The 224,127-nt window shown below is 63.4% G+C and carries 250 protein-coding genes, 3 tRNA genes, 4 pseudogenes and 1 riboswitch (2 of these 258 only partly in view); of the genes and pseudogenes, 75 read left to right on the top strand and 182 right to left on the bottom strand.

Annotated elements, in window-relative coordinates:
- Window positions 1-283: the end of a nucleotidyltransferase family protein gene (locus LWF01_RS03160; RefSeq protein WP_349639592.1), read on the top strand. It extends 326 nt beyond the left edge of the window; 283 of the gene's 609 nt are visible here — the last part of the coding sequence; the start codon falls outside the window, past its left edge; it ends in the stop codon at window positions 281-283.
- Here the strand turns inward: LWF01_RS03160 and LWF01_RS03155 are convergent.
- The gene (locus LWF01_RS03155) at window positions 280-402 is read right to left on the bottom strand and encodes a hypothetical protein (protein ID WP_349639591.1); all 123 of its coding nucleotides are present in this window, start codon (window positions 400-402) and stop codon (window positions 280-282) included. The two genes, LWF01_RS03160 and LWF01_RS03155, sit on opposite strands and share 4 nt — an antisense overlap.
- On the opposite strand from LWF01_RS03155, the gene LWF01_RS03150 reads away from it, so the two are divergent.
- Window positions 395-1,006, top strand: a complete 612-nt coding sequence (locus tag LWF01_RS03150) for a LysE family translocator (protein WP_349639590.1) — start codon at window positions 395-397, stop codon at window positions 1,004-1,006. The genes LWF01_RS03155 and LWF01_RS03150 overlap by 8 nt on opposite strands.
- Before the next feature lie 33 nt (window positions 1,007-1,039).
- On the opposite strand, the gene LWF01_RS03145 is transcribed toward LWF01_RS03150, so the two are convergent.
- From LWF01_RS03145 to LWF01_RS03135, 3 genes are all read right to left on the bottom strand, one after another.
- On the bottom strand, window positions 1,040-1,459 hold the full coding sequence (locus LWF01_RS03145) for a VOC family protein (protein ID WP_349639589.1): 420 nt from the start codon (window positions 1,457-1,459) through the stop codon (window positions 1,040-1,042).
- A gap of 77 nt (window positions 1,460-1,536) precedes the next feature.
- On the bottom strand, window positions 1,537-1,884 hold the full coding sequence (locus tag LWF01_RS03140) for a TfoX/Sxy family protein (RefSeq protein WP_349639588.1): 348 nt from the start codon (window positions 1,882-1,884) through the stop codon (window positions 1,537-1,539).
- Between the two features lie 58 nt (window positions 1,885-1,942).
- On the bottom strand, window positions 1,943-2,287 hold the full coding sequence (locus LWF01_RS03135) for a winged helix-turn-helix transcriptional regulator (RefSeq protein ID WP_349639587.1): 345 nt from the start codon (window positions 2,285-2,287) through the stop codon (window positions 1,943-1,945).
- A gap of 166 nt (window positions 2,288-2,453) precedes the next feature.
- On the opposite strand from LWF01_RS03135, the gene LWF01_RS03130 reads away from it, so the two are divergent.
- Window positions 2,454-4,559 carry a HelD family protein gene (locus LWF01_RS03130; protein ID WP_349639586.1) on the top strand — a complete coding sequence of 702 codons (2,106 nt, stop codon included), beginning with the start codon at window positions 2,454-2,456 and terminating at the stop codon, window positions 4,557-4,559.
- Window positions 4,560-4,691: 132 nt separating this feature from the next.
- On the opposite strand, the gene LWF01_RS03125 is transcribed toward LWF01_RS03130, so the two are convergent.
- A complete protein-coding gene (locus LWF01_RS03125; RefSeq protein WP_349639585.1) occupies window positions 4,692-5,519 on the bottom strand; it encodes an HNH endonuclease family protein in 828 nt (275 codons plus the stop codon).
- A 131-nt stretch (window positions 5,520-5,650) separates the two neighbouring features.
- Between LWF01_RS03125 and LWF01_RS03120 the strand changes: the two genes are divergently transcribed.
- Entirely contained in the window at window positions 5,651-6,742 is a 1,092-nt protein-coding gene (locus LWF01_RS03120) for an LOG family protein (RefSeq protein WP_349639584.1), read from the top strand.
- A gap of 31 nt (window positions 6,743-6,773) precedes the next feature.
- On the opposite strand, the gene LWF01_RS03115 is transcribed toward LWF01_RS03120, so the two are convergent.
- Window positions 6,774-7,961, bottom strand: coding sequence for an amidohydrolase (locus LWF01_RS03115; protein ID WP_349639583.1), 1,188 nt, complete (start codon window positions 7,959-7,961; stop codon window positions 6,774-6,776).
- A 124-nt stretch (window positions 7,962-8,085) separates the two neighbouring features.
- Between LWF01_RS03115 and LWF01_RS03110 the strand changes: the two genes are divergently transcribed.
- On the top strand, window positions 8,086-8,598 hold the full coding sequence (locus LWF01_RS03110) for a nucleoside deaminase (RefSeq protein ID WP_349639582.1): 513 nt from the start codon (window positions 8,086-8,088) through the stop codon (window positions 8,596-8,598).
- Window positions 8,599-8,621: 23 nt separating this feature from the next.
- Here the strand turns inward: LWF01_RS03110 and LWF01_RS03105 are convergent, their stop codons facing one another.
- The gene (locus tag LWF01_RS03105) at window positions 8,622-9,269 is read right to left on the bottom strand and encodes a GntR family transcriptional regulator (RefSeq protein ID WP_349639581.1); all 648 of its coding nucleotides are present in this window, start codon (window positions 9,267-9,269) and stop codon (window positions 8,622-8,624) included.
- Between the two features lie 105 nt (window positions 9,270-9,374).
- Here LWF01_RS03105 and LWF01_RS03100 point away from each other — a divergent pair, with 105 nt between their 5' ends.
- Window positions 9,375-10,403 (top strand): PHP domain-containing protein, encoded by a 1,029-nt coding sequence (locus LWF01_RS03100; RefSeq protein WP_349639580.1) that lies wholly within the window; start codon window positions 9,375-9,377, stop codon window positions 10,401-10,403.
- Between the two features lie 93 nt (window positions 10,404-10,496).
- The gene (locus LWF01_RS03095; protein WP_349639579.1) at window positions 10,497-10,691 is read left to right on the top strand and encodes a hypothetical protein; all 195 of its coding nucleotides are present in this window, start codon (window positions 10,497-10,499) and stop codon (window positions 10,689-10,691) included.
- Between the two features lie 36 nt (window positions 10,692-10,727).
- Here LWF01_RS03095 and LWF01_RS03090 read toward each other — a convergent pair whose 3' ends face one another.
- The 3 genes from LWF01_RS03090 to LWF01_RS03080 all read right to left on the bottom strand — a co-directional run bounded on the left by LWF01_RS03090 (window position 10,728) and on the right by LWF01_RS03080 (window position 12,586).
- On the bottom strand, window positions 10,728-11,585 hold the full coding sequence (locus tag LWF01_RS03090; protein ID WP_349639578.1) for an endo alpha-1,4 polygalactosaminidase: 858 nt from the start codon (window positions 11,583-11,585) through the stop codon (window positions 10,728-10,730).
- Between the two features lie 55 nt (window positions 11,586-11,640).
- A complete protein-coding gene (locus LWF01_RS03085) occupies window positions 11,641-12,159 on the bottom strand; it encodes a hypothetical protein (protein ID WP_349639577.1) in 519 nt (172 codons plus the stop codon).
- A gap of 100 nt (window positions 12,160-12,259) precedes the next feature.
- Entirely contained in the window at window positions 12,260-12,586 is a 327-nt protein-coding gene (locus LWF01_RS03080; RefSeq protein WP_349639576.1) for an ArsR/SmtB family transcription factor, read from the bottom strand.
- A gap of 16 nt (window positions 12,587-12,602) precedes the next feature.
- Here LWF01_RS03080 and LWF01_RS03075 point away from each other — a divergent pair, with 16 nt between their 5' ends.
- Window positions 12,603-13,082 carry an SRPBCC domain-containing protein gene (locus tag LWF01_RS03075; protein WP_349639575.1) on the top strand — a complete coding sequence of 160 codons (480 nt, stop codon included), beginning with the start codon at window positions 12,603-12,605 and terminating at the stop codon, window positions 13,080-13,082.
- Window positions 13,083-13,233: 151 nt separating this feature from the next.
- Here the strand turns inward: LWF01_RS03075 and LWF01_RS03070 are convergent, their stop codons facing one another.
- The 4 genes from LWF01_RS03070 to LWF01_RS03055 form a co-directional block, all read right to left on the bottom strand.
- The gene (locus LWF01_RS03070; RefSeq protein ID WP_349639574.1) at window positions 13,234-13,578 is read right to left on the bottom strand and encodes a HepT-like ribonuclease domain-containing protein; all 345 of its coding nucleotides are present in this window, start codon (window positions 13,576-13,578) and stop codon (window positions 13,234-13,236) included.
- Window positions 13,575-13,904 carry a nucleotidyltransferase family protein gene (locus LWF01_RS03065; protein WP_349639573.1) on the bottom strand — a complete coding sequence of 110 codons (330 nt, stop codon included), beginning with the start codon at window positions 13,902-13,904 and terminating at the stop codon, window positions 13,575-13,577. Before LWF01_RS03065 ends, LWF01_RS03070 begins: the two co-directional genes overlap by 4 nt.
- A gap of 740 nt (window positions 13,905-14,644) precedes the next feature.
- Window positions 14,645-14,872 carry a hypothetical protein gene (locus tag LWF01_RS03060; RefSeq protein ID WP_349639572.1) on the bottom strand — a complete coding sequence of 76 codons (228 nt, stop codon included), beginning with the start codon at window positions 14,870-14,872 and terminating at the stop codon, window positions 14,645-14,647.
- Window positions 14,873-14,899: 27 nt separating this feature from the next.
- A complete protein-coding gene (locus tag LWF01_RS03055; protein ID WP_349639571.1) occupies window positions 14,900-15,898 on the bottom strand; it encodes a peptidoglycan recognition protein family protein in 999 nt (332 codons plus the stop codon).
- A 385-nt stretch (window positions 15,899-16,283) separates the two neighbouring features.
- Here LWF01_RS03055 and LWF01_RS03050 point away from each other — a divergent pair, with 385 nt between their 5' ends.
- The gene (locus LWF01_RS03050) at window positions 16,284-16,496 is read left to right on the top strand and encodes a type II toxin-antitoxin system HicA family toxin (RefSeq protein WP_349639570.1); all 213 of its coding nucleotides are present in this window, start codon (window positions 16,284-16,286) and stop codon (window positions 16,494-16,496) included.
- Entirely contained in the window at window positions 16,493-16,867 is a 375-nt protein-coding gene (locus LWF01_RS03045) for a type II toxin-antitoxin system HicB family antitoxin (RefSeq protein ID WP_349639569.1), read from the top strand. Before LWF01_RS03050 ends, LWF01_RS03045 begins: the two co-directional genes overlap by 4 nt.
- A 9-nt stretch (window positions 16,868-16,876) precedes the next feature.
- Here the strand turns inward: LWF01_RS03045 and LWF01_RS03040 are convergent, their stop codons facing one another.
- The 10 genes from LWF01_RS03040 to LWF01_RS02995 form a co-directional block, all read right to left on the bottom strand.
- Window positions 16,877-17,215, bottom strand: coding sequence for a hypothetical protein (locus LWF01_RS03040; protein ID WP_349639568.1), 339 nt, complete (start codon window positions 17,213-17,215; stop codon window positions 16,877-16,879).
- Complete coding sequence (locus tag LWF01_RS03035) at window positions 17,215-17,628, bottom strand: hypothetical protein (RefSeq protein WP_349639567.1); 414 nt, start codon at window positions 17,626-17,628, stop codon at window positions 17,215-17,217. Before LWF01_RS03035 ends, LWF01_RS03040 begins: the two co-directional genes overlap by 1 nt.
- A 10-nt stretch (window positions 17,629-17,638) precedes the next feature.
- Complete coding sequence (locus LWF01_RS03030) at window positions 17,639-19,345, bottom strand: glycosyl hydrolase family 28-related protein (RefSeq protein ID WP_349639566.1); 1,707 nt, start codon at window positions 19,343-19,345, stop codon at window positions 17,639-17,641.
- An 83-nt stretch (window positions 19,346-19,428) separates the two neighbouring features.
- Complete coding sequence (locus tag LWF01_RS03025; protein WP_349639565.1) at window positions 19,429-19,971, bottom strand: hypothetical protein; 543 nt, start codon at window positions 19,969-19,971, stop codon at window positions 19,429-19,431.
- 99 nt (window positions 19,972-20,070) lie between these two features.
- Window positions 20,071-20,952 carry a hypothetical protein gene (locus LWF01_RS03020; RefSeq protein WP_349639564.1) on the bottom strand — a complete coding sequence of 294 codons (882 nt, stop codon included), beginning with the start codon at window positions 20,950-20,952 and terminating at the stop codon, window positions 20,071-20,073.
- The gene (locus LWF01_RS03015) at window positions 20,949-22,112 is read right to left on the bottom strand and encodes a DUF5047 domain-containing protein (RefSeq protein ID WP_349639563.1); all 1,164 of its coding nucleotides are present in this window, start codon (window positions 22,110-22,112) and stop codon (window positions 20,949-20,951) included. Before LWF01_RS03015 ends, LWF01_RS03020 begins: the two co-directional genes overlap by 4 nt.
- A gap of 9 nt (window positions 22,113-22,121) precedes the next feature.
- A complete protein-coding gene (locus tag LWF01_RS03010) occupies window positions 22,122-24,224 on the bottom strand; it encodes a hypothetical protein (RefSeq protein ID WP_349639562.1) in 2,103 nt (700 codons plus the stop codon).
- Window positions 24,225-27,551, bottom strand: coding sequence for an aggregation-promoting factor C-terminal-like domain-containing protein (locus tag LWF01_RS03005; protein ID WP_349639561.1), 3,327 nt, complete (start codon window positions 27,549-27,551; stop codon window positions 24,225-24,227).
- Window positions 27,552-27,570: 19 nt separating this feature from the next.
- Window positions 27,571-27,948 (bottom strand): hypothetical protein, encoded by a 378-nt coding sequence (locus LWF01_RS03000; RefSeq protein ID WP_349639560.1) that lies wholly within the window; start codon window positions 27,946-27,948, stop codon window positions 27,571-27,573.
- A gap of 47 nt (window positions 27,949-27,995) precedes the next feature.
- Window positions 27,996-28,319, bottom strand: a complete 324-nt coding sequence (locus LWF01_RS02995; RefSeq protein ID WP_349639559.1) for a hypothetical protein — start codon at window positions 28,317-28,319, stop codon at window positions 27,996-27,998.
- Between the two features lie 186 nt (window positions 28,320-28,505).
- Between LWF01_RS02995 and LWF01_RS02990 the strand changes: the two genes are divergently transcribed.
- Entirely contained in the window at window positions 28,506-29,174 is a 669-nt protein-coding gene (locus LWF01_RS02990) for a hypothetical protein (protein WP_349639558.1), read from the top strand.
- Here the strand turns inward: LWF01_RS02990 and LWF01_RS02985 are convergent.
- From LWF01_RS02985 to LWF01_RS02675, 64 genes and pseudogenes are all read right to left on the bottom strand, one after another.
- Entirely contained in the window at window positions 29,171-29,305 is a 135-nt protein-coding gene (locus tag LWF01_RS02985) for a hypothetical protein (protein ID WP_349639557.1), read from the bottom strand. The genes LWF01_RS02990 and LWF01_RS02985 overlap by 4 nt on opposite strands.
- An 85-nt stretch (window positions 29,306-29,390) precedes the next feature.
- Complete coding sequence (locus LWF01_RS02980; protein WP_349639556.1) at window positions 29,391-30,047, bottom strand: phage tail tube protein; 657 nt, start codon at window positions 30,045-30,047, stop codon at window positions 29,391-29,393.
- An 83-nt stretch (window positions 30,048-30,130) separates the two neighbouring features.
- A complete protein-coding gene (locus LWF01_RS02975; protein ID WP_349639555.1) occupies window positions 30,131-30,502 on the bottom strand; it encodes a hypothetical protein in 372 nt (123 codons plus the stop codon).
- On the bottom strand, window positions 30,502-30,819 hold the full coding sequence (locus LWF01_RS02970) for a hypothetical protein (protein WP_349639554.1): 318 nt from the start codon (window positions 30,817-30,819) through the stop codon (window positions 30,502-30,504). The genes LWF01_RS02975 and LWF01_RS02970 overlap by 1 nt, the downstream gene beginning before the upstream one ends.
- Window positions 30,820-30,908: 89 nt before the next feature.
- A complete protein-coding gene (locus LWF01_RS02965; protein ID WP_349639553.1) occupies window positions 30,909-31,163 on the bottom strand; it encodes a hypothetical protein in 255 nt (84 codons plus the stop codon).
- Window positions 31,164-31,240: 77 nt separating this feature from the next.
- A complete protein-coding gene (locus tag LWF01_RS02960; RefSeq protein ID WP_349639552.1) occupies window positions 31,241-31,630 on the bottom strand; it encodes a hypothetical protein in 390 nt (129 codons plus the stop codon).
- 2 nt (window positions 31,631-31,632) lie between these two features.
- Entirely contained in the window at window positions 31,633-31,788 is a 156-nt protein-coding gene (locus tag LWF01_RS02955; RefSeq protein WP_349639551.1) for a hypothetical protein, read from the bottom strand.
- A gap of 74 nt (window positions 31,789-31,862) precedes the next feature.
- The gene (locus tag LWF01_RS02950) at window positions 31,863-32,837 is read right to left on the bottom strand and encodes a major capsid protein (protein WP_349639550.1); all 975 of its coding nucleotides are present in this window, start codon (window positions 32,835-32,837) and stop codon (window positions 31,863-31,865) included.
- 15 nt (window positions 32,838-32,852) lie between these two features.
- Window positions 32,853-33,203 carry a hypothetical protein gene (locus LWF01_RS02945; protein WP_349639549.1) on the bottom strand — a complete coding sequence of 117 codons (351 nt, stop codon included), beginning with the start codon at window positions 33,201-33,203 and terminating at the stop codon, window positions 32,853-32,855.
- Window positions 33,204-33,212: 9 nt separating this feature from the next.
- Window positions 33,213-33,743, bottom strand: coding sequence for a capsid assembly scaffolding protein Gp46 family protein (locus LWF01_RS02940; protein WP_349639548.1), 531 nt, complete (start codon window positions 33,741-33,743; stop codon window positions 33,213-33,215).
- A 93-nt stretch (window positions 33,744-33,836) separates the two neighbouring features.
- Window positions 33,837-34,484, bottom strand: a complete 648-nt coding sequence (locus LWF01_RS02935) for a VG15 protein (protein WP_349639547.1) — start codon at window positions 34,482-34,484, stop codon at window positions 33,837-33,839.
- Window positions 34,484-34,660 carry a hypothetical protein gene (locus LWF01_RS02930; protein WP_349639546.1) on the bottom strand — a complete coding sequence of 59 codons (177 nt, stop codon included), beginning with the start codon at window positions 34,658-34,660 and terminating at the stop codon, window positions 34,484-34,486. The genes LWF01_RS02935 and LWF01_RS02930 overlap by 1 nt, the downstream gene beginning before the upstream one ends.
- Entirely contained in the window at window positions 34,657-35,967 is a 1,311-nt protein-coding gene (locus LWF01_RS02925) for a hypothetical protein (protein WP_349639545.1), read from the bottom strand. Before LWF01_RS02925 ends, LWF01_RS02930 begins: the two co-directional genes overlap by 4 nt.
- 86 nt (window positions 35,968-36,053) lie before the next feature.
- Window positions 36,054-37,511, bottom strand: coding sequence for a hypothetical protein (locus LWF01_RS02920; protein ID WP_349639544.1), 1,458 nt, complete (start codon window positions 37,509-37,511; stop codon window positions 36,054-36,056).
- A 4-nt stretch (window positions 37,512-37,515) separates the two neighbouring features.
- Window positions 37,516-37,851 (bottom strand): hypothetical protein, encoded by a 336-nt coding sequence (locus tag LWF01_RS02915; RefSeq protein ID WP_349639543.1) that lies wholly within the window; start codon window positions 37,849-37,851, stop codon window positions 37,516-37,518.
- A gap of 188 nt (window positions 37,852-38,039) precedes the next feature.
- A complete protein-coding gene (locus LWF01_RS02910; RefSeq protein WP_349639542.1) occupies window positions 38,040-38,303 on the bottom strand; it encodes a hypothetical protein in 264 nt (87 codons plus the stop codon).
- Between the two features lie 346 nt (window positions 38,304-38,649).
- Complete coding sequence (locus tag LWF01_RS02905) at window positions 38,650-38,880, bottom strand: hypothetical protein (protein ID WP_349639541.1); 231 nt, start codon at window positions 38,878-38,880, stop codon at window positions 38,650-38,652.
- Window positions 38,881-38,975: 95 nt separating this feature from the next.
- Window positions 38,976-39,266, bottom strand: coding sequence for a helix-turn-helix domain-containing protein (locus LWF01_RS02900; protein ID WP_349639540.1), 291 nt, complete (start codon window positions 39,264-39,266; stop codon window positions 38,976-38,978).
- A complete protein-coding gene (locus tag LWF01_RS02895) occupies window positions 39,263-39,463 on the bottom strand; it encodes a hypothetical protein (RefSeq protein WP_349639539.1) in 201 nt (66 codons plus the stop codon). Before LWF01_RS02895 ends, LWF01_RS02900 begins: the two co-directional genes overlap by 4 nt.
- Window positions 39,460-39,762 (bottom strand): hypothetical protein, encoded by a 303-nt coding sequence (locus LWF01_RS02890; RefSeq protein WP_349639538.1) that lies wholly within the window; start codon window positions 39,760-39,762, stop codon window positions 39,460-39,462. The genes LWF01_RS02895 and LWF01_RS02890 overlap by 4 nt, the downstream gene beginning before the upstream one ends.
- The gene (locus tag LWF01_RS02885; RefSeq protein ID WP_349639537.1) at window positions 39,759-40,433 is read right to left on the bottom strand and encodes a hypothetical protein; all 675 of its coding nucleotides are present in this window, start codon (window positions 40,431-40,433) and stop codon (window positions 39,759-39,761) included. The genes LWF01_RS02890 and LWF01_RS02885 overlap by 4 nt, the downstream gene beginning before the upstream one ends.
- Window positions 40,430-40,813, bottom strand: coding sequence for a hypothetical protein (locus LWF01_RS02880; protein ID WP_349639536.1), 384 nt, complete (start codon window positions 40,811-40,813; stop codon window positions 40,430-40,432). Before LWF01_RS02880 ends, LWF01_RS02885 begins: the two co-directional genes overlap by 4 nt.
- Before the next feature lie 230 nt (window positions 40,814-41,043).
- Window positions 41,044-41,172 carry a hypothetical protein gene (locus LWF01_RS02875; protein ID WP_349639535.1) on the bottom strand — a complete coding sequence of 43 codons (129 nt, stop codon included), beginning with the start codon at window positions 41,170-41,172 and terminating at the stop codon, window positions 41,044-41,046.
- Window positions 41,172-41,567: a hypothetical protein gene (locus LWF01_RS02870; RefSeq protein ID WP_349639534.1), complete on the bottom strand. Its 396-nt coding sequence runs from the start codon at window positions 41,565-41,567 to the stop codon at window positions 41,172-41,174. Before LWF01_RS02870 ends, LWF01_RS02875 begins: the two co-directional genes overlap by 1 nt.
- The gene (locus LWF01_RS02865; RefSeq protein WP_349639533.1) at window positions 41,567-41,737 is read right to left on the bottom strand and encodes a hypothetical protein; all 171 of its coding nucleotides are present in this window, start codon (window positions 41,735-41,737) and stop codon (window positions 41,567-41,569) included. The genes LWF01_RS02870 and LWF01_RS02865 overlap by 1 nt, the downstream gene beginning before the upstream one ends.
- A complete protein-coding gene (locus tag LWF01_RS02860) occupies window positions 41,730-42,068 on the bottom strand; it encodes a hypothetical protein (RefSeq protein WP_349639532.1) in 339 nt (112 codons plus the stop codon). Before LWF01_RS02860 ends, LWF01_RS02865 begins: the two co-directional genes overlap by 8 nt.
- Window positions 42,065-42,214, bottom strand: coding sequence for a hypothetical protein (locus tag LWF01_RS02855; protein WP_349639531.1), 150 nt, complete (start codon window positions 42,212-42,214; stop codon window positions 42,065-42,067). The genes LWF01_RS02860 and LWF01_RS02855 overlap by 4 nt, the downstream gene beginning before the upstream one ends.
- Entirely contained in the window at window positions 42,211-42,462 is a 252-nt protein-coding gene (locus tag LWF01_RS02850; RefSeq protein ID WP_349639530.1) for a hypothetical protein, read from the bottom strand. The genes LWF01_RS02855 and LWF01_RS02850 overlap by 4 nt, the downstream gene beginning before the upstream one ends.
- Window positions 42,459-42,854: a hypothetical protein gene (locus LWF01_RS02845; RefSeq protein WP_349639529.1), complete on the bottom strand. Its 396-nt coding sequence runs from the start codon at window positions 42,852-42,854 to the stop codon at window positions 42,459-42,461. Before LWF01_RS02845 ends, LWF01_RS02850 begins: the two co-directional genes overlap by 4 nt.
- The gene (locus LWF01_RS02840; RefSeq protein ID WP_349639528.1) at window positions 42,851-43,156 is read right to left on the bottom strand and encodes a hypothetical protein; all 306 of its coding nucleotides are present in this window, start codon (window positions 43,154-43,156) and stop codon (window positions 42,851-42,853) included. Before LWF01_RS02840 ends, LWF01_RS02845 begins: the two co-directional genes overlap by 4 nt.
- The gene (locus LWF01_RS02835) at window positions 43,153-43,587 is read right to left on the bottom strand and encodes a hypothetical protein (RefSeq protein WP_349639527.1); all 435 of its coding nucleotides are present in this window, start codon (window positions 43,585-43,587) and stop codon (window positions 43,153-43,155) included. The genes LWF01_RS02840 and LWF01_RS02835 overlap by 4 nt, the downstream gene beginning before the upstream one ends.
- Window positions 43,584-43,973, bottom strand: a complete 390-nt coding sequence (locus tag LWF01_RS02830) for a hypothetical protein (protein WP_349639526.1) — start codon at window positions 43,971-43,973, stop codon at window positions 43,584-43,586. Before LWF01_RS02830 ends, LWF01_RS02835 begins: the two co-directional genes overlap by 4 nt.
- Entirely contained in the window at window positions 43,954-44,457 is a 504-nt protein-coding gene (locus LWF01_RS02825) for a single-stranded DNA-binding protein (RefSeq protein ID WP_349639525.1), read from the bottom strand. The genes LWF01_RS02830 and LWF01_RS02825 overlap by 20 nt, the downstream gene beginning before the upstream one ends.
- A gap of 34 nt (window positions 44,458-44,491) precedes the next feature.
- The gene (locus tag LWF01_RS02820) at window positions 44,492-45,031 is read right to left on the bottom strand and encodes an HNH endonuclease (protein ID WP_349639524.1); all 540 of its coding nucleotides are present in this window, start codon (window positions 45,029-45,031) and stop codon (window positions 44,492-44,494) included.
- The gene (locus tag LWF01_RS02815) at window positions 45,028-46,215 is read right to left on the bottom strand and encodes an AAA family ATPase (protein ID WP_349639523.1); all 1,188 of its coding nucleotides are present in this window, start codon (window positions 46,213-46,215) and stop codon (window positions 45,028-45,030) included. The genes LWF01_RS02820 and LWF01_RS02815 overlap by 4 nt, the downstream gene beginning before the upstream one ends.
- A gap of 38 nt (window positions 46,216-46,253) precedes the next feature.
- On the bottom strand, window positions 46,254-47,003 hold the full coding sequence (locus LWF01_RS02810; protein ID WP_349639522.1) for a hypothetical protein: 750 nt from the start codon (window positions 47,001-47,003) through the stop codon (window positions 46,254-46,256).
- 150 nt (window positions 47,004-47,153) lie between these two features.
- Entirely contained in the window at window positions 47,154-47,678 is a 525-nt protein-coding gene (locus LWF01_RS02805; RefSeq protein WP_349639521.1) for a hypothetical protein, read from the bottom strand.
- A 26-nt stretch (window positions 47,679-47,704) separates the two neighbouring features.
- A pseudogene (locus LWF01_RS19240) lies at window positions 47,705-47,761 on the bottom strand (hypothetical protein); the annotation flags it as partial.
- Between the two features lie 889 nt (window positions 47,762-48,650).
- Window positions 48,651-49,067 (bottom strand): annotated as a pseudogene (locus LWF01_RS19235) (DNA cytosine methyltransferase); the annotation flags it as partial.
- Complete coding sequence (locus LWF01_RS02795) at window positions 49,064-49,411, bottom strand: hypothetical protein (RefSeq protein WP_349639519.1); 348 nt, start codon at window positions 49,409-49,411, stop codon at window positions 49,064-49,066. The gene LWF01_RS02795 and the pseudogene LWF01_RS19235, both read right to left, overlap by 4 nt.
- A complete protein-coding gene (locus LWF01_RS02790) occupies window positions 49,408-49,764 on the bottom strand; it encodes a hypothetical protein (protein ID WP_349639518.1) in 357 nt (118 codons plus the stop codon). Before LWF01_RS02790 ends, LWF01_RS02795 begins: the two co-directional genes overlap by 4 nt.
- Window positions 49,761-50,273 (bottom strand): hypothetical protein, encoded by a 513-nt coding sequence (locus LWF01_RS02785; RefSeq protein WP_349639517.1) that lies wholly within the window; start codon window positions 50,271-50,273, stop codon window positions 49,761-49,763. The genes LWF01_RS02790 and LWF01_RS02785 overlap by 4 nt, the downstream gene beginning before the upstream one ends.
- A complete protein-coding gene (locus tag LWF01_RS02780; protein WP_349639516.1) occupies window positions 50,274-51,122 on the bottom strand; it encodes a YqaJ viral recombinase family protein in 849 nt (282 codons plus the stop codon).
- Entirely contained in the window at window positions 51,119-51,565 is a 447-nt protein-coding gene (locus tag LWF01_RS02775) for a RusA family crossover junction endodeoxyribonuclease (protein WP_349639515.1), read from the bottom strand. The genes LWF01_RS02780 and LWF01_RS02775 overlap by 4 nt, the downstream gene beginning before the upstream one ends.
- Window positions 51,566-51,833: 268 nt before the next feature.
- Entirely contained in the window at window positions 51,834-52,073 is a 240-nt protein-coding gene (locus tag LWF01_RS02770) for a hypothetical protein (RefSeq protein ID WP_349639514.1), read from the bottom strand.
- Entirely contained in the window at window positions 52,070-52,357 is a 288-nt protein-coding gene (locus LWF01_RS02765; RefSeq protein WP_349639513.1) for a hypothetical protein, read from the bottom strand. The genes LWF01_RS02770 and LWF01_RS02765 overlap by 4 nt, the downstream gene beginning before the upstream one ends.
- Window positions 52,350-52,526, bottom strand: coding sequence for a hypothetical protein (locus LWF01_RS02760; RefSeq protein ID WP_349639512.1), 177 nt, complete (start codon window positions 52,524-52,526; stop codon window positions 52,350-52,352). Before LWF01_RS02760 ends, LWF01_RS02765 begins: the two co-directional genes overlap by 8 nt.
- Window positions 52,526-52,729, bottom strand: coding sequence for a hypothetical protein (locus tag LWF01_RS02755; RefSeq protein WP_349639511.1), 204 nt, complete (start codon window positions 52,727-52,729; stop codon window positions 52,526-52,528). Before LWF01_RS02755 ends, LWF01_RS02760 begins: the two co-directional genes overlap by 1 nt.
- Window positions 52,726-52,899 (bottom strand): hypothetical protein, encoded by a 174-nt coding sequence (locus LWF01_RS02750; protein WP_349639510.1) that lies wholly within the window; start codon window positions 52,897-52,899, stop codon window positions 52,726-52,728. The genes LWF01_RS02755 and LWF01_RS02750 overlap by 4 nt, the downstream gene beginning before the upstream one ends.
- A 208-nt stretch (window positions 52,900-53,107) precedes the next feature.
- Entirely contained in the window at window positions 53,108-53,332 is a 225-nt protein-coding gene (locus LWF01_RS02745; protein ID WP_349639509.1) for a hypothetical protein, read from the bottom strand.
- 235 nt (window positions 53,333-53,567) lie between these two features.
- Entirely contained in the window at window positions 53,568-53,795 is a 228-nt protein-coding gene (locus LWF01_RS02740; RefSeq protein WP_349639508.1) for a hypothetical protein, read from the bottom strand.
- Window positions 53,795-54,031, bottom strand: coding sequence for a hypothetical protein (locus LWF01_RS02735; RefSeq protein WP_349639507.1), 237 nt, complete (start codon window positions 54,029-54,031; stop codon window positions 53,795-53,797). The genes LWF01_RS02740 and LWF01_RS02735 overlap by 1 nt, the downstream gene beginning before the upstream one ends.
- Window positions 54,028-54,213 (bottom strand): hypothetical protein, encoded by a 186-nt coding sequence (locus LWF01_RS02730; protein ID WP_349639506.1) that lies wholly within the window; start codon window positions 54,211-54,213, stop codon window positions 54,028-54,030. Before LWF01_RS02730 ends, LWF01_RS02735 begins: the two co-directional genes overlap by 4 nt.
- Window positions 54,213-54,815, bottom strand: coding sequence for a hypothetical protein (locus tag LWF01_RS02725; RefSeq protein WP_349639505.1), 603 nt, complete (start codon window positions 54,813-54,815; stop codon window positions 54,213-54,215). The genes LWF01_RS02730 and LWF01_RS02725 overlap by 1 nt, the downstream gene beginning before the upstream one ends.
- Before the next feature lie 16 nt (window positions 54,816-54,831).
- Entirely contained in the window at window positions 54,832-54,963 is a 132-nt protein-coding gene (locus tag LWF01_RS02720; RefSeq protein ID WP_349639504.1) for a hypothetical protein, read from the bottom strand.
- A gap of 65 nt (window positions 54,964-55,028) precedes the next feature.
- A complete protein-coding gene (locus tag LWF01_RS02715) occupies window positions 55,029-55,439 on the bottom strand; it encodes a DUF8820 family protein (protein ID WP_349639503.1) in 411 nt (136 codons plus the stop codon).
- 26 nt (window positions 55,440-55,465) lie between these two features.
- Entirely contained in the window at window positions 55,466-56,548 is a 1,083-nt protein-coding gene (locus LWF01_RS02710) for a DUF6745 domain-containing protein (protein ID WP_349639502.1), read from the bottom strand.
- Window positions 56,545-56,733, bottom strand: coding sequence for a hypothetical protein (locus tag LWF01_RS02705; RefSeq protein ID WP_349639501.1), 189 nt, complete (start codon window positions 56,731-56,733; stop codon window positions 56,545-56,547). Before LWF01_RS02705 ends, LWF01_RS02710 begins: the two co-directional genes overlap by 4 nt.
- A 2-nt stretch (window positions 56,734-56,735) precedes the next feature.
- Complete coding sequence (locus LWF01_RS02700; protein WP_349639500.1) at window positions 56,736-56,903, bottom strand: hypothetical protein; 168 nt, start codon at window positions 56,901-56,903, stop codon at window positions 56,736-56,738.
- Entirely contained in the window at window positions 56,900-57,103 is a 204-nt protein-coding gene (locus tag LWF01_RS02695) for a hypothetical protein (RefSeq protein ID WP_349639499.1), read from the bottom strand. The genes LWF01_RS02700 and LWF01_RS02695 overlap by 4 nt, the downstream gene beginning before the upstream one ends.
- Entirely contained in the window at window positions 57,100-57,360 is a 261-nt protein-coding gene (locus LWF01_RS02690; protein WP_349639498.1) for a hypothetical protein, read from the bottom strand. The genes LWF01_RS02695 and LWF01_RS02690 overlap by 4 nt, the downstream gene beginning before the upstream one ends.
- Window positions 57,357-57,752 (bottom strand): hypothetical protein, encoded by a 396-nt coding sequence (locus tag LWF01_RS02685; RefSeq protein WP_349639497.1) that lies wholly within the window; start codon window positions 57,750-57,752, stop codon window positions 57,357-57,359. Before LWF01_RS02685 ends, LWF01_RS02690 begins: the two co-directional genes overlap by 4 nt.
- Window positions 57,749-58,765, bottom strand: coding sequence for a ParB N-terminal domain-containing protein (locus tag LWF01_RS02680; RefSeq protein WP_349639496.1), 1,017 nt, complete (start codon window positions 58,763-58,765; stop codon window positions 57,749-57,751). Before LWF01_RS02680 ends, LWF01_RS02685 begins: the two co-directional genes overlap by 4 nt.
- Window positions 58,762-58,971 (bottom strand): hypothetical protein, encoded by a 210-nt coding sequence (locus LWF01_RS02675; RefSeq protein WP_349639495.1) that lies wholly within the window; start codon window positions 58,969-58,971, stop codon window positions 58,762-58,764. Before LWF01_RS02675 ends, LWF01_RS02680 begins: the two co-directional genes overlap by 4 nt.
- A gap of 465 nt (window positions 58,972-59,436) precedes the next feature.
- On the opposite strand from LWF01_RS02675, the gene LWF01_RS02670 reads away from it, so the two are divergent.
- Together LWF01_RS02670 and LWF01_RS02665 are read left to right on the top strand one after the other, a co-directional pair.
- A complete protein-coding gene (locus tag LWF01_RS02670) occupies window positions 59,437-59,931 on the top strand; it encodes a hypothetical protein (protein WP_349639494.1) in 495 nt (164 codons plus the stop codon).
- Between the two features lie 88 nt (window positions 59,932-60,019).
- Window positions 60,020-60,370: an ImmA/IrrE family metallo-endopeptidase gene (locus tag LWF01_RS02665; protein ID WP_349639493.1), complete on the top strand. Its 351-nt coding sequence runs from the start codon at window positions 60,020-60,022 to the stop codon at window positions 60,368-60,370.
- Here LWF01_RS02665 and LWF01_RS02660 read toward each other — a convergent pair.
- From LWF01_RS02660 to galU, 8 genes are all read right to left on the bottom strand, one after another.
- Complete coding sequence (locus LWF01_RS02660) at window positions 60,367-61,476, bottom strand: tyrosine-type recombinase/integrase (RefSeq protein ID WP_349639492.1); 1,110 nt, start codon at window positions 61,474-61,476, stop codon at window positions 60,367-60,369. The genes LWF01_RS02665 and LWF01_RS02660 overlap by 4 nt on opposite strands.
- An 80-nt stretch (window positions 61,477-61,556) precedes the next feature.
- Window positions 61,557-61,629: transfer RNA gene (locus LWF01_RS02655), tRNA-Ala, on the bottom strand.
- A 141-nt stretch (window positions 61,630-61,770) separates the two neighbouring features.
- Window positions 61,771-63,228: a SepX/GlpR family protein gene (locus LWF01_RS02650; RefSeq protein ID WP_349639491.1), complete on the bottom strand. Its 1,458-nt coding sequence runs from the start codon at window positions 63,226-63,228 to the stop codon at window positions 61,771-61,773.
- 88 nt (window positions 63,229-63,316) lie between these two features.
- Window positions 63,317-63,937 (bottom strand): GNAT family N-acetyltransferase, encoded by a 621-nt coding sequence (locus tag LWF01_RS02645; RefSeq protein ID WP_349639490.1) that lies wholly within the window; start codon window positions 63,935-63,937, stop codon window positions 63,317-63,319.
- Window positions 63,934-64,494 (bottom strand): MogA/MoaB family molybdenum cofactor biosynthesis protein, encoded by a 561-nt coding sequence (locus LWF01_RS02640; protein ID WP_349639489.1) that lies wholly within the window; start codon window positions 64,492-64,494, stop codon window positions 63,934-63,936. Before LWF01_RS02640 ends, LWF01_RS02645 begins: the two co-directional genes overlap by 4 nt.
- Window positions 64,484-64,969 carry a cyclic pyranopterin monophosphate synthase MoaC gene (gene moaC / locus LWF01_RS02635; protein WP_349639488.1) on the bottom strand — a complete coding sequence of 162 codons (486 nt, stop codon included), beginning with the start codon at window positions 64,967-64,969 and terminating at the stop codon, window positions 64,484-64,486. Before moaC ends, LWF01_RS02640 begins: the two co-directional genes overlap by 11 nt.
- Complete coding sequence (locus LWF01_RS02630; RefSeq protein ID WP_349639487.1) at window positions 64,970-66,268, bottom strand: molybdopterin molybdotransferase MoeA; 1,299 nt, start codon at window positions 66,266-66,268, stop codon at window positions 64,970-64,972.
- Window positions 66,269-66,273: 5 nt separating this feature from the next.
- On the bottom strand, window positions 66,274-67,194 hold the full coding sequence (gene galU / locus LWF01_RS02625) for a UTP--glucose-1-phosphate uridylyltransferase GalU (RefSeq protein ID WP_349639486.1): 921 nt from the start codon (window positions 67,192-67,194) through the stop codon (window positions 66,274-66,276).
- Window positions 67,195-67,305: 111 nt separating this feature from the next.
- On the opposite strand from galU, the gene LWF01_RS02620 reads away from it, so the two are divergent.
- Window positions 67,306-67,998, top strand: a complete 693-nt coding sequence (locus LWF01_RS02620; RefSeq protein WP_349639485.1) for a 5-formyltetrahydrofolate cyclo-ligase — start codon at window positions 67,306-67,308, stop codon at window positions 67,996-67,998.
- 89 nt (window positions 67,999-68,087) lie between these two features.
- Here the strand turns inward: LWF01_RS02620 and LWF01_RS02615 are convergent, their stop codons facing one another.
- Window positions 68,088-70,748: a penicillin acylase family protein gene (locus LWF01_RS02615; protein WP_349639484.1), complete on the bottom strand. Its 2,661-nt coding sequence runs from the start codon at window positions 70,746-70,748 to the stop codon at window positions 68,088-68,090.
- 157 nt (window positions 70,749-70,905) lie between these two features.
- On the opposite strand from LWF01_RS02615, the pseudogene LWF01_RS02610 reads away from it, so the two are divergent.
- Window positions 70,906-70,998, top strand: a pseudogene (locus tag LWF01_RS02610) (FmdB family zinc ribbon protein); the annotation flags it as partial.
- 62 nt (window positions 70,999-71,060) lie between these two features.
- Here LWF01_RS02610 and LWF01_RS02605 read toward each other — a convergent pair.
- Window positions 71,061-71,327 carry a hypothetical protein gene (locus LWF01_RS02605; RefSeq protein WP_349640975.1) on the bottom strand — a complete coding sequence of 89 codons (267 nt, stop codon included), beginning with the start codon at window positions 71,325-71,327 and terminating at the stop codon, window positions 71,061-71,063.
- Between the two features lie 22 nt (window positions 71,328-71,349).
- On the opposite strand from LWF01_RS02605, the gene LWF01_RS02600 reads away from it, so the two are divergent.
- Both LWF01_RS02600 and mscL read left to right on the top strand, forming a co-directional pair.
- Window positions 71,350-71,997, top strand: a complete 648-nt coding sequence (locus LWF01_RS02600) for an SAF domain-containing protein (RefSeq protein ID WP_349639483.1) — start codon at window positions 71,350-71,352, stop codon at window positions 71,995-71,997.
- Between the two features lie 153 nt (window positions 71,998-72,150).
- Window positions 72,151-72,561: a large conductance mechanosensitive channel protein MscL gene (mscL, locus tag LWF01_RS02595; RefSeq protein ID WP_349639482.1), complete on the top strand. Its 411-nt coding sequence runs from the start codon at window positions 72,151-72,153 to the stop codon at window positions 72,559-72,561.
- 40 nt (window positions 72,562-72,601) lie between these two features.
- On the opposite strand, the gene LWF01_RS02590 is transcribed toward mscL, so the two are convergent.
- On the bottom strand, window positions 72,602-77,302 hold the full coding sequence (locus LWF01_RS02590; RefSeq protein WP_349639481.1) for a DUF4011 domain-containing protein: 4,701 nt from the start codon (window positions 77,300-77,302) through the stop codon (window positions 72,602-72,604).
- Window positions 77,303-77,508: 206 nt separating this feature from the next.
- Between LWF01_RS02590 and LWF01_RS02585 the strand changes: the two genes are divergently transcribed.
- Together LWF01_RS02585 and LWF01_RS02580 are read left to right on the top strand one after the other, a co-directional pair.
- The gene (locus tag LWF01_RS02585; RefSeq protein ID WP_349639480.1) at window positions 77,509-81,192 is read left to right on the top strand and encodes a S8 family peptidase; all 3,684 of its coding nucleotides are present in this window, start codon (window positions 77,509-77,511) and stop codon (window positions 81,190-81,192) included.
- Window positions 81,193-81,349: 157 nt separating this feature from the next.
- Window positions 81,350-81,422: transfer RNA gene (locus tag LWF01_RS02580), tRNA-Arg, on the top strand.
- Window positions 81,423-81,619: 197 nt separating this feature from the next.
- On the opposite strand, the gene LWF01_RS02575 is transcribed toward LWF01_RS02580, so the two are convergent.
- Together LWF01_RS02575 and LWF01_RS02570 are read right to left on the bottom strand one after the other, a co-directional pair.
- Complete coding sequence (locus LWF01_RS02575; protein ID WP_349639479.1) at window positions 81,620-82,777, bottom strand: MFS transporter; 1,158 nt, start codon at window positions 82,775-82,777, stop codon at window positions 81,620-81,622.
- Between the two features lie 138 nt (window positions 82,778-82,915).
- Window positions 82,916-83,257 (bottom strand): hypothetical protein, encoded by a 342-nt coding sequence (locus tag LWF01_RS02570; protein WP_349639478.1) that lies wholly within the window; start codon window positions 83,255-83,257, stop codon window positions 82,916-82,918.
- Here LWF01_RS02570 and LWF01_RS19230 point away from each other — a divergent pair.
- Both LWF01_RS19230 and LWF01_RS02565 read left to right on the top strand, forming a co-directional pair.
- Window positions 83,225-83,335, top strand: a complete 111-nt coding sequence (locus LWF01_RS19230) for a CGNR zinc finger domain-containing protein (protein WP_432762010.1) — start codon at window positions 83,225-83,227, stop codon at window positions 83,333-83,335. The two genes, LWF01_RS02570 and LWF01_RS19230, sit on opposite strands and share 33 nt — an antisense overlap.
- A gap of 172 nt (window positions 83,336-83,507) precedes the next feature.
- A complete protein-coding gene (locus LWF01_RS02565; RefSeq protein ID WP_349639477.1) occupies window positions 83,508-84,056 on the top strand; it encodes a GNAT family N-acetyltransferase in 549 nt (182 codons plus the stop codon).
- Between the two features lie 226 nt (window positions 84,057-84,282).
- Here LWF01_RS02565 and LWF01_RS02560 read toward each other — a convergent pair whose 3' ends face one another.
- The 7 genes from LWF01_RS02560 to pdxH all read right to left on the bottom strand — a co-directional run bounded on the left by LWF01_RS02560 (window position 84,283) and on the right by pdxH (window position 90,910).
- The gene (locus LWF01_RS02560; RefSeq protein WP_349639476.1) at window positions 84,283-84,909 is read right to left on the bottom strand and encodes a GOLPH3/VPS74 family protein; all 627 of its coding nucleotides are present in this window, start codon (window positions 84,907-84,909) and stop codon (window positions 84,283-84,285) included.
- Window positions 84,910-85,306: 397 nt separating this feature from the next.
- The gene (locus LWF01_RS02555; protein WP_349639475.1) at window positions 85,307-86,305 is read right to left on the bottom strand and encodes a universal stress protein; all 999 of its coding nucleotides are present in this window, start codon (window positions 86,303-86,305) and stop codon (window positions 85,307-85,309) included.
- A gap of 70 nt (window positions 86,306-86,375) precedes the next feature.
- Entirely contained in the window at window positions 86,376-86,876 is a 501-nt protein-coding gene (locus tag LWF01_RS02550; RefSeq protein ID WP_349639474.1) for an HNH endonuclease, read from the bottom strand.
- A gap of 407 nt (window positions 86,877-87,283) precedes the next feature.
- On the bottom strand, window positions 87,284-88,018 hold the full coding sequence (locus tag LWF01_RS02545; RefSeq protein ID WP_349639473.1) for a C40 family peptidase: 735 nt from the start codon (window positions 88,016-88,018) through the stop codon (window positions 87,284-87,286).
- An 18-nt stretch (window positions 88,019-88,036) separates the two neighbouring features.
- Window positions 88,037-88,717 carry a C40 family peptidase gene (locus tag LWF01_RS02540; protein ID WP_349639472.1) on the bottom strand — a complete coding sequence of 227 codons (681 nt, stop codon included), beginning with the start codon at window positions 88,715-88,717 and terminating at the stop codon, window positions 88,037-88,039.
- Between the two features lie 98 nt (window positions 88,718-88,815).
- Window positions 88,816-88,979, bottom strand: a riboswitch (cyclic di-AMP (ydaO/yuaA leader).
- Window positions 88,980-89,138: 159 nt separating this feature from the next.
- A complete protein-coding gene (locus LWF01_RS02535; RefSeq protein ID WP_349639471.1) occupies window positions 89,139-89,825 on the bottom strand; it encodes an iron-dependent transcriptional repressor DtxR in 687 nt (228 codons plus the stop codon).
- Between the two features lie 401 nt (window positions 89,826-90,226).
- Window positions 90,227-90,910, bottom strand: a complete 684-nt coding sequence (gene pdxH, locus LWF01_RS02530) for a pyridoxamine 5'-phosphate oxidase (RefSeq protein ID WP_349639470.1) — start codon at window positions 90,908-90,910, stop codon at window positions 90,227-90,229.
- A 24-nt stretch (window positions 90,911-90,934) separates the two neighbouring features.
- On the opposite strand from pdxH, the gene serC reads away from it, so the two are divergent.
- Window positions 90,935-92,062 (top strand): phosphoserine transaminase, encoded by a 1,128-nt coding sequence (gene serC, locus LWF01_RS02525; protein ID WP_349639469.1) that lies wholly within the window; start codon window positions 90,935-90,937, stop codon window positions 92,060-92,062.
- A gap of 79 nt (window positions 92,063-92,141) precedes the next feature.
- On the opposite strand, the gene LWF01_RS02520 is transcribed toward serC, so the two are convergent.
- The 3 genes from LWF01_RS02520 to LWF01_RS02510 all read right to left on the bottom strand — a co-directional run bounded on the left by LWF01_RS02520 (window position 92,142) and on the right by LWF01_RS02510 (window position 95,517).
- On the bottom strand, window positions 92,142-93,488 hold the full coding sequence (locus tag LWF01_RS02520) for an MFS transporter (protein ID WP_349639468.1): 1,347 nt from the start codon (window positions 93,486-93,488) through the stop codon (window positions 92,142-92,144).
- Window positions 93,485-93,955, bottom strand: a complete 471-nt coding sequence (locus LWF01_RS02515) for a MarR family winged helix-turn-helix transcriptional regulator (RefSeq protein WP_349639467.1) — start codon at window positions 93,953-93,955, stop codon at window positions 93,485-93,487. The genes LWF01_RS02520 and LWF01_RS02515 overlap by 4 nt, the downstream gene beginning before the upstream one ends.
- Window positions 93,956-94,038: 83 nt before the next feature.
- Window positions 94,039-95,517 (bottom strand): NCS2 family permease, encoded by a 1,479-nt coding sequence (locus LWF01_RS02510; protein ID WP_349639466.1) that lies wholly within the window; start codon window positions 95,515-95,517, stop codon window positions 94,039-94,041.
- A gap of 165 nt (window positions 95,518-95,682) precedes the next feature.
- On the opposite strand from LWF01_RS02510, the gene LWF01_RS02505 reads away from it, so the two are divergent.
- From LWF01_RS02505 to LWF01_RS02485, 5 genes are all read left to right on the top strand, one after another.
- Entirely contained in the window at window positions 95,683-97,014 is a 1,332-nt protein-coding gene (locus LWF01_RS02505) for an ROK family transcriptional regulator (RefSeq protein WP_349639465.1), read from the top strand.
- Window positions 97,015-97,190: 176 nt separating this feature from the next.
- A complete protein-coding gene (locus LWF01_RS02500; protein ID WP_349639464.1) occupies window positions 97,191-100,289 on the top strand; it encodes an alpha-mannosidase in 3,099 nt (1,032 codons plus the stop codon).
- Between the two features lie 66 nt (window positions 100,290-100,355).
- Window positions 100,356-101,741, top strand: a complete 1,386-nt coding sequence (locus LWF01_RS02495; protein ID WP_349639463.1) for an extracellular solute-binding protein — start codon at window positions 100,356-100,358, stop codon at window positions 101,739-101,741.
- 1 nt (window position 101,742) lies between these two features.
- The gene (locus LWF01_RS02490; protein WP_349639462.1) at window positions 101,743-102,702 is read left to right on the top strand and encodes a carbohydrate ABC transporter permease; all 960 of its coding nucleotides are present in this window, start codon (window positions 101,743-101,745) and stop codon (window positions 102,700-102,702) included.
- Window positions 102,699-103,610, top strand: a complete 912-nt coding sequence (locus LWF01_RS02485; protein ID WP_349639461.1) for a carbohydrate ABC transporter permease — start codon at window positions 102,699-102,701, stop codon at window positions 103,608-103,610. Before LWF01_RS02490 ends, LWF01_RS02485 begins: the two co-directional genes overlap by 4 nt.
- A gap of 52 nt (window positions 103,611-103,662) precedes the next feature.
- On the opposite strand, the gene LWF01_RS02480 is transcribed toward LWF01_RS02485, so the two are convergent.
- The 4 genes from LWF01_RS02480 to LWF01_RS02465 form a co-directional block, all read right to left on the bottom strand.
- Window positions 103,663-106,890 carry a sacsin N-terminal ATP-binding-like domain-containing protein gene (locus LWF01_RS02480; protein WP_349639460.1) on the bottom strand — a complete coding sequence of 1,076 codons (3,228 nt, stop codon included), beginning with the start codon at window positions 106,888-106,890 and terminating at the stop codon, window positions 103,663-103,665.
- Window positions 106,887-107,927, bottom strand: a complete 1,041-nt coding sequence (locus LWF01_RS02475) for a DUF3027 domain-containing protein (protein ID WP_349639459.1) — start codon at window positions 107,925-107,927, stop codon at window positions 106,887-106,889. Before LWF01_RS02475 ends, LWF01_RS02480 begins: the two co-directional genes overlap by 4 nt.
- Window positions 107,928-108,314: a cold-shock protein gene (locus LWF01_RS02470; protein ID WP_349639458.1), complete on the bottom strand. Its 387-nt coding sequence runs from the start codon at window positions 108,312-108,314 to the stop codon at window positions 107,928-107,930. It lies immediately after the preceding gene.
- Window positions 108,315-108,386: 72 nt separating this feature from the next.
- Window positions 108,387-108,680 (bottom strand): hypothetical protein, encoded by a 294-nt coding sequence (locus tag LWF01_RS02465; protein ID WP_349639457.1) that lies wholly within the window; start codon window positions 108,678-108,680, stop codon window positions 108,387-108,389.
- Between the two features lie 134 nt (window positions 108,681-108,814).
- Between LWF01_RS02465 and LWF01_RS02460 the strand changes: the two genes are divergently transcribed.
- Both LWF01_RS02460 and LWF01_RS02455 read left to right on the top strand, forming a co-directional pair.
- Complete coding sequence (locus LWF01_RS02460; protein ID WP_349639456.1) at window positions 108,815-111,364, top strand: helicase-associated domain-containing protein; 2,550 nt, start codon at window positions 108,815-108,817, stop codon at window positions 111,362-111,364.
- 15 nt (window positions 111,365-111,379) lie between these two features.
- Window positions 111,380-113,014: a DNA repair helicase XPB gene (locus tag LWF01_RS02455; protein ID WP_349639455.1), complete on the top strand. Its 1,635-nt coding sequence runs from the start codon at window positions 111,380-111,382 to the stop codon at window positions 113,012-113,014.
- Window positions 113,015-113,076: 62 nt separating this feature from the next.
- Here LWF01_RS02455 and LWF01_RS02450 read toward each other — a convergent pair whose 3' ends face one another.
- Entirely contained in the window at window positions 113,077-114,045 is a 969-nt protein-coding gene (locus LWF01_RS02450) for an EamA family transporter (protein WP_349639454.1), read from the bottom strand.
- Window positions 114,046-114,210: 165 nt separating this feature from the next.
- On the opposite strand from LWF01_RS02450, the gene LWF01_RS02445 reads away from it, so the two are divergent.
- Both LWF01_RS02445 and LWF01_RS02440 read left to right on the top strand, forming a co-directional pair.
- Entirely contained in the window at window positions 114,211-114,759 is a 549-nt protein-coding gene (locus LWF01_RS02445) for a CGNR zinc finger domain-containing protein (protein WP_349639453.1), read from the top strand.
- A gap of 31 nt (window positions 114,760-114,790) precedes the next feature.
- Window positions 114,791-115,561: a carbon-nitrogen hydrolase family protein gene (locus LWF01_RS02440; protein ID WP_349639452.1), complete on the top strand. Its 771-nt coding sequence runs from the start codon at window positions 114,791-114,793 to the stop codon at window positions 115,559-115,561.
- A 31-nt stretch (window positions 115,562-115,592) separates the two neighbouring features.
- Here LWF01_RS02440 and LWF01_RS02435 read toward each other — a convergent pair whose 3' ends face one another.
- The 7 genes from LWF01_RS02435 to LWF01_RS02405 all read right to left on the bottom strand — a co-directional run bounded on the left by LWF01_RS02435 (window position 115,593) and on the right by LWF01_RS02405 (window position 120,282).
- Entirely contained in the window at window positions 115,593-116,357 is a 765-nt protein-coding gene (locus tag LWF01_RS02435) for an ABC transporter permease (protein WP_349639451.1), read from the bottom strand.
- Window positions 116,354-117,121: an ABC transporter ATP-binding protein gene (locus tag LWF01_RS02430; protein WP_349639450.1), complete on the bottom strand. Its 768-nt coding sequence runs from the start codon at window positions 117,119-117,121 to the stop codon at window positions 116,354-116,356. The genes LWF01_RS02435 and LWF01_RS02430 overlap by 4 nt, the downstream gene beginning before the upstream one ends.
- Window positions 117,121-117,489 (bottom strand): DUF1048 domain-containing protein, encoded by a 369-nt coding sequence (locus LWF01_RS02425; protein WP_349639449.1) that lies wholly within the window; start codon window positions 117,487-117,489, stop codon window positions 117,121-117,123. Before LWF01_RS02425 ends, LWF01_RS02430 begins: the two co-directional genes overlap by 1 nt.
- 1 nt (window position 117,490) lies before the next feature.
- Window positions 117,491-117,820 carry a PadR family transcriptional regulator gene (locus LWF01_RS02420; RefSeq protein ID WP_349639448.1) on the bottom strand — a complete coding sequence of 110 codons (330 nt, stop codon included), beginning with the start codon at window positions 117,818-117,820 and terminating at the stop codon, window positions 117,491-117,493.
- Window positions 117,821-118,174: 354 nt separating this feature from the next.
- The gene (locus LWF01_RS02415) at window positions 118,175-118,954 is read right to left on the bottom strand and encodes a carbon-nitrogen hydrolase family protein (protein ID WP_349639447.1); all 780 of its coding nucleotides are present in this window, start codon (window positions 118,952-118,954) and stop codon (window positions 118,175-118,177) included.
- Window positions 118,955-119,007: 53 nt separating this feature from the next.
- A complete protein-coding gene (locus LWF01_RS02410; RefSeq protein WP_349639446.1) occupies window positions 119,008-119,640 on the bottom strand; it encodes a hypothetical protein in 633 nt (210 codons plus the stop codon).
- Window positions 119,641-119,649: 9 nt separating this feature from the next.
- Window positions 119,650-120,282 carry a hypothetical protein gene (locus tag LWF01_RS02405; protein WP_349639445.1) on the bottom strand — a complete coding sequence of 211 codons (633 nt, stop codon included), beginning with the start codon at window positions 120,280-120,282 and terminating at the stop codon, window positions 119,650-119,652.
- Window positions 120,283-120,397: 115 nt separating this feature from the next.
- On the opposite strand from LWF01_RS02405, the gene LWF01_RS02400 reads away from it, so the two are divergent.
- The 4 genes from LWF01_RS02400 to LWF01_RS02385 all read left to right on the top strand — a co-directional run bounded on the left by LWF01_RS02400 (window position 120,398) and on the right by LWF01_RS02385 (window position 123,921).
- Complete coding sequence (locus LWF01_RS02400) at window positions 120,398-120,691, top strand: hypothetical protein (RefSeq protein ID WP_349639444.1); 294 nt, start codon at window positions 120,398-120,400, stop codon at window positions 120,689-120,691.
- Entirely contained in the window at window positions 120,688-122,361 is a 1,674-nt protein-coding gene (locus LWF01_RS02395; protein WP_349639443.1) for a hypothetical protein, read from the top strand. The genes LWF01_RS02400 and LWF01_RS02395 overlap by 4 nt, the downstream gene beginning before the upstream one ends.
- A 47-nt stretch (window positions 122,362-122,408) precedes the next feature.
- Window positions 122,409-123,467, top strand: coding sequence for a hypothetical protein (locus tag LWF01_RS02390; RefSeq protein WP_349639442.1), 1,059 nt, complete (start codon window positions 122,409-122,411; stop codon window positions 123,465-123,467).
- A gap of 178 nt (window positions 123,468-123,645) precedes the next feature.
- A complete protein-coding gene (locus LWF01_RS02385; RefSeq protein WP_349639441.1) occupies window positions 123,646-123,921 on the top strand; it encodes a WXG100 family type VII secretion target in 276 nt (91 codons plus the stop codon).
- A 108-nt stretch (window positions 123,922-124,029) separates the two neighbouring features.
- Here LWF01_RS02385 and LWF01_RS02380 read toward each other — a convergent pair whose 3' ends face one another.
- The 17 genes from LWF01_RS02380 to LWF01_RS02300 form a co-directional block, all read right to left on the bottom strand.
- Window positions 124,030-128,679, bottom strand: a complete 4,650-nt coding sequence (locus LWF01_RS02380) for an FtsK/SpoIIIE domain-containing protein (RefSeq protein ID WP_349639440.1) — start codon at window positions 128,677-128,679, stop codon at window positions 124,030-124,032.
- 46 nt (window positions 128,680-128,725) lie between these two features.
- The gene (locus LWF01_RS02375) at window positions 128,726-129,586 is read right to left on the bottom strand and encodes a hypothetical protein (protein WP_349639439.1); all 861 of its coding nucleotides are present in this window, start codon (window positions 129,584-129,586) and stop codon (window positions 128,726-128,728) included.
- 48 nt (window positions 129,587-129,634) lie between these two features.
- Window positions 129,635-130,150: a hypothetical protein gene (locus tag LWF01_RS02370; RefSeq protein ID WP_349639438.1), complete on the bottom strand. Its 516-nt coding sequence runs from the start codon at window positions 130,148-130,150 to the stop codon at window positions 129,635-129,637.
- Between the two features lie 125 nt (window positions 130,151-130,275).
- Window positions 130,276-131,601 carry a hypothetical protein gene (locus tag LWF01_RS02365; protein ID WP_349639437.1) on the bottom strand — a complete coding sequence of 442 codons (1,326 nt, stop codon included), beginning with the start codon at window positions 131,599-131,601 and terminating at the stop codon, window positions 130,276-130,278.
- A gap of 74 nt (window positions 131,602-131,675) precedes the next feature.
- Entirely contained in the window at window positions 131,676-131,939 is a 264-nt protein-coding gene (locus LWF01_RS02360; protein ID WP_349639436.1) for a hypothetical protein, read from the bottom strand.
- Between the two features lie 55 nt (window positions 131,940-131,994).
- The gene (locus tag LWF01_RS02355) at window positions 131,995-134,838 is read right to left on the bottom strand and encodes a hypothetical protein (protein ID WP_349639435.1); all 2,844 of its coding nucleotides are present in this window, start codon (window positions 134,836-134,838) and stop codon (window positions 131,995-131,997) included.
- A gap of 38 nt (window positions 134,839-134,876) precedes the next feature.
- Window positions 134,877-135,815, bottom strand: coding sequence for a hypothetical protein (locus LWF01_RS02350; protein WP_349639434.1), 939 nt, complete (start codon window positions 135,813-135,815; stop codon window positions 134,877-134,879).
- The gene (locus LWF01_RS02345) at window positions 135,812-136,432 is read right to left on the bottom strand and encodes a hypothetical protein (protein ID WP_349639433.1); all 621 of its coding nucleotides are present in this window, start codon (window positions 136,430-136,432) and stop codon (window positions 135,812-135,814) included. The genes LWF01_RS02350 and LWF01_RS02345 overlap by 4 nt, the downstream gene beginning before the upstream one ends.
- Before the next feature lie 67 nt (window positions 136,433-136,499).
- Window positions 136,500-136,997, bottom strand: a complete 498-nt coding sequence (locus LWF01_RS02340) for a pilus assembly protein TadG-related protein (RefSeq protein ID WP_349639432.1) — start codon at window positions 136,995-136,997, stop codon at window positions 136,500-136,502.
- Window positions 136,994-137,380, bottom strand: coding sequence for a TadE/TadG family type IV pilus assembly protein (locus LWF01_RS02335; RefSeq protein ID WP_349639431.1), 387 nt, complete (start codon window positions 137,378-137,380; stop codon window positions 136,994-136,996). Before LWF01_RS02335 ends, LWF01_RS02340 begins: the two co-directional genes overlap by 4 nt.
- Before the next feature lie 26 nt (window positions 137,381-137,406).
- Entirely contained in the window at window positions 137,407-137,841 is a 435-nt protein-coding gene (locus tag LWF01_RS02330) for a TadE/TadG family type IV pilus assembly protein (RefSeq protein ID WP_349639430.1), read from the bottom strand.
- A gap of 8 nt (window positions 137,842-137,849) precedes the next feature.
- Window positions 137,850-138,107 carry a hypothetical protein gene (locus LWF01_RS02325; RefSeq protein WP_349639429.1) on the bottom strand — a complete coding sequence of 86 codons (258 nt, stop codon included), beginning with the start codon at window positions 138,105-138,107 and terminating at the stop codon, window positions 137,850-137,852.
- Between the two features lie 81 nt (window positions 138,108-138,188).
- On the bottom strand, window positions 138,189-139,121 hold the full coding sequence (locus LWF01_RS02320) for a type II secretion system F family protein (protein WP_349639428.1): 933 nt from the start codon (window positions 139,119-139,121) through the stop codon (window positions 138,189-138,191).
- On the bottom strand, window positions 139,118-140,053 hold the full coding sequence (locus LWF01_RS02315) for a type II secretion system F family protein (RefSeq protein WP_349639427.1): 936 nt from the start codon (window positions 140,051-140,053) through the stop codon (window positions 139,118-139,120). Before LWF01_RS02315 ends, LWF01_RS02320 begins: the two co-directional genes overlap by 4 nt.
- A complete protein-coding gene (locus tag LWF01_RS02310; protein WP_349639426.1) occupies window positions 140,053-141,369 on the bottom strand; it encodes a TadA family conjugal transfer-associated ATPase in 1,317 nt (438 codons plus the stop codon). The genes LWF01_RS02315 and LWF01_RS02310 overlap by 1 nt, the downstream gene beginning before the upstream one ends.
- Entirely contained in the window at window positions 141,366-142,475 is a 1,110-nt protein-coding gene (locus tag LWF01_RS02305; protein ID WP_349639425.1) for a MinD/ParA family ATP-binding protein, read from the bottom strand. The genes LWF01_RS02310 and LWF01_RS02305 overlap by 4 nt, the downstream gene beginning before the upstream one ends.
- A gap of 1 nt (window position 142,476) precedes the next feature.
- Entirely contained in the window at window positions 142,477-143,175 is a 699-nt protein-coding gene (locus LWF01_RS02300) for an SAF domain-containing protein (protein ID WP_349639424.1), read from the bottom strand.
- 105 nt (window positions 143,176-143,280) lie between these two features.
- On the opposite strand from LWF01_RS02300, the gene LWF01_RS02295 reads away from it, so the two are divergent.
- From LWF01_RS02295 to LWF01_RS02245, 11 genes are all read left to right on the top strand, one after another.
- The gene (locus LWF01_RS02295) at window positions 143,281-144,030 is read left to right on the top strand and encodes a response regulator transcription factor (protein WP_349639423.1); all 750 of its coding nucleotides are present in this window, start codon (window positions 143,281-143,283) and stop codon (window positions 144,028-144,030) included.
- 7 nt (window positions 144,031-144,037) lie between these two features.
- Window positions 144,038-145,669 (top strand): sensor histidine kinase, encoded by a 1,632-nt coding sequence (locus tag LWF01_RS02290; protein ID WP_349639422.1) that lies wholly within the window; start codon window positions 144,038-144,040, stop codon window positions 145,667-145,669.
- Between the two features lie 40 nt (window positions 145,670-145,709).
- Entirely contained in the window at window positions 145,710-147,278 is a 1,569-nt protein-coding gene (locus LWF01_RS02285) for a S1C family serine protease (protein WP_349639421.1), read from the top strand.
- A 136-nt stretch (window positions 147,279-147,414) separates the two neighbouring features.
- The gene (locus tag LWF01_RS02280; RefSeq protein ID WP_349639420.1) at window positions 147,415-147,705 is read left to right on the top strand and encodes a WXG100 family type VII secretion target; all 291 of its coding nucleotides are present in this window, start codon (window positions 147,415-147,417) and stop codon (window positions 147,703-147,705) included.
- A gap of 198 nt (window positions 147,706-147,903) precedes the next feature.
- Window positions 147,904-148,704, top strand: a complete 801-nt coding sequence (locus LWF01_RS02275) for a PspA/IM30 family protein (RefSeq protein WP_349639419.1) — start codon at window positions 147,904-147,906, stop codon at window positions 148,702-148,704.
- Window positions 148,701-148,985, top strand: coding sequence for a PspA-associated protein PspAA (gene pspAA, locus LWF01_RS02270; RefSeq protein ID WP_349639418.1), 285 nt, complete (start codon window positions 148,701-148,703; stop codon window positions 148,983-148,985). The genes LWF01_RS02275 and pspAA overlap by 4 nt, the downstream gene beginning before the upstream one ends.
- Window positions 148,986-149,001: 16 nt before the next feature.
- Window positions 149,002-149,910 (top strand): zinc metalloprotease HtpX, encoded by a 909-nt coding sequence (gene htpX, locus LWF01_RS02265; protein WP_349639417.1) that lies wholly within the window; start codon window positions 149,002-149,004, stop codon window positions 149,908-149,910.
- A 1-nt stretch (window position 149,911) separates the two neighbouring features.
- Window positions 149,912-150,493, top strand: coding sequence for a PspA-associated protein PspAB (pspAB, locus tag LWF01_RS02260; RefSeq protein WP_349639416.1), 582 nt, complete (start codon window positions 149,912-149,914; stop codon window positions 150,491-150,493).
- Window positions 150,483-151,325 (top strand): siderophore-interacting protein, encoded by an 843-nt coding sequence (locus tag LWF01_RS02255; RefSeq protein WP_349639415.1) that lies wholly within the window; start codon window positions 150,483-150,485, stop codon window positions 151,323-151,325. The genes pspAB and LWF01_RS02255 overlap by 11 nt, the downstream gene beginning before the upstream one ends.
- Window positions 151,322-152,428, top strand: coding sequence for a GTP 3',8-cyclase MoaA (gene moaA / locus LWF01_RS02250; protein WP_349639414.1), 1,107 nt, complete (start codon window positions 151,322-151,324; stop codon window positions 152,426-152,428). Before LWF01_RS02255 ends, moaA begins: the two co-directional genes overlap by 4 nt.
- 5 nt (window positions 152,429-152,433) lie before the next feature.
- Window positions 152,434-152,706 carry a MoaD/ThiS family protein gene (locus LWF01_RS02245; protein ID WP_349639413.1) on the top strand — a complete coding sequence of 91 codons (273 nt, stop codon included), beginning with the start codon at window positions 152,434-152,436 and terminating at the stop codon, window positions 152,704-152,706.
- A 53-nt stretch (window positions 152,707-152,759) separates the two neighbouring features.
- On the opposite strand, the gene LWF01_RS02240 is transcribed toward LWF01_RS02245, so the two are convergent.
- From LWF01_RS02240 to mgrA, 5 genes are all read right to left on the bottom strand, one after another.
- Window positions 152,760-153,212 carry a molybdenum cofactor biosynthesis protein MoaE gene (locus tag LWF01_RS02240; RefSeq protein ID WP_349639412.1) on the bottom strand — a complete coding sequence of 151 codons (453 nt, stop codon included), beginning with the start codon at window positions 153,210-153,212 and terminating at the stop codon, window positions 152,760-152,762.
- Window positions 153,205-153,420 (bottom strand): RNA-binding S4 domain-containing protein, encoded by a 216-nt coding sequence (locus tag LWF01_RS02235; RefSeq protein WP_349639411.1) that lies wholly within the window; start codon window positions 153,418-153,420, stop codon window positions 153,205-153,207. The genes LWF01_RS02240 and LWF01_RS02235 overlap by 8 nt, the downstream gene beginning before the upstream one ends.
- Before the next feature lie 58 nt (window positions 153,421-153,478).
- A complete protein-coding gene (locus LWF01_RS02230) occupies window positions 153,479-154,108 on the bottom strand; it encodes a DUF4031 domain-containing protein (protein ID WP_349639410.1) in 630 nt (209 codons plus the stop codon).
- Window positions 154,109-154,165: 57 nt separating this feature from the next.
- The gene (locus tag LWF01_RS02225) at window positions 154,166-155,020 is read right to left on the bottom strand and encodes a hypothetical protein (protein WP_349639409.1); all 855 of its coding nucleotides are present in this window, start codon (window positions 155,018-155,020) and stop codon (window positions 154,166-154,168) included.
- 117 nt (window positions 155,021-155,137) lie between these two features.
- On the bottom strand, window positions 155,138-156,223 hold the full coding sequence (mgrA, locus tag LWF01_RS02220; RefSeq protein WP_349639408.1) for an L-glyceraldehyde 3-phosphate reductase: 1,086 nt from the start codon (window positions 156,221-156,223) through the stop codon (window positions 155,138-155,140).
- A gap of 160 nt (window positions 156,224-156,383) precedes the next feature.
- On the opposite strand from mgrA, the gene mmuM reads away from it, so the two are divergent.
- Window positions 156,384-157,310: a homocysteine S-methyltransferase gene (gene mmuM, locus LWF01_RS02215; protein ID WP_349639407.1), complete on the top strand. Its 927-nt coding sequence runs from the start codon at window positions 156,384-156,386 to the stop codon at window positions 157,308-157,310.
- 31 nt (window positions 157,311-157,341) lie between these two features.
- Here mmuM and LWF01_RS02210 read toward each other — a convergent pair whose 3' ends face one another.
- Window positions 157,342-158,088, bottom strand: a complete 747-nt coding sequence (locus LWF01_RS02210) for a sulfite exporter TauE/SafE family protein (protein ID WP_349639406.1) — start codon at window positions 158,086-158,088, stop codon at window positions 157,342-157,344.
- A 94-nt stretch (window positions 158,089-158,182) separates the two neighbouring features.
- Here LWF01_RS02210 and LWF01_RS02205 point away from each other — a divergent pair, with 94 nt between their 5' ends.
- On the top strand, window positions 158,183-158,857 hold the full coding sequence (locus tag LWF01_RS02205) for a DUF1707 SHOCT-like domain-containing protein (protein WP_349639405.1): 675 nt from the start codon (window positions 158,183-158,185) through the stop codon (window positions 158,855-158,857).
- A 64-nt stretch (window positions 158,858-158,921) separates the two neighbouring features.
- Here the strand turns inward: LWF01_RS02205 and groL are convergent, their stop codons facing one another.
- The 4 genes from groL to LWF01_RS02185 all read right to left on the bottom strand — a co-directional run bounded on the left by groL (window position 158,922) and on the right by LWF01_RS02185 (window position 162,251).
- On the bottom strand, window positions 158,922-160,550 hold the full coding sequence (gene groL / locus LWF01_RS02200) for a chaperonin GroEL (protein WP_349639404.1): 1,629 nt from the start codon (window positions 160,548-160,550) through the stop codon (window positions 158,922-158,924).
- 287 nt (window positions 160,551-160,837) lie between these two features.
- Window positions 160,838-161,041 (bottom strand): cold-shock protein, encoded by a 204-nt coding sequence (locus LWF01_RS02195; protein ID WP_349639403.1) that lies wholly within the window; start codon window positions 161,039-161,041, stop codon window positions 160,838-160,840.
- A 316-nt stretch (window positions 161,042-161,357) separates the two neighbouring features.
- Window positions 161,358-161,843 carry a LytR C-terminal domain-containing protein gene (locus tag LWF01_RS02190; protein ID WP_349639402.1) on the bottom strand — a complete coding sequence of 162 codons (486 nt, stop codon included), beginning with the start codon at window positions 161,841-161,843 and terminating at the stop codon, window positions 161,358-161,360.
- Between the two features lie 105 nt (window positions 161,844-161,948).
- Window positions 161,949-162,251, bottom strand: a complete 303-nt coding sequence (locus LWF01_RS02185) for a DUF3263 domain-containing protein (RefSeq protein ID WP_349640971.1) — start codon at window positions 162,249-162,251, stop codon at window positions 161,949-161,951.
- Between the two features lie 99 nt (window positions 162,252-162,350).
- Between LWF01_RS02185 and LWF01_RS02180 the strand changes: the two genes are divergently transcribed.
- Window positions 162,351-163,118, top strand: coding sequence for a 3-hydroxybutyrate dehydrogenase (locus LWF01_RS02180; protein WP_349639401.1), 768 nt, complete (start codon window positions 162,351-162,353; stop codon window positions 163,116-163,118).
- Between the two features lie 12 nt (window positions 163,119-163,130).
- Here the strand turns inward: LWF01_RS02180 and aspA are convergent, their stop codons facing one another.
- The 3 genes from aspA to LWF01_RS02165 form a co-directional block, all read right to left on the bottom strand.
- Entirely contained in the window at window positions 163,131-164,582 is a 1,452-nt protein-coding gene (aspA, locus tag LWF01_RS02175) for an aspartate ammonia-lyase (protein WP_349639400.1), read from the bottom strand.
- A gap of 95 nt (window positions 164,583-164,677) precedes the next feature.
- Entirely contained in the window at window positions 164,678-166,471 is a 1,794-nt protein-coding gene (locus LWF01_RS02170; RefSeq protein ID WP_349639399.1) for an asparaginase domain-containing protein, read from the bottom strand.
- Window positions 166,461-167,897, bottom strand: a complete 1,437-nt coding sequence (locus LWF01_RS02165) for an amino acid permease (protein WP_349639398.1) — start codon at window positions 167,895-167,897, stop codon at window positions 166,461-166,463. The genes LWF01_RS02170 and LWF01_RS02165 overlap by 11 nt, the downstream gene beginning before the upstream one ends.
- Before the next feature lie 242 nt (window positions 167,898-168,139).
- Here LWF01_RS02165 and LWF01_RS02160 point away from each other — a divergent pair, with 242 nt between their 5' ends.
- Window positions 168,140-168,838, top strand: coding sequence for a FadR/GntR family transcriptional regulator (locus LWF01_RS02160; protein ID WP_349639397.1), 699 nt, complete (start codon window positions 168,140-168,142; stop codon window positions 168,836-168,838).
- Window positions 168,839-168,909: 71 nt separating this feature from the next.
- Here the strand turns inward: LWF01_RS02160 and LWF01_RS02155 are convergent, their stop codons facing one another.
- The 3 genes from LWF01_RS02155 to mmsB are packed head-to-tail and all read right to left on the bottom strand — an operon-like array spanning window position 168,910 to window position 172,678.
- Window positions 168,910-170,373 (bottom strand): aldehyde dehydrogenase family protein, encoded by a 1,464-nt coding sequence (locus LWF01_RS02155; protein WP_349639396.1) that lies wholly within the window; start codon window positions 170,371-170,373, stop codon window positions 168,910-168,912.
- 5 nt (window positions 170,374-170,378) lie between these two features.
- Complete coding sequence (locus tag LWF01_RS02150) at window positions 170,379-171,779, bottom strand: MFS transporter (RefSeq protein ID WP_349639395.1); 1,401 nt, start codon at window positions 171,777-171,779, stop codon at window positions 170,379-170,381.
- Window positions 171,776-172,678: a 3-hydroxyisobutyrate dehydrogenase gene (gene mmsB / locus LWF01_RS02145; protein ID WP_349639394.1), complete on the bottom strand. Its 903-nt coding sequence runs from the start codon at window positions 172,676-172,678 to the stop codon at window positions 171,776-171,778. The genes LWF01_RS02150 and mmsB overlap by 4 nt, the downstream gene beginning before the upstream one ends.
- A 169-nt stretch (window positions 172,679-172,847) precedes the next feature.
- On the opposite strand from mmsB, the gene LWF01_RS02140 reads away from it, so the two are divergent.
- Complete coding sequence (locus LWF01_RS02140) at window positions 172,848-173,783, top strand: LysR family transcriptional regulator (RefSeq protein WP_349639393.1); 936 nt, start codon at window positions 172,848-172,850, stop codon at window positions 173,781-173,783.
- A 10-nt stretch (window positions 173,784-173,793) separates the two neighbouring features.
- Here LWF01_RS02140 and LWF01_RS02135 read toward each other — a convergent pair whose 3' ends face one another.
- Entirely contained in the window at window positions 173,794-174,306 is a 513-nt protein-coding gene (locus LWF01_RS02135; protein ID WP_349639392.1) for a hypothetical protein, read from the bottom strand.
- 10 nt (window positions 174,307-174,316) lie between these two features.
- Window positions 174,317-174,676 (bottom strand): VOC family protein, encoded by a 360-nt coding sequence (locus tag LWF01_RS02130; protein WP_349639391.1) that lies wholly within the window; start codon window positions 174,674-174,676, stop codon window positions 174,317-174,319.
- 134 nt (window positions 174,677-174,810) lie between these two features.
- Between LWF01_RS02130 and LWF01_RS02125 the strand changes: the two genes are divergently transcribed.
- A complete protein-coding gene (locus LWF01_RS02125; protein WP_349639390.1) occupies window positions 174,811-175,530 on the top strand; it encodes a uracil-DNA glycosylase in 720 nt (239 codons plus the stop codon).
- On the opposite strand, the gene LWF01_RS02120 is transcribed toward LWF01_RS02125, so the two are convergent.
- From LWF01_RS02120 to LWF01_RS02110, 3 genes are all read right to left on the bottom strand, one after another.
- The gene (locus tag LWF01_RS02120) at window positions 175,477-177,015 is read right to left on the bottom strand and encodes a threonine/serine exporter family protein (RefSeq protein ID WP_349639389.1); all 1,539 of its coding nucleotides are present in this window, start codon (window positions 177,013-177,015) and stop codon (window positions 175,477-175,479) included. The two genes, LWF01_RS02125 and LWF01_RS02120, sit on opposite strands and share 54 nt — an antisense overlap.
- A 6-nt stretch (window positions 177,016-177,021) precedes the next feature.
- Window positions 177,022-178,263: an amidohydrolase gene (locus LWF01_RS02115; RefSeq protein ID WP_432761981.1), complete on the bottom strand. Its 1,242-nt coding sequence runs from the start codon at window positions 178,261-178,263 to the stop codon at window positions 177,022-177,024.
- 172 nt (window positions 178,264-178,435) lie between these two features.
- Window positions 178,436-178,630, bottom strand: coding sequence for a PspC domain-containing protein (locus LWF01_RS02110; RefSeq protein WP_349639387.1), 195 nt, complete (start codon window positions 178,628-178,630; stop codon window positions 178,436-178,438).
- 169 nt (window positions 178,631-178,799) lie between these two features.
- On the opposite strand from LWF01_RS02110, the gene LWF01_RS02105 reads away from it, so the two are divergent.
- Complete coding sequence (locus LWF01_RS02105; protein WP_349639386.1) at window positions 178,800-179,900, top strand: ketopantoate reductase family protein; 1,101 nt, start codon at window positions 178,800-178,802, stop codon at window positions 179,898-179,900.
- Complete coding sequence (locus LWF01_RS02100) at window positions 179,897-180,676, top strand: SGNH/GDSL hydrolase family protein (protein WP_349639385.1); 780 nt, start codon at window positions 179,897-179,899, stop codon at window positions 180,674-180,676. The genes LWF01_RS02105 and LWF01_RS02100 overlap by 4 nt, the downstream gene beginning before the upstream one ends.
- A gap of 27 nt (window positions 180,677-180,703) precedes the next feature.
- Here LWF01_RS02100 and LWF01_RS02095 read toward each other — a convergent pair whose 3' ends face one another.
- The gene (locus LWF01_RS02095; protein WP_349639384.1) at window positions 180,704-181,507 is read right to left on the bottom strand and encodes a MerR family transcriptional regulator; all 804 of its coding nucleotides are present in this window, start codon (window positions 181,505-181,507) and stop codon (window positions 180,704-180,706) included.
- A 5-nt stretch (window positions 181,508-181,512) separates the two neighbouring features.
- Window positions 181,513-182,043, bottom strand: a complete 531-nt coding sequence (locus LWF01_RS02090; RefSeq protein WP_349639383.1) for a VOC family protein — start codon at window positions 182,041-182,043, stop codon at window positions 181,513-181,515.
- On the opposite strand from LWF01_RS02090, the gene LWF01_RS02085 reads away from it, so the two are divergent.
- Window positions 182,044-183,345, top strand: coding sequence for an IS30 family transposase (locus LWF01_RS02085; protein WP_349639382.1), 1,302 nt, complete (start codon window positions 182,044-182,046; stop codon window positions 183,343-183,345).
- Here the strand turns inward: LWF01_RS02085 and LWF01_RS02080 are convergent.
- Both LWF01_RS02080 and LWF01_RS02075 read right to left on the bottom strand, forming a co-directional pair.
- Window positions 183,346-183,762, bottom strand: a pseudogene (locus LWF01_RS02080) (recombinase family protein); the annotation flags it as partial.
- A gap of 291 nt (window positions 183,763-184,053) precedes the next feature.
- Window positions 184,054-184,674, bottom strand: coding sequence for a TetR/AcrR family transcriptional regulator (locus tag LWF01_RS02075; protein WP_349639381.1), 621 nt, complete (start codon window positions 184,672-184,674; stop codon window positions 184,054-184,056).
- Between the two features lie 94 nt (window positions 184,675-184,768).
- Here LWF01_RS02075 and LWF01_RS02070 point away from each other — a divergent pair, with 94 nt between their 5' ends.
- Together LWF01_RS02070 and namA are read left to right on the top strand one after the other, a co-directional pair.
- Window positions 184,769-185,155 carry a nuclear transport factor 2 family protein gene (locus LWF01_RS02070; protein WP_349639380.1) on the top strand — a complete coding sequence of 129 codons (387 nt, stop codon included), beginning with the start codon at window positions 184,769-184,771 and terminating at the stop codon, window positions 185,153-185,155.
- 116 nt (window positions 185,156-185,271) lie between these two features.
- Complete coding sequence (namA, locus tag LWF01_RS02065; RefSeq protein ID WP_349639379.1) at window positions 185,272-186,351, top strand: NADPH dehydrogenase NamA; 1,080 nt, start codon at window positions 185,272-185,274, stop codon at window positions 186,349-186,351.
- Between the two features lie 304 nt (window positions 186,352-186,655).
- Here namA and LWF01_RS02060 read toward each other — a convergent pair whose 3' ends face one another.
- The 5 genes from LWF01_RS02060 to LWF01_RS02040 form a co-directional block, all read right to left on the bottom strand.
- Window positions 186,656-186,781, bottom strand: coding sequence for a hypothetical protein (locus LWF01_RS02060; protein WP_349639378.1), 126 nt, complete (start codon window positions 186,779-186,781; stop codon window positions 186,656-186,658).
- 117 nt (window positions 186,782-186,898) lie between these two features.
- Window positions 186,899-186,971, bottom strand: a tRNA-Thr gene (locus tag LWF01_RS02055).
- Between the two features lie 127 nt (window positions 186,972-187,098).
- Entirely contained in the window at window positions 187,099-188,037 is a 939-nt protein-coding gene (locus LWF01_RS02050) for a DsbA family protein (protein WP_349639377.1), read from the bottom strand.
- A 97-nt stretch (window positions 188,038-188,134) separates the two neighbouring features.
- Window positions 188,135-188,626 (bottom strand): hypothetical protein, encoded by a 492-nt coding sequence (locus tag LWF01_RS02045; protein WP_349639376.1) that lies wholly within the window; start codon window positions 188,624-188,626, stop codon window positions 188,135-188,137.
- A gap of 126 nt (window positions 188,627-188,752) precedes the next feature.
- Complete coding sequence (locus tag LWF01_RS02040; RefSeq protein ID WP_349639375.1) at window positions 188,753-190,558, bottom strand: serine/threonine-protein kinase; 1,806 nt, start codon at window positions 190,556-190,558, stop codon at window positions 188,753-188,755.
- A gap of 60 nt (window positions 190,559-190,618) precedes the next feature.
- On the opposite strand from LWF01_RS02040, the gene LWF01_RS02035 reads away from it, so the two are divergent.
- Together LWF01_RS02035 and otsB are read left to right on the top strand one after the other, a co-directional pair.
- A complete protein-coding gene (locus tag LWF01_RS02035; RefSeq protein WP_349639374.1) occupies window positions 190,619-192,046 on the top strand; it encodes an alpha,alpha-trehalose-phosphate synthase (UDP-forming) in 1,428 nt (475 codons plus the stop codon).
- Complete coding sequence (gene otsB / locus LWF01_RS02030; protein WP_349639373.1) at window positions 192,036-192,863, top strand: trehalose-phosphatase; 828 nt, start codon at window positions 192,036-192,038, stop codon at window positions 192,861-192,863. Before LWF01_RS02035 ends, otsB begins: the two co-directional genes overlap by 11 nt.
- Window positions 192,864-192,883: 20 nt before the next feature.
- Here otsB and LWF01_RS02025 read toward each other — a convergent pair whose 3' ends face one another.
- Together LWF01_RS02025 and LWF01_RS02020 are read right to left on the bottom strand one after the other, a co-directional pair.
- Window positions 192,884-193,897, bottom strand: coding sequence for a LacI family DNA-binding transcriptional regulator (locus LWF01_RS02025; RefSeq protein ID WP_349639372.1), 1,014 nt, complete (start codon window positions 193,895-193,897; stop codon window positions 192,884-192,886).
- A gap of 79 nt (window positions 193,898-193,976) precedes the next feature.
- Complete coding sequence (locus LWF01_RS02020) at window positions 193,977-194,984, bottom strand: LacI family DNA-binding transcriptional regulator (RefSeq protein WP_349639371.1); 1,008 nt, start codon at window positions 194,982-194,984, stop codon at window positions 193,977-193,979.
- 213 nt (window positions 194,985-195,197) lie between these two features.
- Here LWF01_RS02020 and LWF01_RS02015 point away from each other — a divergent pair, with 213 nt between their 5' ends.
- From LWF01_RS02015 to LWF01_RS02000, 4 genes are all read left to right on the top strand, one after another.
- Window positions 195,198-196,280, top strand: coding sequence for an ABC transporter ATP-binding protein (locus LWF01_RS02015; protein ID WP_349639370.1), 1,083 nt, complete (start codon window positions 195,198-195,200; stop codon window positions 196,278-196,280).
- Between the two features lie 220 nt (window positions 196,281-196,500).
- Window positions 196,501-197,775, top strand: a complete 1,275-nt coding sequence (locus tag LWF01_RS02010) for a DUF4032 domain-containing protein (RefSeq protein ID WP_349639369.1) — start codon at window positions 196,501-196,503, stop codon at window positions 197,773-197,775.
- A gap of 104 nt (window positions 197,776-197,879) precedes the next feature.
- On the top strand, window positions 197,880-198,665 hold the full coding sequence (locus tag LWF01_RS02005) for an SDR family NAD(P)-dependent oxidoreductase (RefSeq protein WP_349639368.1): 786 nt from the start codon (window positions 197,880-197,882) through the stop codon (window positions 198,663-198,665).
- A 319-nt stretch (window positions 198,666-198,984) separates the two neighbouring features.
- Window positions 198,985-200,364, top strand: coding sequence for an MFS transporter (locus LWF01_RS02000; RefSeq protein WP_349639367.1), 1,380 nt, complete (start codon window positions 198,985-198,987; stop codon window positions 200,362-200,364).
- A gap of 182 nt (window positions 200,365-200,546) precedes the next feature.
- Here LWF01_RS02000 and rlmB read toward each other — a convergent pair whose 3' ends face one another.
- Together rlmB and cysS are read right to left on the bottom strand one after the other, a co-directional pair.
- Window positions 200,547-201,536 carry a 23S rRNA (guanosine(2251)-2'-O)-methyltransferase RlmB gene (rlmB, locus tag LWF01_RS01995; protein WP_349639366.1) on the bottom strand — a complete coding sequence of 330 codons (990 nt, stop codon included), beginning with the start codon at window positions 201,534-201,536 and terminating at the stop codon, window positions 200,547-200,549.
- Window positions 201,537-201,538: 2 nt separating this feature from the next.
- Complete coding sequence (gene cysS / locus LWF01_RS01990) at window positions 201,539-202,978, bottom strand: cysteine--tRNA ligase (protein WP_349639365.1); 1,440 nt, start codon at window positions 202,976-202,978, stop codon at window positions 201,539-201,541.
- Between the two features lie 246 nt (window positions 202,979-203,224).
- On the opposite strand from cysS, the gene LWF01_RS01985 reads away from it, so the two are divergent.
- From LWF01_RS01985 to LWF01_RS01975, 3 genes are read left to right on the top strand one after another with little or no spacing between them, the layout of a single operon-like run.
- Entirely contained in the window at window positions 203,225-205,495 is a 2,271-nt protein-coding gene (locus LWF01_RS01985; protein WP_349639364.1) for a S8 family peptidase, read from the top strand.
- Window positions 205,496-205,545: 50 nt separating this feature from the next.
- The gene (locus LWF01_RS01980) at window positions 205,546-206,640 is read left to right on the top strand and encodes an S-(hydroxymethyl)mycothiol dehydrogenase (protein WP_349639363.1); all 1,095 of its coding nucleotides are present in this window, start codon (window positions 205,546-205,548) and stop codon (window positions 206,638-206,640) included.
- Window positions 206,641-207,246: an MBL fold metallo-hydrolase gene (locus LWF01_RS01975; protein WP_349639362.1), complete on the top strand. Its 606-nt coding sequence runs from the start codon at window positions 206,641-206,643 to the stop codon at window positions 207,244-207,246.
- A gap of 112 nt (window positions 207,247-207,358) precedes the next feature.
- Here the strand turns inward: LWF01_RS01975 and LWF01_RS01970 are convergent, their stop codons facing one another.
- On the bottom strand, window positions 207,359-208,312 hold the full coding sequence (locus LWF01_RS01970) for a sugar-binding transcriptional regulator (RefSeq protein WP_349639361.1): 954 nt from the start codon (window positions 208,310-208,312) through the stop codon (window positions 207,359-207,361).
- Window positions 208,313-208,457: 145 nt separating this feature from the next.
- Between LWF01_RS01970 and LWF01_RS01965 the strand changes: the two genes are divergently transcribed.
- From LWF01_RS01965 to glpK, 3 genes are all read left to right on the top strand, one after another.
- The gene (locus tag LWF01_RS01965) at window positions 208,458-210,230 is read left to right on the top strand and encodes a glycerol-3-phosphate dehydrogenase/oxidase (RefSeq protein ID WP_349639360.1); all 1,773 of its coding nucleotides are present in this window, start codon (window positions 208,458-208,460) and stop codon (window positions 210,228-210,230) included.
- 140 nt (window positions 210,231-210,370) lie between these two features.
- Entirely contained in the window at window positions 210,371-211,162 is a 792-nt protein-coding gene (locus LWF01_RS01960; RefSeq protein WP_349639359.1) for an MIP/aquaporin family protein, read from the top strand.
- Between the two features lie 48 nt (window positions 211,163-211,210).
- Window positions 211,211-212,725, top strand: a complete 1,515-nt coding sequence (gene glpK, locus LWF01_RS01955) for a glycerol kinase GlpK (RefSeq protein ID WP_349639358.1) — start codon at window positions 211,211-211,213, stop codon at window positions 212,723-212,725.
- Between the two features lie 103 nt (window positions 212,726-212,828).
- On the opposite strand, the gene LWF01_RS01950 is transcribed toward glpK, so the two are convergent.
- Window positions 212,829-213,593 carry an enoyl-CoA hydratase/isomerase family protein gene (locus tag LWF01_RS01950; protein WP_349639357.1) on the bottom strand — a complete coding sequence of 255 codons (765 nt, stop codon included), beginning with the start codon at window positions 213,591-213,593 and terminating at the stop codon, window positions 212,829-212,831.
- Window positions 213,590-214,792, bottom strand: a complete 1,203-nt coding sequence (locus LWF01_RS01945; protein ID WP_349639356.1) for a CaiB/BaiF CoA transferase family protein — start codon at window positions 214,790-214,792, stop codon at window positions 213,590-213,592. Before LWF01_RS01945 ends, LWF01_RS01950 begins: the two co-directional genes overlap by 4 nt.
- A 140-nt stretch (window positions 214,793-214,932) precedes the next feature.
- Between LWF01_RS01945 and LWF01_RS01940 the strand changes: the two genes are divergently transcribed.
- The 5 genes from LWF01_RS01940 to LWF01_RS01920 are packed head-to-tail and all read left to right on the top strand — an operon-like array spanning window position 214,933 to window position 219,898.
- The gene (locus LWF01_RS01940) at window positions 214,933-215,673 is read left to right on the top strand and encodes a GntR family transcriptional regulator (RefSeq protein WP_349639355.1); all 741 of its coding nucleotides are present in this window, start codon (window positions 214,933-214,935) and stop codon (window positions 215,671-215,673) included.
- A 25-nt stretch (window positions 215,674-215,698) separates the two neighbouring features.
- The gene (locus LWF01_RS01935) at window positions 215,699-216,709 is read left to right on the top strand and encodes a 4-hydroxythreonine-4-phosphate dehydrogenase PdxA (RefSeq protein WP_349639354.1); all 1,011 of its coding nucleotides are present in this window, start codon (window positions 215,699-215,701) and stop codon (window positions 216,707-216,709) included.
- A 26-nt stretch (window positions 216,710-216,735) separates the two neighbouring features.
- Complete coding sequence (locus LWF01_RS01930; RefSeq protein ID WP_349639353.1) at window positions 216,736-217,719, top strand: tripartite tricarboxylate transporter substrate binding protein; 984 nt, start codon at window positions 216,736-216,738, stop codon at window positions 217,717-217,719.
- Window positions 217,720-217,721: 2 nt separating this feature from the next.
- Window positions 217,722-218,396 (top strand): tripartite tricarboxylate transporter TctB family protein, encoded by a 675-nt coding sequence (locus LWF01_RS01925; RefSeq protein ID WP_349639352.1) that lies wholly within the window; start codon window positions 217,722-217,724, stop codon window positions 218,394-218,396.
- A gap of 8 nt (window positions 218,397-218,404) precedes the next feature.
- Window positions 218,405-219,898 (top strand): tripartite tricarboxylate transporter permease, encoded by a 1,494-nt coding sequence (locus tag LWF01_RS01920; protein WP_349639351.1) that lies wholly within the window; start codon window positions 218,405-218,407, stop codon window positions 219,896-219,898.
- A 37-nt stretch (window positions 219,899-219,935) separates the two neighbouring features.
- Here the strand turns inward: LWF01_RS01920 and ispF are convergent, their stop codons facing one another.
- From ispF to LWF01_RS01905, 3 genes are read right to left on the bottom strand one after another with little or no spacing between them, the layout of a single operon-like run.
- Entirely contained in the window at window positions 219,936-220,415 is a 480-nt protein-coding gene (ispF, locus tag LWF01_RS01915; RefSeq protein ID WP_349639350.1) for a 2-C-methyl-D-erythritol 2,4-cyclodiphosphate synthase, read from the bottom strand.
- A gap of 9 nt (window positions 220,416-220,424) precedes the next feature.
- Window positions 220,425-221,171 (bottom strand): 2-C-methyl-D-erythritol 4-phosphate cytidylyltransferase, encoded by a 747-nt coding sequence (gene ispD, locus LWF01_RS01910; RefSeq protein ID WP_349639349.1) that lies wholly within the window; start codon window positions 221,169-221,171, stop codon window positions 220,425-220,427.
- Window position 221,172: 1 nt separating this feature from the next.
- Window positions 221,173-221,655 carry a CarD family transcriptional regulator gene (locus LWF01_RS01905; RefSeq protein ID WP_349639348.1) on the bottom strand — a complete coding sequence of 161 codons (483 nt, stop codon included), beginning with the start codon at window positions 221,653-221,655 and terminating at the stop codon, window positions 221,173-221,175.
- 237 nt (window positions 221,656-221,892) lie between these two features.
- On the opposite strand from LWF01_RS01905, the gene LWF01_RS01900 reads away from it, so the two are divergent.
- Window positions 221,893-222,495 carry a hypothetical protein gene (locus LWF01_RS01900; protein WP_349639347.1) on the top strand — a complete coding sequence of 201 codons (603 nt, stop codon included), beginning with the start codon at window positions 221,893-221,895 and terminating at the stop codon, window positions 222,493-222,495.
- 249 nt (window positions 222,496-222,744) lie between these two features.
- Here the strand turns inward: LWF01_RS01900 and LWF01_RS01895 are convergent, their stop codons facing one another.
- Together LWF01_RS01895 and LWF01_RS01890 are read right to left on the bottom strand one after the other, a co-directional pair.
- Window positions 222,745-223,428, bottom strand: coding sequence for a response regulator transcription factor (locus LWF01_RS01895; RefSeq protein ID WP_349639346.1), 684 nt, complete (start codon window positions 223,426-223,428; stop codon window positions 222,745-222,747).
- Between the two features lie 60 nt (window positions 223,429-223,488).
- Window positions 223,489-224,127, bottom strand: the 3' portion of a protein-coding gene (locus LWF01_RS01890; RefSeq protein WP_349639345.1) for a sensor histidine kinase. 588 nt of this gene lie beyond the right edge of the window; only the last 639 of its 1,227 coding nucleotides appear in the window; the start codon falls outside the window, past its right edge; its stop codon occupies window positions 223,489-223,491.

The raw sequence follows: 224,127 nt of genomic DNA, 5'->3' as shown, positions 1-224,127 counted from the left end.
GTGGTACGAGGAAAAATTTGGAGTCCCGCTCGCGCCCTTAGAATCGACAGAGGCCGCGATCGACAACTTCGCCTCCACAACCTGTTGCCTGGGAATCAGAGGCGTTGAAGGCCAACCTTGGCGGATTTATGCGCCACACGGCCTGTCAGACGTTTTCAATCTCGTCATTCGACCCAATCCAGTCCTGGCCCCACATGCCGTTTACCAGGCAAAGACTGCTCGGTGGAAACAGCAGTGGCCCGAACTGGAAGTAATGCCGTGGCCATGCCCCGACGCTCGCTAGTATTGCGGCAGTAGCCGAAGAGCCGATTCGAGGCCGCTCAACCCGGAAACCAGTTGATGGTACTGGGCGGTGAGCAAGTACGTGCCCGCCATGGCCAACGAGGAGACAGACGTGAGCATTGAGTTCTTCCTGACCACGCTCGTGATCGTGGCGACACCAGGCACCGGCGTGCTGTACACCCTAGCCGCAGCGATCTCGCGCGGAACCCGGGCGGGCATCGTCGCCGCCTTCGGCTGCACGCTGGGCACCCTGCCGCACATGATCGCCGCGATCACAGGCCTCGCGGCGCTGATGCACACCAGCGCGGTCGCCTTTCAGACAGTGAAGTATGCGGGAGTTGCCTACCTGCTCTACATGGCGTGGCGGACGCTTCGGGACAAGAGTTCATTCGCCGTCGACGAACAGGTAGCGCCAAAGACCGCGCTGAAAGTCATCGGCTCCGGTGTGCTGATTAATCTGCTCAACCCGAAACTCACGATCTTCTTCTTCGCATTCCTGCCTCAGTTCGTGACGCCCGGAGCGCCGGATGCCGTGTGGCGGATGCTCGAACTCAGTAGCATCTTCATGCTGCTCACCTTCGTGGTATTCGTGGTCTACGGCATCTTCGCCGCGGCAGTAAGGAACCAAGTGATTTCGCGGCCCGGCGTCGTGACGTGGATGCGTCGCGGTTTCGCCGGCTCATACGCACTACTCGCCGGACGACTCGCCATCCAGGACCGCTGAACAGCCGCTCGGCTGGCTATCCCGTTCGGCTGGCTATAGATACGGCCGGGTGATGAGCTCAATCGCATGACCGGCCGGGTCCTTGAAGTAGACACCGCGGCCACCGTGCTCGTTGTTGATCTGATTGGAGTGCTTCATCTGCGGATCGGCCCAATGCTCGATGCCCCACTCCGTGAGCCGCGCGTAGGCCCGATCAAACAGCTCATCGTCGAGGAGGAAGGCGTAGTGCTGCATCTGGATCTCCACGGGTGGTTCCGCGAACTGCAGCAAAACGCCCTGATCGAGCTGGATATTGCTGAAAATGCCCCACGAAGGTGCCGCTGGCACCTCAAGCAGATCCCGGAAGAACTTCGCCGATTTGTCTCTGTCCTTCGCGGCGATGATGGTGTGATTGAACGTGACGGAAATAGTCTTCTCCTTATGTCGGGTTGTGTGCAGCGGCGGGCTAGCCACCTGACCTCAGTCTCTCGGTTGCACCTGGGACTGGCAATGGCTACCGACGGGGCCAGGCACTCTGCGGCCTCCGGCTGCTACTCGCGGCTGACGACGAACCGGTGTGCCGCCTCGAGGGCTTCCCGCCAACCGGCAGGGTCGCCATCCTGCGGTTGAGGAAGACTCACCCACTCCCGCATCGTTCGCTTGCCCATCGTGACCGGGGCTGCGTCACCGGCCTCGATGAGCCTTTGCACGTCTCGCTCTGAAAGTTTCACCACCAGTCGGCCGGTATTGCTCACGAAAGCGAAAAACTTGTCGTCGGCCTTGAGGCCCTGCCCATTGAACATTCGGCCGCTGCTCACTCCGAGCTCGGCCGGAAACGTGGCGGCGAGGGCGTGCAGCAGGGCGTTGCCGGCAACGCGCGCTTCGGGTGATCCCGTCACTTCACGCCTCCTCCGCTGGGAAACTCATCACTGCCAACTCTCTCCAGTTGGCAAATGGCTAGCCATGGCCTGGAGCCTGAAGGTTGGTGGCCGCCCAGGTCGCGAGACGGTCAAGAATAGGTTGGATTGCTTGTCCCTGTTGCGATAGCGCATAAGTGATGTGGCTCGGGCGGACGCCGGTTTCGGTCCGTTCGACGAGACCTGCGGCGATGAGGTCTACGAGGCGATCAGACAAGACGGAGTCCGTGATCGATCCCACGGAGCGACGCAGGTCCGAGAACTTAATCGGCCCCTGGCTAAGGGCAGCAAGGATGATGCCATTCCACTTCTTGCCGAGGACATCGAACGCGGCTATGAGACCAGACTCGCGCGTGGAACTCGCCGAATGCGTCAGATTTCCCATGCGTACAGTAGGGCATTTTTTCGACCAATCTGCAAGTGAAATCCGAGTACTTTGATTCAGCAAGTACTAGTGGTTTACTAGTGAATTGCCCAGATGGTGGCTCTGATTTCAGTCGGTTCCACGATCGGGTGCCTGACCCACGAGTTCAGTCATTGAAGGAGACCCGGTGCTCAACGAGGCCACTGCGACGCAGGACAACCACGCTGCCGCACGCGACGATGCCATTGCTGAAGAGCAGGTATATCTCGACACCGCGCATGAGCGTCGCTCTGAAATTCTCCAGTCTTTGGATACAGAGTTGTCGGCTCCGGCGCAGGATGCGGTCGAGCAGGCTCGCCACAGAGGCTTGGCCCGGCAGCGGACCGAGTTTCAGCGCGCGGAGAGCGGCCTGATCTTCGGACGCCTTGACTCTCTGGACGGGATTACTCGCCGTATCGGGCGGATCGGCATCTCCGGAGCCACCGACGATGACGATCCTCTGGTTGTCGACTGGCGCGCACATGCCGCTCGCCCCTTCTACATGGCCACACCAGTTGAACCTCTGGGACAGGCGCGCCGCAGGCACATTCGCATCGAAGGCCGCACGGTCGCTGGCGTCGACGACGAACCGCTAGACGTGGCAAACGCGAGCGGGTTAGTCGGCGAAGGAGCGCTATTCGCTGCTCTCGGGGAGCGACGCACCGGCCAGATGGGCACTGCCGCCGCGACGCTGCAGCGGGAACAAGACGAGGTGGTCCGTGCCGACGTCAGAGGGCCACTTGTAGTCCAGGGCGGCCCTGGCACGGGCAAGACTGTGGTGGCTCTCCACCGCGCTGCGTACTTGCTCTTCGACAACCCACAACGCGCAACCCAAGGAGTCCTGACCCTTGGGCCATCGCGCCGCTTTTTGGACTACATCGCTCAAGTGCTCCCAGCTCTGGGTGAGACCGCGATCGTTGCAGCGATACCCGATGCTCTCGTTCCAGGGATCACCGTCACCGCCGAAGATCCGCGCGCAACAGCGGAAATCAAGGGCCGAGCGCTCTGGCAACAGGCCCTGACCCGTTACGTCGCGTCACTCACGCCCGAGAGCATGCCAGTTGATTTCGTCTGGCAGGGGGAACGATATGAGATTCCGTCTACCACCGTCGGTCGTCTCATAGCTGCCGCGATCTCTGGGCGCACCTACCACGGTGCGGGCATAGTGTTCGCCGACCAAATGCACGACCGACTCGCCCAGGCCATCGCCGATCGCAACGAAGACCTCTTCGCTCGAATCGATGATGGCCTCGAAGACGTCGTGCATATGCGCGTGGAATTCCCGGAGGTAGGCGGCGGTGAAGGCAGCGAGGCCGATGGAGTGCTCTCCGAAGAGGAACTCGACAGGCTACGCGAAAAGATCGCAGAGGACCCACAAGTTGCCTCAACCATCCGCACTGTGTGGCCCATCCTGGACCCTGAAGAGGAACTGCAGCGCTTCCTGGGTGACGACGCATCCCTACGCCAGTTCGCCCCGGAACTGAGCGACGCCGAGCGAGAAGCAGTCTCGGCCAGGAAGACCGGATGGGCGACTAGCGACATCCCGCTGCTCGACGCAATGTCTGATTTGCTCGGAGACACCGTCATTCACCCGGCAGTAGAAGAGTTCCTCTCCGAGCGGGCTGCGTCACGCCGGGACTGGATCTACGGACACGTCATTGTTGACGAAGCCCAGGAGCTGTCTGAAATGCAATGGCACATGGTGGCCCGCCGCAGCCCGCAACTGTCGATCACAGCAGTCGGGGATATCGACCAAGCCGAAACTCCGCACCAGCACACAACATGGGCCCAAGCCGTCAACGCGGTATTCGGCGAACGCTGGACTCAAGCCAAGCTGACCATCGGCTACCGCACCCCCGCGGAAGTCATGGCACTGACCGGGCCCGTCCTGCAAAGGGCTGGCAGCCTCAACGAACCACCGCATGCTGTCCGGTTGTCAGGAATTGACCCGTGGGAGCGCGACGTAGACGAAGCGGAGCTGGTGGTCGAGGCTACGCGGGCGTTCCAGGAACTGACCGAACGCTGGCCTGGTGGCACCGTAGGCATCATCGCTGCCGCTGGACGGATCCCTGCCCTAAGCGCAGCCATGGATGGCATTCCCGTGATCACCGCGACTCAGTCCAAGGGCCTGGAATGGGACGCCACTCTCGTGATCGATCCGGATGGCATCGCGGCCGAACCCCGCGGCCGGAACCGGCTCTACGTCGCACTCACCCGATCGACTCAAGAACTCGGCCGAATCAACATCCGATAGTAGGCCGCGGCACCATGAGCTTGATCCGATCGCTCGTGGCGCCGTGGCCAAGCTAGTGCCGAGGGTGGACAGGACAACAGGGACTCGCTCCTCATCAACGGGCGATTCTGCTGCGCTCCGACCACCTGGCGCTCAAGGATGCTTGGGTGTCCGCGGCGGGAGGGTGGGCACCGTCGTGACGAACGCCTTCTGCCCGGCGCAACTGTCGAGCACTCGCTCCATCGCCGATTTTTCAGGCTTGGTGACCCACAAACCATAGGCCGCCTTCACGCTGATCTGGCGCGCGACATACACACACCGGTATGCCTTGTTCGGCGGAAGCCAGGAGGCGGCATTCGAGGCCTGCTTCTGGCCATTCGTCGGGCCATCGACCGCCTGTAGATTCAGCGGATCGTTCGCCAGCACCCTCCGCCGCTCCGCGGACAGCTGCAGCGCCCCGGACTGCCAGGCATCCAGCAACGCCACGACATGATCGATCTGCACCGCCGTACTGGTGCGCTGGCCCCGGGTGAAGTCGATCGTCTTCGCCGTGTACGCGTCACTGAGAACGCCGGTCAGGATGACGCAATCGTGGGTGCCCGACTTGAACTTCTCGTTCTCCAAGTCCCGCTTCAGGATGTCGTTGCGGGTATCGCATCCGTTCCGATCGACATCGCTCCAGGCAGCGCCGAATTCTTCTCGGTCGTAACCCGCCTTCGGCGCCCGTCCCTTAACCGGCAGCGAACCGAGTACATCCTGCGCCGACCGCTTGTCGGTGGAGGCCGTTGGCGTCTGGCTCGACGCCCCAGCGGTCTGCGGCACGGGTTGAGCGACCCACCCTGCCGCGACATCACACCCCGCCGTGCCGAGTCCGAGTGCTGCGGTGAGGCTGAAGGCAAGGATCAGGCGACACCTGCGGACACTCCGCCGGAGTTGTTTCACGTTTCTGGCGGTGCTGGCAGACGGAGCGGGGGCGTTCATTAAGGCCTGTTCGAGGTAGGGCGCAGAAAAGGCAGCGCATGCTGTGGGAGATGCCGTCAACGCGGCACCAGGAAAGTCTTTCACGCCTGTAACTTGCCACCCTGTGCCAGCCCAGACCGTAGGCTCGAAGCATGAAGCGCAACCGCGGCCGGATCGTGCAAATCGACACACTTGAAGAGTTTGACCACCGGCTGAGGAGCGGTGCCCGCAGGCTGTCGGGCTGGCGGCTGATGGCGATTGACCTGTCTCAGCGCAGCCGGGAACTACGCGGGTCGGATGTCGGTGGCGCCCTGTTCCTCGGCTGCACCTTCGCCGACCACGACGAGGATTCGGTTCGGGCGCGTGGCGCAGTCGTCTTTCCTGAGGTGCCGAGCGTACCCGTCGACACCTACCGCACCACGCTCTACCGGCCGGACGAACTGTATGACCAGCGCGACTACGAAAAGACACTGGACGCCCGCACCTACGCCTGGTCGCAAAAGGACCACTCGATCGACGCCACCCTTGCCGCGGCACTGCACGATCATGCCGTCGATGGCGCGCTCGCGGCCTGGATCAGCGGTCGTCGCCTTGTCGGGATCATGGGTGGCCATGCCCTGACCCGAGACCAGCGAAAGTATGCGGATGCCGCCCAGCTCGGCTTCCTGCTCGGGGCACACCTCACTGTCGCCACAGGTGGCGGACCGGGTGCGATGGAGGCGGCGAACCTTGGCGGTTATCTCTCCGGGGGCGACGAGGATGACCTGCGGGACGCACTGTCGACGCTCGGCCGAGTGCCGGGGTTTCGCCCCGACATCGGCGCCTGGGCCGAGGCCGCGTTCGAGGTTCGTGAACGGCATCCGCAAGGCGCCGAGTCCCTGGGCATCCCGACCTGGCACTACGGCCATGAACCGCCGAACCTGTTCGCGTCGGCAATCGCCAAGTACTTCCACAACGCGCAGCGTGAGGCAATCCTGCTCGAGGTGTGCCAGGCCGGCATCGTGTTCCTCCCCGGAGCGGGTGGCACCGTGCAGGAGATCTTCCAGGACGCCTGTGAGAACTACTACGCGGACGAGAGCGCGGTCGCCCCGATGGTGCTCATCGGGACCGACTACTGGACCAATGAATACCCGGCGTGGCCACTGCTTAAGGCACTAGCGGCCGGCCGGCCGATGGAGGGTCACGTGCACCTGGTCGAATCCGTGCAGGATGCCGCAGAGCTAATAGCTGCCGGCGCCCAGTGACTGCCGACCATCCGGTGTCCTCGCCAACCCCTCAGATCTGAAGCTCACCGTCTCTGGTGACCACGCGGCCGCCAGCAACCACCAGCTTTCGCCGAGGCGCCCGAACAAGGGCGTCCTGTACGTTCTCCGCATCGATCAGGACGATGTCCGCGCGTGCACCAGCCACCAGATCGTGGACCGGACGATGCACGAAGCCGGCTGCCCGGGTGGTGGCGAGTTCGACAGCGTAACCAAGGTCCTCGTCGGTCCGCAGTCCGTGGAGCCTGGCGAAGTTGAGCGCGATGCGCAGCAGATCGCCGTCGCCGTAGGGTGACCAAAGATCGCGGATCCCGTCTGTGCCGAGGCCCGCCGGGATGCCGCGCTCCCGCATCTCACGCCAGGGCAGCGGAGCCGAACGCACCGGAGCCACGGTTGCCCAACCGATGCCGGCATCCGCAAGGTCATCGAGAAGGTCTGCCTGCCGGGCGGCCGGCAACTCTCCAAGCGCGAAACCGTGCGAGACAGTCACCTTGCCCTGCAGACCTGCCCTACGGGTGCGATCGGCAACGAGCTCGAACTGGAACGCGCCGAGCTCACCCCCGTCATGGATATGGATGTCTATTCCGACGCCCCGTCGCTCCGCGATGTCGAACAGCCCATCGAGCTGCGCTACAGGGTCACGATCAATCGACGCCGGGTCGATTCCACCGATGCTGGTAGCTCCCGCCGCGGCCGCCTGATCGAGAAGTTCAAGTACACCCGGCCGGCGAATCACGCCATCCTGCGGGAACGCGACGATTTCGACCTCGATTGTGCCCTCGAGTGCGTCGACAGCTTCCCGGACGGCGTGGATTCCGCGCAGCCCTACGCCAAGGTCGACATCTACATGACTTCGCATCGCAGTCGTGCCGTGCCGCAGGAATTCACGCAGCACAGCGGTGCTCGATGCGACACTGGGGATGCCGAGCTGGTCCCGTTCGGCGCGCTCGTGAGCGATTCGTCCCTGAGTCGTGGCCTCTCCCCCGTACGAGACCCACCGTTGGCCCCACCAACTTTTGTCCACGTGCGCGTGTGCGTTGATGAAGCCAGGCAAGGCAAGGGCACCGGAGCCATCGATGCGCTCTCCCTGTTCTCTCGCGGTACCGGCGGCCACGACCGTGAGGATTTCGGCGCCGGACGTCACGATATCAACGGCTTCCGCTCCGTACGGACGGACGTTTGTCAGGATCAGCTTCTGCATGTGGCGATGGTATACCAAAGCACTCGCAGACTGCGACCAGATGAACGGTCGATCGGGAGACTCAATAAGATTCGGCGCGCACAACTGGGCACGAAATGGTATACCGCCGTGATAGCCTGCCGGCATGCCTTCAGTAAGCGGGATAAATGCCGTTACAGAGCAGGATCGGGAGTTCCTTCGTCGTTGCGTCGATCTTGCCCGCGAGGCGCTCGATGCAGGCGATGAGCCATTTGGCTCCCTACTCGTCGATGACGTCGGCACCGTCCGGTTCCAGGATCGCAACCGGGTCAAGGACGGCGACGCAACCCGCCACCCGGAGTTCGAGATCGCCAGATGGGCAGCGGAGAACCTCTCGCCTGAGGAGCGTCGGACCAGCGTGGTGTACACCTCGGGAGAGCATTGCCCGATGTGCAGCGCCGCCCACGCCTGGGTTGGCCTGGGACGGATCGTGTACGCCTCAAGCACCGAACAACTGTCGACATGGCGGCAGGAGTGGGGCATTGCGGCTGGGCCCGTCAATGCGCTTCCGATCAATTCTATTGCCCCGCAGGTTCCGGTGGCGGGCCCGGAGTTGTCGCTCGCGGCCGAGATGCGTTCGCTGCATGCCCGCTTGCACGGGGTAGCAGACGCGGATTAGGCCCGGCCGACCACGCTACGCGGTCAGGTCCTTGCCCGCCTTCGCGCCGCTGCCGCATTACGACTGTTCTCCAGGTGCTTCACGACCAGGTCTTCAACTCGGACTACATCGCGATCCGCGATCGCGGCATAGAGATCTTCGTGCTCTTTGGCGATTCCCACCAGGTCGTCGTGCTGAGCCAGCAGCCAGCGCATCCTGCTTCGAAGCGTGCCTTCGAGCTCGATCAGGAGTTCATTGGCAGCCAGCGAGGTCACGGTCTCATGGAAATCGGCCGCCGCGCGCCTGGCCCGGACCGCATCTCCTCCGCGGGCCGCTGCCAGCTCGGCGTCGACGTTTGCCCGGAGTTTCTGCAGACCAGGCCGGGTATGCCGCTGGGCGGCGAGCCGAAACGTGAGTACTTCAAGCGCCGAACGGACCTCGCCGAGATCTGCTACGTCCGTTGGTGTGAATTCGCGGACGACAGCCCAGGTGCGTGGCCTCGGGGTCACCAGGCCTTCGGCAACAAGTGTCTTCAGTGCATCTCGGACCGGCAGCCTGCTGACGCCGAGTTCCGCGGCGAGTTCGCGCTCGACAAGTTTGCTGCCGGGCTGACGAACGCCATCAAGAATGTCGTCTCGCAGCCGCCGGGTAACCCGGTCCGACTCCGGCGCAAACCGGTCTGGTTCTGTCATATCCGCCATTCTCGCATCAGGCTCCAGCTTTCCGACTTCGGTATACCATTTCCCGTCGGCGGAGAATATCCGGCGGTAGCAGGCCCCATGGCCCAAGATAGATGCATGGAACCTATCGCCGCCCTCGACGAAATTGCATTCCGGCTCGAGCGAGAGCTTGCGCCGTCGTTCAAGGTCAAGGCGTTTCGCCGTGCCGCCGACGCACTTGCCGGCATACCGGCGTCCACGCTGCCCGAACAGGTCAGGGACGGGAGCCTTCGCCGCACGAAGGGGATCGGCAACTCCACGTTCGATGTGATCAACGAGGCAATTTCCGGCCAGGTGCCCGGCTATTTGCAGAAAGTACGCGACCGAGCCGAGCCGCTGCTCGGGTCACAGGCCGGAGCGCCCGACGACGTGGGATCGGCGATCCGCGGCGACCTGCACACCCACAGCGAGTGGACGGACGGGACGACGCCGATCGACAAGATGGTGGATGCGGCACGCTGGCTCGGCCGGGAATACATCGCGCTCACCGATCATTCCCCGAACCTCACCATCGCGAACGGGCTCAGTGCCGCACGGCTGACGGACCAGCTCTACGTCGTCGCGCAGCTCAACAAGCAGCACGACGATATCCAGGTTCTTTCAGGTATCGAAGTCGACATCCTGGAGAGCGGCGAGCTCGATCAGACACCGGAGATGTTGGACCGGCTGAATGTGGTCGTGGCGAGCGTGCACTCGAAACTCCGAGCCGACGAAAAGACAATGACCGAACGAATGCTCCGCGGCATCGCGCATCCCCGCACGAACGTACTCGGCCACTGCACCGGGCGCTTGGTAAAGGGATCGCGCGGCACTCGTCCGCCATCGACATTCGATGCCGAGCGGGTCTTCGCGGCCTGCGCGGCGAACGATGTCGCGATTGAGATCAACTCCCGGCCGGAACGACAGGACCCACCCGACGACCTGATTCGTCTGGCACTCGACGTCGGCTGCCTGTTCAGTATCGACAGCGACGCGCACGCGCCCGGCCATCTCGACTTTCTCAGCTACGGCGCCGAGCGCGCCCAGAGAAACGGCGTGCCGATCGACCGGATCGTGACCACATGGCCAGTGGACCGACTGCTCGAATGGTCCAGGGCGGCTAGTTAGCTGTTCGCCGCCTGGGCCGCGGCTCAGCCAGGCACCGCGATTCAGCTGCCGCTGGAGTTGGCGTACAGCCGCCGATTCAGTGGTTTACGCGAGATGAGCAACACCAAGCCCAAGACGATCGCCGACACCGCGACGATCGTGAAGTACGCCGGGCTGGGAATGGCAGTGAAGAGCTGGGATCATCCCGTCGCCCGTCACGCTCGAGACGAGCAGGATGTAGAAGCAGGCAATCCCGATCTGGAACAGGCCGATCGCGAACTTCGCCGCGGCATTCTTTGCTGCCACTGATATTCAAAACCGGCGATTAGCACCAGTATCGGGCCGCTACCCGTCGGCCGGGCACTGCTCGTAGGCGTAGTCACTGTTATCAGCGGTGGCCAGGTCGCGGTCACGCAAAATGGTCAGCGGCGCCCTGTCTCCGCGTTCACATACCGCTGTGAAGGGCGCCGGGAGGTTGTCGGTGTACTCGATTTGCAACACTTGCTTGCCGTAGACACTCGTGTAGGCGGAGCACTCGTCGTAGGCGGCGCATTCCTCGGTGACTGCGAAATCGAAGCCAATGTCGGCGTGGCCGGTCTCGGCAATTTCGGCGGCGTTCTTCTGCCCGATCGCAAGGCCGTGTTGGTGTGCCAGTGCGACATACGCGCGCGCCAACGCCATCGCGCCGCTTTCGCTGATCACTCCGTCGGCAGGGTCGGTGAATCTGATCCAGGTGTCCAGATTGTCGATCTCGACCGCGTCGTAGCCGTCGTCTGCGCACCCGGTGATTACCGGCCCGATCACCTTGAGGATCCCGTCTCGTTGGGATGCGGACGACGGGTCGAGGATGTACTCGTCCGGCCAATCCGGATCGAGCACAAGCTCGCCATCGGCATCGTGCAGCAGAAGGTCTTCGCGGTCCCCCGCCCAGGCGTCTTTTTCGCCTGGCTGAGTCTGGAACCCGTTGACGTAGCAGATGTTGTATGCGCCGCGGGCCGGAGCGTCGCTCGCATCCCGCACCACCACATCCACGCCGGGAGACAGATCGTAGGCGCCGCCGAGCTGATAGTCGAACACCCCGGAGACTGGTGGCAGAACCACGCCGCCCGCCGTCGAGACCGGACCTTCGATGGCCCCCGGGGCCACCTGGCAACCAGCCAGCCCGAGCACAACGACGACTCCCAGCATCCAACTCTTGCGCATGCTGTCCATTGTCTCTTGGCCGTGGGTTCAATCCCGCGAGCAGCGTCCTGCAGCGCTAGCGGTCCAGGACCCACCAGCGTCGAGCGGTGTCCGTAAAGATCACAAACGCAAAAAGCATCGCTCCTCCGGTCAGGAAGAAAATTCCGCTGTGCAGGGCGAAGCTGCTGTCACGACGCGCGACGCCTGCGAAGAGCCAGGCTCCCACGACGCCGATGAGCAGAAGTGCGGCGATCGCGTTCGCCCAGCGCGTGAACGACATGCTTCCGGTACGGGCGGCCACCCTGACGAGAACACAGAGAGCGAGGACACCGACCAGGCTGAGTCCGATGAACGCGATGCCGATGAACAGGGAAGGGCCGTCGATGTCACCGTCCTCGGTCCGGTAGGTTACCCCGAGGAACCCCGTGGCGACAATGTTCGAGGTCACATCTTTTTGGTCGACCGACCAAGTCAGGTACGGCAGGAGCAGCCCCAGTCCAATGCCCAAACCGGCCGCAAAAGCCAGGGACCGGATCAGCACCGCCTCGATCCGTTCAATCCGGTCCGCAAGTAAGCCGTGGTCCAGTTGCTGCATGTCTCCGGACCTCCGTGTCGTTGTCGATTCGATTGACTGTCGTTCAGCATAGGCGACCAAAACCATGTCTGTTCTGCCGTCACTTTCGTGGAAGTCAGACCTATCCACGTTCGAGGTCATCGAGCAACTCGACGGCCGCCCGAGCGTACTCACCGATCCAGCGGTCGTAGATTCGTTTGATCGGGACCGGCGCCAGCGTGAGATAGCGTTCCCGCCCGACCTTCCTTCCCGTCACGAGGCATGCCCGCTCCAGTACACGCAGATGTTGAAGCACCGTCGTGCGATCGAGCTCGGGGAAATGCTGACAGAGCTCACCGGTGCTACATGACCCAGCCTTCAGCGCATCGAGCATGCGGCGCCGCGTCGGAGATGCAAGCGCCTTGAATACCGAGTCGTCATCGGGGCCTATTGTGTGATCAGCTGACACGTTATATAAATATCACATGAACAAGATGGAAGATGAACTAACCGAACTCACATTCACGGTTTCCGTTCGGGTTTCGCGGCCATCGGCGCAGGTATACGAGGCCGTTGCCGACCCCGAGCAGCTTTCCCGGTATTTCACCACCGGCGGGGCCCGCGGTCGTCTCGAACCGGGCAATGATGTCACCTGGGACTTCCACGATTTCCCCGGCGCTTTTCCGGTCAGGGTACTTGAGGCTGATCCGCCACGGCGAATCGTCATCGAGTGGGCCGGTGAGGCCACGACCAATGACCAGGGCACCACGACCACGACGTTCGAGTTCGAGCCTCTTGACGACGACACCCGAACCCTCGTAACGATCACGGAATCCTCATGGCGGCCCACAGTGGACGGAGCAAAGAACGCCTTCGACAACTGCGAGGGCTGGACTAGCATGCTCTCTGCGTTGAAGGCCTGGATCGAGCACGGCGTCAACTTGCGTGAAGGCTTTTACAAGTAGGTCACTGCCAGGCTGAGTCCGGCGCGGTTCTAGGTGGTGCTGTGGGGAAACCCCTGCTGCACGCAGAACTTGCAGCGGCGGCCGATGCGATTCGCCATGCTGACTAAAACGCGTCGAGGTAGCGCGACAGTGTTCGAACCGTGCCTCGTCCCTACAGTTGGCCGTTCCGTCGCTGCTGACGGAGCGCCGCAGCTAACGGCGGAAGATAGCTCTCGACGACGTCGCGGACGACCTCCACGTCAACCCCGAAATACTGGTGAACGAGGATGTTGCGAAAACCTCGGATCTGCGGCCACGCGATCTCCGGATGCGCATCGATGATCTCCGCCGGAAGGTGGTTCGCTGCCTCGCCGATGATCTGCAGGTTCCGTTCTATGGCGTCCTCGGCCATGTCCGCGAGACTTTCGCCTTCACTCGCGAGAGCGGTGGCGTACCGCTGGCACCGTTCGATGGCATCGAGGAGATCGGCGATGCGCTGACCAGCATCGCGACTCACAGCGCGATGGCGTCCTCGAGCGCCGACTCCGAGATCGGCCGCTTGAGCAGCTGCACCGGGAACACGTCGATGTCATCGCGGCCGAAGAGTGCCCGCGTCTCTTCCATGAGTCCGGAGGCCCGCATGAGCAGGTTTCCGTCCGTGGGATCCATTTCGACGAGGATGTCGATGTCGCTACCGGCGTGCGCAGTGCCGCGTGCGACGGAGCCGAACAGCTTCGGTTTGGTCGCTGCGTACTTGGCCAGGAGGGCCAAGAACTCGTCGCGACGCGCATCGATGAGCTCGTGCAGGGCGAGCGTCTCGGGCGTCACGGCGTTCTTCGGCATGTCTTCAGAATACCGGGGATGTACCCTCATGGTCGACGTCTCGGCAACAGAAACGTTCGCTGTTCGACCGCGTGCCCATCGACGACGGGGCCTACGCGGCCCTCGACCGACCCCCGTGATCGCCACCAGCACCAGGCCACACTACGAAAACCTTGCCCCGCGATCACGCGAGGCAAGGTTCGAACGGTCTACTTTACGTGGAACTATGGGGAAGCCCCTACTGCGCGCAGAACTCGCAGCGGGGGCCCATTCGATTCACCATACTGATTAACCGTGCAAGCCCATCCCCGCTGATGCGCAGAAAGGGCTCGACACGTTTGTGGAGCTATGGGGAATCGATTCCTACTGCTCGCTGGCGCTCGCAGCGGGGGCCCACCTGCAGGGTTCGATTCGCTCTACCGCATAATATGGTGAGGGGTCGGACGAAGTACGTGTCCGACCCCTCACCATATTGTGGAGCTATGGGGAATCGAAACCGATTTAAGCGTATTCACGGTGCCGTGATCGTTGATTCTACGCGGGTTGTCGGGGTTTGCGTTGGTGCCAATTGGTGCCAAAAAGGGGGCATATGCCCCCTCGGGGGGCAACAGAAAAAGAGGCCCCCACCCGGTTAAGGGTGAGGGCCTCGACGCTTGTGCTAGTCCCAGCAGCAGGCTTTCGCAGCGGTCGGCGAGGTCCACGGGGTCCCGCAGGCCTCGCAGACATGGCAGCCGTCCGCTACGCAATGGTCGTCCGGCGGGTCACACGTCGGGCACATGCCCCGTCTCCCGGTCAGGGTCACGCGTCACATACCCGGCCAAGGTGCCCGCGAGCGCGATGACGCCCATGTACAGGACCGTCGCCCACGGCCCCGCGAAGCTCAACAGTTCCGGGGTGATCGCTTCGAGCATCGCCACGAGAACAGTGAGGCCGATCGTGGTCCCCGCGGTCGCGATGACCTTCGGTGAAATGCTGGTGTTCGTTGCCATGATGGTTTTCCCTTTCGTTTGTTGCGTTTAGTCGCGCAGGCCCGTGGTTTCGATCCACGTCACCGACACGCCAGCCGTCCGCGTGCTCACACCGGCGCGGAGACGCATCGGAGAGCCCTTGTACTCGTCAGGCAGCGTCCACAAGCCATGAACGGACCCCTTCGACGGGCCCTGAGCCACACCGTGCAAGGTCACGGCGTCGAGGAACCGGGCCGTATCGTTCGGCTTGTCCATCCACTCGAACAAGGCCAGCTCAGCAGTCTCACCCACACCGAGACCCGCCAGCTCGACGCGGACGCCGACGCCGAACGTCGCTTTACCGGAAACGATCGAATGCGCCTCGTCGTCCTTCTTGTCGGGGTCGCCGATCGGTAGCTGCTTGATCTCACCGTTCGACGGGATCGCGATATCCACGCTGCGCTTGAAGTCGATTCTCTTGGACATGCCGAGGATTCCTTTCGGTGCTGCTGGTGCAGGGGTGGGTGCCGGTCCGCCACCGGCAGAAGCCCCGCCGGCTATTTGTTTTGCGCGTGCGATGATCTGCGGTATCTGCGCGATCCTGCGCCGACCAGGGCACACTTTCCCGCGAGCCTTCGACCATGTGACACCGCCGGACACGAGACCATTACCGGGCACACCCTGAGCGTGATAGCCAACGCCGCGGTGTTCAGGCCGGGTGTTCGGAATCAGGACTATAGGGATGCCGTGCGTCTTGTGCGCCCACGCGATGATCTGAGCGTTTGCTTCGATCTGCGCGGCAGTAAAAGGCGGCACGTTGTCACCGCTCGTGTTCCACGGTTTGAAGCCTGGACCGTGATCCGCGTTCTCGATGCTGATGACGGTGCGGGAACCGAGGTAGTTGGCGTCAGCCGAGTAGGCGGTGTCCTGCCACTGATAGATGGTGCCGTCCCCACCAGTCCCGAAGTGAGATTCGGTGCCGGTGAACCCGTTGCGTTTGAACATTCCGTCCGTACCCGCTAACGATCCGACCATCGTGTGAATGCAGACGACGCGGTAGGCGGACATGCGTGGCTGTGTCTGTCGGCCCAGCGGCCGTTGTTTCGCTCCTGGCATTTTGGCCATGAGTGTTTCCCCTCTGGTGTGGGCATAAAAAAGCCCCGGTCAGGGGCTTGGTGGTGGCTGCTGTTGCTTCTGTTTGTCTAGACGGCGGGCGTGGTTCGCGTGCCCCAGCAGGTGGAGATCCATTTCGACGGGGAGCCGGTAAATGTAGGCTCCCTCGTCCGTTTGGACGAGGATCTGCGGTACCCCGATCACGAGCCCGCACACCTCGCACTTGATGTCCCGGTCGGGTATCTCTCTCGGCACGACAATGCGCCCCCTCAAAACAAGCCAGTTCTTAAAGGTGTTTAGCCGCTTGACACTTGCACTGTTTAGCCGTTAAACTTAGACTATGAGAGCGAGAGAAGTTGAGCAGCGGATCAGGAAGCTAGGCGGCGAGCACACGCGCACCGTCGGATCGCACAAGCGGTTCCGAATCACCGCCAACGACGTGACAGCATCGACCGCCGTACCGCAGCACTCGGGCGATATCCCGACCGGGACGCTCCACAAGATCGAGAAAGACCTCGAACCCGCACTAGGGAAAGGATGGCTCAGGAAATGAGCTACACAGTTACAGTCACTCGGGAAGAAGGTCAGTGGCTGGCCGACGTTCCTGACGTTCCCGGTGCCCACACCTTCGCCCGAACCCTACCCGCTCTAGATAAGGCGGTCCGAGAAGTCATTGTGCTGATGGATGACCTAGACGACGATGCGAAGATCGCCTTGACCTATGACTTTCAGGTGGATGATGACGCCGTACTCACTGCCGCGCATGTCGGTTCTGAGCGGGTTGCACTGGCTGAAAAGGAAGCGGCCCTACACGTCGAAACACGTGAAGCGATCACCGCCCTGCAGGCTAACGGGTACTCCGTGCGGGACGCGGCCGCGCTACTCCACGTCACCCCAGGGCGGGTCTCCCAGCTGACAAACTGACAGTCATCCCTAGCTGTGGTTGTCGCGAGACAGCGCCGAAATCTGGGATTCCATCCGTGCCATAGTCGATTCCAGCTCAGTGATGTGCCGGCGAAGGCGCGTGGACTCGGCGCGTTCCACTTTCAACGTGGCCTTGAACTCTTCAATGTCGTGTTTCGCCCGGTCCAGTTCCGTCCGGAGGTTGTCGATCAGGCCGTCCGTGATGTCCTGAGCCCGCGTGTACGCGCCCTCGTCTGCGCTGATCTGCGCGGCCCGAACCGTGGACTTACCGGCAAACCGTGCCGCTGCGTACGACAGGAACGGAATGATGATCAGGGACGCCAGGGTGACCCACCCTTGCAGCCCCATTACTGATCGACCCGCACAACATTGACCGGCTTAACGGGATTCCGCATTCCCGCGACGACCATCACAGCAACCGCGAGGGACCAGTACAGGCAGGTTGTGATCCAGCCTGTACGGGCTTCCCCCGTGAAAGTGGGGATCAGGTACAGGCAGCCCCACGCGGCCGGGATAGCGGCAAGCGCCCCGAAACCATACCGATCCAGCGGTTCCACTTGGAACGCGGACATAGCGGCCACCATCGCTGCGATCAGCCACGGCCACCCCAAGTCGTTGACATCAACGAACGCGGTCAACCAATCCAGCGCGTTCGCTCTGGCCCTCGACGGCTCAACCAGCAGATACGACACCCCCAGAGCCAGATAGGTGAGCGAAAACAGTAGCTGGAATGCGCCTCGTCGTCCGTTGAGTCTTGGCATGGAAGTTCTCCTAGGCCGTGTTGTTGGCGGAAGCGGCCCACAGCTTCACGGTGGCGTAGTTCGTGGAGTTGTGGCGGACCGCGGTCGGGAACCCGGTGCACAGGACACCCTGCACTGTGATGGTGGAGTTGCTCGCGGCGTCCACCGTGTACAGGGCACCCGTGGTAGCGGCTTTCCCCGTGACGTTGGTTACGTTGACGCCTTTCACGTCGGACCCGATCTGCACCATGCGTTTCGTACACGCGTCAGCGGCGATATTCGAGATGTTGATGGAGTCCACTTTTTGGTCCCCGCCAGTGCAGTAAATGACGGTTGACGCCGAGTTGAACCCGCGGGCGGTCACATTCGAGATGTTCACGTTCCGGGCCTTGTACTGCAGCGCCACGAGAGGCCCGTCCGCGTAGTCGTACAAAGGGTCGCCGATGCACAACAAACCGTTAACGTTCACGTTGACGAACGCGCTAATCGACATGCATCGGGCGGACGCATCCTCATAGAAACCAGTCCTGTTCCCCGCATGCAGCGACGTGAGGTTGGTCGCGGTGATCGAGAACGCCGACACCGACAGCGGGTCAGCCGCCACATGGTGGCCGATGTGCCGCCAATTATAGGAACGGACGTCCCGGATGCTCATGTGCCCGTTGATCGTCACACCCTGCCCGGCGGACGCATTATGGTGAGCCTTAATCTCAACGCCGCCGTAGCAATTCTCGGAAGTGTTCGCGGTCAAAGTCACGAACCGGCTGCCGTCGTCCACCTCGAACCCGTTATTATTTCCTCGCTGTCTGGGCCCTTCGGCGTAGCAGTTCGTGATGTGGATGTAATCCGAATGGTGGGTGGTGAAACCGTCGTCGCCCCAATTGTGGGCGATACAGTTACTGATCCACACATGCTGGGACCGGTCCGGCGCGACGTACCCGTCGCCCATGTACGGGTACTCCAAGGTGCCCTGGCACACGTCGAAACCGTGCAAGCCCGCGTTGATCGCCTTCACCCGGTCGATGTACCCGTACTGCACCTGCCCGAACGTCACACACGACCCCCGGCTACCTCCGGTACCGTTCAAACCGCCGGGACGGTCACAGTTCCAATCGGCAGTGAAATCGTGCAGGTAAATGTGCGCGTCCCCACCCGCACGGTTCGCGTTCGTTACCACCCACGTGTCTGGGTCGGCGGTGTCGGTGAGCCGGATGATCGTTCGGTCCATGCCCTCACCGAACAACTCGCAGCCGGAAGGGACGAGAATAGCTGTCCTGATTCGATATATACCCGCGGGGACGAACACACGTTTACCAGCCTGGAATGCGGCCACGAAGGCGTCATAGTCGTCAGTCACCCCGTCACCTTTAGCGCCATAGTCGAGCACGGACACGACCTGGCCGGACACTTTCTGCTCCGCCACAGCTAAGGCTTCATCGGCGGTGTCCACGGCTGCCGTGGATTGGACCATCGCGAGGTCGGCCTTTTGTATGGCTGTGGGTAACAGCGTCCCAATATCCAGTGTCGAGACGGCCCACCGGGAGCCGTACCCGCGGTCCAGGTACAGGGTCGTGAACTGGTCGGGAGCCTGAAACACGATCCTGCCCACATCGGCAGGGTTGCTGGCCTCTTGCGCGGTGAGGGAGGATGCGACACCCGGCAGGGGTGTGCCATCCAGTTTCTTCAAGTCGGTGACCTGAGCGCCACCAGTAAAGCTGTCCCAGACGGGCAGCTGCACGCCACCCACCACGTTCCCGGAACTGTCGGTGGTCACGTCGGAGGGCGTCCCGCCGAAAAGACGATATGGCATCAGTGGCCCCCTTAGTTCGCGAAGAACGGAAAGGTGAACCTGAGGTATTGGCCTTCGCCGATGCCCGAGTTCGTGTGGATGTCCGCGAGCATTACGATCGCGTCGTTGCCGAGTTCGACAGCGCCTGACGTGTACGACGCTCGCATTGACCCCTCCACCCGGTCCGGTGATCCCGGAGCGAAGATGCTGGGGATCGTTACTAGCGGGACATCGGGGGAAAGATTCCCGTCCGCCTGCCCCTGGATCGTCCCGCCAGTCCGGACCAGTTCACCGCGAATGTTGATCGAATCGCAGATGCGCCGTGCCTTCATGTACGAGCCGATCGACCATCCCGGCGCCGGAAGGAAACCGGTCGTCACCCACCCGGTGTCCGAGTAAACGTCCAGCCAGTCGTCGTTGGACGAACCGGTGCCGACTTTCTGCCACACCTGTTTCGTCAGGCCGGAGGACACGATCACACCCGGCGGCGCTTCACCGTACTTCGCGTCCCGGTCCGCCGCGTTGGCTGCGAGGAGGACGGTACGGCTGTCCAACCAGTCCACCATCTCGTGCATTTGCGCTGCACCATCTGGGGCGTCCACTGCGGAGGGGTACGGGATTCTCGAAAATATGGAGGCAGGCATCAGCCAGGCACGTCCTTCCAAGGGTTTAGGTCAGTTAAAGGTGATGCGAATATCGCCGCAGCCGTCCGTGAACACGAGATAGTCGGAACCCACACCCGCGGTGCAGCCGATACCCTTCTTGGTCCCGGACTTCAGTGCGGTCGTCCAGTCCGCCGGCAGGGACACCCACTTGGACTGTCCCAGCCCGAGTTCCGCCGCCCCGTACCCATTGCTGAGCGCAGGACGGGACGAAGTGCGGTTCCGCTCCTCATGCATGTACAGCCGGGCCGTGGCTTTACCTGACACGCCGTGGTTCTTCGACGTGCGAGCCACCCGGACCTCGATCTTCTCCACCGATTTACCCACGCATTCGTCGGCGATCCGGTCGCCGTAAAACCACGCCCCCGACCAGGCTTTCGGGTAGGACGGCCATGCGCCCTGCGCGGGCGTTTCACCGTCACGGTTACCCGACCGGTAACCGGACGTAGATGCTGGCCCGAACGTCACCGGTTTCGGCGCCGGAATGGATGGCCCCGGTTCGCCCGGCAGCTGCGGCCCCTCGCCGCGCTGGGCGTACACCTCACCAGCCCGGACCCACATCACCGAGGCCTGGACCCAGCCGTTACCCGCAGGTGGCGGGTTACCCCACGACACGACCGGCACATCCACCTCAGGGGGCGCGTACTCGCTCCCGACTTTCCCGAGGACACGCCACCCGGCAGGGTGACGCAGCACGAGAACCGTGTCGCCGTCTTTCCGGTCCGTGTACGACGTGTCGGCGGAGATCCCCGGCAAAACCTGGTCACCGATTGCCAGGTTCACGGTGCCGTCCTCGCGCGGGGAATCCACCGACATGAGCGCGTACAGGTCCGAGATGCGTTTATCGACTTCGCGGCGGACAACGGCGGTTAAGGCGTCCGATTCGGTCGTCACTGGATGTCACCGCCCTCTTCAGCCGCGTCCACCGTCACCTGACCGGCCAGCCGGGTTGTCGTAGCCCGCGTGGACAAGTCCATCGCCCCGCCCGTCAGCGGGTAAGAGATGGAGTCCACGATCGTGGGGGCCATCGACCCGTCCGGCTGGCGTGCGTCGATCACGTCATCCGGCTCCAACGCAAAATTCGTCAACGTTTTAATGGAGGCGGTCTGCTTCAATCCGAGCCGGGGAGCCAACAACCCTTTCGCGGCTTTCTCACATTGCGCGATCGTTTTCAGGAGCTGGGATGTGTAGAACATCGGCACCTCACCGAACGGCCCCTTATCGTCACTCGTGGCGTCGGTATTGACGTAGGTAGGGCTCGTGGGGTCAGTGTCGGACACCGTCACCGGCCCGACCGGAGGTGTGCCGTCATCACGAGACCCTCTGGCGACGACCTGGTTGTACACGCCTTTCCGGGACAGCGACGACGACGGTTCGACCAGCATCCCGCCAGGACCCACATCCACCGTCCACGCCGGCTTATCTTCCAGCGACGGCACCGGGGCGACCGTGAACACGCCCCGAGCATCCGCGAACACTCGTGCGCCGAGGCTTTTTGCGATCGACGCCGCGTCGGAGCGTCCGTCGATCAGGCCCCACCGGTCCCGTTCCTCCGTCAGCTGCGGAATGTCCAGATCACCGACCTGCCACTGAATGGATGCTTCCGGCAGCACTTCACGAATCAGCTGTTCGAGGAGGAACCGTGACGGCCCGGCAGGGAAGGAGCGGGCGCGTTGGAACCGGGCATCCATAACCTGCGCTTCGAGAGACGCGCATTTGATGGTGAACCGGCCCGGCCGGACGCCCGTCTGGTCGAGGTCCTCCACCCGGTACGTGCCCAACCGGACTTCCTCCACCGTGTGCCGGTCGTACGCGAGGCCCATGTGGATACGGACACGCGACCCGAACGGCGACAGTCCGTGCCTACCGACGTCCGCCCCGGAGCAGGTGAGGGTGGAGGACCAGCGGACCTGCGATTTCGAGTCCGCGGTAGCCGACCCGTCATGCAGGGTCAGGGGCAGCCACGTGACGCCCCGGTCTGGGGACCATTCTACGCGCGGTATCCACCGTGCCAAAGCCAGCGACGCGAGCCAGCGTTCCGTGACAGGCTGCACGGCTGCCTCCTATCGGTGGACGCCGAGCAGGGCACGCCACGACGGCACCTGCGTGCTGAGTTCCGTCCACGACGCATAGTTCTCGGCCACCGTGTTCCACGACAAGCCCGGAATGCGGAGTGGCGCATCCACCGTCGCGGGCCGTCGGCACTCAGTCACCGGGATCGTGAACTCAAACACTGGTCCCTGCTCCGTGTAGGTGACGATCCGTTTCGAGATCGCGCCCGGCAGGAAATAGAAGTCCTCGATCCCTGCGATCCGGTTCCACTGGATGAGTAGCGGACCCGAATCGAGAAGGGTCGCCAGCCTGCCCGTCTCAGCCTTGGAGCGGGTTTTGAATTTCAGCGTCCCCGTGAGGGAGGCGTGCATATCCCAGGTCATGGCCGGGAACCGGTCGCCCTGGATTGATGTGGACGATGTTCGGTCGGCGTATGACGGTTGGAACCATTCGGTCGGGTCGATTTTCATCGACTCGTTCGGGTCGGTGGTGGATTTGATCCACACCGTCTGCCGGGGCGGTTCCGGGATGAGGGTGGACACGCCCGCTGTGGGTTGGCCTTCCGTCCCGTCCGCGTAGATCGGGACAGCCCGCCATGACGCTCCCACGCCTAACGGGGCTTCGTGGTCGTAGGCGGTGGCGTACCCGCCGGGAGCCCACGCCGGGTTGCCGGAGCGGACGGGTGTGCCGTCGCCCCGCTCAAACCTGACTTTCTGGGGTAGGGTGCTGGCGCGTGCTGGCCGGTACTCTTCGATCCGGTACGGGTTGTCTGGCACCCACCGGTAGGAGAGGTCCGGACCATCCACGAACCAGTCACCGAAAAACGGGGTGGCGACTGTGCCCCATTCGATTTGCGGCTCCGACACGTCCACCAACGACCCCGCGGCAGGGTCGAACAACGCCGCCCACACGCGGACAGTGGACCCGTCGCTCGGTGACGCGGTGGATGTGACGGTGAGACGCTGCTGCGCCCCAGCCGCGATAGTAACCGGCGTGGTCCTCGCGTCGCCCGACTCGTCGGCGTTGAACGCCGACCGGATGAACGCCTTGATCGCCACGGTGCCCGCGTTCTTCACCGTCAGGCCGAACGTGAACCGTTGGCCCTTCCGGATCGGCGTCAAACCTGCTGGGAGGTTCACGAAATAGTAGTTCCCGGTCGCTGTCGCGCCCGTATACGTGAACCGTGCGACCCGAGTGGCCGGCTGGGACGTGGTGAACCACGTCGAGGAGTCGTCCCACGTGCCGATGTCGCCGACACTCGCACCAGAGAAACCCGGATTCCGGGCGTAGTTGGTGCGGAGTATTTCCTCCGTCCTTCCCGGCTCGGCGTGCGGGACAGCCGGAATATACTCTTCAGATGGTGAGGCGTGGGGTGCGGCTGTGAACCGGTACGCCAGGTTCGGTGTGTCCGGTGTGTCGCCGTCGAAATAGGCCGCAACAGCCGCGAGCACATCCGCTTGAGTCGATCCAGTACATGCGATGATTTGATCCGCCCACATGCGTTTACCCGCCGCGAGGTTCACCGTAGTTGACCCGGAAAACAGTTGGGATTGCACTCTAACTACGGTCTTACCTGTCGGGATCCGGGCGGCAAAAGTGAAGAACTTCCCCGTATAGAACCCGGCTGGGGCGAAGCTGCCCGCGTAGTAGGCATAACCTTCACTCGGCGTGCCGAATCGAAGTTGCACTCGAATCTGCTCACCAGTACTCTCGGTTGCCGCCCAGAACCGGACAGCGACCCACCCGCCAGGAGTCACAGGCATGGCATTGTCTGCATGCGTTTCGAGCTTGGCGTAAGGAGATGCGTAACCCGATCCGACAGTTAGAAGCGCTATTGACGAACCCACAGTTCCGTTCATCTGACCGGCAAAAACCGTGGTTGGGGCCAGCGTCACACCACTGTCAGCGGACCACCCTGCAGTGCCCGTCTCAAACGACGGATTCGAGACAAGGTTTCGGCGCAACACCTTCTCGGGCCGGTACGGGTCGAACGCGGCGTGCAGCAGCGCGCCCGCGTTCACGCGGTCAACCTCCACCGACAACACACCGTCAGGCGACACGACAGGAGCCAACGACGGCACCGGAACAAAACCGGGGTCCACTACGATCGGCATCTAGTGCCCCCTCTCCGCGTCAAACGCCGCACCAGCAACCACAGACTTCGCCTCACCCTTCGCGACGACCTTCATGGTTCCGATCAGCTGCCCGTTCACGTCCTGCACCACGAGGGTTTCCGGCATCCGCACATCCGACCCAAACGACTGGAACTGCTTCGCCGTGAACACCGGCTCCGGCCGACCCGTCGCGTTCAGCACCGTCGTCAACCCCGGCGGCAGGAAACCGCCCTGGTCGTACTTCACCGGGGCCACACGACCACCAGACGCGTAATGGTTGTGACGCTCCCAATACCGGCGGGCATTAGCGAACCCGTCGAACCGGTCATTCACATACCGCTTCATCGCGTCGAGCTGCGCCCACACACCCTTCGACCGGATCGGATACACGCCGTAATGCTTCTGATTCGCGGCAATAAACTGCGGCAAACCGGCAGCCGACGACCGCGGATTCTTCGCCCGCGGATTCCAGCCTGACTCCCTGGAAACGATATAATTCAAGTCGTCCCAGTTGACGCCCTTCGCGAGCGCCCACGCGCGGCCCTTACCCTGAGCCGCGGCATTCGAAACCCGGCCAGCAACGTCCTTGATCTTCTCGCCCACATCAGCGACCGGATTGTTCTTCTTAATCCAGTCAATAGGCATACCGATGATCTGTTTCGCCGCGCTCTTAGCGACCTGCGCGAAAGGCGACGAACCGACCTCACTGAGCTTCTTCTTAAGCCCAGTAAACGGTTTCAGCAACGTGTCCAGCAGGTTGAACCCGCCACCACCGCCACCGCCGCCGCCCGCGACATTGCCGATATCGGCGCCGTTCGACGTGTCGATGTGGGCGTGATTGAAGTGGCCTGCAGCACGCCAAATGACACGAATACCGGGAAACGCTTTCTTGAATGCGCCCATCCACTTGTCGAAAAACCGCATCTCCGTGGAATTCTGCCCACCCGGGCCAGCATTTAGGTCCACCGCATTACCCGAGTAGTGCAGCGAATTCTTCGAGTGCCGACCGACGCTGCCGAACCTCGGATGCTCCGAAGCACGAGCGCCTTTACCGATCCACCAGTCGGCGGCATCCATCAGGGTGCCGACCTTCCCGCCCTTCGCGTAGCCCGGCACACTGCCGGTGCGGTTCATGTGGTCGAGCAGGCCCGGTATCTGGGATTCGATCCGGCGGCGCGACTTCTTGTTCACGACGAACTCGTCGGCGTGGACCACACCGGCAGGCTTCAACCGGGAGCCGGGACCCGTCCAGCCGCCCACGTCGAAACCCTTAACCGGCCACGCCTTAAACGAGATCGGGTCAACCTTGAACTTCTCGGCGATCTTGTTGAAGTTGTCGATGATCCCTTTTTGGATGATCGTTTCCAATACGAACTTGATCGGCTTCTTAGCCTTCTCTTTGATCCCGTCCCAAGCCCGCCCGATCGCGTCCTTCGCGACGTTGAATGCGTCCGCGACCGTTTTGATACCAGCCTTGACCGCGTTGAAGATCGGCTTAATCCCGTTGTTCCACACGCCTGAGATAATGGCCTTGATGCCGTTGAATACGGGCGTGACGATGTTGCGCCACAGCCAGGTGAACACCGGGCCGAGGACGTTCTTGAAGAACCACACCGCACCGTTCAGGATCGGTTTCACGGCAACGTTCCACCAGATTTGAATGATGGCGCGGATCGCTTGGAACGCGATTTTCACGACAGTCCACAGGAAGTTGAAAACCGGCGCGAGGACCGTCCGGATAAACCCGGCAACCCAGCCGAACACGATTTTCGCGCCAGCCCACCACGTGCGAATCAACAGCCCGATAAACCCGAACACCGGTTTGATGATCGAGTTCCACAGCCACGTGAACACGGGTGCCAGAATGTTCCGGACCACGAACATGACCGCGTTGAATATCGGCTTCACGTAGTAGTTCCACCAGAGTGAAACGACCGCAGCGATACCAGCGAACACTGGGGTGAAGACGTTTTGCCACAGCCACATCGCGGCGGTGGAGATACCCGTCCACACGGCGGCGAGAGTCGGGGCGACGTACGTCTGGAACCATCCGACGACGGCGCCCACGGCGATCTTAATCCCAGCCCAGACCACGTTCAGTCCGTCGCGGAACCACGACACTTTGTTGTAGGCGAGGACGACACCAGTCACCAGCAGGGTGAGGGCGGTGACGATGAGACCGATCGGGTTGGCTCGCATCGCCACGTTTAGCAAGCGCTGCTGCACGGCCCAGCCGGCGGTCGCGAACTTCGCGAGAGTCTGGATCGCGTTCCAAGTGATCGTGACAGCACTGGCGACACGTGTGGCGATCGTGTACGCGACGATCCCCGCGGCGAGACCCGCGATCACAGTGCCGAGCCCGGTGAGTAGGCCTTGGTTCGCGGCAGCCCACTGCGTGAACGCCACCCCGGCCTCAACGATGCCCTTGAACCCCGCCACTAGGGCAGGCAGCACCGTGTTGATGCCGCTGATTGCGCCCTGCAACCCGGTCTTGAGCATCGGGATGACCGGCTGGATGGCTTTCGCCAGGCCGACCGAGAACGCGTCTTTCAGGGTGGACCACAGTCCGGCGAGGGAAGCGGACTGCTTCTCCATCATCCCGTCAAATCTTTCGAGACCCTTACCGGACTCGAGAGCGGACATGAGCTGGGTGAGTTCGGTGCGACCGAGCTTCCCGGTCTGCGCCATCTTGGCGATCTCTTCGGTGCTCCGACCCGTCGCAGCGGTCAGCAGGTCGAACACCGGAATCCCGGCGTCCCTCAGCTGGTTTAGGTCCTCAGCGGTGATCCTCCCCGCAGCGTTCATCTGCTGGATGGCGACCGTCGCCCGCTGCACACCCTCCGCCCCGGTTCCCATGCCGGAGGTCACATTGCCCAGGGTGGTCATGATCGGAATGACCCGGTCAGCGTCGATCCCGATTGAAATCAGCGACTGCGCCGACTTCTGCAGCCCGGGCAAATCGAACGGTGTTTTCGCAGCGAAATCGGCGAGCTTCGCGAGGAACGCCTGCGCCTTCTCCGCGCTGCCGAGCATGGTAGTGAACGCGATCTGGGCGGTTTCCATCTGCGCCGCCGTTTTCAGGCCCACCATGCCCGCCGCCGCGATAGCGGTACCGGCAGCGACGACACCGATCTTCAACGCCGATGACAGTCGCTGCCCGACACGGGACGTGCGCGCCTGGAACTGGGTGCTGAACTGCTGCCCCGACTGGCTGCCAGCCTGCGCGGCCAGTGGGTTCAGCTTCCCGAACTCCCGCCGCACCGCCGACTGGGTACCGCGGAACGACGGCTTGACCTCGACATACGCTGCGCCGATCGGAGATGCCACGAGACACCCCCGGCCCGAATCAGTTACGTTCGAAGAGATCCACCAAAGCCTGAGACCGTTGCACGTGCCTCACGTCGCGTTCCGCGTCGATCGCCGTCCGAGGGGACGGGACCGGTTCCTGCTTGCCCTTGCCGCCGCCCATAGCCGCGACCGTGGAAAGCAGCGACTTGATGTCGGTGCGCAGGCCGGACAGGATGATCGCTGTCGTGTCCCATTCAGCTAGAGGCGGTGACCAGCGGCCCGAGGACGGTTTCGTCTCCTCGTCGTCCACGACCATCCGAGCGAAGTCAGGGTCGTCGGCTTGCGCCTGCCTCGTCCTGGACGCGCTGGGAAGCCCGTCGATGTACTCAAGCAGCGCCGGCCACTGCCGGCCCCGCCACAACTCACCCAGGTCCACGCCATACCGCTCGGCGAGGTCACACCGGATAGCCCCGCGGTACCGTCCTACGGTTTCGGCGAGGCGATGGATTCCCCCGGCGTCCCCAGGATGCTTGTGTAATGCGCTCCGGCGTCTTCCGCGAGTTTCAGGACTTTCCACGTGGGAAGGTCCAGCGCCCAGAATTCGTCGTACTGGTCACCGAGGAGGCATTTCAGTTGCAGCTCCAGGCCCTCGTCGCCCATGGCTTTCGCAGCCGTGGAAATCCCAAGTTCCATCGGATCGACGGTCACGTAACGTTTGCCTTTGAGGACGAAAGCGAAAGGTGCTGGCGTGTTTTCCCGCTCAAGGGTGTCCAGATTCAGATTGACTTTAGGCTTGTCGTTAGCCATTTGTTACCTCCGGGTGTTTTGTTTTGCAGATAAAATTCGGGCTACATCCCGACTTTGGAGCGCGTAATGAGTAAAAGGTTCAATCCCGCCCCCGGCTGGCCTCCCGTCCCGAAAGGCTGGCTACCGCCTGAAGGGTGGGAACCTGACCCGTCGTGGCCGAAAGCGCCTGACGGCTGGCAGGCCGTCGTGGATGAGCCGTCGAAGAGCTGGTTCGGGCGGCACATCGTCTTAACGGTCGTGTTGGCGGCTGTAGGCGTACTGTTCGTGGGCCTCGTGCTGCTCGGCGTAATCGGTGCTGCGGTCGGCGGTGTCCCAGACGAACCCGTAGCAGCCGCAAAAACAACAGCACCGCCGACAACCGAAGCTCCGAAAGAAACACCGAAACCGGCGAAGACAACCACGCCCGAAAAGAAGGCTGAGCCTCAGAAGACGGAGCCTCAGAAACCGGAAACCAAGGCAGCTCCAAAGGTGTCCGATGAGGACAAACTCCGGAAAGGACTCAGCACGGCAGTTGAGGGCACGAAACTCACCGAGTTCACCAGCGGCGGGATCATCCGCGTCGAATTCCCTCTCGGCGACAACCTCACCAACAACCTGATCCGCGCCGGCGCGCAAGCCGATACGGTCGCGATCCTGAAAACGGTGAAAGAGTCGGGCGTGAAATTCGATGAGGTGATGATCGACGGGACGTTTCCGATGGTCGATCAGTATGGGAACGAGCAAGACGACGCGCTGGTCCTGTCGGTCAGTTATACGCAGGACACGGTGAAGAAAATCAACTTCGACAACGTTCTAGCGTCCAACATTTGGGACCTGTCAGACACGCCAGCGTTCATACATCCCGAATTCCGTTAACTCTTCTTCTCCACAGCCTTACCCTGTTCCTGCCGGGCGTACCCACGTGCTTCGAGATCCACGATCTCCGCAGCATTTTCCGTTTCCACGGTGTGCTTGTCTTTCCCGGTGCCTTTAACAAGTGTTGCCATCGGTCATGCTCCTTCAATGGGTGGGAATGTGGGGATTGAACCTTGGCCGGGGCAGACATTCCCGGAACCACCCCGGCCAAGGGGATCAAGGTGCAGACGTGAAGCCCGACCGGGCAAGCGCCGGTGCCGGGAACTTCAGGAAGTGCTGCACGGGGTAACCCAGGACCGGGTCAGGGTAGGCGGAGAACGTCAGCTCGTACGCCAGAGAGTCCGACGCCGACCAAGTGGTTTCCGACGCCTCAGTGACCTGGACACGTGGGTAAAACTTCCCGTAAATGTGCTGATTCGCACCGATACCATCCACGCCGAGAAGCAGCATCCGACAAATCGGACGATTCTCCAGGTTCGGCTCCTTGAACTTCACCATCCCCGTCGTCGCAGCCGCAGTGACGGCCGACAAGTCCAGGCCGTAATGCAGCTCCAGCGTGGTCTTGTTCGTTTCGATCGCAGTAAACTGGACCGTCTTCTCAGACCCGGTGATATCAGTGCGGACCGGCGAGTTGTAGCCGTGAGCCTCCACGGTTTCCGAGTCCATATCCGACCCAAACGTGATACCCGAGTCCTTGCCGATCATCCCCACGAACTTGTAATCGGCGGGCTTCGCGATCAAAGCGCCGCCGGCGTCAAGAATGTTGTCGATCGGGGCGGCGGTTTCCGGTGCCACGTAGATAACGGATTCGAGGATTTTCCGGACAAGGTTCGAGCTGTCCGCAGCAGTCTTCAGTTCTGCCATAGTGGGCATAACGGTTCGTTCCTTCCACAAAGGGGTTACGCCCACGCAGGGGCTATTAACTGTTCCCGGGAATGTGGGACGTGCAGGAATGTTTAGACAGCGCGAGTGTCAACCCGGTACACGGCGTTGAATTGCGAAATTTGGCCGTCGTAGTAAGGGACTTCGTTGGGCGGGGTGTCCGCCCAAATCCGGTCCAGCAGGCCGTGCGACGTATCGTGCGGGCCGGACAGCAGATGCGCGTCGAGCACCCGCGCCAACGTTTTCGCGTCGTTCCGGGTCTGGTGGTAGATCTCGATTTGCAGGCGGGACGTGGCAAGTACGTCCCCAGCTGAGGGTTGTTCCGCTCGGATCAGTACCGCTGGCAGTGACTCTTGGAAGTTCGCGGTCAACCGGAAGTACAGGTGGTCTTCCGCGACCAGCACGGCAATAGCCTCCCAGACCGCGTCTTCGACCGAAGGGTGCATTACAGCGACACTCCTTCGATGGCGTTGATCGCCCGGTACAGGGTTCGGTTCCTACCGCCGAAGATCCGCTCCACGTCGGAGTCGTTGATCAGGATCGCGCCCGCACGAGTCTCTCCGCCAACGACGACTTTCGCCGGCATGGCTTTGAACCCCGCCCGGTACTCACTAATCCGATCCGAGGGACCACCCTTCAGGGGGGCAGATTTGGCCCACGCCGCTCCGTGTTCTGCGGCACGGACGCACGCGTCACCAACCGGTTTCGACTGTGCCAGATCCCGCATACCGTGGCGGTCAGGGACGTACCGGATCTTCGCCATCACGGATCGATCCTCTCCCACTGCTCCTGCGTCAGGATCAGGGCCGGGCGTCCCGACAGGTTGGTGGCGATGCTTATTCCGATGCTCATTTAGCCGGCCCTCTTCTCAAGGTTGATCTCTACGCCAGGCGTGTCTCCCGTGTGCGGGTTCACCCACACGCCGATGTCACCCTCCACGCCATATACGCCGGCCCACGGGGCTGGAACACGGATACGGTCGGTCGGCTGCACATCGGAACCGTACGGGGCGTACAGGGTGCCGCCGCTGATCGTCGCCTGCCGGTAATCGTTCAGCTCCGACGACGCGCGAGGCGCGAACGCGCACCCCTTAATCGGGGCTTCCACGTCAGGGCGCGGGTTGCCTTTGTTGTCCGTGCCACCCGATCTGATCCGAGTTACCGTGATCGGATGCCGGAAGCGGCTCACGGCCAACCACCCGGCACAGTCGAAACCGTGTAAGCCTTCCCAGCGGTCTTACGCCCGGAAAGGTCACGCCGGTCGGCGTCCGTCAAATACAGTTCCCCCGGGTTGTCCCCGCCGTACGTTTCCGACTGGGAATACGGGCCCGTCGTTTCCTGCACTTGCCGGATACCTTCCGGGTTGCGGATCACCCTAATGACCATCCGAGCGATCACCCGCACCACACGGTTCTTCGGGACCGTGTCAGGGACCAGAGTGTTCATCGTCGGGAACTCACCGAGGATCACGTCCTCCGCGTCCTCGATCAGGGTCGTGAGCTGCTGGTCGGTGACAGGTAGCGGGTCGCCCCCGATCCAGCGGGCTTTGACATCCCCCGGTTCCGCCCACGCCACGGCTATTCCTCTTTACGGGAACGCCGGCGCTTCGCTGGCTCAGCTGACTCGACCAGGTGCGGGCCGACCGTAACTTCGTCAGGTATCTCGTCCCCGGCGTACAGAACATGGTTACCCACATACACTGCGCCGATCAGGTCTTCACGTATTTTCGCCACAACAGAAACTCCCTCGAAGAGGTAGAAGGGCGTGGGGACCAGCCGGTTAAATCAGCCGGTCCCCACGCTGATCCTTAAAGGACCCTCGCTGCCAACGACAGGTTCGGGTCACCGAGGATCGGGAGAGCGATCGCGTTCGCACGAACCCACTTCGTCGCCGGGTCGTCCGCGTTATAGGCACCGACGACCATGCCCGGCAGGTCTCCACCGGTCAGGTTGTAACGGGGATCGTCCGCTTCCACGGTTGTGCCCCACACCGTGCCGCCAACACCGGTACCCGCGAAGATCACACGGTCATCCGCGGTAACCCGCGCACCGCCCACGCGACGGTCGTACACGGTCGGGACCGGCAGGCCGTAGCCCGCGATGATCTCGTTCGCGTTGTTCCGCGTGAACACGGTCGGCGCTCCGGCGCCCAGCTGATCGCGGAGCTTTTTCACGAGAGCGGACATCACCCGGGACGACACGAGTATCGAAGTCGGCGCTGTGCCGTTCTCCTCGATATACGCTGCGTTCCACGCCTCCAGGTCATCCAGCGGGCTAGCGCCCGCCGCGCTCCACAGAGTGACCGCGGTGATGGTGAAATCCGCGCGCCGACCGAAATCGACGTTCTGGATGAACCCGTTCTCGTTGATCGCGAGCTTCCCCGTCACCAGCGCTTCACCGCGAGCCCGCTCAGCACGGTCCACAGTCGCCCTCGCCACCTCAGCGGCGAGACGATCCGCAGCGGCCTGCACCGTTTCCGGTGAATTCGCGGAACGGCGGCGTAGCTGGTCGTACTCGGAGAACCTCTTCTTCAGGCCGAGTGGGGCCAGCCGCGCGGTCTTCTGCTCCACGCCAGGAGCGTTCCCAATCGGGGTTTCCGCGTCGAACGAACGGTATTCGGCCACGTCGGTGACCTTCTCCCCGACGTTCCACGAGAACACCACGTCATCGACGGGGATGTTCGGGAGCAGCGCGGCCAGGGAACCCTGGTCGTATGTTTCAGCTGTTTCCCTCGCGAACCCGGTCAGATCGGCAGGGTTGATTATGTCAGTCCACAATTCCATGAGTCAGCCCTCCAATCAGACGAAGATGAACGCGCCGGGGTTTGCCGGCACGGCGAATGCAACGGGCAGCCGGGATGTGATGATCCGGCCATGGTCGATCAGCGGGGCGACAGCGTCACCGCGGCTGACGTTCGTCGGGTTCAGCACGAAACCAGCCAGTGTCTGGCCGGCTGCCGCCGTGTAGGCGACGTACTTCTCTCCGGACTTCGCGACAGGTGTGCCGCCCTTGACGACGCCGTCCGTTGCACCGGCGAAACCGGTCGCGTCGAGCGTCACAGTTCGCGCGGTGGACACGCCGCGCCGAGAGCCCAGCCACGCGTCATGAGCGCCGCCGAACGTCTCGCTACTAATCGAAAGATTAGTCATCATTGCTCCTTACGAAACTTGTTTTTGGGTGGCGCGAGCACGCTCACGCCCTGAGTCGAGCGACGACACTTGAGGGTTGGGGTTGCCGGTACCGGCTGTTGGGACATAGCCGGGCAGCCGGTCCTGTTTCCCTCGCCAATCCAGGAGTTCGTCAGCAGACGCCAACAGTTCGTCTTCGGTGGTCCCGGTCAACGCGCTCACGGGGACGCCCTTCGAGCTGGCGATCCGGGTCTTCAGAACCTCGCGGTCCTTGAGGGACAACTTTTCTTCGAGGTCCGCCAGCTGCTTGCGCAGCGTCTCGCGTTCCTCGTCGCGCCGCTGTTCGTCGGTTTTCTTCGACTCTTCAAGCTCTTCGAGCTTCCTGGCCTTAGCGGCGAGGTCGTCGTAATCCGAGAACTTGGCCCGTTCCCTCTCGATCCGTTTCTGGATGATCCGGTCCAGCTCTTCCTGCGATTCAGGAGCGTTGAACTCCTGCTTCTCCGGCTGCTGGTTGTCGTCGTGTTCTCCCGCTGTAGCGGTGTCGTCACCTTTTTCAGGCATGACCGTTCCTCCAAGATGGGTTGGCCTCTTGTGGGCCGTTGATGACCGTCCAAGCCGGTGGACGTTGCCGCTTCGCGGGAGAACCGCGGAAGATTACTGGGTTAGGCCTTGCTTCTTGGCCTGTCGGGCTGCGTACGCCTCATACAGGGCGTCGGGGTCGTATCCGTCGGGTAGGTCCGCTTCCGACGCCACGGCAACCGGGGCACAGTTGCATAGGTCGTGGTAGTCGTTTCCTTCACCGCCAGCGTTGCGGCGGGAGGCGTAGACCGCACCCCGGGACGCCATGTCCAGGCAGAAATCGCAGGTGTCCATTCCGGACGGGACACGGGCGTACGTCGCGCCACGTGTCACCCGGGTGGACTCGTGGATCACATCCCGGCCCTGCTGCTTCACGTGCCGGGACAGAGCCCCCGACAAGTGCGCTAGCGCATCCTCCGGCACACCATCGAAGAGAGGACCGAGAGCCCAGCGGGTGGATGCCTGAACCCTCAAGCCGTCCACGCCCGCGCCCAAGGCAGGGGTGACACTCATGATCTCTTCGAAGTACTCTGCCGCGAGCGCGGCTGCGACCGCCCCGTAGCGTGCCGCGAGAAGCGGCGTCACCCCGAGGAGCGAATCCCGTACCGTGATCGGGTTCGCCAGGTCCAGGCCCGCCCACAGCCGCCGTAGGTCCCGTCCCAGTAGTTCCTCGATCCGCCGGTTGCCTGCCACGAACCGCGCGACCTGGGCTTGGGTGGCCATCACCGGTCCTCAAGCTTCACGGCGACGGCCTCAGGGAGCCGCAGGGCTACCGGGGTGGCACCCGTGAACTTCACGCCTGGGAGACTGATCCGGTTAGCGGCGTCAGCTGGGTCAACCCCGGCACGTACGGCAATGCCCAGAGCGTCGAAGCGAACCTTCAGGTCATCGGAGGTCATTGCCCCCCCGATCCAGTAGGAGCGTCTTGAGCTAGGAGGTTCTGCAACTGCGACTGACCGGCCAGTCGGGCGTTTTCGGTCGCGAACCGCTCTGCTTCCTCCGGCGTGATCGGCAGCTGATCCAGCGTCGCCCTGCTCCCTGGCTGGAAATTCCCTGACGAAACCTGCTGCGCCACGAACTGCGACTGCTCGGTGATCGATTGCGAGCGGGGGTCCTCCCATCGGGATTTCAACCCGCGGAGTTCCTGCTCCGGTACCTCACCGTGGCGAAGAGTCAACACGTCACGCGCCAGTTGTTCCCGGCCCATACCCAGCGACGGGAACTGCCCCCTCGCGATCCGCACCAAATCGATCTCGTTGGCGTGGATCGCGTCAGCCGACGTTGGGTTCGAATCCTGCATCACACCCAGATACGACAGTGGGATGCCCGTCTCTCCGGACGCCATCTGAGCGATCATCCGCAGCTGGTCGTTGTGCGGCTGCATCGTCATTTGTGGGAGTGTTTTCAAGTCCGGCCGGTGCCGTTCACCGGTCAGCTCGTCCTCTTCATCAGGGATCGCCCACACCGCTCCGATGATCGCCGCCCACGCAGGCCGGAGGTTCCCGTCCTGGTCAACGAACACCGACTCGTCGGCGCCTAACAGGGACTGCCGGGGCGCGCTGTAAAACTCGGCCGACACTTCCTCCCGGAGCAGGGTCCGCACCGCGGCGTCCGTGTACCCCATCAGGGGACGTGTCACCCGGGACGAGCCGAACGGTTTCTCGATCGACGCGTTATGCACGTACGGGGTGCACAGCACCCTGCTGGACGCGGTAGCGTACTCGTCTTCCACCATCCAGCCCGACGGCCGGCGGACACACACCAGCACCCTGCCCGGCAGATACAGGTTGACCCGGGTGCCGCCCAGCAGCTCCAGCGCCGACGTGATCCGTCGTGACCTGGGGTCCATTTCCGCCGACGCCGACAGTGCCGTGCGCGCTGTCACAAGCTCTTCCGGCTCCCCGACAGTGGTGTCACCGCGGCTGGTGAACACGAAACTCACGCCATGCTTCACCGCGGCGTCGATCGCCGTCCGCTCCACGTACTCCATCTGGTTCGACCCGAAAACGTCGTCAAGGTCGTCGATCAGCGTCGATGTGGACGGGAGGCTGAACCCTCGCGGGAGCAGACGGGCTGAAAGAACCTCGCAAGCTTTCGCAGGCCATCCCACCACCAGCTGGAACGATTCCATCCCCGGGGGGATCGAGAACCCTAATTTCGTGACCAGCTTCTCACCCGCGACGTACTCCGAACGGAGCCTGTTCATGCGGGCTCGTAACGTGACTTGCGAATACAGGCGGGCCAGTACGTCCTTCTCGTCGTCAGTCAAAGCACGCACCCGGCCACCACCCTCTAAGCGAACACCGATCCGCGGCGTTTCTTCTTCTGCTCTGTGGGTCGGCGTTTTTGCGCCCCGTGGACTGCCAGCGTGACCGCGACCAGCGGGGAAATATCGGTAACAGGGTTTTTCCGCGCCAACCGCCACAACGTGTCCGACATCATCGACTTCTTCGCAGCCTCAACAGCGTCGTCCAGTTCCGTTTGCCCGGCATGCGCCACGTGCCCCGCGTCGATGAGGTCGAACAGTTCCGCGCACGCCTGCCCGTACACGCGGTTGTTCACCGACAACACCCGCACACGGTGCTTCCGGAAATCCCGATCCAACGCGGCAGCAGCACTATCGCCAACCAGGAACACAGGCACGCGACCGCGAGCATCAAGGATCTCCCGCAGCCGGGGTGCGACCCACGCCGTACCATCGCCACGGTCCACAAGTTCCATGTACAGCGAGCCGTCAGCCCGGAACCCTGCGACCCCGATCGACGCCGTCGAACGATCTGGTGGGACATCCACCGCGAAAGCGATGTCGGTCAGCCCTTGATCGGCTGTCCCACCAGATTTCAGCAGCTCATGCAAGTCACCGTCACGACAGTCATGCCAACGAGGGAACAACGGCTCCCCGCCGAGCTTCTCCCAAATCCCCAGCCGCTCCCGCTTGAACTCGTCCTCGCCACCGGCCACATCCATCAGCGAATCCAGTTCGTCCTGGACGTACTCCTCAGAGATCCGGTAACCCAACGCCGGGTTCGCCTCATACCATGCGTCAACATCGCCGATCGTCGCGTCCTCATCGGCGGACCACTCGAAATACGCCAACCGCTCCGACAATCCAGCCCGGCCCTGATCCCGCAACGTCGCCAGATAATCCGAACCGATCTTCCCCGCCGACGATGTGAACCACACCTGAGGATTGCCCTGCATCGACGTGGACGACAACGTCGGCAGCAGCGCGCCAATCTCCCCGGACTTCACCGCGTACGCCTCATCCAGAACCACAAGGTTCCCGGTGAAACCACGACCCGCGTCACCCGACCGGGTCGCATACTCGATGCTGTTACCGTTCGTCAGGTAAATCCCCGGGTTGTTGCCCGTCTTGAACCCGTCGATATCGCGGATCGACTGCCCCGGGCCGTCATACCCAACCACATACTCCGCCAGGGCCGGCACCTGCTTGATCCGCTTCATCAACGCCAGCATCGACTTGTGCGCCGTCCGATACTGGTGCGCCGTATGAACGATCAGTTCCTCACCGAACAGCAGCGACCCCGCAAGCTCCCTAGCCTCAAGGATCGCGTTCTTGCCGTTCTGCCGAGGCACCACCAAACACGTCCGGAACGCCGACCACTTGCCATCTTTGCGTTCACCCAACGCACCCCGCAGCACATACTCCTGCCACGGGTCCAAAACCAACCCAGCGACCGCAGCCAAATCCACGGCGTCATCCGCAGCCGTCGTATGCCACAACGGCACCGACTCAATCCGAGGACGCTGCGAGCCTTTCCGCGCGACGCTGAGCAAGCTGGTCAACGACGCTCACCCCCGGCACAGACTGACTCTCAAGCCGTTTCACCAGCGCCACCAAATCCGCGTACTGCTTCGACAAAGCCGCCATCCCCGTAGGAACACCCGCCCGCATCGTCGCCTTCACAATCCGCAAGTTCTCCCGCGCCTCCACCAGCTCATCCACCGGAGCCTCAGACACAAGAGCCTCAGCAATCGCGAGCTGCACAACCTCCGCCGTCTCCGCCGCCTTACGGTCAACCCGGACCGTCTTCTGATCCCGAGCAGCCTGAGCACACGCCGCATCCACAGGCTCACCATTCCGACGATGTCGGCGATACGCCGCGTACGTCCCACAAGGCTTCAACTCCCGGGCCACCGCCATCACCCCCGGAATGTCAGAAACCCTCCCGTGTCAGACCGCCCTGACACCCTGTGGACAAAATCGCACTATGCGGCCCGAGTGCTTTCGGGTATAGGGGGGAGGGGTATAGGGGGTTAGGGTTCGTCGTCTTCGGGGTCGGTCATCAGGTCAGTTTCGAGTTCCCACGTAGTTCGCTGGAGTAGGCCAAGTGTGCTGTGGGGTGTGGCGTTGTCGGAGACGATGTAGCCGTAGGAGTATCCGACAAGGCCGTCTTCGGTGAATGAGGCTTTGCTGTATCCGATGACGTGGTCGGTGAGGACAGCATCATCGTTCTCGTCTTTGGCTTCGATGTGGGCTTGGATGGCTTCTTTGATGGCGTTCAGGGTTGCTACGCTCATACTGTCCCTCCTGTCACCATCGGGTGGTTGTGTGCGGACGCTGTGTGACGCGTGCCGCGTGTACGTCGATGGGTGTTGCTTGGCGGCGGCTGTTGCAGCTTCGGTGTGCTGGGAGGAGCGGGCCGCGGATGTTCCCGCCGGTGGCTATCGGAGTGACGTGGTCGGCGGTGAAGGACAGTGGGTGTTTCCAGTGTGCTTCGAAGTCGATGGGGCGCTTGCAGATGTGGCAGGGTTCGCCGTTCTTCTGTGCCCGGCGCCGGAGGGCTTTGGCTCGGTCTTGGTATTGCTGGTTATTCCGGGTCATGTTGCTCACCCGCCGGTGCAGTAGATGCATCTTACCCAGCGTTTACGCGACCATGCCTTCGATGCGACCCTTGATGGCTTTCCAGATGCGGCGGCGGTATAGCCAGGATCTGGCCCAGCAGTGCTGGCACACTTCGAGGTCACCAGCGTAGAGGACGCCTGTGTCGGTGATCCCGTGGACAGGGAAGGCGATCATCGTTGTGAGGGCGCACCTGGTGCAGGTGGCATCGATGCGGGTGGGGTCTCCCAGTTCGGGTTCGGTGACGATCCGCATCGAGTCACCTCACCGGCTCATGAGAAACGCCCCGACCGATTAATGGTCGAGGCATTGAGTGGGCAGACCTGTCCTGCAATTTCTAAGGGTACGTTTCATTTCGTGTTTCTGTCAACGAACACGCGGCGAGGGCCACGGTTCGATTGTTCCCGGGCGGCAATGCAATCCATCACGTCCTCGCTCCACACATAGCGGCGGCGGTCAATCGTGACGCACGGAAGTTGTTTGCGAGTAATCCACTTCCGGATGGTGTTGTCACGGAGACCGTAGCGACAGCACGCCTCGCTGAGTGTGAGCAGGTCACCGTGCTGGTCGCGGTATTCCTGGACCCGTTCCTGCTTCTCACGGTCGGTGAGTTTACGGTAAGGCTTGTCTTCGACGGTCATCCGTATTGCGCTTCATACCGATCCGCGGTCTCACGGATGATGCCGATAATTTCCGGGAACGTGAAACTAACTCCCCTTGTGTGCACTCGGGCGAACCCGTCTGCTAGTTCCCGCAGGGTATCTGCTTTGGCTTTAGCCACCATGGCGGCAAGTGCCAGCTCTTCCTCTGTAGGTACGTGTTCCGGGTTCATAGTCATCGTTTCACTAAGTCGTTGTTCGCCGCTGTTACCAGCTCAGTGCTGTCGGATTCTTCGTCTGCTGGCCTGTGGACCATCGTGTAGCGGTTCACTTCAAGCTCAAGGGTGATCAGATGAGGGCGGGGCACGAACTCCGAGTATGGGTTGATGCCGACCAAATGTTCCACCTTCTCCGTCCGGCGCTCTACCTCGTACGTTGCTTCGGTGACGCTGTCCGATGCCAGGATCATGCGTTCACCGTTGCTCATCTCGATGACAATCACAGCGCGGGTAACACTCGGATACTCGAACGGGTTCATGCTGTCCTCTTCTCGAAGTCGTGGGCGATGTACCCGCAGGACCGGCAGGACACGAGGGCGGGTTCCTCAAACTGTTCGGGTGGCCGCATCCACAGGTTGAGGCGGGCACAGTTGCGGCATTTACCGCCGGGAAAATGTCGTTCTCGGTCGGTGATGGGCCAGCGGGCTTTCGCTGTCGGGATGACCGCCCGCAACTGTTCGGCGAGGTCGGCAATGTCGGGTAGCTCGCTGATTTCGCGGAGGTGACGGCGGAGCCACGAGACAAGGCTACGGGTTTTCCGTCCGGCGTCCTCAGGTTGGGTATACGCTGGCAAGCCCTGCGTGTAGCCCTGGGCCGCCCAAACCGTCTCGACGGGTGGTGGTTGCTGGATAGGGTGCGCTGTCGCGTCACAGGCGATTCTGAGGGTCGTATAGATTTCGTCTGCCACGTCCACGGCGTCCAAGTTGATGGGGGCGGGTGGGTCGGCTTTCCCGGCGCGGGGCATCCCGTCCGCTTTCGGGCTGGACGACGGCACCGTTTCGTGGCGGATGTTCTCCACCAATTCGGCGCAGTCCGCGAGGTCCCGGTTCAGCCACGTCCAGTGGTAGCCGCACAACACCCCATACTCGGCGAGACGTGTGGTTTCCGTGTTCGGGTCGGCGCAGTCAGTGACGATACAGTGCAGGCTCATCGTGGTCGTCTCCGGTTCTGGATGGGTTTCCCTGGTCCGGTGTTGCGGTTACGGCGGGCATCGAGGGCACGCTGACGAACATCGGGCTTTACGTCCGGCTGGCCAACCAGTGCGAAATCGAGCGCAAAGTCATTTTGGGTAACCCGCATAGACCGCTGCACAAGCCGGGTAGCTTCCCTCCTCGAGGCGATCATGTCGGCCCAAGACTGACGGATGTGGGATGAGTAGGCCTCCGATACAGGAGCCCAGTGGAGGTGGTTCCGCCGTCCACCGGACGACAACTGTTCAGGTGGTTCCGGTGTCCAGCGCATCGCGTCATCCGACGTATCCCAGTCTTCGATCGCGCCGTCGATAGCGGCGATCACGTCACGAGTGGTCATGGTTTCCTCCTGTAGCTGGTGCGGCGCGGGGTGCGGGCTTGTCGTGGGCGTAAGGCGGGCTTGATGCCGCGGCGGGCTGTGAGGGTCGCCATCAGCATCTCCTGTGCCCGCACAGGGTGCAGGTCCGGGCGAGGCGGCGTTTATGGCGGCGGATCATCCACCGCACCAGGCGGTGCATGGGTACGGGCCGGCCGCGCGCGGCTTCGTGGTCCAGCCAGGTGGCGATGTCGTCACGCGCCGTCATCGTCATCCCCTTCCGGGTCGCTGAAGTCCTGCCCGCAGTACACGCATTTGCCGGAAACGTTGACCACCACATGGTCGTTTCCGCCGTCCTTGCAGAAGACGAGCTTGAGTGCCATCACTCACCGTCCAGGGCCCGGCGGACCTTGCACGACAGGCAATAGCCGCCGGTTGAGTATCGATTATCAGGCTCTCGGCCTGAATCCGCTTCGCGGCACGAATGCGGACTAACGAAAACCTCACACTCGGGGTGGAGTGCCCGGGCGGCGTCGAGCTTCGCTTGTTGTTCCCGGACCAGGGCCAGCAGCCACGGCACATCCTCCCGGGCAGCAGCCACGAACTCGATGTTCGCCTTAGCCCTCTGCTCGGCATTCTTCCGCTCCACCGGGAACACGAAACCATCAATTTGGGTGTGGGCAACTAGGCCGAATACCTCGCGCGGTTCGGCAAGTTCTGGACTCGCCGCGTCGGCTCGGGTTTGGATCTCGGCCAGCCGGTCCTCGGTAACACTCATCACACTTCATCCCATTCCTGATTCTGGATCGCGCCATGAGCCATATGCCCGGCGGCCTGGCCGATGGAACTCTCGGCTGCCGTTGACCCGAACCCGATCTCGGTGAAGTCTTCCTCGCCGGGTTCACGACTGAGGATCGAGAAGTCAATCCGGTACTCGGTCTCACTCATCGGTCTCGCCCTCTCCGTTCGCTTCGAGGATCGCTATCGCGAGAGCGAGGAGACGAACCAGCATCACAGGGTCTGGCGAGCCACCGTCGTCAGTGGAAGCATCAATCGCAAGGTCCAGCATGGCGAGGATCGCGGGCGCGGCAGCCCGCAGTGACACGACCAGGGCAGCATCTTGGTCCGACATGAACCCCTGAGTGACATACGCTCCGTCCCCGTCCGAATCGACGCCAGCGAGGCCGTGCCCGAACCTGCTCCACGGCCCTTCAGTTGCGGCTTCGATTTGCTCGGCGAGTAGGTTGCGTGCCGCTACCAGCGTCTCCAACGGATTCATCGCTGCACCTTGGATTCCGGGATAGCGGAATGCGACCAATTCGCAACCATCGAATAGTGCACCCACACTCTGTTCAGCGTGACAATCGGATGATTGGCGCGAACGGTGTGGATCGGCTTCCCGCAGGCAACACACTTTTCGCTCATGGTTTCGTCTCCTCGTCGTCGTCGTACCGCTCACGTGAATCCGCTGGTACCTCGTTCACGTTTCCGGTGGTTTCGTGAATGCCCCTACGGGCCACGCCGACCAGCCTTGGTGGCGGGTCTCGCCTCGCGCAGTCGTACACGTCCGCGCACAGGATGTGCCCTCGGTCGCACCGCCGCCATGTCGGCTCGATCATCTGCGGCGGCAGTGGCTTTGCGGTCGAGTACTCGCGGAGCATTGGGGCCATCACTGGCCGTCCTTCCGGTACGGGTTGTCGGCTTGTTCTAGCTCGCCCTCTTGGTCAAGGACGCCGCGGTGGTAGCCCTCGTCCCACGCTGTCGCTTGGTCCTTTTGCTCCAATCTGAGCCGCAGGTTGGCCATGCGGAGATCCTGGATACGCCGGGTCTTCGCGGCCTCGATCCCGTCAGCGTCCGACGACCGGAACAGAGACCGGGTTTCTGCATATGCCCGGTCGAGTTCCAACCTGAGTCGTGCGTTTTCGTCCCGTAGCCGCTCCACCTCCGCGGCCAGGTCGTCGACATCAGCTGAGGACTTTTCTGCGTTGCTCCGGTTGATCGCTGCACCGTGGTTCTCGGTGGCTCGTTTCCGGCGGCGACGGATCGAATCGAGGTCCAGGCTCATGGCTGGTTGCCACCTGCTTCTCGCGGGTCGTCGGCTTCGACCTCGACGGGGTGGGCTTCGGTGAGGTCGGCGGGGACGACGACGATCGCTTCGGGCTCTAGCGGGTCGAAAGCACCGACCGGGATCCGGAGAGTGACCTTGACGAGGACCGTGTCTGGTTGGGGTTTGGTTGGCCGTCCCTGCGTCGAGCCAACGACCTTCGCGGTTTGGACCGGATACTTACCATCGCTGGCCCTCCACCGCGTTCGCTCGCCCTTGACCTGCAGGTAGACGGGCGCATCCACATAACCGTTGCTGTTCATGTTTTGTCTCCGATCAGTGCGTCAATCACGGCACCAGCGTCGAGCCGGTAAACCTCTGCGCGGTCGCATTCGCCGTCTGGGCGCTCACAGTGGTCAAGGTGCCGGGCTAGCGTCTCCCCGTGGTCTGCATCGTGCAGGACGTTGGCTACTCGTTCCACGGCTTCCGGTGTGCGCAGCTGCTCCCGTATCGCGTCGGCCATCTTGCGAGCCATATCCGGACGAACGATCGCATCCATATCCCGGACATCCCATCCTTCAAGCACTTCCTCGATGCTCACGGTCCCTGAGCGTCGAGCCGGTAAATCTCGCGCCCGCCAACCACCCATGAATGCCAGCCGCTCAGGGTTCACGCTCTCCCTGGAAAGGTCGATACCCTGCGTCTCAGCCCATGAGCGCCACGCCTCGGCGCGTGCTTTCTCGTCCCCGCTCACTGTCCGTCACCTTCAACCCGCACACCAGCGTCATACAGGCACTCGGCCTCTCGCCGTCGCAACAGTTGCCCCGCGGCACCCGCTTTCTCCCACGGCGGCATGTAACCCCGGAAACCCGAACTTGTCGCTTCCCAGAGCGTGCGCGCCAGCTTCTCGACCTGCTCGGCACGCTCACGATCCGCAGTATTCTGCCGCTCAGCGTTCAGGAACTCGGAAGCAGCCACCATTGCCAACGCGAGCTTCCTGCACTCCGGAGCGTCAACGCTCTTATCCACCACCGCGTCACCCCCGGTAGTCATCAGCCAGCCATCGTCACCATCCCGGTAGATGCCGGGTAGCTCGTCGCGGCGGATCACAACATCGTCATTAGAACGGGGCTGCTGCATCGCTGCCACCTCCAAACGCCTGCTGCTGACTGGCGGGGTTGGAAGCCGCCCACGGGTCATCCACTGGGGTTTGAGCCTGTTGAGGCTGGGAGAACCCGCCCTGACCCTGCTGCTGACCACCACGGGCACTCTTCGTGACCTTCGCCGTCGCGTACCGCAACGACGGGCCAACCTCATCCACGTCCAACTCGATCACAGTCCGCTTCTGCCCGTCCTTCTCGAAGCTCCGGGACTTCAACCGACCCTGAACCACCACCCGCACCCCCCGAGCAAGGGACTCCGCAACATTCTCCGCAGCCTCACGCCACACCGAGCAGCGCATGAACAACGTTTCGCCATCCACCCACTCGTTCCGGCCCTTATCGAACGTCCTCGGAGTGGACGCCACCGTGAAATTCGCGACCGCGCTACCCGACGGCGTGAACCTCAACTCCGGATCACCCGTGAGATTCCCCACGATCGTCACTACCGTTTCCCCAGCCATTACTTTCCCCTCTCCCGTTGAACTGACTTGCTCTTCACAGCACCCACGTCACTGAGGGCACCCACGACACCCCGCACCGGCCGCAGAAGACCGGCAACACGTCCTCCGGGACCGCCTCGCAGTACTCCGCGTAAACATCCGAGTCGGTTTCATCCGGATGCGGATTCTGGCAGTACCAACACGCGACAGCCACACCGAGCCGCTTGGACCCGACCGTCTCGTAGTTCGACCGCTTCTGGTTGCAGTCGAAGCACACGCTGCGTAGGTTGTCCGACCGGTCAGCGGCGACGAGGTCTTCCTTCCGGAACGCCGACCGCGGAATGATGTGATCCACGGCGAACCGGACACGATTCCCGCACAGTAGGCACCACTGCCCGTCCCGCGCATGGATCAGAGCGCGCTTCAACGACGGGATAGGCGTCCGCGGCTCCCGATTACGGACCGGCCAACGCCGACGAGGACGCTTGTTCTCGGCCACCCAATCAGCCAGCGCCTCCCGGAACATCCGGCCTTCCGGTCGCTCCGGTTCCGGTAGCCGGTAGTAGTACGTCAAATCGTCGATACTTGACCTCACCGATCGACCTCCGCCCAGAAATCAGTCGTCACTGGACGATCCAGCAACAACGGGTTCATCCATGGCCATGTCCCGCCCCGGCTGAACTGCTCAGGCCACGCCCGCTCGTCACGGTCACCACGCCACCGCGCTAAATCCACCAACCGCTCCGGGTCACCGGAGTTCCGCGCCAGACCAAACCCGAACTCCGGCCATCCCATCAGCGCCGACGACCCACGCGGACGGAGATCCCGGTATCCTGCAGCGTTCTTCTGATGACCCGCATGGGCTTCAACCACGAGAGCGACCCCACGCTCTCGGATCGTGTCCAACGCATCCAAGACTGGGCCGATGCCCTCCTCGGTATTCACATCACCGCCCGAGAGCTTGTAAAGCGGCCCCACGCAAACCATGTCGGCCTGAGACTCATCGAGCAGCCGGTGAATCGCCCCGAGGTCCGAGTCCTTCGTAACATTCATCCGCGGTGAGCACGCCAACCACACGTTCGACCCGGGATCAGCTGAACCAAGATTCCGGCCCTGCACGACTAGCCGCCTGACTTGCCGCCGCCATTGCGTCTCCGTGTTCTCCGCGTCCACCACCAGCACCCGGATAGGGTCCATCTCGAAAAACTCCGTCGGGTGGATACCCGATGCCGGACACACGGCCATTTGGCGGATGAACGTGGTCTTCCCGGCACCCTCGGCCGCAGTGACCACCACACGGTCACGGCGCTCCAGCAGGCCAGGAACGACCCAGTCGTAGTCGTCTGAGCCTTCCAGCACTTCGTTCAGTACCTTCGCCCTCAACGTGCTCCCGGCACCAGCCGCACTGATCTCCCGCAGCTCCCTCACCACATCTGCGATCGCCACGCTGGGCTCATCTGCCGGGTCAGTGAGGCGCTGTACCGCTCGGGTCGCAACTGTCACGCTCTGCCGGCGGATCGAATCATCACGAACGATGTTTGCGTGATGCGTCACCGACCCAGAATTCTCCGGTGACTGTAGCCACAGACCGATGTCGTTACCCGTGACACCCGGAATCTTCCGCTTATTAACCTCCTGGCCCACGGTGACCACATCGACCGGTGACCCCATGCCTCGTAGCGAGGCGATGATGTTGAACACCTGACCGAGCGACGGGTGAGAGAAGTCCCCAGGCGTGATGACCTCCACCGCGAACCGGATCGAATTCTTATCAGCCACGCACGCCCCAATCACCGAGTGCTCCGCCTCCGTCCCGATCATTGGTACAGGTACGAGTTGATGTTGCGCTGATGCAGTTCTTCAGGGGAGAGCCCCGCCACGGCCCGCAGCTTGGGCTGCCGTTCCTCGGCGTACTGCTGGGCGTTGCGCATCCAGGTTTGCCACGCACGCGTCCAGTCCTTGAACTTCGACCCCTTAGCGGCGTGATGATCCTTGAATTTCTCAGTTTCGAATTCGAGGTTTGTCACAGCCGGTGCGTTGGTCTGAGCCCACACCACCATTTCCTCGGTCACTTCGAAGATGCTTGGGAGTGCGCTCGCGCGCGAACTCCCTTCCTTTCCTTTCCCTTCCTTTCCCTTCCCTTCCCGCAGTGTTTCGTCAGTGAGCAATCCGTGATCGTTCACCGACGGCTCATCACTGCAGGTCAGAGGGGGTTTGAGGGGTGTTGGTCCACCCTTGGGAGGGGGTGGGTAGTCCGACTTCTTCGGCCGGTTGATTTTCTGGTGCTCAGCCCATCCATTCACCTGTAGGAATGAGCGTTCACTGACGGTGTAGTGAGTAATCAGTGACGCATCAGTGAGCGCGATAATGTCCGATTCGACATCTCCAACTGACCGATCATCGAGCGGCCATAATGCCGCCCGAATCAACCGAGGGTCGTAAATGCTCCGGCCCTCATCATCGGAATGTGTCCAAAGACCGATAAAAGTAAGCCGCTGATGCAACGTCAAAGTCGAGACGGTCAGACTAGTGAAGAAACTCGGTTTTATTGTTCTGATTCGCGCCATCTTGTGCCTCCTTTCTGTATCGTTCGAGGTCCGCCATCGACGCCCCATCCAGTGCCGCGTGCACCGCCGCCTCCGTGGCCTCACCCGGCGGCCACCAGCCCGCTATCGACTCCGCGAGCTTCACCCGCCTAGTCCACTCCACACACCACGTCATGCCACCACCTGCGCCATGTTCAGGAGGTGCCTCAGTGCCGCGACAGCCTGCTGCGGGACAACACCGTTACCGAGCGCTTTCAACTGGGGATTCCGAGCGGTTGCGGGCATAAACCCTGTCCGGATCTTCTCGATGACTTCACGGTCGTCATTCCAAATAGCGGGGTCTGTCACCCAGCCGTCGGCGAGGCCCATCATCCACTCGCAAAACTTGGGCGATAAACGATGAGCACCGTTGCGTCCTGTTGGCTCGGTAGGGCTAGGGGCAGGTCTCTCAAGAACGGCTTCCCAGCGGGTTATCGCGGCGGCATAGGGTCCCCAGTTTGTTTCCTCGCGTTCCCGGTGTTCTGAATACTGAGTAGTGCCGCCTTGCACGTCGGTGAGCAGGTTTGGATGCGGCTGTGGCGAGGGTGAAACAATTTGCCGCATATCCTGCACGGCTGGTCCGGTCGGCGCGGGCGGCTCCGCATCCGCTTCTCCCGATCCTCCATCCAATGGAGCTTCAAGTGGCAGCTCGCGCACAGAGTCCTGAGGTTGCTCGGGTCGTTGTTCGCCGGATTCCGGTCCACGTGATGAACGTGAAGGATTTCCTGGGTTCCGCACATCTCGCACACCGCTTTCCGGTGTTTGCGGGCACGCCAATGATTCGCGTCCTTTGTAACTTCCGGTCTCGTGTTCCCGCAGCTCTGGGAGCACGTCCGCCGGGCTAGGAACCGAGTCCGATCCTCTAACCGCTTTCCGTATCGCTTCCGTTCCAGTCGGCTGCCGCAGATCAGGCAGTACCTCTCCGGGTCGGCTTTCGGTGGTAACGGCATCTAGTCCTCCGCCTCGTCCTGTGGGTTCGACGGCTGGACGATACGGCCCCCAGTCGACAGCAGGTCGTGTTCCGTCACGTCCGTTAACGTCGCTCCAGCCCGGGCGTTCGCCTCCTCGCTCCTGTTGGGTGTCCGACCCCGCACGCCGGTTGAGTCCAGCGCTCTCGGTGTTGGTAGGAGCTTTATCAACTCGTTCTCCGCGAGTTCGTTCAAATTCGCTACTCCGTGCCCTCTCGCCCGCATTGCTGCGACCTGCTCCGCCGTCTTGCCCTTCTGGGCGTCGTGAGCTTGCGGCGTGGGGAGGAGTTTCGCTTCGTTCCCGAGGTTCCGGGCGTGCCCGTTTCCCGTGTCCGGCTGAGTCGTGGGCGTAGGAAACAGGGTTTTCGCTACCCCGTTCAGCAGTAGCTCGTTCGACCGGCTGCCGCCCCTCCGCTCGTGACCACCGAGAGCGTCCGCCACGCTCGGAGTCGGCAGCAGCGCCACCGTCTCGGTTGCAGATCCGCCCCGCGTCGCCCGCGGCGTCGGTAGCAGCGAGGCCGCCGTCGCCAAGTCGCTCCCCCCCGAACCCGGCCGGTTCACTCTTGCGTAATCCGGTCCGCTTGATCCAAGCTTCGCCTCGGGTGTCCGTAGCAAGGACGAAGACCCGGGCGCGGGCGTGGGGGGCGCCGATGTCGGCAGCTCGAAGGAGTATCCATTGCGCGTCATACCCGAGCCGGGCCAAGTCGCCGAGAACGGTTCCGAACCCCACAGAGAGGTGACCTCGGACATTTTCCAGCACGACGTATCGGGGTCGTAGAACGCGAATCGCTTCGGTGAGGTACGGCCAAAGGTGCCGGTCATCGTCTTGTCCTTTCCGCTTCCCAGCGAGAGAGAACGGCTGGCACGGATAGCCCGCCGTAATAATGTCGATCGGCTCCACCGTCGACCAGTCGAGGATGGTGAGATCACCGTGGTTCGGAACGTCAGACCAGTGATGCGCGAGGATCTTCGACGGCCCAGCCTCATACTCAACGTGCCACGCCGTCTTCGCGGCGAACACTTCCTCAACAGCCAAGTCGAGCCCGCCGTAACCAGAGCATGTGCTGCCGATTCTCATGCTGCACCGTCCACGGCAACCCGGGTACCATCCGACAACAACCACCAACGACGGCGGTCCCGGTCGGTAACGGGGATCATGTCCGGGGTGTCCATACTGTTCCGGGGCACTTTCCAGCCCATGTCGCGGTAATGCGCTGCCCACGCCGGGTTGGACTCGGCTAGGCCGTTGCAGAACGAGCAGAACACGATGATGTTCGGGTAGGTGTGCGCGGTCTTGCAGCCGCCCATCCCTCGGCCCTGACGGTGCTGAGGCACCCACAGCTCCTCGCTGGCGTCACAGCAGTAGGCGGCCCCGTCGCGTTCCTTGACCCGCTTCCACATCGCGGCAGGTACCCGGCTCATCGCTCACCCACCCCAGCCATCCGGTAAGTGATCTCCACCAGCCGTGCCTGAGTCTGCAAATTGCTCTGCTGCGACTCATACGACCGGGACAGACCCTTCACGTAATTCAGGGTGATCAGCGCGACGTCCTTCGCTTCCCGGAAAGTGTCCGTGTCCACGATCGCTTGCTGCTTCCGGTCCTCCACCGGGCCGTCCGCACGCTTGTACGCCAGCGCGTACTCCCGCTGGTACTGCCGCTCAACCTCAAGGAACTCCGCCTCCGCCTCACGGAGGTGCTTCGGTCCCTGCGCCACCCGGTTCTTCAAGTCCGTCAGCTCCATGACAATCGAGTCGGGCGTCTTGATCTCGGTCATGACACGGCTTTCAGTTCACGGCCGATAGCGGCGATCCGGTCCAGATACTCTGCCGGGGCACCCTCACCCCGAGCGGCCTGCCAGATCGCCATCACGTCATCCGGGCTGCCACTCGCCCTCGCAGCCGCCACATGATCCCGAGACGGCTCGTACGACGCTGACGGTGCCTGCCGATTACGCACCTCTTCCGAGGACGCGATACCCTTCCGTGTGTCCACCGCGAGCGCCGCGACCATCGCCCGGCCCCACGCCGCCGTCTCAGCGTTCTGCAGCTCCGAATCGCGGGTGAACTGTGTTGGTCCGGGGACAGGCTCCCACGCCGTTCCGTGTGCCGGTGCCGGGTCGTCCTGTGACCGCCACGCCTCTGCCGTGTACACCACCCACGACTTCCCGGCGAAGTCCACGAACTGGACATCCTTCTGGCGAAGACGGCCGTCGGGATATTGAGTCCTGAACTCCACGATCCGGGTAGCGACATCTATGTAATCGAGTGGTCCTTTGTAAGCCATTTACGCCACTTCCTTCGGTGTGATCGACAACCGCTCCGAAGGCTTCCCTGGCCGCACGTACTCCTGATACGTGTCCGGGTGGTCCTTCTTGAAGGCTGACGTGTTGAACGTGTCCCGGCCCTTGACTTTCGTGAACGTGATCAATCCGAACGCCGTCGCCGCTTTCAGTTCGTCCCGGTCCCCGATCCGCCCACGGATCCGGGCCTTCACCTCGTCGAGGTCCGCTGTCGCGGTGTCCGCGATGTCTTTCTTCGTCGCGTACTCGGCTATCAGGTCATCCCATTCGCTGGTCTCCGACTCTTGCGCGAGGAATCGTTCAGCGACCTCGACAAGCTCGGCCATCCGGGTCCCGTCCCGCCCGATCAAAACCACCCGAGGTTCCATCACCGTGGGGATGAAATTCTCGTGTGGCTCCCAAGCGAAAACGCACTGATCTTTCCCCGTAACCATCAGCTGCCACTGCACCTGATCGATGTACTTCCGCGGGATGTCCTCAGCCGGCCAGTCGGTTTTCGTGGTCTTGATTTCCGCGATCGCGCGGTCACCGATGCCGTCCGGTGTCGCGAGGAATTCCGGCCGCTCGACCATCCGCACCAGCTGATCGTTCGGGGGAACGTTCCATACGGCCTCGACGTGCTTCGCGATGATCGGCTCACGGGCCTGCCCGTGAGCTGTGTAGACGTTTCCCGTAAACGTCTCCTGCCCGGCCTTCTCCGCTCGGACAGCAGCCCATACACCCGCTCCACCGGAAGCGAGCCGTGCCACGTCCGTCGCGGTCAACCCCTTTCGTCGGGCGGCAAGCCACGCGTCCCGGTCAGAGAACGGGCACACGAACTCGAAAAAGCTCATCTGGTGCTCCTAGTCTGTGAGACGGTGACGATGACACCAGGCACGTCCAACGGATCGGCCTCGTGCTCGGTCACGTAATGTTTGGTCGCTTCGAGACGAACGACCTGCGCGTCGTCCCCGTACACGCCCGCCGCAGAGAGAGCGTCGAGGATCGCGCGGGCTAGTTTGTCGATGTCGGGCTTCTTCGCCGGATGCCGTGGCGCTGTAGGTTTCAGGACGCCTTGGTTACGGCCTGTCCCGTAGTGGCCTTTCGGGCGGGGCAGGTAGAAGTCGCAGGCGACGAGCAGGGCACCGTCCATTTGTCCGTCTCTCGCGATCCGCGCTTCAGCGGTCACCGAGTCACGCCAAGGCCGGAGGTTCTTCGAGGACTCGACCATGATTCCGCGGCCCACATGCCTTTTGCTGCCCTGGGATACTGGGAGCCCTATCACTGTGAACTTCATGCGGACACCCCCAGCTGTTCGAGGTCGAACTCAACGTCGATACAGTCCTGGCACATGTCCGCCGGCCGTTTGACGTTGATGGTGCGCATCCGGCCGCACCGCTGGCAGGGTTTACGGTCACCCTCGCCCCGCTCATACGGTCCCCGAGGGTTCTCCCGCTGCTTACACTTCGAGCACACACCGCCCGTCCCGATACGCGTACCCGGGAACTGTCGAACCGTGGTGTGGTTCCGGCGGGTCGGATACCCACACTCGATACAAGTGCTCATCACCATTCACCCCGCCCGAACAGGTTCGAGTTCGTTTGGATGCGCGGTACCTCGTCCACGAGGCCTTGGTGGGGGTCGAGCTGCAGCATCGCCAGCAGGCGTTGGCGGGCTGTGGGGTCGGGTTCGTGGGCTTCCACCAGCTCCCGCGCCGCACGGTTGATCCCGTCGACGGTGCCGAGCTGTTTGAGTACTCGCCGGTAGATGGCGCGCTGACGCGCCGGGACAGGACGGCCACTCATGGCTGCTCACCCGCCCGGAGAGCCCGCACTACCCGCTCATGTCCAGCCTGAGCTTCCTTAAGGGTCGAGTACCGCCAGCACCCCAGGTTGTGGCGGCCCCCGCCGATCATCGTTTCGAAGATGATCGGTTTCGGTCCGCCGAAATGGTTGTGGTCGAGGCCGAGCCACACGGTGGACACATCCGCGAACCCGACTTTGTCCCTTGCGACCCGCTTGTCGTCGGTGGATTCCACCCACTGCTGAAGAGTGATCGGGCGACCCTGCTTGTCGTAGCAGTCACTCATCGTCGCCACCACCCATCGCCCGTCCGGCCGCGTACGCCGCACGCCACGCCGCCCACCCGAACAGCAGCACCCCAGCCGAGCAGAGCACCCACACGCCGTCATACGCGGCAACCAGCACCACCCCGACGACACCCGTCACCACCATCAGGTAAAAGAAGAGGCGCGGCATCAGGCTCGCCCCCCGATGACGTTGACGATCCGCAGCAGAATGTCCGTCGTCGCGTGCTCCGTTGCAGCGTCATGCGCTGCCTTGAGCGTCGGCCACGTCCCGATGACCTGCATGTTGACTCGGCAGATCACCACCCAGCCGAAGCGTGTGTGTTGCACCAGCGTCAGCCGCTCAGGCCGGACCTGGGTTTTCACTTTGATCACAGGTCTTTATCTCCTTGGAAAGAACTCAAATGTTTGCCTTGTGTGATGGCGTTGGCGTGCCTGTCGAGCCGCCGGTAAATCCCTTGCGCCGCGATGACCACGACTGTGCAGACGGTGAGGAACGCCACCGTCGCGACGACCAGGAATGCGAGGATCAGTGAGTCTGGCATGGTTCCTCCACCTCCTGCACGCGGATGTGTGTGTCAGCTGGGACGAGGGTTGAAAGATGCCAGGTGCGCTGCCAGTTGGTGATCGTCACCCGCGTGCCGCCAGCCGTGTGTTCAACAGATTTAAGGACACCGGATCGGGTACGCCGGTTCGCAGTGAACGTGATCTGGGAGCCGATATGTTCGGCGGTAAGGGCTCCAACAGTGAGGCTCATGCGGCACCGCCATCCCGCTGCACGATCTTCACAAAGGACGTGGTGGCGTCGTCGCAGTAGAACGCGAAGATGCGCGTTCCCCCAAGGACGAGCTTCACCAGGCTCCGGTCCCGCTCATGCCACACGGACAGGAGTGTCCCGATCCGTGTGCGCCGGTCTATCGTGACGGAGATTGTGAGACCCAGGTGGCAGTGTGACAACTCAGCGACAGTGAGGTTCATCGCCATGCACCCCGCTGTACGTCCTTGAGCGCGTCACCGAGAAAACCGAACCCGACTGCTAGAGCCGGTATCCCAAAGAAGCCGCACGCGAGAGCCGCCAACCCGTACCGGTCGTCGCTCGTGAAAGCTCCTGTGACAGCACCAGCGAGAGCGGCCAGTTCCAAGAAGAATCCGAAACCTGCGAGGCCGGCCAAGATACGGACTCGGACGACGGGACTAAGCAGTAGCTTCATCATCACTGGCCGCCCATCGACACGAGAGTCGGGAACCCCTGCCGCAGCAGCCACGCCCGCGTCCGCGGTCCGCCGATCGTGGCGTCGTCGTACACCCGCCACCAACAGCCCATATCGCAGCAGGCACGCTTCACGTAGTCCCAATTGCGGACCCGCACCGTCCACCCCGGCCCCATATCATCCAGCTCCGCGACCGTACGGACCGTGTCACCAACCATGTGCACAAACATCAGGCCACCGCCTTCGGGTGATGCACCACGGTCACGCCAGGGAACAAGGCCAACAGCTCGGCGGTGTCGTAGGTGAGGCTGTCCGACGCCCACGCCACCCGCCACGTGTCCGGCCCGACCTTGCGCATCCGGGTCGTGTAGGCGGGACGGTTCGCATCCATGTGGGCGTCCACCTCCGTGCCCTCCGGCTCAGCCCGCAGCTCCACAAGGTCACATATCGAATACGGCGGTTTCATGACGTCACCCGCTCAAGGCCCTCGACCGGGATACCCGCATGAATACGGTGTTCCCGGATCATCGACTCAACGTGACGGATCGGCACCCCGGCAGCGGAAATCCTCGCCGCAGCTTCCTCACACGTCCCGTAATCCAAGTCACGGACAGCCGGTGCCAAGTCCGCCGGTATCTGCTGGATCATCACGCCGCCTCCTTCGGGCCGTCATCAAACTCCGGCTTCACCGCGGGGTAGTCCCGTTCGAATGCCGCGAAATCCGTGTAAATCGGGATGCCGGGATAGTTGACGGCGATGTTCGCTGGCTCCAACTCCCACCGATGATCAGGCCGTAAAACCCCGCCACCACCGTCCGTGGACACCACCGGGAACTGCTTCGGGATGAACAGTGCTCTGATCCACGCCTTCTTCGCACGGAAACCACGCGACGACAACACGATCTCCCCGTAACCATCCACACACCCGCTGATGTCACCGGACTGCGCGTAATCGTTCGACCCCAGGTAGTAGCCGTAAAACCCGCAACGGCACGCACCCCACGGCTTCCCGCACTCTTTAACCTCCGGGTGCGGCGACTGTGTGAGATGCTGGGCGGTATTCTCCCCGGCACGCCACACCGACGGGTAGTAGATCCCCGTCAGCCAACCTTCTGGCGTGACCTTGAAAACCCGGAGACCGCGGGCAGTGCCAAGATGGAAATCGATGCTCTCCGAGGACTCGAAACCGTCAGTGCGGAACCCGTTCGGGCCGGGAGATGACGCTCCCGGGTATATCGGATATATCGGCATGACTGCTGCACCGCATTCAGGCTGGGACCGGCTCGGCCGGTACGGGGGCTGGTTCCGGCACGGGCACGGACTCCGGGATCGGCTCGAACTCGATATGCCGCTCCGGTTCGCCGACATCACCCATGCGGACGAAATCACTGAAATTCATGGCGTTCTCTCCTTGAAAGTGGTGCCGGTGGGCCGACCGTCGAGGGCCAGCCCACCGAGCGGGTTCTAGTCGGCGACGAGCCGCAGTTCCTCCGCGTACTCCACCTGACGGCCAATGTCATAAGACCCCGGCGCCAGAGCAAGATTTCCGTGTTCTTGATGGCTGAGGAGCCCCGTCGAACCTTCAGGGATCGTCACCGTGCCCAAGATCGGCTGGGTCGCCGACACATTGGCGCGGGCCTCCCAGAAACACGGCCCGTCCGGATGCAACGTGTGAGTGTTCGAGGACGCCTCCGACTGCACGAGCATCACCGTCTTCGGCATCGGCTTCGACACCACACCCTCAACCCGGCGAACCGACACGTCACCCTGAAAACCGAGCCTGGTGATCACCGGGATAGACGCCTCCCGGTCCAGATGGTCGAGGATCTCCTTACCCGTGATGCGGATCGCATCAGCCTGCGTGATAGTGCTCATTACTGGTGTTTCCTTCCTATTGGGGGTCAGCGCCGGACTTCGGCTGCTGCGTACTCGTCGCGGGGAATCCCATAGAGGGACGCCGCCGCAGATAAGGCATCCGTCTCGTGACCTCTGCACACGAGACCGAATCTGTGCCGCGTACCATCGGCTTCAGGCGAACCGTTAGTGCACAAGAGGATCCGGACCTTCTCCTCGTACGTGTCCTGCAGACGCTCCGGCAGGTCATACAAAGTGAGAGTGTGTGGACTGTTCCCCGGATCGGGGACCGTCTCACCGACCTGGGTCATGTGGGCCGCGAACCTGTCCCAGCCGTACCGCTCGATCGCGCACCGCCGGACCTCGGTGTTCTCCTCGGCGAAGATCCGATCCACATCCCACTCGTGGGCGAAAAAGTCTTCGGGTAGCCGGGTGCCGTGCCACGCGCTCAAGCTGTAACCGTCCGCGTATTGCAGCGCCGGGCCGTCCTCGTTGTGGAGCCTGCCCTGGTTGTCGCGGGCGAGGCGTGTGGGCCGCTCGGTGAGGAAAGCAACTTCTGGCGTCGCATACCACCAGCCGATGCCCTCCACCGCCGACGTGACCGCTGTCAGGCGGTCGCTCTCAGGGAGCCCCGCCACACGGAGGGCCTGGCCGTAGTAGGCCATCCAAAATGCCTCGTACCAGGTGTCTAGACCGTAGTAGTAGACATTTTGGAGCTGGCCCCCGAGCTGGTCCCCGAGCTGGTCCCCGAGCTGGCCCCTGAGCTGGCCCCCGAGCTGGCCCCCGAGCTGGCCCCAGAGCTGGCCCCCGAGCTGGCCCCAGAGCTGGCCCCCGAGCTGGCCCCTGAGCTGGTCCCTGAGCTGGCCCCTGAGCTGGCCCCCGAGCTGGCCCCTGAGCTGGCCCCCGAGCTGGGATAGGACGCCGAGGGCGCAGATCCCGCCCATAGGGGAATCCATCCATATGATGGCTTTCGGTGGCTCCAGCCCGGCGGTGCGGTACGTCTCATTGACGGCGGCTTCGGCTTTGGGTCGGTCGCAGCGTTCCGTGGAGAGCGCGACCCGCACCCACCTGTCAATCTCTGCCTGGATCAAGGCCAGGTCGTGGTCGGTGAGTTTGCCGTTGTACGTCACAGGTCTTCTCCTCGTTGAGTGGTTTCGGCGGCGAGCTGTTTCAGGGTTTTCACGCCAGCCAGGGCTTCCAGGGCCTCGCAGTACGCGGCCTGGGCGTTAAAAACTTTCGTGTACCAGGCGGCGTTGTCGGCGGTGGGGTGATCGAGTGCGTCGAGCAGGGCCACGCGCAGGGCGTCCAGGTCCATCGCTAGTTCACCCGGCTTCGCAAGTACTCGTCCCAGCCGATGAACGCGATATCCGGGGCGTCAGCTTCGAGTTGCTGGCGTTGCGTGCAGCAGCGATGATGCGCCGCCAGCAGGACCGCGACGATGGAGAACCACGCGAGCATCAGGAGGATGTAGACGGCCCAGATCATGACGGCACCTGCGTTGTTTGGGGGTCACCCGGCACTTCCAGCACGAGTAGGCACGGAGGGATGTTCTGCCGGTTCCCGTCGATGTCCACGAACGCCATAGCTGTGGACCGGTCAACGTCGAGGATCACGCCGTAGTCGTCCGAGCCGCGGACCTTGACGATGCCATGCAGCTGCCCGTCAGCCTCATCGAGAGTCATCACGACGCTCTCCGCTTCTTCGCCGACGCGGCGCCGAAAATCTCCATGCCCGGCTGCTGCTGCGGTTTCACGACGGCGACCGGGCGGTGCTCCACCAGTCGCTGAATCTCATCCAGGTGCGCCCTCGTGAACCGGGTCTGCCGGGCGACCTTCAGGTGCGGGAACTTGCCTTGCCGGCAGCCCTCACGCAGCCACCACGTCGGAGCACCCTCGCCCCGAAGCAGTGTGTTCGCCTCATCGATGCTGTACGTCTCTTTCATGCCGCTCGCCCCAGCTCATCCAGGTCCAGAGCTACGCCGCGCATCTCGTAGCAGTAGTCAGCGAGATTCCGGGCCTGCTGCGCAGACGCCCTAGCACTCTTCAAGTGGTGGGCAACGACATACTTGAATTCCTCCACGGACAGCAGCTCCAACTGGACGTGCGTGCCCTGCCCGTCAACCTCAGGGGCTTGCGGCAGACCCGACGTACCCTTCCGGCGAAGGAACGCCCCGACTTTCGTCTTGTGGCCCTGCGCCGTCAAATACTCGTTGAGGTGCTGGCCCGCCGTGATGGTGGCGTGAGCGACAATCTCTTTGACGGTGGCCCGACCTCCCAGCTCCTCAAAAATCCGCTGATACAGGTCGGACAGTTCCTGATTCTCGGAAGCACTCATCGGACGATCCTTAGTTTGTTGGCCTTGCAGGTGTCGGCAAGAGCCTGCGACTGGGAGGCGAGGCGTTCGAACTGCTCCCGCCACTGCTCTACGAGAAGAGCGTCGGTGATCGGGATAGCCTCGCTGATGGTGGTTGGGCCACCGGATTTTCCGATGAGCCGAGCAGCGGTGTTCGCAGCTTGGAAGATAGCGTCGGCCAGCTTGAAGTAGTCCGGGCCGGTGTCGGGTTCCGGTTCGTATGCCTTGCGTTGCTCGGCTGCGATTGTCTTCCGCAGGTTTTCCCGGCGCATCGACAGCTCGGGCTCCTGGAAGGTACGGAGCGACGTGGCCAGTCGGAGAAGATCCTTGATCCGACCGTCACCGACGTAGTACTGAAGTTCGGGAAATTCTGCGACTGCCGCTATGACTCGCTCGGCTTCGGTCTCGGCCCGCTTGAATTCCTTATGCGGCCCGTTGACGTTCCCGGTACGGTCCATCTCAGCAAGTGCCGCTTCTGCTTGCTTGCGGACAGGTGCCGGGGTGCTGGGGTCGCTGGCCTTGGCTTTAATCTCTCGCACGGAGCGGATTGTCTTCTCTGAGAAGCCAGTGCCCATCGCGGCGACATCACGAGTTTTCGGCTGTTTTAACGGTGGTAAATTTCCACCGTTTTTCGCTGGTCGTCCTGGACTCTGTCGTTCTTTGGCGGCTGGTTTCAGCGCGGCTTCGATAGCAGACGCGATCGTCTCAGCCTCAGACGGCGTGAACGCTTTCCGGCACGTGTTCTCGTCAGCCTCACCGCGCAGCACTTCGCCAGCAGTAGATAGGTCAACGACGGTGACAGGCACCTCAGCCCAGCCGAGCGATCGAACAGCCGCTAAACGACGCTCCCCGGCAATCAGCCGGAATCCCGCGTTCACCACGGGCGGATGCAGTAAGCCAACGATCTTGATGGAGTCGGCTAGCGCATTGATATCCCCGAGGTCTGTACGGTGCCGGTCCTCGATCCGGATGTCGGTGATTTTGAGCGTGGTCATGCTGCTGACCTGCTCTTCGGAGCACCACGCTGGATCGGCTTCCGCAATGGACCATGCCACACATTCAGCGGCTCAATAGCGAGCGCCTTCGCCCACGCAGTGAGTAAACGATCGGAAGCCTTTTTGTTTCCGTTCTCCACATTCGAGATACCGGCTTCGGTGATCTCGATCCCCTGCTCGGCGATCCGATCCGCCAGCTGGTTCATCGTCCAACCATGAGCGAGACGTAGATCTCGGATTCGCACCATGGGACCAAGTGGTTCTGTTGATGGCATATCCCTAAGTTAACGACAAGTAGGGACAATGTCAACGAATCAGCAACATATTTTCAACAAAACAAGCCCTGATCAGCGGAAGTACATCGATGTAACTCGCTGACCAGCGTCAACGTTCGATTACGACTTGTCGCAACTGAGCTAGACCTGTCAATAAAAAACCGACAAGCTGTTGCCATGACGAAATACGTAGCGGGATGGGCACTCCTCGGGAGCACAGTTAAGGCACGTCGAGAGCGTCTGGGGCTTACTCAGCAGGACATTGCTTCTCGCGGTGGCCCTAGCACCGCATCGTTATTCGGCATCGAGAACGGCAAAAGCGGCGGTTTCCGGTCCAAAACGCTGAAGTCTTTGGATGCAGCGTTAGGTTGGGAAGCCGGCGCTAGCGCTGCACTAGTGAGCGGGGAACTGCCGTACTGGAGCTGGCAAGGGGGTCTCGAAGAGTTCGTTGGCTACCTCGTCAGACGCGTTGACTATGGCGGGGCCGAAGACCTGCCAGTCGCCACCGAATCGGACATCCAATCGCTGCTTGCTCGCATCAAGGCGGAGCCTGGGGGCTCAACCTCACTCCGGCAAGCACTTGAGGAACTCGACGTTCCGGCAGCACACGTCGTGGATGAAGAGCTGCTCAACAAACTAAGAGTCGCTCGGGACGCCCTTATTGAAGTAATCGCAACTATTGAGACGGAGGTGGGGGGCGATGCTCAACGAGATGTCGGTGCCATAGCTCACACCAAGCTGAGCCCGGCGAGAAGCTTCCACCAAGTAATCAACGACGACGCAGGGCCGCTGCCTGACCGTGACAAGGCAGCGGCATACGACCCGACGCGGGACCGTGAGCGCCCAGAGTCACGAACCGAACACGAATCGGACGACACGCCACCTCGCTAGTGGAACGGGCAACTATATTTCGGGTATGTGCCGTAACCCTTGGGCGTACCTGCGAGCGATGGAGAATGTCATCCTCACGTGGTGCCGTATGCCTGATGGGGACACGCGGCACGGCTGCACCAACGGCGTAGACACAATTTGGCTGGACGACCGCCTGCTGTACGAGGAGCGCCGTTGCGCCCTGCAACACGAACTGATTCACCTTGAACGGGGTGACGTGGGGCGGCAGTCCGCGCACGTCGAGGCAGAGATCCGTGCGGAAACCGCCCGCCGGTTGATCGGCTGGAACGACTTGGTGTACGCCATGTCGTGGGGCTGCTCGATGCAGGAGGTCGCCATCGAACTTGCCGTGACCGTGGACGTGCTGGAAGACCGGCTGGACGGGCTGCGACCGGCCGTGCGGGCGATGCTGTGCCGGGCGAAAGACCAGCTCGCCTAGATCCCTGCCAGGGCTGTCTCGGCGATCTTCGCCGCCGCCAGATGCTGCTCCGGCATCATATGCGAATACCGGTCGATCGTCGTCTTAATCGACTCGTGCCCCAACCGGTACTGCAGCGAGTAAATGCCCATGCCGCCAGCCAGCATCCACGACGCGTGCGTGTGCCGCAGATCGTGCAAGCGCGGCGGTCGGGACAGTTCGACACCGGACTTAGCGATCGCCGGAAGCCACACGTTCGCCCGGAACGACGCATTGCGCACCGCCTCCCCCGTCTTACCCGTCAACAGCAGGTCACCCCGGCCACGCCGCAGCTCCTTTAGCGTGCCGGCAAGATCGGTGGGCAGGGACACGGTACGACGGGCTCGCGGCGTTTTCGGCGGCCCCACATACGGGCGACCATCCGCGCCAGACTTCCACGCTTTCGTCACCCGGACAGTCGGCGTCCCAACCGTGTTGAGGTCAGCGGCGGTCAACGCGGTCGCCTCACCCCACCGCAACCCCGTCCCAACCAACGTTCTCACGACGACCCGCCAATACTCGGGCATAACGTCGAGGACCGCGGCCACCTCCTCGCGGGTCAGGATCGTCATCTCCCGCACATCAGCAGTCTTCGGGGTCTTGACGCCGATACACGGATTGTCGGGACGATACCCCAGCCGGATCCCCGTGGTGAACGCAGCAGAGAGCAGGCCCTGCTTGTTGGCGATGGTTTTCGGCGCCAGCCCCAGCTGGGCGAGGTGCTGCACCCACTGCGTCACAACCTGCCACGTCACATCGCTAACCCGGTATCCGCCGATGGTCGGCGTGACGTGCCGGGCAACGTCTCGCCGGTACCGGGCTGCCGTGTCGGGACCCGCAGCGGTCAGCAGGTCGATATGCTCACTGACGAGTTCAGTCACCGTAGGGCCATGAGCGTAGGCCTGCTGAGCGGTGGCGATCGCCAAGGACCGGCGATGCCCGTTGGCTTCGAGGAACAGCTCGAACTTCTCAGCGGCACGCTCACTATCGAAGGTCTCCGAGTCCCGGAGTTTCGTGTCCGGATCACGCCAGCACACCTTGTACGAGGTGCTGCCGTCTGATCTTGGCCGTTCCTCGATCCACGCCATAACGCATAAAAATACCCCCTCAGGGGGCAGAAACGCCATCCTGAGGGGGCAGTGACCTGTATCGCCCCAGGTCAGACGGGTGGAGCTATGGGGAATCGAACCCCAGACCTCTTCATTGCGAACGAAGCGCTCTACCAACTGAGCTATAGCCCCAACTGCGTATTCGAGATTATCACCGCGAGCACTTCGCCGCTAAACCGGCCTGGCTAAACCGCATGCGCACGCCGACGAGCCACGACTCTACTCGCTGACGCTCAGCCGCCCGGAAGACAGCCGAGTCTCCCCCGTCGAAACCTACTCGCCGACGGCCCGGCGGCGCTGCAGTACGTCATTGAGCCGGTTGACCGAAGCCGCCGTTTTGTTCACGTGCACCGGACGGACATCCTGCAGCTCCGGCTTCTTGCCAGGCTCTTCAACCCAGGCCTGGGCCAGAGATTCCTTTTCGGTCGGAGTTCCGACGACCTTGTCGTGCACGGAGGCGTCGACGACAAGCGGTGCAGGTTCCGCACGTTCCACCTTGGCGGCATCCACGTAGGTCGGTCGCGGCACCGGAATCGGTGACCACGAAACAGAGCTCGCGGACTCCGACCCTCTGAGCGCTACCTTCGGCGCTACCGGCCGCGCCGGTGCAGCAGCGTCAACGCCAGCCTGTGCGTTCTTGGCGGGCCCGGCGTCCTTCGCGGGTGTGCTGGACTTGGCAGCTGGAGACCCAGCAGCAGAAGCCGTCACCGGAGCCGAAGCCGTCGCAGGAACCGAAGCAACGACATCACCCCGCTCGCGGCGTTCGGTCTTCGACTCCGCGTTCCGATCGCCATTCTCCGCGCCATCCCGCTCCGCAGAGACGGGCGCTGAAACAACCGTACGTTTCGCCGCCGGTGCCGCACTCGGCCGCGCAGGGGCAGCAGCCGCCGCGCTCGCACGGGAAGCCGACGTCGCGCTCGACCGCGCAGCACTAGAAGCAGCAACCGAATCCGTCGTCCGTCCCGCGGTAACAACCCGAGTCACGACCTCGTCCCGGCGGACCACCCGCGGACGTGCCGGAATCCGGCTGCGAAGTGCACGCAGAGCAACGAAATCGATGACGGCGCAGACCAGAGCAACAACGGGAACCGCCACGGCAACCACGCCGAACGCCGCCAGCACAGCCGAGACAATACCCGTGCCCATCAGCGCAAGAAAGATAAGGCCAAGCAGGCGAACGCGCGCCTTCATCGCGCCGCGGCGAGCCATGATGGAAGGCTCAGCCGCGGATGCCAGACGCTGCTCCGCGATCCGGCCCTTGACCCGGCTGCTGGCCTCCGCCACAGAACTTGCCGCGGAGGAAGCACCCTGGGAAGCTGCAGCCCTCGGGGACGCAGCAACGCCACGACCGCGCGGTCGCGCAGGACGTGCCGTCGGGCTCACCTCGGGCTCCGGTACGACAACCTCTTCGATCGGTTCGTCCAGGAATGCTGGTCCCTTTGGCGTCTTCATGCCACTCACGTCCGATACTTGGTTCATTAAGCTGCTGTTTGCTGCCGACAATTGATGCTGCGCGGCCGGAGCTGGCCGGCTGCCAAGCAGTAGTGCTCCGGTTGAGCGACCGGCGCCGCCCGACTCTGCGGCCCCAGACTCCCCGAGCACCTGAACTGTGTGGGGCAGCCGATCAACAATCACGGCATCCGAGAGTTGTTCATGTCGCCTTAGCCAGTGTGGAAGCAGGAAAAGGAGCCACATCACCATGATGCCGAGAAGAATGATGCTAGCGTCCACGGTTCAACCCTAGGAGCGCAGAACCGCCATACCGCGCATTAGATGCCGTGTGTCGGCATCGTCACGAAATATATCAGTCCCAGGCACCTCAAGCCCCCGGACCGGCCAGTCCCTGTTCTCCTGCCCGCACGTGCTTCCAGTAGTTCAGCAAGCCACCGGGAATGTCGTCCACCACGAGCGCGAAACTTCTGTGATCACGCCATTCGCCGTCGATGTGCAGGTATTGTTCGCGCACACCCTCGTCACGGAATCCAAGCTTCTCCACCACTCGAAGGCTGGCCTTGTTCTCCGGGCGAATATTGATCTCAGCTCGGTGCAAGTTCAGCTCGAAGAAACAGAAGTCGGTTGCCAGGGCGACCGATGTAGGCACCAACCCACGTCCCGCCCAGCGCTCGTCGATCCAATAACCGATGGACACCGAACGCAGCGACCCCCAGGTGATTCCGCTGACCGTCAGTTGCCCGGCGAACTCACCCTCGAACTCGATGGCAAACGGCAAGGCCGACCCAGACCGTGCCTGCGAGCTCAGATGACGGACCATCTGGCGAAATGTCGGAAGCTGGCCGCGCAGCTCCGGGCTTGATGCCTCCCATCGGGCCAGCCAGCGTCGATTGCGCTGCCGCACCTCTTTGAACGCCTTGGCGTCCCGCATCGACAACGGGCGAAGCACCAAGGTGTCCTCGCGCAGCGTCACCGGCCAGTAGTTCATGCCTCTCCGTGCTGGGCATCCGGTTGGACGGTCGGCATCCGGAATTCCGGCCGTCCCGGCGCCCGCGATTCATGATCCGATCCGGCAATCTGCGCGACGGCGTGCTCGATAACATCGGCTAGCACCGCGAGCGCGTCTCGAACAGCCCCCCGGGAGCCGGGCAGATTAATAACCAGCGACCCCTTTGCCACGCCCGCGAGCCCGCGGGACAGCACGGCCGTGGGTATCCCCTTGCGCACGCCTTCGGCGCGAAGCAGTTCCTGGATGCCGGGCAGTTGCCGATCCAGCAGTGGTTCGGTGACCTCCGGCGTCGTATCTGTCGGGGTGATACCGGTGCCTCCCGTGGTCAGGATGACGTCGTACCGGCCGGCCGCCGATTTCAACGCGTGCGCCACCGGGTCGCCGTCCGCAACCACCTGCGGGCCGGTCACCGCGAAGCCCCAGCTGCTCAGTCCCTTGACCAACTCCGGTCCGGACACGTCGTCGTAAACTTCGTTTGCCGCCCGGGTCGAGGCCACGATGACAAGTGCGGTCCGCCGGCTCTCTTCACTGTTCACGGTTCCACTCTCCCGATCGTCCGCCTGACTTCGATTCGACCTGCACGTTGACGATGCTCGCGCCCCGGTCGACCGCTTTGATCATGTCGATCATGGCCAGGCCGGCTACCGCGACAGCGGTCAGGGCTTCCATCTCAACACCGGTGCGATCCGCGGTGCGAACTGTGGCGCGCAACGCTACTCCAGCGTCCACGAGCTCGACGTCCATCTCCACGCCATGCACCGCGATCGGGTGTGCCAGCGGGATCAGATCCGGGGTCCGTTTCACGCCCTGGATGCCGGCCAGCCGGGCGACGGCGAGCGCGTCACCTTTGGGCACGCCCTCGCCACGGAGCAACGCGACAACCTCTGGGGTAGTACGGACCAGTCCCGTCGCCACTGCCTGACGCACCGTGACCTGTTTTGCTGAAACATCGACCATCTGCGCCGCGCCCCGCGCATCGACGTGTGTCAGTTTCTTTTCCGACCCGGACATTTACGAAACCTCCGTCGAACTGTGTAGGGCTGCGAAGAAATCCTGGTCGAGCACGAGGCACTCCAGCTCCGCGCCGTCGGAAACTTCCGCCAGGCCGGCCGGCACTCGCAGCAGCGTGTTCCCGCTCGCGAGATTTGCCAGCAGATGCGAACCATGTCCGCCGATTCTTTCCACTGTGAACCCCTCGGGCCCCGAACGCAGCGCTGCTCGAACCAGTTGCTCCTTGCCGGCCACCGAGGCAAAGCCCGAGACAACCCTGGCCCGCACCACCGGCCGGAACAGCTCGCTCCGGCCCAGCATCTGGTTCACCGCGGGCCGGACGAAAGCCTCGAACGAGACATAGCTCGATACCGGGTTGCCTGGCAACGTCAGCACGGGCACCTCCCGTCCGTCCGGCGCCTGCATCGTGCCGCTGCCCTGCGGGCCGCCGGGCTGCATCGCGACCTTGCCGAACCGCATGGACGGCGAGCCGGACAGCACTTCCTTGACCGTGTCGTAGGCGCCGGCAGACACCCCTCCGGTGGTGATCAGCAGATCGGCCTGGGACAGTTGACCCTCGAGTGCCTCGCGCACGTCGTCCGCGGTGTCGGCGACCAGGGCGACCCGGTGGGCCGGTACTCCCATCTCGCGCAGCGCGGACACGAGCATGTGCCCGTTGGACTCATAGATCTGCCCCGGCTGCAGCGGCATGCCCGGCTCGACCAGCTCGTCGCCGGTGGCTATCACCGCAACCCTCGGCATCGGGCATACTTCCACCACTGACCGGCCAAGCGCCGCCAGCAGTCCGATATGCCTCGGCCCGAGCGTCGTCCCTGCCGGTATGACCACGTCACCCGCACTCACGTCCTCGCCGATCCGGCGGATGAACAGGCCATCCACCAGGCTGGCGCCGTCCGGAACGCGCACCTCGACGCTTCCGGCCAGCGGCGCCGACCCGGCCGGCAGATCCGTCCACTCCACCGGAACGACCGCGCTGGCTGAATCCGGCACTGGCGCCCCGGTCATGATCCGCACCGCGCCACCGGACGGAACGGCCACCGGTTCGGCGGAACCAGCCGGAAGGTCGCCGGCAATCTGCAACCGGACGGCTTGGCCGACGGCTGCCAGATCCTCGATCCGAACCGCGTAGCCGTCCATCTGGGAATTGTTGAACAGCGGCAGATTGATATCGGCGCGCAGGTCGGATGCGAGACGGCAACCCAGGGCCTCCGCGAGCGGGACACTCGATGGCGGCAACGGCCGCACGAGCGAAAGCACGCGCTCGAGGTGGGAGCTGACGCTGATCGGCTGCGTGGGCATGGTGACTACAGGTTCACCGAGTAGGTCTTCAGCCAGTCACGCAGATCGGGGCCCAGGTCCTCCCGGTCGACGGCAAGCTGGATGACGGCCTTGAGGTAATCGAGCTTGTCACCGGTGTCGTAGCGACGTCCTCGGAACACCACGCCGTACACGCCGCCCGATGACGGATCCTGGGCGAGGGTCTGCAGGGCATCGGTCAGCTGGATTTCGCCGCCGCGTCCGGGCACGGTCTTGCGCAACACCTCAAAGATCTCCGGCGCCAGAACATAACGCCCGATGATCGCGAGGTTACTGGGTGCGTCCTCGACCGCTGGCTTTTCGACCAGTTCGGTCACCCGAACGACATCGTCGTCGTCCGTGGTCTGCATCGCGGCACAGCCGTACATATTGATGTGCGCAGGGTCGACCTCAAGCAGGGCGACAACGGAACCCCCGGTGGCCTGCTGCACCTCGATCATCTTCGTCAGCAGCGGATCCCGGGCATCGATCAGGTCATCCCCGAGCAGCACCGCGAAGGGTTCGTGACCGACATGCTCCGCCGCCTTCAGCACGGCGTGGCCCAGGCCCAGCGGATCGCCTTGGCGGACATAGTGGATGTCGCCGAGTTCTGACGACTCGCGGACGGCCTGCAGTTTAGCCAGATCGCCCTTCTTCTCGAGAGCGGCCTCGAGGCCGTCGACTCGATCAAAGTGGTCTTCGAGAGGTCGCTTGTTGCGTCCGGTCACCATCAGGATGTCGGCGAGACCGGCGGAGACCGCCTCTTCCACGACGTATTGAATGGCCGGCTTATCGACGACCGGGAGCATTTCCTTGGGAGTTGCCTTGGTGGCCGGAAGGAAACGGGTGCCGAGTCCGGCGACCGGGATAACCGCCTTCCGGACTCCTAATGCCGGCGTCGTGGATGCGCTGTGTGATTGAGCTGTCATGTACTTACCCTAATAGCTAGCCTGCGGACAGCCGCACGGAAGTCCCGCAACCAGGCCGCTGGAGCCCCGCCAACTCAGGCGCGCTGTGGACGAAGAACCAAGGTGGTGACTGTGAGAACTGAAACAAAGCCAGGTATCCGGCGCGTTGTCCGGCAGGCACGACGCGCTATGCCGGCGGAGGTGCGTCGGGATGCCGCCGAGGCGTTCGAGGCGGGGTTCTTTGCGATCCAGGACGGCGTCCGTGCCGTTGCCGGCTATCTGCCATTGGCCACTGAACCGGATATCGAGCCGCTACTTCGCCGTGCTCGCAATGCCGGAACGCCCGTCTACCTGCCGGTTGCCGCGCCGGAACGCACGCTGTGCTGGGCGCTCGATTCCGGCCGGTACTCGGCGAGCGCCATCGGCGGCGGCCCCGAACCGATCGGTGAACGGCTCAGCACCGAAGACATGGTTCGACGGGTCGACGTCATCCTGGTACCGGCCCTGGCCGTCGACCGTGCCGGACATCGCCTCGGCCAGGGTGGCGGTTACTACGATCGCGCGTTCGCGGCGTTGATCACGGGGCAGGTCACCGGCCAGCCCCGGCCGAGCCTGAACCAGTCCGGACCGGGCCTGAGCCTGAGCCAGTCCCGGCCGAGCCTGAGCCAGCCGGCAAAGTCCGGGGTCCGCCGGCCGGAGTTCTGGGCCGTGGTCTACGACGACGAGGTGCTCGAAAACGGTGCGCTGCCCGCCGAGCAACACGATCTGATCGTGGATGCCGCCCTGACCCCGTCCGGGCTGCTGCGCTGCACCGTGCCTGCCTGAGGCCGGTCATTCGTGGGTTTGTCAACTACTAGTGGGAAATAACGCACGAGTCGACGACAAATCCACGAGTCACCAGCTGAGGAACGGCTCTACCCTGCTCGTTCCGCCAGCAGCCGCATCTCGTCCTGCGTTGCGTTATCGACCGCCTTGCCGGAATAGGGCCAGGGGAAGGTTTCTCCGGCGGCCCAGGCAGAAAGCTGATCCAGGTAGTTCGGGCTGAACGGATGGGCCGAGTTTCCGGTCACGCTAACCCAGGTGGAGCGATCGAAGTTCCCGAAGTCGAGCACCATGCGCATCGAGGGGCCCGACTCGACGTCGTACCCGGGTTTCGAGGCGTCCCAGCTGGTGGCATTCACCAGTCCGGTGCCGCCGCCGATGCCGACCGGCTTCGCGTTGAATGCCCCGCGGATCAGCGCTGGAACACCTTCGCCGCCAAGTGGAGACTGCTCGAGCCTGAGCTGGTGCAGCATGCCCCATTCCCAATGTTCAGGGTTCTTGCCGAGCGACGCCGTCAGTTCGCTCCGCGCAGATGTCAGAGCCTCGGCCAACATCAGGTCGCGGTTCTCCACACTGTTCTGTGTCCTCGAATCGTCCCACCACTTGTTGTCGGGATCATCGAGCAGTTTCATCACCGCCGCCATCCAGCGGTCACTGCCGTCCGCGCTCATTCCCTCCGGCAAGTCGGCGTCGAATGTCACCCGTTGCAGATTCTTCCAGACGGCATTGAAGTAGGCTGCCGGCGCAGAGTCGGCCGGCTGAGTGTAGTCCCAGCCCCTCAGCAGGTCGACCGCTTCCCTGGTGAATTCGTCGACGTAGACGTCCTCCAGGTAGGGGACCAGCTTTTTCGCGAACTCGTTCGTCGATGAGTTCTGGATGGCGTTCATGTCCGCCGCGGTCAGCTTCCTGCCTGACTTTTTCGCGGCCGAAATCTGTTGCTGTATTGCCTTGGCCCGGAACCCGTAATCGAAATCAGCACCAAGGAACTCCGCGGCGCCCGGTTCGATAACCGGTTGATTCGCCGTGACGATCACCCCGTCCCTGGGGTCGAGCACGCTGGGCAGCTCGTCGAAATCGACGAAGCCCTGCCAGTCATAGGAGCTGTCCCAGCCGGGCATCGGCCAGCTGCCGTCGGAGGGAGCCGGCGCGTCGCTGACGTTGTTGCGCACCGGGATCTTGCCTGGCGTTTGATAGCCGATATGCCCGGCCGTGTCGGCGAAGACGATGTTCTGGCCGGGAACCTCGAAGCTACGGGCCGCCTCACGGACATCGTCAAAGTTCTCTGCGGTGTTCAGCAGGAAGATCGCGTCCGCCGTCCGGCCCGGCGTGAGCGCCGTCCAGGAAAGCGACAAGGCGTATGGGCGGCGTTGCTGAGCCTCTTCGTCGTCGTCCTCCCCAGCGGGAGCGGCGTCTTTCTGACCGTTGGGCACTGATCTGCTCGCGGTCTTCGCGTCATCGTAGGCGTCGGAGATCAGCGGGCCATGCACGGTGGAGCGCACCTCGATTTTGACCGAGGGAGCGCCGGCAATCCTGATCTCTTCTGTCCGGGTCTCCAGCGGGACGTCCTCGCCATCTCGCCGATACGTGTCGCCGTCGACCTCTTCGAGGTAGAAATCGGTGACGTCAGCGCCCAGGTTGGTGAAGCCCCAGCCAACCTTCTGGTTGTGCCCGATGAAGATGCCGGGCAGCCCGGAGAAGCCGAAACCCGCGACGTCGAACGGACAGGCTTCGCCGACTGATTTGCAGTGCAGACCCGCCTGGTACCAGATGTTCGGCGCGGCCAGGCCCAGGTGCGGATCATTGGCCAGCATGGGTTTCCCGGTCGCAGTGAGCTCTCCAGAGACGACCCAGGAATTCGATCCGATGCCGTCACCGGTGCCCAGCAGGTTCGGCACCGCGTTCAGGGCCTTGTGCGCGGCGCCGGCCGGATTGCCTGCCCGAAGGCCCTCTACCCAGGCGTGCGAGTCGGCTTCCGCGGCCCCTCCGGCGGAAGCGGACTCCTCAACCGTTCCCTTGACACTTTCGCCGCGTCCGGCCGCGAGTTCCTTGGCGGTGACGATTGTCGGGTGGTCTTCCGGGTAGGCCGGGAACAAGGAATCGACCGTCTCCGGCTCCTTCACGGTAGACAGCATTCCGGCACGATCGAGCTCGTCGTTGAAGTTCGTTTTCAGATCCCAGGCCATCGCCTTCAGCCAGGCCAGCGAATCGACCGGCGACCAGCGGGCCACGCTGTCGATCTCGTTATTCATGCCGAGCACCGTGTACGCCAGCCCAAGCTGACGGGGCGATTTGCCGGCCAGGTAGGCGTTGACGCCATCCGCGTACGCCTGCAGGTACTCGCGCGTCGACTTGTCGAGCAGCGGCAGTTCCTTTTCGGCGACCCGGCGCCAGCCAAGCGTCCGGATCAGCTTGTCCGCCGCGAGTGCGTCCGGGTTCTCTCCCACCAGTTCGGACAGCCTGCCGGCCGTAACGTGCCGGCGGTAGTCCATTTCGAAAAAGCGATCCTGTGCGTGGACGAACCCCTGTGCATAGAACAGGTCATCGGAGTGTTCCGCGTAAATCTGGGGGATGCCGAGCTCGTCGCGTTTGATCGTCACATCCTTGGCCAGCCCGGGAACGGTGACGTCGTCGGTGTACGACGGCAATGGGCTTCGCACAACGGTTGCGATCGTCATGGTGGCGATCAAGGCCAATACTGCCAGCACGGCGATGGTCAGGATCGCAGTCTTCTTCACCGTGCTCGCTGTGCTCACGGCTCCGAGCCTAGCCGATCCAACGGCCTTCGCTGTGAAGGCACGGCCTTCGTCGTGGACGACACTGACCAAGGATTTCGCCGGTCAGCTCACGCAGGAGTATCATTAGCACTCGAGCCATTAGAGTGCCAAACCGCGAGCTTTTCAGGGGGAAGACGTGCCACAGTATGCCTACGCGTGCACTGCCTGCGACAACAAATTCGACATCCAGCAGTCCTTCAGTGATGCCGCGCTGACAGTGTGCCCGAGCTGCGAGGGACGTCTGCGCAAAGTATTCGGCACCGTCGGCGTGGTCTTCAAGGGTTCCGGCTTCTACCGCAATGACTCGCGTAGTACTTCCAGCGGGTCGGCCGCCGCGAAGAAGAGCCCGGCCGAAAGTTCCGCTTCCGGTTCCGGCTCGACATCCTCCGATAGTAAGTCCGGCTCGGCATCTACCGGCGCCTCGACGAGTTCGTCATCATCTTCCTCATCGTCCGACTCGTCAGCCGCGAAGGCACCCGCCGCCTCGTAGTTTTTCCACAGCTTCCCCGGCGTCCGCAAACTGTCCACAGATCTGCGCCGGCCAGGTCCATCGGGCATTTGGCCGCCATATTGTCGACCTATGGCAGACATCCTCCGGTCGGTGACCAGCCGGCTGACGTCCCGGCGATTCCTTCGCTACCGTCGGTTGATTGCCGCACTCTGCTGCGGCCTCGCGGCCACGTTTGCGGTGACGATTCTGACTCCGGACACCGGCTCGGTGCGGGTACTGGTCGCTGCTCACGACATCCCGGCAGGTGCGCGGATCTTGGCTTCCGACCTGTCGGCGAAACTCTTTCCTCCGGCACTGGTGCCGGACCAGTCCGTGGCTGAGCCGGCATCGGTGACCGGTCGATCGACCTCGGTAGCGCTGCCGCGGGGTACCCCGCTCACGACTGCCTCGCTGCGCGGTCCGGGGGTTCTGGTGGGAACAGACAATGACGTGGCGATGCCGATTCGGTTTGCCGACGGGGAAGCGGCCAGCCTGCTATCTACCGGGCAACGGATCAACCTGTATGCCTCTGCCCCGGCCGGCGATGGGCTTAGTGGCGAGACCGCCGTCATTGCCGAGGACGTCATCGTTCTGCAGGGGCCATCGAACCCGCAGCCGGGCGCATTCAGCCCGGATTCCTCCGCCGTGCTCACTGTCGGGGTGAGCCACGAGGTGGCCAAGCGAATCGCCGCAGTATCCGATTCGGCGGTTCTGCGCTTTGTTGTGCTGCCCGATTAGCTTGGCCGACTCGCCCCGGCGTCCCGATGCCGACTCGCCCCGGCATTCCTGGCGACGATGCTGGTTTAAGTATTGTTGGGCTCACAGGACCAATTTTTCTACCGGCCGCCGTCTCGTCGACGCCGGCCAGCTACCGGTATCGAAAGGATCGACGTGCTAAAGGGCTTTAAGGACTTCATTCTGCGAGGCAATGTGATCGAGCTCGCGGTCGCGGTCGTGATTGGGTCGGCCTTCACCGCAATCGTCACCGCAATCAGCACGAACCTGATCAACCCGATCATTGCGTCATTGGGCTCGGCAAACATGAAGGGCCTCGGCTTTTTCATCAAGCCAGGAGTGGACGCCACATTTGTTGACTTCGGCGCGGTGATTACTGCGTCGCTGAACTTCCTGATCGTCGCCGCGGTCGTCTACTTCTGCTTCGTTCACCCAATGAACATTTTCGCCGACCGGCGCAAGCGTGGCCAGATCGAAGAAGAGGTCCCGGCCACCGAGAGCGAACTGCTCAGCGAGATCCGCGACCTGCTCGCGGCACAGAACGGAACCGGGACACACCGCAACTAGCTCCCGCACTCAGGCCCTGGCTGGGGCGGTCCGACGGCGACTACCAGTGCGGAGGACGCTCCCGGAGCAGACGCTCGTCGTTCGAGTCGCCGGAATCGCCCCAGCCTTGATTCTCATCCTCACGAGCGAGTTTCGGTAATACTGGCTCGACATCCGGCCGGGTTTTTTTTACCTCAGCCTGGGTTTCCGTCGGGCCATCATCGACCGTGCGGCCGCTCGATTCATCGGAAACCGCACCGCCGTCATCGTCCGAGCGGCCGGTCGAATCGCCGGCACCGTCTGCACCGTCGGCAGCCACGCCCTCAGCGTCAGTGCCGCCGGTCGAATCGTCGGCAGTCGCACCGTCGGGTGCCGCGCCGCCCCCGGCACTGCCCGTCTCGCCATTCACCACATCATCCGCTTTCACGCTTGCCTGCGCCGCTGCGGCAGCGCCGGCCTTGGCCTCGGCCTCTCGCTCCCGGAGTCGGCGGACCGCCTCGGTCAGGATCTTCTCCCCTTCGTCGGTGCGTCGCTTTTGGGCCAGCGCGATCCTCAGCATCTCGCGCAGATCGTCGTTGGCTCGCTCCACCCCGTCCGAGCGGATCCAGTCCAGCATCGCATCGAGATCCACCTCACGATAGGTGGGCAACGGTAGCCCCGGCGCCACGTTCGGCCGATCACCCTTGCGCCGGAAAACCTCGGCAGCTGCACGCGCGGCCCCGAGCACTGCCTGCGGCGACAGTTCCTCGACAGCAGCCTTCCAGGTGTCGAAAATTCGGTCGGTCTCGGCCTGTGGGTCGGCGAAGACGTCAGTGCTCCACACTCGCACATAGTGCCAGCCGCGCCGGCTCAACTGCTCTTCCCGGATTCGCTCACGTTCCCGAATGCTGGCCGTGCCCGCGTATCGGGTGCCATCGGATTCGACCGCGACGAGCATACCGCTGTCATCGGCCTGCAGGTTTGCCACCGCGAGGTCGATCTCTCCGGCGTAATTCACTTGACCGAACAGGCCGCGACGCAGCAGCCGCTCCGATATGTCTGCAAGCAATGGATCTGATTCAGCTGTCGCGGCGAGCAAATCCTGGCCGGAATCCAGCGGATCCGCACTCTGGCTGCCCTTGGCGACCTCAGAGAGAAAGTTCGGCAGCAACGATGCTCCATGGTGCAGTTTGCTCTCGTCCAGGTCGGCCGCGGTGAAACAGGACACCACCGTCAGTCGTCGCCGGGCACGCGTTATCGCCGCGGCCAGGTACTTCTCGCCACCGCGCGATGACAGCGGGCCCATCCGATGCAGCACCCGACCGTGCGCGGTACGCCCGTAACCGAGCGAGAAGATCACGGCGTCCCGGGTGGTCCCGTACAGGTGCTCACTGTCCAGGACCACAAAAGGTTCATGTGCGCGTTCACTGAAGAACGAGGCGACGTACGGGTAGTCGACCAGCGCACGCTGTATCGCCTCGGAAACCCGCTGGGCATGCAGCGGCGAGATCGTGACGACTGCCAAAGTCTGGCGCGGACGATTCCGGGCGTGATCGAGCACTAGCCGAACGACGCGGTCTACCTCTGCATCGACGCTCTCCACCTGATCTGATGCCGGATCCGGCATGCCGGTTCCGTCGGCCACATAGGCGAATTCAAGTCCGGAACCGTCCCCGGAACGGGCGAATGGCAGGCTCGAAATCGTCGAATCGTAAAAGTGCTCATTGACGAACCTGGCCAGGCCCGCCGGGCAAGTTCGGTAGCTGGTGTGCAGGCGATAGCGTGGCAGCACCTCGCCGAGCGAAGCGAATACCGATGCGTCGGTCCCATCGGCCTTCTCGCCGAACGGGCCGAACCGCCGGTCGGCGCCGACGACGAACGTCGAAGGCCCCAACAGCTTCTCGTCGCCGAACGCAATGACCTGATGGGCACGTGCGATAGCCGGGGCCGCTTCCGGAGTGGAAACCCGGGCGGAGTCCGCAATGATGACAGCGTCGAAGAATTGTCCGGTCGGCAGCACAGCGGGTACCTGAAGCACACTCATCACCCAGACCGGGGCGAGTGCGCCAACCACATCCGGGGCGCGGCGAACCAGCGGCCCGACGTCCGCCGTCTGCGAGCGCAGCGCGTCGCGAAGCACTCCGGCCTGGTCCGGGTACGTCGAAATCGCGGTCTTCCAACCCGAGGCGAGCGCCCAGCGGACCCGTTCAGACCCCATGTCGATGTGACGCCGGTCGGCGATCCGGAAGTCTGCGGCCACACGACGCATGTGGTCACCGTCGTGCCCCCCAACGGCAGGATCGTCCGCCGCCATCGCCTGCAGGACGGAGGCCCACCACGCCAGCTCGAACTCCTGCGCCACCAGATCGTGCGACACCTTGCGTTGCCGTAGATCCGCGACCAGCTCGCCAAGACCGGCGGCGCGCAGCGTGCCGTCCAGCTCGGTTCGCTCCGGAAGATCGGTCAGCGCGTCGTCATCGTCGCTCAGCGCCTCAAGCCGGGCCTGCAACTCGCCCAACTGCATTCGTTCCAGCCCGGCTCCGTCCGGCGTTGTTTCCATAACCGGGTTCAGCTCCTGCAGGTCGTCCCACAGTGATGAGAACTTCTCGTTGACGTCGACCAGGCCGCGGGGTACGCGGGGCATGCCGTCATGCCGGGCAAGGCGGCCCCACCTAACCCTCTGGTCACGCACGTTGATCAGCGCCCTGTGCAGGTCGTCGACAATAGCGCCCGGCCGGACGAACTCCCGAGCCAGCTTCTTCAATCGCCGGCGCGCCATCGTGCCGATGTCCGAGCCGATTTTCGCGCGGTAGTCCGTGGTCCCGGTCGCCGCGATCATGTCGTCCAGTGGCTGTTCGAACACCTCGGGTGACATCCGGTCCAGCGTTTGCCGGATCTCCAGGAGTACGGTGAGCTGCTCCCGCCAGTGCGCAACAGTCCGCGCCGGCTTCAGATCTGCCTTCTCGGCAAGCTCCGGCATCCGGCTGAGCAGATCGGGCAACGACTCCGAGGTGATCCGATTCACGATCTCGTGTGCGGAGGCCGCTGCGTCATCTGTCGGCAGATACGCGCCGAACCAGGCCGTGTCCTCGACGCCGAGCGTGAAGGCGCCCAGGCTGGACAACCGCTCCAGGTCTCGTTCGAGCCGTTCACGCCGGCCGGACGGCGACTTCAACAGTTCCGGAGTCAGTCGCACAGTTGTGGCCGGCGCAGGACGCGCAGAGGTGAGCCGCGCCAGATGCTCCATGGCTCCGTGCGCCGAAACCCCCCAAGGCTCTCGCTCGAGATGCAGCGCATCGGTGTGGGCGGACAGCTCGGACCGAAATCCCCGCAGCGCGTCGAACACCTTGTCGGTGTCCGGCTTGACGGCACGTTCGTTGGCGGTGATCTTCCTGATCATCGAACGTTGGCGGGTCTTTTTCAGCTCGCGGGCGTCGAACGCGAAGTCGGTGAGCCCGGCTTCGTCGCAACGGGCGATGAAGTCGTCGAGCGAGTCACCGTTCTCGGAGACGAAGAGCACGCGCTTGCCCTCGTAGGCAAGGTTTGCGGCCAGGTTGACAGCGAGTTGAGTGGCTCCGGTACCTGGCGGAGTTTCAACACACAGGCTTTCACCGCCGATGGCGGCGTCGATGACTTCCTGCTGATCACCGTCGGCATCGAGGACAAGTAGTTCCCGGGCGGGATCCCGGTCCGGCAGCGGCGACGGTCGACCAGCGGAAGCGGGTGTTCGCTTCGCTCGCTCGGCCGCCGCGTCATTCCCGTCGATTTTGCCGGCGGTCAGGTTGGCGGCACCACGGGCCGCCGCGGCGTCACGGGCGATGGATTCCGTGTAGGCAAGGGCGGTGAGCATCGGGTTGTCGTGCGGGAGGCGCTCGTCCCGAAACGGACCGGCGATATCGGCGAACGTCGAGACGACCAGCCGCTGCGTGACGGTGAAAGACGACACCCGACCGGTCAGCTTGCGCAACCGATCGAGCACCGGGACCGGGTCGAAGCTGCCAGGTCTGTCGGCAAGGGCAACCCACTCCTCGGCCGGCACGTCGAGGTCGTGGGTGTTCCGCAGAAAACGGGTCAGCGCCGGGTTGACCACGAGGTCGTCGTCGAGGGTGATCTCGAAATCCTCCAGCCGATGCCCGCGTGGCACCAGGCTGACCCGGCGCAACAGAACCGGCGCACAGATGTCGAGGGCCTGCGTTCCCTTGGCGCCGTTCCAGGTTGCCAGACCGACCGCCAGGTACGCGGCGTCCAGCGCACGTTCGGAGCGGAGCTGATGAGCCTTCGCACGGATCGATCGCGCCCTGCGCCGGGCGTCCGCGAGCGCGTCATGGTCGCGGATCAGGCTGGAAAGCCGGGTCGCCCGCCCGGCCAGAAGCTGTGCGAGGCCCGAGGGGTGGGCCTGGGTCAGGTCGATCGTGCCCTCGCGAGAGTCGCGGTAGTTCAGCAGGGTGTCGCGTCCGCCAAGGTTGCCGACCTGCTCGGACCAGCGGCCGAATGCCTCATCAAGTGAGTTGGGATCAAGGCCGACATCCCCGGGCCCGCTACCACCGGAACCACCCGGCACCGCGCGACCGGCAGCGATGGCGTCCACCGCGTCGTCATCCGCAGGCTGACCACCCCGCGCCGCGGCATCAGCATGTGCTCCGCCGCCTTCGGCATCACTGGAAAGCTTCCCGGCGCCTGGCACAGCGGATGGCGCGACGGCGATGCGCGGCTCGCCGGCACGCGTTGCGTGATCTGGCGTTGCCGACGTCGACTCCGGCTGGTCGGGCTGATGATCTGACACGCCTGAAAGGCTATCGAATCTTTGCCCGTGATTGCTTGCGCAGCGCCGGTTGCCGAGCAGAAATGTGACACAAGTCTTCACAAGCGTCGCTGATATTCGGTAGTCTCCCGACTTGTGTAGATCACTTTCACATCACTCTTACAGCTGACTGTGAGACGTCCCGGACTCCCGGGAGCGCAGTCGTCGGTAAGGACATGAGGAGATTCATGCTGAGAACACAATCAGCCACCGGCGCGCGTTTCGGCGCGGCAGTGCTGGCCGGAGCGATAGCGGTGACCGGGTTTATGGCTGGAGTTGATCCGGCCGCCGCGGCACCGGACAAGAAGGCTGAAGGCCTTTCGACCTCCACCAAGAAACCGAATGAAAAGATCTCCCCTCGGCTGAGCAAAGCCAACGGGGAGATTTCTGTTTTCGTACGTTTCACCGGCGATGGCGCCTACGAAATCGCGAAGGCGGAAGAAAATGTCAGGACCGCCGACGGCGATCCGAGCCTGAACCTTAAGGGCGACGCCAAGAAGTCGGCCAGGGAAGCGCAGAAAAAGATCGAGGCCAGGGCCGACGACGTTGTCGAAGCCGTCGACGGCAAGGCAACAGAACTCTACGTCACGAAGAACGCCATCCCCGGCGTTGCGGTGCGCGCGGATGCCGCGGCAGTGCGAAAGCTGGCCGAGCGGGACGACGTCGAGAGCGTCACCCCGATCGTCACCAAGTCCAAGAGCAATAAGGGCACCGACACGTACACCAAGGCATTCAATGCCTGGACGGAGAAGCAGCAGACCGGCAAGGGCGCAACGGTCGCTGTGATCGACTCGGGCCTGGATTACACCCACAAAGACTTCGGCGGTCCGGGCACCAAAGAATCCTACGAGGCGGCGAAGAAATCCCCGACCGTCCCGGAAGGCTCCTTCGATGCCGACAAGTTCTATGGCGGCTACGACCTGGCCGGCGACGATTACAACGCCGACCCGGACTCGGACACCTATCAGCCGGTTCCCAAGCCGGACAAGAATCCACTCGACTGCGTCGGTGAATCCGGCGGCCACGGTACCCACGTCGCCGGCAGCGCAGCCGGTTACGGCGTCGACGCGGCGGGTTCGACCTTCGACGGCGACTACACAAAGTTGAGCGCGGACGACGTCGGCAAGATGAAGATCGGGCCAGGCAGCGCGCCGGAGGCACAGATTGTCGCGTTGCGGGTTTTCGGCTGCAACGGTAGCTCCGATGTGGTCGGAAAGGCCCTCGACTTCGTACTCGATCCCAACGCCGACGGCAGCTTCGCCGATGTGGTCAACGTGGTCAACATGTCCCTCGGCTCGGATTACTCCACGGTGGACGACCCCGAGAACGCGATAATCGATGAGCTCACCCGCCACGGTGTACTCTCAGTCGTCGCATCCGGAAACGCCGGCGACATAACGGATGTCGGCGGCTCCCCCGGCAACGCCCGCTCGGCGCTGACGGTCGCGAACTCGGTCGGCGACACGGTTGCCGCCGACGAGGCGACTGTTACCGCGCCGGAGGAACTGGCCGGTAAGTACCCCGGCCAGTACAGCGCGAGTTTCGCCTACGAGAACAAGGATTACGAAGGCGATGTGGTGACCGCTCCTTCCACGAACGCCACGGGCTGCAAGCCGTTCAGCTCCGAGGCGTCCGAAAAGTTCAAGGGCAAATGGGTCTGGCTGGAGTGGGACGATAACGACGCCACCCGGGAGTGTGGTTCCGCAGTCCGCTGGAACAACGTTGAGGCAGCCGGCGGCAAGGGTGTCGTCCTCGGCTCGACGCTGGACACCTTCGAGGCCGGCATCGCCGGAAACTCAACCATCCCTGGTATCCAGTTCGTGAAGAGCGCCTCAGCCAAGCTCAAGCCGGCCGCGGAAGCTGGAACCCTGCACGTCGTTCTTAACGGCAGCGGTCTCGCATCTGCGACGGTGAACTCCAACAAGGGCGGAACGATGAACTCCAGTTCGTCCCGCGGAGTGCACGGGTCGCACGGCATCGTGAAGCCCGATATCAGCGCACCAGGAACCTCGATCGCCTCGGCACAGGTCGGCAGCGGCAACGGCGGCTCGGTGAAATCCGGGACTTCGATGGCCACGCCGCATGTGGCGGGTATAGCCGCGCTGATGTACGGTGCCACCTCCCTGGATGCCGCGCAGATCAAGGCAGCGCTGATGAACACGGCCGACCGTGACGTGACGGTGAAGGCATCCGAAGGCAGCCCGGTTTACGGACCGAATCGCTCAGGCGCCGGCGTCGTCAATGCGCTGGCAGCTGTCTCGGGGACCCTCCGCGCTGCGGCTACCGATGACCCGACGCTGGTCAGCGTGAACTTCGGTGTTCTGGAGGCCGCCGATGAGCGGATCAGCATCGACCGAAAGGTCACGGTGACCAACAGCGGTTCCAAGGCGGTAACCCTCTCGAGTAAGTTCGCGGCATCCAACAAGATCCCGGGCGTCAGCATCAAGACGTCGGGCGATGTCCGGGTATCTGCCCGCTCCTCGGCCGAGGTCACGGTTACTCTGAGGATCACTGATCCGAAGAAGCTGACCAAAGCGATGGACGCCTCGCTCGAAAAGGAGCAGGGCGGCGTGCCGCGGAACTACCTGGCTGATGTTTCGGGTCGTCTGCTGCTCGATCCAGGAACCGCCGGATCCGAGGTCAGAGTTCCGGTGTATTCCGCACCCAAGCCGACCTCGGATATGACGGCCGGCGACGCGGTGACCTTCAAGAACAAGAAGTCACTGTCCACCACCATCCGGTTGTCCGGCCGCGATCTTGACCAAGGCACCGGAACTGAGGCCTACCGGTCGATCGTCGCTCCGATGGAGCTGCAGTCGGAAAGCCCACGGCTGGCCGATGACGAGGTCGCCAACCACACAGCACGTTCCGCCGACCTGCAGAACGTCGGGGTTTCCTCCACGGTTCCAGCGCTCAATGAAAGCGATGGCGATGTGAAGGACGGCATCGTGACATTCGGCATCAGCACCTGGGGCAATTGGGCAACGCTCGGCGCGGCGACCGTTCCGGTAGTGACGATCGACACTAACCGTGATCGCAAGCCGGATTATCAGGCCCAGGCCACCGCGGTTACCGGGATCGATACCGTGATCGTTCAGGTCAACAAGCTCAATCCGGACGGCAGCCTCGGCGACACCACAAGTCAGCTGCCACTCAATGGTCAGTGGGGAGACGTGGACACGAATGTGTTCGACACGAACGTCGCCACTCTCCCGGTTCCGCTGGCAGCCATTGGGCTGGACGGTTCGAAGACCGCACCATTCAACTACACGGTGGAGACATATACTTCGTACCCCACCAAGGATGGCGACCCTTCGGGCTTGCTCGACAAGACGAAGTCCCGGACCTTCGACCCCGTGAACCCCTCGCTCTGGTTTACCGGATCCGACGAGGGCCCATGGTTCCTGGATCAGGCCGGTGCCACGCTGACCGTCAACCGGGCCAAGAAGGCAGACAAGGCCAAGGCGCTGTTCCTGCATCTGCACAATGCCACGGTGGATCCGGACAAGGTTGCGGCCCCGGCCAAAGCCACGACAGACGGTCCGGTCAGCGTGCAGGCGAAATGCGTCAGCGACAAGGTAGTGCTGAGCGTAACTGTGAAAAACGAGCTGCGAGGTGCGGCCAACGTCTCAATTTCCTCGCCGCTTGGCGCAAGGCAGTTCAAGAACGTAGCCAACGGTAAGTCCGTGACCCAGAACTTCAACTCGGGCACAGATGCAATTTCCGAGGGCAAGGTCCGGGTCGCCGTTTATAGCGCGGGCAAGGGACGCTTCGAGTACAAGACGTACTCCGTGAGGTATTCCGAATTCAGCTGTGACTCCGGCGAAAACGGCAAGGCAGAGATACTGCCGGTTAGGATCGGCAAGAAGTAACCGGTACGAGTAATAGGCCCTGACCAGCGATTTTGCTGGTCAGGGCCTATTACATTGCGGGCCCTGGGCGTGGATCGCCTTGTAGACCGATACCAGTTGCGCGCGGAGCGGGCCGACGTCAGAGCCGCACCGATCATCCGCTACCATTAACGGGCAGGCCCCCGTAGCTCAGGGGATAGAGCACCGCTCTCCTAAAGCGGGTGTCGCGTGTTCGAATCACGCCGGGGGCACAATCCTGACCAGGTGTTTTGTTTTTACGGATCGATTCTTCCTAGGTCGTCACGTAAGAATTGCGTAAACTAGCTTCCGACCGCATCCGGTCCAGCCTGTCCGCGAGCACGTCGAGATCGTCGTCAAACAGGTCTAACAGCGTCGACTGCCTCATGGACGGTCGTTTGCGGATCAGCGTGATCCGGCTTTCGCGGCTCTACTGTTTGTCTTGTCTTCGCATTCCACGTATGAGAAGGCCGCTGGCGATAAGGACGCCGGTCGCAATGAGGAGCGCCCAGCTTTGGCCGGTAATCGCCAGCAATGTGGCTCCCACGGCGAAGCCGATGCTCTGCGCAGCGAACGCGAGCGTTAACCCACCGCTGCGACTCGCGGGGGCGTCGTCGTCGAATACGTGGGATCTGAGTCCGAGCACCGCGGCCGTGGGGAGCCCGATGAGCACGAGACCGATCATTGCCGTCAGCCAGGTTGGACCGAACGAGAGGAGAACGCACCCGATGATCAAGGAAGTCAGGAGGATCAGAAGTCGCTTGCCTGGCCATCTCTGCTGCATCGCTGAGATGTCGAGCCAGGCCCCGATAGCACCTGATCCGGCAAGGATGAAGAAGAAGAGCCAGGCAGACCCGACGGAGAGTCCGAGCCCGACGGCCAGACCGACGGCTCCCGCCTCGACAGCACCGAGGGCCAGGCCTACCCCGAGGCTGAGAAAGGACCACGACACCCATTTTCCTACGGGTCGCGCGGGGGCCGGCGTGGTGAGCTCGCGTTGCTTTTCCAGCGTGCGGGAGCGTGGTTTGAGTACCGGCACAGAGATCACTGCGAGCAACGCCACGACGGCGACCGCGACCGGGGCGCCGACCGCGCCGGCGGTCACACCTACCGAGACCGCGACGGGCGCGAGGAAGATCACGGCGTCCTGCGCCAGCGCGTCGATTGTCGAAGCGCGCGCCTGGTTCGACTCTGACACAGCATCCGACATCATCGAGCGCACGAGTCCTGCGGTACCTGCCATGGTCGCCCCCGCCACCAGCGCAACGGGCACCAGCACAACCATTTCTGCTTTTGCCGCAACTGTGAATACGAACGCGAGCCAGCAGCTCGCGCAGGCGATGAGCTGCACCGTCAAGAGGCGCCGAGGTGGCCAGCGGCGCTGAACTGAGATCGCGATCGGCGTTCCGAAAAGCATGCCCATCACACTGGCACCGGCGAGCACTCCGCCCTGATCTGGGTCCTCGGCGATCAACGCCGCGACCGATGTGAAGGCCACAGCCGACATCAATACGGGAGCGCGCGAGAGCGAGGCGACCGTCAGCCACCACCAGAAACGTCCACCTAGCGGTGATCTCTCTAGAGCCATGATTCCAACGTAACGCATATCTGCCCAATCACCCGTTACGATAGAGGCATGCCCGCATCTCTCCTCCCACGTTCAGGACGCGAGCTCTTGCTCGCTTTTGTCGATTCGAGGCCCGAGCACGGCTTTCCCGACGAACTACTAACTCTGGCCGACCTGAGACGGTTCCAATCCGACGCAGACGAAGCTGGCCTTCAGTTGGCGCGTCAGGTGCGAGATGAACTTTCCCTGACGCTTCTCGGGCCACGCGACGCCGCAGCAGCACCACTCAATGCCATGTGTGACCGCCTTGGAGTGCGGCCCGCCCTGGAGCTGGTGGGCGTCATCCGGTGGCGAATCGAGCGCGGAGGCAACCTCACCCCTCTTCTTACGGATCTCGTGAGTGCGGCGATGGAACTTTGGATGACTGGTGACCTCGACCACGTCCACGTCTGCGAGGCCGAGGCGTGCATCGTCCCATTTGTCGACGGATCCCCTCGACACAATCGTCGGTACTGCAGCGACACCTGCGCCACGCGCACGCGCGTGCGGCGGCACCGTCGGAACGCCGATTCCAGCTAATGCTCGTCGGTTCAGGTTGATGGCACCCCACCGCGACATATATCACCGCTAGAACACCGCCTCCTTACGCTGCGACTCACAGTTCACTGGTGAGATGCCGGTTCGTAATCCGAGATCGTGCCGTTCACGGTTCGGGCTGAGTGCGGTCGGCGACACCAGTAGGCTCTACCGTGTGATCATTTCCTTCACGCGAATCGATCCCTCCGGGGGAGACCATGACGCTCTCATTGAGTTCATGACGCGGAACGAGTTTCCGTTCCACGGGTGCCCGCGCCCGGGCGCCGCGGACGTTGAAGCCTCGATTAGCAAAGGTGCCTACCGAGACGAGGACAACGACTCGTTCTGGATCGATCACAGCGAGGTCGGACGCATCGGCTTCTTTCGTCTCGAGGACCTGAGCGACGACGCCCCCCTGTTCGACCTCCGTCTTGACGGCCCGTTCCGAGGCCGCGGCCTCGGAGTCCATACCCTCAACGCGGCTACCCACCACGTGTTCAGCACCATGCCGAGCGTCAACCGCTTCGAGGGACAGACCCGTGAGGACAATACAGCCATGCGCAAGACCTTCGTCCGCTGTGGCTGGCTCAAAGAAGCGCACTACCGGGAAGGGTGGCCGGTAGACGGCGGCGCGCCGCTCGCCTCGGTTGCATACAGCATCCTGCGGCGCGACTGGGAGACCGGGCAAACGACGACATTTGCCTGGGACGACCTAACCACCTGAGGTACCTGCCCGACCTGCTCTGGAGCAAACGGCCGCAGACCGTTCAGTGAGGGATCAGCTTGCGGAACGCCAGCCCGGCTGGCCATCGCTCGTCAGTGAGACCGCCACGAAGCGACCGAAGAACCCCGCCATTTAGCAGACGAACTCACAGCATGGCCCTCTCAATCACCAACCTGGTCGCGCCGCACCTACCCGTGCATCAGTTCCCCAGTCCCATGGCCGGCTCTCAGACCGTAGTGCTCCGGATGAGGCGGACGGTCTCTGCCGCCCAGACTCCATCGGAGAGCTGCTTCGCGCGGCGGCGCACGTGGCGCGCCGGTGTGCCGTCGGGGTTGATGGTGCTGTGAGCCCGCTCGAGGGCATAGAGGAGCGCCACAATCACCCGCATGCGCGGGGTCGGTTCCTGACCATTCAGCAGCACAGCCGAGAGCTCACGGTACAGGGAATCTTTACTGCTGGAATCAACGGCGGGCCAGAGGTTGATCGAAACCAAGCCCAGCACCCGCTTCTTGTCGCTGCGGAGGATCCCGCGGTCCACGAGCTGCTCGAGCAGCTCTTGTTTCAGCGCCTTCGTCCCGATCAGCTTGACCAGTTCCCAGGAGTTGCGGTCTGCCTCGGCGACCGCAGCCAGCGCTCGCCCCAGCAGTGGGTCGCTGGGGGTTGGAGTGCCTTCGGCGATCTGGACCCGGGCGGGCTTGAACCGGCCAGGCTTCACGAGCCGGAGCGCCCCGGTCAGGTCGACCTCGGCCAGTAGCGCGGCCCCGAGGGCCTCGTTCAAATAGGACTGCTGGAGCTGGTTCCCGATCTCGTCATTGAAACACAGGAGCAAGAGATCTTCCGCGATCAGCGTCATCCGGCTCAGCCTACCGACGTCGGGCACTCTCGGCACACACGGCCCCCGCTGCACGCTCGTAGCGGACGACCCGACCGACATCACCTGGCTCGATCTCCACACCCGAAAGACCGAGCCCATCCCCACCGCGCACGGGAGCCAGGCCCGAAGTATCTCAACACCCGCAGTGGGCGGAGCGGAAGCTGTCGCGCAACTCCTGGGGGTAGGGAGCAGGCATAGTGCACATCCTTCCAGGCCGCCCACTGGGCAAGCCAGATCAGATGTCACCTATTAGTGCGACAGTCCCCCATCTGGTACCAAAGATGGCAGCCATCTCATCATTATTGCCCGGGGTTCCGAGAGTGCATTCTCACCTCCCGCGCACACACGGCACTGTGAAGTTGGACTGCGGACTCCGTCAGCACTCCGCTGGGTGAGCCTCAGACTCCTTCGTGACATGCACAACGACGGTAGGGCATTTCGAGTGGTGCAACACTGCCTGGCTGGTGGACCCCAACAGCAAGCCCGTGAATCCGCCACGGCCGCGGGATCCGACGACGAGCATCTCCGCCGTCTCAGACGCACGGACCAGTACTTCGGCCGGCGAACCATCAAACAGCTGCCAGTGCGCGTCCAGCTCGGGGTGCTTTTCCTTCAGTGAGGCCACGCAGCGGTCGAGGCCTTCCGTGCACTCGTGCTGATACCGCTCCATATCGGCCCTGGCGGGTAACCACTCCGGGCCGACGACGCTCGTGGTCAGCACTCCGATCAGCATCAGCGGCATTCGTTTCCGAGCCGCGACCGAGGCAGCGGTCCACAGTGATGGGCTCTGCCGACCCAGCGCGTCCACGCCGACCACGATGTAGCCGGAAAAATCCAGCAGATGGTCGTCGTCGGACCCCTCGGCCGGAGCCGCTGATTCATCGCTCCAGGACACCGCTATGGCCGACGAGCGTTCCCGGGCCTCGCGCCGCTCGTCCGGTTTCCAGTTGAGTGGGATGATCGCGGTGGGGCACGAAGAGTGCGCGGGAAGCGCACTCGAGACGTTCCCGAGCATCCGTCCGGCGAATCCACCCCGACCGCGCGAGCCAACTACCGCGAGTCCCGCACTCTTCGACTGCTCTACGAGCACCCCTGCGGCGTCGCCCACCTCGATCAGCGCCTCAACCTCGATTCCGCCCGCACGAACCTGCTCTGCGGCTTCTCGAAGCACGCTCTGTACCCCGTTACGAATTGTTTCGTCGTCGATCGGCACGTACGACACATCGATAGCGGTCGAGGCGACGCTTGGTATCGAATAGGCGCCGACTAGGCGTATCGGCCACCCGAGCGATGCGGCCTCCGTAATCGCCCATTCCAAGGCGTGCTGTGCTGCGTCTGATCCGTCGATTCCGACCAGTATGACTTTCTCACCCATGGAAGTCGCCCCCTGAATTTCGAGAGTGGGTGACTGCAGCTTAAGTCGCCGGATATGCCACGGCTAGTCGCTACGCCGCATTGGCATAAGAAAGATACTGATCCCACTGCGGCATCGTGCGTTCCGAGCCCCGAACCCACCAGCTGGTTCCGTGCGGCGCCTTCGGCCGGGCCTGCAGTACCCAGCCCATTTCCGCGGGAGTACGGCTTCCTTTGGCGTTGTTGCAGCGCAGGCAACACGCAACCAGGTTCTCCCAGCTGTCCTCTCCCCCTCGGGACCGTGGCAACACATGATCGATCGTGGTCGCCGTCCGCTCGCAGTAGGCGCAACGGTGTGAATCCCTGCGCAACACCGCGCGCCGGGAAAGCGGAGCCACCCGCGCGGTGGGGATCTTCACGTAGCGCCTGAGCAGGATCACCGACGGCCTGGCGAGGACCTCGCTCGAGCTGTGAATTGGCACGTCGTCGTCGGCCAGTATTGTCGCCTTGCCGGCCAGTACCAGGACGACGGCACGGCGGAACGAAACGACGGACAGCGGCTCGTAGCCAGCGTTGAGTACCAGAGTTCGCATCAGGGTCCTCCCGTTAGGGCCCTACCGACGGATTCGGTGGGCGGTGACGGCAACTGCGGGAGCCCGGCTCCCACACAAGCGATCCGAAAGGTGACGGCAACAAAAAAGACGCCGCACGGTGCGACGTCTTCCAAATTGCAGGGCTCGGCCCTGGGGTATCCGTATCTCGTTCTCCCAGATTCGGACGGACGTCAGACCGGGCTGGGTTGCCTGGTTCCAAACGTGGCCGAACATGGGAATCCCTTCGAATAACTTGTCCAAGGCAAGAGTAAGGCAAATAATCCCGCGGGCGCACCTCTTTTGCCGATCGCCGGTGAGCGGCAGATGCCGAATTCAACCGCCGGACGCAGAAAAGCCGCCCGATAGCCATATACCGGGCGGCTGCTGCTGTTCATCGCGGCTCGTGTCTAAAGAACCCTGATGAACGTCGTGTCTGAAGAGGAAAGATCCGAAATTTTTACTACATCACCGGTCTGCGGGGAGTGGATCTTCTTGCCATCCCCGAGATAAATCCCGATGTGGCCTGAGTGCCAGACCAGATCGCCGGCCTTGGCCTCGGACTGTGAAACGATCTTGCCGGCTCCGCGCTGGGCGCTCGATGTGCGAGGCAGGTCAACTCCAACCTGCTTGTACACATAGCCGGTGAAGCCGGAGCAGTCGAAACCGCTTGGACTGCTTCCGCCCCAAACGTATGGGACGCCGAGGTACCGCTTGGCAATCGAAACGACGCTCGCCGCGTTCTTGCCCTGCGGCTTTGCGTTCTCGTCGCTCGTCGATTCGGCGGCGGGAGCCTTGCGTTCCGAGTCCCGGCTTGCCGGTGCCGTGTCGCGCTCCGGCTCTGGCTCTGGCTTCGGCGCGGGCTTGGCCGCGAATGTTTCCTGGCTGAACCTGACCTGAGCACTGTCAACGGTGAGCGCCGCGTTGTTCACCGGAGCGGATTCCGATGCCGACGCTTCGCCTGCTGCGGCCTCTGCATGATCGGTGATCGCCTGAGCGGGTAGGCCCATGGCAACCACGAGACCCGAGGTCGCGGCGACGACGGCTCCTCGCCGTACGACTGTGCTACTGCTGGCCGCGACCGCTCCGCTCAGGATGCTGAGCGGAGTGGTCGCCGGGCCTTCTGCGCGGTGGGAGTTCGACATGGCGCCTCGAGACTCCGCTTAGAGAACGCGAATGTAGGTGACGCTGCCCATCCACGAATGCGAACGGTACGACGTGCCGGAGCCGGGGCTACCAGCGTCGTACATCATGCCGTTACCGGCGTAGATGCCGACGTGGCCCGGGTGCCAGACCAGGTCGCCCGGCTTGGCTTCGGCTGCGGAAACCACGCGGCCGGCTGCTTTCTGGGCACCGGAGGTACGAGGAAGGCTGACGCCGACCTGCTTGAATACGTATGCGGTGAAGCCGGAGCAGTCCCAGCCGCTCGGGCTGGTGCCGCCGTAAACATAAGGAACGCCGGTGTACTTCTTGGCGATCGAGATCACCGAAGATGAGGACTTCGACTGCGGCTTTGCCGACTCCGAGTCGCTGCTCTTGCTCTCTGCCTTGGGCGCGCTGCGTTCCGTCGAGCGCGATGCCGGCTCAGCCTGGCTCGCGGCCGACTCTGGTTCTGGTTCTGGCTTCGGCTCAGGAGCCTTTTCGGCGGTGAACGTTTCCTGCTCGAACGAGACCTTTGCGGTGTCGACGGTCAGCGCAGCGTTATTGACTGCCTTAACCTCGGTCGACGCGGACTTCGCGGTGTCGTCCGTCTTGTTCTCAAGCTCGGTTGCCTGGGCCGGCAGGCCCATGGCGACTACGAGTCCGGACGAAGCGGCGATAACCGCGGTGCGACGTGCTGCCACACCTGCGTTGCTACCGACAGCGTCGGAAAGAACTGAAAGTGGGGTTTTAGTGCGAACGTCCGCGCGGTGGCGGGACTGAATGGCGCTCTTAGACACAGAAGTTACCTCTCCATAGCCTGCGAGGTGAGCTGTCGGGTTCGGACTGGAGTTTGTCCGGAAGAAGGAATTGCACCTTCTACTTCACCCCTAGACAGATCCTGATCGGACCTGCCGGAAACTTGGTTCCCCCGTCGCTGCCTGGGATACGTGGCTCCAATGTGACGGCAGCGCTCGGCTTCCACATCGGGTCCCCCGGAGATTTCTCCCGGGGCGTCCCCAACCGTATCCGATCAGATTACAAATGTCACGCGAAGATCACGACTCGGTGTGTTTTCATCATCACATCGGGGCATCCTCGCAGGTCAGACACGGTTTTCAAATGTTACTTCCGCAGCACGAAAATGTGCGCGGCGACCTCAATCGGCAGTTCAAGTGCGTCTTCAGCGGCCTCCGGAGCGACCGTGATGAACGAGCCGGAGCGCTCCGCGCCGAGTTCGCCATCGGGCACGACGCCGCATTCGGCGAGTTGGCCAAGCAACTCCGGATCGACCTGAATCGGCTCGCCGATCCAGGCCACCGTCACACTCTCGCGTCCGTCGGCCGGCAGCGCGCTGACCAGGCTTTGCACCTCGGGCATCTTCACGTCCTCCAGGCCAAGGCCAGAGAGTCCCGGAATCGGATTGCCATAGGGGCTTGCGTCGGTGCTAGCCAGGAGTTTGACCAGCTTCCGCTCCACCTGTTCGCTCATCACATGCTCCCAGCGGCACGCCTCATCGTGAACGAGTTCCCATTCAAGCCCGACGACGTCGGCTAGCAGCCGTTCGGCCAGCCGGTGCTTGCGCATGACTTCAATCGCGCGCCCCCGGCCGTCGGCGGTGAACTCGAGGTGGCGGTCACCCGAGACGATCAACAGACCGTCGCGCTCCATCCTTGCCACGGTCTGGGAAACGGTCGGCCCGCTGTGGCCGAGCCGCTCGGCAATTCGCGCCCGCAGCGGGGTAACACCCTCTTCCTCAAGCTCCAGCACGGTCTTGAGGTACATCTCAGTAGTATCAATCAGGTCATTCACTGCGTGGGGCTCCCTTTGCCGCTGAAGTGAGGGACAGTGCCGTCTACTACCAACCGCACCTGCGACATTCAGGCACAGTCAGCTTGGACACTGCAAAATTACAAGCTATCAATCAGACTAGTAGGTGGCACCGACGTCGCGCACGAACCGTGACAGAACTTCGCCGTCAGGAGCCAGAAAATAATCACTGGCGCACTCGATGCAGCGAGGTTTAGCGTAGTAGTACACGGAAAAGGAGGTGGTCCAAAAACATGATTTCTTTTAGGACGCGTGAGGTGGCTGCTCGCTAGTCGCGAGCTAACCGCAAGCAAGGCTCTGGCTGGCAATCCAAGACAGCCACCGCGGCCCGCGAGTTTCGTACTTCGTCCATGCGAAGCAACACTCGCGGGCCGTTTGCGTGCTTACGGATACCGCCGCTCGACCCGCCAAGCCGCGGAGTCGGAGAGATTGGCCGGCTGCCGGGTTACCGACGCATAGACCAGCCGGTCGTGGAAACGGCCTTGCCGACCGGCCCAGAACTCGATCTCGGTGGGCTCGATCCGGAATCCGCCCCAGTGCGGCGGCCGCGGAACGACCTGCCCGGCAAAGCGGCGTTCGAACTCGAGCAGCCGGCTTTCCATCTCCGCGCGACTCGACACCGGAGACGACTGTCTCGATGCCCACGCTCCAAGTTGTGAACCGCGCTCCCTCGAGGCGAAGTATGCATCAGAAGCCGCTTCATCCACTTTCCGGGCGACGCCGCGGACCCGCACCTGTCGTTCGAGTTCATGCCAGGGGAAAAGCAGCGCCACCCGCGGATCGGCGTCGATCTGCGCAGACTTCAGCGACGCGTAGTTGGTGAAGATGGTGAACCCCGCGTCGTCGAACCCCTTGAGCAAGACGGTCCGCGCGGTCGGCCCGGAGTCGTCCGCCGTGACGAGAGCAACTGCGTTCGGCTCACGCAGCTCGGATTCTGCCTGATGAAACCAGCGGACGAACTGCTCCGCCGGGGTATCGGCCAGATCCGACTCGAGCAGGCCGTCGTTGTGATACTCGACCCGTTGGCTGGCGACTTCCGGCAGCTGAGACTCTGGCGATTTCGTCATACCTACGAGGGTAAGGTGAATACCGTGACTGATGCTCCCACCCTCACCATTCCTAAAGACCTCCTGCCCGCCGATGGCCGGTTCGGCTCGGGCCCGTCGAAAGTTCGAGATTCACAGCTCGATGCCCTCGTCCAAAGCGGCAGGTCGCTTCTCGGCACCTCACACCGCCAGGCTCCGGTCAAGAACCTGGTCGGCCGGGTGCGCACCGGAATCACCGAGCTATTCAACCTGCCCGACGGCTATGAGGTCATCCTCGGCAACGGCGGAGCGACAGCCTTCTGGGATGCGGCCGCATTCGGTCTGATCCGCAACAAGGCACAGCACCTCAGTTTCGGCGAGTTCGGTTCCAAGTTCGCCAGCGTTTCTTCCAAGGCCCCCTTCCTCGACGGCGCCTCGATTGTCACAGCCGAACCGGGCACCGGACTGACTGCGAAGGCCGAAGCCGGCATCGACGTCTATGCCTGGCCGCACAACGAAACGTCGACCGGCGTCAGCGTTCCCGTCCAGCGGGTGTCCGGCGCGGATGACGACGCGCTCGTCGTTGTGGATGCGACCTCGGCTGCCGGCGGACTCGCCGTGGATATTACCGCGACGGACGTCTATTACTTCTCACCGCAGAAGAACTTTGGTTCCGAGGGTGGAATCTGGTTTGCGGTGATGTCGCCGAAGGCACTTCTGCGGATTGACGAGATCGCGGCGACTAACCGCTGGGTCCCTGAATCCCTGAATCTGACCACCGCAATCGACAACTCACGCAAGAACCAGACCTATAACACTCCGGCTCTGAGCACCCTGCTGCTGCTTGCCGAGCAGCTGGACTGGATCAATGGCAATGGCTCGCTGAAGTGGGCCGCCGACCGAACCGCGCAGTCGGCATCGCTGCTGTACAACTGGGCGGACGCTTCCGATATCGCCACGCCTTTCGTCAGCGACCCGGCATTTCGCTCGAACGTAGTTGTCACACTCGACTTCGATGAGCGCATCGATGCCGCTGCGGCCGCCAAGGTCCTGCGCGACAACGGCATCGTCGATGTCGAGCCGTACCGGAAGCTTGGCCGTAACCAGCTCAGGGTCGCCACATTCGTTGCCGTCGAACCTTCCGATGTCGACGCGCTGATCGGCTGCATAGATTACGTGGTCGAAGCACTGTAAGGACCCGCACGGACGGCTTGCGCTACTCGAACAGCCTCGCCTCTCGGACCGACGGTCGGCCTCCCACCGACAGCCTGCGCTACTCGCTGCTCCGCCTGGCGGTGGCCTCTTCCAGCGCTAGCTCTTCGGCGGCAGCTTCCCGGGCGGACTCTGAATCGCTCCGACTGTCGCCGTCGTACCGGAGCACGAGGTGCGGCGACTGGCGAACCCGGTAGCGCAGCCGCATGTGCTTGTAGCGGACCATCCAGAAGATGCCGACCAGGGCTGCCAGTATCCCGGATGCCGCGGCAACCCCGAGGCTCCAACGCGGACCAAACACGTTGGCGACCCAGCCGACGATCGGCGCGCCGACCGGGGTGCCGCCCATCATGATTGCCATGTAGAGGGCCATCACCCGGCCACGCATCGCCGGGTCGGTCGTGGTTTGCACCGTGGCGTTCGCCGTTGTCATCAGGGTCAGTGCGGTGAGCCCTACCAGGATCAGCGAGATGGCGAACGTCCAATAGTTGGGCATCAGCGCGGAGACCAGGCAGCTGAGGCCGAAGGCTCCTGCGGCGCCAAAGACCATGCGTAGGCGGGGCCTTTCCCGCTTGGCCGAGAGCAAGGCGCCGGCAACCGAGCCGATTGCCATGATCGAGGAGAGCAGACCGAACTCCCCCGCGCCCATGCCGAACTCGGTGCTGGCCATTGTCGACGTGAAGATGGCGAAGTTCAGGCCAAAGGTGCCGACCAAAAAGATCACAACCAGGATGACGACGATATCGGGGCGTCCGGCAACATACCTGAAGCCCTCCATCAGCTGTCCGCGGCCCCGGGCCGCTCTCGGCTGGGCGCGCAGCTGGTCTGTTCTCAGGTAGTGCAGCGAGATCAGCACCGCGGTGAAGGTCAGCGCGTTGATCATGAAGACCCAGCCGGCACCGATCATTGCGGTCAGCACGCCAGCAACCGCCGGGCCGATCATCCGTGCGCCGTTGAACGACGCCGAGTTCAACGCCACCGCGTTGGGCAGGTTCTTCTCAGACACCAGCTCGGAGACGAACGTCTGGCGGGCCGGACCGTCAATGGCGGAGGCGAAGCCCAACAGAAGGGCGAATCCGTAGACGTGCCAGAGTTCGGCCACGCCGGTCACGACGATAAGTCCCAGGGCGAGGCCCAGGAACCCCATCACGCCCTGGGTCAGCATCAGTAGCCTGCGCCGATCGAACCTGTCGGCGATCAGTCCGGCCCATGGCACCATAAGCAGCTGTGGGCCCATTTGCAACGCCATCACGATGCCGACGGCGGCCGCGTCATGGTCGGTCAGTTCGGTAAGGACTATCCAGTCCTGCGCGGTGCGCTGCATCCAGGTCCCAACGTTGGAAACCAGCGCGCCGGCAAACCACACTCGGTAGTTGAAACCGCTCAGGGATCTGAACATTGCACTCACTTAGCGGCGACCTCCATAAGGATCTCGGAAGCTTCGTCCAGAATGCGGCGTTGGTGCGGCGTCAGCTCGCTCAGGCGCCGGAAGAGCCAGGCATCGCGTCGCCGCCTGGTTTCCCTGACCACCTCGCGCCCGGCCACGCTGAGGCAGACCAGAATCTGCCGTTTGTCGTCCGGGTGCGGTTTTCTGATCACGTAACCGGCCTCGGCCAGGTGGTTGATCGTGCGATTCATCGACGGCGGCTGCACGCGTTCGTGGTCGCTCAGGTTCCGGGGAGTCTTGTTCCCCTCTTTGAAGAGGTAGGCCAGCACACCGTACTGGCCATCGGTGACGTCCTGATCGGATTTCTCCGCCCGAAGTCGCCGGGACGTGCGGTTGACCGCGATCCGAAGTTGCGAGGCGAGTCTCGCCAGGTTGACCCGACGACTGGCCGGGGCCTGCGTCTTTACCGCTGTATTCTGCTCACTCATTGATCATTAGCATAGCTCATTAGCCTTGCTAATGAAAGTCTTTCGGTCGGTGCCGCGGCCGGCGAAGCGGCCTCGGCGAACGCCTAGACGAACGCCTGGGTGATCGGGCCGGAGACGAAGTACACGATGAACAGCGCCGCGGTGACCCACATCAGCGGGTGCACCTGCCTGGCCTTGCCGCGCGCGACCTTAAGCACCGCGAACAGGATGAACCCGGCACCGATGCCTACGGTGATCGAGTAGGTGAACGGCATCAGCGCAATCGTGACGAAGGCGGGGAGCGCAATCTCAACGTCCGACCAATCGATGCCGCGAACCTGCTGCATCATCAGGAACCCGACCAGCACCAGTGCGGGCGCGGCGGCCTCATATGGGATCACAGCCGCGAGCGGGGCCAGGAACGTGGTGAGCAGCAGGCAGAGCCCGGTAACCACATTGGCCAGGCCAGTCCGCGCGCCGTCCCCCACACCGACGGTGGACTCGACGAACCCGCTGTTCGCCGACACGCCACCTGCACCGCCACCGATTGCAGCGATCGAATCCGCAATCAGGATCCGGCGGGCACCGGGAACGTTATTGTCCTTGTCGAGCATTTTTCCCTCGGCACCGATGGCGACCATAGTGCCGAGCAAATCGAAGAAGTTGGTCAGCATCAGGGTGAAAACGGCGAGCGCGCAGGCCACGACGCCCACGTTCGACCAGGAGCCGAGCAGATCGAAGTTGCCGATCAACGACAGGTCCGGCAGCTTGATCCATTCAGCCGGCAGCGCCGGGCTGCCAAGGCCCCAGCCGGTCGGGTTGGTGACCTGGCCTGCCTCATCGGTGCCGCGAGGGCCGATACTCAGCGTGGCTTCGAGGATGATAGCGAGCACGGTGCCACCGACGATGGCGTACAGAATGGCGCCCTTGACCTTGAGCGTGTGCATCACGAGCAGGGCGAGCAGCACGAGGACAAAGACCAGTGTCGGCATCCCGAGCAGGAAGCCACCGATGCCGAGTTCCAGTGGCGTGCCGGCGCCGCTACGGACGAAGCCGGAATTGACCAGACCGATCAGCGCGATGAAGAGGCCGATACCCACGGTGATGGCGGTCTTGAGCTGAGCCGGCACGGCGCGGAAAATCGCCTCACGGAATCCGGTCAGCACCAGGATCAGCAGGATGATGCCCTCGATCACCACCAGGCCCATGGCGTCCGCCCAGGTCATCCGGGGCAGAGTCGCCACACCGAACGTCAGCAGGGCACTGAGACCGAGACCGGAGGAAATCGCCATCGGAAAGTTGGCGACGAGCCCCATCATGATGGTCAGCAGACCACCGACAAGGGCCGTGGCAGCGGCAACGGCCGGGAGGTTCGGCTCAGCGCCACCACCGAGATAGAGACCGGTGCCATCCTGGTGCGTGCCGATGATCAGCGGATTGAGCACCACGATGTACGCCATGGCGAAGAATGTGGCCAGTCCGCCCCGGAGCTCCCGGCCGATCGTCGATCCTCGCTCCGAAATGTGAAAGAACTGGTCGAGCCTCGTCCGGTCACTGGACGGCGCGGTATTTGTCTGCGACATTGTGGGCAAAACTTTCGGCAGTGGGTGTTCATACGACGATTAAGATCCTACTGCCGGGGGTGGGCGGCCACTGCCGAAATTCCCAGCCGAACGGCAATTGCGCCACATGTATTTACTATCGGCGCTACCATACTGATGCAGCCCCAACGGCAGGAGGCAACCGTGGTGCCCAAGGAAACCGCGGCCCGACGCGGAACAAATCTGCCGAGGATCGCCGACTTCAATCAGGCCGTCATCCTGGACGCAATCAGGCACTCGGTCGATGGGCTGTCCCGGGTCGAGCTAGCCCGGCTCACCGGACTCTCGGCACAGTCGATCTCCAATATCACCAGGCGGCTGCTGGGTCGCGAGCTCATCTCCGAAGGCCAACGTCTTGAGCCGAGCGGGCGCGGCAAGCCGCGGACCTTGCTTCAGCTCCATCCCACCGGGCACTTCGCGATCGGTGTCCATATCGATCCGACCATCACCACGGTGGTGCTTCTGGATCTCCTCGGCGATGTCGTAGCGTCTGCCGAATCGCTTCCCGCCTCGACAACATCGCCGGAAAACCTCGTTGACGCCATCGCCTCACAGGTTAACGAACTCGTGACGAGCCAGGGCGTCACCGCCTCCCGCGTGCTCGGGATCGGAATCGCCGCCCCAGGGCCGGTCGACACGAAAGCGGGCGCCGTCTTGCACCCCCCGCTGCTGCCTGGATGGGAACGGGTCGAACTGCGCCGTTTGCTGCACGAGGCGACCGGCCTGCCGGTCGTCCTGCACAAGGATGCCGCCGCTTCGGCGCTCGCGGAACTATGGCGAGGGCCCCGCGGCTCGGCTGGAGTCCACGAGGATTTCGTCTTCTTCTACCTCGGCACCGGACTCGGCGCCGGCCTGGTGATCAACGGTGAGCTACTCGGCGGCAGCTCTGACAATGCCGGCGAGATCGGCCATCTCATGGTCGATGCCGACGGCCCGGTCTGCAGTTGCGGTATGCGGGGTTGCGTCGGGGCGGCGTGCATGCCGAGGACCCTTGTCGACGAGGCCGCCTCGGCCGGACTGATTACCGCGCCGAGGAACGACAATGATCCGCGGGAGATCGATGAGCTGTTCACCCAACTGTGTGACTTGGCCAGCCGTGCCGGGCCGGAATCCGCGCGAACTGCGGCGCATACGTCTGTCAGGAACCTGGACCCGGCAGTCAGCAGAGAAGCCAGAGCACGGCAGATGCTTGAACTCAGCGCTGCGCGGCTTGCCCGGGGCGCCGCCACCGTGGCGAATCTGCTCGATGTACGCGCGGTGATCTTCGGCGGGCCCGCCTGGTCCCGGATCGCCAACGTGTTCCTGCCCATCCTTCAGGACACCCTGCTGACCACGACGGAGGCCCGGCAGATCCACGATGTCGTCGCGCTGGGCAGCTCGATCGATGACGGTGTCGGAGCGATCGGAGCGGGGTGCCTTGTGCTGGAGCACGCCTTTTCCACCCGGCCTTCAACTCTGCTTCTCGGCGCGAACAGCTGACTCTGACGGCGACTTCGACACCGGCGCGTGCGGACGGAACTCACCCGGCGACGGCGCTACTTTTAACACAGCAATCGGCTCTCCACAAGGCTTGACTTATTTTGTCCATCGTTTTTAGATATCCAGCAGACCTACGTTTTTGAGCACGCCGCCGTCGCACTTGCAGGAGACCGTTCATGCATGACAACACCCGATCCGTCCTTTCCCGTCTGCACCGCTTCCGGTACGAGCATTTGAGCACCGGGCTGTACCAGGTCACCACGCCGCTGACGGTCACCGCATGGACAGTCCCCGAGGAACCGGTGCCTTTCGCCGAGGCGGTACGGCAGCAGTTCACCCCCTTCCCGGTCGGGTCCGGAGCCGCCTCGGCCTGGGGCAGGCCGTGGGGAACCGTATGGTTCCACGTACAGGGCGAAATACCGGCGGACTGGGCAGCCGAGAGCCGAGACACCAGCTCGGAGGTCGTCATTGACCTGGGCTTCAATTTCGGTGGACCGGGTTTCCAGGCCGAGGCGACGGTCTACGCCGCGGACGGCAGCATCATCAAGGGCATCGAGCCGCTCAACAATCATGTGCCGATTGGCTCAGCTGACCGCGCTGTGGACTTCTATCTCGAGGCATCGGCAAACCCGCACATGGCAGAGCACGGCTGGTTCATCCCGACGAATAAGGGCAGCAGGGCCACAGCGGGAACCGAACCGCTGTACAACCTGAAGCAGGTCGACCTGGTCCGGCTCAACCGCGAGGCATGGGAGCTCGGTCAAGACATCTGGGTGCTGGCGGGATGGCTCGGTCAGCTCTCTGCCGATTCGGCCCGGTACGCCAATATCATCGCCGCAATCTCCGACATGCTCGATGCAGTCGATCCCAATGACCTGCCGGGAACCGCAACCGCTGCCAGATCGAAACTGGCGCCGGCACTTGCCGCGCCGGCCAACGCGAGCGCGCATCACGTCATCGCCACCGGGCACGCCCACATCGATTCGGCGTGGCTATGGCCGACCCGGGAAACTGTGCGCAAATGCGCCCGGACTTTTTCCAACGTGCTCGCGCTGATGGACGACAACCCGGACTTCGTCTTCTCCTGCTCGTCGGCGCAGCAGTATGCCTGGATCCAGGAGTTTTATCCCGAACTCTTCGAACGCATCCGGGAGAAGGTCGCCACCGGCCAGTTCGTACCGGTTGGCGGCATGTGGGTCGAGTCTGATACGAACATGCCTGGCGGCGAAGCCCTTGCCCGGCAGCTGGTCGAGGGCAAGAAGTTCTTCATCAACGAATTCGGCGTCGAGCCGATGGAGGTGTGGCTGCCCGACTCGTTCGGCTACACCGCGGCGATGCCCCAGCTGGTCAAGGCGGCGGGCTCAAAGTACTTTCTGACCCAGAAGATTTCGTGGAATGACACGAACTCGATGCCGCACCACACATTCAACTGGGAAGGCATCGACGGCACCCGGGTCTTCACCCACTTCCCACCCGTTGACACCTACAATTCCGAGCTGTCAGCTGTCGAACTGGACCGCACGCAGCGGCAATTCCGGGAGAAGGGCCGGGCCAGCACGTCACTGGTGCCTTTCGGCTGGGGTGACGGCGGCGGCGGACCGACCCGGGAAATGCTGGCCGCGGCGAAACGTCAGGCCAATCTGGAAGGTTCGCCACGAGTTGAGATCGGCACGCCGGCACGCTTCTTCTCCGAAGCCGAGACCGAGTACCCGGACCCGCCGGTCTGGTCAGGTGAGCTCTACCTCGAGTACCACCGCGGAACTTATACGTCGCAGGCGAAGACAAAGCAGGGCAATCGACGCAGCGAACACCTGCTGCGTGAGGCGGAGCTCTGGGCGGCCACCGCCTCAGTGCGCACCGGTGCGACATATCCGCATGCTGACCTGGAAAGGATCTGGCGCGTCGTCCTGCTTCAGCAGTTCCACGACATCCTGCCAGGCTCATCGATTTCCTGGGTGCACGAGGACGCCGAGCGAAATTACGACGCTGTGCAAGCCGAGCTCGAGGCAATGATCGCCGACTCGCTCAAGGCGCTGGGCGGCGAGGGAACGCTTCAGCTGGACGTCAACGCCGGGCCGTATGCGTTGGGCCACGCTCCGGCACTCGGCGGCGCGGCACCATCCGGCCAGGATGACAGCCCAGCAGACGGCGGCGCGGCACCATCCGGCCAGGATGACAGCACGGCGGACGGCGTCACGCTCACCAGGGAGGGAACGTCCTGGCTGATCAGCAATTCACATATCGCCGTCACCGTGGATGCGCAGGGACTGATCTGCTCGCTGATCGACAAGGACGCCGGTCGCCAGGTCCTGGCAGACGGGGAAACAGCCAACCGGCTGCAGCTCTTCCGGGACATCCCGAATGAGTGGGATGCCTGGGATATCGACTCGCATTACGGCAACGTCGGCAGCGACCTCACCGAATGCAGCGCCATCCACATTGTCGAAGAGTCGTACGACCGGGTGTCGCTGGAAGTCACCCGGCAGGTCAGCAAGTCGATCATTACCCAGCTGATATCGGTATCGGCCGGTTCCCGGTCGATCGACATGACGCTGTCAGCGGATTGGCATGAACGGCAAAAGCTGCTCAAGGCCGCGTTCCCATTGGATGTGCATGCAGAGCGTGCGGCGTCCGAGATCCAGTTCGGCCATATCAATCGGCCGATCCACAGCAATACGTCCTGGGACAACGCACGGTTCGAGACGTGCGCGCACCGCTGGATCCATGTAGGTGAGAGCGGGTACGGCGTCGCCATCGCCAATGACTCAACCTATGGCCACGATGTCAGCCGCACCACCAGAGAGGACGGCGGCACCACGACGACGCTGCGGCTTTCGCTGCTGCGCGCTCCGCAGTTCCCCGATCCGTTGGCAGACGAGGGTGAGCACACGCTCAGCTATTCGTTGCGGGTCGGTGCAACGATTGCCGATGCAGTCAGAGAGGGGTATCGGCTGAATCTGCCGGTACGCCGGATCGAAGCCGCCCAGGCAATCGAGCCTTTGCTGACGGTGGACAATCCTGCAGTGGTCGTCGAAGCGGTCAAGCTTGCCGAGGACGGCAGCGGTGACGTCATCGTCCGGCTCTACGAGGCACATGGCAGCAGGGCGGCTGCCACTGTCGTTGCCGGTTTCGACGCGGAGACCGTCAGCGAAACCGACTTGCTTGAACGCGAACTGGCCGAACCACGAGGCCTGACCGGCTGGACCCAGACCCGTGCCTGCGCGGAGGTCTCCTTGCGACCGTTCCAGATCGCCACCCTCAGGTTCCACCGCTAATCCATCCATGCCGGCAAACACCGGCGAGCTCCACCATCGTCAACGCTGCCGAAGGGGAACAACCGAATGACCGGATCACACTCGCCGAATGCACCGAGCAGGCGAACCATCATCAAGGCGATAGGCGGCGCCGCGTTCACGGTCCCGCTGCTCGCCGCGGCGGGCTGCGGAAGCGGCGTGCCCGAGCAGAATACGCTGCGGATCAGCTACCAGCAGTGGGGATCCGGGGAGGTGCTGGTCAATTACCTTACCGACGTGATCAAGAAGTACACCGCGAACCATCCGGACATCTCGGTCGAGCTCGTGCCGCTCGTCGCCTCCGAGAATGACTACTTCACCAAGAACGAGCTGATGATGTCCTCGAGCCGGACAGCACCCGATCTCGTCTATGAGGACACCTTCATCCTGAAGTCGGACATCGCCGCCGGGTACCTCCGACCGATTGACAAGTACATCGACGGCTGGCCGCAGTGGGAGCATTTCTACGACGTGGCGAAGAACGCCGTACAGGGCGAGGACGGGCGAACCTACGCCGTTCCCACGCCGACGGATACCCGGGCGCTTTGGTACAACCAGGAGCTGCTGAAGAAGGCCGGGATCGAAACGCCGTGGAAACCCAGGTCCTGGGACGATCTGCTGGAGACATTCCGCACCATAAAGAAGGAATTGCCCGAGGTCATTCCGTTCAATATCTACTCCGGCAAGCCGCAGGGCGAGAAAGCAAGCATGCAGGGCATGGAAATGCTGCTTTACGGCACCGAGTCGACGCTCTATGACGAGGAGAAAAAGAAGTGGGTCGTCGGCAGCGCCGGCTTCACACAGTCGCTGGAATTCATCAGGACTGTGTTCTCTGAGAAGCTCGGCCCAACGCTTGGCAAGGCACTCGACCCGAACATCACCGAGACGATCTACAACACCTGGCTGCCGCAGGGCCAGCTCGCGGTGCTGCTCGACGGAAACTGGATCAGCTCCAACTGGGGCGAGGGCCTGCCCGGCGAATGGCCGGAATGGACCGAAACCATGCAGCTGGCCGAGATGCCGACCAGGGACGGGCAGGATCCGGGCTTTGTCACGATGTCGGGCGGCTGGTCCTGGGGAATGCCGAAGAAGGCATCGAAACCTGATCTCGCCTGGCCATTCCTGCGGGAAATGATGTCCACCGACAACGTCACCGCATGGACGATTAGCGACAGCAAGCTGACAAACCGCAAGGACGTTGCCGCCAGGAAGGAATATCAGGGCTATTCGCCGACCGCGGACTTCTTCAGCCGACTTGTGCCGGGTGCCACCTACCGGCCGGCACTCGCGCCGTATCCGGAGATCTCGTCCGCGATCCAGTCCGCGATGGAATCTGTGATGATCGGGGCCGCCGAGCCCGCCGCGGCCGCGGCCGTGTACGACAGCGCAGTGGCCGGCATCGTCGGCGCCGAAAACACCATGAAGGAGGCCTGAGATGGTGACAACGACCGACACCACCGGCGCCCGGACCACCGCGTCATCGCCGAGTGACAACAGCGCGCCCGAACAGGCGAACCGGCCCCCGCTGAAACGCACCCTATTGCGAGGATCGCCGCTCGCGCCCGCGGTCATCCTGCTGCTGGCCTTCATGGCCGGACCGATCATTTACAGCGTCTACCTGGCGTTCACCAACCGGGCACTACGCGGCGAGGGTTCCTCGAGCACCGCGCTGGTCGGGTTCGACAATTTCGTGGCAGCGTTCGCGGCGCCCGAGTTCTGGAACTCGGTCGTGCTCACCCTGGTCTTCACCGTGGTTTCGGCCATCATCGGGCAGAACATCCTGGGCATGATCCTGGCGCTGCTGATGCGCCGGGCCAGCAAAGTCGTCAACGCCATCACCGGTGCAATCGTGATCGGAGCATGGATTCTGCCCGAGGTTGTCGCCGGATACCTGTGGTACACGTTCCTCGGCGAGGGCGGTTCGATGAACGGCATCCTCGGTTTCTTCGGCTTGCCGCCGCAGGACCTGCTCTTCTCACTGCCCATCATTGCTGTGTCGTTCGCCAATATCTGGCGCGGTACGGCTTTCACAATGCTGATCTACACGGCGGCGATGTCGCAGATCCCACCCGAAGTCGAGGAATCCGCCGAGATGGACGGCGCGGGGCGACTCCGCAGGTTCTTCTCCATCACAGTGCCGCTGATCCGGCGATCGATCATGACGAACCTGATGCTGATCACCCTGCAGACACTGTCGGTCTTCGGCCTGATCTACGTTATGACCGCCGGCGGGCCGGGCACGGCGAGCCAGACCCTGCCGCTGTACATGTACGAACAGGCCTTCAGTTATGGCCAGCTTGGTTACGGCACGGCGGTGGCACTCCTGCTCCTGCTTATTGGCGCGATCGCGTCGCTCGCCTATCTGCGGATGCTCCCGAAGGAGGACAAGTCATGACCACCATCGACTCGACCAGGACACCGGTTCCGGCGTCCGTGCGCAGCGCAAGTCCGAGCCCGAGTGGCAGCCGGCGCGGACCGACAAGCCGAAGCCGGGGCATCACCCTCGGCTCCAGCGCCATCCTGCTTGTTATCGCGGCCTTCTTCTGCATCCCGCTGCTGTGGGTTGTCCTGGCCTCGTTCGACCCCAATGCCTCGTTGTCAGTGGCCTGGCCCAAGACGCCGAGTCTCGACAATTACAAGGCAATCATGACGCCGGAAACCACCTTCCGGCCGCTGTGGAATTCGGTGCTGCTCTGCGGCGGGGCGAGCATTGTCACGATTGCGTGTTCCGCGCTGGCGGCATATCCGCTGTCCCGCTATGAGTCCCGGGCCAAGCGGCCATTCCTGCTGACAATCATCTTCGCCACGGGCCTGCCGATCACCGCCATTATGATCCCGGTGTACGCCATGTTCGTCCAGGTGAACCTGATCGATTCCATGTTCGGAGCAATCCTGTTCCTCGCGGCTTCGTCGATGCCGTACGCGATTTTCCTGACCAAAAACTTCATGGATGGCGTGCCGAAGGACATCGAGGAGAGCGCGTGGACCGAGGGTGCCTCGACCCTGCGAACGCTGTGGTCGATCGTGTTACCGCTGATGCGGCCGGGGATGGCGGTCGTCACGATCTTCACCTTCGTGAACATGTGGGGCAACTTCTTCGTGCCGTTCATGCTGCTGCTTTCGCCGGACAAACTGCCGGCGGCCGTCAGCCTGTTCACCTTCTCGTCTCAGTACGGGCAGGTCGCCTACGGCCAGCTCGCCGCGTTCTCCATCTTCTACTCGGCGCCGGTCGTCGTGCTGTATCTTCTGCTCGGCCGGCGCCTCGGCTCCGGCTTCGCGGCGGCGGGAGGCATCAAGGGCTGATTCGCCAACGACTGACCGGAGGGGTCTTGCGAAGCTGACGCAGGCCGACGGCTCAGCCCAGCTCGAGCAGCGCCTCGTCCGGGCTGAGCTCTCCTGCTGCGACAGCGGCCAGAACATCGCGCAGCTGCCAGCGCCCGGTGACGAGTGCGAGGGAGCGGCTCAGGCCATGCATGGTGCTCGAGTGCAGCGTCGCCGGCCGGTCGGATCCGGGTTCGACCCACCAATCCACTTCATGACCGTCGACCTCAAGGCGCTCATGCAGAAACCAGCGCGGCAGTGCGGTGACGCCCAACGCCGTCAGCAGCTGTACAAGTGCTGGCGGCAGCGCCTGTTCGTCGCCGATCGTACTGATCTCGCCATCGGCGAGCTCCTCGCCCAGCGGCAGATCAAGGGCATGCGCCAGGCCTTCGGCTCGCTCGTGGCCGGCATCCCAGCTGGCCCGCAGCGCCCCGCCCAGGTCCCCTCGTTGTAACCAGTGCGGCGCCGAGGCCACAAACAGTTCGTTGCGTTGCAGCAGCGTCGGCTCGGTTCCCACCAGGCCAACCAGTTCGCTCGGCGCATCCAGCTCGACATCCGACTGTGCCAGCGAGTCCCAGAGCGAAATGCAGCGCGCGATGCCGGCGCTCTTCAGCCCGTCAAGCACCTCGAGCCATCGATCACCGTCCACCGCCTCGACGTCGGTCAGCAGAATCGCCGCCCGCACGTCTGGAGTGAGCCTGGAGCACCACTCCGGTGCGGGGTCGAGTCCGTCGATCGAGGCCGCTAGTTCGGCGGAGGCGAGTTCGCCCAATGGCTTTCCATCGTGAAGTGCGTGGCGCCTGATCCATGCTCGCGCGGGCGACGGCACGCCGACCCGACGATCACCGATGACGACCTGCACCTCCCGGGTCAGCGCGGCCCGCAGCTGCGGGTCGCCATCGATCATCTGCAGCGCAACGGGCCAGGCTCCGTCGCTGACGACGTCCAGTCCGAGGATGATGGCCGCCTCGGGGACGTACGGCTCCCCCTGCTGATCGGAATACTCATCCACCAGGTCATCCAGCCATGCCTCGGTGGGCGCATCGGCCTCGGCAATGCCGCCTCCACCGGGAACCAATTCCCGCCCGGTCACCAGCCGCAGTCCGGTTTGCACGCCGACACTGGCCAACACGTCCGAACCCCAGCGGGACACGGCTCCCGGGTCGAGCCGGTAGAAGTCATCGCGATCGGTGAGGTCCTCTGCCGGTGACCCCGGCAGGTAGAGATCCGCCGCCGGCGTCGGTTCACCGGCGGCGTCCGGCAGCTCAAGCTCGGCCAGCCAGGGGTGGCTCAGAAACAATGGCTCAACGTGAACGGGGTCGGCCTCAAACGGTGAGCCAGCTTCTCCTCCGGTCGGGTCACCGCCCGCCCAGGCACGTACCACCGTGAGGATTCCGTCCCGTTCCGCTCCGCTGAGTTCGTCGCCATCCAGTATCTGCATGCCGAGTGTGCCATCGAGCGAGTTGAGCACCGACGCGGCATTGGCCGGCTCCGCGCCGAGGTCCAGCAACAGCGGATGTGCGGCGTCGGGGTGGATTGTGACAATGCCGAGGGTTGTCAGCAACCCGGCGTCAAGCAGTCCGGTCGGCAGTGACAGGCCGCGGACACCGCGCCGGGTCGTGCCGTCTGCCATTGGCACGGCGAGAGAAGCCATTGCCTCGCGGGCCAGGGCATCGCGGGCCGCCGGAGTTAGTGCCGCGAATAGATCCCGCGCTTGTCCGGGATCGGAGGTGTGGATGTTTTCCAGCACGATGTCGAGCGTTACTTCCGTGACGCCGACCCGCCGAAGCGCCGAACGCACCGCCTGGTCGTCTACCGGCAGCAGATCCGGGGACCAGCGCCGGAGCGACTGTGCGAGCTCACTGCCGGCTCCGGTGAGTGCGGCGACCTGGTCCGGCCGGACAAGAGCGGCAGGTTCGTCGCCGATCCGTTCCCCAAGCGGCAACCAGGCGACGTCGCCCAGCTCGTTGATAACTGCCTGGTGCACAACTGCGTCAGCAGCCGAGAGCGGCATGCCAGTTGGAACAAAGCCGGCAAGGCCGGCCAAAGCGGTCGTCGGCGAGCCCTCGAGAGTCAGTTCCCGCGCGCGCCGGGCAACCAGGGTCGCATATGCCTGAGCAGCGGCCCGGAGCATCAGCTGCAGGGCCTTCGAATCGGTCAAATGCCTGCGGCCGGATTCGACCGGGAAGCTGCCGATCAGTAACCCAGGCAGGCTCAGCCCATCATCGCTCGGGGTCGGTGCGTAAATCACGCTGTCCTGCCCGGTGCGACCATCCCGCGGAAGCGCCCACGCCAGCCACCAGTCCCTGCGGCCCTGATCTTCGGCCGGAAGGTTCGCGACGTCGGCGGCGGAAAAGTGCCCGGTTCGGCGCTCGACCATCCACCGGGCGGCGACGTCGCGGATCACCTTCTCAGCTGGCTGCTGGGCAACGGCTGCTTCGCCGTCTGCGTCCGGTCGGTGGCGACTGACCGAGATTTCGCCGAGCGCGGGCAGCGCGAGGAGGGTGGCGTCGCCCAGGTTGTCAAGTTGTTCCCGCGAGGCCGACAGCGCGCCTGGCTGATCGAGGGGCAACCGGACGACCGTGGTGAATCCAGCCGCAAGCAGTCGCCCTATCGTCGCCTCGGCGTCAGAGTCCGGAGATGGCTCGAACGGCAAGCGCAGCACGGGCAGCTGTCCCGCCCGGCCGGCAAGCTCGGCCCGGATTTCCTCCGCGGCAGGCCCGGCAAGTTCGGCGAGTAACTGCGCGCTGCGGCGGACTGAGAATCCCACGGCGCCGCTGGTCGAATGAACCGTTGGTTCGGAACTGAGGCCAAGTACGGCGACGAAGCCGACACCGAATCGACCTGTCGATCGCGAGTCACGTTTCGCCGATGCCCGCAGCGAGCCCAGCGCCGCCACACCATCGGAGGTCAGCGGCTTTCCGGTGTTGGCCGCATACAGAACGGACTGGCCGTGTTCAACCTGGATCTCGAACCGAATTCGCCCCGAGGATTCGCTCGCGCCAGCAGCTTCGGCTGCGCTGACGGATTCGCTCGCGCCGACAGCTTCGGCTGCGTCGGCGGATTCGCTCGCGTCGGCTTCGGCTGCGTCGGCAGCGTTCTGCGCGAGTTCCAGGATGGCCCGGTCGCGGTAGCCGCCCCGCAGCAGCTCCTGTTCGGCGTTGGCATCTTCCCTGAACCTGCGTGGCGACGCCGTCCAGGTGGTGATGACTGCCTGTCGTAGTGCGGGGATACCGAGACGATCCGCGCCTGGCTGGCTCATCTGGCGCTGAACGCCATCGGCTCCATTGTCAATTCATCGATGACCGGCACCGGAGGGGTGTGAGCTTCATTCGGCGTATCGGTTTCGGAATGCGCACCGCACCCGAATTCGAGCGAGACAACATTGCCGTCCCGCGGCGACCACTCGTTGGCGCACACTCCGAAACCCTGGCGCATGGAACCCGCAAGGGCGATCAAATAGCCGCAGCTGCCACATTTACCGTCGGCCTCTTTGGAATACTGGGTGTCCGGGCCGCCTTCGCCGGTATTCCAGCGTTCGGCGGCGTTTCGCCGTCCCACCGGGGACAGCACGCGTTCCCGGCCGAGACCCAGTTCGTAAAGGGCCAGACGGTCAGTCTCATCGTCGTCGGTCTCTTCGTACCCGGGCTCGAGGTTCGGATCGTCATCCAGCTTGGGCAAAACGTCGCGCGGCCCGACATCACCTGGCTGCAGCCGCTCGTCCCAGGGCAGCCAAGCCGGCGGCAGCAGCGCGTCATCGCCCGGCAGCAGCGCTGTCTCGCAGACCGTGACCTTCTTCGATCGCGGTGCACGGGACAGAACGGCGATCCAGTGCCAGCCCCGGTAGCCGGGCGCTGTGCAGGCGAACGAATGCGTCGCCAGCCGGTGACCCTCGGCGATCACGCCGATGTAGTCACCTACCTCACCCTCGCCGGCGACCTCAAGGATGGCGTCCCGAGCGATATCGACAGCCGCGGCAAGAGTCGCGTCTAGGGTGACCGGACGGGCGCGTTCAGCGGCAGCCTTCTCGGTCGATTCGGACTGTGCAGGCTCTATCACACTGCTCTGTTGCGAACTCACATCTGCCATTGTCTCCCATGACGGGCGATCTTCGCATTCCGTGCCGCCGACCGCCCCGGCGTCGCCGGTGGATTCGCGGCCGACCGCTCCGGGGTCACCGACGGACTCGCGGTCCGCGTGCTCCGGCCGCACGTGCTCTCCCCGCTCGGCCTCGCGGGCTTCTTCGGCGTCCCGCCGGGCACGACGCTTCTCGCGCCAGCGCGAGAACAGGCCGGCCATCTAGCCCTCCAGGTCGTCGGCAATTGCCCGCAGCAGGGACGCGACCTTGCCGCCATGCTCCTTGTCGGGGTAGCGACCGCGGCGCAACCCCGCACCAACACCGTCGAGCAGCTTGATCACATCTTCGACGATGCTGGCCATGTCATCGGCCGACTTCCGCGCTGACTTCGGGGCTGCAGACGCCGGGGCGTCGATGATCCGCGCCGACAGCGCCTGTACGCCCTTGCGGCCATCGACGACGCCGAACTCCACCCGGGTACCTGGCTTCACGTCTTCCACACCGTCGGGCAGAACGGATGCATGCAGGAAGACCTGCTCGCCGTCATCGCTGGTCAGGAAGCCGAAACCTTTTTCGCTGTCAAACCATTTGACCTTGCCAGTAGGCACGATTACCTCAATTGTTTTCGTAGGGGTGCGCTTGAGCTGCGCGCGAAGGAATGTGGTGGGGCCGGGCCGGAACTACAGTGAACGGCGCCGCATGATGGCCCGAGCCAGCAGGACCAGAAGAACGATGAAGGCCGCCGGGAAGCCGATCATCGGCAGCCAGGTAACCCAGTCAGACAGCGAATCGGCGCCGATCAGGCTTGGCACGACATCCAGCGCCAATGCGACCAGCGACACTATCGTCAAACCAACGAGGAGTCGGGTCAGCATGGCATCGATTGCGCCCGGCCGTTCGCCGGAGCGGTCTCCCGGGCCGGTGAGCGGGGGCAGCACCGAGTCGTCTAACGGCGAGGCCGTCTGCCTGCTCAAGGTGTCCCCCTGGATGAACTCGTTGACGAAGCGTACATCGCGGCGCTTTGCTGATCAGAGCCACCGCGATCAGTATAGCCAGCCGGACATCGTTTGGCCGAAAGGCAGCACCCAATGGCCGTAGACTAGCGGTAATGCCCAAATCCACTAGCCTGCACACTTTCGCGGACTGGCTCCGCTCCCGCGACGAGACCGCAATCCGAGCTTTGCTGCAGCACCGAGCCGATTTGAGCGTTCCCCGGCCGGGCGATATCTCTTCGCTTGCGGCCCGCGCCTCGACCCGGGCCAGCGTCGGACGAATCGTCGACCAACTCAATACGCCGCAGCTGCAGGTGCTGACCGCGGCGATGCTACTGGCCGCCGAGCACTCCCCTGTTTCGGCCTCCACGATCCGCCATCAGTTCGGCAAGGCATCTGCTCGCGACGTGAAGCTCGTCGTCGGCCAGTTGGTCGAGCGCGGACTGCTCTGGGACCCAGGTACGGACCTGCGCGTGCAGCCCGTCGTCGCGGAAGTACTCGCGCCGTATCCGGCTGGGCTCGGCCCCCGCCTGGCGGACCTGCTGCAGCCGGCTGAGAGCACCCTGGTCTGCTCTGCGCTGGGTGTGGATGACGTGGCAGACGCCGCTACCGTCCTGAAAACGTCGCTGCAACAGGTGCTGAAGACGCTGCCCGATGGCGCGGCGAAGATCGTGCAATCACTGAGTTCGGGGTTCCCGGAGGGCAGGGTCGAACGGCGGGTCACAATGCCAACCTCCGCCGATCTTGGCGCCGACCGTCCCCTGGGCGCGGTGGAATCCCTGCTCAGCCGCGGGATCGCCCTCGCACTCCCACCGGACCGGATAGTGCTGAGCCGCGAAGCCGGCATCGGCGCCCGGAACGGCCGGGTTTATCAAGCCCTGGCGGCAACGGCGCCCGAGCCGGCGAGCCAGCCGATGGATCAGGACGCACTGGACCAGCTGGCCGCGGGAACCATCTTCGAGCTTTTGCGCCAGATCGATGAGCTGCTCACGCTGCTCGACGAGCGTCAGCTCGGTCAGCTGCGATCCGGCGGACTTGGGATGCGCGATCTGCGACGTCTTGCACTGGATCTGGATCGGGACGAGCCTGCCACCGCCCGGTTGCTCGAGTTGGCCTACGTGGCCGGCCTGATCGGCGCCACCGAGGACGACGAACCGCTGTGGCTGCCGACGCTTCGGGCTGGGTCTTGGCGGGCGCTGCCGACGGCAGCGCAGTGGAGGGTTGTCACCGAAGCCTGGTTGCCATCCTCTCGCTGGGCCGGCCTCGTCGGAACGAAGGATCAAAAAGGGGTGGCCCGGACAGCCCTTGGCCATCAGCTGGACCGATCACTGATCGTGGCCGCGCGGACCGTCGTTCTCCGGCAGTGGCTGCCCACCCCACCGGGCAGCGTGCTCAGCCCCGACGACGTCCGCGAGGCGCTGCACTGGCACTATCCGAGGTCGGCGCCGGGATTCATGGAACTCGTTTCAGCCTGCATCGAAGATGCCACCTGGCTCGGGATCCTGGCTGGCAGCGTGGTGCCTGGTTCGGCTGATCTGGGCTTCACCAGCTTCGGCCGCGACATCGTGACGCAACATCTTGGTTCCAGCGGGCATTCCCGCGCGGGAGTGCCGCCACGCGTCAACACTTCCACCGGCGATCAGGGGCATAACCGGCTGGCCGAGCTACTCCCCGAGGTGGTGCACGAGGTCCTGCTACAGGCCGACCTGACCGCAGTGGCCCCCGGCCCGCTCGCCGCCGAGGTCCGCGAGACCTTCAGCAGTTTCGCCACCGTGGAGGGCCGCGGGCAAGGCACTGTTTTCCGGTTCGGCGCCGGCTCCGTGCGAAATGCGCTCGGCCAGGGCTGGGAGACCGACGGCATCCTCGACTACCTGCGCGAACATTCATCGACGCCGGTACCCCAGCCGCTCGAGTACCTGATCCGGGACGCCGGCCGGACATTCGGCCGGTTGCGGATCGGAAGTGCCCGAAGCTATCTGCGCAGCGACCACCCGGAGCTGCTCGATGAGTTGATGGCGCACGCCGGCTCGCCGCACCTGGTAGGCATCGACCTGCTGAGGATTGCGCCGACAGTCGTGTGCTCGTCGATAGAGGCCAGCCACCTGGGCGAGGGACTGCATCAGCTGGGCATGAGTGTGGTTGCCGAGGCCGACGGCCAGATGCTGATCCACAAGCAGGAGAAGGAACGCCCGGATGTTGTTCCACCTGCCCCGGTCCGATCATCGAGCCTGGAGCTCCCGGCCGAGGTTGCGTCCGAGATCGCTCAGCAGCTGTTCGCCGAGGAAAGGCGACGACTCAGCGGTGATCCAGGAGACGCCGATGGAGCGCTGCGCAGGAACGGTTCCGCACCGCAAAGTGGTTCACCGCTGCGAACCAGAGCTGACAACCGCGCCCTGGCAGAGGCAACGGCCCCGATCAGCCGCGATTTCGGCTCGGTTTCGTCGATCGCGGAAGAACCAACGGCCGCTTTGGCGTTACTACGTGAGGCAGTCTCGGAATCGGTGCGGGTCCGCGTTGGCGTCGCTGATTCCCACGGCAACCGCCGCAACTTGCTGTTGGACCCCTTGGGGGTCAACGCCGGCCGGCTGCGCGCACGCAATGTGGACACGGGACAGGAAATAACCATCGTCGCGCATCGGATCACCGATGTGCGGCTGGCGGAATAAGGAGAAACTTCGCTGGTGCCGAACGGACCGCTGATAGTACAGAGCGACAAAACACTGCTGCTCGAAGTCGACCATGAACTTGCCACCGAAGCCCGGGCAGCCATCGCGCCGTTCGCTGAACTTGAGCGCGCCCCGGAACACATTCACAGTTACCGGCTGACACCGCTAGGCCTGTGGAACGCGCGCGCCGCCGGGCACGACGCCGAACAAGTCGTCGACGTCCTGTTGAAGTACTCGCGTTACCCGGTGCCGCACGCGCTGCTGGTCGACGTCGCTGACACGATGGGTCGCTACGGTCGGCTCACGATCGCGACCCACCCGACCCACGGCCTGGTGCTGGAGAGCAAGGATCGCGCCGTGCTCGAAGAGGTCCTTCGCTCGAAGAAGACCGCGGGCCTGCTCGGCACCCGAATCGATGACGACACCGTGCAGGTGCACCCCTCGGAACGCGGCAACCTGAAGCAGCAGCTGCTGAAGCTCGGCTGGCCTGCGGAAGATCAGGCAGGCTATGTCGATGGCGAGGCACACGAGATCTCGCTGAACACCGAATCCTGGTCGCTGCGGCCTTACCAGCAGGAAGCAGTTGAAGGCTTCTTCCATGGCGGTTCCGGGGTGGTCGTGCTGCCGTGCGGCGCGGGCAAGACCCTGGTCGGCGCGGGCACGATGGCGGCATCGAAAACCACCACCCTCATCCTGGTCACGAACACAGTCTCCGCCCGGCAGTGGCGCGCCGAACTGCTCAAGCGCACATCGCTTACCGATGACGAGATCGGCGAATACTCCGGCGCTGTCAAGGACATCCGGCCGGTCACCATCGCCACCTATCAGGTACTCACCACGCGCCGCAAGGGTGCGTACACCCACCTCGAGCTGTTCGACGCCCGCGACTGGGGACTCGTCATCTACGACGAGGTGCACCTGCTGCCGGCGCCGATCTTCCGGATGACGGCCGACCTGCAGGCCAGGCGCCGGTTGGGGCTCACCGCAACGCTGGTGCGCGAGGACGGCCGTGAGGGCGAGGTCTTTTCGCTGATCGGGCCGAAGCGGTATGACGCACCGTGGAAAGACATCGAGGCGCAGGGCTACATCGCGCCGGCCGACTGCGTCGAAGTCCGGGTGGAGCTGCCGCAGGGCGAGCGGATGACATACGCGACGGCCGATGGCGATATGCGCTACCGGCTGTGTGCGACCTCGCCGGCGAAGCTGCCTATTGTGTCGAAGATCGTCGAACAGCACAAGGGTGACCAGATTCTGGTGATTGGTCAGTACCTCGATCAGCTGGACGAGCTCGGCAACCGTCTCGATGCCCCGGTGCTCACCGGCCAGACAACTGTCAAGGAACGTCAGCGCCTGTTCGACGGCTTCCGGTCCGGCGAGATATCGACGCTCGTTGTGTCGAAGGTTGCTAATTTCTCTATAGACCTGCCTGAGGCTTCGGTGGCGATCCAGGTCTCCGGGTCATTTGGCTCACGTCAGGAAGAGGCGCAGCGGCTCGGCCGGATCCTGCGCCCTAAAGCCGATGGCGGCGGCGCTCGCTTCTACAGCGTCGTCTCCCGCGACACGCTCGATCAGGATTTCGCCGCGCATCGTCAGCGTTTCCTGGCCGAGCAGGGTTACGCCTACCGGATTCTGGACGCCGGCGACATCTGAGGTGCCTCGGGCGACCCGGACCAGCGCCGGGCCGCGAAGCCCAGGTCAGGGCGCGACGGTGTTCACGGCGCGACGGTGTTCACGCGCGCTTTGTCCTCCAGCTCGCGTTTTGCGGTCAGGCGCCTGCCGGGTTCCAGCCGGACCAGAACAACTCCGGCGACGATCAGCGCGCCACCGAGCAACTGGATCGGCACCGGCAGTTCGCCGAGCATCAGCCAGGAGGCCAGCACAGCGAAGAGCACCTCGGTCAGTCCGACAAATGACGACAGCTTCGGGCCGAGATGCGCGATCGCGGCGATGCCGGTGAGGTAGGCGATCACGGTCGATATCAGCACCAGGCCGAGCGCCGGCACCACCCAAGGCAAGCTGATGCCGGCAAGTGTCGTCGAGGCGTTGACGAATACGATCGGCAGCAGACCTGTGACGCCCAGCAGAATGACGGTCATCGCGCCGATCGTCATGCCAACGCCCGCCATCACGACGGGTGGCAGGTCCTCGCTCTGCTTGTTCGACAGGATGAAATAGCAGCACAGGCCGACGGCCGCGCCAAGGCCCCAGAGCAGGCCTATCGGGTGAACCGTGCCCGAGTTTCCGATATCGAGCACCAGCACCAGCCCGGCCATTGCCACCACGGTGCCGACCAGCGTGGTGGCCGATGGCCGGATCCGGGTACGAAGCCACAGCCAGCCAACGATGATGACCGGTGCGAGGTACTCCAGCAACAGGGCAACGCCGACCGACAGGTACTGCACCGCATTGAAGAAGCACACCTGGACGCCGGCGACAGCTACCACGCCGTATGCCAGCAGCAGCCGGTACCGTCGGACGACCGCTTTCCACCGACCACGCATCATCACCGCCGAGGCAGCCAGCAAGACAACTGCCGCCCCGGCCATCCGAACCAGCGCGGCTCCGCCGGATGACCAGCCGATGTCGAACAAGGCCTTGGCGAACGGCCCTGAGACGCCAAAGGTGAGCGCCGAAATCACGGCGAGGGTCAGGCCGGTGCGAAGGCTGGTCGCGGTGGACATGAAGGGAGCTCCGAAAGCTGTCGTTGGCGTCACGAGTAAAAGCAAGTACGGTACTGACACTATCCACCGGGAGAGTCAGGAGTCAAGATATATTTTACTCCTGACACTGCCGATCGGAGCCCGGCTTGTCGGAGGGTGCACATCGACGTACACTCAGGCCTCAGGATGGTATTTGCATACGACACCGAGGCCGCCCTTCTGGATGCGGCGGACCTGGTCAACACCGCGGTCGATGGCGAAGAGTCGCTAGGCACGGTCGCGGCGCTTTCAAGCTTCCTGGACGAACGCCAATTCACTGGAAAGCGGGAACGCACTCGCGCCGAACTCGAATCAGTGTGGAACCTGCGCGAGCGACTGCGAACGCTGTGGGAGGTATCTGAGTCCGAAGCGGTGGCGATAGTCAATCAGTTACTACTCGATGGACACGCACTCCCACAACTCGTGAAGCACGACGAATGGGATTGGCATCTGCATGCCACCCGCCCGGATGCCCCGCTCGCACAACGAATCGGCACCGAGGCAGCGATGGCGTTCGTCGACTTAATTCGCGGCAAGGAGCTGGGGCGACTGCGGATCTGCGACGCCGACCGCTGCAGCGCCGTTCTGATCGATCTCTCGAAGAATCGGTCCAGGCGCTATTGCGATACCGGCAACTGCGCGAATCGCATGCACGTCGCGGCCTACCGGGCCCGGCAGGCCGAAAAGGCCGAGTAGGCCCCGTTGGTCGGAGAAGAGGAGCTGCATTATGTCTATGAAACTTCGTGTCGCCGTGGCCCAGCTGAGCGCAGGGCCGGATCCGCAGGAAAACCTGCGAGTCGCCCAACAAGCGATCAGGGCTGCCGCCGGGCTCGCCGACCTGGTCGTCCTTCCGGAAGCCACCTTCGCCTGTTTCGGCACTGACCTCGCGGCGATCGCGGAACCCCTGGACGGGCCATGGGCAACGGCCATCCGGAAAACCGCGGCAGAAGCCGGCATCACCGCGATCGTCGGAACATTCGAGCCGTCGGCAGACGGACGGGTCTACAACACGCTGATTGCCACCGGCGGGGGTGTTGAGGCCGCGTATCGGAAAATCCATCTGTACGACGCCTTCGGCGCCAAGGAGTCCGAGACCGTCGCTCCGGGTGAGTCTCTGGAACTGATCGAGGTCAATGGCGTGACGATCGGGCTCGCGACCTGTTTCGACCTTCGCTTCCCGGAGCAGTTCAAAGACCTGGCCCGTCGCGGTGCCCAGCTGATAGCCGTACCCGCATCATGGGGCGCGGGCCCGAACAAGGAAGACCAATGGGATCTGCTCATCCGGGCCCGCGCCGTCGACTCCACTTCCTGGCTCGTTGCCTGCGATCAGTCCTACGTGGCTCCACGGGGAGCACACCCGCTCGGCGTCGGCCGTAGCGCCATCGTCGATCCGACCGGGCTGGCGGTACACAAGCTCGGCGCCACAGACGGGCTCCTGGTAGCAGAACTGGACATAGAAGCCGTCGGGGCGGTGCGCAGACGCGTGCCAGTTCTATAAGGCCAGCGATGCCACGAGGACCAGACCGCCATCAGGCGATCTTGCGTCGATAGGTGGCCATGGCCAAGATGTAGGCGATTACGAGGATGCCGACGCACCAGGCGAGCGCGATCCAGATCTCGTTGCCGGCCGATTGTCCAGCGAAGAGGTTCTGGATTGTGTTGACGATCGAAGTGACCGGCTGGTTCTCCGCAAACCAGCGCACCGGACCTGGCATTGTTTCCGTGGGGACGAAAGCCGAGCTGATGAACGGGAGGAAGATCAGCGGGTAAGAGAACCCGCTGGCGCCATCCACCGTCTTCGCTGTGAGGCCCGCAATCACGGCTAGCCAGGTGAGCGCCAGCGTGAACAGCGCCAGAATGCCGACGACACCGAGCCAGGCCATCGGACTTGCCGCCGTGCGGAACCCCATCAGCAGACCGACCAGCACGATGATCACGAGCGTGAGCAGGTTGGCGACCAACGAGGTCACCACATGTGCCCACAGCACCGAGGATCGGGCGATCGGCATCGAGTGGAACCGTTCGAAGATGCCGCTCTGCAGATCGGTGAACAACCGAAATGCGGTGTACGCGATGCCAGATGCAATCGCAATCAGCATGATTCCTGGCATCAGGTAATTGACGTAGTTGTCTGTGCCCGTCTGGATTGCGCCGCCGAACACGTAGACGAACAGCAGCATCAGAGCGATTGGTGTGATCGCTGTCGTGATGATCGTGTCAACACTGCGGGTGACGTGACGCATTGAACGGCCAAGCAACACGGCCGTGTCTCCGAAGAAGTGGGTGGTGGTCATGACTTGTCTCCGACAAGGGCGAGGAAGATCTCTTCAAGGGTCGGCTGCTTTTCAACGTATTCGACCTCCGCAGGAGGCAGGAGTTGCTTCAGCTCGGCGAGAGTTCCGTTCGCGATAATCCGCCCCTGATGGAGAATCGCTATCCGGTCCGCGAGCTGCTCAGCCTCATCCAGGTACTGCGTGGTGAGCAAAACAGTGGTACCTGACGTGGCCAGCTTCTGAACGACCTGCCACACTTCGATGCGCGCTTCGGGGTCGAGCCCCGTGGTCGGCTCATCGAGGAAGATCACCTTCGGCTGCCCGATCAGGCTCATCGCGATGTCAAGGCGACGGCGCATGCCTCCGGAGTATGTCGCAGCCCTGCGAGAGCCCGCTTCGGTGAGATTGAACTGTGCGAGCAGGTCATCGGCGATCCGGCCGGGGTTCTTCAGATGCCGCAGCTTCGCAACCAGCACCAGGTTCTCCCGGCCGGACAGGATCTCATCGACCGCAGCGAACTGTCCGGTCAGACTGATCGAATCTCGGACTCCGCCCGGGTCCCTCGTGACGTCGGACCCATGGACGTTGGCCGTGCCCGCGTCTGGCCTCAGCAGTGTGGACAGGATTCGCACTATCGTGGTCTTCCCGGCCCCGTTCGAGCCCAGAAGGGCGAAGATGCTGCCCGGCGCTACCTCGAAGTCCACCCCGCGCAGTACATGCAACTCCTTGTAGGATTTCTCGATGCCCTGCACGCGGATCGCAGGTTCAGCGACTGTCGTCGTCATCAGCGCTTCCCCTCTTCGCTCGCCGCGTCGATGGCCTTGATCAGCCGCTCACGCTCCTTGTTGATCCACTGACCATCCGCGTAGTTGCGGATGAATGTCTCCGCGAACTCCACCGGGTCATCGCCGACGATCTCGCGGATCGATGTTCCGTCTGCCGCACTCTGCTCGAAGAGGTCGGCGAGATCCTCGAGCATCGCCAGCAGCACATCGCCCTTCGCGATGGCGCCGAAGTACGTCAGGTACCGTTCCAGCGCTGTCGCCGCCGTGCGGTAGTCAGCCGGCAACTGCTCCACGCGCTTCTTGTACCGCTTGTACTGCTTCTTCTGCTCGAGCGAACCCGTGAGCTGCTCGATCCATCCTGCTGCCATGTCATGCCTCTCTTTCTCGGAGCTGTTCAAGTCGTTCGGACAGGAAGCTCCACGTTGTCCAGAATTCGTCTAGTTCCTTCTCGCCCTGGGCGTTGAGCGAGTACACCTTGCGTGGCGGCCCCTTCTCGGAAGGACGCTTCTCGACATCGACAAGGCCCTTCTGCTCGATCCTGACGAGCAGGGCGTACACAGTGCCCTCAGCGATATCGGAGAAGCCCTTCGCCCGGAGCTGCGTCGTGATTTCGTACCCGTACGCCGGGTTCCCGGTCAGGAGAGCAAGAACGATGCCCTCCAGTGTCCCTTTGAGCATTTCCGTCATCTGCTTGCCCAATTTGGCCACCTCCTTCAGCTACTCAGTAATACTGACTACTAGTACATAGTAGCGCTAGGTAGCGAGAGCACAAGTCCCCTCCGTCGTTATTTTTAGGGTGCCGACTGCCGGCTTCGCCGCGGGCGAGGAAAAGCGCTGAGCCTGGTCAACGAGGGGCCCGCCAGCGGCAGGGGAAGGCGCAGCGGCAGGGGAAGGCGCAGGGGCAGGGGCAGGGGCATCTGTGCCTACACCGGATCGGGTGTGGTGATTGAGCGGCCGGTAGGGCGTGCGGCATGCAGTGAGCCAGCAACGGCAGTAGCGTCGGCGCTTGCTGGCTGGCCCTTCCAGGGACCGTCAGATGTTGTCGGACAAGCCTTAGCCGTAGAGCTGTGGCCGACGGTCCTCGAGGTATGGATTTGCTTGCCGGGCGGCGCGCACCACGTCGGTGTCGATGTCGGCGAAGAACACCTCCGTGCCCTGGCCGGCCATGGCCAGCGGGACGCCGTCAGGGCCGACAACGCTGCTCAACCCGACATACTTCGTGTTCCGCTCCGAACCGACGCGATTCACATAAGCGAGATACACCTGGTTCTCCCAGGCGCGGACCGGAATGATCTTTTCGGCGACGAACTCGAAAGGCTCCATATTTGCCGTCGGTACCGCAACGAAATCGGCGCCGGCCAGTGCAGCCGCGCGGACGTTCTCCGGAAATTCGACGTCGTAGCAGATCAGTGAGGCTATCCGGACGCCGTGGAAGTCGGCGATGGTGACGAATTCGCCACCCGGAACGAACCGCGTCCTGTCCAGGTCGCCAAACAGGTGAGTCTTCACATGCTTGCTGAGCAGTCTGCCGGTCTCATCGATCAGCACGGCAGAGTTCCCAATCTTGCCGGCCTCAAGAGTCGGCAGACCTACCAGCAGGCCAATACCCTGATTTCTGGCCAGGTCCCGGCTGCGTTCGATCAACGGCAGTTCGGCGAGAGCGGCGACTTCCTCGCCGATGTCGTACCCGGTCAGAAACGTCTCGGGAGTGATCAACAGCTGGGCGCCCTCCGCGGCGGCTTTCGCGGCGGCCCGATCCAACTCGGCAAAGTTGGCATCGACGTCTCCCGCCGACCCGGCCGTTTGAAGCCCAGCAATCCGTAAAGTAGTCACCGCACCAGTATGCCGGTTATGGCGCGTCAGCGGTTTACCTGGCCGAGGCCGGATTAGATCAGGCTGGTCTGCGACGGATCGACTTTCACCGCCGTCAAGATCCAGATCACAAGCGCGCACAATCCTACGATCGCGACGATGCTTGCCACCGCCACGAGCACGCCGAACCACACCTGGTGCCGCTCGTGCCAGCGCAGCATGCCTGGATAACGCTCATCCAGGACCCGAAAGCTCAGAGGGTCCTCTTCCACTGCCACAGCGGCACCGGTGGCTCTACTGATGTTGTCGAGGTCCGAGTCCGTCCAGGTGCCGTTGTACAACCGCACAGCCGCACCGGTCTGGCGATCCTTAGCCACCAACATCCGCATGTTTCGATTGTTCGTTGGATGCCAGATGGTGACATCGATAGCGGACAACGCCGACGAGGCGCGATCGAGCGATGCGGACGAGAACATCCGCCGATGAACGATTTGCCCGGTTGATACTTCGACCCGGGAGCGGCCGAAATACAACGCCAACAATCCCAGCATGACGGCCAGGATTGCGCCGAGCGCGAGTAGGGCCGCCGGACCCGCCAGAATCACCTGTGTGACGGTGATTCCGATATAGATCACGATGAACGCCGAAGCAGAGGCAATGAACTTTCGGTGCTGCCGCCATGAAGGCCGGTAAATTGTCGTCGCCAACTGTAGAACCTACTCGGCGAAGCGATTTTCGTGTGTGGTCACCAGGGTGGCCGCAGTCTGCCGCACACCCTCTTCAAGGTGTTCAACCTGATCTTCGCTGAACGCAATCCCGGTAAACATGGCAAACCACAAGCTGCCAGGCACCGGAGCGACGACCTGAACGGTATAGATCTCGCCGTCGCCGGAAGCCGAGGAACCGAGCCGTGTCACTTCGCCTTTGATCATTGCAGGGCCGACTGGAAGTGCAATTTCCTCGAGCATGTCGCCATCGCCGATAATCACCTTCGCCAAATCCAGATCGGCAAGCATTGGGGCCGACTTCACCCAGGAGAAAACTATCGATGAGATCCGCACCGCGTCGTGCGAGTCCTGGGGTGTGGAATGAATCAGGTTGGCAACAGCGCCCATCGACTTACTCAGTGAACCGACATCACGAATCGCCTCAAGAATGGAAGCTTTCTGAGCAGTCGAATAGTTCCCGAACGCCTGCCCGAAAATGTAGTCCTTGGCGGCGTTCCTCAACTCGTCACCGCCTGGAGGCATCAACTGCCAACCGGGCTGCGGAGAGACCTGAAAACCAAAAGGCGGCCTGCCGAGTGCGATTTGCTCGCCCGGCCGGCCGAGGTCAGTGGGGATGTTCATAGCTTTACTGTAGTCAAAGCGTCTATTTTCATTACGATAGAACGGTGCACCCCTTACAGCTAGCCGTTTCAGTAGCTGCGACCGGTAGTTCCACGACTCACAGAGAAACTCACTGATGGCCGACTCCCCCGAAAAGATCCCCAACCCAGAGATCGAGAAGCTCAAAGACCTGCTGCGCCGGGTTGAAGCCAAGCTCGAAACTGTCCCCTTGATCGATAAACCGACCGCTCAAATCGGCGCCAATGGCGCGTGGACCGGCAGCCGCGCAAGCACATTGGCCAGGGACACGCTCGATCCGATGGCCGGGGAGCTGAAGCGCTCTCTGTCGTCGCTCGTGACTACCATCCGCGAGCAGATTGCCGCCACACCTGATGAAATCGACGATCCAAAAGCGGAAAAGAAATCATGACGTACGCGTCGATCAATGTTGAGGGCCTCGAAGGCGTCAAGAAGGATCTCGGGTCAAATGCCCGTGCGGTGCGGGACGAAGTGCTCCCGTTCAGGCGGGAGTTCCAGGACCTGGGCCTCGACACACGGGCCTTCAATTCACTCCAGGGCATACACGCCGATTTAGACGAAAGGGTTATTCCGGAGGTCACGGACCGCCACTCTCGTGCCGTCGAGATTCAAAACCAGTCCCCCACGAAGCCGAAGAACATCGAAATCAGGGATAGCCCCAAGCCGGGCATACCCAATGACTCATCATCCGGTCCGACCAATGACGGATACACCACAGCGACGGACACCACTGGAATACAGGTCGTGTCATGGGAACCCAAGGCGGAGGAAGTCGAGCAGGAGAAAGAAGAGGAAGACTCCGGCTTTTCGCTGTCCGGGGCCTGGGACTGGGCCAAAGACAAAGCCAGCGACGCCGGTGACTGGTTGAGCGAGAAATTCGGTTCGGCCATAACCTGGCTCCAGGGCGCAGGCGAAGATTTCACCGACTGGGTCAGTGATGCATGGGGAGACGTCAGCGCGTGGTGGGATGACTGGACTAAAACGGCCGGCGACTGGATAGACGACAACTGGAAGGGATTCCGGGACTGGATCAAGAGCCAGGCCGGGCTTCTCCGCGTTCTGGCCACGATCCTCAAGGTCGTCGGCTGGATAGTCGTCGTCGTCGGCGTCGTCATCCTTGCTACCACCTTCTGGACCGGGATCGGCGCCGGAGTGGGGCTGCTAATCATCGGCGCTGGGTTCACAATTGTCGGCGGCGGAGATCTCCTTGACACCCTGGTCGATTGGGGCGAAGGCAAGATAACCGGGCAGCAGCTCGTTCAGCAAGGCGTCGTCGATCTCGCAGTGACGATTCTCAGCTTCGTTGGAGTCGGCATAGCGGCGAAGGTGATCAAGGAAATCGTCAAGCACCTGCCGGCCAGCTGGTTGAAAAAGATGGAAGAGCTTCTTGAAAAGCTGCTCAAGCGGAAGCGCCCCGGCCCTGGATCAAGGCCTGGAATCGAGACTGATCTGGTCGATCCGCCTGGAACGTACACGGTCAAGGTTCCTGCGGAGAAATTCCGCGGCATGAAACAGCCGTCCAGAGAGGACCTACAGGATGTCGGGACGAATCCCTCGGCGTACCCGGAGGGATCCATCGAACGAATCATGTCCGCGCGAAAGCGCTACCTCGATGAACAGCGCCAAAAAGGATTGAAGCCCAAGCCATGGGACAAGTGGCGAGACCAGTACATTACGAACCAGGGTAATAAGACCCAGGGCGATGCGTACGAACAGCTGTTCTGGGACAGGCATGGGTTCGACGCCAAGGACGGCTGGCGAAGTGGCGAATCTGGTAAAGGCGGCAAACCTGATCCGATCGAATTCACCGACAGCACGGGCAAGACCCACAACCGCAAGATGGACCTCTGGGACGACAAGACAAAAACCGGCTACGAGATCAAGTCCGGCAACAGCGTGGACAAGAATCAGGTTGACGTTGACGCGAAACTGGTCAAGGAAAAGGGTTGGGACGTGGTTTATATCTTTGGCAAGGAACCGTCCGACTCGACAAAGAAGCTCTTGGAGCAAAACGGCATCAAATATAAGGTGTGGAGCGGGGATCCGGATCGGGTTCCGTGATGTCCGTTCAGACAGGGCGGCGAGAGTAGTGACGCGGAGGTATATGTATGGCGTGGTGGCGTAAGGAGAAGGACGAGCCGAGCCAAGGTGAGGGAAGTAACCCGTTTGAGGGCGAGGACCTGATCGCGGTCGAGCGGATCCCGGCCGAAGATCCCGAACGGACAGCGGATTCGCCTGTTGGCGAGGATGCGCTGGCCCAGTGGCTGGATGACATGTCCCCACGGCTCTACGGCTTCCTCGACTTCGGGCTGCCGGAAGCGGCCGACGGGAAACCGTTCCGCAAAGACTTCACCGTCGAATCCCTGCAAGGCGTCGAAGACTACCTGCTGCACCGGATCGACTCCCCCGCCGACTTCGCCGACCCTGACGACCGGGAGTTCGCCACCGGAATCATCCGTTACCTCGGTGAAACCATCCTCCGCCGGGTCGGCGGACAATGGGAATACGACAACCCCGACCTCGGTGCCGGGTTCCCCTACCTCCGCTTCGACGGACCAGAAGGCGAACTCACCGGCGGCACCATCTCCCCGATGGGACTCATCGACCAGGCCATCACCGAACGTAGCAGAACCACATTCACCACCGCGCTCACCCGGCTGATCGATAACTTCGGCCCCAGCGGCCCGCTACGCAAATGCTCCGCCATCACCAGCTTCGGCACCGGCACGACCACGCCCGAACTCCAGGCCTGGCTGGACACCATGGACCAAGACCTCGGCAACTGGCTGCGCCACCACGCCCCCGAACCCCGGGACCAATGGAACTTCTCACTCGAATCCCTGAACGCCCTGGCCCGCGACATCCACACCCGCTACCCAACCCTCGACGACTACGACAACGACGCCGGCTCCCCCTACCTCACCGGAGCCCAGAAATACTACGGACAAACCCTAATCAAACACGCCGGTGGAGAATGGACCCACTACCCGTTCGACGACGGCGACGATCCCGACGAGAACTACTGGGGTGGCTACCCATTCCTCCGGCGGGTGACCGGCGAAGATTCATACACGGAGGCGCTTCCCTATTTCGACTTCCGATCCATCGTCCGAAAGGACACACCCGAAATCCTCACCGACCGGATCAACCGCTACATCAATAACTAACCCCGCCCGTCGATCAAGCGCGAAGAAGCCCGATTCCACACGGCGGCCAGGCAGGACAGATTCTTAACCAGATGAGCCGCGGGGGTTTATCTCATCCGCCCACTTCGATACGGTGTTAATGGACCACGTCAGCCGGAAGCCTCGGCGGCATCCCCACCCAAGAAAAGGATAAGAGTAAATGGCTACAGTAGGTGCAGAGCTCCAGACACTACGCGACCTCCATAAGACCTTTACCCAGAAGGCTCAGGAGGCCTCCGACACCAAGACTGCAATCGATAATGGTGTAAACAGCGCGGTCTGGAATGGTAAGTACGCCGACCAGTTCCGTAATGACTGGCAGGAATACCGTAAGAACCTCGACACGCTTCAGCAGGCCTTCGACGGCGCGGCAACCGATGTCAAGACAAACCACAACAACGTAGCTGCCGCCACCGGTGAAGGCGATCGTATCTAGACATTTACCGAACGAGTTAGCGCAGTAGCGCCATCACCACCGGATGGGGTGTGGTTTCCGCTCAGCGGAGACCACACCCCATCTGTCCGTCCAAGCGGCATCCGATGGTTATTCAACGAGAGGGACCTGAACCCGCATCCAGGAGCCGGCGCGCACCAGAACCCCCCTGCCGGCCGGCGAAGCACCCGAACCGATGGATCTGGGTAGCCGGATACTCAAGAGATCACCGTCATTGGCAGACTGCGGCGACAGCAATAGCCCGGTTCGTGATTTCTTTATCGCCACTGCCGGCCCGCGATAAACGCCGTTCATTTCCTCGGTGCTTCCCGCTGCAATCACTGCGCTCTCGGAGTCCCTCAAAGCGCCGACATGGCCCTCAATAGCCTCAGCGAGCCAGCCATCGGTGCCGATCACATCGAGATCATCGGCGATGAGGGCAGTCGGTTGTTCCTTCGCAACCTCTGCCAGGGAGCGAAACGCTTCCGTGCCGTCCGCTCTGTCACTTTCGAGGGTGAGAACGGCGTCGACACCGGCGACTCCCTCAAAGCGGCGCAGCGGAGAATTTCGTGGAGTAACGATGAGAACCCTCCATCCACGTTCCAGCACCGCCGTGAGCACAAGCTCAAGAGCCGTGCTTCTCCCTGAACGTCGTGGTCCTGCAATCAGGATGCCCGGACCGTCATCGACGACATCGACGGATTCCAGGGCCAGGGTGTCACCGCCTACCGCTATCGGAAGCTGGGTTTCCCTCAGTGCCGGCAGATCGTCAGCGCGCAACGCGAGGGCATCATTCCAGGTGAGCCGGACCGGAAGGATATCTACCCGGAATGGCCGCAGCGCGGCGGCTACATCTTGAGCGCCGGCGGCGGCATCCCGGGCTATGGACTGCAATGCCGCGACCTGCGCGGTGCCAGCAATATCGTCATCGAGCAGTGCTACCTGTATCTCGCGTAAACCCGACGACCGGAACGCCCGGCCAGGAGGCATATGCTCAGGAACTTGTTTGGCCGGTAAACCGATTGACGTGAAGTCACTCGGATCTGTGAGTCGTAGAACCAGTTTGTCGTCCACCAGCGTGGAGAGCCGGCCGATAAGAGCCGTCCGATCCGAGGTCAGAACCACCTTTACTCCGACGGCGGGGCCTTCCTGCAGGATTTGCATCCACTGATCGATCAATACCCCGGAGTCGTACGATTCGAACGCCGAGACAAATCCTTCCCACCGATCAAACAGCACAACCAGAAACGGCAGTTTGCTCGCTTCATCGCCTGATTGCTCAGATCCTGCCCGCTGCTCGGTCACGTCGGCGTACCCAAGTTCGGCAAGCACCTGCTGACGCCTGGCAATTTCCTGACGAAGCCGAGTGGTGAGGCGGCCCAGACGTTCCGGCTGATCGCGCGTGACAATCGCGCCAGTGTGAGGAAGCGCGGACAATGGCAGCAGCGCATTGTTTCCACAATCGACGCCGTAGAGGTGCACATCCTCTACCGTTGTCAGCCGCCCGATCGCACCGGCGAGTGAGCGGAGCACCGTTGACCGTCCGGTGCGGGCGGCGCCAACGATGCACATGTGGCCGCCGGCAGAAATATCAAAGTATGCGGCTTCGCGCTTTTGCTCCCGCGGGATGTCCATCATGCCGATTGGCAACCGGAGAGAGGAGCGTAGTTGGTGAACATCGCACAGCTCGAGCACCGACTCAAGGGTCATAACATCGTCGAGCGGCGGTAGCCAGGGGCTCGGGGGCGGCGTGATCTGGCTGAGCTCTGTCGCCTGCCTAATTGCTTCGACCAGACTGGCAAGGTCTGTAGGCGTTGCAATATCGTCTTCGTCGGGGCCGGATGACGGCTCGTCGGCCACTCCCAGCGTCTTCCACGCCACATCTCTTAGCCCCACCGCAGCAGCTTGGCCCTCGGCCCTGGGACGGCCTCCAACGCGCGCAGTCTGAAATGGGATCAGTGCCGAATGCCCAAGCCGGACATACCCTCGTCCGGGCAGAGATTTCTGGATCTCAGCAGCTTCACCTGATTCGATTACGTCGCTTGAATCCTGCTTGTCGGTTACCCTCAAGGCGATGCGGAGGTTCGTATTCGATTTGATCTCCGGGCTGACCACACCCGACGGCCGCTGAGTAGCGAGAATCAGGTGCACGCCCAAGGAACGGCCGCGCCTGGCGATATCGACAAGTCCGGTCACGAAGTCTGGAAGCTCCGCCACCATTGCGGCGAATTCATCGATGACGATGAGCAGTCGTGCCATCGGTTCGTCGGTCGGGTTGCGCCCGGCATCCCGTGCCGCCACGTAGTCTTCAATGTCTTTTGCCCCGGCCGAAGCAAGTTGATGCTCGCGCCGTCTGAGTTCAGCGCCAAGGGAGGCGAGCGCGCGAGTGGTCAGGTGGCCGTCAAGATCGGAGACCATCCCCACAGTGTGCGGCAGGTGATTGCAGTCCTTGAATGCGGCTCCACCCTTGTAGTCGATCAGGACAAATGTCATTTCGTCCGGGCGATTGCCCACGGCAAGCGACGCGATGATCGTCTGCAGTAGTTCGGATTTCCCCGACCCGGTCGTGCCGGCAACCAGACCGTGCGGACCATCCCGGGAAATGTCGATCGCGAATTTCCCGTCCAGCCCTTCACCGATGACAGCCGAAGTGGTTCGCCCGCCCGCCACCCACTCCGCAGAAATCTTCGCCTTGTCCGGCTGATTGAGCGAAAGAACATCGAGCAACCGTGACGACGACGGCAGCGATCCCGCCAGGTCTTCGCCGCTGACGTCCCTGATCGGGGCTAAAGCTCGAGCCAGACGTTCGCTCCACTCCGATGTGACGGCGTCCGGCCGTACAGCTTCGAACGTAACTTCACCCGATGAGGCAACCGTAAGGTCCAGCCCCCGGCCGCTGACTACTGTCCGGCACTCTTCCGGCAACTGGCGGACGTCTTCATCAAGGCAGACGAAGTAGATGCCAACCGCAGGCCCGGACTGCAGGAGTGAGATCACTCCCGGAAGCAGTCGGGTGCGCCTCGCGCCATCAAAGAACACGATTATGGGAGTGAAGAGCAGCGGCCCGTGCGCCTCCTGCTGCGCCTCGACTCGAGCGCTCAAAGTGGCCAGCAATTCGCTGATCCGCGAGGACGTCGTCTGCTCGTCAGACCCGACGGCCGCGATCACCCCGTTAGCAGCCTGTGCCTTGAGATGTGGCAGCCACCGCACCCAGCTCCAGTCCCGCTCAGCTGACTGATCTGCGAGCACGATGATTTCCAGCTCGCCTGGAGAGTGCAGGCCGGCAAGTTGGCCAAGCATGCATCGGCCGACCGAGAGCCGCTGCTCGTGCGGTCCTGCCACACCCACGACGCCGGCTTCCGCGACCTTGACCACAACAGGAACATCCGGAGCGGTCCAGGTGAGATGAGGATCATGCTGTTCCCGGCGTGGGTCTTTTATCGTGATTTCACTCGGCACGTCTGCGGTGCCGACGCGGACGTGCAGCCAGTCCGGGTCGGCTGGCCGGCGTTCCCACAGTCTCGCCCGAGGTCCGGTTGCCGTTGTCAGGATGAATGCGGGGTCCGGATAGTCGCGTCGACGAGCGGCGCGTTCGCTGACCAGGGTCTCGAATGCATCTTGTTCAATCCGGCGTTTCCGGTCCCGAAACTCGATCATCTGCTCCCGATATCGCATCTTTGCCTGTCGTCGGGAAGATGTGAAGTTGGAAATTGCCATCAGCGGGGAAAGCAATGCGAAAAGGAGCATATAGGGCGAGCGGGTCACCGCGAACAACCCGGCAGACAGCACGAGCGGCGCAAGAATCAGCAATAGCGGAAAGGGCGATTTATCCGGCTTGTGCGGCTCGGAAGGTAGATGGAATTCGGTCTGGCGCGGTGCCGGCAACAATCGCGGCGGCCGGTTGAAATCAAGGGTCGCCCCATTGACGGTCAACGACAAGGAAGCGTCGGCCCGCTGCGTCACCGAGAGCTCAAAAAAGGTGGAACCCACGATAAGGGCAGCGCCCGGGAGCCACTCTGCCGGCGCAGTGACTGGCTTGCGGTCGAGGTGCAGGAGGCTGACGGGACCGCCTGGATCCACTGTGAGGAAATGCGATTCAGCCCCGAAACGAGCATCTTCCTTCGCGGCTCGCCGCTGCTTTCGGTTTCGGGGCCGGCTCTTAGCCGGAACCCCTGGTATTACGATCGGACCCCGTAAGGGGTGGATTCGCTGCGGCGCTTGTCGTTTCGCTTCAAGATAGCGCGGGTTCGGCGTTATCGAGACGCTCCCGCTGCTCTCAATATCGACGGTGGCGACCGGTAGGCCGTGAGAAGTGCTTTCCAGGAGCGGGTCAGTAACCCGAATGGCGCAGTCGATACCTGTCCCGATCGTGTAGCTACCGGCCCTGAGCCGGAATACCTTTCCGGCCAACAGGCCGGAGGCAATCCGGACTTCGAAAGCCGCGTCCGGCTCGCTGAAATCGCCGCCCGCGTCCTGACCGACGCCCACCACGACGCCGTTTCGGAGCGGGCTGTCGGCAACCTTCTGGTCGGGGTCGAGCCTCTCGCCCGCGACCCACAGAGCCGGGCGTTCGGCTACATCGTCGCTTTCGCTTCGTACCAATGTCGGTCCGGAGACGCCCGAGTAGGTTGCTGACCGAGTGGGCAGGCGGTTGCCGACGCTAGATGCGATGTCCCTGACCAGCGCGGTGTCGTCGCAATCGATGACCAGATCAATCGGTTCCGCCGCGTCACTTGCGACGGCAGTGAGAATTAAACGCACCCGCGTGAAGCCTTTCCTCGAGCCATCCAGTCGTCTCCTAGACTACTCAGGCGCCGCCAGTCACGAGTTCCAGAACGAGTTCCCTGAGCTCATCCTCACTGAAAGCACGTATATCCACAACGGCTGAATCCGGATGTGGCTCCGCGACCTCAACCCGGTCCTGCGCGCAGTAGACCGTCAGTCGACGTTCCTGCACTGTGGCATCGCCATCGACCGGTGATGTTTGACCGCTGGCATCGTTTGCCGTCACGAGGGTGAGCACAGATGCCCAGCGGGCTTCGTTCTCGATTGGCCCGTACGTCGCCTCACCGCGGGTGACCGCAACCAGATCCACTTCGCGGGGCTTTCCGCTGACCGACGCGACGGCATCCGGGTCGAGAAACTCCTGCAGATCCTCGGCGGCGGCATCAAACGGCTTGACGGAGAATACGTGAACTCCTGCCGGAAGAACTTCTTCTTCAACGACGACTTCCTGGTCCGCTTGGATGAATAGCACCCGGACCACTCCGGCCTCTGACGCCTGGCGTTCCGCGATTATCACGCTCGATGCCGCCGACCGTGCAGCAAGAACGCCCTGCACCTCGGCAGGCAAAGCGAAAGTCGGCATCCCCTGTTCGTCGACGTCACTGATCCTGATCAGGTCACGTGACGCCATCGAACGTGACGCTATCTCCCGTGCAAACTCGCGCTGCTCTCCCTTGAGAGTGGACAGGTAAGGCATCCCCGCTATCGGGTCCCGGTCCCCTTCCAACGCATAAAGTTCTTCGTCCGTCAGCTGAACCACTGGGTATCGTCCTGCACGGCCCGTCCGCAGGACTTCAAGCACCGCAATCTTGGTTTCGGTGCGCGCCCTGAACTGATTGACGCCTGGAATCGTCAGGTCAGAGTCGTCGATCTGTTCTGCCATATTTTTCTCTCTCTCGAACCTGCATAAGGGAAGCCACGGGTATGTGGCTTAGGAAGCCTCGTAGTGCTTGTCCCGCCAGTCGTCATGATCCTTAAGCGAATGAAATGGCAAATCCGCTAACCCACGGGCCTTGGCGATACCCTTCCCAACCATTGCTTCCTCGAGAGCGGCCAGGAACCTTCGAGGATGCTGCGTAGTCAGTATCCAGCGCTCCTGCCAACCCGTCACAGACGTGGCGACTACACTTCCGCCGCCACCCTGCGCCGTGCAGACGAAGGTGACTGCGTAGTGGTGTGAAACGTTGGCCCTGGTCGCGCCGAGCGACGTTTCTGGGTACTTCCGCCTGATGGCCATCGACCTCCGATACACACGCACAGATCCCAGCTCAATGCTTCGGTACGGAATCAGATAGCTGTTACCTTCGCGCCAACCGGTCATCAGCACGTCCGAGTACACCCGGTGCACCTCCAGCGCGCCGGAAAGTAACAGGGCCAGGACGACACCTGCCACTCCCGAGGCGATCAGGGCATCGACCCACAGCGGCGTGTCCTGCGTCTGATCCACCAGCACGATGCAGGCGACCCAAAGGACAAGACAGAACATCAGCCCATAACCGGAGGGCCAGAGACGCTCACGATAGATCAATCGTCGTTCTTGTCTGTGCCCGCCCTTCCTGGCACCGTCCGGCCCTAAAAAGGCCACAGTTTTTTGGCCTTTTCGCCAACCCATTCGCCGGCCTTCTTGATCCCCTCGCCGGCCTTTTGAATGCCCTCGCCGATTGCCTTGCGATTGTCATAGATGAGATTCCCGACCGACCAGGCCAACGACACAACCCCCACGACGAGAATGATCCCGGCGCCGACCGGACCCAGGGTGATGAGCCCGGCAGTGGCCAGCAGCGAGGCTGTTCCGGTCGCCACTCCTGCGCCCGCGAACAACCTGTCGGCGGTCCCTCGGGCTCCGGTTCCGTACTGGCTGCCGGTGATCGCAGTCTGGAGGTTACTCCCGAGGCTGATCACGCCGAGGCCCTTGGCGTACTTGGATGACCACTTCGCTGAGTCGATGAACCTGCCCGCCGTGGTCTGTATCGGCTTGATGTCATCGGCGGCACCCGGGTTGGCCTTCACCCAGTTTCGGTACTCGGAAGCCGACATCGGTTTGCCGTCCGGAGTAACCCAGGGGGCCTTTACCTGAATCGTCTTCGCGGTCAGGTCTAGCTTCTTCCCCTTCAGCAGGTCCTGTGCGGTGAGGTAGCGCCCGGCTCCGACGCTTTTAGCCGCGTTTTCGTTCCGATAGATGATCGTACTAATCGTCTTCAGGACGCCGCGATTCGTCGCCTGGGCCTCGGCCAGGACCTCCCGGGCCGCTCGCACTGACTTGTATCCGTCTATCAGCGCTTTCGCGTTACGCACCTTGCTCGGAAGTTTGTACAGGTCCCGAGCCATCTTGGCGTATTTGCCGCCGGTTTTGAGCACCGTCCACGATGCATTGGCGGCAACGGCCGGATCTATACCGGCAACGACCCCCAACACCTTTCTCAGCGCGTCGTCCGGGGACATCCCGGCCGCATTGGGAACGACGGAGTTGGAAATACCATTGAGCGACGTCGACGATGACTTGGCGGACGCGTCAAGGTTAGTGACGATATTCGCTGCCTGCCGTTCCAGTTCCTTTTGGCGCTGCTGAGCCTGGCTGACCAGGGCCGGATCCACAGCTTCGCCGGAGGGGTTGTCCGGAGTGCACATTCCGGATTCGCCGGGATTGGCAGTCTTCTGCAGAGTTAGCCACTCGGACTTGAGATCCGGCATGTCTCTCTTCGCCGCTTCGAGGACGATGCCATAAGCCCCGAGGTAACCTGCGGCGCTCCCGGCATTCAGTGATGCGGCGTCGATCCTGTCCACAATGACCGTCGAGAGCGAGCTCAGTTCCTGCGCTCTCGGCCCGGTGAGCGCCCCGACTGCGGTAACAAACTGAGTCCTGGACGACGTCGCAACGCCACCCAACGTGGTTGCCACGGCTATTAGCGACCTTTCGCCGGATAACAGCGTCTCGGGAGAACCTTTGATGTCTACAAACGCTTCGACACCCACTAACCGAACGCCTTCGCGATCGCGTCGCCACTCGCCCCAACGACATCACCGGATGTCCCCATTGCGATGCTCCCGGCAAGTATGTCGCCACCAAGCACTGCACCCAGCGTGTCAAGCGCCGCCGAAACTCTCGCGTCACCGGCGCCTCCCGATGCGCTGGTGATCGCGGCTGTCAGGCTCTTGCCCGATCCAGTGGTGTCCTGGACCAGCCCCGGAATTCTCCCAGCAACTGCCTTGAGCGCAGCGGGATCACCGCCTACCATCGTTCCTCCATTGTTGTCGCACGCATCGTAGCTGTCACCACAGGGAGCCAGGCCTCTATGCCGTCGCGGCGCGGTAGCCCGGCGCCAGCTGATCGACGAGAGCGTCGGTTTCCGGCTCGGGCAGCGAGATTCTGGCACGCTCCAGCGCGCGGTACATCTCGTCGGCAACCGAGCTCGCGGCCCCCGGGTCGTTTCCGCCGACCAGCCTGAGCAGGTCTCGCCACAGCACTTCGGAAGCCGGGACGAGTACGATCGCCTGTCGCAGCGCTGCCACTGCATCGTCATTCCGGCCATTGCCCTCGGCAAGGCCCGCTGCCCGCCGGGCTACCGCGACGGTGACGACGCGTGCCTCGCGGGCGGCCTTGTGGAAGGCAAACCAGCCGTAACGCCCGGCCGGCGTCCCCGAGAACGCTTCGCCGTCGCCCAATCCAAGGGCGGCCTGCAGGGTCGCCAGCTCATTGCCGCCCGATGCCGCCGCCGCAAGCGCGCACAGCACATCCCAGTCGGTCCGAACGTCATCCGAGAGCACCCACATGCCGTCGTCGCGGGTACGGAATCGCGGCAGGCCGGAGCCATCCACACCCAGCCAGGACTGCACCTTGGCGACAGCGCCATCGATGACGTCCTGGCTCGCCCCGCGCGGCCAGATGCTGGACCGGAACACGGCATCGTGCAATCCCTCGGGATGCAACGCCGCTGCCACCACAATTTCGGTCAGTAGCGGACGCTGGGCTTCGTCCGGAGCAGCCACGGCCTCGACCCGCACAGTTCCCAGTAAGTGCACCATGACCGCGGCCGGCGCGTTGAGGACCGCGGACGGCTCGGGCAGCGCCGCTCCCGGAGACGGGACGTGGCCGGTACCGCTGTCGTCGCCGTCCGGATGAACGGCGAGCCGTCGGCGAGCCGCCTCGCCCGGCGTCAGCGCAGCAATTTCTTCGCTGAGCTCGGCACGACGGGCGTCGGCCGACTTCAGCAGGTCGATAACGCTCAGGTAGTCCTCGCGGGCCAGACGCCGTGCCTCGCCTCGCAGTCCCAGAACCTTGCAGCCAAGCTGCCCGTCCGCTTCGGCAACAATCTGCCAGCGCGCGCTCGGAGCGGCGCCAAGGCAGATGACGGCGAGCGGCGTGCGGCCCGAACCGACCAGGCGCTGCAACTGCTCGGCCTCCCCCGGCGTCGGCTGACCGGACAGGACCAGAACCCGCGGCTTGCTTCGTCCAACCTCACGTGACTGGCGTCCGGTTAGCACGCCCTCGATTCCGAGCTGACTCAGCAGTTTCGTCCGCGCTTCGGATTCCTGAACAATCTCGTCAAGCACCTCGGACAATGCCCGGGCATGCGTTATGGAGGCCTGCGCCAGGCTGGACAGGTCGTCGCCAAAGCCGACCATTGTCACGTTGACGCCGTCTGACCAGCCGTTGGTGGCGAGTTCGACGGCGATGGAGCTGACCACCTCGCGGGCCACTGTGTCGTCTCCGCCAACCGCGACGAGTCCCGGCGCTGCCTCCAGGTCCATCAGCAGCTCGAAGCCGTGGGCCTGTGCAACGTTGACCAGCGCAGGGTATGGCGCGGCGACATCCGGGGTTTCATCCGGGAAGTCAGCAAGATCCGCTGTCCAGGATCTGCCGTTCTCCGACAGCGTCCACGGCGTGGGCGGTTCGACGCAGTCCTCCACCGAGCCGATCAGGTGCAGCACGATGCGTTCGGTCGAGCAGTACGCCACCGAGACCTCGGGCAGTGGCCGCTGCTGCTCCGTGCGGGCGGCAGCCAGATGTCGCAGACTCTTGTTGATTGCCGCGGCAAGTTCGCCGTTGGCGGCGACCCGCAGGGCTGCCTCGCCCTCGCCCGGAGCACCGTAGGGGCCGCGCCGCGCGCTCAGCGCGGTAAGCAACCCGGCGGCCAGCAGCGCGGATCCGATACCGAGCCTGATCCCATCGGCAGACGCGTCATCCGCCCCAGCCGAGACCTTCGATGATGCCGACGATGTCGCAACGGAACCGCTGATCCCGTCCGAGATGGCGCCCGATAGGCTCGCCGCCGCTCCGGTGTCGGCCGCATCGACGGTCTCAACGTCCCCGTCCCGGCCGGAACCGGGTACGGACGCCGGCGTCTTTTCACTCACGTGGAGCCCCTTGCCGACGGCGTCCGCTGGCATTTCAAGCACCCAGCCCGGGTGGATCAGGTCGGCATCGTGCAGCTTGCGGCCATCAGCTTGGGTCTGGTCCTTATTGAGCTGGTAAATCTCCTTGTACCGCAGCGGATCGCCAAGGTAGCGCTCGGAGATATCCCACAGGGTGTCGTAGTGCCGGCCCTGGGGCGGGTGGACGGTGTAGGTGATCACCTTGTCCGCCGCGGCTTCCTTTCCGGACTCAGCCGATTCCGCCGCAGAGTTCTCTGCCAGCGCCTTCTCGATCGCGGCGTCGGCATCCTGGATCTTCGTGGTCTGTTCCGCAACGGTCTGACTGCCCTGCGCCGGCGCGTCCTGAAGCCCGGGGGCGAAGGTGGCTGCTCCGGCCAGCAACAGAATCGCCGCGACCAGCCGACGCGCTGCCATCTGTCCGCTGCCGCCAAGCAGCATCCGGCCCGGAAGGCCCTTGCCCCTGCGGGCGGAGCGGAATTCCACGATCAGGCATACGGTGAAATGCGCCCAGGCGATCCAGACCACCACGGCGATCACGTTGATAATCGCGTCGACGCTGAGTCCCCTGGTCAGCCAGGACATTGAGGGTGGCTCGGTGGGCAACGGGTTGCCGATGAAGAAGACCAGTGCGGCCGGAATGCCCAGCACGACGACCACGGCGCCGAGAGTGGCCAGCAAGCCCTTCACGATTTCGCGTCGGCGCTCCGCCGGGCTGGGACCGCCCCGAGTGGGAAGCCTGGTTCCGGTGGGAACGTAGGTCATTGTGATCTCCGTCTTCGTCGAAAAGCTTGGTGAAGAACTTAGGGAACTACCTGGGTCTGAACCTCACGCACAGTGATCGGGACGATGGCTTCCTTGGAAATCGGGTCCTCGAAGTTTGTCCACTTCTTGCCGTCGACCGACACCTGGACCTGCCAGTAGGCCGTTGCCTTTGCCCGGTATTCGTTGTCTTCCTGGCCGGCGCTGGAACTGGTGTATCGATACCAACAACTGGTGTTCCGGATTAGCGGGGTGTCGCCGTCGGCGAACTCGGCCATCGTCTCCTTGTTGACCGCGCAGCGGATCTGATCGCGGCCGACGCCGACCGGTTCCACGTTCAGTACCTGCGCGACGGCGCGAATGTACACGCCGCCGGCCTGCACTGTCTCCGCCTCGATGTCGTCGTCCGCGAGGGTAAACAAGCTGTCGGCGCCGACCCGCGGATCCTCGCTCGGCTGGACCGTCAGGATCGGCTCGGGAATCCGGTTCTTCGTCAGGGCGAGCTTCTCGACCAGCCGCTTCTGGTTATCGGTCAGGTGCAGGACATCGTAGACATACTTGAGCTCAAGGGTGGCCCGGATATCATCCGGCATCGCGCCGTCGTCTTTTTCCAGGTCACCCAGATTGTCGATGCAGCGCTCGATCACGTAGCGGCCGTTCGGCTTGGCGTCTTCCGGCGGCGCCGGCGGGTCGAAGGGCGGATCCTCGTACCAGCATTCCGGATACTTGTCCTTGTCCAGGATCTCCTTGTTCGTCTCGGGGTCACCGCCAACCGAACTTCCGCAGCTGAGCCCGTAGGTCGTCGAGCTGCGAAATACCTGGCAGCCCTCGTACTCCCCGGTTTGCAGGTCGTTGTTGACCTCGGGGATGACGGGTCCATCTTCCTCGGAGCCGAAAGCGAACGCCGAGCCGGCGCCGGCACTAGTCATCAGCAGCACGAGCAACGCGGTGAGCAGCCGACGGGGCAGGTTCCTTGTCACCATTCCACCTTCTTCACGTCCACTGTTGAGCAGTCGATCGTTGCGCCAACCACCTTGTTGACCTTCCAGTTGCCGTCCTCGCGAAGCATTTCGACCTCTCCACCGTCAACTCTGAACTCGTCGCGCGGCTTGCCGGTCTTTTTGTCCTTGGCCCAGCCGCTATCCCACCCGCAGGCAAGTATGGTCTTCTGATCGTCGGAATCCGACCGCACTTTAATCGGCGTGAACGGGATCGGCCCGGGGAACTCCAGTCCCTTTGCGTCCTTCATCGTCGATTCGTTCAGTTCTTGCCGCCGCTGCGTCGAATACTTCTGCAGTTCCTTCAGGGTGAAGTCGCCCTGATTCGTCGCCTTGGCGATCGCGGAGTAAAACCCGCGCATGCCCTGCACAGCCGGGTCATCCTCGAATTCGGACAGCGCTTCGTCGCTGCTTTCAGTTTCGCCTGCTTCGGCGCTCGGCGATGCCGGCGCGGTGGCCGGCGATTCCGCGGATCCGCTTGCCGGGCTGAGCGGCTTCTCCTCTGCATTTCCCGGCGGCGAGCAGCCGGCAATCAGGGCAGCACAGATCGCACCGACTGCCATCACGCCGAGGGATCGCTGGGAGGCCAAGAAATTCATACCGTTCTGCAGTGGGGATAGTAAGAAGTTCCTTCGCTCAAGAATAACCAGACTCCGCCGTGCAATATCAAGCCTCCGGCTCGTCGACGCCTTCAAACGGCCTGGCCCGGCCGGTGCCTGATGCGTTCAGTTCCTGCACTCCGACGATGCCCATCAGAGTTGCGCGCACCGAGAGGGTGACGTCGACGACGACAACCAACTTGCGGTCGTCGCTGGCGGACACCGGATCGATTCGGCGGAATTCGCACGAGGTCACCGCGCCGTCCGCTTCGACCTCGGCACAGTAGGTGGCCACCGCTTGCGCGACCTGATCGACTGGCTGCAGCCTGAGGTCGGCCGAGGTCAGATCGATCCGAGCCGCACCGGCACGCGCCGCTTCCTGCGCGTACGCAACGGCCCGGCCGCGCGCGTTGAGCTGCCGTCCGGAATCAACGATCAGGCCTCCGAGCAGCAGGATCACGATGGTCAGGATCGGCACCATGGGAGACACCGAGCCCCGGTCGGCGCATCCCGAGTCGCTATCACCCTGATTGATGCACAGCAGCCTTCGACGTAGCTCCATCATGGCGTGACGCCGCGGTTGGGGTCGACCGGCGAGGAGAACTGCGAGGCCACCGTCACCTCACCAGGAACGAACACCAGCAGGTCGCTCAGCGCATAGTCGCACTCGGCCTGCACCGTGACCACATATCCGGGCGTCAGGTCAGGTATCGATTCGATGCGCAGGCTTTCCAGGCACTGTGGCGACTGCCGGGCGACTCCTTGTTCGACCACCCGGCGTGCGGTCTCCTCCGCCTCACCGGCGCTGCGGGACTGGCTGGCAGCCCGGGCAGCGTCGCGAACTCCCGCTTCGAAGTTGGCGTTGACCAGCGCAACCCGGGCGTAGGCGTACACCAGGGCGACGACGAGCAACAGCATCGGGATGATGATCACCAGCTCGACCGACATCGAGCCGCGGTCCTTGGCACGAGGCCTCACTGGGCGGGCTCGAATCGCTCGATCTGCCCGGAAGCCTCGCCGCTGGCAGTCAGTTTGAGCCCGGGCACCAGGGAGATCACCCGGCCGGTCACTGTCATCGAGGCCTCGCCCTTTTCGCCGTCAAACCTGGAGGTCGCCTCCGCGCCGATCAGTGATTCCCTTCCGATGCTCGAGGCGAAGTTCTCGGTGTAGCGCTCGATGTCACCTGACCCGGCGGCAAACTGCTCCCGGTCTGAAAGCAGTCTCAGCTGCGAGACTCCTTCGCGAGCCGATTGCACAGCCACGTTCTTGCCATAGAAGAACAGCGCGGCCTGGACGACGAAGAAGATGAACAGGATAAGCACCGGCGCTATGAATGCCATCTCGATGGCGCTGCTGCCGCGATCTCTCGCACCGGTTCGTGCGCCGCTGGTCTTCCGAAGCCGGGCCATCACGAGCCCTAGGGGCCGCAGCCCTTTGATCCCACCGGCTGGTTGGCGCACTTTTCAAGCTCAGAGCTCTTCGTCTGCACAACGTTGTACACAACGCCGCCGATGATCGACACCACGACGACGAGCACAGCGGTGATGATTACCCACTCGATCGCGGAGGCACCCCGGTCACGCGCACGACCGGCGCTGGAGCGCAACCGGTTCCAGGCACGTCGGACTCGGTTGCCAGCACCTGCGGTGGTGGGGACGCCGAGGGATTGGGGCATGAGATTCTCCACTTTGTCTGGTCAGGGGTATTCCGGACGTTTTAGATAGTACTCGGGTCGGCGGAATAGACGTCAAACACATCATTGCGCACCCAGCAGCTGGGCGATGGCCGGATAGGCGAGGAAAACCAGAAATCCGGCCGACAGCAACAACTGTGCCACCAGCATGGATTGCGAGCGCTCCCCCTCCTTGCCTTCCACGGAGGACAGTTCCTTCGCCCTGAGTGTCGCCGCACGTGCCGAAAGCGATGACCGGATCTTTGCGCCGTCATCAGCGGCCAGGCCAAGCGCTCCGGCGAGGTCCCGCAGTTCGTCAATGGCTATCTCTTCGCCGAGGACGCCGAGCGCTTCCCACGGGGTGACGCCGAAAAGCCTCGCATTGGCAAGCGCCTGCCGGATCCGCACCAGGCTCCAGTGTTCGCTGACCGTCGATGCCGCGAGCAGTGCCTCGGGTAGGCCGCGTCCACCGGCCAGGTTCATGGCTACCAGGTCGAGGAACACTCCAACGACTTTTCGGAAGTCCTTGCGACGCCGGTCGGCTTCTTGCCTGAGTGCCAGATCCGGGAGGAAGAAGCCGACAAGGCCGAGAACGACGGCGAGTACCAATGGAATCGCACTGGGCAGCGGAACCGACAAAAGGCGCAAAACCCCCCAGACGAAGGGCGCAAGCAGAAACAATCCGAGCCCGATGAACAATTTCGTTGCCAGAAACTGTCCGGCGCTTCGGCCCATGATGGCGAGATCATTTCGCACTTTGCCGAGTTGCCAGCCGCGATCCGTGGCCTGAACCTCAAAAAAGTCAGTGACCCTGGCATTCAGGCTCTGCCCGAATCCGGAAATGCCGCGGGAGCGCTCCAGCGCCGTCGTTGTCTGACTGCGCATGGACTTTCGTCCGGCGTCGATTCGGGCAACCAGCGTGGCCACACCGGGCTTCGGGCGCAGGAACACTCTGAGCAGCGCGTAGATCCCCAGCCCAGCGAGCGCACCGGCCAGCAGCGACCACAGCAGAGTCATGATCTGGTCCTGGCATCGGATCGGTTGCCCGGTCTGGCGGAGGTGGAGCCCGGATCCGGTTCGGCAGCCGATTCCTTGCCCCTCACCAGGAACCGTTCCCTGCGTTCCGGATCGGCGAGCCGGCGCAACCAGTACAGTCCGCCGAATATCAGCAGGGCGACCATGAGCAGCACCAGCTGCCCGGTGAAGTCGCCGAAAGGTTCCACGTATGACTTGTTGAACACCGCAAGCCCACCCATAACGCCGAGCACGATGACGATCACGATCCGCACACTCCGGCGAATGCCGGCGCGCGAGGCATCGATCCGCCGCCGCATATCGAGTTCCTCACGGGTTGAGACCGCAAGCGAGCTGAGGACATCGCGCAGGCCTGGGCCGCGCAGCCGGGCATTGAGGATGAGCGCCGCGACGATCATGTCCGCACCGGGATCGTTCAGGTCATCGGCGTAGCTCTGCAGGGCAGACGGGAGCGGTTCACGAATTCGAAGCCGATCGACCAGGAGGTTGAGCTGCGGTCGGATCACGGGAGGCGTCGCGGCAACACTGGCCGGAATTGCCTGTTCGAGTCCGACTGCGCCGGCGATGGTGTCCCGAAGCGATTCGGTCCAGGTCGCCAGGGCCTCGAGCCGCATAACGGCCAGTTGTTCCTGCTTGGCACTGCCAACCAGCCGGTCCCAGTAACCCACCAGCAGGCCGATACCGACCGCGGCGACGATCCAGCCGGTGAGCGCCAGCACGGCGACCCCGGAAACGACCGCCCAGACGAGCCGCGACGATGCCGACCGGCCGCCGGTGACTCGGCGAAACAGGCTCGGTTTCGACATATCTCGCCGTGGCCAGCCGACGAGGGCAAGTATCAGCAGAAAGAGCGCGATGCCGACGAAGGCACCTGCACCGACCGCGGCCGGCACCGTCCAGCCGATCCCTGACATCAGGTCCACCGCTGTGCCGCGTCGGGCTGGTAGCCGTGCGCGGCAAGATCCGCCGAGGAGGCGATAGGCGCGTGCGCTACGGCCCGGCCGCTTGGGTCTGGCGCAAAAATCTCGCTGGACAACACCCTGCCGTCCACACCGGTCACCTCACGAATGGATTCGACCACCCGGTTGAGGCTGCCGCCGGACTCATAGGTGTTCTGCTTCCGCAGGAACACGACGTAATTGATCGACCCCGCGATCAACATGTGGGTTGCCTCAACCGGCAGATTTTCCTCGGCCTGAAGTGCATAGGTCGCAATCCGGTTGAACACCTCAAGCGACGAATTGGCATGGATCGTCGACAGCGAGCCGTCGTTTCCCTGGCTCATCGCGTTGAGCATCGTGACGATCTCATCACCGAGCACTTCACCCACGATCACCCGCGAGGGGTTCATCCGCAGCGATCGACGCACCAGTTCGGCCATAGTCACACCGCCGAGGCCTTCGGAGTTCGTCAGCCGTTCCTCAAAGGCAACGCAGTTCGGGTGCAGGTCGGTGAAGTGGTCGAGGCCGAGTTCCATCGAGCGTTCGACGGTGACGAGTCGCTCGGATGGCCCGACACAGTTTGCCAGCGCACGAAGCATCGTGGTCTTTCCAGCGTTGGTAGCGCCGGCAATCATGATGTTCTTCCGTGCCGCGACCGCCGCGGTGAGAAACTCGGCGACATCGGGCGTCATGGTTCCGGTGGCGACCAGATCCGGCAGGAAAACCTTGCCAAGCCTGGAGCGCCGGATGCTGATCGCCGGGCGGGTGCAGACACCCATCACCGCCGAGAGCCGGGAGCCATCTGGGAGGCGCAGGTCGAGCTGCGGGTTCGCCGAGTCGAACGGCCTGCTGGAAAGTCCGACATTCGCCGCGAGGATCTGAATCAGCTCTACCAGCTCGTCATCGCTTTCAGCGACCGGCTCGTGCATCTCCTCCCTGCCGTCGCTGTAGCCGACGAAAACCTGATCACAGCCGTTGATGTCGACGTTTTCCACGTCAGGGTTTTCCAGCAGCGGCTGCAGCCGGCCGACGCCGAACAGGGCGGCATGGATGGCGCCGGCGGTGGCCTCTTCATCCTCAGAGCTGGGCGGAGTTCTGCCCTGGCTGATCTCATCGCGGGCGAAGTCCTCGAGCACCTGCACGATCAGCGATCGTGCGAACTGCCGCTCGTCCTCGCTGCTCATCGCGGTCCGGCCGGCGATCTCGTCTCGGCGGCGCTGCTGGTTCAGCCGCTCGGCAACTTTGGTGCGCAGGCCACGGACCAGGGTGTGGTCGGTTGTCGTGCTCATGACCGGCCCTTCTTCGACGATCGGTCGTTGCCGAGCTTCCGCAGCTCCTTGCGGCTCATCGGGCTAGCCGCTTGACCCGCGGGCGCGGCTGGCGGGTGTTGCGGGCGTGCCGGCAGCGCGGCACCGGATACCAGCTGAGGGACGGCCGCATCCGCGGGCTTCGCCGTTCCGGGCGCCATCACTGTGTCTTTCTCCATGAGGTCGGTCGGCATTGGCTTCACCTCCATGAGGTCGGTCGGCGCTGCCTTCGTCGGAACTGGCTCGACAGCCCGACGATCCTGCTCCTTGCCCCGCTTCGTCTTTCGCGCCGCGGGCTTCGCCGTTCCGCGCGCCGCTGGCGCTTCGATGCCGATCGCCTGCGCCAAAGCATCGACCACGACCCGACCGGTACGCACAATATGAGTGCGTTCGGGCCGGTGGACAGTTCCGCCGTTGAAAATGTCGATTCCACGCTTGTCGCGGCTGACGGCGCCGAAGAAACGGGCACCTTCGGCCGCCTCACCCAGCGAGGCGAAGGTGGATTCGGCCTCCCGGAATTCCCTATCTGCCGCCACGACGATGACCCCGAAGTCCGGTGCGTTGCCGGAGCTTCCAGTAACGAGCTCGGATCGGAGCGCCGTCAGCCTGGACCGGGTATGGATCACGTCGGCAAGCCGGGGACGCATGACGAAAACAATCAGATCAGCAGAGCGGGCCAGGGGGAACTGCACTGAACTCCCGTGCAGGTTTCCCGCGTCAATCAGAACGTCGTGGCCGGGCAGGTCCGAGAACGCCCCTGCGAGCACATTCCAGAGCGGGCCAACCGCGCTTGCCTGCTCAGGGCCCGCCAGGCCTGCAATCAGGTCGGTGCCACCGAGAAGTCGTTGGGAGTGGTCGAGCAGCGCCGCCGCGGCCAGGCTGCGCCGGGCCAGTGGCAGCAGGGTCAGCAACCCTCGGTTCATGTCGACGGGTCTGCCGTCGGCCAGTGGCAACCTCAGGCCGATGTCACCTCCGGCAGGATCGGCGTCCACGAGAACTGCCGAACGGGGCCACAGGGATGCCGCGAGCATGGCCGTCGTGGTCACACCCGGCGCGCCCTTCGCGGCCGTAAACAAAACGACTGCCATCTCAGTTTCCCTGGAGGTCGACGGCTGGTTTGGTGTTCGCCGCAAGCTTCGCCACGGCGACCTGTCCCGCGGTCGAGGCGGGAATCAGTTGGCTGGCAGCTTCCGCACTCACCAACACCGATACCCGGGTTGAGCTGCTGCCTTCGGCTGACCTGCCGACCTCCATCACCTTCACGGCGTTGGCCAGCACCTCGCCCGCGCTTCCGGTCGAGCCACCGGTCGATTCACCCGATTGGGCTGACCTGAACAGCCGGACGACGTCGCCGACTTTGATCGGCTGCGCCGGCTGCTGCTGCGCCGTCAGCACCAGGCCGACGACAACCGCGTCGGCCGGAACCGCCGACCCGGTGACGAACATGCTCCGGTTGACCAGGGTGCCCTCGGGTATCGTCACGAGGGCCTGAGTATTGAGGAAGTTGTCCAGCGACGCCGCATCGATGACCTCGGCGCCGTCCGATGCGACCCGCGTCGTGGTGAAGTCTTCGGCGGTGATCGTCTCGCCCGGCTTTATCTCATGAGCTGCAACCAGGACGTCGGACCGGCTCCCACTGCGGTAGGCGATCAGCCCACTCGCCAGAGCGCCGACGAGGATGAGCAGGACGGCGAGGCCGGCCAGCAGCGGACGCCTGTCCCTGGGGGGTGCCGGCAGATTCGAGCCGCGGGTGCCGGGGCCAGCCTGAAGCGTTGAAGGGGATGCCATAAGGCCCACCCTAAAACAGAAGGCCGCGGCTCCGGTGCATCGAATCTAAATCATTTTCAAGTAACACCCAGCTGATTCTCAGCTATGCGGTTCAGACTATTCACCGTGACCACTAAACCTGAAACCGAAGCGCGGCTCCTCGTCGTCGACGACGAGCCCAATATCCGGGAACTTCTCGCGACAAGCCTTCGATTCGCCGGCTTCGATGTCGTTGCTGCCGGCACCGGCAATGAGGCCCTTCGGGCCGCCGAGGAGAACCAGCCCGATCTTGTCGTCCTCGATGTAATGCTTCCGGATATGGACGGCTTCACCGTCACCCGGCGGCTCCGGTCCTCAGGACGCCACATACCCGTCGTCTTCCTGACCGCCCGTGACGAGACGTCGGACAAGATCACCGGCCTGACGGTCGGCGGCGATGACTACGTCACCAAACCATTCAGCCTCGAAGAAGTTGTCGCTCGGATCCGGGCGGTCCTGCGCCGCACCCGTGGCCTGGAAGAGGACGAGTCGGCGGTACTCACAGTCGGCGACCTGGAACTCGACGACGACACGCACGAAGTGCGCCGCGCCGGTGTGATGATCGACCTCTCCCCCACCGAATTCAAGCTGTTGCGGTACCTGATGCTCAACGCGAACCGGGTACTGTCCAAGGCTCAGATCCTCGACCATGTGTGGGAGTACGACTTCGGCGGCGACACCGGAATCGTCGAGTCCTACATCTCCTACCTGCGGCGCAAGATCGACGTCGCGCCGGAACCGGACGAGCCAGGCAAGCAATTACGCGACAGTTGGACACCGATGATTCAAACCAAACGCGGCGTCGGCTACATGCTCCGCGCCAGCAATCCGGGCTGACCTGTTCGTGTTCAGCTCTACGCCCAATAAGGGAACGGCTAGTAAGGGAACGGCCGGTAAGGGGGCGGCCACGAACATTCCGCCCGTTCCTCCGGCGCCCCCGAAGCCGAGGCAGCCACCGCGCAGCAAGCGCAAGGCGTTCTGGGACGACTGGTCGCTGACCAGCAAGCTGGTCAGCATCACGATGATTCTGCTGCTGCTCTCCATGCTGGGGACAAGCGCGTGGACTTTGAACAATCTCAAGTCGAACCTGATGGAACGCAACGATGAACGACTGATCGATGCCTATCAGGCTCTCGCGCTCGATGCGGCAAGCGAGATCTTCGGCACCGACGGACAAGACGAGGCGGACCCGACGCCGATCGAACAGTCGCTGCGCAACCTGAAGCCGGCGGAGTACTACGTCCAGTTCTACAAACGCGATGGCGGCAAGGCATTTCCGGCGGTCTCCGACGGCGGTTCGGATAAGCCCCGGATCGGTCCGGTCACCGAGAACCTGGTCAGGAAAACAGAAGGAAAGCCATTCACCGTCGACGGCACCGACAGTGAATGGCGGGTTCTCGCACTTCCCGTCGACCAGACCGACTATTACGTGGCGATCGCCATCCCGCTCGATTCGGAAGTCCAGGAGATCCTCGACAAGGTGCGCGCCACCCAGATCGGCATCGGCCTGATCGCACTGGCACTTGCCGGAGCAATCGGTTGGTTGGCGATCAGCAGCGCGTTCAAACCTCTGCGGGATATCGAAAAGGCAGCATCGGCTATCGCGGCCGGCGACCTGTCAAAACGTGTTGCCACGGCTCCAGCCGACACCGAACTCGGACGCCTCAGTTCCTCGTTGAACACCATGCTCGGCCAGATCGAAACCGCTTTCCAGGTCCGGACCGCATCGGAATCCAGGATGCGCCGCTTCGTCGCCGATGCCAGCCATGAGTTGCGCACTCCGCTGGTCACGATTCGCGGCTATGCCGAGCTTTACCGGCAGGGCGCCATCACCAAGCCCGACGATATCGGCGCCGCGATGAGCCGGATCGAAAACGAAGCCAAACGGATGGGCGGACTGGTCGAAGACCTCGTGATGCTCGCGCGTCTGGACGAGGAACGACCTTCCGACCGGCACACCTTCAGCGTCAACCAGATAGCCATCGATGCGGTGGCCGACGCTCAGGCACAGTCGCCGGATCGGGATGTCGAACTCGTGGGCCTTTCCGGGCCGGACGCACCGGCGACGAGCCCCGTGCACGGCGACGAGGCCAAGATCCGTCAGGTGGTCACCAACCTGATGTCGAACGCGATTCGGCACACGCCTGAAGGTTCGCCGATCGAACTTGCCGTCGGGATACGCGGCAATGAGGTTTGTCTTGAGGTCCGGGATCACGGCGAAGGGCTTACCGAGGAACAGGTCCCCCGGGTGTTCGAACGCTTCTACCGCCTGGATGCCTCCAGAAACCGGGATACCGGCGGTTCCGGACTAGGGTTGTCTATTGCTGCTGCAATCGTTGCCGCGCATCACGGAAGCATCGACGTGGCAGCAACGGAGGGCGGCGGAGCGACTTTCCGGGTCATGCTTCCCTCCGAGCCCGAGGCAGGGCCGCTCAGCGACCTCCCAGCCGGATCTCAGACCGACCCTAGCTCATAGTTGTTGACTAAGAGCACTCAGCCAATCAAGGAGCGTTGCGATGTCAGAGCACGATTCGGGGTCGAACCCGAACGACCGGCCCGTCAGTCCCACCCCGCCGTCATCGTCGGACCAGCAGGAAACGCGGCGATTCCCAGCTCCGCCGGTGTCGCCACAGCAGGGCTCGCCACAGCAGCAAGGCTCACAGCAGGGCTCGCCGCACCAGCCGGGAAACCAGCAGCCAGGGACGGGCTGGAATTCACCTCCTGCCGCCCCCAGCCAGCCTGCGACGGGTTCGTATCCGACGGCTGGCTCGTACCAGCCGCAGGCATCGCAGTCGGCTCATCCGCAAAACAGTTATAGCCAGCAAACGACCCCGGGGTACCCGTCACAGTCCGAAGCCGGCTCGCGGGGCTATGGCGTCCCCGCTCCGGGCACGACCGGGCCGGGCACGACCGGCCCTGGCACGGCGCAGGCGGCACCGGCGACGCAACGACCGGCAAGACGCGGACCGGGCTGGCTCGGCGTCATCGCCGTCGCCATTGTCGTGGCCCTGCTTGCCAGCGGCGCAACGCTGGGCCTCTCACACCTGATCAACGCGGGTGCGAATGTGACCGCCGAGAAGGGCGAAGGCACAAACCAGAAACAAGGGCCTACGACAACGACTCCGGACTGGACCGCGGTCGCCTCGGCGGCCTCGAAGAGCGTCGTGGCGATCCAGGTCGCACAGGGAGGCCAGCTGACCAGCCAGGGTTCCGGCTTCATCTACGACAACGCCGGCCACATAGTGACCAATAATCACGTTGTCGCATCTGCAGGAGAAGCCGGCGGCGAGGCACAGGTGATCTTCAACAACGGTGACACGGTCAAGGCGAGCATCGTCGGACTCGATCCCGAATCGGACCTTGCCGTGATCAAGGCGGAGACCGTGCCCGAGGGCTTCACCGCAATGCCCGCCGGCAAGTCCTCGACGCTGAAGGTCGGCGATCCGGTGATGGCGCTCGGCAACCCGCTGGGCCTCGCCGACACAGTCACCACTGGAATCGTCTCGGCTCTCAACCGTCCCGTCACAACACTGAATGAAGGCGCCGAGGATGGCAGCAGCGATCCATCCGCGGTGATCACCAATGCCGTGCAGACCGACGCGGCGGTCAACCCGGGCAACAGCGGCGGTCCGTTGGTCAATGGCGCTGGTGAGGTGGTCGGCGTGAACTCGTCTATCGCCAGCCTGCAGGGCGGTGGCTCACAAGGCGGTCAGCCCGGCTCGATCGGCATCGGCTTCGCCATTCCGATCGACACAACTGTCACCATCGTCGACCAGTTGATAGAGACCGGTAAGGCGCAGCATCCATACCTCGGTATCGAGCTGTCCAGTTCATCGGTCGCGCTGAACGGCGTCGAACGTGGCAGCGCCAAGGTCGGCAATGTGGTTTCCGGCACGGCGGCCCAAAAGGGTGGCCTGCAAAAGGGTGACGAGATCATCGCTGTCGACGACACAGCTGTCAACAGTGCCATTTCGCTTCAGGCACTGGTCCGGTCCAAGGCCGTCGGCGACACCATCAAGGTGACAGTGGTACGCAACGGGCAGTCCCAGGATCTGGAGATCACCCTGCAGGCGAAGCCGGCCTGACCGTAGCGTCGCCGGGCTGTGCACAATCGATGCGGGCGCCGACGGTTATCCACAGATTGACCGTCGGCGCCCGTTCCGGTTATCGACGACCGTAGCGTTTTTCGAAACACATCCACCTCATCCTTGGGAGAGACAAATGGGTACTTTCGAAGTAGACGCGGATCGGGTCGCCTCGGCTGCCGGCGCGGTGAGCACCTCGTCGGCCAATATCAGCAACGAGGTCGATCAGATGATGCGCAACCTGACCGCTTTGCAGGATTCCTGGCGTGGTTCGGCTGCGCAGTCATTTCAACAGGTGATCACCGAATGGCGAGGCGTGCAGGAACGGGTGCGGGAATCGCTGACCAACATCAACGAGGCGCTCACGGTCGCGGGTCAGCAGTACGCGGAGGTCGAAATGTCCAATACCAGATTGTTCGCCGGATGAGCCCTGCCTCGAAAAGGTCACAAATTGTGGCGGCTGCCGTCGACATCGGTGTACTAACCAAGGGGCCTGGGCGATAATGTGAAGGCCTACGGGAACTACAAGCCGACGACGCTCGTCTTCAAAGCAGGACGCAGTTTCTTTCAACTGCTAGCTGCGGTGCAGGCCGGTAGTCACAAATAAGAGGAGCCACACACGCCAATGGGCATTTTCCAACGGATCAGCGCAATTTTTAAGGCGAAGGCCAATAAGGCCATCGACGCTGCCGAAAACCCCAATGAGACCCTCGACTACTCCTACCAGAAGCAGCTTGAACTCCTGCAGAAGGTGCGCCGCGGTGTCGCCGACGTTGCTACCAGCCGCAAGCGGCTCGAGCTTCAGATCGGCAAGCTGGAACAGCAGCAGGGCAAACTCGGCGATCAGGCGCAGAAGGCACTGACCGTCAACCGCGAGGATCTCGCCCGTGAGGCGCTCACCCGCAAGTCCGGACTGCAGCAGCAGATCGGCGACCTGCAGACGCAGCACCAGGGATTGCAGGCTGAAGAGCAGAAGCTGACACTTGCCTCGCAGCGCCTGCAGGCCAAGGTCGACGCTTTCCGCACCCGGAAGGAAACCCTCAAGGCCACCTACACCGCGGCCGAGGCACAGTCCAAGATCGGCGAAGCCTTCTCCGGGATCTCCGAAGAGTTCGGCGATGTCGGACTCGCGGTGCAGCGTGCCGAGGACAAGACCGCGGAGCTGCAGGCGCGTGCGGGTGCCGTCGACGAGCTACTGGCCTCCGGCGCACTCGACGACGTCACCGGTTCGCAGAAGGATGATATCTCTGCCGAACTTGATCGGATGTCGTCGACTTCCGATGTCGAGATGGAATTGAACCGGATGCGAAGCTCCCTGCCTGGCAGCCAGACATCGGGCCAGATCGAAGGTGGCAACGGCTCCGCCCAGCCTGACCAGCAGGCGCAGCCCAAGCAGCAGAACGCACCGGAAGGTGGCGCACAGTGATCATTCGCGTTCTGGGCGAAGGACAGTTCCAGGTTCCGGACGCCGACCTTCCCGAAATCCAAAAATTCGACGAGCAGTTGGACACAGCCGTACAGTCCGGGGACCAGGCAGCTATCAGCCGGGCGCTGACCCAGTTGCGCGAGCACCTGGTCACCGTGTCCCACCCGGTTGAAGATGACTATCTCGGCTCGTCGGACATCGTGGTGCCGTACCCGGACGCCTCCGTTGAGGAAGTCCGGCAGCTACTGAACGCCGATGGACTAATCCCAGGAACTTCCTAAGGACTTAAGCTACTCAATGACCAATACCCGTTTCACCCGCGACGCCGGGCTCTCGTTCCGTATGGGTTCGACGATGTTCATGCTCGGTCTGATCTACGTTGTGCTGATTCTCGCCATCTGGTGGATGCTCGGGCGGTCCGTCGGCGGAGTAATCCTCGCGGTGCTGATCAGTGGCGCGATCTTCTGGGGCCAATGGTACTTCTCGGACAAGCTGGCGATGCGCGCCATGGGCGGCCGGGTCGTCAGCCCCGAGGAAGCCCCCGAGCTGCACACCATCGTGGACCGGCTGTGCCAGATGGCCGACATGAAGAAGCCAACTGTCGCAATCTCGAACGCTGACATGCCGAACGCATTCGCAACCGGACGGTCACCGGAACGCTCCGTCATCTGTGTGACGACGGGGCTGCTGCGGAGGCTGGACCGCAACGAGGTCGAAGCCGTCCTTGCCCATGAGCTGTCGCACGTCGCCCACCGGGACGTGACCGTGATGACGGTGGCGGGGGTCGCGGGCGTTATCGCCGGCGTCATGATGCGGTCCTTCCTGTACACCGGGCTGGGCAGGAACAATAACAACAACGGAGTGCCGATCCAGCTGATCGCCACGCTGGTCGGCGCGATCGTCTACGCCCTGTCGTTCGTGCTGATCCGGGTGCTGTCCCGTTACCGGGAGCTTGCCGCCGACCGGGCCGCCGCGTACCTCACCGGCGCGCCGAGCACCCTGTCCTCGGCGCTGGTGAAGATTTCCGGCGAAATGGGCCGGATACCCAGCAAGGACCTGCGCAAGGTCGGCGCCTACAACCAGTTCTTCCTGATTCCGGCCCTCAGCGGCAAGGAAGTAATTGGTTGGTTCTCAACTCACCCGTCGCTGGAAAAGCGGCTCGAACAGCTCGGACGGATTTCAGCCGAGCTAAGCAGGCCGAGCTGACATGGGTTTCCTCGACGCATTGATGGGTCGCTCCAAGCCCAAGAAGGCCAACCTCGACCAGCTCTTCGCCCTGCCCAGCGCGGCAATCACCCTGCAGGTAGCAACCGCCTTCACCCCAACCGGAGCCGGGGCCGTCGCGTTCCGGGCAGCAGAAGGCGGCGCCTTCGCGACCATGCAAAGTGACGTCGAATCGCTGCTCGCGGCGGACGCCGATACCAAGGTGGAGGCAAGCAAAGACGCCTACGGATTCACCTGGCTCGTCGTCCACGACGAAGGCAAAGACGCCAGTGACCTGGTCACCAACCTGCACGCGGTGAACACCAGCCTGGAATCACAGGGTTTCGGCCCAATGCTGCTCTGTTCCCTGATGTACTTCAACAACCCCCAGGGCGACAATCTCGCGCTGGTCTACCTTTACAAGCGCGGAACCTTCTACCCCTTCGTTCCGGCAGCGGGCGGATCCCAACAGAGAAATTCGGCGCTCGAACTGCAAATTCGCGGTGTGATCAGCAACGATGTGCCAATAGAATCCGACCTTTCCCGCTGGTCGCCGGTCTGGGGAGCACCCGGCTTTGACAGCTAACCAGCCCACTCCGGTCAAGCGCAGTCCTCGCCAAACGCGGTTGGAGGTCGTCGATGTCGTCGACCTGACGCCCCGGATGCGCCGAATTGTCCTTGGCGGAAGTGAGCTCGCCAGCTTCGCCGCCAACGACTTCGCCGATCAATACGTCAAGTTACTGTTCCGGCAACCGGGCGTCGACTACGGCGAGCCGTTCGATATCGGTTTCGTGCGCGAGAATCTTCCCCGTGCCGACCACCCCGTGCCGCGCACCTACACGGTCCGTTACTTCGACGCCGACCGGGCCTTGCTCGCCCTCGACTTCGTCGTCCATGGCGATGAAGGCATTGCCGGCCCCTGGGCCGCCACGGCACACAAGGGCGACGAGGTAATTCTGCTCGGTCCTGGCGGAGCATACTCTCCCTCGCCTGCTGCCGACTGGCACCTGATAGTCGCCGACGAATCCGCCCTTCCGGCCGCACTGAACGCCGTTGAGGCGCTGCCAGATACCGCCCGCGGCCAGGTCTTTCTCGAAGTCGCCGACCAAACGGAGGAACAGCCGGTCGACGCACCGAGCGGGGTCGACGTCGTCTGGCTGCATCGGGGCGCCGATCCCACGGGCTCCATGATCGTCAACGCCGTGACCAGCGCACCTTGGCCAGCCGGGCGGGTCCATGCGTTCGTGCACGGCGAAGCGGGTTTCGTCAGGAAGCTGCGGACCCATCTGCGCGAAGACCGCGAACTTGCCAGCGACCAGCTGTCGATATCCGGCTACTGGCGAGCTGGGAAGACAGACGAAGTATTCCGTGAAGAGAAGCGGGCCGAAAAGATGCAACAGGCGAAAGCTACGACATGACGTCCGTCAATCTGGGCCTTCCGCAGGTCAGACTAACCGGCCAGGAGGCATCTCCACCTGAGCGGCCGGCAACGGACGCGCTCATCGACAGCTTCGGCCGGATCGGCACAGATTTGCGCGTGTCACTGACCGACAAATGCAATCTGCGCTGCACGTACTGCATGCCCGAGGCAGGCCTGGACTGGCTGCCGAACGACCAAGTGCTGACCGATGACGAGATCATCCGGTTGGTCACACTGTCGGTTGAGCGTCTGGGCATCACCGAGGTGCGCTTCACCGGCGGCGAACCTTTGCTGCGCAAAGGGCTGGAGAAGATCATCGGCGCCACCGCGAGGCTGAGGACCCAGGCCGGTGCGGCGATCGAAACCTCGCTCACGACCAATGCGATGGGCCTCCGGCATCGTGCCCAGCGCCTGGTAGATGCCGGTCTCACCCGAATCAACGTTTCCCTCGATACGCTCGACGCCGAGCGCTTCAATGCGATAACTCACCGCGATCGCCACCACGAGGTTATCGCCGGCCTCGAAGCCGCCCGGGCCGCCGGCCTGGACCCGATCAAGATCAATGCTGTGTTACTCCCTGGCGTCAATGACGGTGAGGCGGCCACGCTGCTGGAATGGGCGCTTGAGCACGACTATCAGCTGCGCTTCATAGAGCAGATGCCGATCGACGCCCAGGGCGCCTGGGACCGGGACAGCATGATCACGGCAGCTCAGATTCTTGAGTCCCTGAACAGAGACTTCGAGCTGGCGGCAACCGATCCCACCGCTCGCGGCGCCGCGCCCGCCGAGACATGGCTTGCACGGTCTCGCGTGACTGACGCCAGCGGAATCGTCGGCGTGATCGGCTCGGTGACCCGTAACTTCTGCGCCAGCTGCGATCGCACCCGGCTCACCGCCGACGGTCAGATTCGGAACTGCCTCTTCTCCACCTCCGAGACGGATCTCCGCTCGCTACTCCGGGACGGATCAAGCGACGAACAGATCATGCACGCCTGGCAGGGATCGATGTGGCGCAAGAAGGCCGGTCACGGCATCGACGTCAACGGAACCGGAGATGGCTTCGCGAATCCGTCACGCTCGATGAGCGCGATCGGGGGTTGACCAGGATGACGTCTGCTGTGACCGTGCGCTACTTCGCTGCGGCGCGCGCTGCCGTGTTACGCGATGAGGAGGCATTGGAGCTCCCGGTATCGCTGACCCTCACCGAGCTGCTCGAGGTGCTCAGCGCCCGGCACAAGACGTTGCGGCCGGTTCTGCCGGCTTGCAGCTATCTGGTCAACGGCCGTTCGGTATCCGCCTCGGCGGTTTCCAGCGGTCAGACACCGATGATCGGGTCCGGCGACACCGTGGACGTGCTACCACCGTTCGCAGGCGGATAGCCCGTCTGCCAGGCGGATAGCCCCGTCTGCCAGGCGCGGACAGTCGGCGTCTGCTACGCGCTGCCGACCCATTCAGCACTGCCGTCCTCAAACGTCTGATGCTTCCAGATCGGCAGTTCGCGCTTAACCGTCTCAACGATCTCTTCGCAGGCAGCGAAAGCCTCGTGCCGGTGTGCCGCCGACACCGCCACGCCGAAGGCAACGTCGCCAATTCTCAGCTGGCCAGTCCGGTGGGCAACTGCCACCGCGTCCACGGCGTGCGCAGCCACGATCTCGTTCACCAGTTGTTTCACGGTGCGATCCGCATCCGGATGCGCCTCGTAGTCGAGTCCGGTCACCGGCCGGCTCCTGTCGTGGTTTCGAACGATTCCGCTGAAGCCCACGACGGCACCTGCCGCATCCATGGCGACCAGGTCCTGCAGTTCCTGCGGAACGATCGGGTCTGCAGTCACCACTGCTCGGCGTACCGATCTACCAGGCGATGAGAGTCGGGATTCGTCACGCATTGCCGATCACCTCGACCTCTTCCTTGCCCAATCGGACGACGTCTCCGATGTGCAGCTGCCGGCCACGGCGGAACTCGAGCGTTCCGTTCACCTTCACCAGATCGTCGTCCAGCAATGCCTTGGCTTCAGTGCCGTCCTCCGCCAGCCCGGCGAGCTTGAGGAACTGACCGAGGCGGATCATGTCGTCGCGGATCTGGACAGAGCGCATGTCATTCCTCATTCGTGGTGTACGGGTGGTGAGTGTCTAACTCAATCATGTTGCGAGGCTATTCACGAAGCGCGGGCCAGTGCACCCGGCCGATAATCTCGGCTCCGTCGCGATGCCGAAGTCGGGTCCGACCGTCGAGCGAGGCGAAGCCGCCATCGGCAAGCCGGAAGTCCGAGCTCACCGCCTGCAGCTGAGCGAGTGCCGGTGCTGGTTCGAACGCCCCGACGACCACTACAGAATCAAGCGCCGGCCTGGACGATTCGGCTCGGGCGACCACGTCCCCCAGCGACTTTCCGACCGCGAGTGCCGCGAAGCCGAGTTCAGAAAGCGCAGCCCGCTCAGGGGGCTGCTGTCCGGCCCCTTGTGCGGCGGCAAGGACGATGCCAGCGCCCACGGCGATCCGGCGGGAGGCATAGCCGGGTTTGGCACTTCGCGGCCGCATCGATCGCAGCTTGCTGTCGCGGAGGATGCGGACCATGTCCCGGGTGCTGACCTGTGTCGCTCCGGCGGAGAGAAGCCTGGAAATGGACTCCGCAGGCACATCGTAGTGGTCGCCATCGAACGCCCTGGCCGGAATCTCCTGGCTTGCCGCGAAAGCATGCAGTTCGGCGAAACCGGTATCACAAATGAGATGCGCCCATCTTCGCCCGTGTGCGGGCCAGATGGGCGCATCAACAAAAATTGCCATTAGCGCGAATTGCCGGACGACGTGTGCGAATCGACCGCCAGGTGATCCGGCATCGGCTCAGAAGTCGAAGCCACCGAAGTCGAAGCCGCCGCCGTCGCCACCACCGTCAAAGAAGCCGCCACCGTCACCACCGGCGTCTCCCCCTGCGTCGCCGCCGCCGTCACCGCCAGCATCTCCGCCGCCGCCGTCGCCACCTTCTCCGCCACCTTCGTATCCTGCGCCGGCCGAATCCCAGCCGCCACCAAAGCCACCGAAGAGCATGGCGCCCATCAGCACACCAGGCAGCAGGCCGGAGCCCGCGTAGCTATTGAAGTACCCCTGGTTATAGGGGGCGTAGGCGGGCCCCGCTTCCCAGTAGGCCCGACGGTCTGTGCCGTTGCCGGTGGAAACCTTGCGCACCGCCGGTTCCGCGCCGACCAGAACACGCTCGGCATCGGCCGCACACACCGGTACTGGCCGGGGCTGGCCGCCTGCCGGAGCCCAGTCGACATCCTGCGTGGATGGGCCATGCTGCGGGTTGAAGAAGCATGGCGGTCGTCTGGTCGGAAGCGGCTCGCCGTTGACCCGGGCGTTGACGCAGGCGGCCGCGTAACGACCGTCCTCAAGCGCCTCAGTCACCCCGCGAATATCATCTGGCACGGCGACCCGGTCGAGCTGGGATTTTGCGGTCTCGTAGGAGTCGAGCGCGCGCTGGTAGTCCTGGCGCCCACCGGTATCGAGTGACGCACCGGCAGTGACATTGTCCAGATCGACGACTTCCTCACCGAACTTTGTGACGTCTTCCTCGGCGGCCGACTTCACGATGGCCAACTGTGATTCGAGCTCTTCAGTCTTCTTCTTCTCGTTCTGACGGTACTTGGCAAACAGCACAACGCCCAGAACGAGCAAGATGACAATGAAAACTACAGTCACCAGATCTCCCCATCCGCAGTTTCGCCCGGCCATAACCCTATTGCGAGAACCGGCCGGTAAGTACCTAATTATCAAACACGAAGCTGTGTGATCGCTGTATATACCACCCCTTGTGGCTCACAAATCCGATGAGGCCGCCCAGTTGTTGACGTCGCCGTCCGTCGCGATCTGATCTATTTCGGCCAGCTCTTCTTCGGCGAACTCAAGGTTGTCCATCGCGCCGAGATTCTCCTCGAGTTGACCCACGCTGGAGGCTCCGATCAGCGCGGAGGTAACCGTCCGGTCGCGCAGCACCCAGGCGATTGCCATCTGAGCCAGACTCTGCCCTCGTCGCTCCGCCACTGCGTTCAGCGCACGAAGCGTCTGCCGGTTCGCATCGGTTAGGAAACTTGACTTGAAGCTTGGCCGATCGGTGGCGCGTTCCACTTCTCCGGCATGCCCCAGATACTTTGAGGTCAGCATGCCCTGAGCCAGTGGCGTGAAAGCGATCGCGCCCATCCCCTGCGCTGCCAGCGTCTCGGTGAGGCCGTCTTCGATCCAGCGGTTGAGCAACGAATAGGCCGGCTGATGGATTATCAGCGGTAACCCGAGATCCGATGCGATCTTCGCGGCTTCCTCAGTTCTGTCCCGCGAGTACGAGGAGATCCCGGCATACAGGGCCCGCCCGGACCGTACCGCCGTGTCCAGGGCGCCGATGGTTTCCTCCAGCGGCGTGTCCGGGTCGAAGCGGTGCGAGTAGAAGATGTCAACGTAATCGAGGTTCATTCGCTTCAGCGATTCGTCCAGGCTGCTCAGCAGGTATTTTCGGGACCCGAGTCTGCCGTACGGCCCGGGCCACATGTCCCACCCTGCCTTGGACGAGATAACCAGCTCGTTGCGGTAGGCGGAAAAATCCCCGCGCATCATCCGGCCGAAATTCTCCTCGGCCGAACCGGCAGGTGGCCCATAGTTGTTTGCCAGATCGAAATGGGTAATGCCGTGGTCAAAGGCGAACCGAAGAACTTCACGCTGGGTGTCGAAGGGCCGATTGTCACCGAAGTTGTACCAAAGCCCGAGCGAAATCGGCGGCAGTAAGAGCCCCGAAGTGCCGACCCGGCGATATTCGAAGTTTGCGTACCGCCGTACGTCAGCGACGTATGGGGCGTGCGGATCAGCTGACCCGTCACCTGGCGGCTCGAATCGAGCTCCGGGACCTGCGGCCATCGGGTTGTTCCTTTCCTCGACATCACATTGCGCTGTTGTTTAGCCTACGACGCGGAAGGGATGACACATCGTCGGCCAGCTTTCGCCGGTGCATGGTTGGCTTGTGGAGCGTTACCATCGACCCGTCGAACAAAAACCGATGACCGCGGAAGGTGCAGGAGTGAGTTCCCTTAACGCCATGCTCGCGGCGAGGAAGTACCTGGTTCTGGATGGCGCGCTGGGCACAGAGCTGACCCGTCGAGGGGAGGCACTCGACGGGGGCCTGTGGTCAGCCCAGCTCCTTGCCGAGAAGCCCGGCGTCATTTCCGCGGTGCATCGCGATTATCTCGATGCCGGGGCGGACATCATTCTGACGTCGAGCTATCAGGCGACCCTCCCCGGGCTCAAAGCCCGGGGGTATACCAACCTCGAAGCCGAACAGCTGCTGCGGTCAAGTCTGCTGCTTGCCAAGCACGCTCGGGACGAGGCATCTGCGGCGGCGCCGGGCAGATTAGTCCAGCCGATTGTCGCGACGTCCATCGGCCCCTATGGCGCCTATCTCGCTGATGGTTCCGAGTATCGGGGGGACGACGGCCTGACTGTCCGCCAGCTTGCGGCGTTTCATCGTCCTCGGATTGAAATCCTGGCCGAGGCCGGTTCTGAGCTGTTCGCCTGCGAGACCATACCGTCGGCGCGGGAGGCCGAAGCTCTGCTCTCGGTCTTGGCCGACTTCCCGGAGATCGATTCCTGGCTCACGTTCAGCGCGCGTGACGGGGCGCGAATCAGCGATGGGACGCCGCTCGCCGACTGCGCGCGGATGGCAGGACAGGAGGTTTCCGCGATCGGCGTCAACTGTGTTCCTGCCGAGCTGGCCAACCAACTGGTGGCCGTCCTGCGGAACCACACCAGTCTGCCTATCGTTGCCTACCCGAATTCAGGTGAGTTGTGGGACGCGGGCTCCCAGGCCTGGTTGGGTACCGCCGGGAGGCAGAATTTCGACGATGTCGGCCGTGGCCTGTACCAGGCTGGTGCAGCAATAATCGGTGGCTGCTGCCGAACCACGCCTCGCGACATCGAAGCCGTTGCGCTTGCTCTGGCGAAGGTGTGACGAACCGCTACCTCACCTTGGCAAACTCTGGCTACCCAAGAGAGACCAGCCCCTTGATCAGGGTTGCCAGGGCGCCGGCATAGGCCAGGACGATCAGTATCCGCCGCGCGGTCAGCGGCGAGACCCGATGGGACAGCTTGTCGCCGACGAAAACTCCCGCCATCAGCACTCCGAGCATCGATGCCCACAACCAGATCGGAATGGTCGGCCAGCCAGTCGGCTCCAGGATCAGCTTTCCGGTCAGCGACAAAACGGAGACAACCAACAGATACGGCTGCAGCGTGGCCGCGAATGCCCGTTGTTCCCAGCGCGTCGCCACAGCGTAGACACTCACCGCCGGGCCACCGACGCCGGCCGCAGCGTTCATGGCGCCGGACAGGAAACCGGCCGCCATCTTGTTCGGGAGGGTGGGAGAGGCGGCATCCGCAAACTTCGATGCCAGGATCGAAATGGACAGCGCCACGATCAGCAGGCCGCCGATCGTGATCTCAAGCGCCGTGGGGTGAACGACGCTGGCCAGCCAGGCACCGGGAATGATGCCGATCACCGCGAACATGACGAGCCAGCCGCAGGTCTTCCATTCAACGGACCGCCATACCCGGCTCAGCACAAATCCTGAGGAAATGATGCCACACAGATTGACAACCATCACGCCAGGGAACGGACCGAGCAGAAGCACCAGAAAAGGAGCCGAGACGAGGGCAAAGCCCATCCCGGTGATGCGCTGAGAACAGGCGCCGACAAATATCGCCAGCAGGATCAGGGCGGAAATGACCACATCGGTCAGACTATCCTCTTACCGCCCGGGCACCCTGGAACGGGATCGATATTCGAGACCTGGAACGCGGGTGAGACAGTGAGAGACTAGAGCTATGACTTCGTCCGATGACGCTGTGCCCGTATGGGAACAGCTATCGAAAGATCCACGGGATCCGCAGTATGCGCAGCTTCGCGCCTCGGATCAGGATCGCGCTATCGTCAGCCAGGTCGTCGCGGACGCATACGCGGACGGACGCCTTGACCGCGAGGAGTACGATGAGCGGGCCGAGTCAGTCCTTAGTGCTCGAATGCTTGGTGAGTTCCCGCCGCTGCTGGAGGATTTGCTGCCAGTCACCGGCATCGCCGAAGCGTCAGGGAAGGACTTCCCCGCCCAAGCCGAACGATCGTACCGACGAGGATTACGGGCGCGTTTCACCGGCTTCGCCAGCACGTCCGCAATAACCGGAGCGATCTGGATTGCCACGTCCTTCATGAATGGCGACCCCTATTTCTTCTGGCCGATCTTCCCGATAGTCGGCACCGGAATCGGCGTGGTGACACAGCTGATCAACAAGCGGGACGTCATCGAGGACGAAGTGCGGCATCTGGAGCGCCGGGAGCAGAAGCGCAGGCAGGCAATCGAGTCCGAGCCGGGTGCGCTTCCCGCCCGGCCAATAGTCGCGCCGACGCAGCAACATCTGGCCCGGCATCCGCACAGCCGGGATCAACGGCGGCAGGACCTGCGGGAATGGCGTGCCCAGCGTCGCGACGACCGACGCCGCAACTAGCGAAAACGACAAAAAGGGCCGGCCCGAGACTACTCGGGCCGGCCCTCTTCAGGAGCGGTGTGGACTAGAAGCCCATGCCGCCCATGTCTCCCTCAGGACCGGCAGCTGCCGGAGCAGACTTTTCCGGCTTGTCGGCGACAACTGCTTCCGTGGTAAGGAACAGACCGGCGATAGAGGCGGCGTTCTGCAGAGCGGAACGGGTCACCTTGACCGGGTCATTGATTCCAGCGGCAAGCAGATCCTCGAACTGACCGGTCGCGGCGTTCAGACCGTGGCCCGCATCGAGGTTACGTACCTTCTCAGCGACAACGCCTGGCTCGAGCCCGGCATTGAACGCGATCTGCTTCAGCGGTGCGTCGATGGCAACCTTGACGATGTTAGCGCCGGTTGCCTCGTCACCCTCGAGCTGCAGGCTTGCGAAAGCCTTCTCGCCAGCCTGAATCAGAGCAACGCCACCACCGGCGACGATGCCTTCTTCGACGGCTGCCTTGGCGTTACGCACTGCATCTTCGATGCGGTGCTTGCGCTCCTTCAGCTCAACTTCGGTAGCGGCTCCGGCCTTGATGACTGCAACGCCGCCGGCAAGCTTCGCCAGACGCTCCTGCAGCTTCTCACGGTCGTAGTCCGAATCGGAGTTGTCGATCTCGGCGCGAATCTGTGCAACGCGTCCCGCGATCTCTTCGGCGTCGCCAGCACCCTCAACGATGGTGGTTTCGTCCTTGGTGACAACTACCTTGCGGGCGGTTCCCAGCAGTTCGAGAGTTGCGTTCTCGAGCTTCAGGCCGACCTCTTCGGCGATGACCTGACCACCGGTGAGGATGGCGATATCGGCCAGCTGAGCCTTGCGGCGGTCTCCGAAGCCAGGAGCCTTGACGGCAACCGACTTGAAGGTTCCGCGGATCTTGTTCACGACGAGAACGGCGAGAGCCTCGCCCTCAACGTCTTCGGCGATGATCAGCAGCGGCTTGCCGGACTGCTGGATCTTCTCAAGCAGCGGAAGCAGGTCCTTGACGTTCGAGATCTTCGAATTGACCACGAGGACGTAAGGATCTTCGAGGACTGTCTCCTGACGCTCTGCGTCAGAAACGAAGTAGCCGGAGATGTAACCCTTGTCGAAGCGCATACCCTCGGTGAGCTCAAGCTCAAGGCCGAAGGTGTTGGACTCCTCAACGGTTACGACGCCCTCTTTGCCGACCTTGTCGATTGCTTCGGCAATGAGTTCACCGATCGCAGGGTCACCGGCGGAGATACCGGCGGTAGCAGCAATCTGCTCCTTGGTCTCAACCTCGGTGGCGCTGTTCAGCAGCTGTTCGGTGACGGCAGCAACGGCCTTTTCGATGCCGCGCTTGAGGCTGAGCGGATCTGCTCCGGCTGCGACATTGCGCAGGCCTTCGCGAACCAGTGCCTGAGCAAGAACGGTAGCCGTAGTGGTTCCGTCACCTGCGACGTCATCGGTCTTCTTTGCGACCTCTTTGACGAGTTCCGCGCCGATCTTTTCGTAAGGATCCTCGAGCTCGATTTCCTTAGCGATGGACACGCCGTCGTTGGTGATAGTGGGGGCTCCCCACTTCTTTTCCAAAACAACGTTGCGACCGCGGGGGCCAAGCGTGACCTTAACCGCGTCAGCGAGGGTGTTGAGTCCCCGCTCGAGGCCGCGACGGGCCTCTTCGTTGAAAGTAATGATCTTAGCCATGGCGGCTTATCGTCCCTCCCGGTACCGGGTATGGATGGAGATCCCGGGTAAAGCGCCCGCGACGGCCGAGCCAGCCGCTTCAACGATCCCTGCACGCGAAGCGACGTAGGACTCTCACTAAACCCGAGATGGTGGCACTCTCATAGCGAGAGTGCTAACTCTAGATTTAGCACTCTCAGCTCGAGAGTGCAAGAAGAAAGACGCCGCCCAAACCTCGGACGACGTCAGACTTCGAAAACTGCTCACGATGAAGCGATAGCTATTGCGGGATGCAGCTGAGCAGATGCTCAGGCCGGGCGAACCGCCTCTGCCTGTGGACCCTTCTGACCGGTACCCACCTCAAATTCAACCTGCTGACCCTCTTCGAGGCTTCGGTAGCCATCCATCTGGATCGACGACCAGTGGACGAAAACGTCCGGTCCGCCACCGTCCACAGTGATGAATCCATACCCTTTTTCGGCATTGAACCACTTTACGGTTCCCTGAGCCATGTGTTGCTCCAATTTCACTTGCTGAAAATTGCCGTCCAACGGCACATCCCGATCGGACAGGGTCCAACGCTCACGCGTTCCGCGATGGTTCAACTTGCCTGGCCCGTCCGTCCGGGGATTCGTCTCGCCAGATGACGAGGAAACTTTCGGGGAGAGGGATTGCTTATCGAACTGTTTGACCAGGCACAACACTAATAGGACGCGATGCCGTTTGTGACGTGAGTCATGAATTGCGAGATACAACCGTTACGTTTCCCGGCGCAGCGCTCTTCGGCCAGGCATCAGTCAACGGGTCTGGCCGCAGAACTTTGGGCGGTCAGGAGTCCTGGTAATCCGAGGCAACTACGACAGTGATCTTCGCATTGAAGTCCCGGGATTCCTGGATCTCAGAAGAGCCGAGTGCGTCGGCGATCGCCTGAGCGGTGTCGCGCAAGTCGTCCGAGACGTAGTACACAGTCGTCGTGGTGACGGAGCTGCGGTAGTTGCCCGTCGATGGCGCTTTCCAGCCGTCGTCCTTCAGCCGCTTGGCGACCGTGCTCGCCAGCCCCTTCTGCGAGGTGGAGTTCAGCACCGAGATACTGACCGTCTTGTCGACGTCCTTCGCTTCTTCGGTTGCCTCATCCGTGGCTTTATCGGTTGCCGTCTCGGTCTCTTTCGGCTCCGCACCCTTCGATGGCGTCGCGGTGCTTTCGGCGACCGTGTCATCGACGCCGGCCTGCCCCGAACGGACAATGTTGAAGACCGCCACTCCCAGCAGGATGGCGACGAGAGCGACTATGGCAACGAATACACGTGCGGACACTCCACCCAGTTTCGATGGGGCGACACGGTGCGCCCCTTTGCGATCGGTGGGAGGGACATCGTCGAATTCGTCACGCGGATACTGATCAGACATATGGCTACTACATTACGCCCTGGTCGGGCCAAGCCGGCGCGCGGAGCGTTCACGCTGCCTTGAGTCCCGCATCCGGCGAAGGCGCTTGACCAGCATCGGATCGTGCTGCAGCGCGGCCGGGGAATCCAGCAGGCCGTTCAAAATCTGGAAGTAGTTCGTGGCACTCAGGCCAAACTGGTCCCGGATCGCCTGCTCCTTGGCGCCGGCGTAGCGCCACCACTGCCGTTCGAACGCGAGGATCTGCTGATCTCGCTCGGAGAGTCCATGATCATCGGCGACATCGGTATCGACGGACGACACCGCGCCGTTCACCATTGCTCGACTCATGAATACTCCTTCTCGATTGCAAAACCTCCTCCATCGTAAAGGGGAATCACATCGCTGTCATTCCAACCCGGCGATTAGCCTGAGGCTATGACTGAAAACACCCTAACCGGACGACACGCAATCATTACCGGCGCAGCAAGCGGCATCGGCGCCGCCACGGCGACCCGGCTGGCCGGTGCCGGTGCCCGGCTCACCGTGGCGGACATTAACCAGGAGAAGCTCGAGTCGTTTGCCGAGCAGCTTCGAGGCACCGGTGCAGAGGTTGAGAGCTGGCCTATTGACCTCAGCGACACTGCCGCTCTGGCGGGCCTCAGCCTCGATGCCGACATCCTGGTGAACAACGCCGGGATCCAGCATGTTGCCCCATTGCACGAATTCCCGGTCGAGAAGTGGCAGCTGATCCAGCAGTTGATGCTGACCGCGCCGTTTTTGCTGATCCGAGCAGTTCTGCCGGCGATGTACGACCGGGGCTGGGGACGGATCGTGAACATTTCCTCCGCTCACGGACTGCGCGCAAGCGAATTCAAGGGTGCCTACGTCTCCGCCAAGCATGGATTGGAGGGGCTCTCGAAGGTAACCGCACTCGAAGGCGCGCCGCACGGTGTGACCAGCGTCTGCATCAATCCCGGCTACGTCCGAACGCCGATAATCGAAGCGCAGCTGAAAGATCAAGCCAGAACCCATGGAATTCCCGAGTCCGAGGTGCTGGAGAAGATCCTGCTCGCCAAACAGCCGCTGAAGCGCCTGGCAGAGGCATCCGAGATCGCCGAGGCTGTGGCGTTCGCCTGCTCAGATGCGGCCACTTCGATGACCGGTAGCAACATCGTGCTGGATGGCGGGTGGACTGCTGGATAGCTCGCTACGCAGTCACTGCTGGACGTCGATATCGGCTGAGTCCTGCGGGTTGGCGAGGTGCTCGGGGCGAAGGATCTCGTTTAGTTCCTCGGCGCTGAGCAGGCCGCGTTCGAGGACGAGTTCCGTGACGCTGCGCCCGGTTACCAGAGCCTGCCTGGCGATTGATGTCGCGGCGTCATAGCCGATGAGCGGGTTAAGGATGGTCACGACTCCAATGCTGGCCTCGACCTGGGACCGGAGGAATTCCTTGTTGGCGGTGATCCCGTCAATGCAGTGATCCGCGAGCGTGGTGCAGGCAGCGGTCAGGTGCGACAGGCTGGCGAACAGAGAGCGGCCGATGATTGGTTCGAAGGCATTGAGCTGTAACTGGCCTGCTTCTGCGGCCATGGTGATCGTGAGGTCGTTTCCTATCACCTCAAAAGCAACCTGGTTGACGACCTCGGGGATGACCGGGTTGACCTTGCCGGGCATGATGCTGGAGCCGGCCTGCCGCGGGGGAAGGTTGATCTCAGCAAATCCGGCACGGGGGCCGGAGGATAGAAGCCTCAGGTCGTTGCAGATCTTCGAGAGTTTCACGGCCACCCGCTTGAGGGTTCCGGAGAACAGGACGAAGGAACCACAGTCCTGGGTCGCTTCCACGAGGTTCGCCGCCGTTGCCAGGGGCAGTCCTGTGATTCGCTGCAGATGCGCGCAGGAGGCAGCAGCATACTGCGGGTGCGTATTGATGCCCGTTCCGATGGCCGTCGCTCCGAGATTGATTTCGTGCAGGTGCACCAAGGCTTCCTTCACCCTGAGCTCGTCTTCCTCGACCATGACGGCGTACGTGCTGAATTCCTGCCCAAGGGTCATGGGTACGGCGTCCTGCAGCTGGGTCCTGCCGACTTTGACGACGTCTTCGAACTCCAGGGCTTTGCGGGAGAACGCCGTACGGAGGTAGCCCATTGCTTCCAGGAGCTGGCCGGCGCCGTTGATGGCCGCGATTTTCAGGGCGCTTGGATACACGTCGTTCGTTGATTGTCCGAGATTGACGTCTCCGTTGGGGTGGATGGCGGCGTAGTCACCCTTGCTGCGGCCTAGGTGTTCCAGTGCCCTGTTGGCGATCACTTCGTTGGCGTTCATGTTCGTGGACGTCCCCGCCCCGCCTTGAATCACATCGACGACGAACTGGTCCAGCAACTGGCCATTCTCGATGTCCAGGCACGCCCGGACGATGGCATCCTTTTTGGTTTCGTCGATCAGCCCCAGATCGTAGTTGGCCAGGACGGCTGCGTGCTTGACCTGAGCCAGCGCCTTGACCAGTACGGGATAGGAAGAGATGGGGATGCCGGTAATCGGAAAGTTCTCTTTGGCCCGGAGTGTCTGGATGCCCCAGTAGGCCGTGTCCGGCACATCCCGGGTGCCCATGAAGTCTGTTTCCGTGCGGCTCGTGGGGGAAGGATGCGGGGAGGTGCTGGTGTGTGTCATTTGAAACTCGGTTCGGTTGTAAGTGGTGCCGGTGAATCTGATCTCTTCCGCCGGACTCTGGCAACGGGGCAACATTGGCAACGGAATCCCCAAGCCTAGTAGGCGGTGGTGATTTCACCTATCAGGTTGACGGCGAGAGCATCCCGGATTGCGGCGAGGTCCAAGTCCCGGCTCACCAGGTAGCCCAGCTTGGCAAGGGCCGCCTCCAGCGTCATGTCACCGCCGCCTATCACGCCGGCGTCGGCCAGGACCGAGCCCACCGCGTAGCGCGAAAGGCTCACGGCCCCGGTCTGGCACTGGGTAATGGCCAGCACAGGGGTTCCCGCGTTCACGGCTGCCGCCAGCGCGTCAACGAACCCCGGCGTGTTCACGGGCGCGGTTCCGGCACCGTAACATTCCATCACCAAGCCGTCGGGGTAGCAGGCCAGGGCCGCGCGCAGATTTTCCGCGGAGATACCAGGGAAGACAGAGAGCAGGCCGATGTTTCGGGCATTCCCAGCCCCTTGCATGGCCTTGTCGACAACGACGGCGTCCGCCAGAGCCTGGTTGGTAACCGGCGCCAGGGGCCTCGGTGAGGCAAAACCAGCCATGCTTTCGCTGGAATATTTGCTGACCCGGACGGCCGGGTGCAGCTCATGGTTCAACGCCACCCAGGTTTGCCGGGTGACCACTCCCGTAAGCACGTCCAGGGCGTACGCAAAGTTCGACGGCGCATCGCTGCCGGTAAACCCGAGCGGCAATTGTGCTCCGGTGAAGACCACCGGAATGTGCAGGTCCGCAAGCTCGAAGGCTACGCGGGATGCCGTATAGGCCAGGGTGTCCGTGCCGTGAATGACGAGCACGCCGTCATACTCCGCTTGCCCGGCCGCCCCGTCGAGGTTGCTACGGATTTCCGCAGCAAGGTCAACGGCCGTTTGCTGGCTCGATTCCGCGCTGTCGATGATCCGGTCCAACTTGACGTAGCCCCAGCGCAGCCGGGTGGTCCGGCGTTCGTCGTACTCGTCGATCAGTGCCGAGATTTCCGCCTTCAGCTCGGCATTGGCTTCCAGGCCGGCACCCAAGTCATGCATGCCAAACGTTCCGCCCGTGTATACGACGAGCAGTCGTGGGTCGGCGCCGTCCGCGTCGTGACCGAGGCCGGCCAGCAGGGCATCCACGTGTTTTTCCGCCAAGGCCCGCGCCAACAGATCGGACACGTCGATCAACGTTTTTGCGGCCGCTTCGCTGCTCACATTGATCAGCGGCAGCTCCGTGCACGCTTGCAACACCACGGTGCTGTCCAGTGAGTCGGTCAACGAAAGAAAGGCATCCTCGATCCGCGGCGTTGAACCGCCAGCCTGCTTAACGTCGTATATCAGCCTGTGCAGCGAGTCGTCGTCGGCCGGCAGTTCCACGCGGAAATGCTCGGCGAGTGATGCATAAGACGACCACCGGGCGACGTCCATGGTCTGCCGGCTGCCAAGCAACGCCACGCTTTGCTCGGAGTCGGTGTTCAGCCGTTGCAGCTCCTGGACAACCACCTGCGTAGGGGTGATGAGCCGAGCGCTGAGCCCCAGTGCGTCGAGGCGGTCGGCATAGTAGTTGAGCGTATTGCAGGCGATCACGTAGTAATCCACCTGCGGCGACAATTGCCGCGCGGTACGCTCCAGCGCCCACCACACGCGCTCTTCCTGCGATTCCAGCTCCATGGAGTGGCCCAATTCCGGCACGGAGACAATGATCAGGTGAGGGGCATCCGCGTCGCCCTGGTAGAGCTCCCCGAGCATGGACCGGTTGTGGCGGAGGACCTTCGACCACAGATCAAGGCCGGCCTCGGGACCAGACCCGGTAATGATGCCGAGTCTGGCCGCGCGAGGTTCCGAGGTGTTTGCTGATGCCTTACTTTTCAAGAGATTCCTCGTCAACGGTGCCGTTGCCGGAACCCCCGGCAACGCTGGACAGTGCATCCGGGTTGATGCGTTTGCGGACGCCGTACCAGCCGATCACCATCGCCACCACCACGATCGCGAAGACACCCAGGGTTATCCGGCCAACGCTGGCGTCCATGGCCATGAGCATGACCACCATGGCAAGGAAGGCCAGCGTCACCACGTTGGTCACCGGCGCGAACGGCAGCTTGTACGAGGGCCGCTCGACCTCGCCGCGCTTCGCCTTGCGCAGGAACAGCCAGTGGCAGACCATGATTGACACCCATGTGCCAACGATGCCGATTCCTGCCAGGTTGAGCACAATTTCAAAGGCCTTCTCCGGAACGAAGGCATTCAGGATGACGCCGGCTACGCCGACCGAGCTGGTGATCAGGATTCCGCCATAGGGAACGCCGGACTTGTTCATCCGCTTGGCGAACCTGGGGGCCGTCCCGGCCATTGCCATGGAACGCAAGGTGCGTCCGGTGGCATAGAGCCCGGCGTTGAGGCTGGACATGGCGGCCGTCAGGACCACTAGGTTCATGATGTCGCCGGCACCGGGGATGCCCACCGCGTTCATGACTGTCACGAAGGGGCTTTCATCCGCCGAGTAGGCGGTCCACGGCATCAGCAGGGTGAACAGAACCACCGAACCGGCGTAGAAGAGGATGATGCGCCACATGATGGAGTTGACTGCTTTGGGGATCACGGCGCGGGGATTGTCGGATTCGCCGGCCGCGACTCCGACCATTTCGGTGCCGCCGTAGGCGAAGACCACACCGAGCGCGATGACGAACATTGGGGCAATGCCCAGGGGGAAGAATCCACCGTTGTCGGCAATCATGGCCAGGCCGGGTGTGTGCCCGCTGATTTCGGTTCCGGTCACAATAAGGAAGATGCCGATGATGCCGAAGATTACGATGGCGCCTACCTTGATGATCGCGAACCAGTACTCCATCTCACCGAAGAGCTTCACGGAGATGACGTTCATAACCACCACGATCAACAGTGCCGTCAGCGCCAACAGCCATTGCGGTATGGAGACGAACATGGACCAGAAATGCACATAGAGCGCAATGGCCGTAATGTCTGCCACGACAGTAGTTGACCAGTTCAGGAAGTACAGCCAGCCTACGGAGTAGGCTCCCTTCTCCCCCATGAACTCACGGGCGTAGGAAACAAATGCGCCCGACGACGGCCGGTACATCACCAACTCGCCGAGGGCCCGCACCACGAAGAACGCGAAGGCCCCGCAGATGATGTACACGATGGCCAGCGACGGGCCGGCGAGCTCCATCCGGCCGCTGGCACCTAGAAACAGGCCCGTTCCGATGGAGCCGCCAATGGCGATCATGTGCATGTGCCGGCGCTTGAGCCCCTTCTGGTAGCCGGCATCGCCAATATCCACTTGTTGAGACTGCGAGCTCTTAGCTTGCAGAACGTCATTGTTCTCGGTCATCCAGGTGCCCTTCTTAAGAAAAACTTCGGAAACATTCGTTCGCTTACCTCGAGCTGTCGAGCTGTCGAGCTGTCAGACAGATTATCCGTTTCGTAGCTTAAGGTGAATGTGGTCCAGAACACAAGCACGCGGCCTCGGACGGTGCGGGGCACCAAATTGACTGTCGATCCCGGTACTTCAATACTGAGAGAATGACAGCGACTGCCGACCCGTCCAAGTTTGGCATTGAGCGTATTAGTGCCACGGAAGCCGTTTTCCGGGCACTGACCGCCATGATCCAAAGTGAGCGATATGCGGTAGGCGACCGACTACCAGCCGAGCTGGCCCTAGCCCGCGAGTTCGGCGTCAGCCGGTCCGTGGTCCGCGAGGCACTGCACGCCTGCGCCACACTGGGGCTCACCGAGACCCGCACCGGAAGCGGAACCTTCCTGCTCGCCAAGACCCGAAGTTCGCAACTTGTCTTCGGCGACTTCAGCGCCCAGGATCTGATCGAAGCCCGGCCCCACATTGAGGTGCCCACAGCCGGATACGCAGCCGAGCGGCGCACGTCCGAGCAATTGGCCAATCTGCACCGGATCCTGTCCGAGCTCGACGACGCGCAGGATCTGCACACCTGGGTGAAGCTCGACGGCGAATTGCACGTCGCGATCGCCGTTGCCAGCCGGAATCCAGTCTTCATCTCGGTCGTGACATCCACTCGACAGGCCCTGGATATCCAATCAGAATTCCTGAACATCACCCAGGCCCGGCAGCACGCCTCGGATGTTGAGCACGCGGAAATTGTGAGAGCCATTGAATCCGGCTCCGCCCAGCAGGCCAGGGACGCCATGTCCAACCACCTGCGCCAGGTGGCCGCGGCAGTGTCCAATATCGACGCAAACCCGCACTAAGGCGGCGAAGGGAAACCCCTCGCCGCCTTTATGCTGCCGAGCCGTCTGAGCCTCGCCCGAGCCGGGGCGACCTACCCGAGCTTGACGTTGATCTGCTTGATTTGGGTGAAGCCCTCGAGCATCCCTTCCAGCGACACTTCGCGACCGATACCGGAAGTCTTGAATCCGCCGTAGGCCTGGCCGACGACCTGGCCTCCGCCCTGGTTGACCTGCACCCAGCCCGAGTCGATGCGATGCGCGGTCTTCAGTGCTGCGTCGATGTTCTTGGAGAAAACAAACGCCGCAAGCCCGTAGTGCGAATCGTTGGCCATTTCCACAACCTCGTCTTCGGTCTCCCACGGAATCACCGAGAGCACCGGGCCAAAGATCTCCTCCTGGGCGATCCGCCAGTCATTCTTCACTCGCGACAGAATCACTGGCGCATGGAAGAATCCCGGCTCGCCGACATCCAACGACTCTGCGCCGTCGTATGCGATTTCGACCCCGGCCTCCGCCTTGCCCTCTGCAATGTAGTCGGCAATCCGGTCGTACTGCTTCTTGTTGATCACCGCTCCGATGTCGGTGGCCTCATCGCGGGGGTCGCCGACCTTGAGCGCCGAAACCTTCTTGACCAGCCGATTGACGAAATCCTCGTAGATGTCCTTGTGCAGGAACAGCCGTGAACCCGAGGTGCAGCTCTGGCCCTGACGGGCAAAGCGGGTCGCGAGCAGCACCTGGTCGACCACGTCGTCGGTGCAGGAGTCGGGGAACACGATGGACGGCGATTTGCCACCAAGCTCCATCGACGAGTGCGCCAACCGTGCGCCGGCCACCGAGGCGACATGCCTGCCCACCAGGGTCGACCCGGTGAACGAGACCTTGTCGACTCCCTGATGCTGCACAAGAGCCTCGCCGATTTCCTGACCGTAACCGGTCACGAGGTTCAGCACGCCGGCCGGCAGGAACTGCTCGCAGATCTCCACCATCCGGATAACCGTCAGCGGCGCATCCTCGGCCGCCTTCAGGATCATCGTGTTCCCGGCAGCGAGCGCCGCCGGCGTCTTGAATCCGGCGATCATCAGCGGCGAGTTCCAGGGCAGGATGCCCGCCACTACACCCAGCGGCTGACGCCGGGTGTAGTTCAGCTGGTTGTCACCGGCGGGCAGGGTCGTGCCTTTGACCTCACCGGCAATACCGCCGAAGTAGCGGAACAGGTCCACAAGCACCTTGCACTCGGGGCGAGCCTGGGTGCGCAGCGCGTTGCCGGTATCAAGAGCTGTCAGCTGGGCAAGGTTCTCTGCATCTGCTTCCAATGCGTCGGCAATCTTGAGCAGCATCTTCTGGCGTTCGGTAAAGTGCAACGCCGCCCAGGCTGGGAACGCCGCCCGCGCCGCCGCGACGGCACGGTCGGCATCCGCTTCCCGCGCTCGCGGGGCGCTTCCGATCACCTGGTTGCGATCGATCGGAGTGACGATGTCGAATCGTTCCCCACCGAGGGCCTCAACCCATTCCCCGCCAATCAACATCTTTTTGGGCGTCGGGTTGTGCTCAGTCATTAAAGTCATTCCTCCGTGTTTTTGCTGGCGGCGCGCAATTCTGCCTCGGAAACGGCAAGCTCGTCCGCGAGCATCTTCCTATCAGCTTCGTCCACATCCTGCAAAGAAGCTCCCTTGGTTTCCCGGGCGAAGTACACGGCAACCAGAGTGATCGCGGCAGCGATCAGCAGGTAGACCGCGATCGGCACCGAAGAACCGGTCGCCTCGAGCAGCTTGGTCGCGATGATCGGAGCCAGCGACCCGGCGACGATCGCGGTTACCTGGTAGCCGAGCGAAACTCCCGAGTAACGCATCCGGGTCGGGAACATCTCGGCCATGATGGCAGGCTGTCCGGCGTACATCAGACCGTGGAAGACCAGGCCGATCACGATTGCCAGCAGGATCACCAGATCGTTGCCGGTGTCCATCATCGGGAACGCCATGAATCCCCAGGTTGCGGTGAGAACCGCTCCGACCGCGTACACCGGCCGGCGGCCGAAGACGTCGGTCAGGTGACCGAACCACGGGACAATGCAGAAGTGGATGGCGTGTGCAACCAGCATCAGCAGCAGGATCCGGCTGGTGTCCTCGTTCACCTGTGTCTTGAGGTAGGTGATCGAGAAGGTCACCACCATGTAGTACATGACGTTCTCGGCGAAGCGCAGGCCCATAGCGGTGAAGACGCCACGTGGGTAACGCTTGAACACCTCGACAACGCCGTAGGAAACTGCCTTGTTCTTCTCCACCAGCTTCTGCGCCTCGAGGAAGATCGGCGCATCGGAGATCTTCGTCCGGATGTAGTAACCGATGATCACGATCAGCGCGGAAAGCCAGAAGGCGACTCGCCAACCCCAGCCGAGGAAGTCATCCTCGGAGAGCGTGGTCGAGAGCACCAGCAGCACGATGGTTGCCAGCAGATTTCCGCCCGGGACTCCGGCCTGCGGCCAGCTTGCCCAGAAGCCACGACGGTTATTCGGGCTGTGTTCGGCGACCAGCAGAACGGCGCCGCCCCACTCGCCACCGACGGCAAAGCCCTGAATGAAGCGCAGCGTAACCAGCATGGCTGCCGCCCAGTGCCCGATCTGGTCGAAGCCTGGCAGGCAGCCCATCAGGAACGTCGCCGAACCGACCAGCAACAGGCTGAACTGCAATAGCCGCTTTCGACCGAACTTGTCGCCGAAGTGACCGAAGACGATTCCGCCGATCGGCCGGGCGACGAAGCCGACGGCATAGGTGGCAAACGAGGAGATGATGCCGGTCAGTTCATCCTGTTCCGGAAAGAACAACTGCGGGAAAATCAGGGTGGCAGCTGTTCCGTAGAGGAAGAACTCGTACCACTCCACGACCGTCCCGGCCATCGATGCGGCGACGACCTTCTTCAGTCCGGAAGGAGCCTTGGCACCGGAGTTGGCGTTGGCTGTGCTCATGATCCGTCTCCCAGCGATTCGTCGACCAGCTTCACGATCATCGTGCAGTCTTTGCCGCCAAAACCGGCGTCCGCGACCTGCTGCAGCAGCTTCTGCACATGCTCCCCGATCTGCAACGGCGTGCCGGTGGACTTGGCCGCCGCAATCGCGAGGCCGATGTCCTTGTTCGCCAGGTCAGTGGTGAACGTTGGCGCGAAATCATTGTTCGATGCAGCGGTCTCAACGATGCCCGGAATCGGGTACCAGGTGCGCAATGCCCAGCTGTCACCCGAGGAGACCGAGGCGATGTCCCAGAAGACCTTGGGATCCAGGCCGAGCCGGTCGGCCAATACCGCGCCTTCGCAGGTCGACGCCAGGTTGATGAAGAGCATGAGGTTGTTGCAGATCTTCGCGGCCTGCCCCGTGGTCGCGGCGCCCGTTGGGATGACGTTCCCCGCCATCGGTTCGATGAACTCCCGGGCGGACTCGACGTCGCCGACCGCGCCGCCGACCATAAAGGTCAACGTTCCGGCCTTCGCGCCGCTGATGCCGCCCGAAACCGGCGCGTCGACGAAGCGGAAGCCCTTGGCCTCCGCCTGATCATGCAACGTGCGGCAGGAATCGATGTCGATGGTCGAGCTGTCAATCAACAACGCGTCGGGACGGGCAGTGGCGAACACGCCATTTGAGCCCGTGTACGCGGCCAGGGCGTGCTCGCCCTTCGGCAGCATCGTGAACACGACATCCGCGTCGGCGACCGCCTCGGCTGCCGAGGCCGCCGGCGTCACGCCGTTCGCCGCGGCCGCGTCCACCGCGGCAGGAACGAGGTCGAACCCCCGCACGGTATGTCCGGCTTTCACCAGATTCGCGGTCATGGGACCTCCCATGTGTCCGAGGCCGAGCCATGCGATTGTTGCCATGAGGACAAGCTCCCTTGCTTGATGAGGTGTATTTCCGGTGCGCTGTCGCCACCTTGAGCCTGCAGAGATGTGACCCAGCCCACCCGCCGTGCTTTGTCTTTGAAGATACACGCAGATATGACCCCGGTAAACCTTTAGGTTTGCAGTTGCGATGTGCAAAACTGCAGATATGAGCGTGCCCACCCCTCGCACCGGAGCGCCGAGTGCAGATGACCTGCTGATTCTGCTGGCGGTGGCCAGATTTGGCCGGTTCACCCGGGCCGCTGAGTCTCTCGGAATCAACCACACCACCATCTCCCGAAGGCTCTCGGTTCTCGAGTCACAGCTTGGCGGCCGTTTACTCGCCCGGTCCTCTGGTTCCTGGGAACTCACCGATCTCGGACACGAGGCATTCCTGGCCGCGGAGCAGGTCGAGACGGCGTTGAACGGCCTCGGGCCGCACCCGGCCGGCACCAGTGAACTTCGCGGGCTGGTGCGGTTGTCCAGCACCGATGGCCTGAGCGCCTACATCGTCGCCCCCGCCGTCGCCGAAGTGCAGCGCACCCACCCGCTGCTCAACGTCGAGATCATCACCGCAACGCGAAGGGTGCTGCAGCACCGATCAGGCCTCGACATCGAAATAGTGGTCGGCAAGCCGCAGGTGCACCGCGCCGAGACCCTGCATCTCGGCGATTACGTGCTAGGTCTCTACGTCTCCCGCGAGTACGCGGCAAACCGCGGCATCCCGACCACGCAGGCCGAACTGGCCAGCCACCCGCTGGTCTTCTATATCGACTCGATGTTGCACGTGGATGACCTCGACTCCTCGCGGAAGTCGATTCCGGCCGGCCCTTCTCCCCTGACCTCTACGAACGTCTTCGTACACGTTGAGGCCACCCGGGCGGGTGCTGGCATCGGCCTGCTGCCGTGCTTCATGGCCGATCGGCATGACGACCTGGTCCGGGTGATGCCGGGCGAGGTCGCCGCCAGACTGGCGTTCTGGCTGGTCGGCCGGCCCGAGTCGATGCGCAGGGAGGCGGTGAGGGCGGTCGTCGAGGCGATCCGGATCCGAATGGAGGACGCACGAGGAGAGTTACTTGGCATCCCGTCCGCACTCGGCAACTAGCGCTCGCCGACTAGCGCTCGCCGACTAGAGTTCGGCAACCAACGCTCGCCGCTCGGAGGGTTGCGCGGCCTCGTTGGACTTTGGTGATGATGTCTTGGGCGGTGACTTTCCAGATGAACGGCTTGGGGTCGGCGTTCCCGCGTGCGCGCGCAATGCCCTGCCCCCGATGCATGCTCCCCGTGAAGATGCATCCGATCCGCCATGTCGGGGCCACCTCGAACTCCCGCTCGTACGCCTTCCGGTTCTTGATGTTCGGCAACTCGGCGGCAGTGCCGAACTGGCACCAGCCGACGCACTCGTCTCCTGAGTAGACCAAGACCTGGTGAACGGTGCCGGCGGTGGTGTGGGCTTGCTTCGCGGCACGATTGCCCTCCGGTGTGGGAGCCTTGCCGAATCCCTCGGGATGGAAGCCCATGCACCAGCAGCCGCCCCACACGCCATTGTTCGCCTCGACCAAGGCTGCGAAGTCGTCCCACTTTTCCGGCGTCAGCAGACGCGTGTGGTACCCAGGGTCCACGATCATGGCGCTCAGCTCAGTCCACGCAGAGACAGAAGGGATGTCCCGCTGGGTCGAGGAGAACCCGGAAGGACTTGTCGGGCACGGTGGACGCCGTGCTGGCGCCGAGCCGGATCGCCGTCTCCTCGCCCTCATCGAGGTCATCCACGATCAGATCAAGGTGCATCTGTTGCGGCACATTCTGGTCGGGCCACTGGGGCGCTCGGTATCCCTCGACCTGCTGGAATGAGATGCAGTCGCTGCCATCGACGGGGCGGATCTCGGCCCAGCCCTCGTCGACCGTGACTCCCCAGTCGAGGAGCGAGCCATAGAACTCCGCGAGTGCTGTCGGGTCCGGGCAATCGATGATGACACCGGGAAAGCGTGCAATGGCCATGCCCGACACCCTAGCTTCGAGCGGCAGCGAAGACTACTGGAAAGGCCCCTCCACCGGATTAATTCACAGACGGACCACTAGCGCTCACGAACCAACGCTCGCCAACCAACGCTCGCCGACTAGAGTGGGCTGTCGTGGATGCCGTAAACACCGACCAGACACTGAACTCGCCCCCCAGCCCGCTCGTGGAGTTGATCGATCCGGGTTGGGCCGAGGCGCTTGCCCCTGTCGAGGAACAGATCCACCGGATGGGCGACTTCCTGCGTCAGGAAGTCGCGGCCGGCCGCAGCTACCTGCCGAGCGGCGACAACGTCCTGCGGGCTTTCAAGCGACCACTTGCCGAGGTCAAGGTGCTGATCGTCGGCCAGGATCCCTACCCCACTCCGGGCCACGCCGTTGGTCTGTCATTCTCGGTCGATAAGGCCGTGCGGCCGATACCTCGCAGCCTGACCAACATCTATCGTGAGCTGAGCGATGACCTGGGCATTCCGCCGGTGCCGCACGGCGACCTGACCGGATGGGCGGACCAGGGGGTCCTGCTGCTCAACCGGGTACTCACGGTCCGTCCAGGCGAGGCCGCGTCGCACCGGCGCAAGGGCTGGGAACAGATCACGGATGCCGCCATCGCCGCGCTTGTCGGCCGCGACCAGCCGCTGGTCGCAATCCTGTGGGGACGCGATGCCCAGTCCCTCCAGCCGGCGCTCGGCGACACGTCCTGTCTGTGCTCGGCGCATCCCAGTCCACTGTCGGCATCCCGTGGGTTCTTCGGCTCGAAACCGTTCAGCCGCGCGAACCAGCTGCTAGCCGACCAGGGGGTTGCCCCCGTTTCCTGGCGTCTTCCGGCGAGTCCTTAGCGGCGACGCAATGAAATTGCCGAACACGGCACCGACCGCGAGCGCGGCGGTAGCGCCCAACGCGGCGAAGAGGCTCGAGAGCGATGTCGCAAGGCTGACCGCCTCCTCCGGCTGCACCAACTGGTAGGCGGCGCCGAAGATCGACAGTCCCGGCAACAAGGGAAAAATGCCCGGGATGATCACGGTCACGGGTGGCGCGCCTAGCCGCAGCGCTATCACGCTGGCCAGTATCGAGACCACTGCGGCTGCCACGGCTGGAACCAGGATCGGGCCGAAGCCGAACTGTTGCATCACGAGCATGACGATGAAGCCGACGCTTCCGACGGCGGCGCTCGGCAGCACGAGACGCCTTCGGCTCTGATGCGCGATCGATCCGGTGCCGGCAACGATGAACGCCATCAGCACGCCGAGAATCGACGCGGCGAGCGGTGAGAGTCCGCTGACCAGGACATCGATCTCGTTGAGCCCGACCGACCGTCCGATCAGGGTGCCCATACCTATGCCGGACACGATTGCCGCCATCGCCATCAGCACGTTGATCATCCGTCCGGCCGCCGTCAACGGAAAGTTAGTGATGGCATCCTGCGCCGCGCTGAACAGGCTCATGGTTGGCAGCAGTGGGACGAGACCCGCGGCGATGACGTATTGCGGCCCGATCGGCAGGCCGACCCGGGCAAGCAGCATGGCCACCGTGGTGGTCAGCAGCGCAACGATGAGCACGTTGAACATGTACGGCATCCCGGTCCGGGCAAGCCGACGGCCCAGCCGGTCCATGCTGAACGTCATGAACGTCCCCACCAGGGCGCCGAGCCAGCCGCCGCCAAGGAGCACAACGAGGGCACCGGACAGCACGGCCCAGGACAGCGAGACCAGCCAACGATTGAACGGTTTGGGCTGCGTCTTGATCGCGTCCATCCGCGCGATAGCGTCCTCGCGCTCCAGCCGGCCGTTGGCCAGGTCGGACACCAACTGGTGCACGGCGGAGAGCCGGGCAAAGCTGATCGACTCGGAGCGGTTCACGCCGAGCACGGTCAGCGGCCGACCGTCGAAAGTCGTGTAGTGCACCATCACTGTCTGATAGGTGAGGTCGACGTCAACATCTTTCAAGCCACAGGCGGCAGCGACGGCGATCACGCTCACCTCGACGTCCGCGGTGCCCGCGCCGGAACGCAGCATCGTCTCACCCACGCTCAGCGCGAAATCGAGAATCCGCCGCGCCTCGGCGTCCGGGGGCGCCGACATTTCGTACGGCTTGCTGTAGGGCGTGCCGCGAAGCCGTTCGACGATCGGGATCGGCTGGGTGGCAGGCGAATTGTCCGAGATGATCCGCTTCACGGCCCGCCGGGCGATCTGCTCGGCACGCCTCGACTGCCGGTACTGTCGCGCCGTGGGAACACCGGTGGTGCTGATCAGCGGGCTCGGTCCGGACGTTGGCCATTGATCGTCCGGGACATGTTTGTCCTGGCCGCCAATTCCCGAGCTCACAGCGTCTTACTCCCTGACGTCGTACGGATCCGCAACGGACCCCGAGTTACTTTCAACATCCCACTGATAAACCTGCCGGCCCTCTACGAACACGGCCCGCACCCGCTGCGTGACGTCGAGCGGGTCACCGCTCCACAGCACGACATCGGCGTCACGTCCAGGTACCAGGGAGCCCACTCGATCGGACAGACCCAGCATCTGGGCGGGGTTTATAGTCAGCGCCCGCAATGCCTCGTCCCGGTCGAGCCCCTCCTTGACCGCGATCGCGGCCTGGTAGATCAGGAAGTCGATTGGCACAACGGGATGGTCGGTGGTTATTGCGATTTTCACGCCCGCCCTGGCCAGCAAGCCCGGGTTTCGAAGGTGCCGGTTGCGCAGTTCGACCTTGGATCGGCTGGTGAAAAGCGGCCCTATGATGACCGGGATGTTCTTTGTGGCGAGGACATCTGCGATCAGATGTCCTTCCGTTCCGTGGTTCACGACCAGCTTATAGCCGAACTCTTCCGAGAGCCGAATTGCGGTGGCGATGTCGTCGGCACGGTGTGTGTGCTGGTCCCAGGCCAGGTCACCGTCCAGCACCTTAGCGAGCACCTCCAGCGTTCCGTCACGGTCGAAATGCTTGCCCTCACGCTGCGCTTCGTCGCGTCGCCCGCGATAGTCCTCGGCGTCCCGGAAGGCGTCGCGAATCACGGCGGCTACGCCTTGCCGCGTCGAGGGCAACTGCTTCTTGTCGCCGTAGACCCGCTTCGGGTTCTCGCCGAGTGCGCTCTTGACGGACACCTCGGCCCTGAGCAGCATTTCGTCGACGATGCGTCCCCAGACTTTCAGGGCAACGGTCTGGCCACCGATCGGATTACCCGAACCCGGCTTGACGACGACGGTCGTGATGCCGCCGCGCAGAGCATCGCGGAACCCCTCATCGGCGGGGTTGACAGCGTCGATGGCCCGCAGACGGGCGCCATTGGGGTCCGTCATTTCATTGGTATCGTCGCCTGCCCAGCCTTCGGCTTCTTCGTCGATACCTACGTGGCCATGCGATTCCAGAAGTCCGGGAAGCACCCACTGTCCGGTAGCGTCAACAACCTCGGCATCGTCCGGGATCTGCAGATCCACGCCAACCGCGTCAATCTTTCCGTCCCGCAACAGCACGGTAGCGCCGGCTACCGGGGCAGCCGGCTGTCCCTTGTCGTCGGCTATCGGAACCACATAGCCGCCGGTTATCGCAATTGGCCGTCCCAGTGAAGTCACAAGCGCCACTCTCATCCGTTTCGATCGTGAAGAATTCTGCTCCCTACGATCTTGGCACGCCGGCCAGGGCGAACCGGAAAACCCCGGTGCGCCGCAGGCATGTCGCGATCATCCGCAGATCAGCCGAGGATAACGACATGCCGGCGAGAGCGCACACGCTTGGCCGGACGGGTCAGCGCTTGCGGGGCTTGTCACTCGGGACCAAACCCCAGAGCGCCAGGTAGATCAGGAACTGTGGTCCGGGAATCAGACACGACAGGACGAAGATGAGCCGGACGATGGTCGGTCGCATGTTGAAACGGTTGGCAATTCCGAGGCATACCCCGCCGATCAGGCGGCCCTGCCGAGGACGAACTAGTTCAGTCATTTTGATAGTCCTTATCTCTTGTGTATCTCCAGACTGGCATTTAATCGCCCGAACTTCGCTATCAAATCGGCGGTCGGGAGGGAATATCATCCTTTCGGCCGACCCGGTTCATCCTGGCGTCTGCGGATACCGGGTGCCGGTTGTCATCCTGCCGTGGCAGGCTAGGACCATGACCCGGTACATCTTCATTGGCGCAGGCGCAATCGGCGGCACGATAGGAGGCCGGCTCCATCAGTATCAGCACGTGCATGGGAGCCAGGTCGTGCTGGTCGCTCGCGGCAAACACGGAAAGGCGCTCGCCGGATCCGGCCTGACGCTTCGCTCCCCGCAGGACACCACCCGGGTGAGCCCCACTGTCGTCAGCGGGCCGGAGGAGCTCCAACTTGCGATTGGCGACGTCCTGGTGCTGACCACGAAGACCCAGCAAGCCGAGGCGGCCCTGCGGCAATGGGTGGACCGTCCGGTGTATTCGAATGACGGCAACGGGAAGGTCGTCGGCACAGCTGGCGAACGGCTGCCAATTTTCACGGCACTGAACGGCGTCGCCAGCGAACGGATGGCGCTTCGGTACTTCCGCCGGGTTTTCGCGGTCTGTGTCTGGCTGCCCGCCGTACACCTGTCGGCCGGTGAGGTCCTTGTACGGATTGCGCCAGGAAGTGGCACGTTCTTTATCGGCAGGTATCCCGCTCAGGCTACGGATGGCGGCCGGCCCGGCGCATCGCCCGCGGCGGACGTCGATGATCGCAAGGTGCTGGACCGGCTCGCCCACGACTGGACGGCAAGCAGTTTCACCGTGCATCTGCGGCCCGACGTGATGAACTTCAAGTACTCGAAGCTGATGTCGAACCTGGCTAACGGCCTGCAGGCCCTGCTGGGCACAGATGGCGCCTCGTACACCCACTTGGTCGAGCAGGTTCAGGACGAGGCCAGGCTGGTATATCAGGCGTCCGGCGTCCGTACCGCACCATCCGAGGAGGAAGCTGCCCTGCGAAATGGCGCATTCGACGTGCAACCTGTCCCCGGAGAGCCGACGGGCATGGGTGGATCGTCCTGGCAGTCCCTGGCTCGAAACACCGGCTCGGTCGAAACCGACTTTCTCAATGGCGAGATCGTCTACCTGGCCCGGTTGTACGGCGTCCCAGCCCCTATGAACGAAGTCGTCCAGGGAATGACCCGCCGGGCAGCCGCTGCCGGGTCCACGCCGGGCGACATAAACGTCAGCGAGGTTGAGCTGCGTTTCAGCACGGCGATGAAGGAAGCAGGACAATGACGTACACCAGCTACTGCGCGCTCGGGGACTCATTCTCCGAAGGGATGAATGACCCCGCTCCCGACGGCGCGCCGGACAGGTATCGCGGCTGGGCCGACAGGCTGGCCGAACTGCTGACCACGAGCACGACGGGCTCCCCCGACCTGACCTACGCCAACCTCGCCATCCGCGGTCGGCTGCTCGACGCGATCATTGCCGAGCAGGTGCCGCGCGCGCTCGAACTGAAGCCGGATCTGGTGTCCCTGGTCGGCGGCGGCAATGACTGCATTCGGCCTGGCGCTGACCCGGACGCTCTTGCGGCGAAACTGGATGACGCCGTCGTCCGGTTGCAGGAGTCCGGCGCAACGGTTCTGCTCGCTACCGGCTTCGATACCCGGATGACTCCGCTGCTGCGCGCGATCCGGGGCCGGGTCGGGATCTTCAACGCGAATATCTGGACGATAGCCCAGAGACGAGGCGCATTCGTCCTGGATAGCTGGGGCCTGAAGCCGCTACATGACCTGAGCCGGTGGTCTGAGGACCGCCTGCATCTTTCCGCCGAGGGCCATGAGATCGTCGCGCAACAGGCACTGGCCGTGCTCGAGGGGCGCCCTACGCCCGAAGCCGGCCAGGTGCCGGTCGCACGGCCGGCTCGCCCGCTGCGCCAGGCGGTCAATGAAGAGGCAGCCTGGGTCCGGCAGCATCTCGCACCGTGGGTCGGCCGGCGTATCCGCCGCACTTCGTCCGGCGACGGCCGCAGCGCCAAGGAGCCCGAGCTGCGCCGAGTCAGGATGTAGCGCGGAAAGATCCAGGACACAGACTAGCTACTCCCAGGTCGCGGTATCCGGATCGATGCCGTGGTGGCGCGCGGACTCGTCGATGCTCTGGCGGAACCACGTGGCGAGCCCGTCTCCGATCCCGTTGTAGTACGACGAGAATCCTGGGTCGGTCTCGAACATCCGGCCCAGGCACACCTGCATCTGTCGCGTCAGTGGGAAGAAGTTCGAGAACAGCTCCCGGTGGCGCTCGGCGAGTTCATCCGCCTCCTCGCTCCCCGGCTCGACGCCTCGGCTCACAGCATCGGCGAAGTCGCGCTGGAGAGCAGACATGGCCTTGGAGAGTGCCCGCCATTGGCTTTGCGACCGGGACGCGGAGCGCTCCGCAAATTGCGCCCACTGCCTCGACCCTCCCCACACGAAGCGGGCCGCGCGCGATCGCTGCGGGTCCCAATCTTCGCCGAAGACCTCACGCTGCTCGTCGTCACTCATCAGGATGCCGCGCTCGTGCGCGTCAGTCATGCGCTCGAGTCGTTCGTCGAGCTGCTGCAGATCGTGAATCCGTTCGGCCAGCTGCGCCCGCTGCTCGCGCAGCGTATCTCCGATCTCCGCGGTCGCATCATCGAGCACATCACGAATCGCGTCGAGCGTCAGGCCGGCCCCGCGATACGCCACGACCCGGCTAAGGCGCTCGAGGTCATCCCAGGTGTAGAGGCGGTAGCCGGCGGGCGTGCGGCGGGACGGCGATGCGAGACCGATCTCGTCCCAGTGGTGGAGAGTGCGCACGGTCAGGCCGAGGAGGTCGGCGGCGACGCCGACCGTCGCATCCTCATCGATCTCGTTGTCAACCATCCCTGTCATTGTGCTCCTTCTTCGGAGTCTCCCGGCGCGAAGATCCCAACGGACGCGAAATCGCGCCCCACGTCGCTGTCGGGAGTGAACGGCGTCGCCGCAGTGAACGTGACGTGCGTCCCCTCCGGAGTGATGACACCGATGTCGCGCGTTCTCCACGCCGTGTCGTACGGCCCACTCACCGAATCCGGTGACAGGGCTCGACATGCGTCGGCCACGGATTCGAGTTGACCGAGTACGCATGAGACGAACACCTGAACCGTCGACGCCGCTGACGGGGCCGCATCGTCGTCCGCGGGAACGAGCAGGACGTCCTGGAACGCCCAACGTCGCAGATGCACGATCTGCCCGGGAACGCTGAACAAGTCGATGAACCCCAGTCCGCGGACCCAGAAATCTGTGGACGCGTGAAGGTCCCTCGTTGGGATCTTCACGAACATCGGCATCGCGTAAATACCGAGGAACGGATCCGGCGCGACTGCGTCCGGGCCATCGGGAACGGGGCTCATCTCGAATGCATTGAAGTAATCAGTCATGTGAGAAAGTCTGAATCCTCACGTCGCGTGAGGGTCAAACTCACGCGGTCGGGGGGCACATTCTCAGTCCCCGAAGAGCGCGAGATCCAGCCCGCGACACGCGGCGATTGCGTCCCCGCGAAGGCACCTCCGCCTCGGTGGGCTTCACCTGCCAGCGGTGACGTGAGAGGACGTCATCACGCACCGAAAGCCCTTGCCGTAAGGGGATTCTGGCGAACGTTAGCGACAACCGCTCCAGGCCGCGAAACGCGATCGCGCCAGAAACGATGGCGGTCTCAACCGGTCAACGCACCACCCCTGAAGAATCGAACGGGAGGTGCGCGTGGGATCGCGGCTGGATGGTCGAGCAGGGCAATCGCCGGTTTGGTCGGGTGCGCTCCGTCAACGGTCTCGAGGGAGATCGCCCGCAACGGTGGACGCGCCGCGTACCGTGCGACGTCGGCGGATCGAGCTGCGTGGGAGCGGGCCAGGCGGCCGAAGGCATCGCGCCTCGAGTCGCGGCCGGAGCTGTTGCGGATCGTGCGGGAACGGTTGACGTTGGACTGGTCGCCGGAGCAGATCGCACACTGGTTGCGGCGCGCGCATCCGCACGATCCGCTGCTGCGCATCTCGCACGAGACGATCTATCGCTCGATCTACGTCGCTGGTCGTCGCGAGCTGGGAGCGGGGTCTGCGAAGCATCTGCGTTCGGGACGGTCGGTGCGGCGGGCGAGGGTGCCGCAGCGCGCACATGGCCGTGGGGTGCTGCGCAACATGGTCTCGATCCGCGACCGACCGGTCTGTGTGAGCGAGCGCGCCGAGATCGGCCACTGGGAGGGCGACCTCGTCATGGGAGCCCGCCCGTCCGCCGTCGCGACGCTCGTTGAACGCTCGACCCGCTACGTCCGGGTCGTCCCGTTGCCGGACGGTTACAAGGCGGCGGTGCGTTCGGCGATCGCTGCTGACCTCGCCCTGTTGCCTCCGGCGCTGCGGAAGACGCTCACGTGGGACCGCGGGCGGGAGATGGCCGAGCATCAGCAGCTTTCGGCAGATCTGGGCTTGGAGGTGTACTTCTGTGATCCGCGCTCGCCCTGGCAGCGCGGCAGCAACGAGAACACGAATCGGCTCCTGCGGCAGTACCTCGCGAAGGGGGCCGACCTGCGACGGTTCTCCCGGGTCGACCTCGAAGGGATCGCGGACCGCATCAACACGCGCCCGCGTCGCGTGCTCGGATGGGCAAGCGCGGCCGAGTCGTTCCTGCCCCACCTCCACGGCGAGCCCTCGCCACCAGCTCGCAGCCCGCTTGCGCTGGTTGACGCCTGATCAGCTGTCGGCGGCCTTCAGCGCGTTGGAGCGGCGGTAGAAGGTGGCCCAGGACATGCCGAGGTCGCGTGCGACCTGCGCGGCCGGCGTGCCGCCCTCGACCAGGCGGAGCGCGCTGCGGACCTGACTGTCGGTGATGCGGCGTGGGCGACCGCCGAGGTCTTGGCCTGCCGCGCGTCGCTTGGCGATGGAGTCGGTGACGCGTTCGCGCTTGATCTCGTGCTCCATCTGGGCAAGCGCGGCCATGATCGTGAACAGCATCGACCCCATCGGCGTCGAGGTGTCGACGTCGCCACCTCCCAGGTTCGGCACGCGCAGGCCTGCACCTCTGGCGCGCAGCTCGTCGGCGAACGCGAGCATGTTCTGCGTCGAGCGTCCGAGGCGGTCGAGTGTCGTGATGACGAGGGTGTCGCCCTCGGCGTTCAGTGGAGTTGGTCCGGCAAAGGTGAGGACTCTACGAGACGTCTCGTATCGCTAGGGATGTGAGAACGCGAGCGGCCGGATGTGGCATCGGCGGCGCCGAGGTCAACGACCAGGGCCGTTGGCATGCCGACCGCGGCCATGATCGCGAGGAACGCGACATAGATCGGTACGACACCGATGAGCGGCGCGGGATCTGCGGCAATGGCTGGACCTACATCGATTGGTGGGCAGCGAATGAGCTCGACCGCCGATCGGCAGTCGGCACTCGACCGATCCCGTCGACTCCTATGCGGTTCTTGGGATCGTCGGCATCATTGAGACCACCAGGCGTCTCAGCACGTCAGGGGGCACGCCGTCGTGCGCCCGGATCGCCAGACCGTCGACGACCATGCCGATGGCGTGGGCGAGCGCAAGCGTGTCGGTGCCGGCTGGGATCTGACCGTCTTGGACGCCGAAGTCGAGCCTGGCCTGGGTGCGACGCGCTCCGTCTTCCCTGATGGCGGCAAGTGCGCGGGCGACATCGGTGTCTCGCTCTCTCAGGCTGACTGTAGAGAGGGTGACCAGACATCCGAGGTGAGCCCCCGGGGCGGAGACGACCTCAACGGTGTCGTCGAGAAACTGGCGAACCGCTGGCACGATGCGCGACCCGCCCTCGAAGGCGTCCCACACCGGCTGCCAGACAGTGCGTTCGTAGTACTCGACGACGTCGAGGAACAGCTGTGACTTGCTGCCGAAGGCGGCGTACAGGCTCGGCGGGTTGATCCCGATCGCGGCGCAGAGCTGGCTCACTGAGGTCGCCTCGTAGCCGTGCTCCCAGAACAGGTCCATCGCAGTCTCGAGTGCTTGCTGACGATCGAAGCCGCGGCGTCGACCGCGCGCAGGCTCCCGTGCACTCGTGCTCGTCATTGCGTCTCCAGAAAGTTGACGATTCTATGTAACGGTCACTACAGTATCAGTTGTAGTGACCGCTACATAAGGCTGATGAGTGCGAGGAGCGCAAATGTCTGACACGACGTACGTCCAGGAGTACAACGCGGTGCTGGAGACGCTGGCCAAGTACATCGAGGGCTGCGCGAAGGCCGAGGGGTCGCTCATGCGCCCCGCCTTCCACCCTGACGCGGTGATGTTCAGCGCCGCCGACTCTGCGGTGATCCGTGTGCCCGTCTACGACGATCTGTTCGACGGGATTGATAACGACTTCAAGCCGTCGACGCCGAGCTCGGCGGTCGTGACGGTGGACATCGTGGGCAACGTCGCCAGTGCGCGCGTCGACTCCGACGACGTTGACGGCTTCCGCTTCAGCGACTTCTTCCACCTTCTCAACGCCGACGGGCAGTGGCAGATCGTGGCCAAGACGTTCTACACCCACCCCAGCACCGCGAGCTGACACCAGCCAGCGCCGGGCGCTCCGGCCAGGAGCGCCCCGGCCACGCTGCGGGTTCCCGCTTGTTCAACCAACCAACCGACCGCTTGCTTGCCATCGGCAGCCCCAAAGGAGAAATCTTGTCTGCAACCCTTCTCGAGCCGTACACGATCCGCGGGGTGTCCTTCCGCAACCGCATCGCGATGTCCCCGATGTGCATGCACTCGGCGACCACGACCGGGATCGCCACCGACTTCCATGTCGTCCACTACGGTTCGCGAGCCCTGGGCGGCACTGGCCTGGTCATGACCGAGACCGCAGCGGTCGCACCGAACGGCCCGATCGGCCCCGGCGACCTCGGGATCTGGGATGACATGCACGTCCCCGGCCTTCGTCGCGTCGTCGACGCAGTCCACCTGGTGGGTGGCCGTGCAGGGGTGCAGATCGGCCACGCCGGCCGCCAGCTCGGCCTGCCCGAGCAGACCGCCGTGGCTCCCTCCGCGATCGCGTGGGGACCAGGCTCACGCACCCCCGAGGAGCTCACCCAGGCCGGCATCGCAGAGATCGTCGAGGCCTTCGGCGCCGCCGCAGAGCGCGCGGCCCAGGCAGGGTTCGACGTCATCGAAGTGCACGCCGCCCACGGCTACCTGCTCAACCAGTTCCTCTCCCCGATCTCAAACAAGCGCACCGACGACTACGGGGGCGACCACGCCGGGCGGTACCGCATCGTCCGCGCCGTCCTCGACGCCGTCCGTGCCGTCTGGAGCGGTCCGCTCTTCGTCCGCATCTCCTCGACCGACTACGTGGAGGGTGGCAACACCCCGGATGACTACGTCATCTTCGGGCGGTGGATGAAGGAGCAGGGCGTCGACCTCATCGACGCCTCCTCCGGTGGCACCGCGCCGGTCAAGGTGTCCTCGTTCCCAGGGTTCCAGGTTCCTGCCGCGGAGCTCGTCCGCCGCGAGGTCGGGATCCTCACCGGCGCCGTGGGTCGCATCGAGACCGGTCAGCAGGCCGAGGACATCCTCCAGAACGGACGCGCCGACCTGGTGTTCGTCGGGCGCGAGATGCTCAAGGACCCGTTCTGGGCACGCACCGCCGCCGACGAGCTCCGCAGTCCGATCGAGCCGCCCGCGCAGTACACCCGGTACGGCTCGGTGTGGCAGCGTACCCAGCCCCCGCTCCCCGCAGCACCGCTCGACGAAACGGTTGCCGCATAAGAAGCGCACGCTAGACGGGCCTGGCCTGTGCACTAGCCTGCCAACTTGGCATGCATCAAGAACGATGGCGGTCTCACCGCATCATCGACCAGGTGGTGCGTTGACCGGTTGAGATCGCCATCGTTCCGGTGGACGGGGCAACACCGGTGACTGTCGCCTTCTAGTGCGGCGTGCGCAGATTGGCGTAGTTTGCCCAAACCCGCCGGCACGCACCTTCCGTCGATCGGCGGTGTGACCGACAATCCCGATATCGATACTTCCCGGTCCTGTATCCATCGCGAAACGTCCACACATGCGACTGATCCTAACGCCACTCCCCCTCGACCACCGTCACTAGCACCGTCGCGCCGTCCGTCCAGAAGTCCGCGACCTGATCCGCGGGCAGGCCGAGGAACTTATACAGAGCGGCGAGGTGCTCGTGGGGATTCATGGCGTCGAGACTATCGTGAAGCTGGTGGCTGCACTTTTGCTGCGCGAGAGGCGATGCAGCAAGAAAGGAAGATGTCCCTGACCGGCATACGTGCTGGTCAGGGACATCTGGGAGCAGAGCCGACTGTCGGGTTCGAACCGACGACCTTCGCTTTACAAGAGCGGTGCTCTACCAGCTGAGCTAAGTCGGCGCACTTTACGCAATGCCACTTTACGCATTGAACACTGCGCAACGGGCACGCTCGATGTTAAACCACAATTGGGTTCGGGCGCACATCGAGCGTGCCTTCGGCCAGCTCAGGTTTCGCGGACAGACAGCTACTTCGTCGGTGCGACGGATGGGCTTTCGGTGGGATCGGCACCTTCGTCCAGCGCGCCGGCCGCCTTAAGCACAGTGAACGCGAATGCCTCGGGATCCTGCCAGTCGGTTCCGACATCCTCGCCGTTCAGCAAGACGGTCGGCGTCGCGCTGACGTTGTCCTCGGCAGCGGCGTCATTGACGGTCTTCACCCAGTCGCCGTAGTGCAGGTTGGTCACGCATTCCGTGAACGAGACCGGCTCGTCGTCCTCGGATTTGGTCTTGATTGGTGCCTGGACGTCGACGCCTGCCTCCTTCGCGTACGTGATCAGGTCCTCATCGGGCAGTCCCGTGCCGCCTTCTTCAGGCTGATTCTCAAACAGCGTGGTCATGTAGCCGAGGTACTTGTCCGGCGCGACATCCGAAAGGCAGGCAGCCGCGTTGGCTGAGCGGGTCGAGTACTTGGTGCCTCCCGACATCCGGTCAAGGAAAGGCAGCGGAACGTACTCGATGGAAACGTTCCCTGCCTGCGCCCAGGAGTTGATGTTCGCACCGTTCAACTCTTCGAACGTCTTGCAGACCGGGCATTGGAAATCGAGGTAGACCTTCAGGTGAGCGGCGCCCTCGTTCAAATTCTCGCTTGCCGGTGTCAGGCCCTCAGGGATGTCGCCCTTCTCGGCGTCCGGCGAAGCGATGACCTCGCCGCCTTTTCCGAAGGTGATGCCTTCATTGGCATAGTTGACCGGAGCGACAGCAGGCTTGTTGGCGTTGACGATGACGACGCCGACGACCACGACGAGCGCCAGGACGACAGCGGCGACCCCACCGCGCAGGATGAGTTTCCCGCGACGCTCCTTACGCTCCTGCACTTCGGCGATCTGCCTGGCCTTTTCACGGGCGGCCGTGCGCTGCTGGGCCTTACCGGCCGGGGACGGCTGCTTCTTCTTGCTGGTTGCCATGGTTCCTCAAAAGATAAGTCTGGATGAATGACGCGAGTCTTCGTGTCGGTGGCTCCGCCTGCGATCGTGCCGGTCGAGTGACTTCAGCAGTCAGCGGCTATGCGGCGAGCCCGAACCGGACCGGAGGCCCGCGGCGATAGCGAAGTCCCGGCGTGAATTCAGGCACCCATACCTGGCGCTCGAAGACGCCGTCTCGACGAATCGACGACGAGGTCACATTGTGCTGGCAGAGCCCAAGCAGACGATCCCAGACTTTGCCGAGACAGCTGCTCAACCGCGCCAGCGCGGCAACGACGCGGCGGCTCAGCAGAATCGTGCCAATGTGCGCCGTCAGCGCGAGAGCCAGGAAGCCGCCGGTCCATGCCATTGCGACGCCGACTTCCCCTCCGAGCGCGACGGTCTCCGCCGGACAGTAAGGAGAGACGTGCAGCAGCGCGAACTTCATCCCGATCGTCGCCGCGTCCGCCGCCAGCTGCACGCAGTGTCCAACGTGATGGCTGACGCTGAGGGTCCGGACAGTGACCAGGGCAATGCCGAGCAGCAGGCCGACGACGACGGTCAGTTGCCACAACAGCGGAACTAGGTTCATTGAGCCGACAACTCGGCGGCGGCACTCAAGGACTCGGCGGCGGCACTCAAGGACGCGGGGGCGCGATGCCGAAGAGATCGTCGCCCGCCACGTCATGTCCACGCGGCAATCCTATGCGCTGCCTCGCTAGTTGACGAAGTTCAGCGGAGACTCCGGCAGCGGCCACCAGGTGACGGCCGCACCGCCGAGCGCCGTTGTCACGCCGAGCAGCGCAAGTGCCAGGAAGATCAGGATGGCAATAGACGCACCGAGTCGCCCGGGCGTCATTGCCCGAAGCGTGACTTTCGTGCCCCTTCGCAAGCCCTGACCGCCGGGTCCCCACCAGGCGGTCAGGGTGGCCAGCGCGGCGCCGGCCCAGAGCGAAAAGGTGATGACTCGTTCGGCGGGCAGCCCGTCCGCTCCTGCCAGCCAGACCAGGATCGCGCCGGACAGCCCTGCGATCAGCGGCAGGATGGCGGCAACCACAGAGACGAGCAGCGAGAGCAGGAGCGAACCGGGAATGGCGCCAACCGTCGTCATCCCGCTGACGGATCCCGGCCCCTGGCGATACGCCTTCCACTCCCTCACCCGGGAGACCCGGCCAACGGTGCGGGCGATCACACCGAATACCAGGGCGAGCAACAGCACGACTCCGGGACCGAGCCCGGCTACCGAAATGCAGGCGAGCAGCAGGGCGGCGATGGTACCGGTGCGCGATGGCGGCGGCTGTGGCGGCTCGATCTGCGCCGGATAGTGTCCGGGGTATTCACCCCGCGGGCCCGGATACTCAGCCTGCTGGCTCGGCGCCGGGTGCTGCCGAGCGACCTGACCGTAAGGAGCGTACGGCTGGTGCTGCCGGCCGTCCTGACCGTATGGCGCGGACTGTGGGGTCGGCGCAGCCTGGCCGGACTGGCCATACGGCGGGTACTGGCTGTTCAGCGAGTTCGTCATGCCCTGGCCGGAGAGACCCTGGCCGGACTGGCCATACTGCGAGTCCTGAGTCGGCGGGGGTGGCGACGGATAGTAGTCGTAATCAGCCTGCCGAGGCGCCGCCATCAGCTCCGTCTGCGCGGCAGGCGGCTGGTCGTAGACGGTGGTGGGCTCTGATCCGCTGACAGGCGGCACGAAGATTCCACACCGGGTGGGCAGCCGCGGCAGCTCGCCGGACTCAATGTCGACGAGGGCGTCCAGGATCTCGTCTCCGGACGGACGACGCTCAGGATCGGGATGCAAGCATGCCTTCAGCAGGTAGCCGAAATTCTCCGGGACATCGGCGACATCCGCGCTTCCGCGCTGAACCCGGCCGAGGACTGCCTCTAGCGGGCCGCTGCCGAAGGGATTCGCACCCGTTGCGGCGAACGCCATCGTGGCCGCCCAACCCCACCAATCGGTGGCTGCCGTCGCCGGGTCACCCTCGGCAACTTCTGGGCTTAAGTAGCCGGGGGTTCCCATCACCAAACCGGTGGCTGTGACCTGAACCTCGTCCGCGACCTGGGCGATCCCGAAGTCGATCACGACCGGCTCGCCGTCGAGCAGCATGACGTTCGCCGGCTTGAGGTCCCGGTGCACGATACCGGCTGAGTGGACTGCATCCAGCGCGTCGAGCAGGCCGTGTCCCAGATGCACGAGTTCGTCCTCGGCAAACGGGCCATGCTCGGCAACGTCATCGGCAAGCGACATGCCAGGAACGTACTGAGTCACCAAAAAGGGCCTGTCAGCCTCTAGTTCGGCATCGATCACTTCGGCAACCCGCGGATGTCGCACCCGCTGCAGGGTGCGAACTTCCCGAGCCAGCCGGCGGCGAGCTTCCGGATCCATCGCCACATGGGCGTGCAGCACCTTTACGGCGACCTCGGCACCGTCGGCATCCACGGCCCGGTGCACGACGCCCATTCCACCCTGGCCCAATCGTTCGGCCAGACGGTAACCGCCCACGTATATCTCATCCGCCACCTGATCTACGGTACTTGACCGGATAAAGTCATACATGACTACTTCTACCTCTGGGGTGCCGTGAACAAAAAGCCTGCAAAATTCGACTTGGTTGTCGTAGCAAACCGCCTGCCGGTGGACCGGGAAGTTGGCCCGGACGGCGAGGCAGGGTGGCGCCAGTCACCCGGCGGCCTGGTCACCGGTCTGGCTCCGGTTATGAAGACTCACGACGGCGCGTGGGTTGGCTGGGCCGGTACTCCCGACGAGGAAATTGAACCGTTCGACCTCGACGGCATGCGACTCGTTCCCGTTCCGCTCAGCAATGACGAATTCACTCAGTACTACGAGGGGTTCTCGAATGCCACGCTGTGGCCGCTCTATCATGACGTCATCGCACCGCCCGAGTTCCACCGCACCTGGTGGGACGCCTATCTGCGGGTCAACGAGCGATTCGCCCAGGCTGCCGTGACCGTCGCCGCGGAGAACGCGGTGATCTGGATCCATGACTACCAGTTGCAGCTCGTTCCCGGCATGATCCGCAAGCTCCGGCCGGACGTCAGGATCGGATTCTTCAACCACATTCCGTTCCCGCCGTACGAGATCTTCGCGCAGCTGCCGTGGCGCAAGCAGATCCTGCACGGCCTGCTCGGCGCAGACCTGATCGGTTTCCAGCGCCCCTACGACTCGGCGAACTTCCTGCGTGCGGTCCGCCGAAACGTCGGCACAGTGGCACGGAACGGCCTGGTCCGGGTCACGGACGAAAACGGCGAGGAGAGTCATACCGCCAAGGCGCAATCCTTCCCGATCTCCATCGATGCCGCGGAGCTGGAGCGGCTGGCACTGAAGCCGGAAATCCAGGAACGAGCCCGCCAGATCCGCGAGGAGGTCGGCAACCCGGAAGTCCTGATGCTCGGTGTGGATCGGATGGACTATACGAAGGGAATCCGGCACCGGATCAAGGCATTCGCCGAGTTGCTGGAAGATGGGGCCCTTTCGGTCGGCGAGGTCACCCTGGTGCAGATCGCGACACCCAGCCGCGAGCGCCTGGAGCATTACAAGCAGATCAGGCACGATGTCGAACTCGCCGTCGGCCGGATCAACGGCGAGTACGGCGGGCTGAGCACCCAGGCAGTGAACTACCTGCACCATTCCTTCCCGCGCGATGAGATGGTGGCGTTCTACCTTGCTGCCGACGTCATGCTGGTGACTGCATTGCGCGACGGGATGAATCTCGTGGCGAAGGAGTACGTGGCGACCCGGGTCAATCACGACGGCGCACTCGTGCTGAGCGAGTTCACCGGCGCGGCGGACGAGCTGCGCCAGGCGGTGCTGGTCAACCCGCACGACATCACCGGGCTCAAGGCCGGAATCATGAAGGCGGTCGAGATGACGCCCCGGGAGTCCGCCCGCAGGATGCGCGCACTTCGACGACGGGTCGCCGAGGACGACGTCCAGCACTGGTCACGTATGTTCCTCGAGACACTGGCTGGTTTGCGGCGTGACAATTAATCCCGGCCACAGCCGCAATCCCGGCAGCGACGGCCCCGGGTCAGCAGAACTCGACGCCGCGCTGCGGCAATTCGCCCAGCGGCCGCAGATCCTCGTCGCGCTGGATTTCGACGGCGTCCTGGCACCGTTCGTGCGCGACCCGGATGCGGCCGCGCCGATGCCCTCAAGCGTTGCCGCGGTGCATCGTCTGTCCCGTGCGGGCGTGCACATCGCCTACATCTCGGGCCGGCCGCTTGCGGATCTGCGGAGCCGGGCCGAAGCGCCAGCGGGTGCCGTGTTCGTCGGCAGCCACGGCGCTGAGGTGGCTATGAACGGCGATGATGGAGCCGATGCCGATGCTGTCGAGCTGAGCACGGATGAGGCGGATCGACTCGCGGCGCTCAACTCACGCCTGGCGTCGGCACTTTCCCGGACCCCGAACACCTGGCTGGAGTCCAAACCGGCGGGGGTCGTCGTGCATACCCGCGGCGCCGATGAGGACGAGGCAGCGCGGGCACTTGAACAGGCCCGCGAAGCCGCCGCCGACTTCCCCACCGTCAAGGTCACCAAGGGCCATCATGTGCTTGAGTTCGCGCTCCGGCACAGCAACAAGGGTGAGGGCCTCAGCCGGGTCCGGAGCAGCCTGCGTCCCGAGGCCGTGCTGTTCGCTGGCGATGACACGACTGATGAGGACGCCTTCGCAATTCTTCGCCCGGAGGATGTCGGCATCAAGGTCGGGCCGGGCGAGACCGCCGCCCGTTACCGGGTGCGTGACCCGCAGCAGGTGAGCGACGTCTTGGAACAACTCGCGGAACTAGTGGAGAGCCGAGACGGTTAACTCGCGGCGGCTGGCGGGCGCTAGCGCCGCGGCGGGGGTGCCGTGGACGCCCGAAGCACCAACTCGGCCTGATAGCTCAGCTCGGCCGCTTCGGGCAGCACGACTCCCGGTCCCGTCGTTTGCCGCTCGATCTGGCCCAGGATGTCGGTAACGGCGGCCTCGGCCATAAATCGCCACGGCGGTGTGATCATGGTCAGGGCGGGGTCGGTCATCGTTCCGCCATCCACGTCGCCGACCCCGAGGATCGAGAGCTGGTCCGGCACGCTCACCCCGAGGCTTCGGGCCGCCTGCAGCGCGCCCATCGTGAGGCTGGGGGCTCCTGTGATCAGCGCGCTGCAACCCGCGCGCAGCAGGGTGGATGCCGCCTGCGCACCTGCTTCCATGCCGTGCGGCGAGGTGACGACCGGCGCCTGGGCGCGAGTGCCGGCGATGTGCAGCCGGCCGGCAACCGACCGCCGGAAAGCCTGCACCGCCGCAGAGGAAAGCGGATCCGCCGCAATGCTCAGGCCGAGCTGGCGGTGTCCGAGCTGGGCCAGATGTTTTACCGCAAGGTCGATGGCCGCGCCAAGATCGACCGCCATCCGGGACACTCCGGGTTCGGCCGCTGTCCCGACAACAAGCCTGGGTATGTCGGCGGCCACCAATTCGGTGAGCGTTTCGGTTGCGCCTGTGTCGCCGATCCAGACGATCCCATTCACTCCGCGTAGCAACAACTGGTCCAGCGGGCTGGTCGGACTACTTGAATTCCGTCCGGCATGTGTCGTGCTTCGGTAGTCCGAATCGTGCGGAACATGCACCACGACCGGAAGGCAGACGGCGTTTTGCAGCGCCCTGACCAGTTCCTGCCTGAGCTGGAACCAGGGGTCATGCCAGTAAACGGTGAAGCCGGGAGCCACGATCCCGACCACCGGATTCGCTTCGACCGGCGATGTCGGCCGGGCGTAGCCCAGCACATCGAGTGCGGCGAGGACGGCTTGCCGGGTCGACTCCGAAACGCCCGGTTTATCGCGCAGCACCCGGGAAACCGTCGCCACGCTTACTCCTGCCCGAGTCGACACATCGGATAAGCGCAACACCATTGCCTTAAGTTATCGCACCCGCCTGAGCGGCCGCTTACAAGCGGGTACGCGCGGTCGAGCCCCGGACCAGCAGTTCCAGTGGCAGCTCGGGGGTCTCTGTAGCCGCGATCGGAGCAGCCTGACCAGGTTCAAGGTTGGCGATCAGCAGCTCGCTGATTGCTAGCGCGATTTGGTCCGCATTCAGCCGCAGCACGCTAAGCGGCGGATTGGCGAATTGCGCGCCGATACTGTCGGAAAAATCGATCAGCGAAACATCACGTGGAACCGCCATCCGGTGCTCCCTGATCGCTGACAGGGCTCCGTGCGTCTGCAGCTGGCTTTGACAGATCAGCGCGGTGCAGGTCGCATCGAGCAACTGACGTGTCGCCCGCTGGCCTCCACTGACGGTTCGGGGCGCCGGCACAATCCATCGGTCGATATCAGGGTCGACGAGCCTGGTCGGGTGCACCCGGTGCAGTGCGGACCTCAACTCGGCCCTGACCGGCCCCTCGGTGTCACAGACCATGCCGATCCGGCGGTGACCGAGACTTTCAAGATGCTGGACGGCCATTTCCAGCGCTCCGGCAACATCCAGCCGCGCGGCGACCCCACCGCTGCCTGCGTCATCCGGCGTACTCTCGCCGGTAAGTCCCAGCCGAACGAACGGCACGCTGCGTGATAACTCCGGGGGCCGGTCAACGACCGCCGGCGTCGCTATCGCCGCGACCGATCCGTTCATCAGCAAATCGAAATGACTCAGCCGGCGGGAGCCCTCGCCGGCCAGAACAACGGCGACACACAGGTCGTTGTCTTCCAGGCGCCTGGACAGCTCATGGATTGCCGCAGACTGCCAGCTTTCGGGCTGGGCGGGCACGACCAGCCCGACCATCCTGCCGGTGCTCCGCTGCAGCAGCGTCGAGCGGTTGTAGCCGAGTCGCTCGATTGCGCCCCTGACCTTTTCCCTCGTAGCTGGCGCGACCTTTCCCCGTTCGCCAAGCACCCGGGAGACCGTGGCAAGAGAAACTCCTGCCTCTTCCGCGATATCGGGCAGCCGAACGTCCATAGGAATCACTGTAGCGGCCCACGGCTAGTAAGAATTTATAGTGGCAATCTTCACTGGTTTCGGGTTTTTGTGGCAGTGAGCGATCGGAATCAATTACGATCAGAAGGCTCAAAGGCGAGTTTTTTGAGCCGACGGCATTGCAAAAGCGCACTGCCGGTACCCATCACAACGGATCGTCTGGCACGTACCTGCCAGTGAAGGGACAGATTGCTCATGGCTACTGTCACATTTGACGCCGCAACCCGGGTGTACCCCGGCGGCGACCGCCCCGCAGTCGACCAGCTGAACCTCGAAGTCGCCGACGGTGAGTTCCTTGTTCTGGTCGGACCGTCAGGTTGCGGGAAGTCCACCTCATTGCGAATGCTTGCCGGCCTCGAAGACGTCAACTCCGGCCGGATTCTGATCGGCGACCGCGACGTCACCGATGTACCGCCAAAAGACCGCGACATCGCCATGGTTTTCCAGAACTATGCGCTCTACCCGCATATGAGCGTCGCCGACAACATGGGCTTTGCGCTCAAAATCGCCGGCGTGCCGAAGGAAAAGCGAATGGAGCGCGTCCGGGACGCAGCTAAACTCCTCGACCTCGAGGATTACCTGGACCGTAAGCCGAAGGCGCTCTCCGGCGGCCAGCGCCAGCGGGTTGCGATGGGCCGGGCAATCGTCCGCGAACCACAGGTCTTCCTGATGGATGAGCCACTCTCCAACCTCGACGCGAAGCTCCGGGTTCAGACCCGCACCCAGATCGCGTCACTGCAGCGCCGGCTCGGCGTGACCACCGTCTACGTGACCCACGATCAGACCGAGGCCATGACGATGGGCGATCGGGTCGTTGTGCTCAAGGACGGCAAGCTCCAGCAGGTCGACACGCCACGGGCTATGTACGACCACCCGAACAACGTTTTCGTCGCTGGCTTCATCGGCTCGCCGGCTATGAACCTGATCGAACTTCCGCAGGTCGATGGCGGAGTCAGCTTCGGCGGAGCCGTGTTCCCTGTGCCTCGCGACGTGCTGGGAGAAGCCAGCAGCGACAAGGTCACGCTGGGTGTCCGCCCTGAGGACCTCAACATCAGCGAGACCGGCGAAGGACTGCAGGTCGAGGTCGATGTTGTCGAGGAACTGGGCGCCGATGCATACATCTATGGTCGGGCCAAGCACGGAGAGACCGAGTCACCAGTGATCGCACGGGTTGACGGTCGCCGTCCGCCGGAAAAGGGCGCCACCATCGCGTTCATTCCGGAACCCGGGCACGTCCACCTGTTCGACACGGTGACCGGCGAACGGCTCGGCGACTAGACCGCGCTAAGCGTCGGGGCGCGGCTCCGGCGATTAGACAGCACTAAGCGCCGACTCCCATCGGGTGACGGACCTGAATCCTGGTCCGTCACCCGTTGTCGTTGTGCCGGCCGTGCGGGTAGCCAGTGCGGCCCAACGGCCGGCCGGCGTAAATATCGGGCAGCGACAATATGATGGTCAATGGCCAGCACCACCGCTCAAGGAACGTAGGCTCAAAGGTATGGCGATTTCGGCACCTCTGGCGCTCAATATAACGGCGGTTGCGCCCGACCCCGCCTTATTGGATCTGCCCTGGAACCTGCCGTTGGAGGACTGGCCGGAATCAGTGCTCGTGGGGCTGCCCCGCGGTATCTCCCGCCACACCGTGCGATTCGTCGGCCTCTCCGGCCAGGTCGTCGCCGTCAAGGAAACCCGGGAGCACTATGCCCGCCACGAGTACCAGCTCCTTCGGCTGCTGAACCGGCTGGACGTGCCCTGCGTGCAGCCGGCCGCAGTGATCACCGGTCGCCGCGATGTCAACGGCGAGGAGCTCGAATGCGCCCTGGTGACCAGGCATTTGAAGTTCTCGCTGCCCTACCGGGCGCTTTACTCACAGACGCTGCGACCGGATACCGCGACACGGCTCGTCGACGCTCTGGCAGTCCTGCTGGTCAGGTTGCACCTGGTCGGGTTCTTCTGGGGTGACGTGTCGCTGTCCAACACCCTGTTCCGGCGGGACGCGGGGTCTTTCGCTGCCTACCTGGTGGACGCCGAAACCGGCGAACTGCACGACACCCTTTCGGATGGGCAGCGCGAACACGACCTCGAAATCGCCCGGGTGAATATCGCCGGCGAGTTCTTCGATCTGCAGGCCGGCGGCCTCGCCGACGAGGACCTCGACCCGCTGCCGATCAGCGAATTGATCATCACCCGCTACCGCACGCTCTGGGCAGAGCTCACCGGCAGCGAGTCCTTCGCGTCCGAAGAGCGGTGGCGGGTGGATGCCAGGGTCCGCCGGCTCAACGAACTCGGCTTCGATGTCGGCGAACTTGCGATCACGACCGACTTTGACGGCACGACCGTTCAGTTGCAGCCCAAGGTCGTCGACGCCGGACATCATCAGCGCCGTTTGATTCGGCTCACCGGCCTGGACGCCCAGGAGAACCAGGCGCGCCGGTTGCTCAACGATTTGGACAGCTACCGCGCGGCAACCGATCAGCAGGCCGCCGACGAAGAACTCGTCGCCCATCAGTGGCTGACCCGGGTCTTCGAACCCGTCATCCACGCGGTGCCGCGCGAGCTTTCCCGGAAGCTCGAGCCGGCCGAGATCTTCCATGAGGTCCTTGAGCACCGCTGGTTGCTGGCCGAGAGGGAAATGCGCGACATCCCGCTCGATGAAGCCGTCCAGTCCTACATCAGTGAAGTGCTGGCGCATCGTCGCGACGAGGCTTCTTTTATCGGCACCGCGACACAGGCCATTCCGCAAAGCAGTCGCCACCCGGAAGAACTCGACTAGCGAACACCGGCTAAGGTCTCAAGCAGCAAGACTTCGTCTCACCTTCGGGCTGTCGGAACCTGACGGCAGGCTTAAGAATCAGCATTCATAAGGAGAACCCTCGCATGAGCCCCAATATCAAGGATCTTTTCGACCTGACCGGACGCAAAGCGGTCGTGGTGGGCTCCGGGTCAGGGCTCGGTCAGGCCAGCGCGCTCGGCCTGGCCGATTTTGGCGCCGAGGTCATAGTGGCCGATCTCAATGTTGAGGGCGCGGCCGACACAGTTCGACTGATCCAGGAAGCCGGTGGCACCGCGAGCCCACTAGCCATCGACGTCACCGATACCGCCACCGTTGAGGCCGCGGCCCGGGAGCACCAGGACGCCGAGGTATTGGTGATCACGCCGGGATACAACGCCCGGAAGCGGCTGTTGGACACCACCGAGGACGACTTCGACCGGGTCATCGACATCAACCTCAAGGGCACGTACCGGCTGATGAAGGCCTTCGGCGCGACGATGGCGGCCAACGGAAAAGGCAGCATCGTCACCTTCGCGAGTTTCCGCGCGCTCGTGGTGGAACCCGGACAGGGAATCTACGCGGCCGCGAAGGCCGGGGTCGTGCAGCTCACCAAGACGATGGCGACCGAACTGGGCACCCAGGGTGTCCGGGTCAACGCAATCCTGCCAGGCTCGTTCGAGACCCCGCTGACCACACAGATCAAGAACGACACCGAGTGGTGGGACGCCTACGCCAACAAGAGCGCGCTGAAGCGTTGGGCCAAGCCACACGAGATCGCCGGAGCGGTCGCGTTCCTGGCCTCAGATGCCAGCTCCTACGTCACGGGCTCGTCACAACTCGTGGATGGCGGCTGGATGGCGAACGACGGACGGTTCGAGCCCAAGGTCTAACGGCGGCGCCTTCGTCGTCGCGGCGCTTTCGTCGCGGCGCCTTCGTCGTCGCGGCGCCTTGGTTGCCGCGGCGCTTTCGTCGCGGCACTTTTGCAGGAACTGAGCCCTTAAGCCGGGTCGATATCTCACGATTCGAGCCGATTTCCAGCCCTGAATGGTGCTAGCGGCTGCAATTCTCGGCTGCGGCCAGGGTGCCGCTGGTCCGCGCGCCGAATCCAGGCAAAACTGTCCGCATTCTGGACAACACTGGTCAACCGGTGAGCATTAGGAGTTTGATTACTTCTGCTGTCCCCCGATCCCGTTCTCAGCGAGGAGAATCATGTCCCAGCCGTCCGCCCTACCGACGGAAGATCCGGCGATGCGGAAAAGGGTAATGCGGAAGGTCGCCCTCCGCCTGACCCCTTTCCTCGCCGTCCTCTACTTCATTAATTACCTGGATCGCACGAACATCGGCTTTGCCGGTCCGAACGGCATGAACGAGGACCTCGGCCTGACGAACGCCATGTTCGGCCTTGCCTCCGGAGTCTTCTTCGTCGGGTACCTGCTGCTCGAGGTGCCGAGCAACATCGCGCTGCATCGGTTCGGGGCGCGCAGGTGGATCGCCAGGATCATGGTCAGCTGGGGCATCGTGGCCGCCGCGATGGCCTTCGTGCCGAATGCAGGCACGCTGTATGGACTTCGTTTCCTACTCGGAATCGCCGAAGCCGGGTTCTTCCCGGGCATCATCCTGTACCTGACCTTTTGGTTCCCGAAGCGGGAACGTGCGAAGGCCACCGCCCTGTTCATGCTGGCCATCCCGTTCTCCACCATTCTCGGCGCGCCTCTGTCCGCCATACTGATCGAGCAGGGCCACAACCTCTGGTGGGGTCTGGCGGGTTGGCGGTTCATGTTCCTGATCGAGGGCATCCCGGCAATCCTGATCGGCGTCGTCTGCTGGTTCTACCTGACGGACCGCCCCAAGGACGCCAAGTGGCTGCAGCCGGAGGAACGCGAGTGGCTCACCCGTGAGATGGACAACGAGGAGTCACAGACCTCGGCCCGCTACCACTACCCGATGCGGCGCTCCCTCACCCAGCCGCGCGTGTGGGCGCTGGCATTTGTTTACTTCGGCGCGGTCTACGGCCTCTATGCCCTGAGCTTCTTCCTGCCGACCATCATCGATGGCTTCTCAGAGCAGTACGGCACCGATTTCAACATTTTCCAGCAGGGACTGATCACCGCCGTGCCGTACGTGTTCGGCGCGATATCGATGGTGCTGTGGTCGCGGCACGGCGACAAGACCCGCGAACGAGTCTGGCATGTGGCGCTTCCGTCAATGGTCGGCGGTGTCGCGATCCCAATCGCGCTCTACATGGACTCTCCGTTTACCGCCATGATTGCTGTATCGGTGTGTGCGATCGGCATCTGCGGTGCGTTGCCGAACTTCTGGGCGCTCCCCACGATGTTCCTCTCCGGAGTCGGCGCAGCAGCCGGCATCGCCCTGATCAACTCGGTCGGCAACAGCGCGGGCTTCCTGGCTCCGTACATCACCGGCTGGCTGGCGGACCTCACCGGCGACCAGAAGTCCGGCCTCTGGGTGGTCGGCGTCGTGATGGTCCTCGCAGGCCTGCTCGCGGTCGCCCTGAAGGCGGCCCCGAAGGCAGACGACGAAACCGCTATCGAAACCGACCTGATCGGCAAGGTCGGCAAGGAGCGCTGAGCCGGCAAGGCTCAACAGCGGAAGGGCGGGAGAACATTCTCCCGCCCTTCCGGCATTCGTGGCGCCGAACCTCAGTATTCGTGGCGCTAAACCTCAGCGTTTGGCGCGCCGACCCGCATGCCCGCAGTGCCTGGCCACCCGTACTCACCGTACCCACTTGGCGTGAGGCCCGGTCAGATTCCCTAGGCGCGGCTGCGCGCCACCTCGTACAGCGTGACGCCGGCGGCGATTCCCGCATTCAGCGATTCAGTTGTTGCAGCGATCGGAATCGAAACAATCTGGTCGCAGGTTTCCCGGACAAGCCGACCGAGCCCCTTGCCTTCCGAGCCGACGACGATGACGACAGGTTCCCGGCCGAGCTCCAGCGAGGGCAACTCCACGTCCCCTGCCATGTCCAGGCCAAGCACGAACAATCCCTGGCTCTTGTAGGCCTGCAGAGTCCTGGTCAGGTTGGCGGCCTTGGCCACCGGGATTCGTGCCGCCGCGCCCGCCGACGTTTTCCAGGCGGACGCCGTCACGCTGGCCGCGCGCCGCTCGGGCACCACAACGCCGTGACCACCGAAGGCCGCCGTCGACCTGATAATCGCGCCGAGGTTGCGGGGATCGGTGATGCCATCGAGCGCAACGATGAGCGGAACTTCGCCCGCCTTGAGCGCCCGGGCGACGAGGTCCTCCGGATGAGCGTATTTGTAGGCCGGTACCTGCAGGGCCAGTCCCTGGTGGAAATAGCCGTCGGTCAGCCGGTCCAGATCGATCTTCGAGGCCTCAAGCAGCGCAATACCCTTTGCACCGGCAATACTGATGGCTTCCTTGACCCGGTCGTCGGCATCGATCTGATGTGCGACATAGAGCGCGGTTGCCGGAATACCCTCGCGCAATGCCTCGACAACAGCGTTACGGCCGGCGACCACCTCCACCGAGGTTGTCTTCCTGCTACCCCGGGAGCCACCGGGACCGGGCCGACGGGTATCCCTGGCGCCAGGTTTCCCAGTTGTCTTACCCGCAGATTTCGCCGCAGCGGCGGCCCGTTTTCCGGCAGGGTGGTATTCACGGTCGACTGCCTTCGGCGTCGGGCCGCGGCCCTCCAGCGACTTTCGGCTGTGTCCGCCAGTCCCTACCTTCGGGCCCTTCTTGCTTTTCCGGACCGCACCGGGGCGTGGTTTTTTCGGCATTATCAGTTTTCACCTTTCACGGTGTATTTCGCGCCGTGGGGCGTATCTGCGATCACGATTCCTGCGGTCGCAAGCAAATCCCGTATCGCATCGGCGGTAGCAAAGTCTTTCGCAGCCCGGGCTTCGTCCCGTTTCGTCAGCTGCGCAGCTACCAGAGTATCCAATGCGGCCTTCATTCCATTACTTTCGCTGCCTTCAGTACCGGCCCACTCCGCGGCGACCGGCGACAAACCAAGGATGTCGAGCATGGCGACTACCTCAAGGAGCGCGGAACGCAGCCCGTCCTCATCGTTTCTGTCGAATGCCGAGTTGCCGGCCCGCACGCGCTCATGAATGACGGCTAGCGCCGCCGGGACGGATAGGTCGTCATCCATTGCGGCGGCGAACTCATCGGGAAGCGCGACCCCGGAATGCCGCAGGATCTCGTCGTCCGCCAACTGCAGACGGTCGACCGCCCGGGCCACAAACGTTTCGAGCCGGCTCATCGCAGCATTGGCCTCGGCCATCGAATCGGCGCCGTACTCAAGACTCGACCGGTAGTGTGCGCCGCCCAGGTAGTAGCGGAGCGCGACCGGCCTGGTCTGTTGCAGCAGATCTGAGGCGAACAACGAGTTACCCAGCGACTTCGACATCTTCTCGCCGTGAATCGTCAGCAGCCCGGAATGCATCCAGTAGTTGGCAAACGGGTCACCGGCAGCCTGCGACTGCGCCTGCTCGTTCTCGTGATGCGGGAACCGGAGGTCAAGGCCACCCCCGTGGATGTCGAAATGCGGTCCGAGGTACTTCGTCACCATGGCGGAGCACTCGAGGTGCCAGCCGGGACGGCCACGTCCCCAGGGGGTCGGCCAGGCGGCGGTCCCGGGGTCGCCCGACTTGTGCCCCTTCCACAGCGCGAAGTCGCGCGAATCCTTTTTCCCGGAGCGCGCGGAATCCACGGCCGGTTCCATGTCGTCGAGCTGCTGCCTGGTCAGCCGCCCGTAATCCGGCCAGCTCCTCGCATCGAAGTAGACGTCGCCCGAGTTGTCCAGCGCAGGGTAGGCATGGCCCGCCTCGATAAGTCGCTGGATCAGCTCGATCATCTCGGTGATGTGCCCGGTGGCGCGCGGCTCATAGGTCGGCGTCAGAACGCCGAGCGCATCATAGGCCGCCGAGAACTGCTGCTCGTAGAGATAGGCATGTGCCCACCACTGATTGCCAGCGGCCTGCGCGTTCAACAGGATCTTGTCGTCGATGTCGGTCACGTTGCGAACCAGCGTGACGTCGTACCCCTTGTACGTCAGCCAGCGACGCAATTGGTCGAAGACGACTGCGCTTCGGAGGTGGCCAATATGCGGCTCACCCTGCACTGTCGCGCCGCAGACATAGATGCCTACGGACCCCTCGTTGATCGGCACGAAATCGCGAATGGAACGCTGGGCTGTGTCATAGAGGCGAAGGGTCACGAACCTAAGATTACCCAGTGAATAGCTGCCGCCAAGAATGCCAGGCCCGCACTGACGGCGGACGAGGCAGTGCAGTGCGGGTCAATCGTAGAACTTCTCCCCGCGCGCAAGCATCCCGACGATGTTCTCGATCCTTCGCGAACGATTGTGGCCTGCGTCCCACAAGTACATTCTCCGGCCTCGCCCCGTCCGGCTACAGTTAGCTTCATATTCGCGGTCCCCTCCTCGTGAACCAGTGAGTCCTGTATGTCTTCCCTTACCTCCCCCGGCCTGTTTTCCAGGCGGATTCGTATCATCGCGGCAATAGGCCCGGCGATCCTGCTGGCGATGGCTGTGGCGGTTGGCCCGGCGCAAGCGTCGGCGGTTGGCCCGGCGCAAGCGTCGGCGGTTGGCCCGGCGCAAGCGGCGTCAGCGCCGGACACTGCGCGAGCCGAAATGGCCGGCATTGCACGGGCCGAGACCGATCCAACCGGGCCGGGACATGCCCCGCCACCTGCCGCCCCGAAGTATGCCAACGGCTTGATTGTCAAGACGACCACGACGACGCCATCGCCTGCGCTGCTGCGGAAGTCCGAGGCCCTGACGGATTCGACCATTGAGTCGGCCACACCGGTGAGTGAGAAGACAACGGTGCTCAGGTTCGACGACGAACTGCCGGCAGCGGCCGCCGAGAAGATTGCCGAGCAGCTAGCCGAACGAGCCGATGTGGTCTGGGCCGAGCCGGATTATCGCCGGGAAATTGCCGCCCAGCCGCCCATCGGCTCGAATGATCCGTTCTACGGCAAGCAGTACAACGTCTGGGACGACCGGGACTCCGTCGTCTCCGTCAACAGCGGCAAGGTGAAACTGCCGGTTGGCGGTTACAGCGTGCACGCCCCGGAGCTCTGGAACAAGACCAAGGGCAGCTCGTCTGTCGTCGTGGCCGTTATCGACACCGGAATCACCAACCATCCCGATCTTGACCACCAGGTACTTCCCGGCTACGACCTGGTCTCCGACCCCGAAGTGGCCCGCGACGACCCCGAGGTGGCCCGCGACGTGCCGGCAACTGAGGAAGCCGGTTCGCGAGACGATGACGCTGAAGATCCCGGTGACTGGTGGCCAGGCGGGACATTCAAGGGGGAAGACTGCGAACGAAGCGACAGTTCGTGGCACGGTACGCACGTGGCCGGCATTGTCGCCGCACAGGCCGATAACGGCGAGGGAATCACTGGAGTCGCCCCTGGGGTAAGCCTGCTTCCGGTGCGGGCGCTTGGCGTCTGTGGCGGCTACGACTCCGACATCACGGCGGGCATAGTCTGGGCTGCCGGCGGCTCAGTGCCCGATGTTCCGCAAAACACTCATCCGGCACAGGTGATCAACCTGTCCCTTGGCGGATACTCGACTGAGGGATGCCCCAGGTCGTATCAGGACGCCATCGACAAGGCGCGATCACTCGGCAGCACTGTCGTGGTAGCCGCCGGCAACGAGTCGGTGAATGTCAGAAACTCGGCCCCAGCCAACTGTTCCGGCGTGATCACCGTCGGATCCACCGATGAGATCGGCGAACGGGCCTGGTACTCCAACTACGGCACGGGCATCGATGTCAGTGCGCCGGGTGGTGACAACAACTACAACGGCATCTGGTCCGCGGTGAACACCGGAACGACCGTGCCGCAACAGGCAGGTTACGGCCAGATGGAGGGCACATCGATGGCGGCCCCGGCCGTCGCCGGCGCGGCCGCTCTGCTCTACTCGCTGGCGCCGGGCGCCGGGCCAGACGCAGTCGAGTCGGCGCTGAAGTCATCGATCAGCGCTTTTCCGAAGCATAAGGAAGCCGATTGGACCTGCACTACGAGCAGCTGCGGGACCGGCATCCTCAATCTGGGGCGGCTGATCACATCCGGTGCGGGCTCCTCTAGTCAGCAGGTAGCTACCGTCACGGTGCGGCAGACGGTCAGCCAGAGCGCGACCGTCACCGAGAAGGCCGCGGTCAAGGTGACGAGGTCCGCGAAGGCGCGCTACACCGGCACCGCGAAGTACAGCTATACGGCCAGATACCGTTATAGCGGCCACACCGCAAAGGCAACGGCCTCGGCAACCAGAACGCACACGATCGAGGGCAAGAAGCACAGCGCCTCGGCTAGGGAACAGAAATCGGCCACCACCACCAAGAGCGCCTCGAGGACTGTGACGGTGACCCGCTCGGCGATCGCCGCGACGAAGCAGGCAGCGAAACAGGCGGCCAGGGACGCCGCGACAACCCAAGCCAGAAGTGCTGCGACAACCGAAGCAAAGTCGGCGGCTGTATCAATAGCCCGGACAAATGCGCGCGACTCGGCGGCTTCCGCGTCCCGCAAGGCCGGGGAAAAACATGCGGTCAGGGATGCGACGGCGGCCAGCGCCCGGTCCATCAGCAAGAAAGCCAAGTCGGAAGCCACCGCAAAAGCGAGGTCGAAGCTGACAAACAAGGTCAAGGCCACCGTGCGGTCGCAGGCTACCGCGGCAGCGAAGAAGAAGGCCCAAGCCGCGGCGTAGACGGGCTAGTCTGAAGATCGAACTCGTACGTCGCAGATTGAAGGAGCAAGATGTCCGTAACGGTCAAAGGTGTCATAGCGCGTTCTCAGGGCGCTGAAGTTGAACTCACGGATATTGTGATTCCGGATCCTGGCGCCGGCGAGGTCGTCGTCGACATCGAGACCTGCGGCGTCTGCCACACCGACTTCCACTACAAGGAGGGCGGGATAAACGACGAGTTCCCTTTCCTTCTGGGACACGAGGCCGCCGGGAGGGTCAGCGCCATCGGCGATGGCGTCGACAATGTCGCAGTCGGCGATTTCGTGGTGTTGAACTGGCGGGCGGTCTGCGGAGAGTGCCGGGCGTGCAAGCGTGGCGAGCCCTGGTACTGCTTCAACACCTTCAACGCCCGGCAGAAGATGACGCTGGCAGATGGCACCGAACTCAGCCCGGCCCTGGGCATCGGCGCGTTCGCAGAGAAGACGCTGGTGCACGCGAAACAGTGCACGAAAGTGAACCCGGACGCCGACCCGGCTGCGGCCGGGCTTCTCGGCTGCGGCATTATGGCCGGCATCGGGGCGGCAATGAATACCGGAAACGTCAGCCGGGGTGACTCTGTCGCCGTGATCGGCTGCGGCGGGGTAGGCGTGGCAGCAGTCGTCGGTTCACGTCTTGCCGGCGCCTCGACGATCATCGCCATCGATCGCGATGCCAGGAAGCTGAGCAAGGCGCAGGAGCTCGGCGCCACACACGCAATCGACTCTTCCGAAATGAATGAGGATGACGTGGTCGCGGCGGTGCAGGATCTCACCGGCGGGTTCGGTGCTGATGTCGTGATCGATGCCGTGGGCAGGCCTGAAACGTGGCGGCAAGCGTTCTACGCCCGCGACCTGGCCGGCACCGTAGTACTCGTCGGCGTGCCGACTCCGGAGATGATGCTCGAAATTCCGCTGCTGGACGTGTTCGGTCGCGGCGGAGCATTGAAGTCCTCCTGGTACGGCGACTGCCTGCCCGAACGCGATTTCCCGATGCTCACCGACCTGTACCTGCAGGGCCGGCTGCCGTTGGATGAATTCGTCAGCGAGAAGATCGGCATCAGCGACATCGACGCCGCCTTCGAGAAGATGGCTCGCGGCGAGGTCCTGCGCTCCGTGGTGGTGCTGTAGATGGCGGCCCGAATCGATCAGCTCGTCACGTCGGGGACATTCAGCCTGGACGGTGGCACCTGGGATGTCGACAACAACGTCTGGATCGTGGGCGACGATGCCGAGTGCGTCGTCATCGACCCGGCGCATGATGGCGCAGCGATCCTGAAGGCTGTTGGCGAGCGCCGTTTGGTGGCCATCCTGTGCACGCACGCCCACGATGATCACATCGACGCCGTGCCCGATGTGCAGGACGTGACCGCCGCACCAACCTACCTGCACCCGGCGGATCGGGTGCTCTGGGATCGGACTCATCCGGAACGGTCGCCGAGCCACGAGCTCGCCGACGGTCAGCGGATCTCGATTGCCGGAATTGAACTACATGTGCTGCACACCCCGGGACATTCTCCCGGCGCGGTCTGCCTCTTCGCCCCGGATCTCGGCACAGTTTTCAGCGGTGACACCCTGTTCAAAGGCGGCCCGGGCGCTACCGGCCGGTCATTCAGTGACCATCCGACGATTATCGACTCCATCACGACCAAGCTGCTCAACCTGCCGGCCGAAACCGTGGTGCGGACCGGCCATGGCGAATCGACCACGATCGGCGACGAGGCCGGCGGCATTTAGACAGCCGGTAGGAGGCTGGCTCTAATAGATACAGCCGTAAGGAGGCCGGCTCTAAAGATGCAGCCGGTACAGACGGTGCCGGCAGCTAGGTCCACAGCCGGCGGCAGCTAGCTCACACTTCGAGCAGACTCGATGCTGTCGGTTCGTCGATCACCAGGTCAGTCACCAGATGAGATGCCAGCGCGGCACGCAGCGCCGGAACCTTGTTCTCGCCCGAAACGACGCAGAGCCTGCGGTGGATTCGGCGCAGCTCGTCCGGCGGTATCCCCGAGGCACGTTGGTTCAGCGGGATGTCGTGGTGGCTGCCGTCCGCCCGGATGAAAACTGTGTTGATGTCGCCGACCACGCCCTCGGTGCGCAGGGACCGGAAGTCGGCGTCATCGAGGTAGCCCGCGGTGTACACGTGGCTGGGCACGCCGCCGGCGACCGCGCCGACACTGAACAGCGCGACATCCACATTCCGCTGCATCCGCAGAATTCGTTTGATGCTTCGCTCCTGCCACATCGCCTTCCGGGTCGCCGCATAGTCAAAGAACGCCGGCACCGGAAAATGCTGCACCGGCGCGTCGAAGGCCGCGCCGAACCGTGAGATGACGTCCGCCGCGTAGCCGATACCGGTCGTGCTCGGGTTCGCAGCGCCATTGAGCTGGACCACGTTCGCCCCGCGGGTGACCTTATGGACGAGCTGGCGTCCGACCGCTGCGGTCGTGGTTCCCCAGGCGATACCGAGTGTCATATTGCCGCCGAAGATCTGTCCCAACAGCTTGGCGCCCCGTGCGGTGACGGTTTCCAGCCGCTCGAGTTCGTTGGAGCTGTCGGCTACCGGAACGACCTGCGCCGAAATGCCGAACTCCCGGCGGAATACCTTCTCGAGGTCCTTCTCAGTGCTGTGTGGGACGTTCAGCGTGATCTCGACCAGCTTGGCGTCCCGGGCGTACTTGAGCAGCCGGGACACTGTCGATCGCGACACCCGCATCTGCCGGGCAATCGCCTCCATCGTCACGCCTTGCACGTAATACAAATGTGCAATCCGCAACGCCTGCTGCGCCTTGTTCTCGGCGACCACCTTTTGCCTCTTTCAGCCCGATTTATCTCCCTGACTCGGACTAATTATGCACGTATGTGCAAACGCCTTGTGAAATCGTGCACGGCGATTCAGAGTGAAATGAACGATGCAGACTCCCCAGTTAGCGAAGACAGGGTAAAAGAGAATGAAAGCAGCAGCACTCTCCACCGACTCCCGAACCGCCGCCATCGAGCAGATGAAGAGCGGCGAGGTACTGGACATCCTGGTGATCGGCGGAGGTATTACCGGGGCGGGCGCGACTCTGGACGCCGCCAGCCGCGGGTTGACGGTCGGACTGCTTGAAGCCCGGGATCTGGCCTCCGGCACTTCTTCCCGGTCGAGCAAACTGATCCATGGCGGGCTGCGCTATCTGCAGATGCTCGATTTCGCCCTGGTCCGCGAGGCGCTGACCGAGCGCGGCCGGCTGCTGACCACGATCGCGCCGTACCTGGTCGAGGCCGTGCCGTTCATCTACCCCTTCAAGCACAAGATCTGGGAACGGGCCTACGTCGGGGCGGGCCTGGCGCTCTACGATGCTCTGAGCTTCGCCGGTGGCACCTCCCGGGGTGTGCCGTTGCACAGGCATCTGAGCCGGCGCGGCGTGCACAAGCTGTTTCCCGGCCTGCGTGACGACGCTGCCATCGGCGGAATCCGCTATTACGACGCCAAGGTCGACGACGCCCGGCTGGTGACGCAGCTGGCGCGGACTTCCGCCTCACACGGAGCACTGATCGCCACCCGCACCCAGGTGATCGGCTACCTCAGCGACCGCGGCCGGGTGACCGGGGTTCGTGCAAAGGACCTCGAGTCCGGCGAGGAGTTCGACGTACGGGCCAGCCAGGTCATCGGGGCCACGGGAGTCTGGACGGAGGAGACCGAATCGCTGCCCGGCCTGCCGAGTAGCACCGACACCAGCGCCGCGACGTCGCCGGTCAGCCGTGGCCTGAAGGTGCGTGCCTCGAAGGGGATGCACATAGTGGTTTCCGGCGAACGCATCGTCGGCAATGCAGGCATCATTTCCGAAACCGAGAAGAGCGTCCTGTTCATCATCCCGTGGGACGGCTACTGGATTATCGGCACAACTGACACCGACTGGCACCACGCAAAGGCCCATCCGGTGGCCAATAGCGCCGATATCGATTATCTGCTTGACCACGCCAATCAGGTCCTGCAGTCGCCGCTGAGCCGCGACGACGTGATCGGCACCTACTCCGGCCTGCGCCCGCTGCTGCAGCCGGTCCAGAATGCGGCCAAGAGCACCGCGAAGGTCTCCCGGGAACACACCGCCGCGCAACCCGCCCCCGGTCTGACCGTCATTGCCGGCGGGAAGTACACGACGTACCGGGTGATGGCCGAGGACGTCGTCGACCTCGCGCTCGGCGACGAAGCAACAAGTCGTCCGTCGCTCACCGCCCAGCTGCCGATCGTCGGAGCCGAAGGATTCGGTATCCGGTTCCGCCAGCGCAGCAGGATCGCGCACAGGTACGGCTGGGAGCTGCATCGGGTCAACCATCTTCTCCGCCGCTATGGCGCGCTGATCGACGAGCTGCTGGAGCTCGTCGACGACCGGCCGGAGCTTGGAGAACCGCTCGATGGCGCCGAGCAGTACCTGAAGGCCGAGGTCGTCTATGCCGCCAGCCATGAGGGCGCAATGCACCTGGAGGACGTGCTGACTCGACGCACCAGGTTGTCGTATGAGCAGCGCGAGCGCGGCATGGCAGCTTCCGCCGACGTCGCAACGCTGATGGCTGGCGTACTCGGCTGGAGCGACGCGGAAAAGCAGCAGGAACTCGACAGCTATCGCAAACGGGTTGAAGCCGAGCTGGCTGCTCAGAATCAACCGGACGACGAGGCCGCTACCGCATTGCGCGAGGCCGTTCCGGAAATTCAACCGACGATTGGAACCGATGTCTCCTAACTGACACAAACATCGACCAAAAAAGGCCGGGCTCCGGCGACCAAATAGCCCCTACCAGCCGGTAGGTTAACTCACAAACGCGCTATGGTGCGCACTTCCCAGTGGGAAGCTTTCCGTTCAACGAAGAAAGAGGAAATGCCTTGTCTCTCCCCTCAGTCATCCTCGCGGCTCCCGCCGCCTCGACCTCGCTCGGCCAGGTATTCGCCTCCGAAGTCCTTGGCACAGCATTCCTGATCATCCTGGGCGCCGGTGTGGTGGCCAACAACATCCTGAAAGGAAACAAGGGACTCGGCGGCGGCTGGCTGATGATCAGCTGGGGCTGGGCGCTCGGCGTCTTCGCCGGCGTCATCGTCGCCGCGAAGTCCGGTGCGCACCTGAACCCCGCCGTGACGCTCGGCCTGTTGTCCTCCGGCGCAGAAGAATACGCTCCGGGTGTCGCCGTGTCGTTCGGTTCGACAATGACCTACCTGGCAGCCGAGCTGGTAGGCGCCTTCCTTGGCGCCGTCGTTGCCTGGCTGGCGTACAAACAGCACTTCGATGCTGAGGAATCCCAGGCCGCCAAGCTCGGCGTTTTCTCCACCGGTCCGCAGATCCGCTCCTACGCCTGGAACCTGGTGACGGAAGTCATCGCCACCTTCGTCCTGGTCTTCGCCATCCTGGCCACCAACGCGATTACGAAATCCGGCGGGGAATGGCCCGGCGCACTCGGCCCGCTCCCGGTCGCGCTGATCGTGCTCGCAATCGGCGTGAGCCTCGGCGGACCGACCGGCTACGCGATCAACCCGGCCCGCGACCTCGGTCCGCGCATCGCACACGCCATTCTGCCGATCAAGGGCAAGGGCAGTTCGGACTGGTCGTACTCCTGGGTCCCGATCGTCGGACCGATCGTCGGCGGCGTGCTTGCCGGACTGGCCAGCATCGCGGTGTTCTGACCCGCCGGTATACATCTTCAATAAATTCTCACCGAAAGGCACTTCGCAATGACGCAATATGTCGTAGCTATCGATCAGGGAACCACTAGCAGCCGGGCAATCGTTTTCGACCACTCCGGGTCGATAGTCTCCTCCGGCCAGCTCGAACATGAGCAGATATTCCCGCAGGCCGGCTGGGTGGAGCATGACGCCAAGGAGATTTGGGACAACACCCGCGAGGTGATCGGCCAGGCGCTCAGCAAGGCGAACATCACCAGGCACAATGTGGAAGCCATCGGAATCACCAACCAGCGCGAAACCACCGTGGTCTGGGACAAGAACACCGGCGAACCGGTCTACAACGCCATCGTCTGGCAGGACACCCGCACCCAGAAGATTGTCGATCGGCTCGCCGCCGACGGTGGGGTTGAGCGATTCAAGCAGACCGTGGGACTGCCGCTGAACACGTACTTCGCCGGCACCAAGATCGCCTGGATCCTGGAGAACGTCGAGGGCGCGCGGGAAAAGGCCGAGGCAGGTGACCTGCTCTTCGGCACCACGGACTCCTGGGTGCTGTGGAACCTGACCGGCGGCGTGGACGGCGGCATTCACGTCACCGACGTCACCAACGCCTCCCGCACGTTGTTCATGGACCTGAAAACGCTGAGCTGGGACGACGAGATTCTCGAAGTCTTCGGCGTTCCCAGGTCGATGCTGCCAGAGATCAAGAGCTCCTCCGAGGTCTACGGGACGGCATCGCCGAACAGCCTGCTGCGCGAGGTGCCGATCGCCGGCATCCTCGGCGACCAACAGGCCGCAACCTTCGGTCAGGCAGCCTTCGACAAGGGAGAGGCCAAGAACACATATGGCACCGGAAACTTCCTGATCTTCAACACCGGCGAAGACATTGTGCACAGCGAGAACGGCCTGCTCACCACGCTCGGCTACAAGCTCGGCGACAACAAGCCGCACTATGCGCTCGAGGGGTCGATTGCCGTCACCGGTTCGCTGGTGCAGTGGCTGCGGGACAACATCGGCCTGTTCAAGGACTCGCCCGAGGTGGAGAAACTCGCCGAAACGGTTGCCGACAATGGCGGCGCCTACTTCGTGCCGGCATTCTCCGGCCTGTTCGCACCGCATTGGCGTCCCGATGCCCGCGGCGCACTGGTCGGCCTGACCCGTTTTGTGAACAAGGGCCACATCGCCAGGGCCGCCCTGGAATCCACTGCATTCCAGACCCGCGAGGTGATCGATGCGGTGAACGCCGATTCGGGCGTGCCGCTCACCGAGCTCAAGGTCGACGGAGGGATGATCGCAAACAACCTGCTGATGCAGTTCCAGGCGGACATGCTCGGCGTTCCGGTGATCCGCCCGGTGGTGGCCGAGACGACGGCGCTGGGCGCAGCCTATGCCGCCGGGCTCGCGGTCGGGTTCTGGAAGGACCTGGACGAGCTGCGGGCCAACTGGCAGGAAGACAGCCGCTGGGAGCCGCAGATGGACGCCGAGGAACAGGCGCGCCAGTTGCGGCTGTGGAGCAAGGCGGTCACCCGCACCTTCGACTGGGTAGACGAGGACGTCAAGTAACGGTTCCAACCAAGCGAAACGGTCCGGTTTCTGCTTCACGGCGCGGCAATATCCACGCCCAGTAAGCCACAAACCGGACCGTTTCGGCTGGGAGCGCAGCCGGCTAGCGCCCTTGCCAGACCGGCTTCCGTTTGCTGGTGAAGGCCGTGACCGCGTTCGCGAAATCCTCGCTGCCGTAGACCAGCGATACGATGTCCTCGTCGTCCACCGTCGAGCCTGCATAAATCCGGCGCATCGCCTCTTTCGTTGCCCATAGCGTCAACGGCGCGCTACTGCCGAGTCGCCGCACCAGCGCCTCGACCTCGGCATCCACATCGTCGCTCACCGTCGTGACGAACCCGGAGGCGAGTGCCTCATCAGCCGACATCAGCCGGGCCGTCATCAGCAGGTCCGTCGCACGGGCCCGCCCGACCAGGCTGACCAGAACGGATAGCGTGCTCGCCGAGAGGCAGTTACCAAGGGTGCGAGCTATCGGCACCCCGAACTTCGCCCCCCGGTCGGCAATCCGCAGGTCCGCGACCGCCGCGATCCCAAGGCCGCCGCCGATGCAGAACCCCTCGATCGCGGCAATCACCGGGACCCGCACAGCGGCCAGCCGCCCGAGAATTGCGCTGATCCGCTGCTCGTACTCAATGCCGTCCTGCCCGGTGAAGCCCTTGAACTGGGCGATATCGGTCCCGGCGACGAAGGCGGTACCGCCGGCGCCGCGAAGCACCATGACGCGCACCGAGTCTTCGGCATCGGCCCGCTCGCAAGCAGCCTGCAGACCCTGGTACATCTCCCAGGACATCGCGTTGCGTTGTGCCGCCCGGTTGAAAGTGACATAGAGGGCGTCGGACTTCTGCTCGACCAATAGCTGATCGGTCATGGCGTGCTCCCGGCCTCGGGACAGAGGGCCTCCAGCTCGTCGCCCTGGTAGCCAAGCGACTCGAGGATCTCCCTGTTGCCCGAGGCAAGCACCGGGCCGGCATTCCGCCGGACCGCCGGCGTCCTGGAAAACCGCATCGGGGATCCGATCTGCCGGACCGGGCCGATGGCGGGATGCTCGGCATCCCAGAAGAACTCGCGCGCGGCGAGGTGTTCGTCGTTGAACACCTCGCCGAAGTCGGAAATAGGTGCGCAGGGAACGCCCGCCTGATTAAGGATGTCGACAACCTCGGCAGTGGTGAGCTCGCCCGTGCGCCGCTCGATCGCCTCGATCAACGGCTCCCGATTCTGCAGCCGGTCATACGCACCGGCGTATCGCGGGTCCTCGAGCAGCTCATCCAGGGTGAGCGCTGCGCAGAAGGCCTGCCAGTTCCGGGGCGTATTGGCCCCGATCGTGACGTACCCGTCCTTGCTCCGCACCGCCTGGTACGGCGCCTGGTTCTGATGCGCGGAACCGTTCGGTCCGCCGACCGTACCCTCGGCAAAGTAGGCGCCGGCCTCCCATACGCCGAACGAGACACCGGACTCCATCAGCGAAACGTCGATGAACTGGCCGGTGCCGGAAGAATGCCGCTCATGCAGCGCGGCAGTGATCGCCAGCGAGACATAGAGCGCGGTGGTCAAGTCGCAGATCGGTACTCCGACCTTTGCCGGCGGCATATCGGGATAGCCAGTGATGCTCATCAGGCCGCTGCGTGCCTGGGCCATGATGTCAAGACCGGGCAAGTGCGACAGCGGACCATCCTGCCCCCATCCGGACGCCGAGGCGTAGATCAGGCCCGGGTTGGCTTCCCGAAGATCGTCGTATCCGAGCCCGAGTCGGCGCATTGCCCCTGGGCGAAGGTTCTCGACGATGACATCTGCGGTGGCCGCGAGACGCACCAGCGCTTCCTTCCCCTGGGCTGACTTGAGGTCCAGGGCAAGCGATTCCTTGTTCCGGTTGAGTCGGATGAATGGGGAGCTCTCGCCATCGATGAACGGTCCGGTTGCCCGGGTTTGCTCTCCCGTGACCGGCGACTCGACCTTTATCACCCGTGCGCCAAGATCGGCCAGTTGCATCGTGGCGAACGGGCCGGCCATGAATACGCCGACCTCGATCACCGTAACGCCCTCGAGCGGGGCGTGCGGGGAGCCTGCCATCGAAAACCTCCTGATAGGTGCTTGCGCTGAAATGTGATCTGGGTTACATTTCAACCGAATACTGTATACAATAGACCCACACCCACCGGATCGGTCAAGTACTAACCGATCCGCTCGGCACCAGATCAGAGGATTTGTCAATGGACTCAGTTACTGTCACGGCAGGAGTGCCGGGTAAGATCGCCGCCCCGCCCAGCCTCGCCGAACTGGCAACCAGGAACCTCACGGACGCCATCCTGTCCGGCGACTTCCTGCCTGGCGAGCGTCTCGTGGAGGAACGACTCTGCGACCAGCTTGGCATTTCCCGCCCGCCTCTCAGAGAAGCACTCAAGGTGCTGGAACACAGCGGACTCGTGGTCCAGATTCCCCGGCGCGGTGCGATAGTTACTCCGCTCACCCAGCACGATGTGTACGAGATTGTCACGCTGCGAAACGATCTGGAGCCGATGGCGATGCGGCTGGCGTTCCCGAAGCTGGCACCGGAAAGACTGGCCCGTTGTCATCGAGCGATCGCCCGGATGGAGGAAGTCGCAGAGTTCGGCAACGAGGCCGCGATGACCCGGGCCGGCTTCGAGTTTCACATCGCTGTCGTCGGCCTGGCCGGGCATCGGCGCCTGGAAGACACCTACCGGTCGATGGCGATGCAGCTGCAGCTGTGCATGGCGATGAACAACAAGGCCCGCCGGGGCATCGAAGACCTGCACGGCAACCTGGACCGTCATCGCCGCATGCTCCGCGTAATTGAGACCGGAACCCTGGATGACGCGATCGACGAGTTGGAAGCACACGGCCACCAGACATTCCTGGTCGATGTCGTCGACCAGCTTGACGGCGCAACACCCGAATCCACCGCCTGGCTGGAGCGACTGCGCCATGCCTAATCGTTCGCCACTTCAGGGAGACCCAGTGACCTACCGCCCCCGCATCGCACTCACCTTCGGCGATCCTGCCGGGGTTGGCCCCGAGCTCGGTGCGAAGCTGCTCAGCCAGCCGGACCTCGGCGACCTCGCCGACGTGCTGGTACTAGCCAGCCGGGAAGAACTGGACCGGGCCGCCGACCACGCCCAGGTCAGCCTCGACATTGCCGACGAGCCGGGCTCGGGACGACCGGTGCTGATGCCTCCGCCACGATCTGGCCCACTGCCAACCGAACTCGGAGTAGTCAGCGCAGCGGCCGGCGCCTGGGCGCTCGATGGCCTGCGCTACGCCCTGCGGCTCGTCGAGGACGGCGAGGTGGACGCTATCTGCTTCACGCCGCTGAACAAGTCATCGCTGCATCTTGCCGGAATGAACACGGAAGATGAACTCCGATGGTTCGCCGATACGCTTCACTTCGGCGGCCGCACCTCGGAATTCAACATCCTGTCCGATCTCTGGACCGCCAGGGTGACGTCGCACATCGCACTGGCCGACGTTCCGCAGCGCATCACCGCGGAAAACGTCACAGCAACCGTTGAGATGTTTGCGACAGCGCTCAAGGATTCCGGACTTGACTCCCCGCGGATCGGCGTCGCGGCGCTCAACCCTCATGCCGGAGAGAACGGAAGTTTCGGGCGGCAGGAAATCGACGAAATCGCTCCCGGCGTCGCGGCCGCCCGCGCTAACCGGATCGATGCCAGTGGGCCCTTCCCGTCGGACACGATCTTCCTGCGCGCCCGCGCGGGTCAGTTCGATGGCGTCGTGACGATGTATCACGACCAGGGGCAGATCGCCATGAAGATGATGGGATTCGACCAGGGCGTCACCGTGCAGGGCGGGCTTCCGATTCCCATTGCCACCCCCGCGCATGGAACGGCTTTCGACATCGTCGGCCAGAACAAGGCTGGTCTGGGCGCAACCCTTAACGCGTTCAGGCTCGCCGCAACTATCGCTACCAGAAAAGCTGTCCGCGAAGGCAAAACCAACCAATCCGTCTAGCACTCATTTATCAAAGGAGATAGATCATGTCGAAAATGCGAACCCGCCTTGCAGGTGCCGTCGCAATCGCGGCGATCAGCACACTGGCCTTGTCGGCCTGCGGTATGAACTCCGAGAATTCAGCCTCCGGCGGCGAGGAGTTCCAACCGGAGGGCGACGTCAAGATGATCGTCCCGTTCGCGGCCGGAGGCGGCAGCGACATCGCAGGCCGGGCCACGGCGGCCGGACTTGAAGAAGCCAGCGGCGTCAACATTTCGGTAGAGAACCAGGAGGGTGGTTCCGGCGCGGTCGGCTACTCGAACTTCCTGGCCCAGAACGGCAACGCCGAGTACCTGTTGGCTTCCGAAACGGCGCTACTGGCTCTGCCGCTCACCCAGAAAGTGGAGTTCGACTACACCAGCTTCACCCCGATCATGAAGCTCGGCGACGATTACACCCTTCTCGTGGTGAAAGAGGATTCGCCATACAAGACCTGCAGCGACCTGGTGAACGCCTCCAAGAATGAACGAGTGGTCGCGGCGATCTCCGGGGCGACCGGCCTGGACAACATCGTCTTCACCCTGATGGAAGAGAAGGCTGGCGCGAAGTTTGACCGAGTGCCCTTCGAGTCCGGCAGCGAAGCGACGACTGGCCTGCTCGGAGGCAAGGTCGACGTCATCTCGGTGAACCCAGGTGAGATCACCGGCCAGCTCGAGGCAGGCACGGTCAAGCCGCTGTGCGCCGCAGCAGAAGAGCGGTACAAGTACGATTCGCTGAAAGATATTCCAACTGCCAAGGAGCAGGGAATCGATGTGTCATTCGCCCAGTTCCGCGGCGTGATCGCCCCAGGCGGGATAAGCGACGAGGCGAAGCAGTACTGGATCGACGCTGCCAAGAAGTTCGCCGACTCGGATGCCTACACGAAGTACATCGAGGACAACATGATGCAGCCGAACGTGTCATACGGTGATGACTTCGCCGCGTACTTGAAGTCCAACAACGAAGATCTCAAGACGGTACTGGGTAAGTAATCATGTCGAAGATCGTAGTCGGCACAATCACCGCAAATATTGTTGTTATTGCCATCGGCGTGGCCGCCGTCATCGCCGGGGTCGGCTACGGAATCTTCGCTGATAACGGCCAGATCGGCGCCGGGTTCCTGCCCGTCTTCGCCGGTAGCCTGATGACCGTGTTCGCCGCCCTCGACCTCGTCACCACGTGGCGAGGTGGAGGGGGCACGCTCGAAGAGCTGGCCGCGGAACGGCTTGGCCTGCCGACCGATGCCGCTCTGGCACCGGCCGCCGCACGCACAGCGGCGGCCGGGCGGGCAACCGAACCGGCGGTTGGGAGTGCTGCGGCCGCAACCTCCGAGGGCACTGCAGGTCCGGCGGCTGGCGGGGCAACCGAACCGGCTGAACAGGAGGCCAGCACCGGCATCGGCGAGGTGGACATCTTCGGCCGGTCCCAGCGCAGGCGAAATCAGATCCTGCTGATCGTGGTCGGCGCGACGGTGATCACCGTTCTGCTGGTTCCGCTTCTCGGCTTTATCGTGTCGTTCGCGCTGATGCTCTTCGGCATTTCGTTCCTGGTTGAACGGCAGAAGTTGCTTACGTCCATCATCGTCACCGTCGTGGCGCTGGCCGCTATCTACGGAATCTTCGTCATCCTGTTGCGGGTTCCGCTGCCGCAAGGCATCTTCGGATTCTAGGAGTCACTGTGCTGGAAAACTTAATGCTGGGCTTTCAAACGGCCCTGACCCCTGAGAATCTGCTCTGGTGTTTCATCGGTGTGCTGATGGGGACAATCATCGGGCTGATGCCTGGCCTCGGATCGACCACCGGCGTCGCAATCCTGATTCCGCTCACCCTGGCGATGGAACCGGTGACGGCGCTCATCATGCTCGCCGGCATCTACTACGGCGCCCAATATGGTGGCACCATCACCTCGGTGCTGATATCGACCCCCGGCGAAGCGGCCAGCGTCGTCACAACCCTTGACGGCTATCAAATGGCCAGAAAGGGCCGAGCCGGTGCCGCGCTGGCTATTGCGGCGATCGGCTCGTTCGTCGCCGCCATCATCTCGCTTGCGCTGTTGATGGCGCTCGCTCCCCCGTTCGCGAAGCTGGCGCTGAACTTCGGCCCGGTCGAGAATCTTGCCATCATGATTCTCGGCCTGATAACCGTGGTGAGTTTCTCGGGTGGCTCGCTCAACAAGGGTCTGATGATGGCCGCGGCCGGTCTGCTCATCGCCACGGTCGGCGTCGCAATTGCCTCCGGGCAGGCACGGTTCACCTTCGGCAATGTCAATATGCTTGGCGGAATTCCGTTCGTCGAGGTGATGATAGGCCTATTCGCCCTGGGAGAGGTCTTCTACCAGATCAGGGTGGGCGCGGCCGCGCCGATTCGGGCCAAGTTCCGCGACATGGTGATCAGCAGGAATGACCTCAAGCGAAGCGGGGCGCCAATCATCCGAGGCACCTTCATCGGCTTCCTGCTCGGCTGTCTTCCGGGCGCAGGCTCGACGCTCGCCTCGTTTATGTCGTACGGCATCGAGAAGCGTTTTTCGCCGAACCGCGATGAATTCGGCAAGGGAGCTATCGAGGGAGTCGCGGCGCCGGAAAGCGCGAACAACGCGGCCGCAAACGCAAACTTCGTTCCGACCTTGGCGCTCGGCATCCCGGGTGGTGGAACGACCGCCGTCCTGTTGGGAGCGTTCACCATTTACGGCATCCAACCGGGTCCGTTGCTCTTCGAGAACCAGCCCGAGCTGGTCTGGGGCCTGCTGGTCTCGTTCTTTATCGGGAACGCCATGCTGATCGTGCTGAACCTGCCGATGGCTCCGGTGTTCGCACAGATGCTCCGGATCCCGTACGCCTACCTGTATCCGATCATCCTGCTGACCAGCTTCGTCGGCGCATACTCGGTCAACAACAACATGTTCAGCGTCTGGCTCGTGCTGATCTTCGGGGTGGTCGGCTACATCATGAAGGAGCTCGACCTGCCGATCGCTCCGCTCGTGCTTGGGCTCGTACTTGGGCCGCTGTTTGAGAAGTCGCTGGTTCAGACGTCGGCGCTTGGACAGGGCAGCTTCGGCATCGTGCTGCAGAGTCCGATCGCGGTCGGAATTCTGATCTTCGCCCTTGCACTCGCAATCGGCCCTGCGATCTTCCGCAAGGTCAAGCCCAGTAAGAAGGATCCGGCGCTGGTCTAACAGCCGCCGTCGTCTGCTCGCAGGGCATTGCCATCGTCTATTTCTCGGCCACCAACGCGGTCGCGACGGCGGCAATGCCCTCGCCGCGTCCGGTGAGACCCAGCCCATCAGTCGTCGTGGCGGAAACGGCAACCGGGGCGCCGGCGGCTGCGGATAGCGCGCTCTGCGCCTCGTCCCGGCGGGGCCCCAGCTTCGGCCGGTTCCCGATGACCTGGACCGCGATGTTCCCGATTTCGAAACCGGCCGCGCGGACCAGGGCTGCCGCCTCGGCGAGTAGTCGTGCGCCGGATGCTCCGGCCAGGTCCGGACGGTCTGTGCCGAAATGCTGGCCGAGGTCGCCTATACCCGCAGCTGAGAACAATGCGTCGGCGCACGCGTGCGCTACTACATCGGAATCGGAGTGTCCTTCCAGCCCTGGCTCATCCGGCCAGAACAGGCCAGCCAGCCACAATGGCCGAGCCGGGGACTCGCTAAAGCCATGAACGTCTATGCTGATGCCGGTACGGGGAAGTTTCACGTTTCCAGCCTACGACGGGCTGCTGAGAAGTAACTCGGCAATCGCCAGATCCTTACGCGAGGTGATCTTCATCGAGCGTTCATCGCCGGCCACTGTCGCTACCGGCACCCCGAGCCGTTCAACCAGCATCGCGTCATCCGTGGCGGATATCCCGGCGGCGGCAGCGTCCCGGTGCGCCCGCTGCAGCAGCTCGCGATCGAAACCCTGTGGCGTCTGTACGATCCTCAGCCCCGACCTGCTCGGCGTGCCGACAACCGTGCCCTGGATGGCTGACTCTAGATCATCGGCGCCGTCCGGAGCGGCGGTCACCGGCTCAACGAACTTCACCGTGTCGACCAACGGAAGCACCGGTATCACTGCCTGGGCTCCCCCGGCAAGCGCCTGATGCACCCGGCGAAAGACAGCACCGGGTGCGAGGCAACGCGCGGCATCATGCACCAGGACGAACCTTATAGTCGGGTCGAGAACGGCAAGCCCGGCCCGGACAGAGTCCACCCGGTCCGGGCCGCCCGCCACGACACTGACGGCACGATCGCTGTCGCTGTCGCGACGGTGGTCGGACAGCAGGGCACGGACCTGATCGAGGTGCGCCTCCGGCGCGACGACAACCACCTCGTCGACGACACTAGACGCCAACGTCCCTCGAACAGCGTGCACCAGCAGTGGTTCGCCATTCAGGCAGACCAATGCCTTGGGCATGCCCCGACCAAGCCTGGCACCGGCACCGGCGGCCGGTATGACTGCAGCAGTTGCCACCTTAGGAGGCAAGTACCTCGTCGAGGATGGCCTCTGCCTTCACTTCTTCGGTCTTTTCTGCCAAGGCAAGCTCGGAGACGAGGATCTGACGCGCCTTGGAAAGCATCCGCTTCTCGCCGGCAGAGAGCCCACGGTCCTGGTCGCGGCGCCACAGGTCGCGTACCACCTCGGCCACCTTGATTACGTCACCCGAAGCGAGCTTCTCAAGATTCGCCTTGTAACGACGCGACCAGTTGGTCGGCTCTTCGGTGAACTCCGCACGCAGTACATCGAAGACCCGATCAAGGCCGTCTTTGTTCACCACGTCGCGCACGCCAACAAGATCACAGTTCTCGGCGGGGACCTCAATCGTCAGATCGCCTTGAGCTACCTTCAGTTTCAAGTACAGTTTGCTTTCACCTTTGATGCTTCGAGTTTTGATCTCTTGGATCAATGCTGCACCGTGATGAGGATAGACAACAGTTTCGCCGACCTGGAAAGCCATGTGATTAGAACCCCTTTCGCGGCTTCCATTCTAACATGACTCACCCACCGCCTTCCTAGCATTTTCGCAGGTCAGCAGGTATAAGGCAGTTTGCATCATGTTACGCCAAAGCCTTGACAGACCGCCGAGTTCATGATGTGCACCGGGTAGCCCGGAATATGTCGGCACAAGTGCCAGCCGTTAGGATGTAGGCGAACCGCCCAGAATTCCCTCCGCCAGTCAAGGAGAGCACCAGACGTGAGTCGGCTTACCCGAGTGTTGCAGGCTGCCACCGCAGCCTTGTTATTGATCCCCGCCGCAGGATGCTCGGCACTCATCAACGAACAGGCGACAACCAACGAGTACGCGGGCGGAGACGGCATAAGCCTCGACGTCGGCGAGCTTGAGTTGCGCAACATCATGCTGGTCGGCAAGGAAGTCGGTTCTCCCGCAAACCTGCTGCTCGTCGCCGTGAACGACAGCAGTATCGAACAGAGTCTCAGCATCGAGATCTCCGGCCAGGACCTGAGCTTCGATGTTCCGGCCGAGTCGCAGCTGGAGGTGAACCCCGATGCCGACGAGGAAGCCCAGGTCGATCAGCTGGAGGCCGGGCCCGGCGCACTCCAGGACGCCAGCTTCACCTCCGGATCGGACACCAAGGACGAGCGGATCCCGGTGTTCAACGGCGCCCTCAGCCAGTACGCGCCGTATCTGCCGACCGCGTCGCCCACTCCGACGGAGGAGCCAACCACCGAGGCCAGCGACGAGCCGACGTCGGCCTCCACCGATGAGCCGACTAGCGGGGCCAGCGACGAGCCGACCGACGAGTCCTCAGCAGAAGCTACATCCGGCTCGCACTAAGTCCAGGATCGCGAAGTCCGGGTTCCGTCAGGTCCGCCGGCGATTTAGCGTACGGAACCCGGACATCGCGATGACGGTGGCCGCAGGCTCTCACGGCTGACGTCGAGCATCGCCCCGACGTTTGCAGGGTCTAGGACGTCCTGCCGCCCCGATTCAGTCCGCATACTGAGACCGCTCGGGTTACCGGTGAGTTAGCCGCCGCAAACCTCTGCCGGCCGCACGGCGTTCGCGTTCCTGCTGCAGCGCTGCTCAGGGTTCGAACTTGTAGCCGAGACCGCGAACCGTAACCAGCAGTTGAGGGTCGGAGGAATCCACCTCGACCTTGGCCCGAAGCCGCTTGATATGCACGTCGAGGGTCTTGGTGTCGCCGACGTAGTCCTGGCCCCAGATCCGGTCGATGAGCTGCCCACGGGTCATTACCCGACCCGCATTCCGGACCAGGATCTCCAGCAGCTCGAACTCCTTCAGCGGTAGCGGCAGATCCTCGCCGCGGACACTTGCAACGTGCCGCTCAACATCGATCCGCACGCCTCCGGCTTCCAGAACCGCCTCGGTGCGCAGATCGTCGGGCTCGAAATTCCGCCGGAGCACCGCACGTACCCTGGCCAGCAACTCCCGCGAGGAGTACGGCTTCGTGACATAGTCATCGGCGCCGAGTTCCAGCCCGACCACCTTATCGATCTCGGTATCCTTTGCGGTCAGCATGATGATCGGGACCGACGATTTCGCCCGCAGGGTCCTGCAGACTTCGGTGCCCGAAGCGCCCGGCAACATGAGATCAAGCAGGACGAGGTCTGCTCCATTGCGATCGAACTCCGCCATAGCCTTCAACCCGTCGTCGGCAATGGCGACCTCGTACCCCTCCTTGCCTAGCAGGTAGGACAGCGGGTCTGAGAACGAGTCCTCGTCCTCAACCAGAAGAATTCGCGTCACGTTGTTTCTTTCTTTCTATCGATGGAGCCCTTTGGAACCAGAGCCTTGGGTAGCGGGGAGTCAGTGGTCAATCGGTTCGGCGGTGGGATCGTGCGGCGTGTCAACCGGGTCGTCATCAGCCGGGTCATTTTCGGCTTGGTCATCTTCGGCAGGGTCATCGTGTACCGCTTCGCCGATCGGGAGCACGAGGGTGAAGGTCGACCCGTGGTCAGGCTGGCTCCAGACCCGTACCTCGCCGCCATGGTTGGCAATGATGTGCTTCACGATGCTCAGGCCGAGGCCGGTGCCGCCGGTTTGCCGCGACCTGGCCGGATCGACCCGGTAGAACCGCTCAAAGACGCGGGCCGCGGCTTCCTTGCTCAAGCCGATGCCCTGATCCGTGACGGCGATCGCGACCATCTCCCCCTCCTGCCGGACGCCTATTCCGACATGGGTATCCGCGTTGGAGTAGTTGATCGCGTTCTCTACAAGATTCCGTACCGCGGTGACCAGGAGCTCGAAGTTTCCCGAGACATACCATTCATCCGACTCGGCAAGCGATAACCGGATTCGCTTGGTTTCGGCGGCGAACCGCGAGCGGTCGACTGCCTCGTGCAGGATCGAGCCGATCGGAATGAGTTCCCGGTTGTCCGGGGTGTCGTCATCCTGCACCCGGGACAGGTCGATGATTTCCTTGACCAGCGAGCTGAGCCGCCGCGA

The organism is Saxibacter everestensis, from assembly GCF_025787225.1.
Lineage (GTDB): Bacteria > Actinomycetota > Actinomycetes > Actinomycetales > Brevibacteriaceae > Saxibacter > Saxibacter everestensis.
Note: the sequence above shows the minus strand (reverse complement) of the source record. Positions and strands in the feature narration are given on the sequence as shown.

Bases quoted from the DNA above. Each gene is read 5' to 3' on its own strand.
- LWF01_RS03025 (WP_349639565.1), bottom strand. From the start codon at position 19,971: ATGCACGAGATGGTGGACTGGTTGGACAGCCGTACCGTCCTCCTCGCA.
- LWF01_RS02385 (WP_349639441.1), top strand. From the start codon at position 123,646: ATGGCTACAGTAGGTGCAGAGCTCCAGACACTACGCGACCTCCATAAG.
- LWF01_RS02555 (WP_349639475.1), bottom strand. From the start codon at position 86,305: ATGGGTGAGAAAGTCATACTGGTCGGAATCGACGGATCAGACGCAGCA.
- LWF01_RS02445 (WP_349639453.1), top strand. From the start codon at position 114,211: ATGGTATTTGCATACGACACCGAGGCCGCCCTTCTGGATGCGGCGGAC.
- LWF01_RS02600 (WP_349639483.1), top strand. From the start codon at position 71,350: ATGGCAGACATCCTCCGGTCGGTGACCAGCCGGCTGACGTCCCGGCGA.
- glpK (WP_349639358.1), top strand. From the start codon at position 211,211: ATGACGCAATATGTCGTAGCTATCGATCAGGGAACCACTAGCAGCCGG.
- LWF01_RS02375 (WP_349639439.1), bottom strand. From the start codon at position 129,586: ATGGCAGAACAGATCGACGACTCTGACCTGACGATTCCAGGCGTCAAT.
- LWF01_RS03125 (WP_349639585.1), bottom strand. From the start codon at position 5,519: ATGAACGCCCCCGCTCCGTCTGCCAGCACCGCCAGAAACGTGAAACAA.
- LWF01_RS02985 (WP_349639557.1), bottom strand. From the start codon at position 29,305: ATGGCAACACTTGTTAAAGGCACCGGGAAAGACAAGCACACCGTGGAA.
- LWF01_RS02975 (WP_349639555.1), bottom strand. From the start codon at position 30,502: ATGCACCCTTCGGTCGAAGACGCGGTCTGGGAGGCTATTGCCGTGCTG.
- LWF01_RS02995 (WP_349639559.1), bottom strand. From the start codon at position 28,319: ATGGCTAACGACAAGCCTAAAGTCAATCTGAATCTGGACACCCTTGAG.
- mgrA (WP_349639408.1), bottom strand. From the start codon at position 156,223: ATGGCCGCAGGTCCCGGAGCTCGATTCGAGCCGCCAGGTGACGGGTCA.
- LWF01_RS02105 (WP_349639386.1), top strand. From the start codon at position 178,800: ATGACCCGGTACATCTTCATTGGCGCAGGCGCAATCGGCGGCACGATA.
- htpX (WP_349639417.1), top strand. From the start codon at position 149,002: ATGACCAATACCCGTTTCACCCGCGACGCCGGGCTCTCGTTCCGTATG.
- LWF01_RS02875 (WP_349639535.1), bottom strand. From the start codon at position 41,172: ATGGCACTCAAGCTCGTCTTCTGCAAGGACGGCGGAAACGACCATGTG.
- galU (WP_349639486.1), bottom strand. From the start codon at position 67,194: ATGACAGCTCAATCACACAGCGCATCCACGACGCCGGCATTAGGAGTC.
- LWF01_RS01945 (WP_349639356.1), bottom strand. From the start codon at position 214,792: ATGGCAGGCTCCCCGCACGCCCCGCTCGAGGGCGTTACGGTGATCGAG.
- LWF01_RS03115 (WP_349639583.1), bottom strand. From the start codon at position 7,961: ATGCAGAAGCTGATCCTGACAAACGTCCGTCCGTACGGAGCGGAAGCC.
- LWF01_RS02780 (WP_349639516.1), bottom strand. From the start codon at position 51,122: ATGAGCTTTTTCGAGTTCGTGTGCCCGTTCTCTGACCGGGACGCGTGG.
- LWF01_RS02275 (WP_349639419.1), top strand. From the start codon at position 147,904: ATGGGCATTTTCCAACGGATCAGCGCAATTTTTAAGGCGAAGGCCAAT.
- LWF01_RS02430 (WP_349639450.1), bottom strand. From the start codon at position 117,121: ATGACGACGACAGTCGCTGAACCTGCGATCCGCGTGCAGGGCATCGAG.
- LWF01_RS02885 (WP_349639537.1), bottom strand. From the start codon at position 40,433: ATGAGCCTGCACTGTATCGTCACTGACTGCGCCGACCCGAACACGGAA.
- LWF01_RS03060 (WP_349639572.1), bottom strand. From the start codon at position 14,872: ATGGCAACGAACACCAGCATTTCACCGAAGGTCATCGCGACCGCGGGG.
- LWF01_RS01965 (WP_349639360.1), top strand. From the start codon at position 208,458: ATGAAAGCAGCAGCACTCTCCACCGACTCCCGAACCGCCGCCATCGAG.
- LWF01_RS02185 (WP_349640971.1), bottom strand. From the start codon at position 162,251: ATGGTGAACGGCGCGGTGTCGTCCGTCGATACCGATGTCGCCGATGAT.
- LWF01_RS02810 (WP_349639522.1), bottom strand. From the start codon at position 47,003: ATGGCGCGAATCAGAACAATAAAACCGAGTTTCTTCACTAGTCTGACC.
- LWF01_RS02010 (WP_349639369.1), top strand. From the start codon at position 196,501: ATGGCGATTTCGGCACCTCTGGCGCTCAATATAACGGCGGTTGCGCCC.
- LWF01_RS02775 (WP_349639515.1), bottom strand. From the start codon at position 51,565: ATGAAGTTCACAGTGATAGGGCTCCCAGTATCCCAGGGCAGCAAAAGG.
- LWF01_RS02630 (WP_349639487.1), bottom strand. From the start codon at position 66,268: ATGCCCACGCAGCCGATCAGCGTCAGCTCCCACCTCGAGCGCGTGCTT.
- LWF01_RS02970 (WP_349639554.1), bottom strand. From the start codon at position 30,819: ATGGCGAAGATCCGGTACGTCCCTGACCGCCACGGTATGCGGGATCTG.
- LWF01_RS02395 (WP_349639443.1), top strand. From the start codon at position 120,688: ATGACGTACGCGTCGATCAATGTTGAGGGCCTCGAAGGCGTCAAGAAG.
- LWF01_RS03050 (WP_349639570.1), top strand. From the start codon at position 16,284: ATGAGAGCGAGAGAAGTTGAGCAGCGGATCAGGAAGCTAGGCGGCGAG.
- pdxH (WP_349639470.1), bottom strand. From the start codon at position 90,910: ATGACGAAATCGCCAGAGTCTCAGCTGCCGGAAGTCGCCAGCCAACGG.
- LWF01_RS02720 (WP_349639504.1), bottom strand. From the start codon at position 54,963: ATGAATTTCAGTGATTTCGTCCGCATGGGTGATGTCGGCGAACCGGAG.
- LWF01_RS02690 (WP_349639498.1), bottom strand. From the start codon at position 57,360: ATGAAAGAGACGTACAGCATCGATGAGGCGAACACACTGCTTCGGGGC.
- LWF01_RS02680 (WP_349639496.1), bottom strand. From the start codon at position 58,765: ATGACCACGCTCAAAATCACCGACATCCGGATCGAGGACCGGCACCGT.
- LWF01_RS02760 (WP_349639512.1), bottom strand. From the start codon at position 52,526: ATGCCGCGCCTCTTCTTTTACCTGATGGTGGTGACGGGTGTCGTCGGG.
- LWF01_RS01975 (WP_349639362.1), top strand. From the start codon at position 206,641: ATGGCGGCCCGAATCGATCAGCTCGTCACGTCGGGGACATTCAGCCTG.
- LWF01_RS02605 (WP_349640975.1), bottom strand. From the start codon at position 71,327: ATGCCCGATGGACCTGGCCGGCGCAGATCTGTGGACAGTTTGCGGACG.
- LWF01_RS02315 (WP_349639427.1), bottom strand. From the start codon at position 140,053: ATGTCAGGGATCGGCTGGACGGTGCCGGCCGCGGTCGGTGCAGGTGCC.
- LWF01_RS02150 (WP_349639395.1), bottom strand. From the start codon at position 171,779: ATGAGCACAGCCAACGCCAACTCCGGTGCCAAGGCTCCTTCCGGACTG.
- LWF01_RS02015 (WP_349639370.1), top strand. From the start codon at position 195,198: ATGGCTACTGTCACATTTGACGCCGCAACCCGGGTGTACCCCGGCGGC.
- LWF01_RS02135 (WP_349639392.1), bottom strand. From the start codon at position 174,306: ATGATCGTGGACCCTGGGTACCACACGCGTCTGCTGACGCCGGAAAAG.
- LWF01_RS02660 (WP_349639492.1), bottom strand. From the start codon at position 61,476: ATGGCGTGGATCGAGGAACGGCCAAGATCAGACGGCAGCACCTCGTAC.
- LWF01_RS02730 (WP_349639506.1), bottom strand. From the start codon at position 54,213: ATGATCCAGCAGATACCGGCGGACTTGGCACCGGCTGTCCGTGACTTG.
- LWF01_RS01980 (WP_349639363.1), top strand. From the start codon at position 205,546: ATGTCCGTAACGGTCAAAGGTGTCATAGCGCGTTCTCAGGGCGCTGAA.
- LWF01_RS02735 (WP_349639507.1), bottom strand. From the start codon at position 54,031: ATGAAACCGCCGTATTCGATATGTGACCTTGTGGAGCTGCGGGCTGAG.
- LWF01_RS02305 (WP_349639425.1), bottom strand. From the start codon at position 142,475: ATGGCAGTCGTTTTGTTTACGGCCGCGAAGGGCGCGCCGGGTGTGACC.
- LWF01_RS02100 (WP_349639385.1), top strand. From the start codon at position 179,897: ATGACGTACACCAGCTACTGCGCGCTCGGGGACTCATTCTCCGAAGGG.
- LWF01_RS03085 (WP_349639577.1), bottom strand. From the start codon at position 12,159: ATGCAGCAACTGGACCACGGCTTACTTGCGGACCGGATTGAACGGATC.
- LWF01_RS02745 (WP_349639509.1), bottom strand. From the start codon at position 53,332: ATGAACCTCACTGTCGCTGAGTTGTCACACTGCCACCTGGGTCTCACA.
- LWF01_RS02240 (WP_349639412.1), bottom strand. From the start codon at position 153,212: ATGCGTGACGAATCCCGACTCTCATCGCCTGGTAGATCGGTACGCCGA.
- LWF01_RS02510 (WP_349639466.1), bottom strand. From the start codon at position 95,517: ATGTCGCAGACAAATACCGCGCCGTCCAGTGACCGGACGAGGCTCGAC.
- LWF01_RS02795 (WP_349639519.1), bottom strand. From the start codon at position 49,411: ATGAGCCGGGTACCTGCCGCGATGTGGAAGCGGGTCAAGGAACGCGAC.
- LWF01_RS02645 (WP_349639490.1), bottom strand. From the start codon at position 63,937: ATGAACTACTGGCCGGTGACGCTGCGCGAGGACACCTTGGTGCTTCGC.
- LWF01_RS02050 (WP_349639377.1), bottom strand. From the start codon at position 188,037: ATGGCAACCAGCAAGAAGAAGCAGCCGTCCCCGGCCGGTAAGGCCCAG.
- LWF01_RS03155 (WP_349639591.1), bottom strand. From the start codon at position 402: ATGCTCACGTCTGTCTCCTCGTTGGCCATGGCGGGCACGTACTTGCTC.
- LWF01_RS03135 (WP_349639587.1), bottom strand. From the start codon at position 2,287: ATGGGAAATCTGACGCATTCGGCGAGTTCCACGCGCGAGTCTGGTCTC.
- LWF01_RS02110 (WP_349639387.1), bottom strand. From the start codon at position 178,630: ATGACTGAACTAGTTCGTCCTCGGCAGGGCCGCCTGATCGGCGGGGTA.
- LWF01_RS02330 (WP_349639430.1), bottom strand. From the start codon at position 137,841: ATGGCCCGGCTTCGGAAGACCAGCGGCGCACGAACCGGTGCGAGAGAT.
- LWF01_RS02930 (WP_349639546.1), bottom strand. From the start codon at position 34,660: ATGACCTCCGATGACCTGAAGGTTCGCTTCGACGCTCTGGGCATTGCC.
- LWF01_RS02770 (WP_349639514.1), bottom strand. From the start codon at position 52,073: ATGAGTGGCCGTCCTGTCCCGGCGCGTCAGCGCGCCATCTACCGGCGA.
- LWF01_RS03095 (WP_349639579.1), top strand. From the start codon at position 10,497: ATGAGCAACACCAAGCCCAAGACGATCGCCGACACCGCGACGATCGTG.
- LWF01_RS03120 (WP_349639584.1), top strand. From the start codon at position 5,651: ATGAAGCGCAACCGCGGCCGGATCGTGCAAATCGACACACTTGAAGAG.
- LWF01_RS02855 (WP_349639531.1), bottom strand. From the start codon at position 42,214: ATGAGCGAAAAGTGTGTTGCCTGCGGGAAGCCGATCCACACCGTTCGC.
- LWF01_RS02325 (WP_349639429.1), bottom strand. From the start codon at position 138,107: ATGCCCCAATCCCTCGGCGTCCCCACCACCGCAGGTGCTGGCAACCGA.
- LWF01_RS02450 (WP_349639454.1), bottom strand. From the start codon at position 114,045: ATGTCCACCGCGACCAGCCTTCGCACCGGCCTGACCCTCGCCGTGATT.
- LWF01_RS02355 (WP_349639435.1), bottom strand. From the start codon at position 134,838: ATGACCTACGTTCCCACCGGAACCAGGCTTCCCACTCGGGGCGGTCCC.
- LWF01_RS02980 (WP_349639556.1), bottom strand. From the start codon at position 30,047: ATGCCCACTATGGCAGAACTGAAGACTGCTGCGGACAGCTCGAACCTT.
- LWF01_RS02945 (WP_349639549.1), bottom strand. From the start codon at position 33,203: ATGACTAATCTTTCGATTAGTAGCGAGACGTTCGGCGGCGCTCATGAC.
- LWF01_RS02320 (WP_349639428.1), bottom strand. From the start codon at position 139,121: ATGACTCTGCTGTGGTCGCTGCTGGCCGGTGCGCTCGCTGGGCTGGGG.
- LWF01_RS02925 (WP_349639545.1), bottom strand. From the start codon at position 35,967: ATGAACAGGCTCCGTTCGGAGTACGTCGCGGGTGAGAAGCTGGTCACG.
- LWF01_RS03055 (WP_349639571.1), bottom strand. From the start codon at position 15,898: ATGTCCGCCTACCGCGTCGTCTGCATTCACACGATGGTCGGATCGTTA.
- LWF01_RS03065 (WP_349639573.1), bottom strand. From the start codon at position 13,904: ATGCCGAAGAACGCCGTGACGCCCGAGACGCTCGCCCTGCACGAGCTC.
- LWF01_RS02205 (WP_349639405.1), top strand. From the start codon at position 158,183: ATGACTTCGTCCGATGACGCTGTGCCCGTATGGGAACAGCTATCGAAA.
- LWF01_RS03045 (WP_349639569.1), top strand. From the start codon at position 16,493: ATGAGCTACACAGTTACAGTCACTCGGGAAGAAGGTCAGTGGCTGGCC.
- LWF01_RS02575 (WP_349639479.1), bottom strand. From the start codon at position 82,777: ATGGCTCTAGAGAGATCACCGCTAGGTGGACGTTTCTGGTGGTGGCTG.
- LWF01_RS02870 (WP_349639534.1), bottom strand. From the start codon at position 41,567: ATGAGTGTTACCGAGGACCGGCTGGCCGAGATCCAAACCCGAGCCGAC.
- LWF01_RS02515 (WP_349639467.1), bottom strand. From the start codon at position 93,955: ATGAGTGAGCAGAATACAGCGGTAAAGACGCAGGCCCCGGCCAGTCGT.
- LWF01_RS01925 (WP_349639352.1), top strand. From the start codon at position 217,722: ATGTCGAAGATCGTAGTCGGCACAATCACCGCAAATATTGTTGTTATT.
- LWF01_RS02825 (WP_349639525.1), bottom strand. From the start codon at position 44,457: ATGGCTGGGGAAACGGTAGTGACGATCGTGGGGAATCTCACGGGTGAT.
- LWF01_RS02860 (WP_349639532.1), bottom strand. From the start codon at position 42,068: ATGAATCCGTTGGAGACGCTGGTAGCGGCACGCAACCTACTCGCCGAG.
- LWF01_RS02480 (WP_349639460.1), bottom strand. From the start codon at position 106,890: ATGAGCCAGCCAGGCGCGGATCGTCTCGGTATCCCCGCACTACGACAG.
- LWF01_RS02230 (WP_349639410.1), bottom strand. From the start codon at position 154,108: ATGGCAATTTTTGTTGATGCGCCCATCTGGCCCGCACACGGGCGAAGA.
- aspA (WP_349639400.1), bottom strand. From the start codon at position 164,582: ATGACACACACCAGCACCTCCCCGCATCCTTCCCCCACGAGCCGCACG.
- LWF01_RS02160 (WP_349639397.1), top strand. From the start codon at position 168,140: ATGACAGCGACTGCCGACCCGTCCAAGTTTGGCATTGAGCGTATTAGT.
- LWF01_RS02715 (WP_349639503.1), bottom strand. From the start codon at position 55,439: ATGAGCACTATCACGCAGGCTGATGCGATCCGCATCACGGGTAAGGAG.
- LWF01_RS02235 (WP_349639411.1), bottom strand. From the start codon at position 153,420: ATGCGCTCTGTCCAGATCCGCGACGACATGATCCGCCTCGGTCAGTTC.
- LWF01_RS03090 (WP_349639578.1), bottom strand. From the start codon at position 11,585: ATGCGCAAGAGTTGGATGCTGGGAGTCGTCGTTGTGCTCGGGCTGGCT.
- LWF01_RS02335 (WP_349639431.1), bottom strand. From the start codon at position 137,380: ATGTCGGTCGAGCTGGTGATCATCATCCCGATGCTGTTGCTCGTCGTC.
- LWF01_RS02285 (WP_349639421.1), top strand. From the start codon at position 145,710: ATGTCAGAGCACGATTCGGGGTCGAACCCGAACGACCGGCCCGTCAGT.
- LWF01_RS02725 (WP_349639505.1), bottom strand. From the start codon at position 54,815: ATGCCGATATATCCGATATACCCGGGAGCGTCATCTCCCGGCCCGAAC.
- LWF01_RS03110 (WP_349639582.1), top strand. From the start codon at position 8,086: ATGCCTTCAGTAAGCGGGATAAATGCCGTTACAGAGCAGGATCGGGAG.
- LWF01_RS02345 (WP_349639433.1), bottom strand. From the start codon at position 136,432: ATGAATTTCTTGGCCTCCCAGCGATCCCTCGGCGTGATGGCAGTCGGT.
- LWF01_RS02890 (WP_349639538.1), bottom strand. From the start codon at position 39,762: ATGAACCCGTTCGAGTATCCGAGTGTTACCCGCGCTGTGATTGTCATC.
- LWF01_RS02900 (WP_349639540.1), bottom strand. From the start codon at position 39,266: ATGACCGTCGAAGACAAGCCTTACCGTAAACTCACCGACCGTGAGAAG.
- LWF01_RS02400 (WP_349639444.1), top strand. From the start codon at position 120,398: ATGGCCGACTCCCCCGAAAAGATCCCCAACCCAGAGATCGAGAAGCTC.
- LWF01_RS02300 (WP_349639424.1), bottom strand. From the start codon at position 143,175: ATGGCATCCCCTTCAACGCTTCAGGCTGGCCCCGGCACCCGCGGCTCG.
- LWF01_RS02865 (WP_349639533.1), bottom strand. From the start codon at position 41,737: ATGAGTGAGACCGAGTACCGGATTGACTTCTCGATCCTCAGTCGTGAA.
- LWF01_RS02195 (WP_349639403.1), bottom strand. From the start codon at position 161,041: ATGGCTCAGGGAACCGTAAAGTGGTTCAATGCCGAAAAAGGGTATGGA.
- LWF01_RS02905 (WP_349639541.1), bottom strand. From the start codon at position 38,880: ATGCGGATCGTCACCGAACCCGAACTGGGAGACCCCACCCGCATCGAT.
- LWF01_RS02005 (WP_349639368.1), top strand. From the start codon at position 197,880: ATGAGCCCCAATATCAAGGATCTTTTCGACCTGACCGGACGCAAAGCG.
- LWF01_RS02940 (WP_349639548.1), bottom strand. From the start codon at position 33,743: ATGCCTGAAAAAGGTGACGACACCGCTACAGCGGGAGAACACGACGAC.
- LWF01_RS02665 (WP_349639493.1), top strand. From the start codon at position 60,020: ATGCCTGATGGGGACACGCGGCACGGCTGCACCAACGGCGTAGACACA.
- LWF01_RS02750 (WP_349639510.1), bottom strand. From the start codon at position 52,899: ATGCCAGACTCACTGATCCTCGCATTCCTGGTCGTCGCGACGGTGGCG.
- mmsB (WP_349639394.1), bottom strand. From the start codon at position 172,678: ATGGCAACAATCGCATGGCTCGGCCTCGGACACATGGGAGGTCCCATG.
- LWF01_RS01985 (WP_349639364.1), top strand. From the start codon at position 203,225: ATGTCTTCCCTTACCTCCCCCGGCCTGTTTTCCAGGCGGATTCGTATC.
- LWF01_RS03010 (WP_349639562.1), bottom strand. From the start codon at position 24,224: ATGCCGATCGTAGTGGACCCCGGTTTTGTTCCGGTGCCGTCGTTGGCT.
- LWF01_RS02090 (WP_349639383.1), bottom strand. From the start codon at position 182,043: ATGACTGATTACTTCAATGCATTCGAGATGAGCCCCGTTCCCGATGGC.
- LWF01_RS02700 (WP_349639500.1), bottom strand. From the start codon at position 56,903: ATGATCTGGGCCGTCTACATCCTCCTGATGCTCGCGTGGTTCTCCATC.
- LWF01_RS02840 (WP_349639528.1), bottom strand. From the start codon at position 43,156: ATGAACAGCAACGGTTATGTGGATGCGCCCGTCTACCTGCAGGTCAAG.
- LWF01_RS02000 (WP_349639367.1), top strand. From the start codon at position 198,985: ATGTCCCAGCCGTCCGCCCTACCGACGGAAGATCCGGCGATGCGGAAA.
- LWF01_RS02245 (WP_349639413.1), top strand. From the start codon at position 152,434: ATGACGTCTGCTGTGACCGTGCGCTACTTCGCTGCGGCGCGCGCTGCC.
- LWF01_RS02550 (WP_349639474.1), bottom strand. From the start codon at position 86,876: ATGCGAACTCTGGTACTCAACGCTGGCTACGAGCCGCTGTCCGTCGTT.
- LWF01_RS02910 (WP_349639542.1), bottom strand. From the start codon at position 38,303: ATGAGCGTAGCAACCCTGAACGCCATCAAAGAAGCCATCCAAGCCCAC.
- LWF01_RS02045 (WP_349639376.1), bottom strand. From the start codon at position 188,626: ATGAACCTAGTTCCGCTGTTGTGGCAACTGACCGTCGTCGTCGGCCTG.
- LWF01_RS02485 (WP_349639461.1), top strand. From the start codon at position 102,699: ATGACCACCATCGACTCGACCAGGACACCGGTTCCGGCGTCCGTGCGC.
- LWF01_RS01905 (WP_349639348.1), bottom strand. From the start codon at position 221,655: ATGGCTTTCCAGGTCGGCGAAACTGTTGTCTATCCTCATCACGGTGCA.
- LWF01_RS02070 (WP_349639380.1), top strand. From the start codon at position 184,769: ATGTCTGACACGACGTACGTCCAGGAGTACAACGCGGTGCTGGAGACG.
- LWF01_RS02280 (WP_349639420.1), top strand. From the start codon at position 147,415: ATGGGTACTTTCGAAGTAGACGCGGATCGGGTCGCCTCGGCTGCCGGC.
- LWF01_RS02405 (WP_349639445.1), bottom strand. From the start codon at position 120,282: ATGAACATCCCCACTGACCTCGGCCGGCCGGGCGAGCAAATCGCACTC.
- LWF01_RS02075 (WP_349639381.1), bottom strand. From the start codon at position 184,674: ATGACGAGCACGAGTGCACGGGAGCCTGCGCGCGGTCGACGCCGCGGC.
- LWF01_RS02845 (WP_349639529.1), bottom strand. From the start codon at position 42,854: ATGAGCCTGGACCTCGATTCGATCCGTCGCCGCCGGAAACGAGCCACC.
- LWF01_RS02310 (WP_349639426.1), bottom strand. From the start codon at position 141,369: ATGAGCACGACAACCGACCACACCCTGGTCCGTGGCCTGCGCACCAAA.
- groL (WP_349639404.1), bottom strand. From the start codon at position 160,550: ATGGCTAAGATCATTACTTTCAACGAAGAGGCCCGTCGCGGCCTCGAG.
- LWF01_RS02500 (WP_349639464.1), top strand. From the start codon at position 97,191: ATGCATGACAACACCCGATCCGTCCTTTCCCGTCTGCACCGCTTCCGG.
- moaA (WP_349639414.1), top strand. From the start codon at position 151,322: ATGACGTCCGTCAATCTGGGCCTTCCGCAGGTCAGACTAACCGGCCAG.
- LWF01_RS02440 (WP_349639452.1), top strand. From the start codon at position 114,791: ATGTCTATGAAACTTCGTGTCGCCGTGGCCCAGCTGAGCGCAGGGCCG.
- LWF01_RS01950 (WP_349639357.1), bottom strand. From the start codon at position 213,593: ATGACCGATCAGCTATTGGTCGAGCAGAAGTCCGACGCCCTCTATGTC.
- LWF01_RS03035 (WP_349639567.1), bottom strand. From the start codon at position 17,628: ATGCCAAGACTCAACGGACGACGAGGCGCATTCCAGCTACTGTTTTCG.
- LWF01_RS02830 (WP_349639526.1), bottom strand. From the start codon at position 43,973: ATGCAGCAGCCCCGTTCTAATGACGATGTTGTGATCCGCCGCGACGAG.
- LWF01_RS02095 (WP_349639384.1), bottom strand. From the start codon at position 181,507: ATGGTTGACAACGAGATCGATGAGGATGCGACGGTCGGCGTCGCCGCC.
- LWF01_RS02950 (WP_349639550.1), bottom strand. From the start codon at position 32,837: ATGGAATTGTGGACTGACATAATCAACCCTGCCGATCTGACCGGGTTC.
- LWF01_RS02360 (WP_349639436.1), bottom strand. From the start codon at position 131,939: ATGGTAGGCGGTGATCCCGCTGCGCTCAAGGCAGTTGCTGGGAGAATT.
- LWF01_RS02880 (WP_349639536.1), bottom strand. From the start codon at position 40,813: ATGACCACTCGTGACGTGATCGCCGCTATCGACGGCGCGATCGAAGAC.
- LWF01_RS02685 (WP_349639497.1), bottom strand. From the start codon at position 57,752: ATGAGTGCTTCCGAGAATCAGGAACTGTCCGACCTGTATCAGCGGATT.
- LWF01_RS02790 (WP_349639518.1), bottom strand. From the start codon at position 49,764: ATGACCGAGATCAAGACGCCCGACTCGATTGTCATGGAGCTGACGGAC.
- LWF01_RS02560 (WP_349639476.1), bottom strand. From the start codon at position 84,909: ATGACGCTGATCGCGGAAGATCTCTTGCTCCTGTGTTTCAATGACGAG.
- LWF01_RS02765 (WP_349639513.1), bottom strand. From the start codon at position 52,357: ATGAGTGACTGCTACGACAAGCAGGGTCGCCCGATCACTCTTCAGCAG.
- rlmB (WP_349639366.1), bottom strand. From the start codon at position 201,536: ATGCCGAAAAAACCACGCCCCGGTGCGGTCCGGAAAAGCAAGAAGGGC.
- LWF01_RS01940 (WP_349639355.1), top strand. From the start codon at position 214,933: ATGGACTCAGTTACTGTCACGGCAGGAGTGCCGGGTAAGATCGCCGCC.
- LWF01_RS02020 (WP_349639371.1), bottom strand. From the start codon at position 194,984: ATGGACGTTCGGCTGCCCGATATCGCGGAAGAGGCAGGAGTTTCTCTT.
- LWF01_RS02785 (WP_349639517.1), bottom strand. From the start codon at position 50,273: ATGGCTTACAAAGGACCACTCGATTACATAGATGTCGCTACCCGGATC.
- LWF01_RS03040 (WP_349639568.1), bottom strand. From the start codon at position 17,215: ATGGGGCTGCAAGGGTGGGTCACCCTGGCGTCCCTGATCATCATTCCG.
- LWF01_RS02740 (WP_349639508.1), bottom strand. From the start codon at position 53,795: ATGTTTGTGCACATGGTTGGTGACACGGTCCGTACGGTCGCGGAGCTG.
- LWF01_RS02140 (WP_349639393.1), top strand. From the start codon at position 172,848: ATGAGCGTGCCCACCCCTCGCACCGGAGCGCCGAGTGCAGATGACCTG.
- LWF01_RS02155 (WP_349639396.1), bottom strand. From the start codon at position 170,373: ATGACTGAGCACAACCCGACGCCCAAAAAGATGTTGATTGGCGGGGAA.
- LWF01_RS02675 (WP_349639495.1), bottom strand. From the start codon at position 58,971: ATGAACCAGCTGGCGGATCGGATCGCCGAGCAGGGGATCGAGATCACC.
- LWF01_RS02180 (WP_349639401.1), top strand. From the start codon at position 162,351: ATGACTGAAAACACCCTAACCGGACGACACGCAATCATTACCGGCGCA.
- LWF01_RS02460 (WP_349639456.1), top strand. From the start codon at position 108,815: ATGCCCAAATCCACTAGCCTGCACACTTTCGCGGACTGGCTCCGCTCC.
- pspAB (WP_349639416.1), top strand. From the start codon at position 149,912: ATGGGTTTCCTCGACGCATTGATGGGTCGCTCCAAGCCCAAGAAGGCC.
- LWF01_RS02060 (WP_349639378.1), bottom strand. From the start codon at position 186,781: ATGAATCCCCACGAGCACCTCGCCGCTCTGTATAAGTTCCTCGGCCTG.
- LWF01_RS02585 (WP_349639480.1), top strand. From the start codon at position 77,509: ATGCTGAGAACACAATCAGCCACCGGCGCGCGTTTCGGCGCGGCAGTG.
- LWF01_RS02895 (WP_349639539.1), bottom strand. From the start codon at position 39,463: ATGACTATGAACCCGGAACACGTACCTACAGAGGAAGAGCTGGCACTT.
- LWF01_RS01930 (WP_349639353.1), top strand. From the start codon at position 216,736: ATGTCGAAAATGCGAACCCGCCTTGCAGGTGCCGTCGCAATCGCGGCG.
- LWF01_RS02495 (WP_349639463.1), top strand. From the start codon at position 100,356: ATGACCGGATCACACTCGCCGAATGCACCGAGCAGGCGAACCATCATC.
- LWF01_RS03075 (WP_349639575.1), top strand. From the start codon at position 12,603: ATGAACAAGATGGAAGATGAACTAACCGAACTCACATTCACGGTTTCC.
- LWF01_RS03100 (WP_349639580.1), top strand. From the start codon at position 9,375: ATGGAACCTATCGCCGCCCTCGACGAAATTGCATTCCGGCTCGAGCGA.
- LWF01_RS02390 (WP_349639442.1), top strand. From the start codon at position 122,409: ATGGCGTGGTGGCGTAAGGAGAAGGACGAGCCGAGCCAAGGTGAGGGA.
- LWF01_RS02705 (WP_349639501.1), bottom strand. From the start codon at position 56,733: ATGGACCTGGACGCCCTGCGCGTGGCCCTGCTCGACGCACTCGATCAC.
- LWF01_RS02435 (WP_349639451.1), bottom strand. From the start codon at position 116,357: ATGACCACCACCCACTTCTTCGGAGACACGGCCGTGTTGCTTGGCCGT.
- LWF01_RS02130 (WP_349639391.1), bottom strand. From the start codon at position 174,676: ATGGCCATTGCACGCTTTCCCGGTGTCATCATCGATTGCCCGGACCCG.
- LWF01_RS02475 (WP_349639459.1), bottom strand. From the start codon at position 107,927: ATGGCCGGCCTGTTCTCGCGCTGGCGCGAGAAGCGTCGTGCCCGGCGG.
- moaC (WP_349639488.1), bottom strand. From the start codon at position 64,969: ATGTCCGGGTCGGAAAAGAAACTGACACACGTCGATGCGCGGGGCGCG.
- LWF01_RS02545 (WP_349639473.1), bottom strand. From the start codon at position 88,018: ATGTCGAACTCCCACCGCGCAGAAGGCCCGGCGACCACTCCGCTCAGC.
- LWF01_RS02935 (WP_349639547.1), bottom strand. From the start codon at position 34,484: ATGGCCACCCAAGCCCAGGTCGCGCGGTTCGTGGCAGGCAACCGGCGG.
- LWF01_RS02425 (WP_349639449.1), bottom strand. From the start codon at position 117,489: ATGGCAGCAGGATGGATCGAGCAGCTCACGGGTTCGCTCGAGCAGAAG.
- LWF01_RS02490 (WP_349639462.1), top strand. From the start codon at position 101,743: ATGGTGACAACGACCGACACCACCGGCGCCCGGACCACCGCGTCATCG.
- LWF01_RS02340 (WP_349639432.1), bottom strand. From the start codon at position 136,997: ATGATGGAGCTACGTCGAAGGCTGCTGTGCATCAATCAGGGTGATAGC.
- LWF01_RS03105 (WP_349639581.1), bottom strand. From the start codon at position 9,269: ATGACAGAACCAGACCGGTTTGCGCCGGAGTCGGACCGGGTTACCCGG.